The sequence below is a fragment of the Paenibacillus sp. SSG-1 genome (assembly GCF_002224835.1).
GTDB lineage: Bacteria > Bacillota > Bacilli > Paenibacillales > Paenibacillaceae > Paenibacillus_AQ > Paenibacillus_AQ favisporus.
Genome location: NZ_MBRK01000001.1, coordinates 48,557 through 273,145, shown reverse-complemented (window position 1 = coordinate 273,145; position 224,589 = coordinate 48,557). Strand labels below are relative to the sequence as shown.

At 51.2% G+C, this 224,589-nt stretch carries 258 protein-coding genes, 2 tRNA genes, 3 pseudogenes and 1 riboswitch (1 of these 264 running past the window's edge); of the genes and pseudogenes, 57 read left to right on the top strand and 206 right to left on the bottom strand.

Annotation, left to right across the window (positions count from 1 at the left end; all coding sequences use genetic code 11):
* Nucleotides 1-50, bottom strand: partial view of a xylulokinase gene (xylB, locus tag BCV73_RS01525; protein WP_089545716.1) — the 5' portion only. 1,447 nt of this gene lie to the left of the window's left edge; 50 of the gene's 1,497 nt are visible here — the first part of the coding sequence; the start codon lies at nt 48-50; its stop codon lies beyond the left edge, outside the window.
* A 172-nt stretch (nt 51-222) separates the two neighbouring features.
* Nucleotides 223-1,539, bottom strand: coding sequence for a xylose isomerase (xylA, locus tag BCV73_RS01520; protein ID WP_076170725.1), 1,317 nt, complete (start codon nt 1,537-1,539; stop codon nt 223-225).
* 188 nt (nt 1,540-1,727) lie between these two features.
* On the opposite strand from xylA, the gene BCV73_RS01515 reads away from it, so the two are divergent.
* Together BCV73_RS01515 and BCV73_RS01510 are read left to right on the top strand one after the other, a co-directional pair.
* Complete coding sequence (locus BCV73_RS01515) at nt 1,728-2,891, top strand: ROK family protein (RefSeq protein ID WP_076170727.1); 1,164 nt, start codon at nt 1,728-1,730, stop codon at nt 2,889-2,891.
* A gap of 228 nt (nt 2,892-3,119) precedes the next feature.
* Nucleotides 3,120-3,344 carry a hypothetical protein gene (locus tag BCV73_RS01510; RefSeq protein ID WP_234490046.1) on the top strand — a complete coding sequence of 75 codons (225 nt, stop codon included), beginning with the start codon at nt 3,120-3,122 and terminating at the stop codon, nt 3,342-3,344.
* 1,317 nt (nt 3,345-4,661) lie between these two features.
* On the opposite strand, the gene BCV73_RS01505 is transcribed toward BCV73_RS01510, so the two are convergent.
* From BCV73_RS01505 to BCV73_RS01495, 3 genes are all read right to left on the bottom strand, one after another.
* Nucleotides 4,662-4,735 (bottom strand) — tRNA-Gly (locus BCV73_RS01505).
* A 65-nt stretch (nt 4,736-4,800) separates the two neighbouring features.
* A tRNA-Pro gene (locus tag BCV73_RS01500) sits at nt 4,801-4,874 on the bottom strand.
* A gap of 71 nt (nt 4,875-4,945) precedes the next feature.
* Nucleotides 4,946-7,003, bottom strand: coding sequence for a putative bifunctional diguanylate cyclase/phosphodiesterase (locus BCV73_RS01495; protein ID WP_256992712.1), 2,058 nt, complete (start codon nt 7,001-7,003; stop codon nt 4,946-4,948).
* A 255-nt stretch (nt 7,004-7,258) separates the two neighbouring features.
* Here BCV73_RS01495 and BCV73_RS01490 point away from each other — a divergent pair, with 255 nt between their 5' ends.
* Together BCV73_RS01490 and BCV73_RS01485 are read left to right on the top strand one after the other, a co-directional pair.
* Nucleotides 7,259-7,582, top strand: coding sequence for a YbjQ family protein (locus BCV73_RS01490; RefSeq protein ID WP_076173227.1), 324 nt, complete (start codon nt 7,259-7,261; stop codon nt 7,580-7,582).
* A gap of 8 nt (nt 7,583-7,590) precedes the next feature.
* Complete coding sequence (locus BCV73_RS01485) at nt 7,591-7,833, top strand: hypothetical protein (RefSeq protein ID WP_076173228.1); 243 nt, start codon at nt 7,591-7,593, stop codon at nt 7,831-7,833.
* Nucleotides 7,834-7,900: 67 nt separating this feature from the next.
* Here BCV73_RS01485 and BCV73_RS01480 read toward each other — a convergent pair whose 3' ends face one another.
* The 6 genes from BCV73_RS01480 to leuB form a co-directional block, all read right to left on the bottom strand.
* Nucleotides 7,901-8,866, bottom strand: coding sequence for an aldolase catalytic domain-containing protein (locus BCV73_RS01480; RefSeq protein ID WP_089545713.1), 966 nt, complete (start codon nt 8,864-8,866; stop codon nt 7,901-7,903).
* A gap of 159 nt (nt 8,867-9,025) precedes the next feature.
* The gene (locus tag BCV73_RS01475) at nt 9,026-10,570 is read right to left on the bottom strand and encodes a leucyl aminopeptidase (RefSeq protein WP_179231855.1); all 1,545 of its coding nucleotides are present in this window, start codon (nt 10,568-10,570) and stop codon (nt 9,026-9,028) included.
* A gap of 105 nt (nt 10,571-10,675) precedes the next feature.
* Complete coding sequence (locus tag BCV73_RS01470) at nt 10,676-11,785, bottom strand: ATP-binding protein (RefSeq protein WP_076173230.1); 1,110 nt, start codon at nt 11,783-11,785, stop codon at nt 10,676-10,678.
* A 387-nt stretch (nt 11,786-12,172) separates the two neighbouring features.
* Complete coding sequence (locus tag BCV73_RS01465) at nt 12,173-12,580, bottom strand: hypothetical protein (protein ID WP_076173231.1); 408 nt, start codon at nt 12,578-12,580, stop codon at nt 12,173-12,175.
* Between the two features lie 318 nt (nt 12,581-12,898).
* Nucleotides 12,899-13,447 (bottom strand): peroxiredoxin, encoded by a 549-nt coding sequence (locus BCV73_RS01460; RefSeq protein WP_076173232.1) that lies wholly within the window; start codon nt 13,445-13,447, stop codon nt 12,899-12,901.
* Between the two features lie 294 nt (nt 13,448-13,741).
* A complete protein-coding gene (gene leuB, locus BCV73_RS01455; RefSeq protein WP_089545712.1) occupies nt 13,742-14,821 on the bottom strand; it encodes a 3-isopropylmalate dehydrogenase in 1,080 nt (359 codons plus the stop codon).
* A gap of 258 nt (nt 14,822-15,079) precedes the next feature.
* On the opposite strand from leuB, the gene BCV73_RS01450 reads away from it, so the two are divergent.
* Nucleotides 15,080-16,060, top strand: coding sequence for an aldo/keto reductase (locus tag BCV73_RS01450; protein WP_089545711.1), 981 nt, complete (start codon nt 15,080-15,082; stop codon nt 16,058-16,060).
* Nucleotides 16,061-16,155: 95 nt separating this feature from the next.
* Here BCV73_RS01450 and ilvC read toward each other — a convergent pair whose 3' ends face one another.
* From ilvC to ilvB, 3 genes are all read right to left on the bottom strand, one after another.
* Nucleotides 16,156-17,148, bottom strand: a complete 993-nt coding sequence (gene ilvC, locus BCV73_RS01445; RefSeq protein ID WP_089545710.1) for a ketol-acid reductoisomerase — start codon at nt 17,146-17,148, stop codon at nt 16,156-16,158.
* A gap of 153 nt (nt 17,149-17,301) precedes the next feature.
* Nucleotides 17,302-17,787: an acetolactate synthase small subunit gene (gene ilvN, locus BCV73_RS01440; protein ID WP_076173236.1), complete on the bottom strand. Its 486-nt coding sequence runs from the start codon at nt 17,785-17,787 to the stop codon at nt 17,302-17,304.
* A 2-nt stretch (nt 17,788-17,789) separates the two neighbouring features.
* A complete protein-coding gene (ilvB, locus tag BCV73_RS01435) occupies nt 17,790-19,532 on the bottom strand; it encodes a biosynthetic-type acetolactate synthase large subunit (RefSeq protein WP_089545709.1) in 1,743 nt (580 codons plus the stop codon).
* Nucleotides 19,533-20,120: 588 nt separating this feature from the next.
* Here ilvB and BCV73_RS01430 point away from each other — a divergent pair.
* Complete coding sequence (locus BCV73_RS01430) at nt 20,121-20,567, top strand: GNAT family N-acetyltransferase (RefSeq protein WP_076173238.1); 447 nt, start codon at nt 20,121-20,123, stop codon at nt 20,565-20,567.
* Between the two features lie 54 nt (nt 20,568-20,621).
* Here the strand turns inward: BCV73_RS01430 and BCV73_RS01425 are convergent, their stop codons facing one another.
* From BCV73_RS01425 to BCV73_RS01385, 9 genes are all read right to left on the bottom strand, one after another.
* Nucleotides 20,622-20,945, bottom strand: coding sequence for a hypothetical protein (locus BCV73_RS01425; RefSeq protein WP_076173239.1), 324 nt, complete (start codon nt 20,943-20,945; stop codon nt 20,622-20,624).
* Between the two features lie 245 nt (nt 20,946-21,190).
* Nucleotides 21,191-22,153: an ABC transporter permease gene (locus BCV73_RS01420; RefSeq protein ID WP_076173240.1), complete on the bottom strand. Its 963-nt coding sequence runs from the start codon at nt 22,151-22,153 to the stop codon at nt 21,191-21,193.
* Between the two features lies 1 nt (nt 22,154).
* Nucleotides 22,155-23,234 (bottom strand): ABC transporter permease, encoded by a 1,080-nt coding sequence (locus tag BCV73_RS01415; RefSeq protein WP_076173241.1) that lies wholly within the window; start codon nt 23,232-23,234, stop codon nt 22,155-22,157.
* Nucleotides 23,234-24,769 carry an ABC transporter ATP-binding protein gene (locus tag BCV73_RS01410; RefSeq protein ID WP_089545708.1) on the bottom strand — a complete coding sequence of 512 codons (1,536 nt, stop codon included), beginning with the start codon at nt 24,767-24,769 and terminating at the stop codon, nt 23,234-23,236. Before BCV73_RS01410 ends, BCV73_RS01415 begins: the two co-directional genes overlap by 1 nt.
* 127 nt (nt 24,770-24,896) lie before the next feature.
* Complete coding sequence (locus BCV73_RS01405; protein WP_076173243.1) at nt 24,897-25,934, bottom strand: BMP family ABC transporter substrate-binding protein; 1,038 nt, start codon at nt 25,932-25,934, stop codon at nt 24,897-24,899.
* 574 nt (nt 25,935-26,508) lie between these two features.
* Nucleotides 26,509-26,868, bottom strand: a complete 360-nt coding sequence (rplT, locus tag BCV73_RS01400; protein WP_076173244.1) for a 50S ribosomal protein L20 — start codon at nt 26,866-26,868, stop codon at nt 26,509-26,511.
* A gap of 30 nt (nt 26,869-26,898) precedes the next feature.
* A complete protein-coding gene (gene rpmI / locus BCV73_RS01395; RefSeq protein WP_076173245.1) occupies nt 26,899-27,099 on the bottom strand; it encodes a 50S ribosomal protein L35 in 201 nt (66 codons plus the stop codon).
* A gap of 18 nt (nt 27,100-27,117) precedes the next feature.
* Nucleotides 27,118-27,615, bottom strand: coding sequence for a translation initiation factor IF-3 (gene infC / locus BCV73_RS01390; RefSeq protein WP_076173246.1), 498 nt, complete (start codon nt 27,613-27,615; stop codon nt 27,118-27,120).
* 270 nt (nt 27,616-27,885) lie between these two features.
* Nucleotides 27,886-29,124, bottom strand: a complete 1,239-nt coding sequence (locus BCV73_RS01385; protein ID WP_076173247.1) for a glycosyltransferase family 2 protein — start codon at nt 29,122-29,124, stop codon at nt 27,886-27,888.
* Nucleotides 29,125-29,931: 807 nt separating this feature from the next.
* Between BCV73_RS01385 and BCV73_RS01380 the strand changes: the two genes are divergently transcribed.
* Together BCV73_RS01380 and BCV73_RS01375 are read left to right on the top strand one after the other, a co-directional pair.
* Nucleotides 29,932-30,459 (top strand): phosphatase PAP2 family protein, encoded by a 528-nt coding sequence (locus tag BCV73_RS01380; protein WP_089545707.1) that lies wholly within the window; start codon nt 29,932-29,934, stop codon nt 30,457-30,459.
* Nucleotides 30,460-30,510: 51 nt separating this feature from the next.
* Complete coding sequence (locus BCV73_RS01375; RefSeq protein WP_076173249.1) at nt 30,511-31,644, top strand: MGDG synthase family glycosyltransferase; 1,134 nt, start codon at nt 30,511-30,513, stop codon at nt 31,642-31,644.
* Nucleotides 31,645-31,666: 22 nt separating this feature from the next.
* On the opposite strand, the gene trmB is transcribed toward BCV73_RS01375, so the two are convergent.
* Together trmB and BCV73_RS01365 are read right to left on the bottom strand one after the other, a co-directional pair.
* Nucleotides 31,667-32,428 (bottom strand): tRNA (guanosine(46)-N7)-methyltransferase TrmB, encoded by a 762-nt coding sequence (trmB, locus tag BCV73_RS01370; protein ID WP_089545706.1) that lies wholly within the window; start codon nt 32,426-32,428, stop codon nt 31,667-31,669.
* Between the two features lie 198 nt (nt 32,429-32,626).
* The gene (locus tag BCV73_RS01365) at nt 32,627-32,824 is read right to left on the bottom strand and encodes a hypothetical protein (RefSeq protein ID WP_076173251.1); all 198 of its coding nucleotides are present in this window, start codon (nt 32,822-32,824) and stop codon (nt 32,627-32,629) included.
* Between the two features lie 380 nt (nt 32,825-33,204).
* On the opposite strand from BCV73_RS01365, the gene mnmL reads away from it, so the two are divergent.
* The 4 genes from mnmL (at nt 33,205) to BCV73_RS01345 (ending at nt 36,922) form a co-directional block, all read left to right on the top strand.
* Nucleotides 33,205-34,158: a tRNA modification radical SAM protein MnmL/YtqA gene (mnmL, locus tag BCV73_RS01360; RefSeq protein WP_089545705.1), complete on the top strand. Its 954-nt coding sequence runs from the start codon at nt 33,205-33,207 to the stop codon at nt 34,156-34,158.
* Between the two features lies 1 nt (nt 34,159).
* Nucleotides 34,160-34,741 (top strand): tRNA 5-(aminomethyl)-2-thiouridylate-methyltransferase MnmM, encoded by a 582-nt coding sequence (mnmM, locus tag BCV73_RS01355; protein WP_089545704.1) that lies wholly within the window; start codon nt 34,160-34,162, stop codon nt 34,739-34,741.
* Nucleotides 34,742-34,960: 219 nt separating this feature from the next.
* Nucleotides 34,961-35,929, top strand: coding sequence for a type I phosphomannose isomerase catalytic subunit (locus BCV73_RS01350; protein ID WP_089545703.1), 969 nt, complete (start codon nt 34,961-34,963; stop codon nt 35,927-35,929).
* A 69-nt stretch (nt 35,930-35,998) separates the two neighbouring features.
* Entirely contained in the window at nt 35,999-36,922 is a 924-nt protein-coding gene (locus BCV73_RS01345; protein ID WP_179231853.1) for an alpha/beta fold hydrolase, read from the top strand.
* A gap of 142 nt (nt 36,923-37,064) precedes the next feature.
* On the opposite strand, the gene BCV73_RS01340 is transcribed toward BCV73_RS01345, so the two are convergent.
* Nucleotides 37,065-38,834 carry a B12-binding domain-containing radical SAM protein gene (locus BCV73_RS01340; RefSeq protein ID WP_089545702.1) on the bottom strand — a complete coding sequence of 590 codons (1,770 nt, stop codon included), beginning with the start codon at nt 38,832-38,834 and terminating at the stop codon, nt 37,065-37,067.
* Between the two features lie 18 nt (nt 38,835-38,852).
* Nucleotides 38,853-40,709: a DNA helicase RecQ gene (recQ, locus tag BCV73_RS01335; protein WP_089545701.1), complete on the bottom strand. Its 1,857-nt coding sequence runs from the start codon at nt 40,707-40,709 to the stop codon at nt 38,853-38,855.
* 319 nt (nt 40,710-41,028) lie between these two features.
* Between recQ and BCV73_RS35610 the strand changes: the two genes are divergently transcribed.
* Both BCV73_RS35610 and BCV73_RS35605 read left to right on the top strand, forming a co-directional pair.
* Nucleotides 41,029-41,151 carry a hypothetical protein gene (locus BCV73_RS35610; RefSeq protein WP_256992711.1) on the top strand — a complete coding sequence of 41 codons (123 nt, stop codon included), beginning with the start codon at nt 41,029-41,031 and terminating at the stop codon, nt 41,149-41,151.
* 13 nt (nt 41,152-41,164) lie between these two features.
* Entirely contained in the window at nt 41,165-41,293 is a 129-nt protein-coding gene (locus BCV73_RS35605; protein WP_256992710.1) for a hypothetical protein, read from the top strand.
* A gap of 31 nt (nt 41,294-41,324) precedes the next feature.
* On the opposite strand, the gene BCV73_RS01330 is transcribed toward BCV73_RS35605, so the two are convergent.
* The gene (locus tag BCV73_RS01330; RefSeq protein WP_089545700.1) at nt 41,325-41,864 is read right to left on the bottom strand and encodes a hypothetical protein; all 540 of its coding nucleotides are present in this window, start codon (nt 41,862-41,864) and stop codon (nt 41,325-41,327) included.
* Between the two features lie 90 nt (nt 41,865-41,954).
* Nucleotides 41,955-42,251: a DUF6509 family protein gene (locus BCV73_RS01325; RefSeq protein WP_089545699.1), complete on the bottom strand. Its 297-nt coding sequence runs from the start codon at nt 42,249-42,251 to the stop codon at nt 41,955-41,957.
* 115 nt (nt 42,252-42,366) lie between these two features.
* On the opposite strand from BCV73_RS01325, the gene BCV73_RS01320 reads away from it, so the two are divergent.
* On the top strand, nt 42,367-42,639 hold the full coding sequence (locus BCV73_RS01320) for a SemiSWEET family sugar transporter (RefSeq protein WP_089545698.1): 273 nt from the start codon (nt 42,367-42,369) through the stop codon (nt 42,637-42,639).
* A 29-nt stretch (nt 42,640-42,668) separates the two neighbouring features.
* Here the strand turns inward: BCV73_RS01320 and BCV73_RS01315 are convergent, their stop codons facing one another.
* Nucleotides 42,669-43,598 carry an AEC family transporter gene (locus BCV73_RS01315; RefSeq protein ID WP_089545697.1) on the bottom strand — a complete coding sequence of 310 codons (930 nt, stop codon included), beginning with the start codon at nt 43,596-43,598 and terminating at the stop codon, nt 42,669-42,671.
* Nucleotides 43,599-43,628: 30 nt separating this feature from the next.
* Nucleotides 43,629-44,249: an NUDIX hydrolase gene (locus BCV73_RS01310; protein WP_076173262.1), complete on the bottom strand. Its 621-nt coding sequence runs from the start codon at nt 44,247-44,249 to the stop codon at nt 43,629-43,631.
* 137 nt (nt 44,250-44,386) lie between these two features.
* On the opposite strand from BCV73_RS01310, the gene BCV73_RS34915 reads away from it, so the two are divergent.
* Nucleotides 44,387-44,548, top strand: coding sequence for a hypothetical protein (locus tag BCV73_RS34915; protein WP_163878816.1), 162 nt, complete (start codon nt 44,387-44,389; stop codon nt 44,546-44,548).
* 269 nt (nt 44,549-44,817) lie between these two features.
* On the opposite strand, the gene odhB is transcribed toward BCV73_RS34915, so the two are convergent.
* From odhB to BCV73_RS01295, 3 genes are all read right to left on the bottom strand, one after another.
* Complete coding sequence (gene odhB, locus BCV73_RS01305; RefSeq protein WP_076173263.1) at nt 44,818-46,089, bottom strand: 2-oxoglutarate dehydrogenase complex dihydrolipoyllysine-residue succinyltransferase; 1,272 nt, start codon at nt 46,087-46,089, stop codon at nt 44,818-44,820.
* A 5-nt stretch (nt 46,090-46,094) separates the two neighbouring features.
* Complete coding sequence (locus BCV73_RS01300) at nt 46,095-48,965, bottom strand: 2-oxoglutarate dehydrogenase E1 component (protein WP_089545696.1); 2,871 nt, start codon at nt 48,963-48,965, stop codon at nt 46,095-46,097.
* Between the two features lie 254 nt (nt 48,966-49,219).
* Nucleotides 49,220-50,107, bottom strand: coding sequence for a DUF72 domain-containing protein (locus BCV73_RS01295; protein WP_089545695.1), 888 nt, complete (start codon nt 50,105-50,107; stop codon nt 49,220-49,222).
* Nucleotides 50,108-50,285: 178 nt separating this feature from the next.
* Between BCV73_RS01295 and BCV73_RS01290 the strand changes: the two genes are divergently transcribed.
* The 3 genes from BCV73_RS01290 to BCV73_RS01280 all read left to right on the top strand — a co-directional run bounded on the left by BCV73_RS01290 (nt 50,286) and on the right by BCV73_RS01280 (nt 53,036).
* Complete coding sequence (locus tag BCV73_RS01290) at nt 50,286-51,023, top strand: YwaF family protein (protein ID WP_089545694.1); 738 nt, start codon at nt 50,286-50,288, stop codon at nt 51,021-51,023.
* 144 nt (nt 51,024-51,167) lie between these two features.
* Nucleotides 51,168-52,091 carry a cysteine synthase A gene (gene cysK, locus BCV73_RS01285; protein WP_089545693.1) on the top strand — a complete coding sequence of 308 codons (924 nt, stop codon included), beginning with the start codon at nt 51,168-51,170 and terminating at the stop codon, nt 52,089-52,091.
* A gap of 180 nt (nt 52,092-52,271) precedes the next feature.
* Entirely contained in the window at nt 52,272-53,036 is a 765-nt protein-coding gene (locus BCV73_RS01280) for an SDR family oxidoreductase (protein ID WP_089545692.1), read from the top strand.
* 111 nt (nt 53,037-53,147) lie between these two features.
* Here BCV73_RS01280 and BCV73_RS01275 read toward each other — a convergent pair whose 3' ends face one another.
* The 17 genes from BCV73_RS01275 to BCV73_RS01195 all read right to left on the bottom strand — a co-directional run bounded on the left by BCV73_RS01275 (nt 53,148) and on the right by BCV73_RS01195 (nt 65,438).
* Entirely contained in the window at nt 53,148-53,675 is a 528-nt protein-coding gene (locus BCV73_RS01275; RefSeq protein WP_089545691.1) for a hypothetical protein, read from the bottom strand.
* 209 nt (nt 53,676-53,884) lie between these two features.
* The gene (locus tag BCV73_RS01270; protein ID WP_089545690.1) at nt 53,885-54,583 is read right to left on the bottom strand and encodes a YjjG family noncanonical pyrimidine nucleotidase; all 699 of its coding nucleotides are present in this window, start codon (nt 54,581-54,583) and stop codon (nt 53,885-53,887) included.
* Between the two features lie 180 nt (nt 54,584-54,763).
* The gene (locus BCV73_RS01265; protein WP_089545689.1) at nt 54,764-55,645 is read right to left on the bottom strand and encodes a serine/threonine-protein kinase; all 882 of its coding nucleotides are present in this window, start codon (nt 55,643-55,645) and stop codon (nt 54,764-54,766) included.
* 15 nt (nt 55,646-55,660) lie between these two features.
* Complete coding sequence (locus BCV73_RS01260) at nt 55,661-55,948, bottom strand: hypothetical protein (RefSeq protein ID WP_089545688.1); 288 nt, start codon at nt 55,946-55,948, stop codon at nt 55,661-55,663.
* A gap of 5 nt (nt 55,949-55,953) precedes the next feature.
* Complete coding sequence (locus BCV73_RS01255) at nt 55,954-56,265, bottom strand: hypothetical protein (RefSeq protein WP_076173273.1); 312 nt, start codon at nt 56,263-56,265, stop codon at nt 55,954-55,956.
* 71 nt (nt 56,266-56,336) lie between these two features.
* Entirely contained in the window at nt 56,337-57,143 is an 807-nt protein-coding gene (locus BCV73_RS01250; protein ID WP_089545687.1) for an inositol monophosphatase family protein, read from the bottom strand.
* 109 nt (nt 57,144-57,252) lie between these two features.
* Complete coding sequence (locus BCV73_RS01245) at nt 57,253-57,447, bottom strand: DUF4177 domain-containing protein (RefSeq protein WP_076173494.1); 195 nt, start codon at nt 57,445-57,447, stop codon at nt 57,253-57,255.
* A gap of 16 nt (nt 57,448-57,463) precedes the next feature.
* Entirely contained in the window at nt 57,464-57,796 is a 333-nt protein-coding gene (locus BCV73_RS01240; RefSeq protein ID WP_089550056.1) for an HIT domain-containing protein, read from the bottom strand.
* 17 nt (nt 57,797-57,813) lie between these two features.
* A complete protein-coding gene (locus BCV73_RS01235; protein WP_089545686.1) occupies nt 57,814-58,410 on the bottom strand; it encodes an HAD family hydrolase in 597 nt (198 codons plus the stop codon).
* 31 nt (nt 58,411-58,441) lie between these two features.
* The gene (locus BCV73_RS01230; protein ID WP_089545685.1) at nt 58,442-59,347 is read right to left on the bottom strand and encodes a PIG-L family deacetylase; all 906 of its coding nucleotides are present in this window, start codon (nt 59,345-59,347) and stop codon (nt 58,442-58,444) included.
* Between the two features lie 176 nt (nt 59,348-59,523).
* Entirely contained in the window at nt 59,524-60,300 is a 777-nt protein-coding gene (locus BCV73_RS01225; protein WP_089545684.1) for an aminoglycoside adenylyltransferase domain-containing protein, read from the bottom strand.
* A gap of 61 nt (nt 60,301-60,361) precedes the next feature.
* Nucleotides 60,362-60,757 carry a VOC family protein gene (locus tag BCV73_RS01220; protein ID WP_089545683.1) on the bottom strand — a complete coding sequence of 132 codons (396 nt, stop codon included), beginning with the start codon at nt 60,755-60,757 and terminating at the stop codon, nt 60,362-60,364.
* A gap of 160 nt (nt 60,758-60,917) precedes the next feature.
* The gene (locus BCV73_RS01215; RefSeq protein WP_089550055.1) at nt 60,918-61,508 is read right to left on the bottom strand and encodes a histidine phosphatase family protein; all 591 of its coding nucleotides are present in this window, start codon (nt 61,506-61,508) and stop codon (nt 60,918-60,920) included.
* 128 nt (nt 61,509-61,636) lie between these two features.
* Nucleotides 61,637-62,491: an ABC transporter ATP-binding protein gene (locus BCV73_RS01210; RefSeq protein WP_089545682.1), complete on the bottom strand. Its 855-nt coding sequence runs from the start codon at nt 62,489-62,491 to the stop codon at nt 61,637-61,639.
* 290 nt (nt 62,492-62,781) lie between these two features.
* Entirely contained in the window at nt 62,782-63,435 is a 654-nt protein-coding gene (locus BCV73_RS01205; protein ID WP_089545681.1) for an HAD family hydrolase, read from the bottom strand.
* Nucleotides 63,432-64,913: a serine hydrolase domain-containing protein gene (locus BCV73_RS01200; protein ID WP_089545680.1), complete on the bottom strand. Its 1,482-nt coding sequence runs from the start codon at nt 64,911-64,913 to the stop codon at nt 63,432-63,434. The genes BCV73_RS01205 and BCV73_RS01200 overlap by 4 nt, the downstream gene beginning before the upstream one ends.
* A gap of 18 nt (nt 64,914-64,931) precedes the next feature.
* Nucleotides 64,932-65,438, bottom strand: coding sequence for a GNAT family N-acetyltransferase (locus BCV73_RS01195; RefSeq protein ID WP_076173280.1), 507 nt, complete (start codon nt 65,436-65,438; stop codon nt 64,932-64,934).
* A 157-nt stretch (nt 65,439-65,595) separates the two neighbouring features.
* Between BCV73_RS01195 and BCV73_RS01190 the strand changes: the two genes are divergently transcribed.
* The gene (locus BCV73_RS01190; protein WP_076173281.1) at nt 65,596-67,056 is read left to right on the top strand and encodes a PAS domain-containing sensor histidine kinase; all 1,461 of its coding nucleotides are present in this window, start codon (nt 65,596-65,598) and stop codon (nt 67,054-67,056) included.
* Between the two features lie 82 nt (nt 67,057-67,138).
* Here the strand turns inward: BCV73_RS01190 and BCV73_RS01185 are convergent, their stop codons facing one another.
* From BCV73_RS01185 to BCV73_RS34690, 7 genes and pseudogenes are all read right to left on the bottom strand, one after another.
* Entirely contained in the window at nt 67,139-67,555 is a 417-nt protein-coding gene (locus BCV73_RS01185) for a GNAT family N-acetyltransferase (protein ID WP_089545679.1), read from the bottom strand.
* A 190-nt stretch (nt 67,556-67,745) separates the two neighbouring features.
* Complete coding sequence (locus tag BCV73_RS01180; protein WP_089545678.1) at nt 67,746-68,228, bottom strand: DinB family protein; 483 nt, start codon at nt 68,226-68,228, stop codon at nt 67,746-67,748.
* Nucleotides 68,218-68,784 (bottom strand): GNAT family N-acetyltransferase, encoded by a 567-nt coding sequence (locus BCV73_RS01175; RefSeq protein WP_089545677.1) that lies wholly within the window; start codon nt 68,782-68,784, stop codon nt 68,218-68,220. The genes BCV73_RS01180 and BCV73_RS01175 overlap by 11 nt, the downstream gene beginning before the upstream one ends.
* Nucleotides 68,785-68,832: 48 nt before the next feature.
* Nucleotides 68,833-69,411, bottom strand: coding sequence for a CDP-diacylglycerol--glycerol-3-phosphate 3-phosphatidyltransferase (gene pgsA, locus BCV73_RS01170; RefSeq protein ID WP_089545676.1), 579 nt, complete (start codon nt 69,409-69,411; stop codon nt 68,833-68,835).
* Nucleotides 69,408-69,755 (bottom strand): glyoxalase superfamily protein, encoded by a 348-nt coding sequence (locus tag BCV73_RS01165; protein WP_076173286.1) that lies wholly within the window; start codon nt 69,753-69,755, stop codon nt 69,408-69,410. The genes pgsA and BCV73_RS01165 overlap by 4 nt, the downstream gene beginning before the upstream one ends.
* Before the next feature lie 45 nt (nt 69,756-69,800).
* Nucleotides 69,801-70,475, bottom strand: a complete 675-nt coding sequence (locus BCV73_RS01160) for an HAD family hydrolase (RefSeq protein ID WP_089545674.1) — start codon at nt 70,473-70,475, stop codon at nt 69,801-69,803.
* A 100-nt stretch (nt 70,476-70,575) separates the two neighbouring features.
* A pseudogene (locus tag BCV73_RS34690) lies at nt 70,576-70,650 on the bottom strand (peptidase E); the annotation flags it as partial.
* 977 nt (nt 70,651-71,627) lie between these two features.
* Between BCV73_RS34690 and erm the strand changes: the two are divergent.
* Nucleotides 71,628-72,452, top strand: coding sequence for a 23S ribosomal RNA methyltransferase Erm (gene erm, locus BCV73_RS01150; RefSeq protein WP_256992709.1), 825 nt, complete (start codon nt 71,628-71,630; stop codon nt 72,450-72,452).
* 31 nt (nt 72,453-72,483) lie between these two features.
* Nucleotides 72,484-73,356 (top strand): alpha/beta fold hydrolase, encoded by an 873-nt coding sequence (locus BCV73_RS01145; protein WP_089545671.1) that lies wholly within the window; start codon nt 72,484-72,486, stop codon nt 73,354-73,356.
* 52 nt (nt 73,357-73,408) lie between these two features.
* Here BCV73_RS01145 and BCV73_RS01140 read toward each other — a convergent pair whose 3' ends face one another.
* From BCV73_RS01140 to BCV73_RS01080, 13 genes are all read right to left on the bottom strand, one after another.
* The gene (locus tag BCV73_RS01140; protein ID WP_076173291.1) at nt 73,409-73,888 is read right to left on the bottom strand and encodes an NUDIX hydrolase; all 480 of its coding nucleotides are present in this window, start codon (nt 73,886-73,888) and stop codon (nt 73,409-73,411) included.
* Entirely contained in the window at nt 73,885-75,120 is a 1,236-nt protein-coding gene (locus BCV73_RS01135; protein ID WP_089545670.1) for an aminopeptidase, read from the bottom strand. The genes BCV73_RS01140 and BCV73_RS01135 overlap by 4 nt, the downstream gene beginning before the upstream one ends.
* Nucleotides 75,121-75,160: 40 nt before the next feature.
* Nucleotides 75,161-75,478, bottom strand: coding sequence for a hypothetical protein (locus BCV73_RS01130; RefSeq protein WP_089545669.1), 318 nt, complete (start codon nt 75,476-75,478; stop codon nt 75,161-75,163).
* A 35-nt stretch (nt 75,479-75,513) separates the two neighbouring features.
* A complete protein-coding gene (locus tag BCV73_RS01125; RefSeq protein ID WP_089545668.1) occupies nt 75,514-76,053 on the bottom strand; it encodes a ribonuclease FAU-1 family protein in 540 nt (179 codons plus the stop codon).
* Nucleotides 76,054-76,064: 11 nt separating this feature from the next.
* A complete protein-coding gene (locus BCV73_RS01120) occupies nt 76,065-76,502 on the bottom strand; it encodes a hypothetical protein (protein ID WP_089545667.1) in 438 nt (145 codons plus the stop codon).
* A gap of 75 nt (nt 76,503-76,577) precedes the next feature.
* Nucleotides 76,578-77,375, bottom strand: a complete 798-nt coding sequence (locus BCV73_RS01115) for a GNAT family N-acetyltransferase (protein WP_089545666.1) — start codon at nt 77,373-77,375, stop codon at nt 76,578-76,580.
* Between the two features lie 56 nt (nt 77,376-77,431).
* Entirely contained in the window at nt 77,432-77,875 is a 444-nt protein-coding gene (locus tag BCV73_RS01110; RefSeq protein ID WP_089545665.1) for a GNAT family N-acetyltransferase, read from the bottom strand.
* Between the two features lie 4 nt (nt 77,876-77,879).
* Nucleotides 77,880-78,338, bottom strand: a complete 459-nt coding sequence (locus BCV73_RS01105; RefSeq protein WP_089545664.1) for an NUDIX domain-containing protein — start codon at nt 78,336-78,338, stop codon at nt 77,880-77,882.
* Between the two features lie 27 nt (nt 78,339-78,365).
* A complete protein-coding gene (locus BCV73_RS01100; protein WP_089545663.1) occupies nt 78,366-78,884 on the bottom strand; it encodes a GrpB family protein in 519 nt (172 codons plus the stop codon).
* Nucleotides 78,885-78,928: 44 nt separating this feature from the next.
* Nucleotides 78,929-79,141, bottom strand: coding sequence for a helix-hairpin-helix domain-containing protein (locus tag BCV73_RS01095; RefSeq protein WP_089545662.1), 213 nt, complete (start codon nt 79,139-79,141; stop codon nt 78,929-78,931).
* A 3-nt stretch (nt 79,142-79,144) separates the two neighbouring features.
* Entirely contained in the window at nt 79,145-79,699 is a 555-nt protein-coding gene (locus BCV73_RS01090; RefSeq protein WP_089545661.1) for a hypothetical protein, read from the bottom strand.
* A 196-nt stretch (nt 79,700-79,895) separates the two neighbouring features.
* Nucleotides 79,896-80,501: a hypothetical protein gene (locus BCV73_RS01085; protein ID WP_089545660.1), complete on the bottom strand. Its 606-nt coding sequence runs from the start codon at nt 80,499-80,501 to the stop codon at nt 79,896-79,898.
* Nucleotides 80,502-80,559: 58 nt separating this feature from the next.
* Complete coding sequence (locus BCV73_RS01080) at nt 80,560-81,636, bottom strand: M42 family metallopeptidase (RefSeq protein WP_481855773.1); 1,077 nt, start codon at nt 81,634-81,636, stop codon at nt 80,560-80,562.
* A gap of 281 nt (nt 81,637-81,917) precedes the next feature.
* Between BCV73_RS01080 and fabV the strand changes: the two genes are divergently transcribed.
* Nucleotides 81,918-83,111 (top strand): enoyl-ACP reductase FabV, encoded by a 1,194-nt coding sequence (gene fabV / locus BCV73_RS01075; RefSeq protein ID WP_089545659.1) that lies wholly within the window; start codon nt 81,918-81,920, stop codon nt 83,109-83,111.
* A gap of 39 nt (nt 83,112-83,150) precedes the next feature.
* Here fabV and BCV73_RS01070 read toward each other — a convergent pair whose 3' ends face one another.
* Together BCV73_RS01070 and BCV73_RS01065 are read right to left on the bottom strand one after the other, a co-directional pair.
* Nucleotides 83,151-84,005: a GNAT family N-acetyltransferase gene (locus BCV73_RS01070; RefSeq protein ID WP_089545658.1), complete on the bottom strand. Its 855-nt coding sequence runs from the start codon at nt 84,003-84,005 to the stop codon at nt 83,151-83,153.
* 102 nt (nt 84,006-84,107) lie between these two features.
* Entirely contained in the window at nt 84,108-84,629 is a 522-nt protein-coding gene (locus BCV73_RS01065; protein WP_089545657.1) for a PadR family transcriptional regulator, read from the bottom strand.
* Nucleotides 84,630-84,856: 227 nt separating this feature from the next.
* On the opposite strand from BCV73_RS01065, the gene BCV73_RS01060 reads away from it, so the two are divergent.
* Nucleotides 84,857-86,089 (top strand): cytochrome P450, encoded by a 1,233-nt coding sequence (locus tag BCV73_RS01060; RefSeq protein WP_089545656.1) that lies wholly within the window; start codon nt 84,857-84,859, stop codon nt 86,087-86,089.
* Nucleotides 86,090-86,140: 51 nt separating this feature from the next.
* Here the strand turns inward: BCV73_RS01060 and BCV73_RS01055 are convergent, their stop codons facing one another.
* Both BCV73_RS01055 and BCV73_RS01050 read right to left on the bottom strand, forming a co-directional pair.
* On the bottom strand, nt 86,141-86,905 hold the full coding sequence (locus BCV73_RS01055) for an AAA family ATPase (protein WP_089545655.1): 765 nt from the start codon (nt 86,903-86,905) through the stop codon (nt 86,141-86,143).
* Nucleotides 86,906-86,981: 76 nt separating this feature from the next.
* Nucleotides 86,982-87,902, bottom strand: a complete 921-nt coding sequence (locus BCV73_RS01050) for an aminoglycoside phosphotransferase family protein (RefSeq protein WP_179231852.1) — start codon at nt 87,900-87,902, stop codon at nt 86,982-86,984.
* Nucleotides 87,903-88,118: 216 nt separating this feature from the next.
* On the opposite strand from BCV73_RS01050, the gene BCV73_RS01045 reads away from it, so the two are divergent.
* Together BCV73_RS01045 and BCV73_RS01040 are read left to right on the top strand one after the other, a co-directional pair.
* Entirely contained in the window at nt 88,119-89,000 is an 882-nt protein-coding gene (locus tag BCV73_RS01045) for a helix-turn-helix transcriptional regulator (protein WP_256992708.1), read from the top strand.
* 109 nt (nt 89,001-89,109) lie between these two features.
* Nucleotides 89,110-89,769 carry a peroxiredoxin-like family protein gene (locus BCV73_RS01040; RefSeq protein ID WP_089545652.1) on the top strand — a complete coding sequence of 220 codons (660 nt, stop codon included), beginning with the start codon at nt 89,110-89,112 and terminating at the stop codon, nt 89,767-89,769.
* An 83-nt stretch (nt 89,770-89,852) separates the two neighbouring features.
* Here BCV73_RS01040 and pdxR read toward each other — a convergent pair whose 3' ends face one another.
* Nucleotides 89,853-91,274 (bottom strand): MocR-like pyridoxine biosynthesis transcription factor PdxR, encoded by a 1,422-nt coding sequence (pdxR, locus tag BCV73_RS01035; RefSeq protein ID WP_089545651.1) that lies wholly within the window; start codon nt 91,272-91,274, stop codon nt 89,853-89,855.
* Nucleotides 91,275-91,371: 97 nt separating this feature from the next.
* Between pdxR and BCV73_RS01030 the strand changes: the two genes are divergently transcribed.
* Complete coding sequence (locus tag BCV73_RS01030) at nt 91,372-92,619, top strand: MFS transporter (protein ID WP_179231851.1); 1,248 nt, start codon at nt 91,372-91,374, stop codon at nt 92,617-92,619.
* Between the two features lie 81 nt (nt 92,620-92,700).
* Here the strand turns inward: BCV73_RS01030 and BCV73_RS01025 are convergent, their stop codons facing one another.
* Entirely contained in the window at nt 92,701-93,195 is a 495-nt protein-coding gene (locus BCV73_RS01025; RefSeq protein WP_179231850.1) for a cysteine hydrolase family protein, read from the bottom strand.
* 198 nt (nt 93,196-93,393) lie between these two features.
* Between BCV73_RS01025 and BCV73_RS01020 the strand changes: the two genes are divergently transcribed.
* The 3 genes from BCV73_RS01020 (at nt 93,394) to BCV73_RS34910 (ending at nt 96,374) form a co-directional block, all read left to right on the top strand.
* Entirely contained in the window at nt 93,394-94,701 is a 1,308-nt protein-coding gene (locus BCV73_RS01020; protein WP_089545649.1) for an SPFH domain-containing protein, read from the top strand.
* Nucleotides 94,688-95,479, top strand: coding sequence for a DUF2730 family protein (locus BCV73_RS01015; protein ID WP_143811814.1), 792 nt, complete (start codon nt 94,688-94,690; stop codon nt 95,477-95,479). The genes BCV73_RS01020 and BCV73_RS01015 overlap by 14 nt, the downstream gene beginning before the upstream one ends.
* 76 nt (nt 95,480-95,555) lie before the next feature.
* Nucleotides 95,556-96,374 carry a hypothetical protein gene (locus BCV73_RS34910; RefSeq protein ID WP_179231849.1) on the top strand — a complete coding sequence of 273 codons (819 nt, stop codon included), beginning with the start codon at nt 95,556-95,558 and terminating at the stop codon, nt 96,372-96,374.
* Nucleotides 96,375-96,396: 22 nt separating this feature from the next.
* Here BCV73_RS34910 and BCV73_RS01005 read toward each other — a convergent pair whose 3' ends face one another.
* The gene (locus BCV73_RS01005) at nt 96,397-97,629 is read right to left on the bottom strand and encodes an MFS transporter (RefSeq protein WP_089550052.1); all 1,233 of its coding nucleotides are present in this window, start codon (nt 97,627-97,629) and stop codon (nt 96,397-96,399) included.
* A 299-nt stretch (nt 97,630-97,928) separates the two neighbouring features.
* Here BCV73_RS01005 and BCV73_RS01000 point away from each other — a divergent pair, with 299 nt between their 5' ends.
* On the top strand, nt 97,929-98,510 hold the full coding sequence (locus BCV73_RS01000) for a TetR/AcrR family transcriptional regulator (protein ID WP_089545647.1): 582 nt from the start codon (nt 97,929-97,931) through the stop codon (nt 98,508-98,510).
* A 60-nt stretch (nt 98,511-98,570) separates the two neighbouring features.
* Here BCV73_RS01000 and BCV73_RS00995 read toward each other — a convergent pair whose 3' ends face one another.
* From BCV73_RS00995 to BCV73_RS00980, 4 genes are all read right to left on the bottom strand, one after another.
* The gene (locus BCV73_RS00995; protein WP_179231848.1) at nt 98,571-99,539 is read right to left on the bottom strand and encodes a phosphotransferase family protein; all 969 of its coding nucleotides are present in this window, start codon (nt 99,537-99,539) and stop codon (nt 98,571-98,573) included.
* A gap of 131 nt (nt 99,540-99,670) precedes the next feature.
* Entirely contained in the window at nt 99,671-100,237 is a 567-nt protein-coding gene (locus BCV73_RS00990) for a histidine phosphatase family protein (protein ID WP_089545645.1), read from the bottom strand.
* A 284-nt stretch (nt 100,238-100,521) separates the two neighbouring features.
* Nucleotides 100,522-101,037, bottom strand: coding sequence for a dihydrofolate reductase family protein (locus tag BCV73_RS00985; protein ID WP_089545644.1), 516 nt, complete (start codon nt 101,035-101,037; stop codon nt 100,522-100,524).
* Nucleotides 101,034-101,972, bottom strand: a complete 939-nt coding sequence (locus tag BCV73_RS00980; RefSeq protein WP_089545643.1) for an alpha/beta fold hydrolase — start codon at nt 101,970-101,972, stop codon at nt 101,034-101,036. Before BCV73_RS00980 ends, BCV73_RS00985 begins: the two co-directional genes overlap by 4 nt.
* A 192-nt stretch (nt 101,973-102,164) precedes the next feature.
* Between BCV73_RS00980 and BCV73_RS00975 the strand changes: the two genes are divergently transcribed.
* On the top strand, nt 102,165-102,512 hold the full coding sequence (locus BCV73_RS00975; protein WP_076173319.1) for a winged helix-turn-helix transcriptional regulator: 348 nt from the start codon (nt 102,165-102,167) through the stop codon (nt 102,510-102,512).
* A gap of 117 nt (nt 102,513-102,629) precedes the next feature.
* Here BCV73_RS00975 and BCV73_RS00970 read toward each other — a convergent pair whose 3' ends face one another.
* Nucleotides 102,630-103,547, bottom strand: a complete 918-nt coding sequence (locus tag BCV73_RS00970; RefSeq protein WP_089545642.1) for an NAD(P)-dependent alcohol dehydrogenase — start codon at nt 103,545-103,547, stop codon at nt 102,630-102,632.
* Nucleotides 103,548-103,639: 92 nt separating this feature from the next.
* Complete coding sequence (locus BCV73_RS00965; RefSeq protein WP_089550051.1) at nt 103,640-106,309, bottom strand: winged helix-turn-helix domain-containing protein; 2,670 nt, start codon at nt 106,307-106,309, stop codon at nt 103,640-103,642.
* 435 nt (nt 106,310-106,744) lie between these two features.
* On the opposite strand from BCV73_RS00965, the gene BCV73_RS00960 reads away from it, so the two are divergent.
* On the top strand, nt 106,745-107,662 hold the full coding sequence (locus BCV73_RS00960) for an aldo/keto reductase (protein ID WP_076173321.1): 918 nt from the start codon (nt 106,745-106,747) through the stop codon (nt 107,660-107,662).
* Between the two features lie 51 nt (nt 107,663-107,713).
* On the opposite strand, the gene BCV73_RS00955 is transcribed toward BCV73_RS00960, so the two are convergent.
* The 5 genes from BCV73_RS00955 to BCV73_RS00935 all read right to left on the bottom strand — a co-directional run bounded on the left by BCV73_RS00955 (nt 107,714) and on the right by BCV73_RS00935 (nt 110,717).
* A complete protein-coding gene (locus BCV73_RS00955; protein ID WP_089545641.1) occupies nt 107,714-108,190 on the bottom strand; it encodes an SRPBCC family protein in 477 nt (158 codons plus the stop codon).
* 24 nt (nt 108,191-108,214) lie between these two features.
* Nucleotides 108,215-109,171, bottom strand: coding sequence for a serine hydrolase domain-containing protein (locus BCV73_RS00950; RefSeq protein WP_256993111.1), 957 nt, complete (start codon nt 109,169-109,171; stop codon nt 108,215-108,217).
* An 87-nt stretch (nt 109,172-109,258) separates the two neighbouring features.
* Nucleotides 109,259-109,699, bottom strand: a complete 441-nt coding sequence (locus tag BCV73_RS00945) for a hypothetical protein (RefSeq protein ID WP_089545639.1) — start codon at nt 109,697-109,699, stop codon at nt 109,259-109,261.
* A 16-nt stretch (nt 109,700-109,715) separates the two neighbouring features.
* Entirely contained in the window at nt 109,716-110,171 is a 456-nt protein-coding gene (locus BCV73_RS00940; RefSeq protein WP_089545638.1) for a hypothetical protein, read from the bottom strand.
* An 87-nt stretch (nt 110,172-110,258) separates the two neighbouring features.
* Complete coding sequence (locus tag BCV73_RS00935; protein WP_179231847.1) at nt 110,259-110,717, bottom strand: NUDIX hydrolase; 459 nt, start codon at nt 110,715-110,717, stop codon at nt 110,259-110,261.
* A 108-nt stretch (nt 110,718-110,825) separates the two neighbouring features.
* On the opposite strand from BCV73_RS00935, the gene BCV73_RS00930 reads away from it, so the two are divergent.
* The gene (locus tag BCV73_RS00930; protein ID WP_089545636.1) at nt 110,826-111,095 is read left to right on the top strand and encodes an excalibur calcium-binding domain-containing protein; all 270 of its coding nucleotides are present in this window, start codon (nt 110,826-110,828) and stop codon (nt 111,093-111,095) included.
* 101 nt (nt 111,096-111,196) lie between these two features.
* On the opposite strand, the gene BCV73_RS00925 is transcribed toward BCV73_RS00930, so the two are convergent.
* The 6 genes and pseudogenes from BCV73_RS00925 to BCV73_RS00905 form a co-directional block, all read right to left on the bottom strand.
* Complete coding sequence (locus tag BCV73_RS00925; RefSeq protein WP_089545635.1) at nt 111,197-111,592, bottom strand: VOC family protein; 396 nt, start codon at nt 111,590-111,592, stop codon at nt 111,197-111,199.
* A gap of 135 nt (nt 111,593-111,727) precedes the next feature.
* Nucleotides 111,728-112,330 carry a dienelactone hydrolase family protein gene (locus BCV73_RS00920; RefSeq protein WP_089545634.1) on the bottom strand — a complete coding sequence of 201 codons (603 nt, stop codon included), beginning with the start codon at nt 112,328-112,330 and terminating at the stop codon, nt 111,728-111,730.
* 48 nt (nt 112,331-112,378) lie between these two features.
* Nucleotides 112,379-112,723: a nuclear transport factor 2 family protein gene (locus BCV73_RS35600; RefSeq protein WP_256993110.1), complete on the bottom strand. Its 345-nt coding sequence runs from the start codon at nt 112,721-112,723 to the stop codon at nt 112,379-112,381.
* 24 nt (nt 112,724-112,747) lie between these two features.
* A pseudogene (locus BCV73_RS35595) lies at nt 112,748-113,290 on the bottom strand (O-acetyl-ADP-ribose deacetylase); the annotation flags it as partial.
* Between the two features lie 98 nt (nt 113,291-113,388).
* Nucleotides 113,389-113,826: a GNAT family N-acetyltransferase gene (locus BCV73_RS00910; RefSeq protein ID WP_089545632.1), complete on the bottom strand. Its 438-nt coding sequence runs from the start codon at nt 113,824-113,826 to the stop codon at nt 113,389-113,391.
* 217 nt (nt 113,827-114,043) lie between these two features.
* Nucleotides 114,044-114,253, bottom strand: coding sequence for a KGG domain-containing protein (locus tag BCV73_RS00905; RefSeq protein ID WP_076173330.1), 210 nt, complete (start codon nt 114,251-114,253; stop codon nt 114,044-114,046).
* 351 nt (nt 114,254-114,604) lie between these two features.
* Between BCV73_RS00905 and BCV73_RS00900 the strand changes: the two genes are divergently transcribed.
* The 3 genes from BCV73_RS00900 to BCV73_RS00890 all read left to right on the top strand — a co-directional run bounded on the left by BCV73_RS00900 (nt 114,605) and on the right by BCV73_RS00890 (nt 118,152).
* Nucleotides 114,605-115,780: an AGE family epimerase/isomerase gene (locus tag BCV73_RS00900; RefSeq protein ID WP_089545631.1), complete on the top strand. Its 1,176-nt coding sequence runs from the start codon at nt 114,605-114,607 to the stop codon at nt 115,778-115,780.
* Nucleotides 115,777-116,958, top strand: a complete 1,182-nt coding sequence (locus BCV73_RS00895) for a glycoside hydrolase family 130 protein (RefSeq protein WP_089545630.1) — start codon at nt 115,777-115,779, stop codon at nt 116,956-116,958. Before BCV73_RS00900 ends, BCV73_RS00895 begins: the two co-directional genes overlap by 4 nt.
* Nucleotides 116,959-117,135: 177 nt before the next feature.
* A complete protein-coding gene (locus BCV73_RS00890) occupies nt 117,136-118,152 on the top strand; it encodes a substrate-binding domain-containing protein (protein WP_089545629.1) in 1,017 nt (338 codons plus the stop codon).
* A gap of 54 nt (nt 118,153-118,206) precedes the next feature.
* On the opposite strand, the gene BCV73_RS35590 is transcribed toward BCV73_RS00890, so the two are convergent.
* From BCV73_RS35590 to BCV73_RS00615, 59 genes and pseudogenes are all read right to left on the bottom strand, one after another.
* Nucleotides 118,207-118,404, bottom strand: a complete 198-nt coding sequence (locus tag BCV73_RS35590; protein ID WP_256992707.1) for a GrpB family protein — start codon at nt 118,402-118,404, stop codon at nt 118,207-118,209.
* A gap of 5 nt (nt 118,405-118,409) precedes the next feature.
* Nucleotides 118,410-118,751 carry a GrpB family protein gene (locus tag BCV73_RS35585; protein WP_256992706.1) on the bottom strand — a complete coding sequence of 114 codons (342 nt, stop codon included), beginning with the start codon at nt 118,749-118,751 and terminating at the stop codon, nt 118,410-118,412.
* An 86-nt stretch (nt 118,752-118,837) separates the two neighbouring features.
* On the bottom strand, nt 118,838-118,978 hold the full coding sequence (locus tag BCV73_RS34905; protein ID WP_179231846.1) for a hypothetical protein: 141 nt from the start codon (nt 118,976-118,978) through the stop codon (nt 118,838-118,840).
* Nucleotides 118,979-119,011: 33 nt separating this feature from the next.
* The gene (locus tag BCV73_RS00880; protein WP_089545628.1) at nt 119,012-119,782 is read right to left on the bottom strand and encodes a nucleotidyltransferase domain-containing protein; all 771 of its coding nucleotides are present in this window, start codon (nt 119,780-119,782) and stop codon (nt 119,012-119,014) included.
* Between the two features lie 59 nt (nt 119,783-119,841).
* Nucleotides 119,842-120,228 (bottom strand): tautomerase family protein, encoded by a 387-nt coding sequence (locus tag BCV73_RS00875; RefSeq protein WP_089545627.1) that lies wholly within the window; start codon nt 120,226-120,228, stop codon nt 119,842-119,844.
* A 49-nt stretch (nt 120,229-120,277) separates the two neighbouring features.
* A complete protein-coding gene (gene cysK / locus BCV73_RS00870; RefSeq protein WP_089545626.1) occupies nt 120,278-121,210 on the bottom strand; it encodes a cysteine synthase A in 933 nt (310 codons plus the stop codon).
* Between the two features lie 136 nt (nt 121,211-121,346).
* A complete protein-coding gene (locus tag BCV73_RS00865) occupies nt 121,347-121,928 on the bottom strand; it encodes a DJ-1/PfpI family protein (RefSeq protein WP_089545625.1) in 582 nt (193 codons plus the stop codon).
* A gap of 39 nt (nt 121,929-121,967) precedes the next feature.
* Complete coding sequence (locus BCV73_RS00860; protein ID WP_089545624.1) at nt 121,968-122,594, bottom strand: GNAT family N-acetyltransferase; 627 nt, start codon at nt 122,592-122,594, stop codon at nt 121,968-121,970.
* A gap of 107 nt (nt 122,595-122,701) precedes the next feature.
* The gene (locus BCV73_RS00855) at nt 122,702-123,268 is read right to left on the bottom strand and encodes an ATP-binding protein (protein WP_089545623.1); all 567 of its coding nucleotides are present in this window, start codon (nt 123,266-123,268) and stop codon (nt 122,702-122,704) included.
* Nucleotides 123,265-123,651, bottom strand: a complete 387-nt coding sequence (locus tag BCV73_RS00850) for a VOC family protein (protein ID WP_179231845.1) — start codon at nt 123,649-123,651, stop codon at nt 123,265-123,267. The genes BCV73_RS00855 and BCV73_RS00850 overlap by 4 nt, the downstream gene beginning before the upstream one ends.
* A gap of 44 nt (nt 123,652-123,695) precedes the next feature.
* Nucleotides 123,696-124,076, bottom strand: coding sequence for an NUDIX hydrolase (locus BCV73_RS00845; RefSeq protein ID WP_167372901.1), 381 nt, complete (start codon nt 124,074-124,076; stop codon nt 123,696-123,698).
* 150 nt (nt 124,077-124,226) lie between these two features.
* Complete coding sequence (locus BCV73_RS00840) at nt 124,227-124,871, bottom strand: HAD family hydrolase (protein WP_089545621.1); 645 nt, start codon at nt 124,869-124,871, stop codon at nt 124,227-124,229.
* Between the two features lie 44 nt (nt 124,872-124,915).
* Nucleotides 124,916-125,407 (bottom strand): NUDIX hydrolase, encoded by a 492-nt coding sequence (locus BCV73_RS00835; RefSeq protein ID WP_089545620.1) that lies wholly within the window; start codon nt 125,405-125,407, stop codon nt 124,916-124,918.
* Nucleotides 125,408-125,710: 303 nt separating this feature from the next.
* Nucleotides 125,711-125,806 (bottom strand): competence inhibitor ComI, encoded by a 96-nt coding sequence (gene comI, locus BCV73_RS35580; protein WP_019419116.1) that lies wholly within the window; start codon nt 125,804-125,806, stop codon nt 125,711-125,713.
* A 199-nt stretch (nt 125,807-126,005) separates the two neighbouring features.
* Nucleotides 126,006-126,395 (bottom strand): hypothetical protein, encoded by a 390-nt coding sequence (locus tag BCV73_RS00830; RefSeq protein WP_256992705.1) that lies wholly within the window; start codon nt 126,393-126,395, stop codon nt 126,006-126,008.
* 103 nt (nt 126,396-126,498) lie between these two features.
* The gene (locus BCV73_RS00825; RefSeq protein WP_089545619.1) at nt 126,499-127,017 is read right to left on the bottom strand and encodes a GNAT family N-acetyltransferase; all 519 of its coding nucleotides are present in this window, start codon (nt 127,015-127,017) and stop codon (nt 126,499-126,501) included.
* Between the two features lie 60 nt (nt 127,018-127,077).
* Entirely contained in the window at nt 127,078-127,722 is a 645-nt protein-coding gene (locus tag BCV73_RS00820; protein ID WP_089545618.1) for an HAD family hydrolase, read from the bottom strand.
* Nucleotides 127,723-127,835: 113 nt separating this feature from the next.
* On the bottom strand, nt 127,836-128,414 hold the full coding sequence (locus tag BCV73_RS00815) for an HAD hydrolase family protein (protein WP_343220514.1): 579 nt from the start codon (nt 128,412-128,414) through the stop codon (nt 127,836-127,838).
* A gap of 16 nt (nt 128,415-128,430) precedes the next feature.
* Nucleotides 128,431-128,649: an HAD family hydrolase gene (locus BCV73_RS00810; protein WP_179231844.1), complete on the bottom strand. Its 219-nt coding sequence runs from the start codon at nt 128,647-128,649 to the stop codon at nt 128,431-128,433.
* A gap of 75 nt (nt 128,650-128,724) precedes the next feature.
* Nucleotides 128,725-129,231, bottom strand: a complete 507-nt coding sequence (locus BCV73_RS00805) for a GNAT family N-acetyltransferase (RefSeq protein WP_343219873.1) — start codon at nt 129,229-129,231, stop codon at nt 128,725-128,727.
* Between the two features lie 78 nt (nt 129,232-129,309).
* The gene (locus BCV73_RS00800; protein WP_089545615.1) at nt 129,310-129,741 is read right to left on the bottom strand and encodes a GNAT family N-acetyltransferase; all 432 of its coding nucleotides are present in this window, start codon (nt 129,739-129,741) and stop codon (nt 129,310-129,312) included.
* An 80-nt stretch (nt 129,742-129,821) separates the two neighbouring features.
* Nucleotides 129,822-130,247, bottom strand: coding sequence for a putative periplasmic lipoprotein (locus BCV73_RS00795; RefSeq protein WP_089545614.1), 426 nt, complete (start codon nt 130,245-130,247; stop codon nt 129,822-129,824).
* A 1-nt stretch (nt 130,248) separates the two neighbouring features.
* Nucleotides 130,249-130,683: a VOC family protein gene (locus BCV73_RS00790; RefSeq protein ID WP_089545613.1), complete on the bottom strand. Its 435-nt coding sequence runs from the start codon at nt 130,681-130,683 to the stop codon at nt 130,249-130,251.
* A 97-nt stretch (nt 130,684-130,780) separates the two neighbouring features.
* Nucleotides 130,781-131,821 carry an NAD(P)-dependent alcohol dehydrogenase gene (locus tag BCV73_RS00785; RefSeq protein ID WP_256992704.1) on the bottom strand — a complete coding sequence of 347 codons (1,041 nt, stop codon included), beginning with the start codon at nt 131,819-131,821 and terminating at the stop codon, nt 130,781-130,783.
* Between the two features lie 75 nt (nt 131,822-131,896).
* Nucleotides 131,897-132,421, bottom strand: a complete 525-nt coding sequence (locus BCV73_RS00780) for a DinB family protein (RefSeq protein ID WP_089545612.1) — start codon at nt 132,419-132,421, stop codon at nt 131,897-131,899.
* 33 nt (nt 132,422-132,454) lie between these two features.
* Nucleotides 132,455-133,144 carry a class I SAM-dependent methyltransferase gene (locus BCV73_RS00775; protein WP_089545611.1) on the bottom strand — a complete coding sequence of 230 codons (690 nt, stop codon included), beginning with the start codon at nt 133,142-133,144 and terminating at the stop codon, nt 132,455-132,457.
* A 64-nt stretch (nt 133,145-133,208) separates the two neighbouring features.
* Nucleotides 133,209-133,757 carry an SMI1/KNR4 family protein gene (locus BCV73_RS00770; RefSeq protein WP_089545610.1) on the bottom strand — a complete coding sequence of 183 codons (549 nt, stop codon included), beginning with the start codon at nt 133,755-133,757 and terminating at the stop codon, nt 133,209-133,211.
* A 119-nt stretch (nt 133,758-133,876) separates the two neighbouring features.
* Nucleotides 133,877-134,173 (bottom strand): hypothetical protein, encoded by a 297-nt coding sequence (locus tag BCV73_RS35330; RefSeq protein WP_218828080.1) that lies wholly within the window; start codon nt 134,171-134,173, stop codon nt 133,877-133,879.
* 77 nt (nt 134,174-134,250) lie between these two features.
* Complete coding sequence (locus BCV73_RS00760) at nt 134,251-134,619, bottom strand: VOC family protein (protein ID WP_179231843.1); 369 nt, start codon at nt 134,617-134,619, stop codon at nt 134,251-134,253.
* 29 nt (nt 134,620-134,648) lie between these two features.
* On the bottom strand, nt 134,649-135,092 hold the full coding sequence (locus tag BCV73_RS00755) for a VOC family protein (protein WP_089545608.1): 444 nt from the start codon (nt 135,090-135,092) through the stop codon (nt 134,649-134,651).
* Nucleotides 135,093-135,113: 21 nt separating this feature from the next.
* On the bottom strand, nt 135,114-135,425 hold the full coding sequence (locus BCV73_RS00750; RefSeq protein ID WP_089545607.1) for a hypothetical protein: 312 nt from the start codon (nt 135,423-135,425) through the stop codon (nt 135,114-135,116).
* A gap of 55 nt (nt 135,426-135,480) precedes the next feature.
* Entirely contained in the window at nt 135,481-135,999 is a 519-nt protein-coding gene (locus BCV73_RS00745; RefSeq protein WP_089545606.1) for a DinB family protein, read from the bottom strand.
* Between the two features lie 181 nt (nt 136,000-136,180).
* A complete protein-coding gene (locus tag BCV73_RS00740) occupies nt 136,181-136,687 on the bottom strand; it encodes a DUF6886 family protein (RefSeq protein WP_089545605.1) in 507 nt (168 codons plus the stop codon).
* Between the two features lie 13 nt (nt 136,688-136,700).
* A complete protein-coding gene (locus tag BCV73_RS00735; protein WP_089545604.1) occupies nt 136,701-137,546 on the bottom strand; it encodes a P-loop NTPase family protein in 846 nt (281 codons plus the stop codon).
* Nucleotides 137,547-137,612: 66 nt separating this feature from the next.
* Entirely contained in the window at nt 137,613-138,191 is a 579-nt protein-coding gene (locus BCV73_RS00730) for a 5' nucleotidase, NT5C type (RefSeq protein WP_089545603.1), read from the bottom strand.
* Nucleotides 138,192-138,282: 91 nt separating this feature from the next.
* Nucleotides 138,283-139,059, bottom strand: coding sequence for a Cof-type HAD-IIB family hydrolase (locus BCV73_RS00725; RefSeq protein WP_089545602.1), 777 nt, complete (start codon nt 139,057-139,059; stop codon nt 138,283-138,285).
* 68 nt (nt 139,060-139,127) lie between these two features.
* Nucleotides 139,128-139,679, bottom strand: a complete 552-nt coding sequence (locus BCV73_RS00720; protein WP_089545601.1) for a GNAT family N-acetyltransferase — start codon at nt 139,677-139,679, stop codon at nt 139,128-139,130.
* Between the two features lie 36 nt (nt 139,680-139,715).
* The gene (locus BCV73_RS00715; protein ID WP_089545600.1) at nt 139,716-140,156 is read right to left on the bottom strand and encodes a GNAT family N-acetyltransferase; all 441 of its coding nucleotides are present in this window, start codon (nt 140,154-140,156) and stop codon (nt 139,716-139,718) included.
* A 41-nt stretch (nt 140,157-140,197) separates the two neighbouring features.
* A complete protein-coding gene (locus BCV73_RS00710) occupies nt 140,198-140,686 on the bottom strand; it encodes a DUF4830 domain-containing protein (protein WP_179231842.1) in 489 nt (162 codons plus the stop codon).
* A 74-nt stretch (nt 140,687-140,760) separates the two neighbouring features.
* Nucleotides 140,761-141,285, bottom strand: coding sequence for a DNA topology modulation protein (locus BCV73_RS00705; protein ID WP_089545598.1), 525 nt, complete (start codon nt 141,283-141,285; stop codon nt 140,761-140,763).
* A gap of 213 nt (nt 141,286-141,498) precedes the next feature.
* Nucleotides 141,499-141,594 (bottom strand): competence inhibitor ComI, encoded by a 96-nt coding sequence (comI, locus tag BCV73_RS35575; protein ID WP_219930283.1) that lies wholly within the window; start codon nt 141,592-141,594, stop codon nt 141,499-141,501.
* 135 nt (nt 141,595-141,729) lie between these two features.
* Entirely contained in the window at nt 141,730-142,908 is a 1,179-nt protein-coding gene (locus BCV73_RS00700) for an alanyl-tRNA editing protein (protein WP_089545597.1), read from the bottom strand.
* 161 nt (nt 142,909-143,069) lie between these two features.
* Nucleotides 143,070-143,608: pseudogene (locus BCV73_RS36185) on the bottom strand (GNAT family N-acetyltransferase).
* A gap of 143 nt (nt 143,609-143,751) precedes the next feature.
* Nucleotides 143,752-144,345, bottom strand: coding sequence for a YdeI/OmpD-associated family protein (locus BCV73_RS00690; RefSeq protein WP_089545596.1), 594 nt, complete (start codon nt 144,343-144,345; stop codon nt 143,752-143,754).
* 104 nt (nt 144,346-144,449) lie between these two features.
* Nucleotides 144,450-144,938 carry an NUDIX domain-containing protein gene (locus BCV73_RS00685; RefSeq protein WP_089545595.1) on the bottom strand — a complete coding sequence of 163 codons (489 nt, stop codon included), beginning with the start codon at nt 144,936-144,938 and terminating at the stop codon, nt 144,450-144,452.
* Between the two features lie 174 nt (nt 144,939-145,112).
* Entirely contained in the window at nt 145,113-146,051 is a 939-nt protein-coding gene (locus BCV73_RS00680) for a P-loop NTPase family protein (protein ID WP_089545594.1), read from the bottom strand.
* A 134-nt stretch (nt 146,052-146,185) separates the two neighbouring features.
* A complete protein-coding gene (locus tag BCV73_RS00675) occupies nt 146,186-146,827 on the bottom strand; it encodes an NUDIX hydrolase (RefSeq protein ID WP_256992703.1) in 642 nt (213 codons plus the stop codon).
* Nucleotides 146,828-147,098: 271 nt separating this feature from the next.
* Nucleotides 147,099-147,647 (bottom strand): GNAT family N-acetyltransferase, encoded by a 549-nt coding sequence (locus tag BCV73_RS00670; RefSeq protein WP_089545592.1) that lies wholly within the window; start codon nt 147,645-147,647, stop codon nt 147,099-147,101.
* A gap of 33 nt (nt 147,648-147,680) precedes the next feature.
* Nucleotides 147,681-148,055, bottom strand: a complete 375-nt coding sequence (locus tag BCV73_RS00665) for a VOC family protein (RefSeq protein ID WP_089545591.1) — start codon at nt 148,053-148,055, stop codon at nt 147,681-147,683.
* A 16-nt stretch (nt 148,056-148,071) separates the two neighbouring features.
* Nucleotides 148,072-148,566: a DinB family protein gene (locus tag BCV73_RS00660; RefSeq protein ID WP_089545590.1), complete on the bottom strand. Its 495-nt coding sequence runs from the start codon at nt 148,564-148,566 to the stop codon at nt 148,072-148,074.
* Between the two features lie 51 nt (nt 148,567-148,617).
* Complete coding sequence (locus BCV73_RS00655) at nt 148,618-149,379, bottom strand: hypothetical protein (protein ID WP_089545589.1); 762 nt, start codon at nt 149,377-149,379, stop codon at nt 148,618-148,620.
* A 25-nt stretch (nt 149,380-149,404) separates the two neighbouring features.
* Complete coding sequence (locus tag BCV73_RS00650; RefSeq protein ID WP_179231841.1) at nt 149,405-149,752, bottom strand: hypothetical protein; 348 nt, start codon at nt 149,750-149,752, stop codon at nt 149,405-149,407.
* A gap of 197 nt (nt 149,753-149,949) precedes the next feature.
* Nucleotides 149,950-150,555, bottom strand: coding sequence for a zinc dependent phospholipase C family protein (locus BCV73_RS00645; protein WP_089545588.1), 606 nt, complete (start codon nt 150,553-150,555; stop codon nt 149,950-149,952).
* Between the two features lie 121 nt (nt 150,556-150,676).
* Nucleotides 150,677-151,609, bottom strand: coding sequence for a GNAT family N-acetyltransferase (locus BCV73_RS00640; RefSeq protein ID WP_089545587.1), 933 nt, complete (start codon nt 151,607-151,609; stop codon nt 150,677-150,679).
* A gap of 32 nt (nt 151,610-151,641) precedes the next feature.
* Nucleotides 151,642-152,097 carry a GNAT family N-acetyltransferase gene (locus tag BCV73_RS00635; RefSeq protein ID WP_089545586.1) on the bottom strand — a complete coding sequence of 152 codons (456 nt, stop codon included), beginning with the start codon at nt 152,095-152,097 and terminating at the stop codon, nt 151,642-151,644.
* A gap of 21 nt (nt 152,098-152,118) precedes the next feature.
* Complete coding sequence (locus tag BCV73_RS00630; RefSeq protein WP_244879166.1) at nt 152,119-152,763, bottom strand: hypothetical protein; 645 nt, start codon at nt 152,761-152,763, stop codon at nt 152,119-152,121.
* A gap of 386 nt (nt 152,764-153,149) precedes the next feature.
* Nucleotides 153,150-153,707, bottom strand: coding sequence for a GNAT family N-acetyltransferase (locus BCV73_RS00625; protein ID WP_089545585.1), 558 nt, complete (start codon nt 153,705-153,707; stop codon nt 153,150-153,152).
* An 82-nt stretch (nt 153,708-153,789) separates the two neighbouring features.
* Complete coding sequence (locus BCV73_RS00620) at nt 153,790-154,293, bottom strand: 2,4'-dihydroxyacetophenone dioxygenase family protein (protein ID WP_089545584.1); 504 nt, start codon at nt 154,291-154,293, stop codon at nt 153,790-153,792.
* 45 nt (nt 154,294-154,338) lie between these two features.
* Nucleotides 154,339-154,794 carry an NUDIX hydrolase gene (locus tag BCV73_RS00615; protein WP_089545583.1) on the bottom strand — a complete coding sequence of 152 codons (456 nt, stop codon included), beginning with the start codon at nt 154,792-154,794 and terminating at the stop codon, nt 154,339-154,341.
* Between the two features lie 303 nt (nt 154,795-155,097).
* Between BCV73_RS00615 and BCV73_RS00610 the strand changes: the two genes are divergently transcribed.
* Nucleotides 155,098-155,562 carry an AraC family transcriptional regulator gene (locus BCV73_RS00610; RefSeq protein ID WP_089545582.1) on the top strand — a complete coding sequence of 155 codons (465 nt, stop codon included), beginning with the start codon at nt 155,098-155,100 and terminating at the stop codon, nt 155,560-155,562.
* A 40-nt stretch (nt 155,563-155,602) separates the two neighbouring features.
* On the opposite strand, the gene BCV73_RS00605 is transcribed toward BCV73_RS00610, so the two are convergent.
* The 4 genes from BCV73_RS00605 to BCV73_RS00590 form a co-directional block, all read right to left on the bottom strand.
* Entirely contained in the window at nt 155,603-156,097 is a 495-nt protein-coding gene (locus BCV73_RS00605; RefSeq protein ID WP_089545581.1) for an NUDIX domain-containing protein, read from the bottom strand.
* A 238-nt stretch (nt 156,098-156,335) separates the two neighbouring features.
* Nucleotides 156,336-156,776 carry a pentapeptide repeat-containing protein gene (locus BCV73_RS00600; protein WP_076173507.1) on the bottom strand — a complete coding sequence of 147 codons (441 nt, stop codon included), beginning with the start codon at nt 156,774-156,776 and terminating at the stop codon, nt 156,336-156,338.
* A 296-nt stretch (nt 156,777-157,072) separates the two neighbouring features.
* On the bottom strand, nt 157,073-157,492 hold the full coding sequence (locus BCV73_RS00595) for a GNAT family N-acetyltransferase (protein ID WP_089545580.1): 420 nt from the start codon (nt 157,490-157,492) through the stop codon (nt 157,073-157,075).
* A gap of 235 nt (nt 157,493-157,727) precedes the next feature.
* Nucleotides 157,728-158,291, bottom strand: coding sequence for a GNAT family N-acetyltransferase (locus BCV73_RS00590; protein WP_089545579.1), 564 nt, complete (start codon nt 158,289-158,291; stop codon nt 157,728-157,730).
* A gap of 1,006 nt (nt 158,292-159,297) precedes the next feature.
* On the opposite strand from BCV73_RS00590, the gene BCV73_RS00580 reads away from it, so the two are divergent.
* Together BCV73_RS00580 and BCV73_RS00575 are read left to right on the top strand one after the other, a co-directional pair.
* Nucleotides 159,298-159,525 carry a DUF6199 family natural product biosynthesis protein gene (locus BCV73_RS00580; protein ID WP_076173393.1) on the top strand — a complete coding sequence of 76 codons (228 nt, stop codon included), beginning with the start codon at nt 159,298-159,300 and terminating at the stop codon, nt 159,523-159,525.
* Between the two features lie 154 nt (nt 159,526-159,679).
* Nucleotides 159,680-159,943: a hypothetical protein gene (locus tag BCV73_RS00575; protein WP_256992702.1), complete on the top strand. Its 264-nt coding sequence runs from the start codon at nt 159,680-159,682 to the stop codon at nt 159,941-159,943.
* A gap of 355 nt (nt 159,944-160,298) precedes the next feature.
* On the opposite strand, the gene BCV73_RS00570 is transcribed toward BCV73_RS00575, so the two are convergent.
* The 11 genes from BCV73_RS00570 to BCV73_RS00525 all read right to left on the bottom strand — a co-directional run bounded on the left by BCV73_RS00570 (nt 160,299) and on the right by BCV73_RS00525 (nt 169,637).
* Nucleotides 160,299-160,718 (bottom strand): GNAT family N-acetyltransferase, encoded by a 420-nt coding sequence (locus BCV73_RS00570; RefSeq protein ID WP_089545577.1) that lies wholly within the window; start codon nt 160,716-160,718, stop codon nt 160,299-160,301.
* Between the two features lie 23 nt (nt 160,719-160,741).
* Nucleotides 160,742-160,969: an alpha/beta hydrolase gene (locus BCV73_RS00565; RefSeq protein ID WP_256993107.1), complete on the bottom strand. Its 228-nt coding sequence runs from the start codon at nt 160,967-160,969 to the stop codon at nt 160,742-160,744.
* 16 nt (nt 160,970-160,985) lie between these two features.
* The gene (locus tag BCV73_RS34900) at nt 160,986-161,147 is read right to left on the bottom strand and encodes a hypothetical protein (protein WP_163879033.1); all 162 of its coding nucleotides are present in this window, start codon (nt 161,145-161,147) and stop codon (nt 160,986-160,988) included.
* A gap of 124 nt (nt 161,148-161,271) precedes the next feature.
* Nucleotides 161,272-161,634: a VOC family protein gene (locus tag BCV73_RS00560; protein WP_089545575.1), complete on the bottom strand. Its 363-nt coding sequence runs from the start codon at nt 161,632-161,634 to the stop codon at nt 161,272-161,274.
* Between the two features lie 64 nt (nt 161,635-161,698).
* Nucleotides 161,699-162,082: a VOC family protein gene (locus BCV73_RS00555; protein WP_089545574.1), complete on the bottom strand. Its 384-nt coding sequence runs from the start codon at nt 162,080-162,082 to the stop codon at nt 161,699-161,701.
* Between the two features lie 17 nt (nt 162,083-162,099).
* Nucleotides 162,100-162,846 carry a class I SAM-dependent methyltransferase gene (locus BCV73_RS00550; protein WP_089545573.1) on the bottom strand — a complete coding sequence of 249 codons (747 nt, stop codon included), beginning with the start codon at nt 162,844-162,846 and terminating at the stop codon, nt 162,100-162,102.
* 144 nt (nt 162,847-162,990) lie between these two features.
* Entirely contained in the window at nt 162,991-163,455 is a 465-nt protein-coding gene (locus tag BCV73_RS00545) for a VOC family protein (RefSeq protein WP_089545572.1), read from the bottom strand.
* Nucleotides 163,456-164,059: 604 nt separating this feature from the next.
* The gene (locus tag BCV73_RS00540; RefSeq protein WP_089545571.1) at nt 164,060-165,610 is read right to left on the bottom strand and encodes a hydantoinase/oxoprolinase family protein; all 1,551 of its coding nucleotides are present in this window, start codon (nt 165,608-165,610) and stop codon (nt 164,060-164,062) included.
* A complete protein-coding gene (locus BCV73_RS00535; RefSeq protein ID WP_076173400.1) occupies nt 165,603-166,706 on the bottom strand; it encodes a DUF917 domain-containing protein in 1,104 nt (367 codons plus the stop codon). Before BCV73_RS00535 ends, BCV73_RS00540 begins: the two co-directional genes overlap by 8 nt.
* Nucleotides 166,707-167,972, bottom strand: coding sequence for a cytosine permease (locus tag BCV73_RS00530; protein ID WP_089545570.1), 1,266 nt, complete (start codon nt 167,970-167,972; stop codon nt 166,707-166,709). It abuts the gene before it with no gap.
* Between the two features lie 135 nt (nt 167,973-168,107).
* On the bottom strand, nt 168,108-169,637 hold the full coding sequence (locus tag BCV73_RS00525) for a PucR family transcriptional regulator (RefSeq protein ID WP_481855772.1): 1,530 nt from the start codon (nt 169,635-169,637) through the stop codon (nt 168,108-168,110).
* A 627-nt stretch (nt 169,638-170,264) separates the two neighbouring features.
* On the opposite strand from BCV73_RS00525, the gene BCV73_RS35570 reads away from it, so the two are divergent.
* Nucleotides 170,265-170,348, top strand: coding sequence for a putative holin-like toxin (locus BCV73_RS35570; RefSeq protein ID WP_220687457.1), 84 nt, complete (start codon nt 170,265-170,267; stop codon nt 170,346-170,348).
* Nucleotides 170,349-170,659: 311 nt separating this feature from the next.
* Here the strand turns inward: BCV73_RS35570 and BCV73_RS00520 are convergent, their stop codons facing one another.
* From BCV73_RS00520 to BCV73_RS00500, 4 genes are all read right to left on the bottom strand, one after another.
* Nucleotides 170,660-171,142: a DinB family protein gene (locus tag BCV73_RS00520; RefSeq protein WP_089545568.1), complete on the bottom strand. Its 483-nt coding sequence runs from the start codon at nt 171,140-171,142 to the stop codon at nt 170,660-170,662.
* Nucleotides 171,143-171,329: 187 nt separating this feature from the next.
* The gene (locus BCV73_RS00515; protein ID WP_089545567.1) at nt 171,330-171,983 is read right to left on the bottom strand and encodes a lysozyme inhibitor LprI family protein; all 654 of its coding nucleotides are present in this window, start codon (nt 171,981-171,983) and stop codon (nt 171,330-171,332) included.
* Nucleotides 171,980-172,627 (bottom strand): YdbC family protein, encoded by a 648-nt coding sequence (locus tag BCV73_RS00510; RefSeq protein WP_089545566.1) that lies wholly within the window; start codon nt 172,625-172,627, stop codon nt 171,980-171,982. The genes BCV73_RS00515 and BCV73_RS00510 overlap by 4 nt, the downstream gene beginning before the upstream one ends.
* Before the next feature lie 383 nt (nt 172,628-173,010).
* Entirely contained in the window at nt 173,011-174,582 is a 1,572-nt protein-coding gene (locus BCV73_RS00500) for a copper amine oxidase N-terminal domain-containing protein (protein WP_089545565.1), read from the bottom strand.
* A gap of 150 nt (nt 174,583-174,732) precedes the next feature.
* Between BCV73_RS00500 and BCV73_RS00495 the strand changes: the two genes are divergently transcribed.
* Entirely contained in the window at nt 174,733-175,116 is a 384-nt protein-coding gene (locus BCV73_RS00495; RefSeq protein ID WP_084204047.1) for a winged helix-turn-helix transcriptional regulator, read from the top strand.
* Between the two features lie 121 nt (nt 175,117-175,237).
* Here the strand turns inward: BCV73_RS00495 and BCV73_RS00490 are convergent, their stop codons facing one another.
* On the bottom strand, nt 175,238-175,744 hold the full coding sequence (locus BCV73_RS00490; RefSeq protein ID WP_089545564.1) for a GNAT family N-acetyltransferase: 507 nt from the start codon (nt 175,742-175,744) through the stop codon (nt 175,238-175,240).
* A gap of 98 nt (nt 175,745-175,842) precedes the next feature.
* Nucleotides 175,843-176,688: an SDR family oxidoreductase gene (locus BCV73_RS00485; protein WP_089550044.1), complete on the bottom strand. Its 846-nt coding sequence runs from the start codon at nt 176,686-176,688 to the stop codon at nt 175,843-175,845.
* Nucleotides 176,689-177,011: 323 nt separating this feature from the next.
* Between BCV73_RS00485 and BCV73_RS00480 the strand changes: the two genes are divergently transcribed.
* Both BCV73_RS00480 and BCV73_RS00475 read left to right on the top strand, forming a co-directional pair.
* Complete coding sequence (locus BCV73_RS00480; protein WP_089545563.1) at nt 177,012-177,740, top strand: MBL fold metallo-hydrolase; 729 nt, start codon at nt 177,012-177,014, stop codon at nt 177,738-177,740.
* A gap of 208 nt (nt 177,741-177,948) precedes the next feature.
* A complete protein-coding gene (locus BCV73_RS00475) occupies nt 177,949-179,040 on the top strand; it encodes a M24 family metallopeptidase (protein WP_089545562.1) in 1,092 nt (363 codons plus the stop codon).
* Between the two features lie 122 nt (nt 179,041-179,162).
* On the opposite strand, the gene BCV73_RS00470 is transcribed toward BCV73_RS00475, so the two are convergent.
* On the bottom strand, nt 179,163-179,846 hold the full coding sequence (locus BCV73_RS00470; protein WP_076173410.1) for a queuosine precursor transporter: 684 nt from the start codon (nt 179,844-179,846) through the stop codon (nt 179,163-179,165).
* Between the two features lie 298 nt (nt 179,847-180,144).
* Nucleotides 180,145-181,227 carry a hypothetical protein gene (locus BCV73_RS00465; protein WP_089545561.1) on the bottom strand — a complete coding sequence of 361 codons (1,083 nt, stop codon included), beginning with the start codon at nt 181,225-181,227 and terminating at the stop codon, nt 180,145-180,147.
* 145 nt (nt 181,228-181,372) lie between these two features.
* On the opposite strand from BCV73_RS00465, the gene BCV73_RS00460 reads away from it, so the two are divergent.
* Nucleotides 181,373-181,639 carry a hypothetical protein gene (locus tag BCV73_RS00460; protein WP_218828079.1) on the top strand — a complete coding sequence of 89 codons (267 nt, stop codon included), beginning with the start codon at nt 181,373-181,375 and terminating at the stop codon, nt 181,637-181,639.
* Nucleotides 181,640-181,652: 13 nt separating this feature from the next.
* Here the strand turns inward: BCV73_RS00460 and BCV73_RS00455 are convergent, their stop codons facing one another.
* The 12 genes from BCV73_RS00455 to cobD form a co-directional block, all read right to left on the bottom strand.
* A complete protein-coding gene (locus BCV73_RS00455) occupies nt 181,653-183,047 on the bottom strand; it encodes an L-cystine transporter (RefSeq protein ID WP_089545559.1) in 1,395 nt (464 codons plus the stop codon).
* 240 nt (nt 183,048-183,287) lie between these two features.
* Nucleotides 183,288-184,901: a cobyric acid synthase gene (locus BCV73_RS00450; protein ID WP_089545558.1), complete on the bottom strand. Its 1,614-nt coding sequence runs from the start codon at nt 184,899-184,901 to the stop codon at nt 183,288-183,290.
* A gap of 16 nt (nt 184,902-184,917) precedes the next feature.
* Nucleotides 184,918-185,751, bottom strand: coding sequence for an adenosylcobinamide-GDP ribazoletransferase (gene cobS, locus BCV73_RS00445; protein ID WP_089545557.1), 834 nt, complete (start codon nt 185,749-185,751; stop codon nt 184,918-184,920).
* Nucleotides 185,748-186,341 (bottom strand): bifunctional adenosylcobinamide kinase/adenosylcobinamide-phosphate guanylyltransferase, encoded by a 594-nt coding sequence (gene cobU, locus BCV73_RS00440; protein ID WP_089545556.1) that lies wholly within the window; start codon nt 186,339-186,341, stop codon nt 185,748-185,750. Before cobU ends, cobS begins: the two co-directional genes overlap by 4 nt.
* Nucleotides 186,338-187,408 (bottom strand): nicotinate-nucleotide--dimethylbenzimidazole phosphoribosyltransferase, encoded by a 1,071-nt coding sequence (cobT, locus tag BCV73_RS00435; RefSeq protein ID WP_089545555.1) that lies wholly within the window; start codon nt 187,406-187,408, stop codon nt 186,338-186,340. The genes cobU and cobT overlap by 4 nt, the downstream gene beginning before the upstream one ends.
* 93 nt (nt 187,409-187,501) lie before the next feature.
* On the bottom strand, nt 187,502-188,281 hold the full coding sequence (locus tag BCV73_RS00430; RefSeq protein ID WP_089545554.1) for an ABC transporter ATP-binding protein: 780 nt from the start codon (nt 188,279-188,281) through the stop codon (nt 187,502-187,504).
* On the bottom strand, nt 188,278-189,324 hold the full coding sequence (locus tag BCV73_RS00425; protein WP_076173418.1) for a FecCD family ABC transporter permease: 1,047 nt from the start codon (nt 189,322-189,324) through the stop codon (nt 188,278-188,280). Before BCV73_RS00425 ends, BCV73_RS00430 begins: the two co-directional genes overlap by 4 nt.
* Nucleotides 189,324-190,337: an ABC transporter substrate-binding protein gene (locus BCV73_RS00420; RefSeq protein WP_089545553.1), complete on the bottom strand. Its 1,014-nt coding sequence runs from the start codon at nt 190,335-190,337 to the stop codon at nt 189,324-189,326. Before BCV73_RS00420 ends, BCV73_RS00425 begins: the two co-directional genes overlap by 1 nt.
* 352 nt (nt 190,338-190,689) lie before the next feature.
* Nucleotides 190,690-190,907: riboswitch (cobalamin riboswitch) on the bottom strand.
* Nucleotides 190,908-191,191: 284 nt separating this feature from the next.
* Nucleotides 191,192-191,899, bottom strand: coding sequence for a histidine phosphatase family protein (locus BCV73_RS00410; protein WP_089545551.1), 708 nt, complete (start codon nt 191,897-191,899; stop codon nt 191,192-191,194).
* Nucleotides 191,887-192,858: an adenosylcobinamide-phosphate synthase CbiB gene (gene cbiB, locus BCV73_RS00405; protein ID WP_089545550.1), complete on the bottom strand. Its 972-nt coding sequence runs from the start codon at nt 192,856-192,858 to the stop codon at nt 191,887-191,889. Before cbiB ends, BCV73_RS00410 begins: the two co-directional genes overlap by 13 nt.
* Nucleotides 192,855-193,577, bottom strand: a complete 723-nt coding sequence (locus BCV73_RS00400; protein ID WP_089545549.1) for an adenosylcobinamide amidohydrolase — start codon at nt 193,575-193,577, stop codon at nt 192,855-192,857. The genes cbiB and BCV73_RS00400 overlap by 4 nt, the downstream gene beginning before the upstream one ends.
* Before the next feature lie 161 nt (nt 193,578-193,738).
* Complete coding sequence (cobD, locus tag BCV73_RS00395) at nt 193,739-194,833, bottom strand: threonine-phosphate decarboxylase CobD (RefSeq protein WP_089545548.1); 1,095 nt, start codon at nt 194,831-194,833, stop codon at nt 193,739-193,741.
* A 173-nt stretch (nt 194,834-195,006) separates the two neighbouring features.
* On the opposite strand from cobD, the gene lplA reads away from it, so the two are divergent.
* The gene (lplA, locus tag BCV73_RS00390) at nt 195,007-196,008 is read left to right on the top strand and encodes a lipoate--protein ligase (RefSeq protein ID WP_089545547.1); all 1,002 of its coding nucleotides are present in this window, start codon (nt 195,007-195,009) and stop codon (nt 196,006-196,008) included.
* Nucleotides 196,009-196,196: 188 nt separating this feature from the next.
* Nucleotides 196,197-196,661 (top strand): GNAT family N-acetyltransferase, encoded by a 465-nt coding sequence (locus BCV73_RS00385; RefSeq protein WP_089545546.1) that lies wholly within the window; start codon nt 196,197-196,199, stop codon nt 196,659-196,661.
* A gap of 52 nt (nt 196,662-196,713) precedes the next feature.
* Here BCV73_RS00385 and BCV73_RS00380 read toward each other — a convergent pair whose 3' ends face one another.
* Nucleotides 196,714-196,974, bottom strand: coding sequence for a YqkE family protein (locus BCV73_RS00380; protein WP_076173427.1), 261 nt, complete (start codon nt 196,972-196,974; stop codon nt 196,714-196,716).
* Nucleotides 196,975-197,149: 175 nt separating this feature from the next.
* On the opposite strand from BCV73_RS00380, the gene BCV73_RS00375 reads away from it, so the two are divergent.
* Both BCV73_RS00375 and BCV73_RS00370 read left to right on the top strand, forming a co-directional pair.
* The gene (locus BCV73_RS00375) at nt 197,150-198,052 is read left to right on the top strand and encodes a DMT family transporter (RefSeq protein ID WP_089545545.1); all 903 of its coding nucleotides are present in this window, start codon (nt 197,150-197,152) and stop codon (nt 198,050-198,052) included.
* A 344-nt stretch (nt 198,053-198,396) separates the two neighbouring features.
* Nucleotides 198,397-199,194, top strand: coding sequence for a Cof-type HAD-IIB family hydrolase (locus tag BCV73_RS00370; RefSeq protein ID WP_076173429.1), 798 nt, complete (start codon nt 198,397-198,399; stop codon nt 199,192-199,194).
* A 126-nt stretch (nt 199,195-199,320) separates the two neighbouring features.
* On the opposite strand, the gene melA is transcribed toward BCV73_RS00370, so the two are convergent.
* The 3 genes from melA to BCV73_RS00355 form a co-directional block, all read right to left on the bottom strand.
* Nucleotides 199,321-200,829 (bottom strand): alpha-glucosidase/alpha-galactosidase, encoded by a 1,509-nt coding sequence (gene melA / locus BCV73_RS00365; protein ID WP_089545544.1) that lies wholly within the window; start codon nt 200,827-200,829, stop codon nt 199,321-199,323.
* 141 nt (nt 200,830-200,970) lie between these two features.
* Nucleotides 200,971-201,918 carry an AraC family transcriptional regulator gene (locus BCV73_RS00360; RefSeq protein WP_343219871.1) on the bottom strand — a complete coding sequence of 316 codons (948 nt, stop codon included), beginning with the start codon at nt 201,916-201,918 and terminating at the stop codon, nt 200,971-200,973.
* A gap of 29 nt (nt 201,919-201,947) precedes the next feature.
* The gene (locus BCV73_RS00355; protein WP_089545543.1) at nt 201,948-202,724 is read right to left on the bottom strand and encodes an MBL fold metallo-hydrolase; all 777 of its coding nucleotides are present in this window, start codon (nt 202,722-202,724) and stop codon (nt 201,948-201,950) included.
* A gap of 447 nt (nt 202,725-203,171) precedes the next feature.
* Between BCV73_RS00355 and BCV73_RS00350 the strand changes: the two genes are divergently transcribed.
* Nucleotides 203,172-204,434, top strand: coding sequence for an MFS transporter (locus BCV73_RS00350; RefSeq protein WP_076173432.1), 1,263 nt, complete (start codon nt 203,172-203,174; stop codon nt 204,432-204,434).
* Between the two features lie 73 nt (nt 204,435-204,507).
* Here the strand turns inward: BCV73_RS00350 and BCV73_RS00345 are convergent, their stop codons facing one another.
* From BCV73_RS00345 to BCV73_RS00310, 8 genes are all read right to left on the bottom strand, one after another.
* Complete coding sequence (locus BCV73_RS00345; protein ID WP_089545542.1) at nt 204,508-204,777, bottom strand: hypothetical protein; 270 nt, start codon at nt 204,775-204,777, stop codon at nt 204,508-204,510.
* Nucleotides 204,778-205,088: 311 nt separating this feature from the next.
* Entirely contained in the window at nt 205,089-206,156 is a 1,068-nt protein-coding gene (locus tag BCV73_RS00340; protein WP_089550042.1) for a sulfate ABC transporter substrate-binding protein, read from the bottom strand.
* A gap of 214 nt (nt 206,157-206,370) precedes the next feature.
* Nucleotides 206,371-207,435: a sulfate/molybdate ABC transporter ATP-binding protein gene (locus BCV73_RS00335; RefSeq protein ID WP_076173434.1), complete on the bottom strand. Its 1,065-nt coding sequence runs from the start codon at nt 207,433-207,435 to the stop codon at nt 206,371-206,373.
* 1 nt (nt 207,436) lies between these two features.
* The gene (locus tag BCV73_RS00330; RefSeq protein WP_089545541.1) at nt 207,437-208,234 is read right to left on the bottom strand and encodes a sulfate ABC transporter permease subunit; all 798 of its coding nucleotides are present in this window, start codon (nt 208,232-208,234) and stop codon (nt 207,437-207,439) included.
* Nucleotides 208,231-209,046, bottom strand: coding sequence for a sulfate ABC transporter permease subunit CysT (gene cysT / locus BCV73_RS00325; protein WP_076173436.1), 816 nt, complete (start codon nt 209,044-209,046; stop codon nt 208,231-208,233). The genes BCV73_RS00330 and cysT overlap by 4 nt, the downstream gene beginning before the upstream one ends.
* A gap of 323 nt (nt 209,047-209,369) precedes the next feature.
* Complete coding sequence (locus tag BCV73_RS00320; protein ID WP_089545540.1) at nt 209,370-210,281, bottom strand: DMT family transporter; 912 nt, start codon at nt 210,279-210,281, stop codon at nt 209,370-209,372.
* A 101-nt stretch (nt 210,282-210,382) separates the two neighbouring features.
* Nucleotides 210,383-211,381, bottom strand: coding sequence for an alpha/beta hydrolase (locus tag BCV73_RS00315; protein ID WP_089545539.1), 999 nt, complete (start codon nt 211,379-211,381; stop codon nt 210,383-210,385).
* 36 nt (nt 211,382-211,417) lie between these two features.
* Nucleotides 211,418-212,302, bottom strand: a complete 885-nt coding sequence (locus BCV73_RS00310; RefSeq protein WP_089545538.1) for an MBL fold metallo-hydrolase — start codon at nt 212,300-212,302, stop codon at nt 211,418-211,420.
* Between the two features lie 300 nt (nt 212,303-212,602).
* On the opposite strand from BCV73_RS00310, the gene BCV73_RS00305 reads away from it, so the two are divergent.
* Both BCV73_RS00305 and BCV73_RS00300 read left to right on the top strand, forming a co-directional pair.
* Complete coding sequence (locus BCV73_RS00305; protein WP_089545537.1) at nt 212,603-213,148, top strand: helix-turn-helix domain-containing protein; 546 nt, start codon at nt 212,603-212,605, stop codon at nt 213,146-213,148.
* A 126-nt stretch (nt 213,149-213,274) separates the two neighbouring features.
* Nucleotides 213,275-213,676, top strand: coding sequence for a secondary thiamine-phosphate synthase enzyme YjbQ (locus BCV73_RS00300; protein WP_089545536.1), 402 nt, complete (start codon nt 213,275-213,277; stop codon nt 213,674-213,676).
* Between the two features lie 173 nt (nt 213,677-213,849).
* Here BCV73_RS00300 and BCV73_RS00295 read toward each other — a convergent pair whose 3' ends face one another.
* The 3 genes from BCV73_RS00295 to BCV73_RS00285 form a co-directional block, all read right to left on the bottom strand.
* The gene (locus BCV73_RS00295; RefSeq protein WP_076173442.1) at nt 213,850-214,434 is read right to left on the bottom strand and encodes a TetR/AcrR family transcriptional regulator; all 585 of its coding nucleotides are present in this window, start codon (nt 214,432-214,434) and stop codon (nt 213,850-213,852) included.
* Nucleotides 214,435-214,439: 5 nt separating this feature from the next.
* Nucleotides 214,440-215,072 (bottom strand): YigZ family protein, encoded by a 633-nt coding sequence (locus BCV73_RS00290; protein WP_076173443.1) that lies wholly within the window; start codon nt 215,070-215,072, stop codon nt 214,440-214,442.
* A 107-nt stretch (nt 215,073-215,179) separates the two neighbouring features.
* A complete protein-coding gene (locus BCV73_RS00285; protein WP_076173444.1) occupies nt 215,180-216,535 on the bottom strand; it encodes a glucose-6-phosphate isomerase in 1,356 nt (451 codons plus the stop codon).
* Nucleotides 216,536-216,748: 213 nt separating this feature from the next.
* Here BCV73_RS00285 and BCV73_RS00280 point away from each other — a divergent pair, with 213 nt between their 5' ends.
* Nucleotides 216,749-217,648: an NAD(P)-dependent oxidoreductase gene (locus BCV73_RS00280; protein WP_089545535.1), complete on the top strand. Its 900-nt coding sequence runs from the start codon at nt 216,749-216,751 to the stop codon at nt 217,646-217,648.
* A gap of 122 nt (nt 217,649-217,770) precedes the next feature.
* On the opposite strand, the gene ppnP is transcribed toward BCV73_RS00280, so the two are convergent.
* Together ppnP and tkt are read right to left on the bottom strand one after the other, a co-directional pair.
* A complete protein-coding gene (gene ppnP, locus BCV73_RS00275; RefSeq protein ID WP_076173446.1) occupies nt 217,771-218,088 on the bottom strand; it encodes a pyrimidine/purine nucleoside phosphorylase in 318 nt (105 codons plus the stop codon).
* 50 nt (nt 218,089-218,138) lie between these two features.
* The gene (gene tkt, locus BCV73_RS00270; protein WP_089545534.1) at nt 218,139-220,181 is read right to left on the bottom strand and encodes a transketolase; all 2,043 of its coding nucleotides are present in this window, start codon (nt 220,179-220,181) and stop codon (nt 218,139-218,141) included.
* 437 nt (nt 220,182-220,618) lie between these two features.
* On the opposite strand from tkt, the gene BCV73_RS00265 reads away from it, so the two are divergent.
* The 4 genes from BCV73_RS00265 to BCV73_RS00250 all read left to right on the top strand — a co-directional run bounded on the left by BCV73_RS00265 (nt 220,619) and on the right by BCV73_RS00250 (nt 224,207).
* Nucleotides 220,619-221,311, top strand: a complete 693-nt coding sequence (locus BCV73_RS00265) for a response regulator transcription factor (RefSeq protein WP_076173448.1) — start codon at nt 220,619-220,621, stop codon at nt 221,309-221,311.
* 211 nt (nt 221,312-221,522) lie between these two features.
* Complete coding sequence (locus tag BCV73_RS00260) at nt 221,523-222,443, top strand: ATP-binding cassette domain-containing protein (protein ID WP_089545533.1); 921 nt, start codon at nt 221,523-221,525, stop codon at nt 222,441-222,443.
* On the top strand, nt 222,440-223,189 hold the full coding sequence (locus BCV73_RS00255) for an ABC transporter permease (RefSeq protein WP_089545532.1): 750 nt from the start codon (nt 222,440-222,442) through the stop codon (nt 223,187-223,189). Before BCV73_RS00260 ends, BCV73_RS00255 begins: the two co-directional genes overlap by 4 nt.
* 85 nt (nt 223,190-223,274) lie before the next feature.
* Nucleotides 223,275-224,207: a sensor histidine kinase gene (locus BCV73_RS00250; protein ID WP_089545531.1), complete on the top strand. Its 933-nt coding sequence runs from the start codon at nt 223,275-223,277 to the stop codon at nt 224,205-224,207.
* Nucleotides 224,208-224,589 lie beyond the last annotated feature (382 nt).

Below are 224,589 nucleotides of genomic sequence, written 5' to 3'. Positions count from 1 at the left end.
ACCGTCTTGACGGCGCTTGTTCCCAAATCAACACCAATAACGTATTTCATACTTTTTCCTCCTGTATGGATCGAATGGACATCAACGACGAACCAAGGATATTCCGCATGGAAATCCGGTTCAAAAAAAGGCTGCCCGAAGAAGCTTTCTTCAGGCAACCTTCGTTGCATTTCAAAGAGATTTCATGATCGGTTTTGTAACAGCTGTGCCTGACGCTTGCTTCTACTCAGCCAGGATGTACTGGTTCAACTGAGCTTTCAGCAGCTCTTGGCGGCTCGACTCGTTGCGGCGCGGATTTTCATTGTTCAGCGCATACTCGGCCAGGGAAGCCAGGGTCGCTTTGCCGGATACGACGTCTGCGCCGATGCCTTCCTTGAAGCTGGCGTAGCGCTTGTCGATGAAGTCGTCGAACACGCGATCTTCGATCAGCTTAGCGGCTACCTTCAAGCCTTTTGCGTAAGTATCCATACCTGCGATATGCGCCAGGAACAGATCTTCCGGCTCAAACGACTGACGGCGTACTTTGGCGTCGAAGTTAATGCCGCCTTTGCCAAGACCGTCGTTCTTCAGCACTTCATACAGCGTAAGCGTGGAATCGTAAATGTTCAGCGGGAACTCGTCGGTATCCCAGCCGAGCAGCATGTCGCCTTGGTTGGCGTCCAGGGATCCGAGCATACCGTTGATACGGGCTACACGAAGCTCGTGTTCGAACGTGTGTCCGGCCAGTGTAGCATGGTTAGCTTCCAGGTTCAGCTTGAAGTGCTTGTCGAGATCGTATTTTTGCAGGAACGAAATCGTCGTCGCCGCATCAAAGTCGTACTGATGCTTTGTCGGCTCCTTCGGTTTTGGTTCGATCAGGAACTGAGCGTCAAAGCCGATTTCCTTCGCATAATCCACAGCCATGTGGAACAGGCGGGCCATGTTGTCCATTTCAAGCTTGAGGTCCGTATTCAGCAGGGTTTCATACCCTTCGCGTCCGCCCCAGAATACGTAGTTTTCCGCACCGAGCTGTTTGCCGACTTCGAGGCCTTTTTTGACTTGGGCTGCAGCATGGGCATACACGTCCGCGTTGCAAGTAGAACCGGCACCGTGCATGTAGCGTGGATTTGTGAACATGTTGGCTGTGTTCCATAGCAGCTTCTTGCCGGAGGTCTTCATGCCTTGGCCGATCAGGTCGACGATCGTGTCGATGTTGCTGTAGAACTCACGCAGGCTGCTTCCTTCCGGTGCGATGTCGATATCGTGGAAGCAAAAGAACTGCAGATTCATTTTGTCCAAAAATTCAAAAGCGGCTTCCACACGGGCTTTGGCCTTGTCCATGCCGTCGTATTTGTCCCAGCTGCGAACAGCGGTCTCTACGCCGAACGGATCGGAACCACCGGCAGTCAGCGTATGCCAGTAAGCCATCGCAAAGCGAAGATGCTCTTCCATCGTTTTGCCTGCTACCACTTCTTGCGGGTTATAAAATTTGAACGCGTACGGATTGGTCGAACGGCTTCCTTCATAAGCGATCTTCCCAACGTTCTCAAAGTATGCCATGTATAATCCTCCTCAAAATTTGCTTGTCGCAAACGTTTACAGGAACATAGTAACACATCAGACCGACTTTGTATATTGGTTAAACAAAGTTTTTTTAAAAAGTTGATTTCGGGTTGCTTTTTGCCGCGGATGGCTCTAGACTAATTGATTATGTGCTAATGGGATAACTTGAAGGATGTGCGATATACATGAAAGTCACCGGCGACCAGGCTCTGGTCAAAAAAATAAACCGCTCGCTTGTGCTTCACACGATCCGCAAGCATTCCTCCACCCTCTCCAGAGCCCGGGTATCGGAAATGACCGGTCTGAACAAGGCGACCGTCTCCAATTTGGTAGCCGAGCTGTGCGAACAGCAGCTGGTCACCGAGGTCGGGCCGGGCAAGTCCAGCGGTGGGCGTAAGCCGCTGCTGCTGCATTTTAACGCGATGGCCGGCACCGTCATCGGCATTGAGCTGCGGGTGAAGCAGCTGACGGCCGTGCTGTGCGACCTGGGAGGCAACGTACTGGAGGAGCGCGATCATACGCTTGCGCGTCACGATTTGTCTTATGTGCTTGAAGCAATGAAGAAGGTGATCTCGAGTCTTATGGAAGCGGCTCCGGACACGCCATACGGCACCGTCGGGATCGGGGTCGGCGTGCCCGGCATGGTGGATGAGAATGGGATCGTTTTATTTGCTCCCAACCTCGGCTGGGAAATGGTTCATTTGCGTCAGCTGCTGGAGGAAGCCTTTTCGGTGCCCGTCACCATTGATAACGAAGCTAACGCCGGGGCGCAGGGCGAGCTGAATTTCGGCGCGGCAAAGGATGTGCGCCACCTGCTCTATATCAGTGCTGGCTCGGGTATCGGTTCGGGTATTATCATCGGCGGGGAGCTGTACAAGGGTGCACGGGGGTACGCAGGGGAGACCGGCCATATGTGCATCGAAGCCGACGGAAGGCCTTGCACCTGCGGAAGCCGGGGCTGCTGGGAGCTCTACGCCTCGGAGAAAACGTACGATACGGCCGGCACTGCCTTGCCAGCCCACAATACGCCGGAGCTGGTGCGCCTGGCTTCCGAGGGAAACGAGGCTGCCCGGGAACAATTCGCCCAGATGGGCAAATATTTGGGCATCGGCGTAACCAACCTCATCAACAGCTTCAATCCCGAGCTCATCGTGATCGGCGGGGCGCTGTCCGAAGCCCGGGATTGGCTGGCCGGGCCGATGCAGGCGGTCGTCGCGGAGCGGACGCTGCCTTATCATAAGCAGCAGCTCGAGATCACCTTCTCCCGGCTTGGCAGCCGGGGAACGATGATCGGCGCAGGTTTCGCCGCCGTCATGCATTTTCTCGGGCACGCGCGCGTCACGCTGTAACCGGGGGTATACAAAAGGCCGGAGATCCATGGATCTCCGGCCTTTTTCATCTATGGTGCGGGGTCATCGCCCGCACGGACGGTAATCGACATCCCGATCGAACAGCGAGCCTTTGCCTCGCCCTCAACTAGAAGTTGACGCGCGTCCTGTAGAAGCATGTAAGAAGCTAATTTTTATAATATCCAGATTACTCTAAAGCTCGTAAGATGGTGTCATATGGAGGTGGAGATGTTGAACAATAAAAACATTAAACTCAGGATTGTTTGGATTATTCCAAACGTTTTTATGTATCTTCTTTTTATAGGTGTTGGAACCTTTGTACTTATTAATGCAGATGGGCTAAGAGATATCAATCGACTTGGCATTTGGGTATTCATGCTACTACTTATACTATTTGCGGCATTGTTTGGTTCATATCGAATTTGGACTTGGATAAAGCAGGGAAAAATATAGCATAAAGAAAGGGAGCCTGCACGGACGGCCGCACCCACGCGACGTGGGTTCTCTCCCACAATAAAAAAACGCCATCGGCGTTGTTTGTTTTAATCAATATGGAGCGGGTGATGGGAATACTCAACATCCCGATCCAACAGCGAGCCTTCGGCTCGCCCTCAAGGTAGATGTTGACGGGCGTCCTGATCAGTCTCTTCATTGATGCCTGCACGGACGGTCGCACCCACACGCGTGGGTTCTCTCCTACACAACCACTCCAAAATAAAACAACGCCATCGGCGTTGTTTGTTTTAATCAATATGGAGCGGGTGATGGGAATACTCAACATCCTGATCCAACAGCGAGCCTTCCGGCTCGCCCTCAAGGTAGATGTTGACGCGCGTCCTGATCAGTCCCTTCATGGAAGCTTGCACGGACGGTAGCACCCACGCGCGTGGGTTCTCTCCCACACAACCGCTCAACAACAAAAAAACGCCTTCCGGCGTTACCTTTTTTTGTTTATGGAGCGGGTGATGGGAATACTCAACATCCCGATCCAACAGCGAGCTTTCGGCTCGCCCTCAAGGTAGATGTTGACGCACGTCCTGATTGGGTCCGTCCCTTCATAGAAGCCTGCACGGACGGTCGCACCCACGCGCGTGGGTTCTCTCCCACACAACCGCTCAACAACAAAAAAACGCCTTCCGGCGTTACCTTTTTTTGTTTATGGAGCGGGTGATGGGAATACTCAACATCCCGATCCAACAGCGAGCTTTCGGCTCGCCCTCAAGGTAGATGTTGACGCACGTCCTGATTGGGTCCGTCCCTTCATAGAAGCCTGCACGGACGGTCGCACCCACGCGCGTGGGTTCTCTCCCACACAACCGCTCAACAACAAAAAAACGCCTTCCGGCGTTACCTTTTTTTGTTTATGGAGCGGGTGATGGGAATACTCAACATCCCGATCCAACAGCGAGCTTTCGGCTCGCCCTCAAGGTAGATGTTGACGCACGTCCTGATTGGGTCCGTCCCTTCATAGAAGCCTGCACGGACGGTCGCACCCACGCGCGTGGGTTCTCTCCCACACAACCGCTCAACAACAAAAAAACGCCTTCCGGCGTTACCTTTTTTTGTTTATGGAGCGGGTGATGGGAATACTCAACATCCCGATCCAACAGCGAGCCTCCGGCTCGCCACAAAGGTAGATGTTGACGCGCGTCCTGATTGGGTCCCTTCATAGAAGCCTGCACGGACGGTCGCACCCACGCGCGTGGGTTCTCTCCCGCACAACCGCTCAAAAACAAAAAAACGCCTTCCGGCGTTACCTTTTTTTGTTTATGGAGCGGGTGATGGGAATCGAACCCACGCTATCAGCTTGGAAGGCTGAAGTTCTACCATTGAACTACACCCGCATATCACCTGTAAAAGCAAAGCCGCCAAGGCGAATCTCGTACTTTCTCAGGGTGAATGTCTAGTATCGGGATGACACGATTCGAACATGCGACCCCCTGGTCCCAAACCAGGTGCTCTACCAAGCTGAGCTACATCCCGTTGCATAGATATATCATCTTGTGAAGACAAGAAATAATATACCACGGATGCCGCGGGATTGCAATACTTTTTTAATTCAGCAGAAAGGCCCGTTCGAAATCCTCCGGCGAAATCGGCTTGCTGAAATAGTAGCCTTGTCCCTCGTGGCAGCGCTGCTCTTTCAAGAAATGGAGCTGCTCCTCATTCTCTACGCCTTCGGCCGTTACCTTGAGCTGCAGATGATGCGCCATCGATGCGATCGTGGAGACGATCGCCGCATCGTTATGGTCGCTCATCACTTCGTGGACGAAGGAACGGTCGATTTTCAGCCGGTCGATCGGCATGTTTTTCAAGTAATGCAGCGAGCTGTACCCCGTCCCGAAGTCATCGATACTGATGAAGACGCCGAGTTGCTTCAAGCGCCGAAGCTGGTCAAAGGCCGTCTCCTTGTCAAACGTCATGCTTTCCGTAATTTCCAGCTCGACATACTTCGGATCCAAGCCGATTTCCTCCAGGATGGACCCGATGCGTTCAGCCAGCTGGGGCTGGAGAAACTGGCGCATGGATAGATTAATCGATACGCAGATCGGCTTATACCCCGCCTGCTGCCATCTTTTATTCTGCATGCACGCCGTGCGGAGAACCCATTCGCCAAGAGGAACAATCAGACCGCTTTCCTCTGCCAGCGGAATGAATTCGGCCGGCGAAACGAATCCCCGTTTCGGATGCCGCCAGCGCAGCAGCGCCTCCATGCCAACGATCTCGCTGCTCTCCAAATGAACGAGCGGCTGGTACTCCAAGTAAAACTCTTCCCGCTCAATCGCTTTACGCAGGTCGTTCTCCAAGCGGAGCCGCTCCTTCGCCTTCATCTGCATGGATGGGACAAAGTGACGGACGTCGACCCCATAGTCTTTGGCATGATGAACGGCGGTGTCCGCATGCTGAATCAGCTCTTCGGCCGTGTCTCCATCCTGCGGAAAGACCGCCATCCCTGCGCAGAGCGTAATATGATAATCGTTTTCCTCGATGACGACGGGCTTTTCAAAGAGCTTCAGCAAATAACGGATCCGCTCCATCCCCTCTTCCACACCGGCAAGCGCAGGCAGAATGATGGCGAACTCATCAGCGCCCATACTGAACACTTCCTCCCTGGACCGGGTGTTCCGTTTGAGGCGGTCGCCGACAAGCTGGAGAATCCGGTCCCCCGCCTGATGCCCAAGGGAGTCATTGATATTTTTGAAGCGGTTGACGTTAAAAACGACGACCCCTGTCATTTCATGTCCCGCATTTTTGATTTTACTGGAGATGCGCTGAGTCAACCGGCGTTTGTTCGGAAGTCCCGTCAGGTCATCATGGAACGCCAGATAGTTCATCCGCGCCTCCACCCGCTGCTGTTCCCGGAATGGATCCTCGATCGTCAGGCGGTAAACCCCTTTGAGCATCAGATAGTAAGCCACACCTCCGGAAAGGGTGCCAAGCAGGTAATCCCACTGGTACGTATGATTCGCCGTCATCATCAGCCCCTGTCCGAGAGCGGAGTAAATCAGCGCCCGGATAATAATAAGCAGCGATGGGGCCCGGTCCTTTTTGCCCCGGTACATGATCGATCCGATGCCAATCAGGCATACCGCAATGATCACCAGGTCCAAATATTTCTTCAGCCAATTAATGCTGCCATAGTTCATCAGCAAAGGAAGTTTCTGATGCCACAGGAAGAAGGCAAGCACACCAAATACGATCACGGCCGACGTGATCATAAATGCGAAGCGTTTATGGGTAATCGACACCATCGTGTCTTTCAGATTATAAATCGACAGAAGCCCGAGGGCGCACGCCCCCTTGGAGATGATAAGCAGCCACATGGCATCGTCCTGGTTTAATGCATAGCCGAATAGAGGAATTCCGAGCAAGCTGACCGTCTGCAAAAAGTCAAACACAGCCAGAGACAAAAACAGCGCAGCCGTATACAGCCTATGCCGCGACAGTTTGTGCGAAAATAACAGCCATCCCTGGGCGAACACGGCAAAGCTGACAGCTACGCTGCTCCAGCCGGCGAGGACATAAACCGTCTTGAACCAGCCGGCGCCATCATTACTGTATAAAAATGCAGTTTGAACGACCTGAACTGCAACAAAAAACAAGATTCCCACCAAGGCCGTCCTGATTGTTCGTCTTTTCTCTACTCTGGTATGCATGCAGTCCTCTGACCCCCGGGCTTTTTCTGAAATATTTTTATATGAATTTCATGCTAAATAATTCCACGTTTATGCCGACATTCCTGCTAACATTAGACAATAATTTTGTATTGGGGCCATCGTTCGACATGAGTCGTTTTGCAAAAAAATGAATCCTCATCCTCCTTCATCCGTATTGTAGATTATAATACCTAAGGGGTGTGGCATTGTATGATCATTACAACAACCGAAAATGTAGCCAATCATGAGATTATCGAGGTACTCGGCACCACGTTTGGAGTCGTCGTTAGAGCCAGAGGCATCGGCGGGGACATTATGGCTTCTCTCAAGGGCCTTGTCGGCGGCGAGGTGAAGCAGTACACCCAGATGATCGAGGATGCGCGGCGGCAGGCGGTGGACCGGATGGTGCAGAACGCGCATGCCATGGGCGGTGACGCCATCGTGATGATGCGCTTTGACAGCGGGGATATCGGCAATAACATGAGCGAAATTGTTGCCTACGGCACGGTCGTTAGAACCCGTCCTGCTAGCTGATGGGAGGTATGGTCATTATTCTGCTCATATACGCCTTGGAGCTGGTCGCTTTTCTGCTGCTGTTATGGGTAAGCTGGCGCTTCTTCGACAAGAGATACCGCCGCAGGGACGATAGCGGGGGCAGCAGGGACATCATGAACGGATCGTTTACGCCGACTTCGGAAGTATTTATTGACCCGAAAGACGGTCATAAATACCAGGTCTATTATAATCACCGTACCGGTGAACGCGAATATATCAGACTCGATTGAAGCCAAAAAAAGGGCTGCCCGTACTTGCGACGGGCAGCCCTTTTTCTAATGAATCAAATTAAGCGGTTTACTTGTGTTTCGGATCAAAGTTGACTTCCGGAGTCGTCAGCTTGTCGTAGAAATCCACGTACTTGTCCTTATCCTCCGATGCCCGGAGCGCCATGGCGGAACGTGGATGCTCCCCCAGCGTTCCCGTAACCATGTAAGGAATCAGGTAGCCCCACTCCTCCTTCTCGCGAAGCGGAATCATCAGGCGTTCGATCAAATCCAGCACCGGACGAAGGTTGTAATGGGTATTTTTCAGATGGGTGACGAGCAGCTCGGTCGGGCAGTTGCCAGCCGCGCGGCCCATTCCGTATACAGACGCATCCAGCAGCTCTACGCCCAGCTCCGCAGCGGTCAGCGTGTTGGAGAAGGCCAGCTGCATATTGTTATGCGTATGAACGCCAAGGCGCTTGTTCGGCAGGTGCTTCTTGAACTTCTCGACCAAATACTCCATGTCCTTGTGGTCAAGGCTTCCATAGGAGTCGACGATGTAGACGACATCGACCACGCTCTCCCGGATCATTTCGAAGGCTTCCAGCAGCTCGTTCTCCATGACGTTGGACAAAGCCATAATATTCAGCGTCGTTTCGTAACCGCGTTCATGGAACGTCTGTACCAGCTCCAGCGCTTTATCCACGTCCTTAATGTAGCAAGCAACACGGATCAAATCGAGCATGCTCTCTTCGCGCGGCAAAATATCATTCTCATCGACACGGCCGATATCCACGAGAGCGGACAGCTTAGTTTTGCCCTTCTGGGGGATCACTTCACGCAGGAAGGAATCGTCCAAAAAGCGCCAAGGTCCGGCAGATTCGGCGCCCTTCAGCAGTTTGGGTGAATTTTTGTAGCCGATTTCCATATAGTCAACACCGGCCTCATTCAGTCCGGCGTATAAAGTTTGTACAAACTCGACGCTGAAGTCCCAGTTATTAACCAGTCCCCCATCGCGAATCGTGCAATCGACAATTTTACAAGGGTTCGTTTTCATCCAACAAGCTTCTCCTTCCGGCATAAAATTTATTCCTTCATCATACTTGAAGGTGACCAGAAAAGTAAAGGTTAATTGTCCGGACGGTTATGACCGCGAAATGACGGCATACGAAATAAAGCGGCTATCCGCTCAGGATTCCGCTTTACGTTCATGGTCTTATGAGGATGCCGCTTGCGACAAAATCCACTCCAGCAGGGTCCGGACCATCACCCCGGTGCCTCCCTTCGGATTCACACCCCGCTCTTTTTGGGCATAGGCCGTTCCGGCGATATCGAGATGAACCCACGGCAGCCCTTCGGCAAAGGTTCCGATAAACAGGCCTGCCGTAATCGCAGCCCCCTTGCCTCCGGTGCTGTTGCGAATGTCCGCCACGTCGCTTTTGAGCATATCCCAAAATTCCTTGTAAGCAGGAAGCGGCCATACTTTTTCACCGGATCTTTTCGAAGCGAGGATCAGCTCCTGGAGAAAAGTGTCATCGTTCGTTACCGCTCCAGTCGCCACATCCCCTAAAGCCGTCACGACGGCGCCTGTGAGCGTCGCCACATCGATGAGACGGACCGCTCCGAGCTGTCTGGCATAAGTCATGCCGTCGGCGAGCACCACTCTGCCTTCCGCATCGGTGTTCAGCACCTCGATCGTCCGCCCGCTGAACGACCGGATCACATCCCCCGGCTTAAAGGCACCGCCTCCAGGCATGTTCTCGGCACTCGGAATGACAGCCACCACGTTCACCTTCGGCTTCAGCGTTCCAAGTGCGTTCATGACACCCAGCACCGCAGCGGCTCCGGCCATATCGCTGATCATCTCTTCCATGCCAAGCCGCTTCTTCAGAGAGATGCCCCCGGTATCGAACGTAATGCCTTTGCCGACAAGCCCTATAACGTCATCCCAGCTGTCCCTTCCTTGATACTTCATCACGATCATCCGCGGAGGTTGAATGCTCCCCTGGCCAACCGAGAGCAATCCACCCATGCCGAGCGCTTTTTGCTCTTCGACATCCAGCGTGTGTGATTCCATGCCATGCTTCCGGGCAATCCGCTGCGCATGCTTCGCCAGATCTTCTGGAACCAGCATATTCCCAGGGAGATTCGTTAAATCTCGCGCCAAACAGGTAGCTTCAGCCGCCGCTTTCCCTCGGACAATGCCTTGACGCCATTCTTCAGCTTCCCGGGGATCCGCGTTTCCTTTTCGAAAAAGCACCAGCTCTTTAATTCCATGGTACGTCGGATGGTTTCGTTTGTACTGCTTGATCCGGTATGCTCCCAGAATGAACCCTTCGGTAAGGGCCTGGGCCGCAGTTATCGTGTTCTGTTCCGCAGTAAATCGCATCATGGTGATCGGCACTTCCCATGCCAGGCTTTGGGCTTGGATTTTGAGCGCGGTTTTAGCCGCCTGGGCGGCAGCAAGCCTGAGTTCTTCGGAGGTCAGCGGACGTTCGCCGATCCCGACTAGAATAACGGCGCGATGGCCGCTTGAATCAGGCACTGGCAGTGCGTGGATTTGATTGAAGGCAGCACCGAACAGGCGGCTGTCCCTGAGCTGCTGCACAATGGGTGCAAGACTGGGAGAAAGTGCGTTATCCTCAAAGTCCTTTTGGGAAACCATAACAACAAGCGCATCCATACTGAGCTGAGCAGCTTCCGTATGATCCTTCCATGTGACCGTAATATCTTGTCCTTCGGAAAACGGATGTCCATTCATCGGCGTCATCTTCCTTTGTCTTCAAGTTTTCGGACGATAGTCATATATATTATTCCACCGTTGTCCAAAGCAACTCCAAAGACAAAATGTTCCTGCTGTGCCGAATCAGGACATTTCAACGATCGGAAGCGAGATCACAAACTCTGTTCCCTTCCCTACTTTGCTGTCCACAGAAATATATCCCCGGTGATTTTTGATGATCCGGTAACTGACGGACAGACCAAGGCCTGTCCCGCTTTCCTTGGTCGTAAAGAAGGGATCGAACAAATGGCTCAGCGTGATATGATCCATACCCTTTCCGTTATCCGAAATACATATATTCACGTTTTTCTGGTCCTTGCGCGTGCGGATTTCAATCCTCCCGGTATGCTCATGTCCCTGATCAGCAATCGCATCCATGGCGTTTTTAATGATGTTGAGAATGACCTGCTTAATCTGCTTTACATCGACGGAAATATGAAGGGGTGTAGACTCATCGAGCAAAACAACCTCGCAGCCATTCATCAGCGCTTCGCTCTCCGTAAGGAGAACAACTTCCTTTAGCAAAGACGAAACCGGGATGACGGTCGTTTGCGGTGCAGATGGCTTGGACGAATTCAGAAATTCATAAATAATGTCGTTCGCCCGGTCGATCTCGGTCAATATAATGCGCGCATACTCGTCTTTTCCGAGCTTGGTCAAATGAGGTCTCAGCAGCTGAATGAATCCACGGATGGCCGTGAGCGGGTTGCGGATTTCGTGGGCGATCGATGCCGAAATTTTGCCGAGCATCGCCAGCTTGTCGTTTCGGTAGGCGGTTTGTTCGATCTGCTTGAAATCGGATACATCCTTGACACTAAATAAAAAATCACCGTCCATTTGATCGCCGTAGGTGACCGTAAGAAGCCACTGGCGTCCGGTTTCATCACTTAGCTCATGGTATCTTTTTCGGTGAAAAATGGTTTCGCGGTAAATACGCAATATTTTCTTCTTCTTATACCGGCTTAACTGGGGATGACGCAAAATTTGAAGCAAGGTTAGGCCAGTCAACGACTTACGGGAAATTTCCAACAACCTCGCCATTTGCACATTGATAAATGTCAAAACGCCCTCACTGTCGAAAAGAATTACCCCACTGTCCAAGTGCTCCAAAATGTTCTCGTACTTGTTCTTCACAAGCTGCGTAGATTGAAACGCCTCCAGGGACTGCAATAACGTCTCTTGGATTTCGCTCACACGATGCCCCCCCTTTATAAGGAAATGACGGAATTGGCAAATCGTTAGCAGGCAGATATTCCATCTTTTGGCCAGTAATAAAGATTAGTTTAATCATAGACAAGCTCGCCGGAAAACTCAACAAGAGATACTGTCGAAAAAAGAAAAAATGGTCCCAGCCTGAAAATGATGGCCGTCAATCGTTGTTCTTTCTTAGCCGAAAGTCCCCGCTTATGCTGACGTTTCTCCTGTAAAAATAAGGATGTCGTCTCTTGCGAAAGCGAATCTTAAAACAAAAGCATCAGACACAAAAAATTTATTTTTGTACCTGATGCTATGTCATGACCGGGCGCTCAGCCGGGACGATTTCCGCCGATTCGACGGCAGGCCCGGGTATCCGATGAAATTTTATGATTTATGCTGAAGACGCAGCCGGCGCTGGCTCATGACCGCGAGTCTTTTCTTCAGCTCGCTCTGCCATTTCTCGTCTTGAATTTGCTTGGCGACCGTCAACAAATCAAGGGCCATGTCAATCTGGCTCTGAATGATGTCTTTCGGGTCTTCCTTCTCACAGTTGACCACATTTTCAAAAATGGTCTCTTCGTCCTCGATCACATAATCCTGAAAGTCAATTTCTGCCGCCCCGTCACCATGCGCATATTCGGCCAAAATTTCGTATTCATTCTCAACCTTGTAATGAACCTCAACCCGGTGGCACACGGGACAGAACAACAGGGGAACATTATGGACTTGAGTGCGATAATGTTTAAGTGTACCTTTCGTTCCAACCATACTTGCTCCGCAGCAATAACTCATTCCAGTTCACCCTCCTCTGGATTCCACCGTATTTCTTCATAATGTATTCGATTCCAAGCTCGACAATTCCTTTTTTTCAACCCTGACGGGACCCAAGTTTTATCATGTATGCCTGCTCTTTGGTTTTCTATATCGCCCTGTTCAAATCCTGCTAAATAGATCAGTTCATTCTATATTAATGCCAAAACAAGACGTTATGCCGCTCCTAGCCATATTTCAACTTCTCCGAGGCATTCTAAACCCAAAACCACAGTTGATGAAAAACCCCCTTGGCCTGCATCAAGCAAGGCAAAGGGGGCTTGTCCGAATATTTAAAAATTAGTTGGTTACCAGATTTTTGTCGCCTGGTTTCCAGTTCATTGCGCACAATCCGCCGGATTGCAGCGCTTGGAGGACGCGAAGGGTTTCTTCAACGCTGCGGCCGATATCGTTGTGGTTAACCACTTGATATTTCAGCTCGCCTTCAGGGTTGATGATGAACAGACCGCGAAGAGCAACGCCTTCTTCTTCGATGTACACGCCGTAGTCTTTTGCAACGGATCTTGTGATGTCGGAAGCCAGCGGGAAGTTGATTTTTCCAAGACCGTTCGAGTCGCGCGGTGTGTTGATCCAAGCCTTGTGGCTGTGGATGGAGTCCGTGCTCACACCCAGAATTTCAGCGTCAAGCGCTTTGAACTGCTCGTAAGCATCGCTCAGCGCAGTGATTTCCGTAGGGCATACGAAAGTGAAATCGAGTGGATAGAAGAAAAATACGAGCCATTTACCGCGATAGTCAGTCAGGCTTGCTTTACTGAAATCCGTGCCGTCACCTGTTACAGTTTCCATCGTAAATTCAGGAGCCGGTTTACCTACTAAACGTTCTGCCATGTCAAAAATTCCTCCTTTAATATAAAGAACAACTGCTCTGTTCTAGATTAAGTATCGTATTGCATCCCAAGTGGAATCTACATTTCAAATGGTATCATTCGACGAAATCAAAGTCAAGATTATATAGGTTATTTATTTATAATAATTATAAATAAGAAAATATCGTGAACTTTTCAACGAATTTTCAGCAGACGGATGTGAAAAAAAGGGGCCGCCGATCACCCGGCAGCACCCTTTCCAAAAAAATCCCTTCATTTATATAGCGCTAAAACGACCTCAATATCACGTTGAAAATTACTTCTTCATCGCAGCCACGATCAGGTCGCCCATCTCCCGTGTGCCGATCGCCTTGCTCTTATCCACTGCGATGTCGCCTGTGCGATGTCCGGCATTCAGCACGTCAGCCACAGCTGCTTCAATCGCGTCTGCCGCATCGCCGTATCCAAACGTGAGGCGGAACATCAGCGCCAGTGACAGAATCGTGGCGATCGGATTCGCCAGGTTCTGACCCGCGATATCCGGTGCGGAGCCGTGAACCGGCTCATACAAGCCGAACGCGCCTTCTCCCATCGAAGCGGACGACAGCATGCCGATCGACCCGGTCAGCATAGCGGCTTCGTCGCTCAAAATATCGCCAAACATGTTCTCCGTCACGATGACGTCGAAGCTGGCTGGCCGGCGCAGCAGCTGCATGGCGCAGTTGTCGACAAGCACATGCTCCAGCTCCACGTCCGGATAATCCGGAGCGACCCGATTCACCACTTCACGCCACAGGCGGGAAGTTTCGAGCACGTTCGCCTTATCGACGGAAGCGAGCTTCTTGCGGCGCTTCTGGGCGATGTCAAAGGCTTGGCGCACGATCCGTTCCACTTCCGCCACATTGTACACGCAAGTGTCCACCGCTTCTTCGCCATGCTCGCCTTGACGTCTCAGCTTGTCACCGAAGTAAATGCCGCCAGTCAGTTCCCGTACAACCATCAGGTCCGTGCCTTCCAGCACCTCAGGCTTCAGCGTCGAGGCGTCCTTCAAGCAGTCGAACACCACGGCCGGACGCAGGTTGGAGAACAATCCGAGCGCCTTGCGGATACCGAGCAGGCCAGTCTCCGGACGGAGTTCCTTCGGATTGTTGTCCCATTTCGGTCCGCCTACCGCGCCAAGCAGCACCGCGTCTGCATTTTTACATACCGCCAGCGTCTCTTCCGGAAGCGGGGTTCCCTTCTCGTCGATTGCGATTCCCCCGAACAGCGCATGCTCCGTTTCAAACGAATAGCCGAACAGCTCCTCCGTGCGCTTGAGCACTTTCTCCGCTTCTGCGACAACCTCCGGCCCGATGCCGTCCCCTGCGATTACTGCAATCTTTTTAACCTCTGCCATAATATCAGTCACTCCTTCAGGTACAGGTACCTCGTTTTCACTGTCCTAATTCTCTATATACTGTTGTAACACATGAAGGAGAGCATTGACCAAGATATAGAATCTATGACCTTAATAGTATTTTCCTATAAGCTGACCGAATGGATTAAATTATTCTATACCTGCCTTAACAAGGCACATTTCTTTTCCTGATTAATCCGGGTACAATGATATTGTTTGGACTTATACTCTTCAATCGCAAAGGAGTTGAACGGATTCATGCAGTATACGTATTTGGGAAAATCCGGTTTAAAAGTGAGCCGCTTGTGCCTGGGAACGATGAACTTCGGACCGGCGACGGACGAGAAGGAAGCGTTCCGCATCATGGACGCGGCGCTTGACGCCGGCGTTCAATTTTTTGATACCGCTAACATTTACGGCTGGGGCGAAAATTCCGGCTTGACCGAAACCATAATCGGCCGCTGGTTCGCCCAGGGCGGCGGCCGCCGCGAAAAGGTGGTCCTCGCCACCAAGGTTCATGGCGACATGAGCGACCCGGCGGACGGTCCGAACGGGGCGCGGGGCCTGTCCGCGTACAAAATCCGCAGACACCTGGAAGGCTCGCTCCGGCGCCTGCAGACCGACCATATCGAGCTGTACCAAATGCACCATGTCGACCCAAACGTCACTTGGGACGAGCTGTGGGGCGCTTTTGAAATCGCGGCGAACCAGGGCAAAATCGGCTACGTCGGCTCCAGCAACTTTGCTGCCTGGCAGCTGGCCATCGCCCAAAGCGAAGCGAAGAACCGCCATTTCCTCGGCCTGGTGTCCGAGCAGCATAAATACAGCCTGAACTGCCGCCTTCCGGAGCTGGAAGTGCTGCCGGCTGCGCAAAGCCTCGGCCTCGGCGTGATCCCGTGGAGCCCGCTCGACGGCGGATTGCTCGGACGCAACGCGCTGAAGAAGCTGGAAGGCACGCGCAGCGGCGGAAGCGCGGAGCGCATCGAGAAGCATCGTGCCAAGCTCGAGGCGTTTGCCGAACTGTGCAATGAGCTCGGCGAGCCGCAGGATAACGTCGCGCTTGCCTGGCTGCTGAGCAATCCGGCGGTGACGGCGCCGATTATCGGGCCGCGTACACTGGAGCAGTTCGAAAGCTCCCTCGGCGCGCTCGAAATCAAGCTGGATGAAGCCGTGCTGAAGCGGCTGGACGAAATCTTCCCGGGACCGGGCGGCGCCGCTCCCGAGGCGTATGCCTGGTAAGCGGGCATAACGGCCGCTGCTCCCGAAATACAAAAGGCGGATCCCCTCTATATCCGGGGATCCGCCTTTTTTTATTGATGGATGAGTGCCGTATGTTATTTCTTGATCCAATGCATCATTTCGCGCAGCTGACCGCCGACAATTTCGATCGGATGGTTAGCTTCGTTACGGCGCGTTGCATTCAGGAATGCACGGTTGGATTGGTTCTCAAGGATAAAGTCGCGGGCGAATTTACCTTGTTGGATGTCGGACAGCACTTCCTTCATCGCTTTCTTCGTTTCTTCCGTTACGATGCGAGGTCCAGTTACATAGTCACCGTACTCAGCCGTATTGGAGATGGAGTCACGCATGTTAGCCATGCCTCCTTCATAGATCAGGTCAACGATCAGCTTCATTTCGTGGAGGCACTCGAAGTAAGCCATTTCCGGAGCGTATCCAGCTTCAACCAGCGTTTCAAATCCGGCTTTGATCAGCGCAGTTACGCCGCCGCAAAGTACGGCTTGCTCACCGAACAAATCGGTTTCGGTTTCTTCGCGGAAGGAAGTTTCGATAACCCCTGCGCGGGTACAGCCGATACCTTTTGCATAGGCCAGTCCGATTTGCTTCGCATTGCCAGTAGCGTCCTGCTCGATGGCGATCAGGCCAGGAACCCCGAAGCCTTCGACATACGTACGGCGAACCATGTGACCTGGGGATTTTGGAGCAACCAGGAGCACGTCGGAATCTTTAGGAGCGACGATTTGTCCAAAATGAACGTTGAAGCCGTGGGAGAACATGAGCGCAGCGCCTTTTTTCAGGTTAGGCTCGATTTCGTTTTTGTACACGGATGCTTGAGTTTCGTCCGGCATCAGGATTTGTACTACGTCCGCTTGGCTTGTTGCTTCGGCAACGGACAGAACTTCAAAACCGTCGTTTTTAGCTTTATCGAAAGATTTGCCTTCGCGAAGACCGATAACGACCTTGACACCGCTGTCACGCAGGTTTTGCGCCTGTGCGTGGCCTTGGCTTCCGTATCCGATAACGGCAACGGTTTTTCCTTTTAAAGCGCTGAGTTCTGCGTCTTGCTCGTAATAAGTTGTAACTGGCATGTGAATAAATCCTCCTTTGTTTTTAAAAAGAACCCTTCATAAAGAGCGGGTGTTTCAAAGGACCCTGCACCCGGTTTGTCCCGCTTTCGGGATACGATCCTCTCAAACCCCCGCTCTTTAGCGGGAATTTAATGAATATGTTGTTGTGTATGATTATGCATTTCCGCGAATCATGGCGGTGACTCCGGTGCGAGACAGCTCCCGGATTCCGTACGGCTTCAAGAGCTCGATCATGGCGTCGATTTTCGAGGAATCCCCGACAACCTGAACCATAATGCTGCCGCTTCCGATGTCGACGACCGAAGCGCGGAACGTTTCCACGACGCCGAGGATTTCCGGACGTTCCGCCGGCTCCGCGCTGACTTTGATCAGCGCCAGCTCCCGCGCTACCATTGGCTTGGAGCTAAGGTTGATCACCTTGATGACATCGATCAATTTGTACAACTGCTTCTCGATTTGCTCCAGCGTCATGTCGTCACCGATCGTGACGATGACCATGCGGGAGAGCCCCGCTTCTTCCGACTGCCCGACCGTAATACTCTCAATGTTGAACCCGCGGCGTCCAAACAGTCCGGATACCCGCTGCAGCACGCCCGGCTGGTCATTCACTAGAACGGCAATGGTATGTCTCATGCTCATAATTATGCATCCCCCATCAACATTTGATCAATGGTCGAGCCTTGAGTTACCATCGGATACACGTTCTCACCCTTGCTGACCACAAATTCCACAACGACAGGTCCCGGTGTTTCGAGCGCTTCTTTCCAGGCCGTTCTGGCCTCTTCCTTGTTCGTCGCCCGAAGTCCCTTCACTCCGTAAGCCTCGGCCAGTTTGACGAAATCCGGGCTTCCTTCCAGGTCGATATGGCTGTAACGGTTATCGTAAATCAGTTCCTGCCACTGACGAACCATACCGAGCACCTGGTTGTTGATGATGACAACCTTCACCGGTATGTTATTGATGGCACAGATGGCAAGCTCCTGAGAGCACATCTGCATGCCGCCGTCACCATTCACCGAAATGACAAGCCTTTCCGGATTGGCCATTTGGGCACCGATGGCGGAAGGAAGTCCAAATCCCATCGTTCCGAGGCCGCCTGAGGTTACCCAAGAGCGCGGCTGATTGAACTTATAGTACTGTGCAGCCCACATTTGATGCTGGCCTACGTCAGTCGTAACGATCGCTTCGCCCTTCGTCGTATCGTTCAGCAGCTCGATAACCCATTGCGGCTTGAGCTCTGTATCCGAATCAGCGTAGCGGAGCGGATGCTCCAGCTTCCACTGCTGAACCCGGGTTCTCCAAGCTTCAGCCTTGCCGGCCCGCTTCACATCGTTGTTCAGCATTTCCAGCACCGTCTTGCAGTCGCCTACGATCGGAATGTCTGTCGGCACGTTTTTGCCGATTTCCGCCGGATCGATGTCGATGTGCACGATTTTCGCTTTTGGGGCAAATCCGTTCAGTTTGCCTGTTACCCGGTCATCGAACCGTGCGCCGATGTTGATCAGCAGATCCGACTCCTGAATCGCCATGTTGGAGGCGTAAGTTCCGTGCATACCCGGCATGCCCGTCCAGAGCTCGTGCCCGCTCGGGAATGCGCCCAGACCGAGAAGCGTTGTCGTGATCGGAATTTCGGTCCGCTTCACAAATTCGTACAGCGCTTCATGTCCGCCGGAGTAGATCACGCCGCCGCCCGCAATGATCATCGGCCGCTCGCTCTCTTCGATCGCTGCAACCAGCTTGTCGAGCTGAAGCTTGTTAGGCACCAGGCGCGGGTTGTATCCGCGAAGGTTAATGCTGTTTCCCGGTTCGAACAGCGTAAGCGCCGCTGATACATCCTTCGGAATGTCGATCAGCACCGGACCTTTGCGGCCGGTCGAAGCGATGTGGAATGCCTCGTGAATAATTCTCGGCAGATCTTTGACATCTCTAACGAGATAGCTGTGCTTCGTAATCGGCATCGTGATGCCGGTAATGTCGGCCTCCTGAAAAGCATCCGTTCCGATCAGGCTCGTTGCGACGTTACCCGTGATGACAACCAGAGGGACGGAATCCATATAAGCGGTGGCAATTCCTGTGACCAGGTTGGTCGCCCCCGGTCCCGATGTTGCTATACACACGCCGACTTTGCCGCTTGCCCGTGCGTAACCGTCTGCCGCATGGATTGCTCCCTGCTCGTGACGAGTCAGCACATGTTTGAAATCCTTAAATCCATACATCGCATCGTAAATGTAAAGCACTGCCCCGCCCGGATACCCGAAAACACACTCGACACCTTCCAGCAGAAGGGTGCGAAGCAGTATTTCCGAGCCGGAAATGACTTCCGGCTTCATCCATTTCTCACGTAATTGTTCTGTAGACCGCACTTCAGGAATTTGCGCGCTCATCAGTCATCCTCCTCTCAAGAATACGTTCATTTTTTTGTGATGGTAAACAAAAAAACCTTCCATCCCTCATCACACAATGTTCTTGTGTGAGGGACGAAAGGTTGTTCTTCCGTGGTACCACCCATATTTGCTCCGCACTTCACAGTGCACAGCCTCAGCAGGTATAGAAAATCAGGAACGGTGCCTCATCATCGATGGCTCATCCGTTTCCATACCTTGAGTCCGTAACGTGGACCTGACGATTCTCCCTACTAGGCTTTAGCGCTTTTCAGGAGAACAGCTCCGAGGTGAGCTCGTATAAAAGGGGTTTTGGCGGAGGTTGCAGCAGATCCTCTCACTCTCTGTTCAAAAGAGCCCTTTAAACTTCGTCCTCTTCATTGCCGATGACTGTATACTCGATAAAATGTTTAGACACATTATATGACCCATCGATTCTATAGTCAATACCCAGATTCGGATAAAAAAATACATGTCCGCTTTTGTCCTCCATTTTCCCGGGAACTTTCGGCACACCGCCCACCCCTATTTTCATATGATGACGTATGTCGCTCATGGATGAATTGGGCAGCAGAACGGAGGACAGACTCTATGATTAGATACCGCAGACCCAAGCAGGACGATGCTGTCATCATGCATTTAATCGAGACCCAGCTTGTCCCGCTGTCCCATATGACCAAAAGCCAGCTGGAGCAGGTGCGTAAGGATCTTCCCGGACGTATGAACCGCGGCGTGACGCTCATCGCTTCCCCCTACTACGAAGGGGATCCGGTCGGATTTGTCCACTTTATGCTTCACGGCGATCTGCTCTATATCGATATGTTGGCCGTCGCACCCGAATCACAACGCAAAAGATGGGGAAACCTCTTGATGGCCCATGCGGAAAGATTTGCGTTGTCACGCGGGTGCAAACGGTCGAAAGTCATGGTTGATTCCGGGAATGCGAATGGGATGACATTCTACCAAAAGTTAGGATATTTCAACATCAAGTACCACGCCAAAAACCAGTGCTACGAATTGGAAAAGCGGCTTTCCTAGCCGTGCCGAGAACCTCCTGCACTCCCTCTAACAAGTGAGCCGGTAATTAAAAGATTACCAGAATCCACCGCCGTAAGGATAAGCTCCCGGATATCCGACGGGGCCGTAGCCAGGGCCGTAGCCGCCGTAAGGTACTCCGCCGTATCCCCCGTAAGGGCCGTAGGCGTATGGAGCCGTTCCGATCGCCAGCAGGTCAAACAAGACGAGCGGAATGATCGCTTTGGTGTGAACCTTTTTCCCTTTATCCCGCTGCAGAATCAGGCGGTTGCCCGAGATGCGCAGCAATTTTCCGGTCACCAGGCTTCCGTCTTTTTTGGCAGCTACAATATGTTTACCAACAAACTTCTGGGCGTGTTTACGAGTCACAGACTGTTGCATGTAATCCCTCCTCCAATGGTCTTCACACCAATCTATTCGAATGCCCCGCACGGCGCTTGTTCCATAGCCCGGTTCCCGGGAAGATGGGTGAAGCAGGCATCACGGGCGCCAGCATCGGTAGCATGTACACCTGTCCGGAAAAATCCGCTGCTGTTTCAATGTCATGCCGCCCTGCTTTGCTGGATGCTAATCAAAAAAAGCTGCACTCCAGTTGAATGGAATGCAGCCTTTTTGCGGTTCGATTATTATCTTTTTCCCGGATCGTACGGTTCCCCCAGCGCAGCCGGCGCAGACGAGCGTCCCACAGCCGCCACCAGAACGATAACGGTGAGTACGTACGGGAGCATGTAAATAAATTCCTGCGGAATGTCATGCGCCCAATCGAAGAGCTGGAAGTAGTTCCCGATCGCCTGGGAGAAGCCGAAAAATACAGCTGCCCCGAACGCACCGAGTGGATTCCATTTCCCGAAAATCATCGCAGCGATCGCGATAAAACCTTGGCCTGAAATCGTATTATGCGAAAACGTGCTCGTCGTCGTGAGCGTAACCGTGGCTCCGCCAAGCGCAGCCAATGCACCGCTGATCATGACCCCGATATACCGCATCCGGCGCACTTTGACGCCAACCGTGTCGGCGGCGCTTGGATGCTCTCCGACCGCGCGCAGACGAAGGCCGAAGGAGGTTTTGTACAAGATATACGAAGCGACAATGACGACAATAATAGCCAGATATGTTGTCGGGTAATTGCTGAATATGCCTTCCCCGATAATCGGAATTTTGGAAAGGAGAGGAATCTTCCACTTTTGGAGACTCTCCATCAGCAGTGGAGTTTCTCCCGCACCTTCAAACATCAGCTTGACCATATACAGCGTGCTTCCTGTTGCCAGGAAGTTGATCACGACGCCGCTGATCACCTGATCCGCCTTAAAGGTGATCGAGGCGACGGCATGAATCAGCGAAGCGACTAGCCCGATCACGATCGCAGCGAGCATGCCGATATAAGGGGAAGCCGCCCCCATGCCTGCATCTTCCGCGTAATAGGATGCGACGCCGGCCGCAAACGCACCGAAGGTCATCAAGCCCTCAATCCCGATGTTGGTTACTCCGGAGCGTTCAGAGAAGATGCCGCCCATGGCAGCAAAGATAAGCGCTGTCGAAAAAACGAGCGTCGTATTCAGCAGCTGGCCAATTGTTGTGATCCAATCCATTTTACAACACCTTCTCTTTCTTGCGCTTCAGATAGAAGGGCTTCAGAACCCAGCGCACAATGCCTTGTGCAGCAATAAAGAATATGATGGATCCGATAACGATCCGGATGATTTCCGGCGGCACGTCCGCACCAAAGCTCATACCCGCGGAGCCGTAAGTCAGCGTACCGAACAAGGCGGCGGACAGCAGAATGCCGAACGGATGGTTCATGCCGATCAGCGCCACCGCGATTCCATCAAAGCCGACGCCCGGAGACCCCGTGAAGATCGCCTGGTAATGGAATACGCCAAGCACCTGAAAGGCACCGCCCAATCCGGCGAAAATACCGCTGATGAACATGGCTTTCACGATATTGCTCTTTACGTTCATTCCCGCATATTTCGCGGCATCCCCGTTATGTCCTACGGCCCGCAGCTCATACCCCTGCTTGCTCTTCCACATGAACACATAGAAAAACACAGCTGCTAGAATCGCAATGACGGTTCCCCAGTGCATACGCGCATCGCTGAACATGTCGGACAACCAGCCGATCGAAATCGACGCTGTATCCTGGATGTCCTCAGAGCGCTGCTGGCCCTTGAGAAGCAGGAAGTTTCTAACGATATAGTTACTCAAATACAGGCCGGTCCAGTTCAGCATGATCGAAATAATAACCTCGTTTACGCCCCGCTTAGCTTTGAGATAGCCGGTAATTCCCGCCCAGATTCCTCCGGCCAATCCGCCGGCGATGATCGCGACGATGGCATGCAGAACGATCGGCAGCCCGGTCAGCTTGATCCCGACCGCTGTCGCGGCCGTCATGCCGACGATGTACTGACCTTCCGCCCCGATGTTGAACAGGCCTGCCCGAAACGCAAAGGCGACGGCAAGACCGGTCATGATCAGGGGTGTAATTTCACGGATCGTTTCCCCGAAATCGTACAGGTTTCCAAATACGGTGCTGAACAGGGAACTGTACGCCAGAATCGGATCGTACCCCCCGATCAGCATAATGATGGCCCCTACGATGAGTCCAAGCACGATCGATACGAGAGGCGTCAACAGGCTGTTGACGGTAAAAATTTTAAATAATTTATTCATTAGGCCTTACCTCCCGCAACCTTGCTGCCCGCCATCATCAGACCCAGCTCCTGGTCATTCGTGTCCTCCGGCCGCACTTCGCCGACGATCTGTCCTTCGTAAATGACCGCAATCCGGTCGGACACGTTAATGATCTCGTCGAGCTCAAAGGAGATCAGCAGCACGGCTTTCCCCTTGTCCCGCTGCGCAACAAGCTGCTTCTGCACAAACTCGATCGCACCGACGTCAAGTCCCCGCGTCGGCTGCGCCGCGATGAGCAGATCCGGATCTTTATCTATTTCCCGGGCTATAATCGCCTTTTGCTGATTACCGCCGGATAAAGCACGAGCCTTCGTCTCAATGCTCGGCGTTCTGACGTCAAATTGCTCGATCAGGCGTTTCGCCTGGTCGTCAATGGCGCTTTTGTTTAGGAAGCCGCCTTTGTTGTAAGGGGCTTTATAATACGTTTCCAGCACCATATTTTCACTCATGGAAAAATCAAGGACAAGCCCGTGTTTATGGCGGTCCTCCGGAATATGCGACACTCCGCTTTCCGAAATGAAACGTGGTGGTTTGTTGGTAATATCCTTGCCGTTGATTTCGATCAGTCCGCTGTCGACCTTGCTCAGGCCCGTCAGCGCTTCGATCAGCTCGCTCTGCCCGTTCCCGTCAACGCCGGCGATGCCGAGAATTTCCCCTGCACGCACCTGGAGATCAAGCCCGTTCAGAACGGGGATTCCCTCTTTGTTTTTGGACACCAGATTTTTCACATTAAGCACGGTTTGCTTCGGTACGGACGGCTGCTTGTCCACCTTAAAGGAGACGCTGCGGCCCACCATTTTCTCGGCAAGCTCGTTCGGATTCGTCAGGGACGTCTTCAAGGTGTCGATGACTTTCCCCCGTCGAATAATCGTCACCGTGTCGGAAATTTGCATAATTTCCTTGAGCTTGTGCGTAATTAAAATAATCGATTTACCTTCGGCAACCAGCCGCTTCATAATTCCCATAAGTTCGCCGATCTCCTGCGGTGTAAGCACGGCTGTAGGCTCGTCGAAAATAAGAATGTCAGCACCGCGGTAAAGCGTCTTCAAGATCTCGACGCGCTGCTGCATCCCGACGGATATGTCGTGAATCTTAGCATGCGGATTAACCCTCAAACCATACTGGTCGGACAGGGCCTTGATCTTGGCAACCGATGCTCTGTAGTTCAGATGGACCCCGGCAATTTTGGGCTCCATCCCCAGAACGATATTTTCGGTTACCGTAAACGGCTGAACCAATTTAAAATGCTGATGCACCATGCCGATGCCCAGCTCGATCGCTTTATTAGGACTGTCAATGATGACGGGTTTGCCGTTCACTTCGATACTGCCCTCATCAGGCTGGTACAAGCCAAACACGATATTCATCAAGGTCGACTTCCCCGCACCGTTCTCACCGAGCAGTGCATGAATTTCGCCCTTGTGCAGCTTCAAGCTGATCGAGTCGTTGGCAACGATGCCGGGAAAGCGTTTGGTAATTTGCTTCAACTCAACGACAGGGGTCGCTGCATCCATGAGATCACCCTTATCACATATTTTGCGGCCTCTGTTTGGGCCATAACGTAAGACAAGGCTAGTCATAATAACCAGCCTTGCCGTTTGGTACACATGAATTATATCCGTTCAAATTATCGTTATGGAATTATTCTTCAGGAACTTTGATCTCGCCGTCGATGATTTTTTGCTTGAACTCATCCACTTTTTTCAGGACATCTGCAGGAACGTTTTTGCTCGAAGTATCGGCCAGACCTACGCCGTTTTCTTTCAGGCCGAGTGTCTCATGACCGCCTTTGAACGTGCCGTCGATGACTTCTCTTGTTACTTTGTCTACAGCTGTCGTTACACCTTTAACCATAGATGTCAGCGTTACTTCGTCGCCAAATTCCAGGGATTGGTCTTTGTCTACACCGATAACCCATACTTTTTGGCCTGCTTTGTTGCGGGCAATGGCTTCGTTAAACACGCCAGTACCTGTTGCACCGGAAGCATGGAAAATAATGTCCACGCCGTCGTTGTACATCGTGGCTGCAGCCGCTTTACCTTGGTCAGGCTTGTCAAATGCGCCGGTGTAGTTGATGATCACTTTCGCATCCGGATTCGCTGCGGCAACGCCAGCTTTAAAGCCGGCTTCAAAGCGTTTGATAACCGGAATTTCGGAACCGCCGACAAAACCGATTTTGTTCGTTTTTGTCATGGAGCCTGCTACTACACCAACGAGGAATGCCCCTTCGTTCTCCGCAAAGGTAACGGAATGAACGTTAGGCGCATCGACTTCAGCATCGATAATCGCCATTTTGGCATCCGGGTTTTGATCGGCTACCGTTTTCATATCAACGCCAAGGTCAAAACCGATCCCCCAAGTGAGGTCGTATTTGCCTTTGACATATTTGTTCAGGTTCGGAACATAATCTTCTTTGGACTTACTTTGCAGATACTGGGCTTCGATCCCTTTGTCCTTCTTCAATGCTTCCAATGCTTCCCAAGCGGATTGGTTAAAGGATTTGTCGTTAACCCCGCCCACGTCAGTCACGAGACCGACCTTCACGCTAGATTTTGCTGCGCCGCCTTCTTCGCTGCCGCCGGACGAGCTGCTCGTATCTTCGTTCTTTTTACCGCAGCCGGCCAGTACAACTGAAAATGCAAGCAGCATAATCAGCGACAATTTGAACATTTTCTTCATTAACTTATAGTCCCCCTAGAATGAATTATATCCTTTCACCTGTCTTCGCCCTTCAGCAATTGATCTATGGTCAATTAATTGCTTGTGAAGGCTTGTTCAAATGTCGGACATTCCACAGAACAGATTATACATTTTACCTACGCCAAAATCCAGCAAATTTACGTCAGAAAATAAAACTTTTTTAGTGAAAAATCAAGGGAAAACGCTTTATTTTGCCATAAATCACACAGCCTGTTATTCCCATGGAAGAGTAGCTGTCTATAAGCTCACCTGATGTCGATTCTCGAATGAAAAGATGCGTGAAATTAACATTCATACCCATTCATGAGTGGGGCACCCGGTACCTGCGACTCTAGGTTCTGATTTATGTTAGCTAGCGGGGCTTTTTCTTGTTGGGGATATAATTCTTATATCCAGAGAAACACGTCTATCGGTGTACGTTCTATGAAGCCAGACCGCTTTTAGCGGAGGTCTTTCTTGCGATATAAGGTAGTTTAGTTCTCTGATGTACTTTCTTTCTTATATCTTAAAAAAACCGCCGGTTAGGGCGGTTTTAATATGCATTACAAGTATATTACGCGTTGACTTTCTCTTTGGCAACCGATGCGATCGAGTTGAACGCGTTGATGTCGTTAACGGCCAGGTCAGCCAGCATTTTGCGGTTGATGTCCACGCCAGCCAGTTTCAGACCATGCATCAGCTTGTTGTAAGACAATCCGTTCATGCGGGCTGCAGCGTTGATACGCACGATCCACAATTTGCGGAAGTTCCGTTTCGTCTGACGACGGTCACGGTATGCGTACACGAGGGATTTCATAACCTGCTCGTTAGCTGTTTTAAAAATGCGGTGTTTGGAACCGAAATAACCTTTTGCAAGTTTCAATACTTTTTTATGTCTACGACGAACGACGAATCCGCCTTTTACTCTTGCCATAATATAAACCTCCCAAAAATGTGTGATTAACTATTTCAAGTTCGCCAAGCCTTGTTTCAAGCGTCTTACGTCCCCCGGCGCCATTTCTGGGTTGCCTGCCAATACGCGTTTAGCGCGCTTGGACTTGTGGGAAAGCAAATGGTTTCTGTAAGCTTTGTAGCGAGTCACTTTACCGGAACCGGTAACTTTGAAGCGGCCTTTAAGGCTGCTGTGTGTTTTCATTTTAGGCATTGTACTTCCTCCTCAGGATCATTGGGCTTTTGGAGCCAAAATCATAATCATGCTGCGTCCTTCCAGCTTCGGCTGACGCTCAACGCTGGAGTGCTCGGCAACTTCTTCCCTTACACGCTCCAGAATCTTCTGGCCGATGCTCGCATGCGCGATTTCGCGTCCGCGGAAACGAACGGAGCATTTGACCTTGTCGCCTTCCTTCAGGAACTTGACGACATTGCGGAGCTTAGTCTGGTAGTCGTGCTCATCAATGTTTGCTCGGAACCATACTTCTTTAATATCAACGATTTTCTGATTCTTCCGGGCTTCCTTCTCTTTCTTCTGCTGCTCATAGCGGAACTTGCCGTAATCCATGATGCGGCACACCGGCGGCTTCGCCTGCGGCGCCACGTTCACCAAATCCAGATTCAAATCCGCTGCCATCTGCAGAGCCTCACGAAGGGGCTTGATGCCAATCTGTTCGCCTTCAGCGCCTACCAAGCGAACTTCCTTCGCCCGGATCTCCTCATTGATCATATGTTCCTTACTGATAACCGTCCACCTCCAGATCTAATAGGTATTTCTGTGTGCAGAAGCAAAATAAAAAGGGATGCGGGTATCATCACCCAGCATCCCTATGATCAACTCTTCATGAAATATCGCATTCACAAATCATTGGATCAGTAACCCGCCAACCTTCGTCGGTCAGGTGAGAAGCTGGAGCTTCTGCTTTGAATCCATTTCGTATTTAAAGCACTCAAATAATTTAACACAGGGCCCGGACAATGTCAACCCGCTTCCAGGCGTTTACCCCTGCTTGCTCTGAACCTCTTCCAGTCTTACCACGCGGGTATGCTGGGTATGGCTCCACTGCTTGTTGTTCTGCGTGAAGAACGCATAGAACGTGATTGGATACCAGGAGATCAGATAGATCGGGAAGAGCACCAGGTACAAATATACCTTCTTGAAGGTGACCTTCTCCAAAATCATCGCAGCCAGGAACGTAAAGACGTTGGCACCGATCGCCACAAAGCTCAGCCACAACGGCAGATAGCCGTAGAGGTTGGCGATGTTCGGACCGTCGAAGAACGTATTGTCCACCCAGATCGTGGCCGTCATCAGGAATGTCAAGAGAACGATGTATACGTTCGCCCCGTACAGCGCCAAGTCCAGCTTGACGATGCTGCGTTCCTTGATACTTTGCCAGATCAGCGGGAAGAAATAGCGGCGCGCCACCGTAAAGTGTCCCTGCATCCAGCGAAGGCGCTGTCTTGCGGAAGCCTTGAACGTCAGCGGCTTCTCGTCGAACACCTTGGCGTCGTAGTTGAATTTTGGATAGACGCCGCGCTTCACGCTGCGCATCGTAAACTCCAAGTCTTCAACCAAGCTGGTGGCCCCCCAGCCCATTTCCTTCAGCAGGTTGGTTTCAAAGCACATCCCCGTACCGCCGAGGAAGTTGGCCATGTTCATGTTATGGCGCGACAGCTGCCACAGACGGTTGATGTACCAATATGAAATCCCGTAAGCAGCCGTAATCCAGGAATCCTCGGGATTCTTGGTGTCGATGTATCCTTGAATGACGCGTGCGCCGGAGCACAAATCGTCGTTCATTTCTCTCAAGAAATTCGTATCTGCCAGGTTGTCGGCGTCAAACATGACGACCGCATCATACTGGCGGGGCATGGCCCACAGTTCCTTCAGCATCCACTCGATGGCGTAGCCTTTGCCGCGAAGGTTGTTGTTGGTACGTACGCAGGCGTTCATGCCATGCTCGCGCACGATGCGTGCCGTACCGTCTGTGCAGTTGTCACAGATGACAAACACGTCGTACAGCTCCTTCGGATAATTCAGCTGCTTCAAGTTCTCCATCAGAGCCCCGACGACCTGCTCTTCATTGTGCGCTGCAACGAGCACAGCGAAGGACTTGGTCGGTTCAAAATGCTGCTTCCTCTTTTTCCTGTACAGTCCCAAAATGGAAAATACAAACTGGTACACACCGATCGCGGCCAGCAAAACCTGGAGCGCGATAAAAATGGCGTCTAACATGACTCTCAGAACCCCCCTTTTTTACCCCTCATAATCATGTTTCTCTCTGTAGTATAGATTGAACTAAAGTTTGTTGAACTTCCTGTTATAACGGTCCAATGCGGTCCTGTAACGTTCATTTCTTTAGTTCATTCTATATAGATTACGGTAAAGCCGTTACCCTTTTCTAATTCTTTATGACCCTTTTGACCTTTTACATTCTTTTACGTTTTGTTAACGCTTCGGATGACCCTATCGATTTTCCACACTTTTCAGTCATTTGTCAAAACCGTAAAACCTCGTATTCGTCTAAAAAAACGGTAATGAGGCGGTTTCCTGACGGTTCAGCCCCTTACGGGCTCCTATTCATGACTGTTAGTTCTTATTTTCATCTCTTTTCCGGGTTTTTATTTCTCAGGTCCCCCCTTTTTTTAGTCATCAGTTTCCATGATTATCGGCATACTTTATAAATAAACGAGATAAAGCCAAGAAAAGTTATACTTTAAACATCAATTCTTAATAAACGGATTGCACCCGTTTGAATCATTGTAAAGGTTCCTCCGGGGGAAGTCAAAGTTGGCCAATTCCTTGCCGGGCCCCATTTTTCCGCGAAAAATGGCTTTGGACAAGATCGGCCGATTCCCGACAAAGTTCACGGGTGGTGTCAAATAACGACCCGGTATTGGGTTATATATTATAAGAAGGGGACTTACGAAGTTATAGTTTCTGCTCCCTTCGGAAATATGATAAAATTTAGAAAAACATCGCATGAGTTGTCCATGATCTGCCATTATTTCATAGAAGATTGGCTGTACACGGAGGGATGGAATGAGACGTTTGTTCAAGAAACTTCAATTATGGGACCGGCGTCTTTTCCAATGGATCAACGGACGTCTTCATAATCGTTTTTTCAATTTTTGGCTGTATTATTTGACGCATCTCGGAGGGGCTACGTTTACGATCTGTGCCTGCCTCCTGTGCTGGGTCCTGGCCCCGCCGTCATGGAGCACCCAAGGCGCCCAGGCCGCCGTCGCTCTGGCCGTCAGCCACATTCCGGTGGCGGCAGCCAAGAAAATGTATCCCCGGGTCAGGCCGCATCTCGCCCTGCCGGGAACCCGCACCTTTCGCAAGCCGCTGGTGGACCATTCGTTTCCATCCGGGCATACGACGGCAGCATTTTCCTTGGCAGTTCCTATGATGATCGGGCATCCTGAGTGGACCGCGCTTTTTTTGGCTTTAAGCCTCGTGGTCGGATTTTCCCGGATGTATTTGGGACTTCATTACCCATCCGATGTGCTCGCGGGAGCAGTAATTGGTACTTCCGTAGCTACAGCAACAGTTGCATTGTGGCCCTAAAGTCGATATGGTGGGTATAAGGAAAAACATGCAGGAACAGGTGAATTGAGAGTGATGAAAAAAAGAGTATTGTTATTATCTGAAGGCTTCGGTGCGGGACATACTCGAGCTGCTTACGCACTCTCAAGCAGTCTGCGCAAGCTGTCGCCGAGTGTGCAAACCAAAGTGCTTGAGCTCGGAAGCTTCCTGAATCCCAAGGTCGCACCGCTCATTATTACCGCCTACAAGAAGACCGTTCTTTCGCAGCCGAGGCTGGTTGGAATGATGTACAGGCACCAGTATAAAAAGTCACTGAACCGGTTTACGACATTAGCGCTTCACCGCATTTTTTATACACATACCAAAAATATCGTCAATCAGCTGCGGCCCGACATCGTCGTCTGCACGCATCCGATTCCAAGCGCGGTCATTTCCCGCTTGAAACGGCTCGGTTCGAACATTCCGCTGTGCACGGTTATCACGGATTACGATGCCCACGGCACCTGGATCAGCCCGGAAGTGGACCGCTACCTGGTCTCTACCCAGGAAGTGAAATCGAAGATGCTGGAGCAGGGCGTCGCCGCATCCAAAATCGAGGTCACCGGTATTCCGGTGCATCCGAACTTCTGGGAGCATCCGGTCAAGGAAGAGATCCGGGAGAAGTTCGGGCTGAAGAACATGCCCACGGTGATGGTCATGGGCGGCGGCTGGGGTATTATGAATGACGAAGTCATCAACAATTACCTGACCCGCTGGAGGGACGAGATTCAAATCGTGTTCTGCCTCGGCAACAACGAGAAGGTCCTCCGCAAGCTCGAACAGGATCCGAGCTACAACCATCCCAACATCCGGCTGATCGGGTTTACCCCCGAGGTCGATAAGCTGATGGAAGTTTCCGATCTGCTCGTGACGAAGCCTGGCGGCATGACCTGTACGGAAGGTTTGGCCAAGGGCATCCCGATGCTCTTCCATCATCCGCTTCCCGGACAGGAAGAAGAGAACTGCCAGTACTTCACCGCCCAGGGCCTTGGAGAGCCGATATCCTCTCTGGAGGTCATCACGAAGTGGATGAACAAATTGATTCACGAATACGATTCGATCCAGCAGCGCCGCGAAGAGCAGCTGAAGAGCATTGACCGCTACCGGCCGATGCAAAGCGCCCAGAGCATCATCGACATGCTGGAATCAAATAAGGTGCCTTCCTGAGGGAAGGCACCTTATTTTGTATTTATGGTTGTTCGATGGAGGCCTCTTCCGGCTGCCCCGGCTTGTCCGGCCGCAGTCCGTATTTGTCCAGCCGTTGTTTCTGATACCGGCTCAGCGCTTCCTTGCCCACAATCACCTCACAGCGGTGAATGTTGATGCCCTGACCTACAAATTTAGTCTCATACTCGGTCATGACATGCTCTTCGTTCGGTCCTTCGCGGTGCAGATTCAACGAGATATTCGTCATCTGCAGACCGTAATCCGCAAAGGAATTCAGCGAAAATTCAAACAGCGTCTGCGAGTCGGTCTTCAGATGAATTTCGCCGTTATCGTTGAGCAGACCGCAGTATTTGTCGAGGAAACGGGGATGTGTCAAACGGCGGCGGGCATGTCTCGCCTTCGGCCAAGGATCGCTGAAATTCAGGAAAATCCGCTCAAGTTCTCCCGGCGCAAACACTTCCTCCGCATATTCGACATTGGCCAGCGCCAGCCGCAGATTCGGCGGATATTCGACCTCCCGTTCGGCCCAGGCGATCTTAGCTTTCTCGCTGGCCCGGCGAATCAGTTCATCATACATATCGATGCCTATAAAATTAATGTCCGGGTTGCGATAGCTCATCTGGCTGATAAACTGTCCTTTGCCCATGCCAAACTCCACGTAGATCGGCCGGTCGTTGCCAAAGAGCGATGACCATTTTCCTTTATACGACCGGGGGTCCAGAACGACGAAGCCCTGCTGTTCTTCCAGACTTTCCCGGATTCCTTTTCTTCCGCGTAAACGCATCTCATACCTCCGCTAGTTATACTTCCGTCCTGCCGCGGCACTTGCCGCTACTGCAATATTGTGCCGAACTTAAGCCGAAATGTAAAGAGGCAAAGCTTGACTCGCCCCAAAAGAAAAAGAATCCCGGTCTCTCTCATGCGAACACGAGGAATTCGGAATTCTTTTCCATTATCTATTTGGAATTGGGGTCCAACGGTTTCATTGTTGATAGTCTACCGCATCTTGATGCTGAAAATCAAATGTCTTTTCGAAGGCGTTGCGAATTTTGCGGCGGGCAGCCGCTTTCACTTCCGGATTGCCGTTAAATTCTACGCCTGTCAGGGCAAGCGCCTCATCAGGAGTCAGCTCTACAGAAATCTTGCCTTTACCTTGTGTCTCAGCAGTTGAAGAATTCATCATTATCACCTCACGGTTAATATGTTGGCCATGACGTCACGCTTTTATGAATTCTATAAAGTATTTACCCCGAAACCGGGGTGCTGACGCTAATTAAAATATAACACTTCATGTAAGTTTTATCAATGGAATATTCGCCTGATTAGCGGCATAGCGGCGCTGTTTTTGAAACATTTTTTTGCAGTCTATGAACCTGAAATATCCGGGTATTTCGCCCCGATTCATGGAGAACCTCTATATGAAATAACGGCTCAAAATCCAAGGGGAGAAAAGCCCGTAAATCTCAGCGTTTCCCACGGGCCTCCTCATACCCTTTAGGCCTGATTTTTGTTACAATAGAGCAAGCGTAAGCCGCAATGCACAATAAAGGAGTACCATCCATGAACAGCCCAACCCTTTCTTCTCCCCTGCTGTGGGGCGATAAAAGATTCCATACGTGGAATTACGAGATGCGGGAACAGTTTAACGATAAAGTGTTCAAGGTCATGCTGGATGCCGGATTCACCTGCCCCAACCGCGACGGTTCAATCGCTAGGGGCGGCTGCACCTTCTGCAGCGCCCGGGGCTCGGGCGACTTTGCCGGCAGCCGGCGCGACGACCTGATCACCCAGTTTAACAGCATCCGGGACAAACAGCATGAGAAGTGGCCGCACGCCCGATATATCGGTTATTTCCAGGCCTATACCAACACGTACGCGCCCGTCGATGTGCTTCGCGAGTACTATGAAGTCATTTTGGAACAGCCGGGCATTGTCGGCTTGTCCATCGCCACGCGGCCGGACTGCCTGCCGGACGATGTGATCGAGTATTTGGCCGAGCTGAACGAGCGGACCTATCTGTGGGTCGAAATGGGGCTGCAGACCATTCACCAGGAGACATCCGATCTGATCAACCGTGCGCATGACACCCAGTGCTTCATCGACGCCGTGGAGAAGCTGCGGAGGCATGGCATCCGGGTATGCGCGCATATCATTTTCGGCCTGCCGCAGGAAACCCACGAAATGATGCTGGAGACCGGGCGCGCCGTGGCGAACATGGACGTTCAAGGCATCAAAATCCATCTGCTTCACCTGATGAAGGGTACGCCGATGGTCAGGCAGTACGAAGCGGATCTGCTCCGCTTCCTGGAACAAGATGAATATATTAAGCTGGTCGCGGACACGCTTGAATTTCTGCCGCCCGAAATGATCGTTCATCGCCTGACGGGTGACGCCCCGCGGAAGCTGCTGATCGGCCCAATGTGGTCTCAGGAGAAATGGGAAGTGCTGAACGGCATCGACGCCGAGCTCGAGGCACGGGACAGCTGGCAGGGTAAGTATTGGAGGAAAGTATAGCATGGGGTTTCTTTCCGTTCTTAGCTTTGCCCACAAACAAATCGCCGAGCGTCTGAGTCCCGGGGATATCGCCGTGGATGCCACGATCGGTACAGGGGCCGATACGCTCTTTCTGGCCAAGACGGCCGGTCCCAAGGGGCACGTCTACGGCTTTGACGTGCAGGAGCAGGCGTTGACCCTGACCCGGCAACGGCTGGCGCAGGAAGCACCGGAGCGGATCGCTCCGGTGACGCTGTACCTGCAGAGCCATGCCGCGATGCGGGAGGCGCTGCCGGAGGGCGTGCACGGCCGGGTCGGGGCGGTGATGTTCAACCTCGGCTACCTGCCTGCCGAGGAGGCGGACAAAGCCGTCATCACCACGCCGGACAGCACGATTGAAGCGCTGGAAGCCGGCTTGTCCCTGCTGAGACGGCGGGGCATTATGACGGCCGTGCTGTATCCGGGTCATGCCGGCGGCGATCTGGAGGCCCAGGCGGTAACCGCTTGGGCCACCGCCCTGCCCCAGTCATCGGCCCAAGCCGTCATATACAGGCAGCTGCAGCGCGCGGATGCCCCTTATGTCATTGCGCTGGAGAAAAAATAGCGCGCTGGCCGCTCAAGCGGCTCGTGCCGCGAACTTCCGCCCCACCAGGCGGTGCAGCATGCTGAAACACTTTGAAACCGTTGTGCCCAGGGCCCCTGCCGCCCTCTTCATCCGGATAGATTCCGGTCCAAGGGGATCGGCCCGGCCCAAGGTATTGTTTTACATAGTAGCGGTTTATCCCAAGCGATCACACGAACCCAAGAAAGGAACGATGAAGACATGACACAACCTTATCCATTATTATTTCAGCCGGAGTTTAAAGAACGCGTATGGGGAGGCCGGGCGCTCGAACAGTTCGGGCTGCAGATTCCGGAGGGACATATCGGCGAGGGCTGGATGATCGCCGATCATCCGAACGGCACGACTTCCGTGATTAACGGGGAGCTGAAAGGCCAAGGCCTGGACCAGGTCCGCGAACAATTCGGCAAGGAATGGTTCGGCGCCAAGGGATTTTCCGAGAAAAACGGCCGTTTCCCGCTCCTGATCAAGCTGCTGGACTGCAATGACGACCTGTCGGTCCAAGTGCATCCGACCGACGACTATGAGGGGCTGCCGAAAGGCGAGCTCGGCAAGACGGAAATGTGGTACGTGCTGGACGCCAAGCCGGACGCCAAAATCATCTACGGCCTTAAGGAAGGCGTTACACGCGAGGTGATGAAGGAAGCGCTCGAGAACGGAACCGTCATGGACAGCCTGCAGGAAGTTTCCGTCGAAGCCGGAGACACGTTCTATATCCCTGCCGGCACGGTGCATGCGCTGTGCGCCGGTGTAGTCGTAGCGGAAATCCAGCAGAACTCCGATACGACATACCGCCTCTACGACTACAACCGTCCGGGATTGGACGGCAAGCCGCGCGAGCTGCACATTGAAGATTCGCTGAACGTCATCGCCTACGAAGGATCCGGGGCCACCACGATGAAGACCGCCGGCAGTGCTGCGGGCGAATGGCTGCAGCTGGCGAAGTCCCCTTATTTCATCGTGGAAAAAGGAATCGTGGACGGATCCTGGAGCCTCTCCACCACGCCGGACAGCTTCACCATCTTGGTCGTATGTGACGGCAGCGGCTCCATCGCCTGGGACGGCGGCTCGCAGGACTACAAAGCCGGCCAGTGCTTCCTGCTTCCGGCTAATCTCGGTCAATATGAGCTAAAAGGAAATGCTACCGTTCTCCGTTCCTACCTGCCTTAAGCCTATAGGGCACGGGGCATTTCTTCTGATTCATCTGTCATTCACGAAAGAATGAAGGAGTGACCTCCATTGCGGGAACAAACGTTTACGATGACGGATCCGCTGGGTACGCAGATCCATGTCTATGCCTGGCTTCCCGACGAGCCGGCTGGAGTGAAGGCCGTCCTGCAGATCACCCACGGCATGTGCGAAACGGCCGAACGCTACAAACGGCTCGCCGCGCTGCTGACGCGGTTCCGCTATGCCGTATATGCCCACGACCAGCGCGGGCACGGCTTGACCGCCGGCAATGTGGAGCGGCTCGGCCATACCGGCAAGGACGGCTTCCGGCATATGCTCCAGGACATTCAGCAGCTCGGCGGCATCGTTCGTGACCGGCACCCGGATATTCCCCATTTTTTGATGGGGCACAGCATGGGGTCGTTCCTCGTGCAGCGGGTGATGGAGACGGACGGCGGACCGTATACCGGCTTTATTCTGTCCGGCACGAACGGCCCGCGGAGCATGCTGAACGCCGGCAAAGCGGTCGCCAGGCTGCAGGGCGCACTCCAGGGGGAGTCGCACCGCAGCGTCCTGCTGAACGCAATGGTCTTCGGCAGCTACAACCGCAGCTTTGCCCCGACCCGGACGCGGTTTGACTGGCTCTCCCGGGATCCGAAGGAAGTCGATAAATACATTGAAGATCCGTACTGCGGAGCCATTTGCACGACCTCATTCTTCTACGACTTCTTCAGCCTGCTGCAGGATATTCAAAATCCCGGCAGCTATGACGGCATTCCCCGGGATAAGCCGGTGTACCTCTTCAGCGGGGAACTCGATCCGGTCGGGGAACAAGGCAAGGGCGTCCGGCGGCTGGAGGACATTTATCGCAGCATCGGCATCAAGGACGTGGAATGCAGGCTGTACCCGAACGGACGCCATGAAATGCTGAACGAGATGAACCGGGACGAGGTCATGACCGAGCTGCTCGATTGGCTGGAGCGGCATGTGTAGTGCCCTTCCCCTTCTTCGAAGAAATACCCGCAGGTCCAAGGCCTGAATGAACAAAAGCCGCTGCACGGTGGTCATACCCCGTGCAGCGGCTTTTCTTTGCATATTATCGACGCTCATAATTTGCCGATCTTAACATGTTCAGTTACAGCAACTCCGCCGGCTGCAGCTTCATCGTATAGAACGACGGCAGTTCGCTCTCGTCCTGCTGGTACAGCACGATCAGCACCGTCCCCCCGGAAGCCTCCGCTCCGTCCTCTCTGCCGGCCAGCAAGTCATCCAGCGCAAATGGCAGCACTTCAAGCACTGCATGCTTTTGCAGCTCCCGTTCGGACAAGCCCAAGGAAGCGAAGTTCCCCGAGACGAGCTCCGGATGTTCTGTGACCTTTCTCATCAGGCTGCTCCAATCGTCCTTGGCGAGCGGCTGCTCCCACCATATTTTACGCGGCTTGTACTTATGGTTGAGGAAGTAATCCAGCTTCATCAGCCCCAGAATCACATCCATGCGCTTCGTCTCCCGCTGCTTCAGGAAAGCGGCCAGACGCGTGAACAGGTCCTCGAGCTGATGGCCGATCTTCTGCCAGCCCTGTCCTTCCCAATAGTCGCCGAATTCCTGGAAGAAGTCGAACGGTGACGGAAATTCATGGGTCATGAGATAGTTCAGCGTATGATCCATCCGGTGCGCGTTCCAGTATTTCTCCAGCACATCCTCCAGCCGCTTAAGGCGGACGATGTCGGCAAATGGCAGCTTATGGCTGCCGAGAATTTCGTAAGGCGCCTGATCCATGTACGTGTAATCGTACTTACCGGCATCGCGGCGCAGGCCGGTGCCCCGCAGCATTTTCAGAAAACCGAGCTGCAGCTCTTCCGGTCCCAGGGCAAACACGTCGTTAAACGTCTTGCGGAACGTTTCATAATCCTCTTCCGGCAGACCGGCGATCAGATCCAAATGCTGGTCGATTTTGCCGCTGTTTTTAATAATGCTGACGGTCCGGGACAGCTTCTCGAAATTTTGCCGTCGCTTGACGATGACGTTGGTCGGATCGTTCGTCGACTGTACGCCGATTTCGAACCGGAAAATCCCCGGGGGCGCGTTGTCAGCAAGATATTGCAGCACTTCGGGACGCATGATGTCTGCCGTAATTTCGAACTGGAACACGCAGCCGCGGTTATTTTTAATGAGAAAATCAAACATCTCCAGCGCATATTGATGGTTAATGTTAAACGTGCGGTCCAGAAACTTGATGATCTTTGCGCCGTGGTCGATCAAATACGTAATATCGGACTTCACCCGCTCGATGTCGTAATACCGGACGCCGTTCTCGATGCTGGACAGGCAGAACTGGCACTGGAACGGGCAACCGCGGCTCGTCTCGAAGTAGACGATTCGCTTCCCCAAATTCGGGATATCCTCGGGAAAACGGTGCGGCGTGGGCAGCGTATTGAGGTCGCTCTTCGGCCGCGGCGGGTTGATGATCACTTCATCGCCTTTCCGGTAAGCAACGCCATAGACAAAATGGAACTTGCGGTCTCCTTCGATCACCTGCAGCAAATGGTGGAAGGTCTCTTCGCCGTCGCCCATGACGATGAAATCGACCGCCGGCATCCGCTCCATCCAATACTGGGTGTCATAGGAAACTTCCGGTCCGCCGAGCACGATCGTGACTTCCGGCATGACCTTCTTCACGATCTCAATCACTTTCAGCGTCTCTTCGATATTCCAAATATAGCAGGAGAACCCGATGACGTCGGGTTTCCGTTGAAACAGGTCGGACACGATGTTCATGACCGGATCTTTGATCGTATACTCGGCCAGCTCGATATCAAACTCATGCTGGCTGTATGCCTTGAGCAGGCGGATCGCCAGGCAGGTATGGATGTATTTGGCATTCAGGGTGGATAACAGGACTTTCATCGGTTCACGACCTTCTTCTTATTCATCATATCCGCCAGCGTAGGCATCATCGCTCTGATTTTGGAAAAAATCAAGAAACGGTCTGCCGTACTTCCGGAACTTCACCTCGCCGACGCCTTTAATATTCAGCATTTCATCTTCGGTCTGCGGGCATACCACGCTCATCTCGCGCAGCGTCGCATCGTTGAAAATAATATACGACGGCACATGCTCCTTGCCCGCGAGCTCGCGCCGGATCAGGCGCAGCTGCTCGAACACGGTCTCGTTGACCGCCGACGGCGAGACGTCGCGGCTGCGGGAGCTTCGGCCGCCCGTTTGAACCGCTGCCGGGCGCGCGGTGCGCTGCAGCACCTGCCGCTGGCCCTTCAGCACTTCGGCCGCCAGCGGCTGCAGCCGCAGCACCGGATACTGGCCTTCTGAAAGCGCCAGATACCCTTCCGAGGCGAGCACGTTAATGATCTCGGAAATTTCCTTCTCCGTCCGGTTCGCCATCGTCCCGTAAGTGGACAGGCTGTCAAAGCCGTACTGCAGCACCTTTTTATTCTTCGAGCCCTTCAGCACCGCCGCTACCAGCGATACGCCAAAGCGTTCGCGCATCCGGTGGACGCAGGAGAAAATTTTCTGCGCATCGACCGTCATATCGACCAGCTCGCGGTCATCCGTACAGGAACTGCAAATCCCGCAGGGCTTGTCCTCGTGAGATTCGCCGAAATAGTCCAGCATCGCGCTGCGCAGGCAGCGGGTCGTATAACAGTAATCGACCATTTGCTGAAGCTTGCGGTACTCGTTCGATTTGCGGTCCGTTTCCTGCGGGTTCTGCTCGATCAGAAACTTCTGCGTAATAATATCCTGCGGACTGAACAGCAGAATACATTGGCTCGGCTCGCCGTCCCGGCCGGCGCGTCCGGCCTCCTGGACGTAAGCCTCCATGTTTTTCGGCATGTTGTAGTGAATGACGTACCGGACGTTTGACTTGTCAATGCCCATTCCGAACGCGTTGGTGGCAACCATCACCCGGATGTCGTCGTACAGAAATGCCTCCTGACTGGCGGCGCGCTCTTCATCGCTCATCCCCGCATGATAGCGGCCTGCGGCCAAGCCCACGCTGCTCAGACGCTGGTACAAATCGTCCACGTCCTTGCGCGTCGCCGCGTAAATAATCCCCGGCTGGCTGTTATGCGCCTCGGCGTAGCTCATGACAAAATCGCGCTTGTTCTCCCCGCGCAGCACCGACATGGCCAGATTGTCCCGGCCGAGCCCGGTGACGAACACTTCCGGCTCCTGGAGCCTCAGCAGGCGGACCATGTCTTCGGTCACTTCTGGGGTAGCCGTCGCGGTGAACGCCGCCAGGATAGGCCGCTCAGGCAGCCCTTCCACGAACGGAGCTACCGACAGGTAGCTCGTCCGGAAGTCATGCCCCCACTGCGACACACAGTGGGCCTCGTCGACGGCCACGCAGGAAATTTCCAGCTGGGCCATTTCGTCGCGGAACCAGTCGAGCTCAAGCCGCTCCGGCGCCACGTACAGGAGCTTCAGCTCCCCCCGCTTGGCCGCGCGGATCCGCTCGTTCACTTCCTTGCCGCTCAGCGTGCTGTTGATGTATGCAGCGGCGATGCCCATCGCCGTCAGCGCATCGACCTGATCCTTCATCAGGGAGATCAGCGGCGATACGACCAAGGTCAGGCCCGGCAGCATCAGCGCCGGAATCTGATAACAGATCGACTTGCCCCCACCCGTCGGCATAATGCCCAGCGTATCCTGATGCTTCAGGAGGCTGGATACGATATGTTTCTGGCCCTCCCGGAAGTCGGGATAGCCGTAATATTTTTGCAGCATTTCCTGTGCCCGTTCCAAAGAAGGGGTCTCCACACTCATAAATAAGAACTCCTAACGATGCAAATTCAGCGGCGGCCCATGCAGCTCTCAAGGCTGCGCCACATTTTTAAACTCAACCTTTGACTTTAGGTAATAGATACATGATGACTTTCGAGAATGACTTGATTCAGTCCAACTATAAGTTTACCGGGGTTTCCGGGAATGAGCAACCGTAGTAAAGGGATTCTGCCCGTGCTGGGAGTGCACTTCTTGTTGGTAAAACAGAATGTGCCAGCGACGGTTGCAGCTTAAGCGGAACATGGGATGTAACTCTTGCTGATCGGTTCTCGTCATAAAAGATACATAGGGAGGGAGTGCAATGAAAAGAGGATTGATATCTCGCTATGACGTTCCTGGCCGGGTGCTCTCAGGATTCTCATTTGGATTAAACGCCAAAGAAGCCTATCAGGCCTTGCCGGCAGCTGAAGGCGGTTATGACTAAGGGACGCTTGTTCATGGCCGAAAAAAAGTCGGCAGCCCGCCAGGCGCCTCCCATGATCGATGGGTCCATATGCACCGGCGGACTGCCGCTTAGCGGCGGTATTCAGCTTTTGTGGAGCTGCTCCTCGTGGAAAGTTCGTTAAACATCGAACCGATCCGGCGCGGCTTACCAGGTCAGTGCTGCTTCGAGACTGCTCCTTGAGCGGTATCCCAGCGGTGGCTGTACTGCTCAAGCTTCGGATGCACCGCCTCCGGCTCTTCCGTCAGCAGCAGCCTCAGCTTGACGATCCACTCCCCAAAGGTGCTGTAACTGGCAAACCGATTCGCCATATCCGGCGTCAACAGCAGAAAATGCGGCGCAGGATATTTCTCCGTCAGATGGCGAAGGGCGGCTTCCACCGGCGTGTATTTTTTCCGGCGCCCCTCCCAGTTCTCGATGACCGTCTTCCCGTGTCCATCAGACCTCCAGGCTTCCAACCGTTTCTCCCGTTTATAATACGGGCTGACCGGTTCCTTGGTCATTCTCCGCACCGTCTCCTCATGCAGCGGATACAGCACCAGCTTGGAAAAGGACAGCACGCCGGCCAGTGACTCCGCTTCATTCAGACCTTCTTCATCGGTCTCTTCAAACGTATCGTAATAAATGAGCGTGCCCTTACGCTTCTGCACCGGAGGCTCGTACCCGTAGGGAACCGTCTGTACCGTATGCTTCATCCTCATCACTCCCCAGATTCATCCTATATGTAATGTACCCGGCAGCGGATGACATGATCACTCCACTCCAAGTTGCGGAGGTTCGCAGAGCTATTCGTCGACCTCGTCCAGGTGGTCCCGGCAGAAGTTTTCGAGCAGCTCCACTTCGTCCTCCTCCAGGTCAAAATCGAGGTACTGCCCCGTCGTTTTTTCATAAATTTCGTATTTCACGACCGCGGATTGGTCTTCGTCGACCTTGTAAATGACCCGGACATATAGTCCATTCTCCGTATAAAGCTCATCGTCATCAGGCACCTCGATGTCGAGCTTGAATTCATAGCGGGTTCCCTGCAAAATGCGGAACGGGTCCTTGATCTTCTCCGCTTCGTATTCCGTTATCGTCAGCATGTTGTCATCCTTTCATTCATCCATCCTATTCTTTATTGTACCAGACCTGTCCCGGTCCATTCACGGACACGAGCCCGCCGGGCATATAATAGCCTCATAAAGGGAGGCGTTAGCCATGATTTATGCAGTCATGCAGCTCATCGGCGGATTTATTTTGGCGTTCGGCTGGATTCCGCAAATTATTCAGGTCATCCGGACCAAATCGGTCGCGGATCTCAGCCTGAAAACGTTCGGCTCGCTCGTAGCCGGCATCGGACTGATGGAGGTCTATGCCGTTCATATCGCGGTAGGTGGTGTCGGCATTCCGTTTCTGATCACCAATACGCTGTCGCTGGTGCTGATGCTGATTATGATCGGCTGCATTTTAAAATACCGCAAGCGGCCGTAGCGCAATACGAACGCATACTTTCTGCCCCATCAACCCAGCCATCCGATCATCAGCGGCAGCAATACAAAGGAAGCGAGCGTCGTCCATAATATGCACCGGGTCACAACTTTGGGTGCCGCATCAAACTGCTCGGCCAATATGACCGCGTTCACTGCAGCCGGCATGGAACTGAGCACCAGCATAACGTTAAACAATACGCCCTGAATACTGAGCAGGTATAAGAGAAGCGCGGACGCCACCGGTGAGATCACCAGGCGCATCGCCAGACCGGCGTAGAAGGCTTTGTTCATCGCTGCCGTATAAGCTGTCTTCCCGCTCCTGACACTGACCATCTGCGCCCCCAAAATAAACAGCGCCACCGAGGAATACGCGCCCGAAATCATCGATATTCCTTGATTCAGCTCCTGCGGCAGCTCCACATGCGCTGTCCGGCAAATCACGGCAAGCACAGCCGCATAGATCGATGGCAATTTGAAGATCGACAGCGCCGCCTGCTTTGCGGAAAACTGCGAACGTGCGGCAAAATACACGCCCAGCGTATTGACGATGATGATCTGCAGAATGACGTACACCGATGCCTTATCCAGCCCCGCTTGCCCAAAAGCCAGCAGCACCAGCGGCAGACCATAATTGACGCAGTTCGTAAACAGTGCCGTCAGCGTGAGGCCTGACCGTTCGGCGGCCGGGAGCGACCATGCTTTTCCAATCCCTACAGCAATCCCCCAGAGCAGCAGCATATTAAGGACCGTGAACAGAACCGTATCCGTAATCTCACCGTAGCTGATGTCAGCCCCAATCAGCGTTTCGAAAATAAGAGCCGGACTCAGCAGGTACAGGGACAGCGTGGAGATCGGCTTGGTATCGATCGGCTTAAAATGCTTGATCAGCGCCCCTCCGATTACCGGCAGAGATATCGGGAGGAACACCTGGTACACTGTAGTCACAAACGTCTGCAGCATATGTAATCCTTTCCTGTCTTTGTGCTATGTTTAATCCCAGACGGGGGCCTTCTCCGGATGCCGCTTCAATTCAAACATCAGCCTGATCTGCTCATCCGTATTACGGATTTGCGACAGGGCGGGAAGGTCGTCCTCTGCAAAAAACTGAACGCCGCTCGTCTCTACCCCCTCAGCCGCTTCGCCGCCGGTGATTTCGCAGGCGATGAATATTTTATACACATGATACGGTCCCGGCGGATTATGCTTCAGGTTGTCGAGCACGGCCAGGAGCCGGGTCGGTGTAACCACAAATCCGGACTCCTCCCGTACTTCCTTCACGGCAATTTCGGAAGGCGACAGCCCGATATCCGCCCAACCGCCTGGCAGCGACCATTCCCCTTCGGCCTTTTCGCGGACAAGCAAAATTTGATTTTCCTGAAAAATCACCCCTCGCACATCCACCTTCGGTGTGGCGTATCCGTCTTCCCCGGCAAAAAGTGCCGTCAGCAGTTCGGTCTCAACATTGGTGTACTCCCGCATAATCTCTACGCTCAGCGCCCGAAGCTGTTCAAAGCGTTCCAGGTCATATACGTCCCGCGAGTATGCCAATCCTGTCTGGGCAACGGCTTGAATCTGTTTGGCCCACTCCAGCCATTTCAACGGTTTGTTCATCGGCAGGTCTCCTCCTCTGAATCGAATTCAACAATTTTTTCATAAAAATTAGTGAGAAAGATTATCATTGAGAATGAATGTGTGATACAATGATCTCGAGTCATCATTCATTAACATATCATAAGGAGTCGACGACCATGGTGAAAGCCCCTGATCAAAAATACGCTTCCTTGCGGGTTGACGATTATCTTGACCTTTTAAACCTGGCGAAGCAGCTGCAAGACACCCGGTGGCAGAAGGAAATTATCCGCAAGCTCGAACGCCTCAACAATACATCGATCCATCCATTGTCCTGTTAACATAGAAGACCGCGGGCGCGTATTTTGATAGTACCATGCCTTCGGGGGAATCTGAACATATTTTCCAAAAGTATACCTTGAGCGTATTGGATATTACAGCAGGGGTGCCCAGAGGGTGCTTCTGCTTTATTTGTGTTGGTCACCCTGCGTCTTCAGCCAATTTTCCCACCGGCGGGTCATGGACAGGCGTGCCTCTCCTCACACGCAAGAAAAAACGGACTGCCTGCAGGCAGTCCGTTTCGTTGTATACGTTCTTGTAGAATATAATATTAACCCTCGAGCAGCAGAGATTCCGGATCTTCCAGCATCTCTTTGATCGTCACCAGGAAGCGTACGGCATCAGCGCCGTCGACGATCCGGTGGTCATAGGACAGGGCGATATACATCATTGGACGGTTCTCCATCCGCTCGGCGTCGATGGCCACAGGGCGAAGCTGGATGTTGTGCATGCCCAGGATACCAACCTGTGGTGCGTTCAGGATCGGCGTGGACAGCAGGGAACCGAAGGTTCCGCCGTTCGTGATCGTGAACGTTCCGCCCTGGAGCTCGGACAGCGCCAGCGTATTGCTGCGCGCCTTGCCGGCCAGCGTGGCGATCTCTCTTTCGATGTCGGCAAAGCTGAGGCGATCGGCATCACGGACGACAGGCACGACGAGGCCTTCTTTGGCCGATACGGCGATACCGATATCGTAGTATTTCTTCACGATAATGTCTTCCCCGTCAATCTCCGCGTTCAGGTGAGGGAACTTCTTCAGCGCACCCACCACCGCTTTGGTGAAGAAGGACATGAAGCCGAGGCCAATCTCATGCTTCTCTTTGAAAGCATCTTTGCGGCGCTTGCGGATGTCCATGATCGCCGTCATGTCCACCTCGTTGAAGGTTGTCAGCATGGCGGCCGTTCTTTGCGCTTCTACCAGGCGTTTGGCGATCGTCGCGCGGCGGCGGGACATGCGTGTGCGTTCCGCCGGTTTGCCCGGCTGGGATACTGCTGCTGGAGCGGCTGCCTGCGGCGCCGGTGCAGCAGCCTTAGGCGCTGCCGGAGCTTCTGAATGGTTCTTCACGTTGTCCGGATAAATGCGGCCTTTCGGATCACGGCTCGATACCTGATCCAGGTCGATGCCCTGCTCACGGGCCAGCTTGCGTGCGGCCGGCGACGCGGCAAGGTAACCTTCGCCTTCGCCGGAACGTGCAGGCTCGGCTGCTGCTGGCGCTGCCGGTTGGGCTGGTGCCGCTGCTGGTGCAGAAGGCTGCTGAGCCTGCGGCGCCTCTTCCTTCGCTGCCGGTGCGGATGCCGGTTTGGCGTCGCCGCCGGTGCCCATACGTCCGATCACTTCACCGATTTGAACCGTATCCCCGTCTTTTCTCAAAATTTTCTCCACCACGCCGTCTTCCTCGGCACTGATTTCCAAATTGACCTTATCCGTTTCAAGTTCGAGGAGGACGTCGCCTTGGCTAACTGCCTGGCCTTCCTCCACATGCCATTTAAAAATCGTTCCTTCTGTGATGGATTCTCCCATTGCCGGTACTGTAATATCGCTCACTGCCGCTACCTCCCCAGAGTGATGTTATGCTTAATGGATTTTTGATTCAATGCTGCCGCAACGATTTGCTGCTGCTCGAAGGCGTGTACTTGTTGGAAGCCGCTCGCCGTACTGGAGCGTTCCGGACGGCCGTTGTAGTTCACCGGCGTATCCTTCGGCGCCACCTTGCGGAGCTTGGACTCGATGTAGCGCCATGCTCCCATGTTCTCAGGCTCTTCCTGTACCCACAAAATTTCCTTCACGTTCGTAAAGCGGGCCAGAATGCCGGCGACTTCCTTCTCAGGGAACGGATACAGCTGCTCCACACGGAGGATGTGCAGCCATTCGTTCGCCTCGCCGCTCTTCTCCAGCGCCTCCTCCAGTTCAACGGCAATCTTCCCGCTGCACAGGATGATGCGCTCTACGCGCTCCGGACGTCCGCCCAGACCTGGCTGTTCCAGCACAGGCTTGAAGGAGCCTTCGGCGAATTCGGCCGGGCTGGAAGCCACGCGGGCATTCCGGATCAGGCTCTTCGGCGACATCAAGATCAGCGGACGCGCATCTTCGCTTTCGGTCAGTGCTGCTTGACGGCGCAGCAAGTGGAAGTACTGGGCTGCCGTCGTAACGTTCGCTACAGTAAAGTTCTCTTCCCCGCCGAGCTGCAGGAACCGTTCCAGACGGGCACTGGAGTGCTCCGGTCCGGCGCCTTCGTAGCCGTGAGGCAGGAGCATTACAAGGCTCGATTTCTGTCCCCATTTAGAGCGGCCGGCCGAAATGAACTGGTCGGTGATCACCTGTGCCACGTTGGAGAAGTCACCGTACTGGGCTTCCCAAATGACCAAGGTCTCCGGCGAGTACACGTTGTAGCCGTATTCGAATCCGAGCACCGCTGCTTCGGACAGTGGGCTGTTGTAAATTGCAAAGGATGCCTTGGCGTCCGGCAGATGATGAATCGGGCAGTAAGTCGAGCCGTTCTTCGTATCATGCAGCACCAAGTTGCGGTGTGCAAAAGTGGCCCGCTCGGCGTCCTGACCGGTCAGCCGGATCGGCTTGCCGTCCGCGACGATCGAGGCGAAAGCCAGCGTCTCTGCAAGACCCCAATCCACCTTTTCCCCTTCGTTCAGCGCAGTTTCCCGGCGCTCCAGAATACGCTGCAGCTTAGGATAGACGTTGAAGTCATCCGGACGGCTCAGCAGATCCTTATTGATCTTGCGCAGCTTGCCAATCGGCACGGCCGTCTTGATCTTGGCGATCCGCTCTTCGGCTGGCGTCTGGTGATGCGAGTTGGCCGGATCCTGTTCCTTGTCCTTAATCCGGTCGTATGCCGCCTTCAGGCGCTCCTGAACCTGCTGGATGATCTGCGCGGATTCTTCCTTGCTGATCACGCCTTCCTTGATCAGGATATCCGCATAAATGGCGGCAACCCGCGGATGAGCCTTCACTTTCTGGTATACGAGCGGCTGGGTCGTATCCGGATCGTCCGTTTCGTTGTGGCCGTAGCGGCGGTAGCCGACCAAGTCAATCAGGAAGTCCTTCTTGAACTTGTTGCGGTATTCGCTGGCCAGGCGCATCGCGTTGATGCACGCTTCGGGATCGTCGGCGTTCACGTGAACGATCGGAATTTCATAACCTTTCGCCAGGTCGCTTGCGTAATGCGTCGAACGGGAGTCTTTACTCTCCGTCGTAAAGCCGATGTTGTTGTTCGCAATAATATGAATCGTTCCGCCGTTCTGGAAGCCCGGCAGCTTGTTGAAGTTCAAGGTCTCGGCCACGATGCCTTCGCCCGGGAATGCGGAATCCCCATGAATGATCACCGTCGCGGCTTTGTTTACGTCCTGCTGCGGATATCCCGGCTCGGTGCGGTCCTCCTGGGCGGCGCGGGCAAAGCCCTCGACGACCGGATTAACGTACTCCAGATGGCTCGGGTTGTTCGCGAGCGTGATCTTCGCTTTGACGTCGCTCGCTCCCTCAACGGTACGGTTCGCGCCAAGATGGTATTTCACGTCTCCAGTCCAGCCGAAATTGATGCCCATCGATCCTTCTGAAGGGAACAGCTTCTTGTTCGGAGAGTGATGGAATTCCGCGAAAATTTTATCGTAAGGCTTGCCGAGCACGTGAGCCAGCACGTTCAGACGGCCCCTGTGGGCCATGCCCATCAAAATATGCTCTGCGCCTTCGTCCACCATGTGGCGGACAAGCTCATCCAGCATCGGAACCATCGTGTCGGTTCCTTCGATGGAGAAGCGCTTCTGCCCGACAAAAGTTTTGTGAAGGAACTCCTCGAATTGATCTACTTCCACCAGTCTTTCCAGCAACGCCTTTTTCTGCTCTGCGTTCAAAGGAACCACAGACTGGTTCTCGACCTGGCGGTTAAGCCATACGCGCTCCTCCACTTCATGGACGTGGCTGAATTCATAAGCAATTGTGCCTGTATATGTTTGACGCAGTTTCTGGATGGCTTCCCAGCCAGTTCTCACGTTATCGGGAGCTCCGTCCCAGATCAATGAAGCCGGAAATGCTTCCAGGTCGGATTGGCTCAGCCCGTACTGCTCTGGCTCAAGCACCCGTGTGTCGGCTTTGGTGAGAATGCCCAGCGGATCAATGTCTGCCGCCAGGTGTCCATAAGTGCGGATGTTCCACACCAGCTTGCCTGCGTCAACGCCCTTCTTCAGCAGGTTGCCATCCAAAGCGACGGATTTCGGTGCCGCAGCCGGCTCCAGCTCGGCAGACGCCATCGGCGGCGCTCCCCACAGCTGGAACACTTTACGGTACGTTTCGTCCACCGATTCCGGATCATTTACATAACGTTCGTACTGTTCCTGGACGTATCCCAGATTGGGCCCGTAATACGATTCCCAAGCCCCCTGCGCTTGCTCGTCTCTCTTATTGGTTATCATCGTTAACGTGATACCTCCGCCTTGATTTTTTAATAGTCATATAGAATGAATAAACCGCTTCATTGTTCAATCTATATTTGGACGGAAATCTGAACAATCAATGCAATGTAATGTAAGCCATTTCACGAAAATGTAAGCGGCTCAATTTCTATTATAAACAATTCGGAGCCAGACCTGAAATAACCATTTAATATAGTTATCATCTAAAAAACAGATGGATTAAGTTTGTCACCCATTCTCGTATATGACAATATTTACAGCTCTCCTTCGCCAAAAAGCGACAGCTGTCCCGGAGGCTTCTCCGGGGTCTTCATGCCGAGCTTGTCCATCAGCTGAATTGCATTGTCCGCCGCATCTCCGCCCGAATTGTTGTTAAAAATGATCCAGCATTCCCGGGTTTTCTCCAGCAGCTTCCCGATATGCTCCTTCCATTCCTCAAGCTCCTTGTCGCTGTACCTGTACAAATACCGGACCTCCCGCCAATTGGGCTGACCGCTGGAATGCCATCCTGCCGCATTGCGGCCATGCAGCCGCACAAGCGACACGTCTTCACGGGTCGCCTCCAGAACGAGCGGCACCGATCCCTCTCCGGCCTGAGGCTCGTCGCAGACGGTATGAATCCATCCTTCTTCCTTCAAAAAGGCCAGCGTCTTCTCCCTCATCTCCCCGGCAAACCAGCTCTGATGGCGGAATTCCAACGCCAGCGGAAATCCGTCCATCCACTCGCGGGTCCGGCGCAGAATGTCCACATGCTTGCGCTCACAGTCAAACCACGGCGGATACTGAAACAGCACGGCGCTCAGCTTGCCAGCCTGGCGCAGCACCTCCGCAGACTCCCGGAACGCTTGAAACATCGTCCTGGAATCGGGATAAGGGCTTTTCCCCCGGGCGTGTCCGGTCATTCCCTGATAAGCTTTCACCACAAAACCGAAGGAATCCGGCGTTTGGGCAGCCCATTTCTCCATACGCTCCGGCGAGGGAGTCGCATAGAAGGAGTTGTCCATCTCCACGATGGGGAACACGTTGCCGTACATCCCCAGCTTCTCCCCCGCCTTGGTTCCCTTTTCGTAAATGTCGTCATGATCCCCCCAGCCGGAAAGTCCGATTCGAACCCGCTCGGCGGGGGTTATCGTCTCATCCATAGCCATCGACTCCATCCATAGTATTGACCAACAATAATTTTCCAAGTATAAATCCGCTTACCATACCTATACCCGATTGAAGGAGGCGCCCTTCAGATCTTGCGATATTCCAGAAAGTGGATATGATAAGAGATAAGCGTCAGCTTTACGATCTTTAGTAGCAAAGGAGCATGAATGTATGAGCCATTCGTTCGTCATGTTTTCCGGCCCGCACCTTGCTGCGCTGACGGTCTTCGTGCTCGCCTGCATCCTGATGTTCCTGGGCAGAATCCGCCTTCAGGACAGCATGCCGGCCAGGCAGATGGTCCGTTACTTGATCATCGCCTGTCTGATCGCCTCCGAAATCGCACTCGACATATGGAACATAACAGAAGGCTACTGGAACATCAAGTCCACGCTGCCGCTCGAGCTGTGCAGCATTACGCTGCTGCTCTCGGTCGTCATGCTGGCCGTCCGCAGCCGCTTCCTCTATCAAATCCTGTTCTTCGCCGGGATCGGCGGCGCCCTTCAGGCCCTCATCACCCCAAGCCTGGATTTTGCCTACCCTCATTTCCGGTTCTTTCAATTTTTCGCTGCCCATATGCTTATCATTTTGGCATCCCTTTACATGACCTGGGTCGAAAAGCTTCAGCCCACCTGGAGATCTATCGGCTGGACAATGATTTTTCTGAACGTTCTTGCACTTGGAGTTGGCCTCATCAACTGGATGCTGGGGTCCAACTACATGTTTCTGATGCACAAGCCGCCGACCGCTTCGATTCTGGACTTTCTCGGTCCGCACCCCTTATATTTGCTGGCGGAGGAAGGAATCGCCCTGCTGATTTTCGCATTGATGCAGCTGCTGTTCTTTGTCCTGCCCGCGAAAATATCCAAAGCGTCCGCGGCAGCCAAAGCCAGGGACAAAAGCGTTCTTTAAGCCGGCCACAAAGCCTTTCACGCTGCCCTCGCCGGTATCTCCTTCCGCTGCCTCTACGTTGTGATCTCCCTGCCGAAGTTCTATAATGAACGGAAAGCTTAGAAGCTGTGAACCGGCTGATGAACTGACAAGGAGATGGACCCCATGACTGGACCGAAAGTTGTGCAAAATATTACCGAGCTCATCGGCGATACCCCGGCGGTCAAGCTCCGCCGTTTGGCGGGAGAACAGGATGCCGACGTGTACGTGAAGCTCGAATACTTCAACCCTAGCGGAAGCGTCAAGGACCGGGCCGCTTATAATTTGATCGCGCAGGCGGAGCAGGACGGCCTGCTGAAGCCGGGCTCGACCATTATCGAGCCAACGAGCGGCAACACCGGCATCGGGCTGGCGATGAACGCGGCGGCCAAAGGATACCGCGCTATTATGGTGATGCCCGACAACATGACCAAGGAGCGGATCAATCTGCTGAAGGCGTATGGAGCCGAAGTGGTGCTGACGCCGGCAGCGGAGCGGATGCCTGGTGCTATCCGCAAGGCGCAGGAGCTGCAACGGGAAATTGTAGGCAGCTTCATTCCTCAGCAGTTCGAGAACCGGGCCAACCCGGATATCCACCGCCGCACGACGGCGCTGGAAATTCTGGAGCAGATGGAAGGACGGCTGGATGCCTTCGTCGCAACGGCGGGCACCGGCGGAACCATTACCGGCACGGGCGAAGTGCTGAAGGAGAGACTCCCCGGCATCGGCATCTATGTCGCCGAGCCGAAAGGCTCGCCCGTGCTATCCGGCGGCCAGCCGGGACCGCATAAGCTGGTGGGCACCAGCCCCGGATTCATCCCGCCGATCCTGAACACGGACGTCTACGACGAAATTTTTCAGGTCAGCGACGAAGACGCCATCGGAACGACGCGCAGGCTTGCCGCCGAAGAAGGCATCCTGGTCGGCCCCTCCTCAGGCGCTTCCGTCTGGACCGCGCTGCAGGTAGCCCGGCGTCTGGGACCCGGCAAACGGGTGCTGTGCATTGCGCCGGATACCGGAGAACGGTATCTGAGCATGGGCATTTTTTAGTCGTGCGCAAATCATCGAAAGGCATCAACCGGTTGGTATACCCGGCTGATGCCTTATTTATGTTCATCGGTTGAGACGGGCATATGCCCGAATGGGAGAGCAACATCTCAAAATCCCTCTCATGCTATAAAAGACTCAAGCAGGCCACAGCCTGTTAAACCGATGAGGAGTTGACAATACATGAATAGATTGACTGGAAAAACAGCACTGATTACCGGAGCGAGCCGCGGCATCGGCCGGGCCATTGCGCTGCGCCTGGCCGCGGAAGGAGCGCTGGTGGTTCTCCATTACGGAAAGAGCCGCTCCGCCGCCGAGGCGGTCGCCCGCGAGATCGAGCAGCAGGGCGGAACGGCGCTGCTCCTCGCGGCGGACTTCAGCTCCGTTCGCGGCATCCCGGAGATGTATGAAGCCCTGGACGACCTTTTGCAGAATCAAACAGGCGGCCCCGGCCTGGACATTCTTGTGAACAATGCGGGCATCGGACTTTCCCTTCCCATTGAGGCGACAACGGAGGAAGCCTTCGATGAGGTGATGAACGTGAACGTCAAGGCACCGTTTTTCGTCATTCAGCAAGCACTGCCGCGGCTGCGGGACGGCGGGCGGATCATCAACATCTCCTCCGCGACGACCCGGATCTCGCTGCCGGTGATTCCCGCCTACAGCATGTCCAAAGGGGCGATCAATACGCTGACCCTGAACCTCTCGACTCAGCTTGGCTCCCGCGGCATTACGATCAACGCGATCATGCCGGGATTCGTGGAGACCGAGATGAATGCCGAGACGCTGCAGACGCCGGAAGGCCGCGAGTTTGGCGCAAACTTCTCGATCTTCAAGCGGTGGGGACAGCCGGAAGATGTCGCCGATATCGCCGCCTTCCTGGCATCGGACGACAGCCGATGGATCACGGGCCAGCTGCTGGACGCCAGCGGCGGAACGCATCTGTAAGTGAGCCCTGTCGCTCACTCGTGCCTAGATGCGCGCCAACCTGCCTTTTTTATAAAGCAAAAAATCCAGTGCCGTCGAGGGCACTGGATTTTCTTTTTATCACACAAATTATTATGGAATATACTGCTGCACCACTTTGACGACTTTGCCGTCCTTCACCGTCAAATGAAACGGAAAAGAGCGGATGTCCAGCAGCTTGTCGTTATGGTAAATCGCCAAAAACTTGTTCAAGCTGACCGGTTCGTTCCACTGAATGTTCATTCCTTCATAGGTTCCGTCATGATCATACAGCTGCATCAGCACTTCAGCATCCGGAGCGATTTCGTACGTCTCCAGCGTCTCATCGTCGTTGACGATGTAATACCCGTCAGGAGCGCCGCCCAGCTCTTCGGCATCCGGCTCCCGTTCAAGGAACTTCTTGTCTGCCGCCGCGCCCTCGTACCATTCGATCGGATCCACCGTCACGTAGAGGTGGCCGTTCTTGTTCCCGATGGTGGACAGCATCGCCGTCACCGTGTCCTCGGTTTGCGGAACCGGCTTATATTCGTTATCAGACCCGACTGCACTCGTTGACGTCACAACCAGCCCCAGCAGAAAAACGATCATCAGGGAAGCGAATACGGTCATCTTTTTTTTCATTTGAAAATATCTCCTTTATGGAATCATGATTTCTATCCATATCAACCATTACCCTGCGGGATTGTTTTCAAACGCTGCGAGAGGGCTCTGTGATGTAACTTTATTGTAAGCCACAGCGGGGGCCAAATCGTCACAAATTCGTTACAGCCGAGTCAAATTGTTGTAAATTCTTCAAGCGCTTTCGTGAATGAAGGAGCCGGCAAGCCCGGTCAATCCTTCTTCTCCAAAATGTCCTTGATCTCCGCCAGATCGTGGATCTCATAAGTCGGGACGATGGCGGTTTCGTTGGGCAGGCGGTTCGGGTTGTACCAGCACGTGTCGATGCCGATATTGTTGCCGCCCTGAATGTCCGAGGTGAGGGAATCGCCGACCATCAGCATTTTATCCTTGCGTTCCTCCTGAATCACCCGGAAGGCATGCTCGAAAATGCCCGCCTGCGGCTTCTGGAATCCCGTATCCTCGGAAACGATGACCGCCTCGAAAAAGTCCTTCAGGTCGGAGCGGCCGATCCGTCCGAACTGCACCTCTTTGATGCCGTTCGTGATGATGGCCATTTTGTAACCGTGCTCCTTAAGGTAAAGACAGATATCCAGCGCACCCGCCAAAATAAACGCGCCTTCGGCGAGCGATCCCAGGTAACGTCTGCTCAATTCCTCGGCGTCGTCGCTCAGCCCCTGCTCGCGGCCGAATCGGCGAAAGCGCTCGACCCGGAGCTCCGCCGAGCTGATCTGTCCCTGTTCAAATTCGCGCCAGAGCTCCTCATTGATCCTTTTATAGCAGCCCGTTATTTCCGTATCATTCGCGTCCAGGCTGCAGCTGGTAAGCAGCTGGTTCAGCGCGTGGCTCTCCGACATTTTAAAATCGAACAGCGTTTCATCCGCATCAAACAAAATCCATTCGTAAGACAAGATGTACCCTTCTTTCAGTAAAGTGATATAAACGGCGTCAGTGTGCCTTCAATTTTCAAACTTCATGCAAGGCATCACTCGGCAGGTTTGTCTTTCCTATTGTACCATGCCGCCAAAAACGCCTGCTTGCGTCCATGTCCGTGACCCAAACCAAAACGAATGGGCGATTCACTCCGGGACTCATCTGCCATCTGGTTCTTGGAGAGCCTTATCCCAGGCAGACGCGAAGTCGGCCACAGAGGCGTACCGCCCGGCCCGGTCGGCATGTACCGCCTTCAGCGCAATGTCATACAGAGACCTGCCGGCATCCCATTGGTCATAGGAGCGGTCCATCTCCCCGCCAAAGATGAAAAAGGCTGTCGCCCCCATATTATACACATTAGTGATGCCGTCAATCGCAGCGCCGTATTCAAACTCCTCGGGGGACATAAAGCGGGACGATCCCCACAGCCTGCCCATCCGGTTCTCAAAAGGGCCTTTCTGGTACAGGTCGATATCGCAAATTTTCGTCGTGTCAGTGGCAAAATCGTAAAGAACGCTTCCGTCATAGAAATCAACCGCTATGTACCCTTTTTCCTCAACGTGGACATGAAAATCAAGAATAGCCCTGTAGGACGCCAGCCGCTTCTCCAGCGGCAGCCTGCGGTATCGATAAAACGGGGACCTCGGGTCTTCATATTTGGCTGGAGGCGGAAATGCCCAATGAGGATGCAGCGACTCCCCGTCAAACCATTCGAATACGGCGGCGTAGCCGGGTCCGGCTTCAAAATGGCTCAGCATCCGCACCAAGCTGGGGTGATCTAAATCTTCGTAAACTTGAACAGCCTGCTTCAAACGCAGGATGGCGTCCGCCGGTTCGCCCTCGAACTCCGTGGTAGCCGCTCCGGCGTACTTGATAAACCGTCTGACTCCGTCCTTTTCCACGCCAAACGAAAGGTTGCCGGAGTCCTGCTTGTCAAACACCGCAAACACCTTGCCCCAAGCGGACAGCCACTCCAGCGGATGCGGCTTTTTCAATTGAAACGATACTTCATCGATCTTGATCGTAAGCGGTTGATCCATCCGTTCAACTCCTTTTTATGGTTGGTCTCGGCTTATTCTATCTTCAAATTCCCGATTTTGCTGCTGAATGTCAGAGGCAATCCGTCTATACAAAAACAGGAATAAACCCAGGACGGCAATCACGATACCGCCAACCAGCGTAATATTGGTGATATTCCAAATATAATCCGGCGTTAAATCCTTTAGTGTAAGCACATCGTTAATATTTTGGGCGTGCGCTGCATAAATCAATACTTTTTCAAAACCGCCGAGCCCGACAAGCAGCAATCCTGCTCCGAGCAGCATCATTCCCATCAGTCGCATGCCCGTTATTCCTCCCTCTTAGTAGGATTGCGCCCCTTTTCCGCTTCTTCTGCACGGCCGGGTTCCGTATCCAGCTCCCGTTCGAGTTCTGCTTCAATGTCCTCGTCGCTCATCTGGTAATCATCCTCTTCCGACACGCCCAGCTTCCTCTCCAAAAAGCTTACCCTTGCCCTCAAGTCTTCCACCATGCCGTACAAATAGCTCAGCAGGCCGACCATAATCAGAAGGGTCAGAACGGTCCCCCAGGGGCCAAACACCCAGGTTGCGATCAGCCCCCCGGCAAGAAACACGACGATTCCCATGATAAAATAAACCATTGCCCACTCCCTTCTGCCGCCGGTTCAGTATGCGTCACCTAGGGGCTGCTAACTGCCGCTGCGGCAAGCTTCTATCGGGCGCCCAATCCTTCCGCTACCATATTCAAAAAGTAATCCCGGTGCTCCGGATGACAAGCGATCAGGTAAGGCTCTTCCGTCATGGCGTCAAATGGTTTTCCTTCAAAGTCCATGACCAGCATCCCCGCTTCCTTCGCGATCAGAACGCCGGAATAGAGGTCCTCCCCCTCGGAGTTATACAGAATGATGGCATCGATGTTCCCTCTCGCCAGCATGCACCACTGCAAGGTTGGCGCCCACAGCCGCATCATCCGCTTCGTATGCAGGTCGATATAGTTTCTAAGCCGGATGGCGCGGTCATTGATGCCTACCACATGTCCCTGAATCCAGGCGACCGTTGCTCTAATGAACGCCGGTGCAGGCCCGTTCGTTACGGGCTGCCCATTGCAGGTAGTTCCACCGTTTCGGGTGGACACGAACAGCCGGTCAATCATCGGTTCGTAAACCACGGCCACGACCGGCTGCCCTTGGTGCATCAGCGTAATCGAGCAGGAGAACGCAGGCAGGCCGATCGCATAGTTGTTCGTTCCGTCCAAAGGGTCTACCAGCCACAGCCAGTCGCTGCGCTGGCCATGATCCCCCGATTCCTCGGCCCGGATCCGGTGATCCGGGAATTTGCTGCGGATATGCTCGAGAATCCGTTCCTCGGCCAAATGGTCCACCACCGTGACGAAGTCGCCGTTATCCCCTTTGGGGTCAACCTTTTCCAGCTTGTCAAAATAGTCCTTCGCGATGGCTCCCGCTTCCTTGGCTGCGGCGACCGCCAGCTGCTTTGCCTCTTCAATGATCCGTTGATCCATATGTACTCTCCGCTCCTTGTGCCTAGTGTTCATATTGCTACGCCCGCACGCCCGCCTTCGCTCCTTCAAGAAAGAAAAAACCCTGTGCGTCAGGGTTTAATGTCAAGCATTATACTTTACGTTTAAAAATGGCGATGACGTCCCTTGACTGTCCCTGGGATACGCTCGTGTCAAAGCACGATACCAGCTCCCAGCCCTCGTAGCCATAGCTGTTCAGCAAATCCTCAAATTCCTCCTCGTCCACCTTGCCGCCCAAAAAGCCGCCTGTTTTATACTTCACCGTCTTGTAAGACCATTGTTCCATCATTTTACGCTTCCTTTCATCGTATCGTTTGGCCGCTCACAACATGCCAATGCATATGTTTGGATTCCTGGTAGTCTCCTAAGTTAGTGACGACCTTGGCTGCTCCCGTCTGCAACACCATGTCTGAGGCGACCTTCTTAATTACCCTTAAAACTTCGATCAGCAGTTGCTCGGTATTCTCCGCTTCCGCGGATATCAGCGATCCTATATGAAGCTTCGGGATCACCACAATATGATGCTCATAATAAGGGCGCGTATGATGATAAGCGAGCACCCGATCCGTCTCATACACGCGGTTAACCTGCGTTTTGCCGTTTAGCACCTCGTCGCAATAAAAATCGTTCGACACGCCGCTCAACCCTTTCCTTATCGCTGCTGCTTCAGCAGCTGCGAAACTTCCTCCATCCAGCGGCCTTCGGGATCCGCGATCACCGTATGCCAGCCCAATGCCCTGGCGGGGATCAAATTTTTCTCCTGATCGTCCACATAAATGCAGGGTCCTCCCCCATCGCCGAGCTGCTCGCCTACGAGCTGATAAATGCGGGGATCCGGCTTACAGTACCCTGCTCTACTGGATATGGTAAGGCTCTTCACCTGCTCCTTGACGGGTGCCAGCAGCCCGCTCAGCCATTCCTCCCGGTGGTTGCTCAGCAGGTGGATATCCGCGTCCCTGCTCCATGTGGCAATACGCCCCAAAGCGGGGAGGGGTTGCAAATACTTCATCGCCAGCGCGCTAAGCCGTTCCATGCTCAGATCTGGTCCATGCCCGGCAAGCCAGTCCCTAAACTGCTCAATGGTGATGCCGCCTGTCCAGAACGACTCGCGAATTTCCCGTGTGAAGCTGTCTTTTAACTGACGATAGGTCGTGCTTCCGGCCATGGCAGCAGCCTCTTCCCAAAATCCAGGCGAGAGGTTCGTTACAATGACACCGGCGACATCCAAAATAAGCTGGGGTCTGTTCATCGGCTTTCCCCTTTCAAGCTTCCAGTCATCATCAGCTGGGATTGGTGCTGCGCAAACATTCGTCTACCCATTCATAACAGCGCTGCAGATCCTCATGGCTGACCAGGTCGGAGCGGTGCTCGAACTGAATTTTGACCTGCGGGTTTTCCTCGCGGATAACAGTTAAATAATCTCCGATCGGGGCCCAGCCGTCCTCCGGGCGCTGTTCCGGCAGCACCGGGTAACGCAGCTTGACGGACGATTTCGTGTACTGAAGATTCCACAGGTGGATAACCTCCGCATACTTCGCATATTTGCGGATGACTGGCAGGGCCTGAAAGAAAGGGTCTACGTTCTGCTGCAAAAACAGCCTTCCCGTATCCAGGCACAGTCGGATGTCCGGGTACTTCTTCAGCAGCGCTTCCAGCACGTCATGCTCATAAATATAAGAATTCAGCGCATCGAATTCCAAAACTGGCGTGAAGCCGTAATCTCGGGAAGCGGCGCTAAGCCAGGCAAAAAGCTGATCGCTGCGCTCCGTAAACAATTCAGGCGAATAATCGCTATCATAGACATACTCCGTTCTGTCGGAAAAATGCCATTTGTCCCAGTTCACCCGGTCATCCAGGATAACGGGCTTCGGATAATGGAACAACACGTAATCCGGCCGTACGTTCCTTAAATAGTCGAGCTCATCCCGGATCAGCCGGAGCGCTCCATCACGGACATGTTTGTCCGCATCCAGAAACAGGGCGTCCCGAAGCAGCGCCTTCCCCGCACGAAGGGGAAAATGAACGCCGATGCGGAAGTCCCGCGCTCTGGAGGCGCTCAAGAGCTTCTGCGTGTCCGCTTCATTTTCAAACAGACAGGCCTCGATTCCGTAAAAGCCGTCTCTGAAATCGCGCTCCATCTTTTGCTCGTCAAACGAGCCGTATTGCCCGATCAAAAATCGCTTCATCGTCATTCCTCCGGCAGCGGGGTGTGAACCATCCATATGAAAATTTAACCATTACTTCCACGTTCCGTCCAGTATTCAATGAACCCGGCCTGTAAGAAAGCCTATGAATCTATCAATAACGAATTGAAATGGATGATATAGGAACAAGTGCGTAAAATGTGCCCACGATCGGATCATCAGGGACGAATCCCCTCCTCCGTTATCCGCTGCTTAATCTCGTTCAGCATATCCCGGGCAAAAGCCTGAAGCATCCGGGGTTCCACGCTCACTTCATCCGTCTGTCCTCCATACTGAAGAAGACACTGGCGCAGGAGCGGCTCATACGCAGGCGAAAGGGCCCCGAGCCCCCATTCGCCGCCTTCCTTTTTGGAGGACACTTCGCCTTCCCGCAAAAATCGCAAAATTCTGCACAGATTAAGCGTGTAATACACCGGCGCCTCGGCGATCTGCTCCACGGCATGCTCCACATCGGACCAGATCGACCGGATGTACATCTCTTTCTCCGGCCTGAACACGGACGGTGCGGGCTCCCCATACAGCGTTATCCCACGGTGGTAAATGACCATCATATGGGCCGCAAGATCAGGGTCTTCATAACCGCCGCACACATATTGCGCATCAGATTCATACCGCTCCCGGTGAGCCTCCGAATAATGGAATTCAAACGGTGTTGGGTGCAGCGGCTCCCCGGCGTACTGCCTGAGGATGACGCTGACTTCCATCCCGCGGTGCCCCGGCATCAGACCGTGAAGCTCAAGAAGGCTTCGGGCAAGCCGAGTCCAAACCTCCGGTCCCGGCTTCTCTTCAATGACCGCCAGGAGATCAATATCGCTCCGGTCTTCACGGTAACACCCCATCGCCAGTGAACCGTGCAGATATAAGCCGGTCAACGATGCTCCAAGCTCGGTAATAAAAAGCTGTGTCAAACGGTGCAGCACCTGCTGCGTATTCATAACTTTCCTCCAATATAGAAAAATGGCTGCCCCCTTACCGGGAACAGCTGTCATTTCGTCACTATGACCCCTTTTTGCCTGATCCGAAAGCAATCGCATACCGATCCGGATCGACCAGCACGAAGTCTTTCCAGTCCCCCCATCCCTGATGTTCTAGCACAGGCTCCTGAATGAACTGCGCTCCCCTGGCTTTGAAATGCTCATACAATTGATCCAGTTCTTCATGCGTTTCGACATATGCGTAAGTATCCCATGGAACCATCTTGTTGTCCCCGGAAGGGTTGGGACGGACATCCTCTGCCTTTGCCGCCTGAATCAATTTGAAGCCGAGGGCAAAATCATCCCTTACCGCCCAAACGTCCGACACGTCACAGCCGAGCACATCCGCATAAAAGCGCTTGGACCTCTCTAAATCCGAAACCAATCGAACCTGAACCGAAAAGTGAACTTTACTCAATGAACATCATCCTCCGAATGGTTGATTCTCCTTCGTGCGCTCAACCTCTTCCTGGATTGGCCGCAAGGCCAATGGATGAGCTCGAAGGGTTGCTCTATGAAACTGGCAGATACAGCGCTTTCAGTCTATCACAAATTTTAACAATGATACATATGATTTCCTACTCCTTCCACATTCTCGTCACCTGCCGTAGGGTCTCTCCCTCCCACTCCGTCTTGTAAATATCCGGCATGGAAGTGGATTCCCAGAAGGCGTAATCGAACCGCGGGTCAAATTCGCCCAGCATCAACGTCATAATATCGCCGTGAGTCCCAATGACAATCCGCTTTCCGGCATGCTCATCCAGCAGTTTCCGGATCACCTGGGCTGCTCTATGCCGCGCCTTCAGGCTCGACTCTCCCCCCGGAAAAGCAAAAGCGGCATCGCCGTATACCTTTTGCTTCGCTTCTTGAAACGATAGGCGCCCGATCTGCCCGATTTCCCGTTCCCTCAAATCTTCTTCTATGATGATTTCCCTGCCCGCGGAGTCGGCCGCATCCCGGATCGTTCGCACGGCTCGCTCGTAGGGACTGGAAATGTACAGGTCAATGCCTTCACCCAGCAGTCTGTCCTTGACCGCAAGCGCGTCTGCCAGCCCCTGACAGGACAGTCCCCGTGTTCGTTCCCTGCCTTCCTCATAAGGCGATTCGGCATGCCGGACAAAATAAAGAACCGTGTTCCGCTTCAGGTGATGTACTGAATTAGCAGTCATGAACCAGCAACCTTTCCATTTTATTGGGTTAAAAAAGAAAAACACCCGTTTCAACTTCATCATACCAGCGTTCCTGCCGCTGACATATCTGAAATTTTCACGGGTGCTTATATGAAGATAATAACGGTTCAAGCTCTTCTCGCCAGCTCGTAAGGCAGACACAGCGGGACTCCCGTCCGGGGGTCGACGAGGATGTCGGCTTCTATAGCGAAGACCTCCCGCAGCACTTCCCGGGTCATGACTTCGCCGGGTGTTCCCTCCGCCACGACTGTGCCTGATTTGATCGCCACCATGTGCTGCGCATACCGTGTGGCATGGTTCAGGTCGTGAACGACCATAACGATTGTGCGGCCCTCTTCCTCATTCAGCTTCTGCAGCAGCTGCAGCACTTCCAGCTGATGCGCCATATCCAGGAAGGTCGTAGGCTCGTCGAGGAACAGAATATCCGTCTGCTGAGCCAGCGCCATGGCAATCCATGCCCGTTGGCGCTGGCCGCCGGACAACTGGTCGATCGCCCGGTCCCTAAAGGCCCCAAGCCCCGTAACGTTAATGGCCCACTCGATAACCTCACGGTCCTGCGTGCTGATGCTGCCAAATCCCCGCTGATGCGGCGAACGGCCGAAGCCGATCAGCTCGGTTACGGTCAGCCCATCCGGAGCCGTGGGGGTTTGCGGCAGGATCGCGAGCTGCTTCGCCACATCCTTGGTCGGCTGGCTGTGGATCGATTTGCCGTCGAGCAGCACCGCTCCGGAGGATGGCTTCATCAAGCGGGCCATCGTTTTGAGAATCGTCGATTTGCCGGAGCCGTTGGAGCCGACCAAAGCCGTAATTTTACCCGCCGGAATGCTCAGGTTCAAATTGTTGACAATGAGCGTATCGGCGTATCCGATGTTCAGCTGCTCGGTACCGAGCCTCGACTGGAGCTGCGGTTTATCCTCCGAGGCGATCTCTTGCTCCGGCCAAGCCAATGTGTTTTGTACCATACCGTATCATCCTTTTTTAGGGATTGTATTTCGCGGCGGATTCGCCGCTCCGCATGCAGGGTGCCTTATGCTATGTTCAACGTTGTCGAATATACCGTATCGTCTAACGCATAATTGCCTTTGTTGACACATTATGCGTGGAAAAGTGCAATTTATGTGTATGTATACACACTTATTATGATAATGATTCTCAATTTCATTGTAAAGAGTTTTTTCCTTCTTCTCCGTCTTATCTCACGGAAAAAGGACAATGGAACTCATGGTCCCATTGTCCAAATATTGTTTCCGGCTTAATTACTCAAAATGTCCTTCAATTCTATTAAGTCGGTGATCGAATAATCAGTCTCACAGCTCGTGTATCCGGCAGCCGCCTTCATCCATACCGCCTTCATCCCGACCTTCCGGCTGGCCTCGACATCGTTAACGGGATGATCCCCGACAAACACAGCCTCCTCCGGCTGTAGCTCCAGCCTGTCCAATGCCCTACGGAAAATGGCCGGGTCCGGCTTGCGGAGCCCTTCCAGCTCGGAAATGAGAATGGCGTCAAAATCATCAGCAATGCCGAGCCCTTGAATGCTACCCCATTGAAACTCGCCGAAGCCGTTGGAAATGATCCCGAGCTTCATTCCTTGGCGCTTGAGAGCAATCAGCATTTCCCGAAGATGCGGATAACCTATGCAGTGAAGGCGAAAACCGGCGATATAGTCCTCCAGAAGGCGCTTCCAGGACAACTCCAAGGCCATTTCCCTCACAAGCTGTTCATAAACTTTGTCCTTCCAGACATACCCCCGTGCGTCCAGCTCTACAAAACGGCGGATATATTGATCCCGGTCCACGCGTTGAAGCTCCGGAAACCGTTCATATTGATCCTCCGTAAAGCTCAGCAGCGAGGTATCCCGGTCCAGCAGTGTCCCGTCCAGGTCAAACAGCACGCCCTTGATCATGCCCCGCTCCTTTCCGCCAGTTGTTCCTGCTTTACGGCCGTAACCCGGGTCGTCTTCTTGTCAAAAGAGACGTTGACCTCCTCCACCAGCTCAACCTGCCCCTCCGCGAACGTTAGGGTGAGCGTGACTCTATAGGGTGTCTCGATGTACACCACGGTTAGCTCAAGCTGCAGATCCTCGGTCAACCGGGCCGAAATGACGGCTTCCTGCCGATGCATGGCCAGATCCTTCCGGAAGATGTCCTTGGTGCTTACCCTCTTCGTCAAATCAAAGGGAAGTTCGCGCCGGCTGCCATCAGCATAACGGATCCGAAGCTCGGACCGCTCATCCAGCCTGCACACCGTAATCTCGGCAACGCCGCCTGGCTCTGGAGCCTGGACACGGTATTGCCCTGCCCAATCATCCGGCATAGCGGACGAAGCAGAAGGTACCCTGTGCTCAGCGTCTTCCTGCATTCGCGCGATCCGCTGCAGAAGCAGCGGGTACGCTTCGGAGCTGACTTGTTGCGATCGGTCTACCCGGTCCACAATATGCTCATAGATGAGGTCCAGCAGCTGCGGCAGCTGCTTTTTCATATGGCTCATGCCGGAAGAGGCTGCAATGACAATGCCGTGCTTCGGAGCAACAAAGCAGAGCTGCCCGAACCCGCCGTTTCCCATATAACACCCCTGCCGGCACCGGAAAAATTGGTAGCCATACCCTTCCGAAAAATCGGTCCTCGTCTCATTGCGGCGGTTATCGCTCTGCTCCGCGGTGGCTAACCGGATGTATTCCGCCGATACGATTCTCCGGCCGCCATACACGCCCTCGTTCAGCAGCATCTGACCGAACTTTGCCACGCCGTCGATGGGAATGCTCAGCCCCATGCCGCCTGCGGTCACTCCCATTGGGCAGGTTTCCCAATCCACCAAGCCAATTCCAAGGGGCTCGAACAATCTCGGTTTTACATATTCGACGAGGCTCATGCCGGTCGCTCTTTCCAGAATGGCGGCAACCATATAGGTCGCATGGGTGTTGTACACATAATGGCTTCCCGGCGGATGCTCCGGCGCCAAGGATAAGAACGTTTGGGCCCAGTCGGGCCCGGATTCCATCACCCGGCCGTAGATGTTGTCATGATGTCCTGTATTCATCGAGAGCAGATGGTGGATGGTCATCTGGGATAAGTAGGGCGGGATGTCACCGGCAAGCTTATCGGGAAAATACGAAACGACCGGATCCGTCAGCCGGATATATCCTTCGTCCCTGGCAATTCCCGCGGCAATGGAAGTGAAGCTCTTGCTGAGCGAAAATAATAACGTAGGTGCCTCTTCCCGATACGGCTGACGGTTGAAACGGGCCGTAACTTTTCCATTCTGAAGCAGCATCAGACGGTTGACCTGAAGCTCCAGTTCCTCGATCCGTTCTAAGAACCGAAGTACATCGCCGGACGACAGGCCGTGGCTTTCCGGCTGTGCGGTTTCCAGTTCCAATCCCAATCGTACACCTCCCTTTTATTAAAGTTCCTTAATGAAAAAGAGATTCAAATCATCGTCCACCCGGACCATCTCGCCCGGCACGACCGGCTGGTTCTTATACACGATGCCGTTGCCATCGGGAATGTAACCTCTGCGGCAGTAAATGCGCTGTGCCTTACCGTAGTCCTTGAATAAGCCCACACCGATGCCGATCCGTTTGCCCTTGCGGCTTACGATCGATTCAAACTCCTCTAGGATCCGGTTGCCGATTCCTTGGCGCTGGAAGACGGGGAATACGTTCAGATCGTTCACTTCCGGAATGCCTTGCTCTTGGAAAGGGGGGTAGTCCGATTCGTATTTCAGGTGACATACCCCGGCGACCTGGTCATCTGCATAGGCGATGATCGTTTCACGGACACCCGCTGCGTTTTCAGCGAGACATTTGTCGTAGTACTCATCGGGGCGGAAGATGTCATGTTCGGTAAAAGCCTGCTTCCACTGCTGCTTTAATTCCTCTGAAGTGAGCAAAGTCAGCGTGATTTTCATTTACAGCACCTCCATATCGATTGTATTTTTGTTCCCACGTTTCGCGGCTCTCTTTTAAAAGTTAATGTTCACTTACTTTAGCATTGATGATTAAAGAGATTCGCGATTATAATATGTATAAATATACCACGGCTTGATAGTAGAGAGGGGAACTGCCATGCGATCCGCTGAAGTCCATAATTACGACTTTGCCTTTAGGCAGGCCGCGATCGGCATGGCCCTTATCGCGCCTGACGGAGCCTTCCTAAAGGTCAACCCCGCTTTATGCACCCTCCTCGGTTATACACCTGACCATTTCACTGTGCCGGATCTTCTTCCCGCGATTCAGGAACTGTCCCGCGACATCGTTAAGTGCGGGGAGTGGCTGCAGTCCATGAAACGGGATCAGCACCGGATCGACCAGCATTACTATCATCCTTCAGGACAACGGTTGTCCCTTGATATCCGCATCTCCTTGATTCGAAATGAGGCCGGGAAACCTGAGATTTACTTCACCCAATTCGAGAACAGGACCCAGATGATGCAAATGGAAACTAGGCTGCATTATACCGAAACCCATCTGCACGAGCGGGAGGATTCCTTCATGCAGCTGCTGGATGGCCTCCCCCTGTCCGTGCTGATTACGAACCACGGCCAGATTCAGTATGCCAATCCTGCCGGACTCAGGCTCATTCATGCAGACAGCCTGGAAGCCGTAATCGGCATGTCAACGGACGATTTGGTCGACGCCGCCGACCACGAAATTCTGGCCGAGCGCAAGCAGCGGCACTACAACAACAGGCCCATCGGCTCAGTACGCTATCGCATCCGCTGTTTCAATGGACAGCTGAGGCATGTGGAAGGATTTTCGCTGAAGATTACCTATCAAAAAAAGCGGTGCGTCATCGGGATCTTTAAAGATATCTCCGACCAGAAGCTTGAGGAAGACCGGCTCATGCAGTCCGAGAAGCTATCGACAGCAGGGCAGCTTGCCGCAGGCATCGCTCACGAAATCCGCAATCCGCTGACCGCCATTTTCGGCTTTTTGAAGCTCCTCCGCACCTCCAGCCAAAACAACGACCAGTACTTTGCGATCATGGAATCCGAGCTGAAGCGGATCGAATTTATCGTCAATGAGCTGCTGGTGCTGTCCAAACCCCAAGTTTCGCATGCGAGCAAGCCAATGGACATTTTGCCGTTGCTGGACCAGGTGATTACACTGATGAACGGCCAGGCTGCATTAAAAAATATCGAGATCGTTTCCGCCTTCTCCGAACCTTCCATCTGGATTGCCGGCGAGGCCAACCAGCTGAAACAGGTCTTCATCAACCTGCTCAAAAATGCGATGGAAGCCATGCCGCAAGGCGGCATCATCCGGATCCACGCTCTCTCCCGGAACAACGAGGCCTTCATCAGCGTTCAGGACGAAGGCTGCGGCATGACGGCGGAGCAGATCCAGGCGCTGGGCAAGCCCTTTTTCACGACCAAGGAATCAGGCACCGGTCTTGGGTTTATGATCACACACAACATCATCCATAATCATGGCGGGAACATATCGGTCCAGAGCGTGCCCCAGGAGGGCACCACGTTTACCGTGACGCTCCCTGTTATTTCCGAACCGGAGGCAGCCTCATCATAACAAGCCTAATCCGGTGATCAGCCGATAATTTTAAGTATCACATCCTGGGACCAAAAAAGGACGGTGCTCCCGCGTTATGCTCCTATGTATTGGAGGAATACAGCAGAATGCCGTCCCTCCGGCTCCAGCCTGATTTGGCCCAAAAATAATTGCCGATCTCATTCTCCTCGATCACCATAATATGGCACTTGGCGATGCCCTCTTCCCGGAGCTTATCCAGCCCGGCTTTCGCCAGTTTTTGCCCGATGGCTCGGCCCCTGCAGGCCGGATCGACCGCAACGTGGTAGATATACCCCCTTCGGCCGTCATGGCCGCACAGAATGGTGCCGATCACCCGATCACCCTCGGTGGCGACAAAGCTCATGCCCGGGTTCCGAACCAGGTACCGGTGAATCGATTCTTTCGAATCGGCGTCGCTGAGCGCCATCCCTTCCGTTTTGCCCCACAGCTCCATGCATTGTTCGTAATCCTCAATCAACAGCTCTCGCAGTGTTTCCATGATGTTAGTTTCCTCCAGTCATTGATAAGAACAAACGTATATCGATGTATATTCAATGAAGCCAGACCGCATTTAGCGGGGCTTTTTCTTGCGATATATCGAAGCTCGAATCCCCGAAGCTTATTCTTTTCCTATATCTTAAGAACAAACGTATATCGATGTATATTCAATGAAGCCAGCCGCGCCCGGACTATGTCCCGGCCTCCGCCCGCTCTACCGACTCCGGACCGAGAATCTGTCTAAAGTGGTGCCGCATATGCTCCAGGTAATCGTTCACCAGCCAATCCAGCGTCGCTTCACCGCCGCCGGGAAGAATGCAGGTTTTGCCGTAATCCTCCGCGGTCAAACGCTCGAGAACATGGACAATTTGCCTGTTCAGCATAACCCACAGCGTAATGATATCCGTCTGGTTGTATTGCTCCTGATACCCGTGCAGGTCCACCCACCGGTCCTGATCGTATCCCTCAAGGGATACCGGATGCGCCGACTGTTTTATTTTGACAAAACGAAGATGGTTGTTCGCCGCCGAGTCGCATAAGTGGCCTACGATCTCCTGCTTCGACCACTTGGCGGGTCCTTGCTTGTGTCTGAACACCTCTTCGGGCAAAGCTTTCAGTTCGCTCTCAAAATATACGACTAAACGGTTCAAGGTTTGACTATAACTATGATTCATCCCACTTCTCCTCTCCATTGGCTGCACTGTATTCGATCAGCCAGCAATCGCGGTACTCTCCTTCATGCCATTCGCGTTTTTCCAGCAATTTGATCTTGCGGAAGCCGCATTTTTCGTATACGCGCAGAGCCCTGGCGTTCCAGGTTTGCGGGTCCATGACAATTTTATCGGCTTGAAGCGTGTTGGTCAGATAAGAAACCATGCCTTGAATCAGCCTTGTGCCGATTCCCCGGTTCCAGCAGTCGGGCTCCCCAATAAACTGATCCATGCCGAAAATCCGCCCGTCCCCTTCGCCATAGCCATATACCTCGCGTTCCTCCGGATCGACCGGATAATATTGAATATATCCGATATCGCGGTCGTCCAGTTGAATGATGCAGGCTTCGATTTGATCATCTCGGTAAAAGTGCTCCTGCACCATGGCCATATCATGCGGACGGTCCCGGCCTTCATAATATTCGAGGACGCGTGGATCGCTGAGCCAACGGACCAAATGGTCCGCATCGCCCGCCTCCAGTTTCCTTACGCTGACCCCCTGCTTGCTCCAAAGAACCAAAATTGCGCCTCCTCCCTCATAACTCAAGCACGAAGCGTTTGAGCCTTTTTACATGAAAAGCTTAACGTTTTTGACCACGTAGTGGTACCCTGACATGACGGTCATCATCACGGCGATCACCATCAAGAAGGAATCGACGCGAAGGCTAGTCAGCCATTGAAAAGGATAATTATTCAGCAGCACGGCCGTAATGGCGACGACCTGGGACACCATTTTCCACTTGCCGTACCGGTCTGCCGCCAGAGCGATCCCCTGGGCCGACGCCGCCATTCGCAAAGCTGTAATTATGAATTCACGGCCAATCATCACGAAGGCCATCCAGGCCGGAATCATCCCGGCTTCGACCATCATGATCAGCGCCACCGAAACAAGCAGCTTATCGGCAAGCGGGTCCAATAACTTCCCGAGATTGGTAACCAGGTGGTATTTGTGGGCAATATACCCGTCCAGCTTGTCCGTAGCGGAAGCAAGAACAAATACGCCCACCGCCATATAGGTCCCGTACTGGTTCAGAAATTGAATGAACGCGTTGGAATCCGCCAGCCGTACGGGGTACTCTGCGAAAAAAACGATAAACACGGGGATCAGCATGATTCTGGCCAGCGTCAGCTTGTTCGCCGGGTTCATGCATCCTTCCTCTCAAAAAACGTGATCCGGTTACCAAAAGGATCGATCACGCTCACCTCCATATCCTCAAGCCCAGGGCGCGCATGCTTGTACTTCTTCGCTATCAATTTGGCATGGAGGCTCTGAATGTCTTCGACTTCCACACGGATCGCCGAGCCGGGGGTGCAGTCGCCGTGATGCCCGCTCAAATGGATCTCGCAGTCCCCGCTGGACACCTGCATGTATAAGGGAAGATCGTCTTCATAGCGATGCTCCCAGTCCATCCGGAATTCCAGGAAATCCACGTAAAACTCCTTGGCCTTGTCCTCATCGAAAATCCGAAAGATCGGTGTGATCTTCTTCATCACTCATCCTCCTCTAAAAGTTAATCCAAACTTATGCCAGCCCGGCTATCGTACAGGCAATGCGGCAGCAAGCTGCATAGGCGCCGACAGTTGAGCGTACCGGCTCTCCACATAGGGATTGAACCAGACCGCATGGATGACCTTCATCCCTGCCTGGTGCGCCCCATCCAGCTCTCCGGAGCCTCCGTCACCTACAAACACGCAATCCTCCGGGAGTGTTTGCAGCCGTCGGCATGCAAGTTCATAGATAGCAGGATCGGGCTTACAGCATTGTACCTCGTATGAAAAAATAACGACATCAAAATACCCGGCCAGCGGGGAATCTTCCCAGCCCCGGACTTCCTCCTCCGAACAGTTGCTGATCAGTCCCAGCTTCCAGCCATGGGTACGAAGATTTCCGAGCATTTCCAAAATGTCAGGGCGAACGGCTTCAAAAGGAATCCGCTTCTCCTGGATCCTTGCCTGGTAGAGCGACTGAACGGACTGTTCGTCCGCATCCAGGCCCCTGCTCCGGCAAATATCCCGGATGACATCTGGAAAACTTGCCAGCTCCCCGCGCATCCGCCGCTCCACCCGGCTTCTCCATTCCAGCTTGAACTCTTCCTGGCTCAGACCAAGCAGACCCGGGTAATCGTAGCGGCGCCCCGATATCCGCCGGCCATCCGCAAATTCGGTGATCAAGGTCTCGAACAAATCGAACAAAACGGCTTTCGTACCCAAGCGGCATCCTCCTTATCGGTATTCGGGATTCCGGTTATATCATAGCCCGGCCCGCTTCCCCCAAATATACGGTTGGAATGACCGTCTCCACCACATGCCCTATGTACAGATCCAGCAAGGGGTTATCCGGTTCCATTGAGAATCCTCCGCCACCCATAGCGATAATTTGTTTGATGCTGATGCCCTCCTTTCCGTAACGTGTCATCAATTCCAAGTAAAACTGCCCCAAGCGATGTTAATTTACCTATTCGACGGGAAAACGCCATACCCTTTCTTCGCCGGGTACTTGCTAAAAATGGATCGATATGGTAGCCTGTTAGTAATTTACGAAGAACGGAGGGTTACGTGTGGTAGATCAGTTTATCCGGGTTCGCACGTTTTGCAACTAACATATTGCAAAATTCTCTGCTTGTACGCGGAGGACTCAGGATTGGTCTGCCATTTTTTAAAGGTAACCCAGGTTTTATAACGACTATGGCTGAAGCATCGTCTGCAGGAAACGCATGATCATGTCCAGCCTGCCTTTAAAAATTCATCTCACATGAACGCATTGCGGGATCGTACCCTCAAGGGATAGGAATGATAGTCTCTACCTGCCCTTGGGCCTCTTCCGTCTTTCATGTAAGACCTCATATCCTGCGGCCGAAGGAACGGTTGTTCCTTGGACCGGGCGGTCCTTTCGCGAAACGCTGACACAGGCAGACAGCCTGTGTTTTTTTGTGCTTATTTTTAGATTAACGATGATTCCGGCAAGGAGGGTTACGTGTGGTAGATCAGTTTATCCGGGTTCGCATGGTGTGCAGCTGCTAAGAAAAAAAGCCGTTGGCTTTGCTGTGTACAGAGAAACTCAGGATAGGTCTGCCCTTTTTGCCAGGTAACCTCCTTTTTGCTCAGGACAAAATGTCGCTTGGTCGATGCATAATGTGCCGCCACCCGCCGCTTCAATGCCGGGCTTATATGCCGATGAACTGCTCTTTCATGCAGTGCGTCCGTCCCGCACGGTTGCCCTTCATTCGGTGAAATCGGCCGGATCCCGCGGCGTTATCCTGAGTCTCTCCACTTCACAGCACAGCCGATGGGCAAGAAACCATCGCTGGAAAACGGAGGGATTCATGGATGCATAAACATCGACAACGTCATATAAAGACGCACTTGAACATAGAGAAACCCGCAGCAAAAGGACAGCACCTGCTGCACCACGAGCCGGTCATTCACGACATGATCGGAATGGCCGGTGTTACAAACGCCGACACGGTGCTCGATCTGGGCGCCGGACGGGGAGCCATCACGTTCCCGCTTGCGAAGAAGGCAGGCAGAGTGCTGGCCATTGAGAACGATGCCGCATTCGCTGCCGCCCTTCGGCAAAAGGCGGTTCCCGGCTCCAATGTGGCCGTTATTGAAAGGGACATTTGCGAGGCTTACCTTCCGAAGGAGCCGTTTCATGTTGTAGCCAACATTCCATTTTTTATGACGACATTCATTCTCGAGAAGCTGCTCGACCCGCCGGGTTCTGCGTTCCAGGGGGCGGTGCTGATCGTGCAGCACGGAGCAGCCAAGGGATTTACGGCAAGGCAGATTCGCAGCCCACGTCTGCTCAAGTGGCGGATGTGGTTTGACTTCGAACTGGTGAAGGTTGTGCCCCGGCGGCATTTTTCACCCCCACCTCAGGTGGACGCAGCCGTACTCCGTATTCGGAGACGGAAAACACCTTGGCTGCAGACGCAGCATCATCATGCGTTCGGCGGATTGGCCGAATACGCGCTGAACGATCCGGCACTGCCGGTGTGCGAGGTAATGGCCGGGATTTTTACACCGGTGCAAATCAGGCACCTGCTGCAGCACATCCGGGTAGAACGGAATACGCCGGTATGCTTGCTGCGCGAGCGGGATTGGGCAGCCGTATTTGATACGATGCGGGAGAAGGTCCCCTCTTATCGCTGGCCGAAAGCAACAACAAAGAAAAGGAGCGCCAGGTAGGCGTGAATTGAAATCTAAGGAGGAAACACAAATGACAGAACAACTCATTAAAGTAGATGGTATTGAACTGTGCACCGAAAGCTTTGGACGAAAGGAAGATCCGGCAATCCTGCTCATTATGGGCGCCACCGCCTCGATGATCTGGTGGGAGGATGAATTTTGCCAGCGCCTTGCTGACGCGGGGCGGTTTGTCATCCGTTACGACAACCGCGACGTCGGCCAATCGATGAATGATGAGCCCGGCAACCCGCAGTACGGCTTAGAGGACATGGCCGATGACGCCATCCGCGTTCTGGACGCCTACGGAATCAGCCGGGCTCATGTGGCGGGCATGTCGCTCGGCGGCCTGCTGACGCTGATGGCTACGGTCAAGTATCCCGAGCGGGTACTGAGCGATACGCTGATCATGACCTCATCGTTCCGTGACCCGAGTCTGCCGGAAATGGAAGAAAAGGTCGCTGCCTTTTTTGCTTCAGCCGACCAGGTCAACTGGGAGAATGAACAGGCGATCCTGGATTTTAGCGTTCAAAAATGGAACCTGCTCCGCGGGTCAAAGCACGCTCCGGACGAGGATAAAGTCCGCCGGCTGGCCGCACGGGAGCTGCATCGGACCCGCAATTGGGCGGCGAGCATGTTCAATCATGGCCTGCTGGCCGGCGGAGAGGATCTGATTGCTGGGGTACCGGACATCCGGGTGCCGGCCCTCGTCATCCATGGCACGGAGGATCCGATCATCCCTTATGCCCACGGTGAGTCGTTGGCCCGGGAGATCCCGGGCGCCCGGCTGCTGACCCTGGAAGGGACCGGCCATGAGCTGCATGAGAACGATTGGGATGCCATTCTGGATGCGATTATCCGGCATACCGATGGCGTCCAGAAGAGCGAATCGAGATCAGTTAAGTAATTAGCAAAACAGCGGGCAGGGATCTTTCCCTGCCCGCTGTCTGTATGTAACCCTACGGTTGATGAATCCGATGCTTCAAGTCAGCGCTGCCGTCAATCACTGACATGATGTCTGTCTTCAGCTCAACCGGATATACCGACAAGCCCTGTAATTCCTCAATTGTAAACCATTTGAAGATCAGTCTGCCGCCATCCTCAATGCCTGGGAACTCGCCCTCCCGATCCAGAATTTCATGGCCCTCGGGAAAAGAAAACGTGTAATAAAATCCGGTTTCATGGTATTTCATTCGATCATATTCGAAAAAATCCTCATTGACATACAACAGCTTGTCTATCTGTATATCGATGCCCAGCTCTTCCCGGATCTCCCGGATGAGAGCCTGGTCCGTCGATTCCTGAAACTCTACCCGCCCGCCGGGCAGATTCCAGAAATCGTCTTGCAGCGTCGTGTGCAGCAATATCCGATCGCGGTGAACAGCGATTCCCGCAACCCGAAAATTAAATTTGTTCTGCCCTTCTGTAAAGGTAATCACCGAATCACCCAGCTTCCATTCCGCAGCAGCGGCTCGATCGTGCCGTCCTCATGCTCCGCATCGATGCTCAGTTCCGCCGAACCGACCATAAAATCTTCATGCTGCATGCTGACGTTGGCTCCGCGGGCAAGCAGCTCCTCATCGCTGAGTCCCGCCCCGCCCTGCAAATTCGTCGGATACGCACTCCCGAGCGCAAAATGGCAGGACGCATTTTCGTCGATGCCCACATTATAGAAAACCCGGTTCAGACGGGAGATCGGCGAATCATGCGGTACGATCGCGATCTCCCCCAAATATCGCGTTCCCTCATCGGCATCCAAAAACTGCTTCAACGCCTCATATCCGGTCTCCGCCGTAAAATCCACCACACGTCCCTCACGAAACGTCAGAGTGAAGCGGTCCACCAGCTGCCCGTTCAGCACAAACGGCCGGGTGCTCGATACCGTTCCGTTTGTCCCGGCGCGGTGCGGCATCGTATACACTTCCTCGGTCGGCATATTCGCCACGAACGGAATCCCGCTCTGATTAACCTGGCCGCCGCCAAGCCAGATATGGCCCGGAGCGAGTTCGACCGTCAGATCCGTGCCGGGTGCCTTGTAATGCAGCCTGCGGTACTGCTTCGCGTTCAGCTTATCGGTGACGGCTCGTAAATGCTGCGTATGCCTCCGCCAGGCAGCCACCGGATCCTCTTCATCGATATGGTTCATGTGGAAAATCGATTCCCATAATGCGTTCACCCGCTCTTCCTGCGGGCGGTCGGCAAACACTTGATCCGCCCACGCCTGGCTCGGCACGTTGACGATGCACCAGCTGATCCGATTAGTGCGCACGTATCCGAGATAGTTCCGGCGAGCGGCGGCGGCGGCTTTCCGGGAAGCCGATATTTTCGCCGGATCCACGCCCTCATACAAATTCGGATTCTCCCCGTCCAGCAGGAGAACCGCTCCCCCGGACTCCGCAATGCTCTCCATCATGTGCGCCGTCCAAGGGGGATAGAACGCAAACGATTCCGGCCCCGCCAGGTCATAGCGCATGCGCTCTACCGTTTCATCACGCCAGTTCAACTGTACATACTTGGCCCCTGCCTGGTAGGCTTTAGCCGTAACCAGCCGCGCAAAATCAGCCGACTCTATAGGCGATTCCACATAGAGCACTTGATCCGGCTGCACATTCACGCCCACTCGGACGAGCAGTTCAGCATATTTTTCCATTTGCTTCTGAAACTCCGTCAATAACATCCCCTGCCTTATCTATTTATATATTGTATGATCTTCATAACGAGCCGATTAGCCGGGTGACCAGAGGAAACGCATAAATGATCCCGATGCAGGCTAGCAAAATCCAGCTGAGAATCCGCGGATACTTGGCACGGTATAGCCTCACGGTACCAAATATACCCGCCACGAGCAATGCCAAACCGGCGATGACCGGCAGATGATACCGGGTCGAACCTGGCGCTGAACTCCCTATCCACGGATCCAAACCTAAGCTTGAAAAAATCATGTCCCCCACGGATACATCCTGATGATTTTGCACCAAAAGGACCAGCGCGGCCAGAATCATCAGGAAATAGGGTATGCCCTTTTTCACGCGTAATCACCTCCCTCGGAATCTGCTCCGCTTCACTAATTCCTTTCCAGCATCCAATCCAAGTGTTTCTTACTATGGTTCCATATCCAATGGGTCCCCGTCTCGATCTGGGGCAGCAGCCCATTCAGGGTTCGATGCGCGAGCACGAAGTCCTCCTTCGTAATAGCCGAACTGCGAAGCGCTTCGCTCAACTCGTCTTCATCTTTGATCACATAGCTGCCGTCAGGAAAGACGACCAAGTCCAGATACAAGTCATCCCAGTAAGGAATGCCCTCCCCGCTCAGGCCGTTCCGAGTCGTCATATCTACGTACCATTGGATGATCTCTAGCTCCGCATTAAACATGGTGGTGACCGCGTAGTGCTCCCCTTCCGGAAAGTGCTGCATCCAAACGTATCCCTGATCAGCCAGGCACAAGTCCCGGTTCTGCATCTGTACCACAAGAGGCTCGCTGATTTGATGAATCGAGATGAGTGTCACATGCCCGTTAAATTCTTCGGATCGGAGCGGCCTGCAGGCAAAATCTCTTTCCAGCACCCGCCGCCAATCCTGCCGGTCGGCATATTTTCGCTTCACTTGCTCCCCTCCTAAGCTCTCCGCTTCTGCATAACTTTGGCCGCCCACGCAAAGCATGCGACAGCGACGATACCAATTCCAGTGTACAACCACCATATCGTTCGCATCTCCGGCCCTCCGGAATAAGCACCCTGCTGAATCGCCAAAATGTACGTATCTTCGCCCGTTCGAACTGCGATAGCCTCTTGGCGGCTCCGCCCCTCAATGGCGTAGTAACCTGTTCCTTTGGGATACATATTGGAGAAATTCCCCCGATACGTTCCTTCCCGGTCCGAATACTTCGTGACTTTGCCGATTTTTTGGCCGACGTCCTCGGGCTGAACGGCTTGTGTTGTGACCTGGTAGATATGGCCGGAGTAAACGACAAATGGATAGGCCCAGCTTGCCGAGGCAATAGATAGCGGTAAAAGTAGGATGAAACCAAGGAATAGAGGCAGCACTCTTTTCAAATGACATTCCTCCTCCGAAAAAATAGCCATCAGCAAAAACGCTAGTCCGTGACTTTTTACACGACAACCGTCAGCTTATGCCTGAACCCATGTTCCCCGGGTATAGCCCAGCTTCAGACCTGCCCGCTCCATGTTGCGGTGGCTGGTCGAGGCATAGGCCGCCTGGCCGACCACGATCCGGCAGCCGCTTTGATGCGCTTCGGTGATCCTTTTTTCCAATAGCGCCTGCTGAACCCCCTGGTTGCGGTATTCCGCAAGTGTAGTGGCAAACGTCAGCGAAGCCTTGTCATCCTGGATATACATCACGCCTACACCGGCCGGCTTGCCGTTGACCCACGCAGCAAAGAACTTCCATCCATCCCTGTCATAAAGAACGATGTTGTTGTCGGCGATGTGATGTTTGCCGGATATCGGCAGACCGGTGCCCAGGCAGTGAATTTCGGCATACAAGTCCATTTCGTCTGCGGTGAGTTCCCGGATCGTAATAGGCTCTCTTCCTGTCTCACAAGAGCGCGGTTCGCCGTATAAAGTCGCATGATACCCGGTCTGGTAATAGCCCTGATCATAAAGAGCCTTCATCAGCTTGGGATGAGTTTTGGAAGGAACCACCTCAAATTGGCATCGGCCCTGCCGCTTCCGATAAAATTCCAGAATTTCATCCAGGCGCTCAGCCTCTTGCTCTCCAATCCCCTTCACCGTATTAAACTGCGGCCATGGCATCGCTTGACTATAGAACGCGGCAGCACCGCCAAAAGTTTGAATGTCGATCCCCATCGGATTGCCAGGCCGCTCCTGAATCGCTTTCATCCGGTCGATCATGTAATCGATTTCGGATTGCTCCATTATATCGGCCAGTTCTTTGCTTATGTACATATTATGACGTCCTTTCGGGCTTGATCGTTAAAAGACCTATCGGAAAACGCAAAGCATCAAGCGCGCTCATCGTTCTTTTCCCCTTTTGTCACCTTCGCTGCCTCGTGACTCTTGTGCATGACGACCTGCCGGGTCGGCTTGTAGCCGGTCTGTTGATAAAAATCCACCAGGCCGCTCTCGCAAAATAAGCTGACCACGTGGATATTTTTCAGTTCTGCGGTGATCCGGTCGATGATTTCCCGTCCCAAGCCGCTTTTTCTGTAATCCGCATGCACGCCCATATCCTCGATATAGGCACGGAACAAGCCGTCCGAAACCGCTCTCACAAACCCGACCAGCCTGTCCTCGTCCCAGGCGCCGACAGCAATGGATGAGCCGAGCATGGATTCGATATCGGCCAACGTTCTTTCCGGCCACCAGCCCAGGTGATCATACAGCTGTTTCACTTGAGCGGCGGGGATATTTTTCTCCTGATACGTCCTTACAGTGATTGGCCTCATAATTTCAGCTCCTTAATATGGAAACTTTCTTTTGCATTAAATCCTCAAAAACAGGCTGCTGAACGGAACTGATCGGCAGCTGTTCGATTTCATCCATGGACTTGAATTCAAGCTGAAGCGACTCCTGCTGAATGTCCTGAAAAAGAAGTGCCCTTCCGTTATCGGAAAGACTTCCCTGCAAGCTTGCTTCCGCCTTGAAGATGAACATGACAAACACAACCTCGTTCCCGTCAGGGTAGGTGTACTGCATTCTCGGCCCGCTATAGACTCCCATCAGTTCATGTTTCAGGACGACCAGTCCGGTCTCTTCCATCACTTCCCGCCGCATCGTCTCCTCAATCGTTTCTCCGGGCTCCATCGCACCTCCGGGCAATCCCCAATCCCCATAATCAGACCTGCGCTGCATGAGGATGCGGCCGGCTTGATCCTGAATAACAGCGCCGCCTGTCACGATAATGCGCATAGCTGCTTCCTCCCTCCTGATGCAAAATCAGCTTTTTGCCCATGCCCGCGCTTTTTCTAATAGCTCAGCAATCGTTCCGGACTTTTCATCCGAGTATTTCAGCAGCGTGTTGATGCCGCTGGCCAACGTGTTCCGTTTGGCCTGTGCATAGGCATTCGCTTGTTCCGGATGGGTACGCAAATAATCCCTGAACAGCAGGTTATCCCGCCAAATGGCGGAGTCCCACTCGGTTATTTGCAGATTGATCTTCTGCCCGGCACGTTTACGGTAATGAATTCGCCCCGGCACTCCCGCCACACCCATGCCCTCATACTGCATGGAAACCAATTGCCGGTCTGTCTGCTCGTCAATATGAAGCTCCTTTAGGCCGATCAGGATATCGATAATCGGTTTGGCTGTCATTCCCTCGATAGACGTGCTACCGATATGAGCAAACTCCACCGCTTGTTCCGCAAACACAGGCTCCAGTTCCCTTTTCTCTTGCTCGTAGATTTTCTTCCATTCAGCTTGATAAGGGGACAGCTCGATGATTTCATCAATCCCCATCAGTTCCCTCCGATCCGATCATTGCTCCTTTTTGGGACAGCTCCTTATTTAGAAAAATTCAGTCCCTTGTCGGCCATTGCCCGCCGAAGCTGTTCTACCGCTGTGGGGCCGATGCCGTGAAGCTGCTTCAGCTCCGGTTCGGTGTGCTTCGCGACCTCTTCTAGACGGGTAATGCCCGCATTCCGGAGCGCGCGTACCGTCGGCTGGGCCAGCTTGGGCAAATCACTTTCCGTCAGATCCTGCTTATCCTTTGGCATGGTTTATAAACATCCATAAATAGATGGGTAATACCTTCCAATCACGTTTTCATCCCAAATCTGTGCCTCAATGTATCGCTCTGGCCCCCGGTCCCCGTGCTTGTTCCATTCCTGCGGGAGCCCGTACCTGGCGATGACTTCCCGAATTTCATCCTTCGTATACACCTGCTGGCGGTAGGGCTTGCCATCTTCGTAGCGCATTGTCGGAAACAGATCGCCGTACGTAAAACTGATCGAACGATCATCGAATTCGTCCCAATCGATTTGAACCACGTTTGGTTCCGTATACCAGGAACACAGCCAATCGCACGGTCCGAGGATCATATAATGTGGATACAGATTTGCGGGCTGGCCGCCTTTGGCTATAAACGCCTCTCTGGCCCGGCTCTCCAATATAAGCCTCGTTTCCATATAATCGCCTGCTCTCTGACTGGCAAACGTCTTCCCTTCCTGCACGATCTGCCCCAAAATTTCACGGGCTTCTTCCAGAGGCAGACTCGACAGATTTCGAAAAGGCCCCTGTGCTGCCTCATAGTAGTGATACAACACCAGCGTCATGGCCATCGTCCCTTTCGGCAGCTTGGTTACACTTAGCCCCACTCAAAAAATAAAGCATCAGAACATACCGATGATGTCTGACGCTTTACGTTTTATTCCATTTTAGTCAAAAGGAACATCCTTCTCAACGAAAACCGTTGTTTTCATTGTAAAAGGAGTCCTCTTCAGAGAAGGCGCTTTGAAACACAGTGATCCGTCATTGGAAAATTGAATTAAAACCCAGCCACTCCTCGTTGATTTTCTTCGCATAACGATACACATTAAAATCGCTGTACTCCACATAAAATCCGTCACGGATCAAATGGTAGTCTTCCGGATTTATTCCAAAGGAAAACGAAATCCGGGGGCCTTCTCCACATTGCCCAACGGGGATTTCATGTCCGTTCCTGTCGGTTAAGCTCAGGTTTGGGCCCTGTAGAGAAACGGAACCGTCCGGATTTAACTTGCCATTGTACATGAATTCACCCGATCGGTGTTCCCATCCGGGAAACGCCTCAAAGCTGAAATAAATGTCATTGCCTCGATTCCACACATTGTCCAGCAGGATACGCGTATGATTCAGCTCCAGGACTTCGACTTTTAAATCTTTCCGTTCGTCCTGCCCGAATGCAATCCATTCCGGTTTGACGAAAATTTTGACGGGGACCTGTTCCTTTACGAGATCCACGGCATATCCCTTATGGCGGAATACATGGTCCATAATGCCTTCATCTGTATAGTTCAATGCATAGATCCGGTATCCGCCCAAAATGACGATGATCACCGCAATGATCATTACTGTCCGTTTTCTTTCTGCGCTCATTTTGAGGACTCTTTTCAGCCACCCATGAAAATAATAGTATATAACACGCTCCACCGCCCTACCCGATCAGCTTATCCACCGTTTCGCGGTCCAGCTTCTTGATCACCGCCGTCAGCAGGTCGGCGGCCTGGCTGAAATCGGATTTGGACATCACGGAATTATGGCTGTGAATGTATCGCGTGGCAAATCCCACGGACAGCGTCGGGCAGCCGATGCCGCTCGTATGAATCCGGCCGCCGTCGGTCGTGCCGCCGGTGATGGCGTCAAACTGCACGGAAATGCCCAGCTCCTCCGCCGTGTCGATTACAAGGTCCCGCAGGGCGGTATTCGGAATCATCGAAGCATCAAAAATGAGCACCAGCGGTCCGCCGCCCATATTGCATTTCATCGGGTTCGACTCGCTGCCCGGCGTGTCATGCGCGATACCGACGTCCAGCGCAAAGGCCACGTCCGGCTGGATGAGGTTGGCGGCCGTTCCCGCACCGCGGAGACCTACTTCCTCCTGCACTGTCGCTCCCGCATAAATGACGTTCGGATGCTGTTCATTCTGCAGACGGGACAGGATTTCGACCGCCAGCGAGCAGCCGGAGCGGTTGTCGAGCGCTTTACCCGCCCACAGCTCGCCATCGCGCATCGTAAAGAAATCGCTCACGGGTACGACCCAGTCGCCGGGGCGAACCCCCATCTCCTTGGCATCCGCTTCATCTTTGGCCCCGATATCGATGTACAGGTCCTTCAGCTTCATGACCTTGGTCCGCTCCTCGGCCTCCAGCACATGGGGCGGCTTGGAGCCGATGATGCCGATGTATTCGCCTTTACGCGTCTTTACTTTCACCCGGTGGGACAGAACGTTATGCGCCCACCAGCCGCCCAGCTGGTTAAAACGCAGAAATCCCTTTGGCGTAATCTGGGTGACCATAAAACCGATCTCGTCCAGATGGCCGGCAAGCATGACTTTAGGTCCTCCGGCAAGGCCGGTTTTCACCCCAAACACGCTGCCGAGCCGGTCCATAACCAGCTCCTCGCTGAGCGGTTCAAGATAGCTTTTCATTTCGGCGCGGACGGCGCCTTCATGTCCGGGCACACCGTCGCACTCGGTCAATACCTTCATTCGCTGCGTCATTTCATCCATCATGGTTATTCAACCTCCAAATCTGCGTTTTAAAAAGGATAGATCTCGGACGAACTTATCCATATTTCTTCGTATATTGCTTCGCCCTCACCAGTCAATTACCTCCCTTGGCGTGGGAAATTGCTTTTTGGGCATTCCCTTTGCACTCTCCGGCTCGAGCCTACGCGTCTACGATGACTGTTCATACACTTCCACGCTTACCGGATGACACCCGTTTTTCTTTTCAAAACAAGAGAGGTACAATATTTCTAGACTTATCTTCGCAAAGAAAGGACGCACTCCCTATGATCATTACACCCAGAACACGCGGTTTCATCTGCACGACGGCGCATCCGGAGGGCTGCGCCAAGCAGGTGCAGGAGCAGATCGATTACATACAGCAGCAGCCTAAATTGAACGGGCCGAAACGGGTCTTGGTTATCGGAGCCTCCACAGGGTACGGCCTGTCTGCCCGGATTACCGCCGCTTTTGGGGCGGGAGCCGCCACCATCGGCGTCTTCCGTCCCAGCTCCGCCCGGGATAAACGGACCGCATCGGCGGGCTGGTACAATTCGGCGGCTTTTGAGCGGCGGGCCGCTGAAGCCGGCTTGACATCCGTCAGCATTACAGGCGATGCCTTTGCGGATGAGACGAAGGACCGCGTCATGGACACGATTGCCAATGAGTTCGGCCAAGTGGACCTTGTCGTGTACAGCGTAGCTTCGTCCCGGCGTACCGACCCAGACAGCGGCAAGACGTACAACTCGGTTTTGAAGCCGATCGGAGCGCCCTTCACCGGCAAGGCCGTGAACTTTCATACCGGCGAAGTGACCGACGAAGTCACGACCGAGCCGGCGGAAGGTGACGACATCGACCAAACGATCGCCGTAATGGGTGGAGCCGATTGGCAGCGCTGGATCGACCGGCTTCGGCAGGCGAACCTCCTGGCCGACGGAGCGATGACCATTGCCTACTCCTATATCGGCTCGGAGCTTACCCGGGCCATTTACCGGGAAGGCACCATCGGTAAAGCCAAGGAGGATCTGGAGGCAACCGCGCAGCGGCTGACCTGTGAGCTGTCCGCTTTAGGCGGAAAAGCTTTCGTCGTCGTCAGCAAAGCCCTGGTCACCCAGTCCGCTGCTGCCGTTCCGGTCTTCCCTCTGTACATCGCCGCGCTCTACAAAGTGATGAAGGAAAAGGGCATCCACGAAAATACGATCCAGCAGTCGTACCGGCTGTTCGCCGACAAGCTGTACCACGAGGGTGGAACGCCTGTAGACGAGGCGGGCCGAATCCGCATCGACGATTGGGAACTGCGTCCGGATGTCCAGCAGGAAGTGGCCTGGATCTGGGATCAGGTCACAACGAATAATGTATATGAGCTGACGGATCTGAAAGAGTACCGTCGCGAGTTTTTCCAGCTGTTCGGATTTGAAACGGACGGCATCGACTACGGCAAGGACACGAATCCAGACGTATCCCTTTTAAACGCAAGGTAAGAAAAAAAGGCAGCCGGTGAATCCGACTGCCTTTGGTTTTTATACGCTATCCTTTTTAGTTGCTCTCCAGGTATGTTCCGCAAAGCTAGACACTACTTTAAATTGATGCCTCTCATACAGCCTTTTGGCACCCTGATTGGATTTCGCGATGCGCAAATAGATTTTTGGGATCTGCTTACCCAGCATATGCCGGATGCAGTGAGTAAGGATGGCACTGCCATATCCGCGGTTTTGCTGATCCGGTGCTACAACGATGTCCTGGATATATCCACCAGAAATAATATAAGCTCCAATCAGAGTTCCCTCTTTCCAAAACGAACGAAACTCATCATTTCGGACCTTATCCTCCAATCTCTCATGAAACAAACTTATATTCATGCGGTGTTCGTCCAGTGGCCAGCCGTTTTCTGCATTCAATGCGGCGTATGCCCTGTCAAATAAGTCGGCCAAAGGAGTCAGCATACTCGCTTCATATGTATTTACGATGAGATCCGTATGGGATAGATCCGGTTCATGAGGCCCGTCATAATACAAATGATAGCCCTCCATATCCGTTTGAAAACCCAACTGGCGGACGAAATGAATCGCCCGTACGTTCTCTCCGTATAAATTGAAACACAGCTCCTGGGTGCCAGTCTGCTGAAGGTAAGGAGTCATGGTATTCGCAATGAGATCAAGGAGGGCATCAGAATCAGCTTCCTGTATGAATGAAAAATATGCAATAACACATTGATCATCCTCTACGATACAAAAAACACCATGCTCCTGCTCTGTTGCTTTATGATAGATAACATCAAGCTTTTCATTCCGAACAGCCAGCTCCACATAATTCCTTGCTTGTGGCGAGATATAGGCAATCAACCCGAGAATGTCCGTTATCGTTTCGGTATTCACACACCCCCACCCTTTTTTACCAAATAATCTAAAATAATCAGGGTATCTGCCCCGTCCCAATTGTGGCCTCTGATCTTCCCGAAGTTATGTCCTATAATTTCTTCATTCATCACTCATCGTCTTACGAATCAGCTCGTCGATCCAGCGGATCTCCCCTACAACCCGCGATATCGTTTGCTGAAGAACCTCATTCAGGAACATGTCATGAGCCACGCTTCCTTCCTGGCGCTGCTGAATGCCGGCCAAGAGGGATTCAAGGTCCTTTTTACGCATATCCAGAATCCTCAGCCGATTCTCACGGGAAATACGGTCAAACAGGGATACCCGGATCATGAACTCAATTTCATGCTTGGCGTCCTTTTCGGTAAAAGCGTTGATCAGCTCGGCGATTTTTGCCCTGCCCACATCGGTAATTTCGTACACGTACTGGCTGGGCCGGCCTTCCTGCTCATTACGCTTTCGGATAATGGCCCCTTCCGACGTAAATCGGCGCAGCGCCGGGTACAGCAGGTTATGATTCACATCCATCAAATAGCCGAGGTCTTTTTGGATCTCTTTTTTGATTTCGTACCCGTGTTTGGGGGATTTTTCAATCTGGATTAAAATGAGTAAGTCGATATACATAGATCCTGCCCTCTCGTCTGATTTGACTGCTGTCCGGGTTTATGTATTTAATAGCATACCAATTCGGATATCGTTCTTCAACGAATTCCGACAAACTCCGCATTTCCTACTGCACCCAAAGTCATGGGGCGTTGGGCAGTGGCTCCCCTTCGGCCAATATGTTAAATTAACATATGATATTTTAAGCATGAAGTCACCTACTATTCTTCAACACGGGAGGGAATGGAATGCAAGAAATCATTGCTTTAGCGGATATCACCCAGTTCCGATCACGATCCGAAGAATTCAACCCGTACGATTGGTACCGGAACAAGCTGCAGAACGAGCCGATCAGTTACAATGAAGCCACAAATACCTGGAACGTATTCCGCTACGACGATGTCAAACGGGTGCTCAGCGACTATGAGTATTTCTCCAGCGTGAGAACGCGGACGACGATCAGCGTCGGCGCCGACAATGACGAAGGCCGGGGAAACGACAAAATCAACACGATCAATGCCGATCCGCCGGAGCACCGGAAACGCCGTTCCCTGCTGTCCGCCGCTTTTACGCCGCGAAGCCTGAAGCTGTGGGAGCCGCGGATTCACGAAGTCGTCCGTCAACTGCTAGATGAGATGGGAGATGCTTCGGTCATCGACGTGGTCAAGGATTTTACCGGCGCATTGCCCGTCATTGTGATGGCGGATCTGCTCGGGGTGCCCTCCAAAGACCGCCTGCTGTTCAAAGAGTGGGTAGACACCTTGTTTCTTCCGTATAACAAAGACAAGGCAGCCGAAATCGGCGAATTGAAGCGCAAGGCTGCCACAGAGTACTATACTTACCTTTTTCCTTATATTGTTCAGAAAAGATCCCAGCTCGGCGATGACATTATTTCCGATCTGATCCAGGCTGATGTGGAAGGAGAACGGTTCACGGATGACGAGATCGTCCGCACCACGATGTTCCTGCTCGGCGCTGGCGTAGAAACGACAAGCCATCTGCTCGCCAACTCGTTCTATTCGTTCCTGTACGATAACGACCAGGTTTACGGTGAGGTCCGGGCAAACCGGGAGCTGGTGCCAAACACCGTGGAGGAAATGCTGCGTTACCGCTTCAATATTTCCAAAATGGACCGTACCGTCAAGCAGGATAACAACGTGCTCGGCGTCGATTTAAAAAAAGGCGATGTCGTCGTCGCCTGGATGAGCGCCGCCAACATGGATGAACAGGTGTTTGAGGACCCCTTCACCCTGAACATCCACCGTCCGAACGCCAAAAGGCATCTGACCTTCGGGAATGGACCGCATTTCTGCATGGGCGCACCGCTGGCACGCCTCGAGGCGAATATCGGGCTGGAGCTGTTCATGGATTACTTTGAGATGATCGAGCCGGTTCCCGGCTTCCAGCTGGAAGAGAATTTAACGCCTTCCGCCGCCGGCCAAGGGCTGGTAAGCCTGCCTGTACGGGTCAAGCGGGCCTAAGATTGATATGTGAAAAGCCGCTTCCGGTAATCGGGGCGGCTTTGTTATCTTCTATTCCGGATCCTCCTCCAGCAAAATGTCCAGCATCTGCCCCGGGCTCTCCATCATTTTCCGGGTGATCACGTAATGGTCCGTATCCTCCAGCTTCACCGGGCGCATGCCTTGATCGTCGAGCAGCCAAATTTCCGCATGGGGGTACGACATCAAGATCGGGGAATGCGTGGCGATAATGAATTGCGACCGCTTTTTCACTAACTGGTGGATCCGCGACAGCATGGACAGCTGCTTCAAGGGAGAGAGTGCGGCCTCCGGCTCGTCCATCAGGTACAGGCCCCTTCCCCCAAACCGATTCATAAACGTCGCAAAGAAGCTCTCCCCATGGGACTGCTCATGCAGCGACTTGCCTCCATAGGAGTCCCGGATCGGAGGACCATAGCTCATCTCCGCATCCAACTGGTCGATATTCGTCGCCACATTATAATAGCTTTCCGCCCGAAAGAAAAAGCCGTCCTTCGGCCGGACGACGCCGCGCACGAGCCGCATGTACCGGTGCAGCTCCGAGTGGGAGGACATTGTTTCAAAGGAAAAATTAATGGTGCCTCCTTCGGGATTAAATCCCCAGGCGACCGCCATCCCTTCCAGCAGGGTGGACTTGCCCGATCCGTTTTCGCCGACGATAAACGTCACCGGCTTCTGAAACGACAAGCTGTGAAAGTCATGGACAGCCGGCAGGCTGAAGGGATACGCACGAAAGGACGGCACTTCCTCTCTCCTCAGCATCACGCTCCGCAAATATAATGAACGTGCATCCAGCATGAATCGATCTGCTCCTTTCCATCAGAACATCATACGTTTAAATCCTTCCTCGACATAGAGGCCCGCCCCGTCCTCCTTATTGCAGGCGGTACCACGCCGGCGGCCCCCCGTTTTGAAAGTCATGCGTGTTGATCGTCCGCTCGATCTTTTTCAGCGTTTCCTGAACTCTATCATGTTGGATGCCCCCGATCAAGGTCGCGTGCTGGTTCAGCGCCACAAACAGGTTGTATTTCGGCCAAAAGTCATCCGGAATGCCATCTTGGAAATATCCGTGAACCTGGCCCTTGGCAAAATACGGGCTGACTTGGCAGGTATACTTCGGCAGTTTGAAAAATTCCTCCCACGGGTCTCCCCAGTCAAACCGGCCAAAGTCGATCACACCGGCAAGGCATCCATGTTGAAAGATCAAGTTGGAGGGGTGAAAATCGTCATGCTGGAAGGTTACCGGACTCTTTTCAAGCAAGCCCAGGTTGTCGTCTATGTATTTCTCCAAATCGTTCTGCCGATAAAAGCGAAGGCCCAATTCCCGAACCTTCTCCCTTTTCTGCCTGTATTTTTCTGCACGCCGCGCCGCCCAGTGTATAGGGACCTCAGGAGTGACCTGATGAATCTTTCTTAACTCTTTTCCGGCCGCCGTCCCCTGCTGAAGTTGAGCTTCCGGCGCTAATCCGGGCAAAACTTCATCCCCGCTAACGCCAGGGATGTAGGACAGCAGCAAATAGCAGAGGTCAAGATGCCCAACCAGCTCCGCCACCAGCGGCTTGGAGCAGCGGACCTGATTCGCTTCGTGCTTTCGGAGCAGTTCGAACTCCATCCGCTGTCTGAAATACATGCTTCCTTCATGTATCCGAAGCAGGTACACCGGGGTATCCGCCTGATACAACACAAATTTCCGCGCGTCCGAAAATCCCTTCTCAAGCGGCTCAGCCCGGTCATACCCAACTTGCTCCCTGATTTCGGCAAGTAACTTCCGAATCCGCTCCTCGATCGGTTCCATCCCTCTCCCCCTCTGTCCATCCGTTATCACGTTGTTCTCCTCTTCTCCACACCCATCCACCATATAGAGATCCCAACGCTATAGCCGTATAATGGTATCACAAATATACAGGAAATGGGTGCAAAGGAAATGGCATTGCCTGACGTTCACCACAATTTTAGGCAGTTCTTTGACGGATTGCAGATGCATGGTTCATCAGGGCGCCGGTACGAACGCATGAGCCTTCATTCATGGATGGGAGAAGGAACGGTGCAGCGACTGGCTCCCCGGCAGGATCTAGGGGTGGCGGCTGTCGATTTTCGTTTGAACGATGACTATACTGTAGCCCTGCACACCCAGGTGCCGATGGTCGAGCTGAGCTGCTGTGTTCAAGGCTACCGGAGGGTTGAGGTGTCCGGCAGGGAGTTCGAGATGAAGCCGGGCAGCTGGAGCCTCCAGTTTGCCAACCCGGCGGAAGCCCGCATGCCTTTTTCCAAAAATCAGCCGTTTCAAATGATGAGCATCGCCATTCCCGTCACCGCCTTCCATCATTTCATGGAAAATGGCGAGGGCACCCGGGCCGTGGATTTTCATCAGATTATCGGAACGCTGCCATATCGTCTGTTCCAGGAAGCCTATGATCCTGCTTCGGCCTACCTCCTGCAGCAGATGATGGAAGCCTCTGCCCGGCCGGATTCGCTGAGCTTAGAAATGGAGTGCCGAATTTTGGAGCTGCTGTCCCACGCGTTCCGTTCGATGCTTTTGGGCAAGGACCAGAGGCCCTCCGGCCTGTCCAGAACGGATCTGTCCAAGCTGGAACGGGCGAGGGAAATCATACTGGATCGAATGAGCCACCCGCCATCCTTATCGGAGCTCTCCCGCCTCATCGGCCTGAACGAATTCAAGCTGAAGACCGGCTTTAAGGACCTGTACGGCAGCACCGTATTCGGCTATTTGAGGGAGGCACGGCTGGAAACGGCATACCACCTGCTTCAAGAGCCTGATGCCAGCGTCATCGACGTATCCTTGTCGGTCGGTTATTCCAATCCCAGTTATTTTGCCGAGGCGTTCCGCGGGAAGTACGGCATGAACCCGGGTACGCTGATCAGGAAACCGTAACGCCTCACAAAAAAATCCCGCCAACCAGCACCTGGCTCCTTCTACTGGTAGTGCTTCATTCCCCGGTCACGATATGATGAGCGCATATCCGACAAGGGAGAGTGAAGATATGTCCGATTTGCCCCAATGGAAGCTGAATGACGAACTGGCGGCAACAACCCGGCACGGCCTGGAAGTGCTGCCCGCAGCCGTTACCGAAGCGTTCGAGCGCTCCGTCGAGGACTTACGCACATCCGGTGCCGCACGCGGCCTGATGGTTGGAGATAACGCACCCGATTTTACGTTAAGCAATCAGACAGGTGACCCCGTTACGTTATCTGAAGAACTTGCGCACGGTCCGGTCATTCTGACCTTTTACCGCGGAGAATGGTGCCCGTTCTGCAATTTGGAATTAAGGGCCTACCAGCGGCTTCTGGACCGCATTCATGAGGCTGGAGCCAGGCTGCTGGCCATTAGTCCCCAAACGCCGGATCACTCCTTGTCCATGCAGGAAAAAAACGGACTCGGTTATCATGTTCTAAGCGACCTGCATAACAAGGTGGCGGAGAAATACCGGTTGACCTTCCGTCTGTCAGAAGACGTGCAGCAGGTGTACCGGTCACTCGGTTTTCCCCTGGACCAATTCAACGGTGACGATTCGTGGGAGCTCCCCGTGCCCGCCACTTACGTCATCGATCCGCAGGGCGTAATCCGTTATGCGAGTGTAGATCCGGATTATCGGACGAGGGCTGAGCCGGAGGAAGTGGTGCAATTCGCGGAAAGCATCTAACGGAAGCTTTTCCGGCGAAATTAGAAACGTTCACGCTCTACAAAAACAGCCCGGAACGACCTTATAGTCATTCCCGGGCTTTTTCATTGTTCTCCCCGTTCCCTCAGCACCCCTGCTATCCGCCGGACTCCCTCTGGAATCTGCGGCTCGGCTGCATCGCCGAATCCCATAATCAGTTTGTCCTCGAACCTCCCCTTCACGATGGCATACTTTTCGGCCGGATAGACCCGGACACCCTTTTCCGCTAATGCTCGGACTCGTTCCTCGTCAAAAATATGCCCTGAAAATTCTGCGATCAAATGAAGGCCCGCGGCGTCGCCGCTCACCTGAATCCGGTTCCCGAACGTTTCGCTCAGACTGCGGATCAGCAGCTTCCTTCTCCGGCTGTAAACACGCTTCATGCGGGTGACATGGCGCTGTAAATGCTGATCCGCGATAAACCTCGCCAGGATGGCCTGATCCAGCGTAGGCGTATGCATATCCATAAGACGTTTGATGCCTTCCATAGGCGCTACCAAATCCCGCGGCAGAACCATATAGCCGATGCGTAGCGCCGGGAACAGATTTTTGCTGAAGGTACCGATATAAATCACCCGCTCCGCATCCAGCTCCCTTAACGCATGAACCGGCATGCCCGCGTAACGAAACTCGCTGTCATAATCATCCTCAATAATGAAACAGCCGGTATTACGCGCATACTCCAGCAGTTCCATCCGCCGCCCGATGGATAAGATGCTGCCGAACGGAAACTGATGCGACGGCGTGACAAAAACAAGACGGGGCCTGGCCTGGCCGGGAATATCCTGAACCCGCAGCCCTTGGGTATCCACCGGAACCGGCACAATGTCCGCGCCGGCCGTCTGAAAAATCCCATGGATGAACGTAGACGTCGGGTCCTCCGAGATGACCGTCTCTCCCGGCTGCAGCAGCAGCTTGCACACCAGCGTGATCGCCTGCGTCGCACCGGCCGTAACGACGACCTGCTCGGGATCGCATAGGATGCCCTTCGTATTCAGCAGCATGTCGCATATTTGCAGGCGCAGCCCCCAGTGCCCCGCGGGACCGGCATATCCGTATTCCCGGTCGTCCAGCTGGTCGTATACCTTGTAGGCGACCTCGCGCCACTTTTTGCGCGGAACATGCTCCATCGACGGAAAGCTCGGCCGGAAATCGACTCCGTCGAAACCATAACCGTCATCAGGCTGCTTCCGGGAAGAATGAAAGCTCTGATCCGACTTCTCAAATCTTGCAGGCTTCCTGTTTTCCAAATCGACCACATACGTTCCCGATCCGAGCCGCCCTTCCAAATATCCCTCCGCTACCAGCTGCTCGTATACGCTGACGACCAGCGTGCGTGACACGCCGAGCTCCTGCGCCAGCTCCCGGCTCGACGGCAGGCGCATACCCGCGAAATATTGTCCCAGGAAGATCCGCTCCCTGAGCAAGGAGTAGATTTGTCTCGTTTTAGTGTCTGCTGCCTGCACGCCTGTAGGGTTCTGTGCCAATACGGCTCACTCCCTTCCTTTGCAAATTGGTATGTTCAAAATCACTCCAGAGTGGTGCTTATTACAGCCAATCTAGCATGGTAGGATGGATTTTGCAATGAATGGAAGGAAGGTGACGCCTATGTATCGGTCTCCAAAACCAACCCATGGCGGCCTCATGACCGCCGCTCTCTTTTTGGCCGCTTTGAACTTGCGCCCTGCCATCAGCTCGGTATCCCCGCTGCTCGCCTTCATCCGGGATGACCTGGGCATGTCGTCCGCAGCGGCAAGCCTGCTGACATCTATCCCTGTGCTGTGCATGGGATTGTTATCCCCCGTATCGGCCAAGCTGGCAAGTCGGGTGGGGACTGAACGCGTGATTCGCTGGTCCCTCGTGCTCATCGGATTCGGAACGATTCTGCGGCTGTTCGTGCACTCGGCCGGCGTATTGCTGCTGACCGCCCTGATTGCCGGGCTTGGCATTGCAGCCATGGGTCCCCTGCTGTCCGGATTTATTAAGCAGCATTTTCCCAACAGCGTCCCTGCAATGATCGCCGTCTACTCGGCCGGCTTGTCTCTCGGGGCTGCGCTCGCTTCAAGCTTGTCCCTCCCCTTGCAGGCGGACTCCCAATCGTGGCAAGCCGCCTTAGCCGTATGGTCGGCACTCGGGGCGGCCGGAGCCGCCGTCTGGTGGACCCTGCACCGGGGGAGCCGTCCCGGTCCGCGAAAGGTTAGCGAAGATCCAGCCTCCAGCCTGCCTTGGCGGAATCCCAAAGCATGGCTGCTCACCCTGCACTTCGGCCTTATGGCAGCCTGCTTCTATTCCCTCCTCGCCTGGCTGCCGCCCGTGATGCAAAGCCTGGGATACACCTCGTCGGAAGCAGCCGTCATGCTCACCATCTTTGCCATCACGCAGATTCCGGCCGGTACGATCCTGCAGCGGCTGCTGCGGCGCTACCCTTCCCGCCTGCTGTGGCTATGGGTATCATCGGTGACGCAGCTGGCCGGCCTGATCCTGCTGTTCTCGCCTCTGCCCTGGCTGGCCGCGGCCGTAATCGGCCTGGCCAGCGGAACTTTATTTGCGCTGGGCCTGCTCCTCCCGATGGACGCAGCCGCAACCAGCCATGAAGCCGCATCATGGGCCGCCATGACGCAATCGGCCGGTTATTTGATCGGGGCCGCCGGACCTTTTCTCATCGGCCTCATCCATGATGCCGCAGGTCCGTTTTCGTTTGCCATTTACGGCTTGATGGGAGTAACGGTGGCGCTCATCGTCGTTCAATGGTTCGTGGCTCCTTTTCAAGCACAGAAGAGGGCCTCTTCAAAGGCAGCCCCTCCTGCAAAGAGGGTGGATCTATCCGAATAGGAAACCGCCTGAATGGAAACCAAAAGACCCGCAGCAGGGATCGCCTCCCTCCATGCGGGTCTTCGTTTGATTTTTTTCGATCTAGCCCAGTTCCACCAGTGCCTCGATGACAGGATACGAAATGAGATGCCGGTCACGGTAAATGTCCTGCACCGCGCCCTGCTTCGTGCTCACAATCCCCCTTTGCAGGATGGCTGCCTTGAACCCTCGTTCCAGCGCACCGTTATAGGTGAACAGGACGCAGTATTCCGCGGCAAAACCGGACACCACCAGCAGATCGACGCCCTTTTCCGATAGGATAGATTCCAATTCCGTTTGCCAGAACGCATTGGAGAAGGTTTTATGAACCACCGTATCGCCGGGCTCCATCTGGATCCCAGGAATAAATCCGATTCCGTCGTCATTGACGTCCTCCTCGCCCTCCACATCTTTGATATGGATGACGGGATGGCCCTTCGAGCGCAGCAGACCGGCGGTATAATTGATATACTCGCAGGCTCCGTCAATCGTTTGTTGATCCACGTACCCGTTCAGCAGATGCTTCTGCATATCGATGACCAGCAGACCCAGTTTCAAATGGATTCCTCCTCAACTTTTACCTCATATAAAATACAATTCGAATTTCTATGCAAAATTTCCTTGTTCGAACATGTTTTTTCCAAATTTTGACCCCCAAATAGGGCTAATATCGTATACAATAGTAGTCAATTAGTACCTTTTTCCATGGAATGTTATGGGATGAAGGCGAACCGTGTCAGTAAAGGAGTGCAGCAAATGGCTATCATTGAAGTAGTGGAATACGAAGGACCACCAGGGGTGTTCGCCTGGCGCTACCCGAACCAGGAGCTCGGGACCTGGACCCAGTTGATCGTTCATGAAACGCAGGAAGCAATATTATTTAAAGGCGGCCGGGCTCTCGATTCCTTCGTGGCAGGACGCCACACCTTGAGCACGGCGAATATTCCGATCCTCTCCAACCTCATTAATTTGCCATTCGGCGGCAAATCGCCGTTTACCGCAGAGGTATGGTTTGTGAATAAGCTCCGGTCGCTGGATGTGAAGTGGGGAACCGCATCTCCCATCCAACTGCAGGATCCGAAGTTTAACATTATTGTATCGCTCAGAGCCTTCGGCCAATTCGGGGTCGAGATTGAAGATGCACGCAAGTTTCTGCTGAAATTGGTCGGCACGCTTCCATCGTTCGATCAAGATACACTGGTGAAATACTATCGCGGGATTCTGACCTCGAACATTAACGAAATGATTTCCTCTTACATTATCCATAAAAAAATCAGCGTGGTTGAAATTAACGCCTACGCGGCCGAAATTTCCAAGCATGTCCGGGACACGATCGCACCGTCTTTTGAGGAAATGGGCATATCCCTTGTGAATTTCTTTATCGATTCGATTAATTTTCCGGATAATGATCCGTCTACGCAGCGCATTAAGGAAGCGCTGGCCAAAAAAGCGGAAATGGACATTATCGGCTTCACCTATCAACAAGAACGTTCCTACGATACGCTCGAAAGCGCCGCCAAAAATCCGGGCAGCACCGCCGGCATCGTCGGCAGCGGACTCGGCATGGGATTAGGCATGGCAGGATCGATGTACGACGCTGTCCAGCAAATGGCCGGCAATGTGAAGGTTCAAACCACTAGCGATATGGACGTGAAGCAAAAAGCCTGTGTGACATGCGGGCAGCTGAACGCCGCCGATTCGAAATTTTGCTCTGCCTGCGGCCAGAGTTTGACGTTAGGAGCAGCCGGCATCCCCGCGAAAAAAATCGTCTGCAGCGATTGCGGACAACCGCTTCCGCCGAACGCCAAGTTTTGTCTGAACTGCGGCGATCCGTACAACGCCTGCCCTGCGTGCGGCTATGACTTCAAGATCGGATCGGTGAACTGCAGCAGCTGCGGAACCCTGCTGCCGAAGCTGTGCCGCGAGTGCGGGGAATGGATGGACCCGAAGGCCCGTTTCTGCCCGGGCTGCGGAACCAGCAGCATCCAGAAATGCTCGAACTGTCAGGCGGAGGTACAGCAAGGACAGAAATTCTGCATGGAATGCGGCCATGCCCAAACCTGATAACGAGGCCAAAGGAAGGGGAACCACACTGATGCATAAGAGCTGGTTTTTTACCGCTGTCATCCTCATTCCCTTGTTTGTCTTCATCGGGTTTGGGTGGAGCGGCGGCTGGGCCGAGAGCCGGTCCTGGATATCCGGTGTCGGCGCGGGATGCGCGGCAGCAGCCGTTCTTCGGTTTGTATATCGCATGCTGAACCGCCGTCAGGGTTCAGGCATGCCTGCTCCCTTTTACATTGGCTCCGGTATAGCAGCTGGACTGTACGCCGGGGCGGTGCTGCTGGAGATGTTGTTGTTCAGTCTTTGGACCACGCTCTCCGTCACCTCTTATGTATGGAGCCAGATTCTCACCTTGATCGGATTCATCATCCTCACGGGGACGGTGGAACTGTCCGGAACCTATGCTGCCAGGCAGGAGCGGCGGGATCACCGCAGCTGGAGCAAGGGGCGGGATACGGCAAATCGGCTGGAAACTATCCGTCAGAAGCTTCAATCGCTGCCGGAGCAGTCCCAGCACGGTCATGTTCAAGAGCAAATCCGCCGCCTGGAGGATACGCTCCGATACAGCGACCCCAATTCGGTTCCGGCCTTATACGAAGTGGAGCAGCTGCTTCTGCAGAAAATATCGCTGCTGGAGGATCAGGTGAGCCTGATCGCTACCACTGTGCCGGACCAGCGTGAACAATTAGCCAATGAAGCTTTACTCCTGATCCAAGATATCGAGCGTACAGCACGAGAAAGAAATTCCCAGTTACTTCAAGCAAAAGCTGGTTCTACATAGATTGAACTAAAGTTTAACCATTTCTTTAGTTCATTCTATATACATAAACATCATCATGCATAAAGGAGACCATCATATGGAGATCCCGGTTCCATATAAAGTTAGATTTTCGACATTTGACTCGTGGATTATCATCCTCACCCTGCTCGTATTTCCCGTCGGCGGACTGCTCGCCTTCATCCGCTTGGCATCGACCCACCATCATAACAAAGCCAAAGGCAGAAACTTACGGCTATTGGGATGGGCTATGGTCTTTTCCTATATCTCCATCATGATCATTCTCTATTTGACCTACGATACGTTTGGAGAAGATGAACAGATTGATTATTTGACCTCAGGGATTGTTCTGGCGATATATTGGTTTCTTCCTACCCTGATCTTTTTCCTGGTCGGCCATAGGCTTGATAAAAAATTCGGCTCCCTGCTTCAAGTCTATCAGGAAGCCGTTGTAAGCATGCGCCTGACCTCCGTTGAGCAGATTCGCAGCCTTTCACAGACATCCCCCGCCGATGTCACCCGGGATTTGACGTTTATGTTTGAAGAAGGGCTTCTCCCGGAAGGCAGAATTATCAACGGAACCGTCTACATTCAACAACAGGCCCTTGAGGATTACCTTAGCGGAGAGTATGAAGAAGAATACGTTGACGAGTATGATGAAGAAAATGATGATGAATACGACGATGAGTACGATGACGAGTATGATGACGAGTATGATGAAGAGGACTCTGCCTCTGATGAACACGATCATGGACGGCCTTCGGGGTTTCAATCCCCCGTTTCCGGTCAGTCCTCCTCTCCGAAAACCGTTGAATGCCCCGGCTGCGGAGCAAGGGTATTTCTGGGCTCGGAGCGGGAAAAAGAATGCGAGTATTGCGGCAATGTCGTTTGTGCCTAACCGCTTGGTGCTTAGCAGAACCTCATCTTTCCTTTTCCCCGCTTCGCCGGGTCCATGCCCAGAATAAAAGCGCAAACGCACTGACGCCTGCCCCGAGCATGCACACTCCGTCCCAGCCGAATCGGGCATAAATGCTCGTCGAGGCGATGGAACCCGTGGCGCTGCCGATCGAGTAAAACGTCATGTAAGCCGCAGTCAATCGGCTGCGGGCTTCCGGGCGTACGCTCAGAATCATGCTCTGGTTCGTCACATGGACGGCCTGTACCGCCATATCGAGCAAAAGGATGCCCAGGATCAAGGACAGCAGCGAGTGCTCCGTATATCGGATCGGAAGCCATGAAACGAGCAGCAGCGCCAAGGCAACACCTGTGGTACGCTGTCCCATCCCCCGGTCGGCCAGCCGTCCGGCTCTTGCCGCTGCGACCGCTCCGGCGGCCCCGGCGAGTCCGAACGCTCCAATGGCGCTGTGCGACAGGGAGAGCGGCGGGCTGCTGAGCGGAAGCACCAGTGAGGTCCACAATATGCTGAACGCCATAAAAATCAGCAGCGCCAGCATGGCGCGAACACGCAGGATCTGCTCCTGCACGAACAGGCCCAGCACCGACCGAAGCAGCTGAGGATACTTCAGCGAAGTCTTCTCCGGATCCTTCCCCGGCAGTACCTTAAGCAGAATGCAGGCCACGATCAGCATCAGACCCGCAGACGCCAGGTAGACGGAGCGCCAGCCGGCGGCATCCGTTAGCAGACCGGCGAATGTTCGGGCCAGCAGAATCCCGATCACCACCCCACTCGTTACTACGCCGACGACCCGCCCCCGTGATTCGGGGGCCGCCAGCGTCGCGGCATAAGCAACCAGCACCTGCGTGACCACGGCCAAAAGCCCGACGACCGCCATCCCTCCAAGCAGAATGCCCCGATTAACTGCCGTACCTACAACGACCAATGCAGCCACGGATATCAGCATCATGCCCGGAATCAGCCTGCGGCGGTTCAACAAATCTCCCAGCGGAACGAGCAGAATCAAACCTATGGCATAGCAAATCTGCGTAACGGTAATGACCATCCCGACCGACGAATGCGAAATCCCGAACTGCGCCGCCAATGAATCCAGCAGCGGCTGGGCGTAATAGACGTTGGCGACCGCCAAACCGCACGCCGCGGCAAACAGCAGCGCGGTCCAGCGGGTTATCGGCTGCACGGATGCAGCCGTTGCGGTGGTTGGAACGGCGGCCCTTTGTTCCTTTTCCTCCCCCATCCTTTCTCCGGTTACCATCGATTTGGTTTCCTGCAGATTGTTCACAACGAACCCCTCCCGAGCTTTCAATTATCATAACGTACCAATCGGTACATAATGATTTGTGCTTACCTTACCTTCCCGAGCAAAGTGCTGTCAAGAGGTTCGTGGATCGAATTTGTTCATGGGCCTGAATTTAAAGGATTACGCAAATATTTATAGGCTAATCCGACCACTGATCTTGGCTGACCGAATTGACAGGAGGGGATGAATCTCCTACAATCTAAACATACCGATCGATATGAAATGAGGTGCCGAAAATGGTTAGGCAGCGTGAATTCGATGTGGATCAGGCGCTGGAAGACGCTATGCATATATTTTGGAGTAAAGGCTATGAGGCAACGTCCTTAAGCGATCTGACGGCGGGAATGGGCATTCAGCGCCCAAGCATTTACTCCGCGTTCGGGGATAAGAAGGAGCTGTTTGAAGCGGCTCTGCGGAAATATACCGCCGCACATGCGGCGCAGGCCAGATCCGTGCTTCTGCACGGCGAATCCGTTAAGGAAGCCTTCAGACGTTATTTTGCGGGGATTGTCGAAGAGTCTTATGCTGACCCGCAGAACCGCGGATGCTTCTGCATTAATACGATGGTGGAGATGGCTCCGCATGATGAAAAATTTGAGGTTTTGACACGGGAGCATGAGATGTATTTGGCTGCGATTTTTCAGGAGGCGATCGAACGCGGGCTCCGTTCAGGCGAGCTGCGCACCGGTGTGGACGCCAAGTCCCTGGCGCAGACTTTGGTCGTCTCCTTGATCGGTCTGACGGTGATGATGAAAGCCCGCCCGGAGCGTTCCTTTGTCGATCATTCGGTTGAGGTCATTCTCACGTTGATTCAATAAGATGCATGAACGGAACCGGCAGTTGTGTTGTGCTCAGGGGGAAAGCCTTTTAGCAGCAGATTAAGCCGAGTCCCGCTCGAGCGACAGGCTCGTCAGGCATCCTTTTAAGCCGGCGATCGCTTCTTCCTTTTGTGCCAGCAGCCGGTCCTGCGGCCAGACGCTGTCTCCCCGTTTCAAGTCACCTGAAATCAGGAGCAGCATCCAAATGGAGAACACGGTCGCGAAGCGGCAGTAATCGCGGATAAAATCGCCAAGATCCCACTCCGCGCCATACAGCGCCGACTGAGCTACATAATAAGTCAGGAGCTTTTCCCGATCTTCAGCGGTCACCTGTTTCGGAAACAAGGGATGCGACATGTCAATGAGATGATACAGGTCCCAGAACGGGGTATTCAGGTGGGCATGCTCCCAATCCATGATGTACAAGCGGCCGTCAGCCGCAACGGCATAGTTGCCCAGATGCAGGTCCCCGTGGGATACCACCTTTATTTTCGGGAGAGCCCGGCCCTCCGCAAAGCTGAGTATCATGCCGTCCAGCTCCCACGGCTCGCCGATTTCGTTCATGACTGTCACCGCCTCATCCCGTCTGTTCATGAGATCGGCGGCGATCTGCTCGATCTGCGGCTTAGGCCCCGGCCCGCTCAAACCTTCCCGGCGCTCCTCCGGCAGCGCATGCCACCAGGCGATCTGCTGTACCACTTTCATGGCGGTTTCTACATCGTACTCATGTCGAAGCGGGCCAAGGTCTTCAAAAATCGTCCATCCCTCCTCCCCGGCTCCTTCCTCCGAAGAGGCGAGCAGCGCCGGGTAAATGTCCGGAAAGCCGGACAGCATGTGCCGGTAAATCCAGGCTTCCCGGTCCACGCTCTCCCCGTTGGTCAGCGGCTTGAAAATGTAGCTGTGCTGCCGATCCGGGTAGAACCGTTCCACGAATTTTCCGTTCATGCCTTGGTACAGGGCTTCCCGCTTCCACAGCCCCTCTCCGCTCAGCGTTCCGTTCGGCAGAACGAATTGGCTCAGGTTGTACATTAAAAACTCCCCCTTCGGCTTGTTTACAAACCGATGTATTCGTAGTCCCATGCGTCAAAGCTCGCTTGGTCCGTCCATGTATTTTTTCGGTTCGGATTCCGACGAGCCCTGATTTGTAAACGATCGATGTCTTATTCATACCTCGCCTGGTATACGCCCGCTTCTCCCAGAAAGTCCTTCCGGGTCAGCCCCTGTTCGCCAAGGAGCATGCGATAATTCGTAATCGTCCCGTCATGGGAAACGATGATAACACGTTCCGCCTGTGCCTTGCACCAATCCAGCAGCTGTCTCCCATAGGTCTCGAAGGCTTCCTGTCCGATGCGGTTGATCCCTTCTTCCCAAAGGTCCAAGCCAAAATCAACGATCACGGCATCTGGAACCGTCTCGCGAATCTCGTCCTTCGAATAGATTTGATCGCAGACGAAGGGCGAATACGAAGGATCTTGCGGGAACATGCGCGGCCCTGCCAGCGGAGAGATCACAAAAGGACCGTCTGACAGTAAGATCCTCGCTGTTTCGATGGTACGTTTAGTCGGGCTGACGACAACCTGCTCATTACCGTTCAGCAATAAACGCCCCCGCAGCTCTTTCACCTGTGACTCTCCATACAGCGTTAACCCGGGATGCAGCATGTTCAGCTGGTTAGGATAATCCAGCAAATGCTCCCCGTGCCCATGACGGACAAATACGACTTCCACTCTGATTCCCCCGATTCTAAAAAAAGGATATGAGCTTACACTTATATTTCGTTCTCCGATGTCCATTGCGATGTGGATCTATTTTAGCATGGATTTTAGGCCGCAGACTCACCATTTTTAAACAAAAACTGCTTGTATAAGTTGAATCATTGAAATGGATGATGGGGGCAAGTACGTAAATGTCCCTGCATCACTATCGTCACTACAAAAAAAGAAAGCTTCCTCCCGATGCATCAGGAAGAAGCTTTCCTTATCGTCCGCTTATTTTTACACTTACACTGCATCTATAACGAACCCTTGACCGCATAATGCAGCTGCACCACACCGGATCCCAGCGGTTTACAATCCAGCAGCTCCACATCTTTAAATTGATATTCATGTTGGTCCGTGACCAAGTTCAGCCCTTTTCCTTCCAGCACCGGAGCTACATTGAACACCAGCTCGTCGACAAGACCGCTTCCCAGAAAAGCATTATGCAACTCGGCCCCTCCCGCCAAAAGCGCGGTGGAATGCCCCCGGCTCGCGAGATACTGCAGTGCCTCTTCGGGAGAGCTCACGACCGTCACGCCTGCGATCTCCTTGACACGCTTGGTGACAACCACGATATCTAGCCCTTCAAAAACCGCTCCACCGCCGCTGGCCTGCATCCCCTCAAAGGTTCTGCGTCCCACGATAAAGTTCCCCGATCGTCCGGCATGGGCCGTAAAATCGGCCAGAGCTTCCGGCTTCGGCGGGTTGTCAGGCCCCGACTGCGCATAGTTTCCGTTGGCGGACAGCGCTGCCCAAAGAATCGTTTTCATATGGATATCCTCCTCGATTTCGTCTCTGTAAATTTAATCGTGTTCGGCCGCTTCGCTGCGCCATTTGTTCTTTCCAGTACTCTGCGGATGGACGCCGCCACCCGGTCCGGGCGGTCCTCCTGCACATAATGGGATGCATCGCTCAAAGCTTCCGTTTCGTGCATTCGCAAAATGCCCTGCCAGCGCTGCATTTCCTCTACCGGAAAACCGGCACTGTCCTTCAGTCCCCACAAAATTTGCGCAGGAATCTCCGCCAGCAGAGGCAGTCTGGATTCAATCTCAGCCAGCCACGGTCCGGCTTTGCGAATGCTTCTGGGGAACACCCAGGTCGGTTTGCGAAGCGCCGGGGTAGGAAAAGGATCGGTATACGCCTTCCGCAAGGCTGCCGTGACCTTCTCCTTATGGTGAATGCCGCCGGGCACAATCGTATGGGCAAAAAAGTTCCGCCGGGTCTGAAGCCAGTATCCGAGCGGCCAGCCTCCCATGGCCATCGAAAACAGCTTCATCGGCAAGATTTTGGCCGGCCATGCCCATGTATTCATGAGGACGATGCCGCGTACGTTATCAGAGTGTTGCACCGCATAATGGAGCCCAACCGGTCCGCCCCAATCCTGAACGACGAGGACTACATGTTGCAGATCCAGCTGCTCGATCAGTGCCGTCACTGCTTCCGCATGCTCCTGGGGTGTATAGCCATAGCCCGTAGGGGCCTTCGACATCCCGAAGCCGGGATAATCCGGCGCGATCAGCCGGCACTGGCCGCTCAGCTCTTTGATCACATTCCGGTACAAATAAGACCATGTGGGGTTGCCATGCAGGAGCACGACAACCGGCCCCTCGCCTTCATCGATATAATGAATCATACCGTCCCGGTAAGGCAGCCAATGATCCTGAAACGGATATTCCGAATTGTCTACCTCAAAGGGTCTTTGCATCATATTTCTCCTATCTTCTCAATGGGTATATTCCAAGACTTGGATCCAGCAAGCCCGATAATCGATTATGGGTCGGGACCGGAATTTAATGGAATCCGTTCCCTTTCCTAAGATTAGTCGACTGTGGTACATTTGAAAAGTAGTTACATTTAAGTGCACTAGTTTCAAAAAATGAACTAGGAGGGTTTAGTCATGATCGATCCCAAATGTCCGGATACGATTACCCCGGTCATCGAATTGCTGGAGGGAAAATGGACGCTCCTGATTCTGCGCGACCTGTTTAACGGGTTACATCGTTTCGGGGAGCTGCGACGGTCCCTGCATCCCATCAGCCCGAAAACGCTGACCGACCGGCTGCGCCTTCTGGAGGAGAATCACATCGTCACGCGGACCATTTTTTCAGAAGTGCCGCTGCATGTGGAATATGAGCTTACAGATAAAGGCCGGCGCCTTCAGCCGATCTTTGCCGCCATGCGGGAGTGGGCTGAGCAGCCCTGTCCAACGGCGCATACAGCGGAATTGCAGGAAGCTCAGGCCTAAATACAAGAACCCCCTTCCAAATGGAAGGGGGTTCGGACGTTCAAACCGGTATCTGCCCATGCGAAACTCAAGGCGATCAGATATGATGAAAGTTGGTTTAGCAAAGAACAACAATGTTTATGCCCCGCCTACTGTAATGACCACATTTCCCTTTTTGCGTCCGGTTTCTGCGTATCTGTGAGCCTCAGGAATTTGCTCTAGCGGGTAACGTCTGTCGATAACTGATTTGAGTTCTCCCTTTTCCACAAGCTCTTTGAGGAAAAGCAAATCTTTGGTGCTGACTTCCGCTATGCCCTGACCATTCACGGACACATAGGTTCCATCAGGAGCTAAGGCTTTGGAGGATTTTGCTTTTGAAATTTTCCCAACGGCATCAAAGATAACATCGTATCGCTCTTTTCTGTCCACAAAATTTTCTGTGGTGTAATCGACGACCTGGTCAGCTCCCAGAGACTTCACCAAGTCTATATTTGCAGTGCTAGTGACACCGGTAACCTTTGCACCAAAGTGCTTTGCGAGTTGAACTGCGGATGAGCCCACTGCACCGGAAGCTCCATAGATCAGAACTTTTTGTCCCCTCTGAATGTTCGACTTTCTTAAGAAATACAGGGCGGAAAGTCCGCCGAAAGCAAAGGCCGCTGCTTCTTCATGAGTTGAATTTATTGGTTTCATGACCACCATTCCGTCCTCATGAAGACACGTGTATTCGGCGTAAGTGCCAAAATCCATTCCTCGATACGCGATAATCTCATCGCCCTTTTTGAATCGTTTAACGTCTTTACCTACATCTTCGATGACTCCAGACAACTCTACCCCTAAAATGGGGTTTTTGGGTTTTCTGAATCCGAGAACGATTCGCATAGGAATCCATAACATTAGAGGAAAGTCAGAACTGCGAATTCGAACATCCATTGCCGCTACGGACGTTGCGCGAATTTTTACCAGTACTTCGTTCGCCATCGGAACCGGTTTGTTCACTTCTGTCAGCTGCAAAACATCCGGTGATCCGTATTTCGTGCAGACCATCGCTTTCAAATGGGTTACCTCCTAGGCCACGATTTAGGTCTAGTATATTTGTCGCACCACCATTTGAGATAGATACTAAAGTATTGTATTTTGGGGACGGTTTACAGCAGACCGAGCTTACGAGCGCGTGCTACTGCCTCGGTCCGCCGCTTGACCTGAAGTTTGTCAAAGATGATGCGGTTATGTCCTTTTACTGTGCTCAGGGCAAGGAAGAGTCGTTCACAAATTTCACGATTTGAGAGACCTTGGGCAATAAGGTGCAGCACTTCTAATTCACGCTCGCTAAGCGGTTCAATCAGCGGATTGTTAGACGGATCGCGTTCGGATACACCTTCGCTGTCACGCATATCGCTTTCAATTTCGGTTAACAATTTTTCAACATAACTAGGCATTATGCCATGCGCCTTAGCGTCTAATAGCAAAATGTTCATGGGCATACCTTCGTCAACGAAGATCCGAATAAACCCTCCCGATACTGCCAAAATCAGTGCATCTTCCAGAACTTCGAGAGCTCGTGTTCTTTGGTCAAGCTCCAGCAGCGCAACTGATTGTAGTACGAGGACAATGAGTTGTTCATCCGCCCAGTTCTTTTCCTCTGCTTGGCGCCGCAATGACTGCAACAACGACATGGCTTGATGGACGTTTCCTTGTGTCAGATGGACCCGAACTTGACTGATTTGTATGTTGTGCTCCTGCACTATTTTTGCGGCTTGCGTGACATTACCTTGGCGTAACAACGCAAGAACAGTTGTAGAAGCAATTTCCGACACCGAATTCAGGAAATTCTGCTGACGTGCAACTTGCTCTACGTTTTTTAGAATGATTAAGGCCTCGCCAGTCGCCCCCAGCGTTATCTTCAATCGTGCGAGAAACACCTCGGCTGCCACGAATCGGTCTGTATGTTCCAGCTGCTTCGCAAGCTCAATAGCCTGTTCTCCATGGTGCCTAGCAGCCTCTAGATTGTTCCATTCGTAAAATATACGAGCTAGCCCTAAGTGGGCTTCACAAGCAACCGGTAACGCCGGGTTTCCCGCAATGGTCAAAACATGTTGGTAGGTCTGCACTGCTTTACAAAGATGGTTTTGTGACTCCTGAAGCTTACCTAGGCCGAGAGAGGACATAATAGTCATCATTACATGACCAATCCGTTGGCTTACGGATAGTGCTTCGGTATAAGCAGCGCTTGCTGCTGTGCGATTTCCTCGTAGTTGGTGGGCGTAACCTAGAGCAAACGTTGCAGCGGTTCGAACTGGCAGGTTGTCTGGATGTAGGTTTTCCAAGGCCCGCTGAGATTCAGCCATAATGATTTCCGTCTGATGTTTGCTAACCGCGAGTGTGGCACGTATCGCAGCGATGTGTCCAATATAGTTTTGGGCCTTGGGGTCTTGCTCGGTACCTTTCAACTTTTTTTGGGCAGCATGGAGTTTCTCTTCAACGACGGTCATTTGCCCTAACATCAATAATGCGGAGGCTTGTAGAATCCACAAAGAAGGGTTCGCCTCAAATGTCTGATTGGGCAACGAGTTCAGCCAACCTAGTACTGGGGCCACTGCTCCGCGAAAGAGCAAAGGCATCCCCTCGCCCTCCGCTAACCGAGTCGCACAACCCACATCATCTGCTGATACTGCATGTTGAAAAGCTTCAATATCATGTCCATTGTCTTCATACCATTGGCTGGCTCGTATATGCAAATCCGAAACAACTTTTGCCTTTTGCAAACCGGGCGTAGGGTAATTGTGATGAAGGCGTTGGCGTAACAATTCGCCAAACAAGTGGTGATAGCGATACCAGCGTCTCTCGGTGTCTAAAGGAACTACAAATAGATTATTTTCAACGAGGTATTCCAACGTTTCTTGCCCGGAGTTTGAGAACACAGAGTCTTCCTCGATGACCCGTTTGAGTACCGCATCACAGAGACTGCCGCACATTCGGTCGAGGACAGAGGTATGAAGTAAAAAAGCTTGAATGTAGTCGGGCTGCCGCTTCAGCACTTCTTCAAGCAGGTAATCTAATATAAAATGGTGATTTCCAGAGAACGATTTAATGAGATCGGTCGGATCCTCGACCCCTTGTATGGAAAGCCCCGCCAACTGTAAACCGGCAATCCATCCTTCTGTTCTGGATTCCAGTTGAGTAACGAGTTCCGGGGAAAGGTGCAAGTCCATGACTACCCTTAGAAACTCGTCTGCTTCGGAGGTGTTAAAACGCAAATCCGAAGCTCCCACCTCATTCAATTGGGCCTTCACGCGAAATCGCGCCAAGGGGAGACGTGGATTCTCGCGAGTGGCAATGATCAGGTGCATCTGAGGAGGCATGTGCTCTAAAAGAAAAGCAATCGCATTGACAATCGTCTCAGTCTTTATCACGTGGTAGTCATCGAGGACAAGAACAAAATGCTCCATATCGGCCGTGACGTCATTGAGTAACGTTGTTAGCAGCAAATCCATTGGAGGAAGCTGCGGGGATTGAAGCAAGCCCAACACGCTCTCTCCAATATTTGGTGCGATTGTCTGCAATGCCTTGATAAGGTATGTCAAAAACCGTGCAGTGTCGTTATCCCCTTCGTCAAGGGACAGCCAAGCAACAGGTTTGCCGCACAGGGTTACCCATTCACTAATCAGCGTCGTTTTTCCGGAACCGGCTGATGCGGAAATGAGTGTCAAACGACGGTCTAGAGCCCCATTCATTTGCTCGATTAATCGCGATCGCGTAACGACCTTTTCCCTAGGTAAAGGGATATAGAGTTTGGTGGATAAAGTTGGAATATTCATAACAAAATTATAGTAACCTTGACCTTTTACCGTCAACACTGGCCTGATTAGGGGGTGAGCAAAAAAAACTCGCTGCACGGTTCTCCGCGCATGATCTTAAACTATACTGCACGTTAGTTTAAATATAATACTTTTACTTTGTTTTAAGAGCTGTTCACAACTTACGAATATCCTTCAGATCCCAACTTTATTGTCACTGAACAAGGGTTTCTCCCGTCTTCCTGCCTCCAGTTTCCCGCATAAACTCATAATCTGCTATTTTCATCATAAAAAGACTTGAATCCTGCCACACGCGGTGTCATTATAAACAAGGGACTGTCTGCAAAACTATTCATCACTAGATCACGCTTACTAGAGGAAACTTCAGCAGGAAGCCGGAACTTTCGTGTTGGAGTCGAAACATCCAAACCCATATGAATACGGAGGACAGGATTCATGAAAACGATTAAACTTGGCAGCAGCAGCTTGGAAGTACCTGTAGTTGCAGTAGGCTGCATGCGCATCAACTCCCTGGACAAAAACGAAGCGGAGCGTTTCGTACAAACGGCACTGGAGCAAGGGGCTAATTTCTTTGACCATGCCGATATCTATGGCGGCGGTACATGCGAGGAAATTTTCGCAGACGCCATCCATATGAACAGCGACGTCCGTGAGCAAATTATTCTTCAATCCAAATGCGGAATCCGTCAGGGCATGTTCGATTTTTCCAAGGAGCATATCCTGAATTCGGTAGACGGGATTCTGAAAAGACTGAAAACCGATTACCTGGATGTTCTGCTGCTGCACCGCCCGGATGCATTGGTTGAACCGGAAGAGGTTGCTGAAGCGTTCGAGCAACTGGAATCCTCCGGCAAAGTGCGCCATTTCGGCGTATCCAACCAGAACCCGATGCAAATCCAATTGCTGAAAAAATTCGTGAAGCAGCCGATTGTAGCCAACCAGCTGCAGCTCAGCATCACGAACGCCACGATGATTTCCGCCGGCATTAACGTGAACATGGAAAATGAATCGGCCGTGAATCGTGACGGCAGCGTCCTGGATTTCTGCAGACTGAACGACATTACGGTTCAGCCTTGGTCGCCTTTCCAATACGGCTTCTTCGAAGGCGTGTTCCTTGGAAACGACAAATTCCCGGAATTGAACAAGAAGATCGACGAAATTGCCGGTAAATACGGCGTAACCAATACGACCATCGCTATTGCGTGGCTCCTCCGCCATCCGGCCAACATGCAGCCGGTCATCGGCACGATGAACCTTGAGCGTCTTCAGGACTGCATCAAAGCAAGCGATGTGACCTTGACTCGCGAAGAATGGTACGAAATTTACCGCGCAGCCGGTAACATTTTGCCATAAATCATTGCATAACGGCCGCTCGTATGTACGGACGGCAAAACAGAAGCAGCCTCAAGTCGACGACTTGGGGCTGTTTTCGTTTTCGATGAGTGCCTTGAGCGTCCGTTGACGGTAGCGGATAAAGGCTCTCATGTATTTTTCCAACACGAGCGCATCAAACAACCGCCCAACCCATCCGAACGGAGCGCTGAAATCGAGAATGTCCCTGACCAGCGTTCCTCCGGCAGCCTCCTCAAATTCATGGCGGTGAGTCAAATGGCGAAAAGCCCCCTTTTGCATCTCGTCGGTAAAAGAATAGGGCTTATCCATCTCGGTCACCTTCGAGGTCAGCCGCTGCCGAATCCCAAAGTGCCTTGCTTCGAACACCACCGTGTCCCCGGCTTCGAGCAAACCGCTCATCCTTCCCCCGACGACCCGCTCATGGGTGTGAGGCCAGACCGTTCGGGAGTGGTCATCCACATTTCGCGAGACGTCAAAGCAGACTTCGATCGGGGCATATATCATCATTTCTTCTCGTATCGTCGACATACCGTTTCATCCTGTCTTGATGGTTTAAAATGTCCTGAGCAAATCGCCCGCCATATTTCCGAACTGCCGGATATCCGCTAAATAATCGTAACCTTCCGGATTGCTGAGCTGGTTATACATCCGAACGACCACCGCATCATACTCCGGAATGACGAGGCAGGCGCATCCAGTAATTCCAAGCACCTGGTAGGCTCCGCCAGGCAGCCGTTCGCCTAGCTGGTTCAAGGGAGTGTCCCGCTGCAGCCACCAGATGAATCCGTTGAGCGGCTCATGATCCGGCAAGGATTTCGGGGTTTGCGGGGAAACGATACGATCAAATACGCTTTCGGGAATCAGCTGATCCCCTCCAATGTTCCCTTTGTTCATATGAATTGCACCCCAGTGTGCCAAATCCCTTGTGCTGGCAAATAAATTGCTTTGGTCCCCGGCCGTGCTATCATTAGGTCCAACCCAGGTGTCCGGATCCTCATAATAGTTATAAATCATTTCTTCCCGCGCTTCCGTTCTCCAGCCCGTTTCGTGAAGCCCGTAAAGATCGAAAACGTTTCTTTGCATATATGTACTGAGTGGATGTCCCGTTAATTGATGGACTAATTCGGTGAGCAGAGCGATGCCTGTATTTCGATAGGCCCAATCGTCGCCAGCAGGAAATTCACAAACGAGCTTGCCCTGCATTTCCATCAACCCGTGGGTATGGGTAAGGAGGTGCCTCAGCGTCACTTCTTCAGCTTGTGGGATGTCCTTATCTAAATAACGACAGATCGCATCGTCAATGCTGTGAATTTTCCCCTGTTCGATCAGCAGGCTGATGGCAAGGCCCAAATACGTTTTGCGAATGGAGGCTATATTGAACTGAGTTTTCTCGTCTACAGGTCGGGAATCCGGTTCGGATCCATGCCTTCCGCCGTACCATTCATTCACCACTGTATCTTTATGAATAATGTAGACTGCCGCCGCCGTAGCTCCGATCCTGCGTTGCACCTGATGCACATAATCATTCAGGGGTTGAAAGTGGCTGCTTTGAGTATGCTTCAATGGAATTCCCCTTTATCTTTGATAATTCTAGGGCTAGTACACCATCAATCCTTCGATCCCTCTAAATTGCAAAATTTCCTCCCGGTCATCCGTCTTGATCCACGCCTCATGCTCATGGGCGATATTAACGAGCCAAGGCTGACTGCCTTTAAAAAAACATAAATCCTCCAACAAATTGGGCCACACCCAGTCATACAGGCCATCAGCGGACTCCAAAATCAGCTTCTCCAATGAGGGCTGGCAATCAAAATAATATACGTCAGCATAATGCCCAAACAGTTGGGTTCCCGGCCAAGCGTCCTGCTTCTTGACCGTTTTGACGTAAGGCTTTAATTGTTCGGCCAGCGCCTCCATTGCAGGAGTTAGCGTTAGTTGATCCTTTTTGACCAGAATGAATTCATCACATACACGGAATGCCATCGAGATCAAGCCCTCATAAGCTCTGCCGCGGGGTTCCTCTAAAATGTATATCAAAAGCTCCCTCCCTTGCTTACCGTTGTGGCATCGTATTAAAAAAGTTCTTCCCCTGGATCATCCAATACCGCTCCGCTTCCGGCACCAGTTCCAGAAAATCACGATATTCCCCAGTCCATCCCTCGGGGACATAATGCTCGAAGGACATCGGTTCCGGGAACAGCGAATACAGCACGCGATCATCGAAATGGACGTAAAGCGCTGGAACAAACTCGAGAACCTCGTCTTGATGCTGAAAAGAGTCCCGCAAATCCACGAGTATTTGAGAGAGCTCCGTTGAAGGCACCCGAAAGTCCTCGATAAGACGAAAAAATTCAGTTGCCGTGGTTTCATCCAGCACTTCAATACCGAAGCGGTCTTCCATTTCCACATTCAAAAACCAGTATTCCCTCTCCGTTATGTACCAGCTCCACTGGTTTCGAAAAACTACACCAACGATAATATTATGGGCGTATTCAGGCATTAGCTTCATGCTGCTCTCCTAACGGTTACAAGATGGTTTTGCCAAAAGACAGCCTCTTTCGTTCATTACTACTATGCTACTCTATTTCCATGATACTCACCGAATCATTCCATGAAATACGTCAAGCGGGTAGAACTCTTTCCGTAACAACCGCCTGGTGATCTGCTTGATGACCTTCGCTTCCCGCAGCTGTTCATCCGGCTGAAGGAGCAGCGTATCGATGGCAACCCACCGGCCATCCATAATTTCATCATTCTGTATTCTTAAAGCGTCACCCGCTGCTTCGCCGACAAAATGAAACAGGATCACCTGCTGACCACTGGCGCTTCGAAACGGGTACACACCAGTAACAGCCTTCAGCCGTACGTCCAGTCCAGTCTCCTCCTTAACTTCCCGAACAGCGGCCTCGGCCAAATCTTCCCCCGCCTCCCGCCGTCCTGAAGGAAAGTTCCACAGACCATACGCGGAGGCCTTCTTCTCCTGGATCATGAACACCTCTCCGTTCCGCAGAACGGAAACGCTGGCGACAATGATGTTTTCTTCTTCTGAGTTCATTCCATCTCTCCGTTTATGTTCAATTTCCCCCTCCAAAATCCCGATACCGCATGCTATGATAGCGATGGGCCTATGAACCATAATAGACGAACAGGGGTGATTTGGAGAATGAAAAAAAGCATTTTACTTTCTCTAAGTGTGATTCTATGTACCGGGATCAGTCTGGGCACCGTCAGTCATGCGCAAGCAACAGGTCAAGTGAAAAAGTACAAGAACTGCGCTGAATTAAACAAAGATTACAAGGGGGGCGTCGCCCGCTCGGCTTCCATCAAAAACAAAGGCGGCAAGACCAAATATAAGCCTTATGTTTCTAAGGAGCTCTATGACGCCAACAAAAGCAAAGACCGGGACAAAGATTTGATCGCGTGTGAAAGATAACGAACAGATGATGAACAGTGTTCTAGCAGCATGATCCTTTTAACTATGGGGTCGTGCTTGTTTTCGTTTTGACCCGTTCTAAGATGACCGCATGACCGACTCTAGTAAACCAGCTCGCAATCCCGATGCTCCCATACGTCAAACAGATTGCCGTCCAAATCCTCGAGTACGAAAAACTTCCCGTACTTCCCTTCGTCGCTTAGGCTGCCGACCTTGACATCCCCGGCCTGTAACCGGCTGTGCAGCGACACGATATCGTCCGAGAAAAAGGTGATGACCCAGCGCTTTCTACCGTTCACTTCGAACACCGCTCTCGAATCGTGCTCACTTTGGATCAGATCAAGAATCGGCCGGTTCTCTCTGAACAAGCTCAGATAACCGTCGCGCTTATTGCGAATGTTAAATCCGAAATGCTTCACAAACCATTCCGCCGATTTCTCCACGTCTTTCACCGGGATAACATTATAAGCAATCCCCAGGATTCGCCCAGATTCCATATCCGAACCTCCCATTTGGAATTTATACCCAAATACATTTTACAAGAATGTATGTTCGCATGTAAAGCAAAAATATTAGATATCAATCTGTGGTCCCGATCATACTCGGCTCGCTGTCATCTGCCGAAGCCTCGACTACATTTTCCCCTTCGCTATCCACTGCAAAAAGTCAAAGCTTCTCTCCAGACATGCCTGATAGGCTTGGGGAAGGTAGCTTTTGGAGTAAGGGTTCATGAAACCATGCTCCCCTTCGATGACGTGGACGTGCGTGTTCTGACGATGCTCCAATTTTACAACGAGCTCTGATACGTTAAAGGATTTTTCGTTCCTTGCAAAAAACAATAAAGCCGGGCACTTCGGCTCCGTTTCGGCGTAATTGCGAATTCTTGATCCGTAAAATCCGACGATCCCGTCGATTTCGGATGCACTGCACAGCCAGGCAATGGTTGCTCCAATGCTGAAGCCGACGATCATGATGCAGTCATATTGATCCCGGTGATCTCGTACCATTTGCCTCACTTCATCAGCGGCCCGGTCAAAGCCGATCTGGCTCACAAAATAGGAGTAGGCCTCTTCTTCTTGTTCATATGGAAAAGGCTCCCGTTTCAGCAGGTTCGGGGTCAGCACCTTGTAACCCGCCTGGGAGACCTTATCGCGAAAAGCGAGAATATGCTCGTTAAGCCCATAGATTTCATGGAGTATGATGACCAGTGCCTTTCTGGATGTTTGAAAATTCATGTTTGCCATCTCTTTCTATAGTAAATAATTAGAGCTCTGCTATCGTGATTAGCTGTAGTCCTCGATAAGAGACAGCTTTCCATCCCTGACCGTAAAGACCGACCTTCCCTGTAACCGAATGGTATCCCCAGCCTTTACACCGTCAGGAAGATCTGACGCCAGCACACCCGTGTAATCAATGTCCGTCTCAAACCGGCCGCCTATCTCCCGAAGCTCCAAGATCGTTTGATGCCGGGTCGAAAACAGGGCTGCCGCCTTTTCCGCCAAAGCCCGAAATGGCTGCAGTCCATTCGTTTCCACCGAAACCTCGTTATCGACGATATTTCTGAAAATGACATCCGGATGAAGCACACTTAACATCCCCTCGATGTCAAATGTGTTATAAGCTTCGATATAATGGCGAATGAGCAGCTCGGCATCCTGTTCTAACAGTTTCCGGTAAATCTCTTCATTTTCCTTGTCAAAGCAAACAAACTGCACCTTCTTGATGGAGGTCTGCGGATGAGCCGATAGAAACTCCTTTACCGCACGGATGGCGATCGGCGCTGCCAACGTCTTGGGAAAACCATAGATTCCTGTGCTAATGTTTGGAAAAGCTGCGCTTTCCAGCTCGTACTGATCAGCCAGCGCAAGCGATTGGATATAGCAGCTGTGCAGCTTCGCCTCTTCCTCATGCTGTCCGCCGTTCCACACAGGCCCCACAGTATGAATAACATATTTGGCCGGCAGCCGGCCCGCCGTCGTGATCACGGCTTCACCTACGGGGCAGCCTCCTTGTCTAGCCCGGATTTTCTTGCATTCCTCAAGAATTTCGCTTCCGCCGGCACGATGAATGGCCCCGTCGACGCCGCCTCCGCCCAGTAGGCTCGAATTCGCAGCATTTACGATACCATCCACTTCAGCGCGCGTAATGTCTCCTTGGATTAATTCGATCACGGTAGATTGAAAGTTTCGTTCCATGCATCGTTCTCCCTTCTGTCTGAATCTTCCAGCACGGGGAGGTCGTGATAGACGTTTTCCCCCATTCCCCTCACCCTCTCTGATCGATACGGACCGTTTTATACGGAGCCGCCCTTATCCATATTTCTGATGTAATCCGCCATGCGCCGCATCATTTCCATTCTTGTAAAATGGTATTGTTCGTATAAACCGTGCGCATCTTTGGTAGCAAGCAGGCCGTTCAAATCTTTGAACTCATCGGCATTGGTAATCGTGCCGACCAGCTTTTTCCCGATGCCGTGCCCCCTATACTCCTCATCCACAAACACGTCGCACAACCAATACATCGTAGCCCCGTCAGTCACGACCCGCGCAAAACCGACCAGCCTGTCTCCGATATAAGCCCCGTAGCAAATGGAATTTTCGATCGACTTCAGGATTGTTTCCCTGGGCCGTTTATTCGCCCAATAGCTCCGCGACAGAAAATCGCAAACCTTATCCACGTCCAGTTTCGACTTATCGGTGCTGATCCCCAAATCTCCGTCAATATTTTCCATATATATCCACCCTCTATGTATTTAAGGGCAATAGTATCAAGTCTGATTCCAAAGTTCAATCGTTTTTTTGCAAAACAAAAAGAATAAGGCCCGAGATTTCTCGGGCTTTATTCTTAGGCTTAGGTTCTACGGATCGCCGGGCCCGGTTTTCCTTTCGAAAAGCCGGCTTTAAGCGCCGTGTACCCTCATGTCATTTTTAACTTAGGGGGTCATCGTATTAATCGTTGTCACGCTGACGCGCACGGGCTTCGCCGCCTTTTTCACCGATTTTACGGTAAAAGTCCTTGTCATGCGACTCGGCTGTAGCCTCTCCGCCTTTGCGGCCGATTTCCTGATAAAATTCTTTGTCATGATTTTTCGCCGTGGCTTCTCCACCCATACGGCCTCGTTCTTCCGGACTCATTTTGCCATTTTGGTTATTTGCCATGATCAATCACTCCTCTGAATTTTTGGGAATTTCCTTCACGACATGTATTTAACCGTATGGAAAAATATTAAACAGGTTCTCTTCCCGTTTACCGGCATGAAATTTTCACCTTTTTCCCGTGCGACTTAATCTATTACCCATTACCTAAACGTTTAAGTTATTCAATACCATACTAGGCACTTTTTTCTGTAACACCCTATATTCAAAAAATGGGAGCGTCCCCACTTTATCTGCTACAGTTTCTTGTATAACGTCGTCATTCCTTTTTTCTCATTGACAATATCGTTACACGATTATTAATATTAATTTATAAAGTTATCGATAACTTAATAAAAGGAAGTGTATTGTGCGTTGAAATCCATTGAACAGGAAATCCGCAGGGAATGGACCGAGCATATCCTCCCCTTTTGGGCGGGATTGCGGGATGACCGGCATGGGGGATATTACGGTGAAGTGAGCGTAGACCTGCAAACAGACACCCAAGCTCCCAAGGGCGGCATCGCCACCGCGCGCCAGCTGTGGTCTTTTTCCGCAGCTTACCGGGTAACCGGCGATGAGATATGGGCATCCCATGCAAAGCATGCCTATTCGTTTTTGAAAGACCGGCTCATTGACCGGGAGTACGGCGGTATTTACTGGATGGTCGATCATGAGGGACAGCCGCTAGACACGCGCAAGCATGTGTATGCCCAGTCTTTCGCCGTCTACTCGCTCAGCGAATACAGCCGGGCCACCGGCGATGCGGAGGCGCTTGAGCTGGCACGCGAGCTTTTCGGGCTGATTGAAGAGAAGGGATACGACACCGGTATTCAGGCTTATAAAGAAGAGTTTGACCGCGAGTGGCATGAGCAGCCAAACGAAATGCTCAGCGAAAATGGAATTAACGCGGACATCACGATGAACACCACCATCCATGTGCTTGAGGCGTATACGACGCTATATCGCGTATGGCCGGATCCCCGGGTCCGCTCCGCACTGGAGAATTTGCTGTCCATGCTCTACAACCGGATTTATGATCCCGAGAAAAAGCGCCTGAACGTATTTTTTGACCGCAGCTGGAACTCCCTGCTGGACCTGACCTCGTTCGGTCATGACATTGAGGCCAGCTGGCTCATTGACGATGCGATGAAAGCCATCGGTTCCGACCATGCCGATTACGCGAAGATGGTGGTAGACATCGCTTATCAGATCGCCGATACCGCAGTTTCGGATGATGGCTCCCTGATGAACGAGCAGCACGGGGACCGTATCGACGATACCCGCATTTGGTGGGTTCAGGCCGAGTCTATGGTCGGTTTCTACAATGCCTATCAGCGGACGGGCGATACCCGTTTTCTGGATCTGATCGACCGGATGTGGACGTATACGAAGACCCATATCATTGACTCTAGAGGCGGCGGCGAATGGTATTGGTCGGTTCAGGCGGACGGGCAGCCGGACCGCCGCGAAATAGCCGGACCTTGGAAGTGCCCTTATCATAACAGCCGATTTTGTATCGAAATGATTGAAAGGATGAATGAAGCATGATCCATGAAAAATATGCCGAGCTGGCTTCCCGCCAGGAGGAACTGTTGTCCCGGCCCAATGAGCGGAATACGGAGTTTTACAACGGAGTCTATGACCGATACAAGTACCCTGTGATCACCCGCCACCACGTACCGATCCATTGGAGGTTTGACCTGGATGCGGAGCGCAATCCGTTCTTTATGGAGCGGCTGGGCATTAACGCCACGCTGAACCCGGGAGCTATTTATCACGATGGTAAATATATTCTGGTCGTACGGACCGAAGGTCTGGACCGCAAGTCGATATTCACCCTAGCTGAGAGCGAGACCGGAATCGATAACTTCCGTTTCGTGGATCAGCCGCTGGTCTGGGACGATATCGACCCGAACGAAACAAATATGTACGACATGCGCCTCGTCAAGCATGAGGACGGCTGGATTTACGGGATCTACTGCTCCGAGCAAAAGGACCCGGACGCACCGGCTTATGATACGTCGAGCGCTGTAGCGCAGGCCGGACTTGTCCGCACCCGAGACCTCAAAACCTGGGAGCGTCTGCCGAACATTCAGACCGGTTCACCGCAGCAGCGGAACGTGGTGCTTCATCCGGAATTCGTGGACGGCAAATATGCGTTCTACACGCGTCCACAGGACGGCTTCATATCCACCGGTTCGGGCGGCGGGATTGCTTTCGGGTTGTGCGATAACATCCTGAATCCGGTCATTGACCAGGAGACGGTGATCGATGAGCGCCGGTATCATACGGTCTACGAAGTGAAGAACGGTCAAGGGCCGGCTCCCATCAAAACCGAACGCGGCTGGATCCACATCGCCCACGGCGTCCGCAACACGGCGGCGGGTCTCCGCTATGTCCTGTATACCTTTGCAACCAGCTTAGACGATCCTGCCAAGGTTATTGCTAAGCCAGGCGGACACTTCATCGCACCGTACGATGACGAACGCGTCGGAGACGTCTCGAACGTGATTTTCTGCAACGGAGCCGTCGTCAACGAGAAGAATGAGGTCTTTATTTATTATGCTTCAAGCGATACCCGCATCCATGTGGCCACAACGACGGTAGACCGGCTGGTCGACTACACGTTCAACACGCCGGCGGATGAGTTCCGTTCGCTGGATAATGCGGCCCAGCGCGCCAAGCTGATCGCACAGAACGAACAGCTGCTGGGCGAGCGCGCTTAAGTTATAACCAACACTGTACAACCCGGCCTTATTTAGATACATCTTTCTTTATTCGTTTGCCAAAGCAGGCTATACTTGTACTATATGATGTATGGAGCGTCCGGCTGCCGCAAGGCAGCCGGCGTTCAATGTAACGGACCTTTTTCGAATAACCAATTGTTGTAAGGAGATGGTGGAATGAACAAGCATATCACCTTGCGGGACATCGCCGAGCGAATGGGCGTCAGCAGCGTCACCGTCTCAAAGGCTTTGAATGACAAGGAAGGCGTCAGCGACGAATTAAAGGAGCGGATCAAACAGCTCGCGGAGGAAATGGGGTACCGCATCAACAAAGTCGCCAAATCGATGAAAGAAGGCCTAACCTATAACATCGGTGTCGTCATTCCCGAGCGTTTTACCGGACAGACACAGTCTTTTTACCTGAAAGTGTACCAGCAGATTTCGATGGCCCTTGAGCCATACGGCTACGACGGCATTCTGCATATTTTGTCCGCCGAAGACGAGAAGCTGCTCCACCTGCCGCGCATCTACTATGACCGCAAAGTGGACGGATTCATCCTCCTTGGCCAGATCAGCAAGCCTTATATCGAAGCGCTGGAGCATATGGAACAGCCGAAGCTGTTTCTCGATTTTTATGACGAGCATTCCGACATCGACTCGGTGACGACCGACAATTTCTACTGTGCCTATGAAATCACGAACTATCTGGTCCAGCAGGGACACCGGAAGATCGGCTACGTCGGCAATCTGTATTCGACCAGCAGCATCCAGGACCGATACCTGGGTTACTATAAATCTTTGCTCGAGCACCGAATCCCGTTGAACGACCGCTGGATCGTCAATGACCGTGATGAGGAAGGAACGCTGATCGATATGGAACTGCCGGAGGATATGCCTACCGCCTTCGTCTGCAACTGCGACCGGGTTGCCCATTTGCTCGTCCTCAAGCTCAAATCGCAGGGTTACCGTGTACCCGAGGACTGCTCGGTCGTCGGGTTTGATAATGATGTGTTCGCTACCCTGACTGAACCGCACCTGACGACAGTAGAGGTCGATACGCCGCAAATGGCCCAGACCGCCGTCCATTCCCTGCTGAAGAAGATCAGCTCGCCGGAAATGCGCTTCGGCCGCGTTCTTGTTCAGGGCAAAATCATTTACAGAAACTCCGTCAAGAAAGCAGGCTCTACAGGTTGACTCAGACCGTGATCCTCAACTTAATGCTGCCCGGCATGTTGATCTTCGGCTATGCTATGCATCCGATCTCGGCGGCGTCCAGCCGGTCGCTTGCGACCAATCATGCGCTCTCTGCAGAATCTCCCATACAACAGGCCCTTTCCCCTCCACATATTTCTCGCGTTCGTGCTGAAACCGCTGCATCAGGCGATGCTTCTCGGCCGCATAACGCTGGCAGTCTTGGGGATGTTCGCGCAGGTAGTCCCGGAACAATAGGTTCAGCTGCTCGACCAGCTCCCTGCCTGCCGCACATGGATATGCGTTCTGCGGGTGCCGGGAACTTCACGAAAGTATTTTTTCGTCAAGTCGGGATTATCCTCCCGGAACATAAAACCGACGGATTCGATCTTGTCACGGTAACGGGCAACATCCTGCAATTCCGCTACCGACACCTGAACATCGATGATCGGCTTCGCATCCATCCCGGGAATAGAGGTCGATCCCACATGGTCGATTCTCACGGCGGCCTCCCCCAAGGCTCCTCTTAGTTTCATCCCCAATCCAGAAAAGAGTTGTCTCCACGCCGGATCGTAAGGCGCGATTCTCCATTGGTTTTCCATATCTGTCTCCTTTCCTGGCGACACAAAAGAGAGGAATCCACACAGGACGCCTCTCTGTCTTCATTGGGATCGGATGCGCGCCGGCGTTACTCCCTGCTGCGGTCGCTTAATTTTTCGCTGATCTCCCGCAGGGTTTGCTGCAGCGCATCCATCCTTTTCAGGCTTGTATATTGGTTGTTGATGATGGCAACCAGAGCGATCAGCAGGATGACAAACAGAAATAACATGTGATCGTCCTCCAATCGTTATAAGTGCTTACATTAACTCCAAACCACCTTCAAGTACTTCCGGAATAATTCATCCAGCAGCGGCGTCGGATCTTGGAGTTCTGACTTAAAGTCCTTCAAAAAATCGATAACGTGCTCAATTTCGGCTTCGATAAAGTCATTGATGCGATCAATCCGCTTTTCATAATCCAGTTCCTCCCCAGCCATCTTACGGCTTAAGAGCGAATGAACTTCTTCTAAAAGGGACTCATCTGAAATTAAATCCGCAACGAGATCCTGAAAGAGAATCGGAGGACTCGTGTTATACTTTTCGATCCATTTGCATGCCAGAATGGGCCGCAGCACATAGAAGTACTTTTTAATCTTCACATGCTCACCGCGCAAATACTCACGGAAATTCCCTTGGGCCATACTTAGATAATGGTGCATGGATGCTTTGGGAGAAAACACCTTCTCTTTGATGTCTAACAATTCGTCTTTAAATCCATAGTTTTCATCATAAACGATGTCAGAAACGAGCCATTCCAGCAGTGGAGGATTGGACTTTCTAAACAGCTTCAGCGCTTTTCGGATGTCCCATCCGTTGATATCCAGCATATCGTTTATGGGCAGTTCGATAACGTCCCGCTTATCGTCGATAGACAGGTACCACTCCGGCCTGTTCACATAGACAAAACGAACATCGTAGTCGCTGTCTTTGGAAGGAAAACCCCATGCACGACTTCCTGATTCCACAGCGAAAAGAATCTTAACCTGATGCTTCTGTTCAATTTCTACTAAACTCTGCTTTATGATCTCTTTCACTGCTTGCCTCCTCCGGAAAGTCCGCCTCCATTTCCCTGTCCATTGCTGCTCTCCTTGCTCTACACGTCCACCCGATAATTGAGATGAAGCTCGTCCCCCGGAAGGCCGCGGATTCCCCAATTTGCTTTCGGTGTTTCAAAAATCGTGATTTCCAGATCGGAAACGCCGATCCCCAAGGCGGGAATTTTTTCGAAAAGAAGCTGGATCAGCTGCTTTTTCGCGGCAGCCGATCGTCCTTCGAACATGCTGATTTCAATAATCGTATATTTGTCGGTGCGGTCACCGGGGTAAATGAAGTCTTCTTGATCCATGAAAAAGAACCGGTGAAACCTTTTATCCTGAGGCAGCTGCAGCGCCTCCACGGCACAGGCATGAAGCACATCCGAAAAAGCGCCCTGGATCGGCTTCAGCGCGGAACGCAAACCGAAAATTTTAATTTGAGCCATCCGTCTCTCCCCTTCCATGAAATAGAATCATCCCGGGATGCTGACTTGGTTATACGTTAGGAAAAAGAGGCGTCGAGAGATATCTTTCCCCTGTATCGGGCAGCAGGACGACGATCCGTTTATTGTGATACTCCGGTCTTTTGGCCAATTGAATGGCCGCGTACACGGCAGCCCCGGACGAGATGCCCACCAGCAGTCCTTCCCATCTGGACAGCGAACGGGCCGTTTCCAGCGCGTCTTCGTCCTTGACCTGGATGATCTCATCGACGATAGACGGGTTGAAGTTATCCGGTATGAAGCCCGCTCCGATGCCTTGAATCTGGTGCGCCCCCTTCTTCCCTCCAGACAGAACCGCCGAGGCAGAAGGCTCCACCGCCACGATCCGCACGGACGGATTTCTTTCCTTCAACACTTCGCCAACGCCAGTGATGGTGCCGCCTGTCCCGACACCGCTGACGAAAATGTCCACGTCCCCGCCGGTATCTCTCCAAATCTCTTCTGCTGTCGTCATCCGGTGAATCGCCGGATTGGCCGGGTTGTTAAATTGCTGCGGAATAAAAGAGTTCGGGGTGGATGCCGCGATTTCTTCGGCTTTGCGGATGGCACCTCCCATCCCTTCATTCGCCGGTGTCAGCACCAGCTCGGCTCCAAGCGCAAGCAGCAGCTTGCGGCGCTCCAGGCTAAAGCTCTCCGGCAGGGTAATAATCAGCTTGTAACCGAGAGCCGCTGCCGCAAAAGCCAGGCCTACCCCGGTATTTCCGCTCGTCGGCTCGATGATCACCGAGTCCTTGTTCAGCAGTCCGCTCTCCTCGGCATCCTTGATCATGGCATAACCGATGCGGTCCTTTACGCTGCCTGCCGGGTTAAAATACTCCAGTTTCGCAATGAGGGTCGCCTGAAGCTCGTGCTTCTCCATCACATGGCCCAGCTCCAGCAGCGGCGTATTTCCTATAAGTTCAGTTAAGTTCTTGGCGATTGTCATTTCCGTTAACACTCCTGAGTATAAAATCCAACTTCCTCCGTTGGTCATTACTTCAAGTTATCATTTCCGGAAAATAAAAACAATCTATGCGACCCGTGAAGCACCTAAGACAGGCTGCTTACCCGCACTGCCCTGGTCATACCTCTACAATACCGGTGGCTTGGTAAGGGTAGTCGATCTGCTTTTTCACGAGCTGCGCCGCTTCTGCTCCTGCGAATCGTTCAATGACGTATACGCCCAGATCAATGGAGGTGGCCACCCCGCCAGCCGTGATGAAATGGCCATCTTTTACAATCCGGGCTTGAACCACCTCTTTGCAGTAAGGCTTCAGCAAATCGTAGACGTTGGGATGGGTCGTCGCTTTCCGTCCTTTTAAAAACCCCGCAGCTCCCCACAGCAGGGAACCCGTGCATACGGACACTTTGAATTCCGCCGATTCAGCTGTTCGAATCCAGTTGAGAAAATCCGCATCCTCCCGCAGCTTTCGCGTTCCCATTCCCCCAGGGATGAACACCAGGTCATACCTGGATAAATCCGGCCGGATTACATTTACGCTGACCCGCATTCCCAGTTCATCTGTCACTTCCTCTGTTAAGCCGCAAATGTCCCATGTCGTATCTTTCGTTGGCTCAAACTGCCGCAGGCGGTAAATGACATCATAAAAGCCGACAAAATCCAGAAACGTAACACCATCGAACAAAACCAGCGCAATTTTCAAACCGAATCATCCTCTCAGAAAGGGCAGCCTAGGTTACAGCTATCTGAAACGAACCCCGGGCTCTTCTATATTTTTGAACTGCTCAGGCGCCGTATGGGACGCAGCATATTCTTCTTTCAGCAAACCGTAGATCTCCAAATCGACAACGCCTTTACCCGACCAGACGGTTGCCTGCCTTAACGTGCCTTCCAGCATAAAACCGTTCTTCTGCAGCACGCGCTTGGAAGCATCGTTCGCCGGCATCACTTCGGCCTGCAGCCGATTGACCCCCACCTGTTCGAATAAATAGCCGGTCAGCAGCTGCACCGCTTTCGTGGCGATGCCCTGCCCCCAATAATCTTCATTTAAAAAGTAGCCGATGGACATCATATTCACTTTGGAGTTGATATCATACACTTCGGCAATACCGGCCAGTTTTCGGGAGGAGTCCGGGATAAAGATGCCCCACTTCACTCTCGATTTTTTGTTATAGTCGCGTTCGAAATGCCCGATCATCTTTTTCACCGTATCTTTATTATGCTTGGGGATAATTCCGCAGTAGTCAAACACGCGGTCGTTGGAATAAATGTCGTACAGGTCATCTAAATGGGCCGGTTCGATTTTACCCAGCTCAATGCTGTCGTTGTGTAAGGTAGGAAAGGTGCCGAATAGCGTGTCTGTATTCAAATTCTGGGCCTCCTTGTGAGGATAACTAAAGTGGAAATGATGATCGTAGACTGCCGAGAAGACGATAGATTGCAGTAGGGTCCTTCTCATCGAAACGCTGCCCCTTTTCAGTCGAAGTTGGGTGCTGCCAGTTCAGCAACCTGGCGAATCACGTCACCGGCATCATCGCCGTTCCGGATCACAAAGAAATGGTCTGCTTCCTCCGCCGTAGGCTCTATGACGCCGCTGTCCGGAGACTCCGCCTGCTGTCGATCCAAAACGGCTTTAAAGGAAGAAGCTTTGCTGAAGATGGAAGTGCTGCGCTGGCTTTGAGCTACCCTTTCTTGGAGGATCGCATCCGGAAGGTCAAAATAAACGACAACCGTCGTAAACCCGTGGTTTCGGTAATAATCGATCAGTTTGAAGCGGGCATGGCGATGGCGGTTGGAGTTGCACAGGATGAGATGATAGGAGGTCTGATTTACCGCATAATCCACAATGGTCTGAGTCACGGCATATTTGATCCGATTAGGTCCTTGTTTTGGCAGCAAAGCCCGGTAGTAGGTATTGATAAAGTCCGCATGGTTGTCCTGATCAATGACCAGGGAGTTCGGCATTTCTCCTTCCAAGGCTTGGGCAAACGTCGATTTACCGCTATGGGTTACCCCAACGGTCAGAACGACGAGCCTGCTCATGACGGTTGATCCTTCGGCTGGTAGGCACCCAGCTCATTTCCGAACGGATCGACGAATTTGATGACCCAGCCGAATCCGTGATCTTCATACTGCCTGATATGTACTTCGTTGTCCTGCAGCGTATCGCGCAGGCGTTCGATCTGCCGGGTGATAAACATGAATGACGGCATCGGAAATCCATCTTCCGCCAGCCAAAATGTTCGCTCATTCTTTGTGCTTCGGTGCAGCATGAGAACCGGACCAGAGTTAAATTTTAACCAAGCCGCATGATCATACACCGTCATCACTTCAAGACCCAGCACTTTGTTATACCACTCAACCGCTTGCGGAATATCCGGCACCGGTAATTGCACGTGATCGACGTTCTCTACGAGATGATTCACAATACTTCCTCCCTTCATTTTTCACGGATCAACCATGTTTTGGCTTAATAATATTTCAATAATTCCTTGTCAATCTCATCAATATAACCGATGTCTTGTTGACCATCCCAGAATACAATTCTGCTCGCTTCATTATTGATGACAAAAGGCCTCTCCTGGTCAATATCCGCACAAAACAATCCGCCGTATTCGATCCTGCCGTCCTTTAACCGGAACTTCATCATTCCTCTAAATGTAACATGATCCGAGGTTTGATTGGTCTCCTCAGCCATCTCGCGTATAGCGCATTCCCGAAGAGATTCGCCAGGCTCCAATATTCCGCCGGGTAACTCCCAGTGATTTTTCCATGTATTATGGAGCAGCAAGAATCCGTCTTTATTCCTGGCAACGACCAAGGCGTGAGTTATCGGAAAATCCAGGTTCATTTGGGCTGCTTCCTCTTCGGACACGGGCAGAAATTCGTCAAACACATCCCCATTTTGATTGATACAAATTGGCATCCTAATCCTCCCTCATGTGATATAACGAAAACGCAACGGAAAACATACTCATTAGCTACTACAGTCTCCATCCGCTTAAAAAATCTCCCCAAGCTTGATCTCATCGTAGGAATGTACTGTGATATCCGCTTGGTCCAGGTTCTGGTTCCCCGAGTTCGGGTTCAGATAGCCAATGCACTTCATGCCGGCCTTCTTGGCAGCGATTACCCCGTTTCTTGAATCTTCAAGAACGACGCATTTCTGCGGGTCGACTCCGAGCTGTTTTGCAGTCTCGAGGTAAATATCGGGTGCGGGTTTTCCTTTTGGAACCTCTTCACCGCTGACCACGGTCTTGAAAAAATGGCTCAGCCCGAATTTTTCAAGAACACCTTCAATAAAAATCCTCGGAGAAGACGAAGCGACCGCCATCGGAATATTCCGCTGCTTAAGTTGAGCAATCAGCTCCCGAATGCCTACTATAGGCTCTATTTCGAGATTATTGAGAATATTCATTTTCAGATTCAGTTGATACTCAATCATTTCCTGAATCGTATGCACCAAGTTGTGCTCCTGCCTGAAAATGCCCAGCATCTCGGGATTCGTCATCCCGACAAACCGCTCCAGCTCCTGTTCTGTCGTTGTCACACCAAAGTAATCCAATGTCTTAATATCCACGTCAAAATGAATCGGTTCGCTGTCAATAATGACGCCATCCATATCGAAAATAAATGCGCTATTCATGAAGTTCCTCCCTTTCGCCTAACCTGCAGTTATATGGCTTTACTTTACTGTAACAATCCAAACTTATGCTTCAAATAATACATGATCCCAGCCCGGTCCACATCGGAAAACTGTCTTGGTTCCTCTTTCATCATCCTCTGGACTTCCTCGACCGATCTCCAACCGGCATCCGCCGTTTCATCACCATTTCGAAGCAAGGTCCCTTCCGCTCTGCATAAAAAGTACATGCCAATGGAATCAACCGGACCTTTGATAGTCTGATATACACAAAAGGGTTCGACACACTCTACCTCAAACCCTGGGTTGATCCCGCGCGTATCGATCCTTTTCTCGCTGCCCTCTACTTCGACGATGGTTAGTCCTGTCTCTTCTCGCACTTCGCGTCTTAATCCATCCAGAATCGGTTCATAGAGCTCCAATCTTCCTCCTGGCAATTCCAATGATTCTTCGCCCGGCTTGCTGCGGGTCTGAAGAATGATTTCCGTTTGGTTGCGATGAACGCGTTCAATGATGGCCCTCGCATTAACGAAAAACATAACGCTCTCCTCCTCGTTGATCCGTCTCGCTACTTCAAAATGATTCGGACCATTTCCTATAATGTCTTTACGGATCTTTATAATTGTTCGCGCTCCTTACAATCCTTCAAATGCGCACCTACAAAAAGATCAAATCCTAAATTGCATCATCTTTGATACATATTTTTTTTGTGTTATTATATATGTAATAAAGACCAAGTGCTGGTAACACTTGGTCCATACAATTGGCTTGGATGGGATCCCCCTTCTTAGTCAGTATAAAGGAAAAAACCCACCTTTTGCTTCCAACCTTTGGGTGGGTTTTTACTTTTTCTTGTTGTTATTATTGATGTATGTTAAAAGAGCAAGAATGAACGTCCCAAATAGGAACATGATCGTTAATGCGTCTTTTACTTCCATGGCTTCACCTCCTTTCGAAGGGAAACCATGCCCACCCAAGATTCAATTGTAGTTATATTTTACCTTTTATTACATATACGCACAAGTGTTCCCGTCACTTTCTCCAGGATTGTGAATCCTTAAAAATCTTATGAAGATTCCCCAAACAGCTGCTCCTTGAGCCTCTCTCTTACATCCACATCCGCCTGATCTAACATAGCTACCCTACCGCAACAATCACACTCGTCACGAGCATTAACACAGAGACGGGCGCCCAGATCCTTCTTTCCCATTTACTTTGAGTAATCAGGTTCAGCACGGTTGAAATCGTTGAAAAAGCAACCACAAACCAGATCGCTTTGTTGGCAAACCAATCCCACGACGGAACGAATAAGTCCGACACGCTCAGCACGATCGACGCGATGCCGAGAAGAACGATAGCCTGGACAATCGCCCCCACTCGCATACCCGGCGGGTATTTCCCCGGGAACTTTCCACCCATCGCATAACTTCCCCATGGCATCCCTAGTGCCAAAGCCAGTTGAAAAAGCACCACAATAAAAATCAAAATAGTGAATACCATCGCCGATATGGATACCAACACTGTCATCCCACTCCCTCTCACTGAAGTCTACTGGGTGAAAATCCGCTTCTTCCTCTGGCGGTCCGTGAGCCATGTCATCGGAAGTATTCTTTTCCGGTCTGTGCTGCCCTTAGACCTCGAACCAAAAACGGTTCAAGACATTTCCGTCTTCCTCAATAAAGTCCTGGTCTGGAATCCCGCCATTGTTGAGGATCGTCTTCTTGGAGCCTATATTATAGGCATCGCAGACCACCAACACTTTATGTATTCCAAGCTTCTTGGCTTCTTGAAGGGATAAGGAGAGCAATTGGGTGGCGTAGCCTTTTTGCCTTTCCGAAGGACGGATCCCATATCCGATATGTCCGCTGCTTTCCAATAATTTTTCATTAAGCTCATGTCGTATATTTACGGCTCCTACGATCTGATTCGTCTCCGTCACCAGCCACAACGTGGAGTTCCTTACATATCCATCCGGCAGGTCCTTGCCTTGTTCATTGTCCTCTAAAAACCGGATCATCCCTGCAAAATCCGCAGGATCCTTCGAAACGACCCAAGGCACAATCGGTTCGTTGCTTTCCTTCCAGTCCAGATAAAAAGAGAGGTACTCCTCTTGCAGTTCTGCCGTAGGTTTGATTAATCGTGCATTCATCTCGGTTGCTCTCCTCATTCACATTTGTTTTGTCGTCTGACCGTCCATGACACTCCATTCTTAATAGACTATACCCAGAATGTCCTCGAACTTCTTGATGTAATAAGTGCAATTTTCACGGAGCAACTCTCCGTCGCTTCCATATCCATACTCGGCTCCAATAGAGTCAATCCCGTTGTTTTTGGCCCCGATCATATCGTGCTTTCGGTCGCCGATCATAACCGCTTCGCTTTTCACAAGGTTTCTGTTCTGGAGGATGTATGTAATGATTTCGGTTTTGTCGGACAGCGTCCCATCCAGATGACTGCCAACGACCCCTTCAAAGTAATGGTCTACTTCAAAATACTTGAGGATCTCATCCGCAAACACTTTCGGTTTAGAGGTGGCGACATACAGCGTAAATCCGTCGTCCTGCAGCTGCTTCAGCACGCTCTGCATCCCGGGATACAGCTCATTTTCAAACATTCCGCGCTCCCTAAAATACTCCCTATAATATTCAACGCCTTGCAGCGCCTGGTCCTCGGAAAAAGAATAGATTTCCATAAACGAGTTTTTCAACGGGGGACCGATAAACGGCTCCAGCTTATCTAAGTCATCCTCTTGGATCCCGAATTTGTTCAGTGCATACTGTACCGACTTGGTAATCCCTATCTTAGGGTCCGTGATCGTGCCGTCCAGATCAAATAAAAGATGTTTGTATCTCATGAGCTAGTTTCTACCTGCTTTCTAATTGCTGTTTTTGCAATGGTGTATTCTTCATCTGAACTATGAATGATTTTCATCGAACCACCCTTATTTGATTTCCAATGAAGTAATGCCTACAGAATATTTTCCAGTATCTTCGCAACTCCATCGTTATCATTCGTATCCGTGACCTCTTTTGCCAACGCCTTTAGTTCTTCCACTGCATTTCCCATTGCCACGGGCCAACCACAAACTCTAAATAATCCAAGATCATTTCGATCGTCACCAAAGGCGATCACATTTTCCAGAGGAACTTTCAAGCTTTTGCATAGTAGATCTACAGCCTTCTCCTTTGAGGCCATTTTAGAAGTAATCTGAACAAGTTCTCCATGATCTGTAACGATCACATTCAATTGGTCTGCAAGCTGGTCTGCAAGCTGGTCTGCAAGCTGGTCTGCAAGCTTCTCATTAAATGAGCTGGTATCCATATTGCCGTAAAAAAGAATTTTTGTTGCATCCAGTTTTTTTAGTTCTTCCAACGATTTCGCGGTGGGATTTTCCTGAACCTTCATATATGCTGTATAATCATACTCCTCAAGGCTCAGCCATTCATCCATGACTTCCAGACTTATTTTCAAATCCATGTCGCAGCTTAACCCATATTCCAAAACCTCAGCGGTCATTCGAGCTTCAATAGGTTCATGATGATGAATTCCTGTTTGTTCGCATTTAATATAGGGCTCCGTTGTAAAAAATAGTTGAACCCATCCTCAGTAGTTCTTCCGGTAATAACCATCTCACAGCTCTTGGTGGCCGTGCGGTCGCAAAGATGATTTTCATTCCTTTCTCGTAACAATCCTGAATAGCCTTATAGTTCCGGTCAGTAATTTGTTTATCGGAGTTGAGGAGAGTTCCGTCTAAATCCAAAACAACTGCTGCAAAATTCATTGAAATTCTCCCTTCAATGAAATACAAATGAACACATGGGTTACCTGATGCCGATCCCATTATTTCGAACTTCCATTAAAGCTGTATCCAGTACTTGCAAATCCCTTTATTAATCCCCTCAAGAGTTCCGCTGTTACATTCAATGACCTTCCTGGACTTTATATTTACTTCGTCACAGGTGAGTAGCAATTTTTCAATTCCAAAATCCTTTGCTTTCTTTAATAGCTCCGACAAGAAAAGCTTTCCGTAGCCCTTGCCACGTTCACTAGGCCGTACGATATAACCGATATGTCCGCCATATTCCGCCAAGCGTTCATTCAATCGATGTCTCAATTTTCCATAGGCAACGGGACGATCATTGATGTACATCCAGTAAATCGTCTGTGGAACATAGCCCTCAGGCAAGTTAATCCCCGCTGAAATTTCAACCAATCTAGGTAAACTGGCTTTAAACTGATCGAAATCATGTTCCGGAAAATTGGTGGTAAATCCGTTTTCGCCTAGTCCAATTTCATCGATCATCTCAAAAATGTCTCTGTCGTCGGTTTCTGATAAGGTTTTCAGTTCAATCTTCAATGACATCACCCGCTCACCAATTAATACTTGTATAAAAAACAAGCCCTTACGTTGCCTGAGCTTGTTGTCATTCCAATCATGCTCCTAAACTTGATAATCGATTAACTCTTTTATGAAGTAGTAATGCTTACTTCCTAGAGGTGCGTTCTCGATCACGGCCATTTCTTTATATCCATATTTCTTATAAAACTCTGGAGCCTGAAAGCTGAAGGTATTTAATTTAATGAAAGTACACTGCTTTGAGCGTGCAATTTCTTCAGCTTCTTCCAGTAACCTTTTCCCATGCCCGCTTCCACGATGCTCATCATCTACCCACAGAATATCAATTTCCATCCAGTTCCAGCATATCACACTGTTTAGGCCGGCTATGATGTGTTCCTCTTGATCCTTTACGCACAGGTTCATTTCTTCATAAATGCCATTGGGAACTTGTTTGGAGTTAAATTCAATCAATTTATTTCTTACGTAATTCGCTTCATCGGCTGTTCCTCTTTGTATGTTGGGGATTTCGGGCATCGTATCCTCCTGTTGGGTTCGTATTGTTAAACTGCGCTTAGAGCCAGGACGTCTATGATAAAGGTTCAGCGCAAGGAATCTCAGAAATCCCTCTCGCCGTCGATTAATTGTAATTTTAATTCGCTAACTTCTCCTAAGCTTTTTATCGTAAGTGTGTATTCCTTGTCTAGGCCTTCTTTTTTAAACAATTTCTGATTAAATTCCGAAGAGGCCTGAAAGCTTCTCACTCCCTGAAGTTTTTGGGGATACTGACTTTCCATGTTTACTCCATTTCCTTCAAGAGAATATTCAATCGGGGAATGCGTTTCATTTGGATCACCAATATCCTGAATATATAATGACTCAAAAATTGAATCCTTCGAACGAATTAGAGTTACTGTAGCAGCCCAATTATCATTTTTGCTGAAATACACGGCAATTCCATCCTGTGGCGTATGATTAGATTTTCCTGAGCTGCAGCCAACTAAGAAAGACAACATCAAACAGAACATGATCAGCTTCTTCACTTTAGGAATAACCTGCTTTCATTCGCTCCATGATCGGATGGCCTTCTTTCAATTGAAGCAAGTCCCACAGGTTCCCATACAGGTCTTTAAAGACGGCGACCATTCCATAGGACTGCTCTTTCGGCTCCCTCACAAATTTGATCCCTTTGGCGATCATATCGTTGTAATCTCTCCAGAAATCATCCGTATTCAGAAATAAAAACACCCTTCCGCCGGACTGATTGCCAATGAATGGTTCCTGTTCGGGTTTCGATGCCCTTGCGAGCAAAATGGTCGTACCTGCCGAGCCTGGAGGAGCAACGACGACCCAGCGCTTATCCTGTTCCGGCTGATACGTATCCTCGACTAACGTAAACTGAAGCTTTTTCGTATAAAAATCGATAGCCTCATCGTAATCCTTAACAACTAGCGCGATGTGCACGATGGATTGAATCATATCCTCTTCTCCTCCGATATTTTGTAACATCCCATGAAACATTGAATTCATTTTATATGGATTCCTAAAATTAACAAGGTTTTTCCTTAAAACATCCTTATTTCTCCGGAACGCCTCTGTCTATTCGAACGACCACCTTGCCTATAGCTCGACCTTGGCCGAAATACTCAAAAGCCTTGGCCGCATCCCCCAACGAATAAACCCGATCAATGACAGGCTTGACTTGACCCGTTTCCACCAAAGACCTCCAGATCAACTGGTCCTCATGGTTCGGCTTATGGATCAGCAATCCCAAGTTCTTTTTTTGAAGCTTAGCCGTCCACGGTGCAGTCAATAATGTCTGAAAAATACGCGGAAAGGGACCACCCACCATGACATAGGTGCCGCCCTGTTGGAGTGCGCGCTGGATCGCAAATACGGATCGGTTTCCGACCACATCGAGAATCAGATCATACCGCTTATCACCTACAGTAAAATCTTCATTCATATAATCCACAACATGATCCGCCCCCACGGAAAGCAGCGTTTCCAGCTTCTCGGCCCGATCTACGCCGGTTACCACTGCCCCATGCAGCTTGGCGTATTGAATCCCGAACGTGCCTACACCGCCGCCTGCTCCATTGATGAGAACGTGACTGCCTTTCGCTAGCTTTCCTTTATCGCGCAGTCCTTGCAAGGCCAGAACCGCTGCTTGAGGGATGGCTGCCGCCTGCTCGAAGCTTATGCCTTCCGGCTTCGGCGTCAGTGCTTTTTCGTCAGCGCAGACGTACTCTGCAAACCCTCCCCAGCCGCAGCCGGAAATATCCCCAAACACTTCATCGCCGGGACGAAACCGCTTGGCAGCCGCCCCCACAGCAATAACCCTTCCTGCAATGTCTGCACCTAAAATGCGGTAACGGGGCCTCCGCATCCCACCAATACGGTTCACAAACGGTTTTCCGCGCAGGAGATCCCAGTCCCAGGAGTTTACAGATGCGGCGTGGACCGCGATCAACATTTCATGTTCCTTGGGCTTAGGGATCTCCACCTCTTCAATCCGAAGAACATCCGGCTGTCCGTAAGTTTCATAGACAAGCGCCCTCATCGTACCTGTTCCTAAACTTGCTTGATGCTCTTTCGTCTCGATCCCGGTCTTCATGGCCGACACCATCCTACCTTCAAATTAGGGTTAAACGCTAAAGCGAGCTAGGCAGCTCTTCGAAAGCAGAAGAGCTCAGCTCCTTTTTAAAATGCCTAAATATGCACTCCACGGTCCAACGTCAGCTCGGTATCTCTCCGCCATCACCCGGACCATTTGCGCCATATGCGTAAAATCATGAACAACCCATGCAGAGAGGAGCTCCCTTAACTTCACGACGCCGAATTCCGGATGCAGACCGGTCTTTTCCAGATCGTGAGGATTGACGACTGCCCTCAGTTTGGATATGTTCGCCATTCTGAGGGTATGGAAGTCTGATAATGCCTCTTCAACGGTTCTCTCGGACGTGTCTTTCAAGTGGGCATAGCGGTCGAATACGGGAAACGGATTGTTTTCCCCTTCCGCAAGAATGGATTCCATCCGCGGGATCCAGTTATGCTTCTCCGCTTCTACGAGGTGCTCAACGACTTCAAGCGGGTTCCAGGTTCCTTCCCCTTCATTGCTATGCAGCCATCCCTCGGATAGACCGGATAAGAAGCGTTCCAAGGTTTGCGGCGTGCGCTCCAATATTTCGAGGGCTTCATTCAAATGGAAGTTCATATCAACACTCCTTTTGGCTATTTAAGCTCATCTTCAAAAATGCTTCCACCAGATCCCCGCACATTCCGGAACCGATGCCCACTGATTCTGAAGGATCCCATCAACAAGTTCTTGTCCGAAGAAAAACTCCGTATGATGAATGGCTTCTTCGATACTCCCAAAGTCATAATCGGTTCTGATCCATTGATGGTCAAATCCGTATTTGTCTTGAAGTAATGCATAATACGGCTGCAAAAATTCAGGAGGATGCGGCGTCTCATATCCCGTTCCCATCGTTTCAAAAATAATGATCGTTCCCTTAGGCCTTAACACCCGCTGCAGCTCGGCCATGATTTGTTCCATATTCTGTTCCCAATGATTATCTGACGCATCGGCCAGGTAACAAATACTCCATCCCGAGACAACCAGGTCAATGCTCTGATCGGGTAGGGGCAGCTCCCTATGGTCCGACACCACGGTTTTCCAATTCAACGGACCGTTCATCCCCTGCAGCTTGCTCTCCAAGATGTCCAGCATCGGACGGGAGATATCCGTGCAGATTAGAGATTTCGCCTCAGGTGCAATTACCGTCGATAATCGCCCCGCCCCTGCGCCTAAATCCAGCACGTCCAAATTTTTGAAAACTCTGATTGTATTGATGATGTCATAGAGATCAGGCTGACGGCTGACCATGGCGTCATACATGTTGGAGTGATTCGTATAGATAGGATCCTGGGTTGGCATAGGAAAAGGCTCCTCAAAAGTAGTATTTTTGTGCAAATGACAGTTCTTGAATATCAATGACAATTCATCTCGTACTGTAGTAGTTTTCTGGCGTGTAGATCGAATAGTTCCAAAACTTCGTACCTTGACTAATGACAAACCGGTCGAACCATAATTCAAAATTCATATGTAAAGGCCTGCCCTCAGAGAATTGGCTAATATGTCCTTTTACGAAGAGGTAATTCTTTTGTCCACGTTTAAATAAATTCAGGTCAATAAAGATGTTATCTTGATAAAAATAACCGATTTTTAAATATCCCTCGCATGGTTCCTCATATGTGAATTGCAATATTTCCTCTAGACTGTACAAATAATTCTCCCCGCCGTAATTGGGGTCATCGAATAATCTACATCCATTAGCAATCTTTAGAAATGCCACATAATCATCAGGTAATTGATAGCCTATACGATCCGAAAAAGCCGCCAGCTCGGCATCGGAAACGGGTTCATAAAAAATACATGTCGCTTCAGTAATAAAACCTTCCTCCAGCTGAAGGATAAGAACGTTATTGTTGGACTCTAACCTTTTCTTAAGTGAAGAAATCGTTCTCGCAATTATCGTGGATTCTTCCATCTCATCTCCTCCTACTACACCCTTCATTCGAGTCGATTAGCTGTACGATCTGATCCGCTGATAAAAAATACTTCTTTTTATTGTGATAGTTCAACATCGTCACTCCTGTTGCTAAATCATCATTTCCAATCTCTAAAATACGCTAGGATTTGAAAAGATTGATGCATCGCTTTCGAATTGATCTTTTCAAAATAAATGGGCTTTAATACAGGGTCGAAGTACATCAAAACCAGGGTTAATCCAATGATCAAGACGGAACTTCCCCAAGCAAGCTGAGCCCTTCGTATCCAAAAAACATTACCGGAAATCCACACCAGAGCGAGGAACAAGCAGCTTCCAATGATGAGATAGGCAGGCACATATCCCTCCATACACCAATAAAAAAGGCTGTACCAGTACATCCACACGAGCAGCATCAGCATATTATATGGAACTAGCGGTAACCTCTTTATCATTTTTGCAATCACCCTTTTGCAAATCTTTCAGGCAAAGGTTATGCCTTCGGATAGTCGCTCCATAATTCGATGATGTTCCCATCCGGATCATAAAATCCAAAAGACTTCCCCTGGTAATTCGATATCCGTCTGACTTCAATCCCATGATCTATCAGCCACTGCCTGGCTTGATCAATATCAGGAACGACAAAACCGTACGCAGCTTGCGGACCACTTGAATACGACATCTGTGAGTTTACCGCTTCTCCACTTACGATCAGCATGATCCGAATTCCCGTTGTTGACCTCATTTCCACGTACAAAGGATCTTCAAACGCAGTTTCAAAATGAAGATATTTGGCATACCATTCTACGGATCGTTCCAGATTCGTTACAGGGATATAAATGTAGCCACTCAACAATTCCATTAAACAACGCTCTCCTCTCTTGATATGGGTTACCTGCTTACAAAATCCTCTTTCAATTCGTCCTGTGGATCCCATATGGACCAAGCGGCCTCCAGCAGATTCCCCTCATGATCTCTAAAGTAAAAATATTTAGCTTCTCCATCTCCGAGAGTCTGCAAATCTTCGACCATCAGCCCCTTGTTCCTCATAAATTGATGGGTGTATTCAATGTCCGGACAGTTTATCGCCATGATCGGAAAAGGCTTGCCGTTCCTCCTAATTTCAAGCGGCTGCTTGTCTTCTGTTTCAATGAGCAGCAAAGCAATCGAATGTTGATGAGGATGGTGCAGCACGGCAATATAAGACCCACGGTCCTGAAACTTATTCATTAATTTGAAATCCAAGTTTTCCGTGTACCACGCAATAGATTCATCAATACGGGTTGTCGGAACATATACGTAGCCAATACGGGAGAAAGCAAATGTTGGACTCATTGGGCACACTCCTTTTTAGTCTTATTTTGGGTTTGAAGAATAATCAAAAAAGAGATTAAGAATCCCGAAGGCTTTTATTTCAAAATCCATATTTCCTTCAGAATACTTATCCCTCACCTGTATATAAATCCCCGCGTGCATAATATATCTCGAATTCCACTTAACCTCGGCTTCTTGTCTCTTGCACCCCATGTCCGGTCCGGTATTCACGCATACGATGCCGTGTTCCGAGGAAAGCCATTTCGTGTAATCTTCCTCATTTGGACAGGTCACCACAAAAACTATCAATACAGCTCCAACCAGGCCAAGGGCCCACTTCATAACATTATTCATCATACCTCCTTAGACTCTTAAAACATTTCTCTCCACCAGCTGCTTTGCCTTGAATTCACTTTTCTTTATACCACTTTCGAAGCAGATTAATATGCGCCTGATGATAGCGGTTATGGTCGGCCATATGCCATATCCCCCAGCGTATCGTTGCCTGCTTCTCATTTTCATGTCCAAAAGTGACGGTTTTCTCAAGATCTGCATCGGTTAGCTGCGTACATGCCTCTTTCAGCATGCCTAATACACCGTCATATTGAGTCATAAGTGTATTCAAAGACACTCCTTGGACCATCGGTAACCTGCCATGCTCATCGATCATGGGGCCATACTGCTTTTGAAGTGACTGCGGAAGTGGGAGCCCCTTTATTCTGTAGACCCAGTTCAGATCAACATACATGAGGTGCCTGATTAACTGAGCTATGCTGTTGAACTTGTTATCGGGCCCCTTATAATCCATCTCTTCTTGCAGCATACCGTTCGTGATAGATTGCAGTCGTTGGATGTTCTCTTTTACCGCAGAAAATAAGATTCCCACCATTGGCGCCATGTTGGCCCCACCTTTTAAGTCGTAGAGCATCCTGGCTCCTCCTTGACGATATTCGAAATCCTTCCTCTTCCGCTCTTCTTTATGAAATAACCCAGCCATAGAACACTTTTATTCTAGGCTGGGTCGTTTGTTGTCTGGAGCTTTTTCCATGATTATACATGTAGATGACCAATAGGAGAAAGCCCCCTGGCGACTGAAACCTTTTAACTTATTATTCTTGTCTTGCATTTCTCATACGGATCATGGAAAAGTTGACGGTGGACTTCAATATTTGTTCTCGCAGGGGCTGTAACGATGGAGTGATCCTTAGCTCTATACCCTCATTCAGAATCGCAGTGATCAAATCGTCGATTCTCTCTACTTCCATTGGTATAACCGGACGTCTTGATACATAGTATCCCGCATTCTCTTCTTCCAACTCGAAATCTGCCGCATCCAAAGTGTAACGATAGATAGAACCCTTTTTTACCCGTTCATACCACCCGGTCTCAATGGCTATTATCCGGCTAGTTTTCGACATTCCAAAAAAACGTTCATTATCCATATTACTTGTATCATCCTTTGGCCAAATGCAGACTCTGGGGCATGCTCGTGGAAAATAATAATGCGCCGCATGGTACTCATCGATCGTCCAGACTTTTGCATCGGTTTGATCGTATATGATCCGAGGTTCAAAGACTTGGATGCCAGGTTCTTCGCTAAAATGAAACAGCTTCATATGTATTCCCCCTTCATCGCACTACTTCCAAAAACCCCCTTACCTCCTGTAACACAGGTTCCCAATCAAATTCCGTATTATTTATCGTTAATTTATCGATTTTCAAATGATCCATGATGTCTAATTCATATTCCTTTCGTACCTTCAGCACCTCACAAAGACCATCCACACCGTGATATCCCTTTGCCTTACCGAATCCCTGCTCTGTGAAATACCAGGTAATATGGCGCAGCCAATCATCCGATCGTTCCAGAGTGACTCTGCTGATGGTTGACCTTATATCGTCTTGATAAAAGTAAATGATTTTAGGATGTAAAGGTTGAATAATCATTTCTATTCTCTTTATAAAATCAGTAATCACTTGCTTTGGCTGATTGAACCGCCCGAACATCATAGTCAGCGGATTCTGCAAAAAACAGCATTCTAATATGACGGTTCCTTCCGCCTTTTGAGCATGGCTAACGAACTCTTCCCATCTTTCAATGACGAGCTCTTGATATCGATCCAACGATCCATTGTATACATCTAATCCGGCTAACTCATCGATGAGGCTTTTATATTGGTCGATAGGTATTTGTTGCTGTAATTTGCCGTAGTAAATCAGCCGGTATAGCCTTACCGTCTGAGTGAATTGATTTATTATATCGCCCAATTCAGGGTACTTATTTTTCAACACTTCATACTCATTAAAGTCCAAACAAGCCACGGACTCATAATCCGCCGGATGATTCAAATCCCCTTCAAGAAACATTTGGTTGCTTATACCCTGTGTATCCAGCAGCCCCTTAATATATCGAGCTGTAGAGGTTTTACCCGATCCGGGTATACCTTCCACTAGAATTAATTTGGTTTGGGTCAAGATGATGTCTCCTTTTTTTAACTCGTTTCTTTTTTGCGAATTTTGGAGCAGACTGGAGCAGGACAATTACGATGGTTTCGATTTTGCGTGGGAATTCTTTTGTAAATAATCAATGTGCGTCTTGACCTCACTCCAGTTCACAGCACGATAAACAAACTCATGCTTAACGAATCGGTTATATGGCTGCTCGTATAAAATGACAGGCATACCCCTTTGTGCAAACTCTTCTGCATAATGAGGGCCGTCATCAATCATCACTTCGACTTGGAGCTTCATGCATTCCTTAAGTTTATCCTCAATAAATACGATATTGTTGTATGGAACGCTATGGTGTTCGAGCCATTTAACGGTAACATCCCGGAACTGTGTTGGTCTTGCGGTAATGATTGAAATGGTATGGTGTTTAAAAAGCGAGGCCAGCGTTTGTATGGCTTGAGGATACGGGGATGAATTCCAGTGAATATCATATCCATGTTTATGATAAATCACATCGCTCTCCGTCTTGTCCCAGCCGTACATTTTGTATAGATAAAAATCATTAACATCTTCATGGGTTAAGGTTAATCCCGATGCTTTATTGTAATATTGCAAATGGGCAGTAGTTGCATCAAGTAGGGTATTATCCAAGTCGACACCGATATGCATAACGTTCTCCCTCTCTTTTTAAGCGGAGTCCTAGGATCCATCATTCCCATCTTCAATGTTGTTCTTCGATCCTTTTCCATCCCCTGTAAAATCAAATAATGCCAAATTTCGATAAAGCGTAATGTATTCCATCTTCACTTGCTTTTTTCGTAACGAAATTTGCTTTCATTTTCAACTTATCCGCACTATTTCCCATAGCAATTCCCATACCTACGTATTCTATCATCTCAATGTCATTTCCACCGTCTCCAAATGCGATGGCATTAGCCTTATCGATTTTATAATAATCTAGCACTTTTTTGACAGCAGTTAATTTAGAAACATCTGTTTGTTCGAGAACATTCAGGACATAATTATGAAAACGTTCAAAGCGTAGACTAGGGAAGTAATCTATAAATTTTTGAGCTTCACTCTCATCCGCATACAAACAAATACAATATATCTCTTCTAACAATAAGGCTATTTTCTCGGGATATAATGTCAGACCTAATGTTTCTTCTAATGCCTTCTTTACACGATCATCTTCTGCCCCAAGTCCGTTCATCGAAATCACATCAGTGAAATAAGATATGCTGTGTCCGTTTATTTGAGCAAATTCCGATAAATCACGAACGGTTTCTGCTGATAGGAGTGACTTGTGAATAACGTTATTTCCGGATTTAACTAGAGCTCCATTTGCTGAGATAATAGTATCAATCCCGAGCTCCATAAGCTCTTCGCATAGATTATGTGGTCTTCCTGTTGCGATTGCCACCTTAATCCCTTTATCATGCAATTTATTTATCGACTCTCTCGTACTGTTCAGCAAAGTCCTGTCAATTTCACTTAATAGAGTTCCGTCGACATCACAAAATACAATTTCATACATATTTATCTCCTTTTATTAGAACATTTACCACTTTAGTCATATAGCCTGCTCTCGCAAGACCTTACTGGTCATGGCTGATTTAGCTCCTCGTATTCTCTTTTCAAAATACTCATATAAATGGTATCTGAGTAACGTCCATGGATAAAAATCTTTTCCCGTAACCGTCCTTCTTCCTTAAATCCACATTTTAAATAACATTTGTATGCTCTCTCGTTAAAATCATGAACTTCTAACTGCAATCGATTCAAATTCAATCTGTTAAAAACAAACTCCTGCAGCAACTTTATTGCCTCCGTACCATATCCCCTGCCAAGATGCTCTTTTATTCCAATGACAATGCCAAGCTCAGCTGATCTATTTTTCCAATCTAATCGAAACAAATCAATTTGCCCGATATACTCCTCGGTATTTTTGTCTGCTATGATAAATCCTTTTTGTTCCGTTGTTCCCTCAAGTATTGAATTTAAGTATTGCTCTGTCCCATTTAAAGTATGTGGAAATAAGAAAATATCCGATAGATTATCGACGATCTCTGGGTCATTACACCACTTTCTCATAAAAGTTAAATCTTCTTTTCTGTACTCTCGCAGAACAATCCGGCTGCCAATAAGTTGCGGCATCGCGACACATCCTTCAGATTTTTTGTCATCCCTTCTTCAAGACAAATGCTTCCGATACCCCTCGACCTTCTCATCTTTAAATCCTAATTTCTCATAAAAGGCATGGGCTTCCTTTCTCTGCCCACCGGACACAAAAATAACATAATTACAGTCTCTCTCCAGTCCTATGGCCTCGATATTCATCATGAGCTGCTTCCCTATGCCAAGCCTGCGAAAACGATTTGAAACCACCACGTTCTCAATGACCATGAAGGGTTTGCACTCTCCGACAAGATCCTGGCACACAATTCCCATAACGGACCCTGCCAGCTCCCCATCCTTAAACGCTCCCAGAATATGATAGTCCCCCTTGGCTTGGATGATATCAAATACTTTGACCATCTTTTCGTAATTGTTAGGCTGATGATCCATGAGCTCCTCGTACAGACGGCATAGGTCATTCAAGTCGGCTTTCGTTATTTCTCTTATAGTAATCATTGAACAGTTTCTCCTTGCTTTCAAAAGTAAAAGGCCACTACTTATTTACTGTCTGGTTTTATAATACGTCCTATTACAAATTGCTTGTTGGAATCATTGGCATCGAACATCGGTGTGGTTTGGCCAGGGTGAACTTCGATCACTCCATCCGGTTGCAGCACCTCATGATTAAAATCTAGATAGCCTCCGATGACCTTTCCTTCGGATTCTAAAATATAGGCAACAATCTGATTATATAGATCCGTTTTTTCCTTAAGGACATAACCCGTCTCTACAACCTCCTTGTTAAAAAACGGTGCCAAATCAATGTTCCCTTCCGTTCGGATAGTATCGACATGATCCTTATAACTCTGCAATGTTTTTGCTTCATATTTTGTTTCCGATGCAAAGCGCTCCGCCTGCCAGCCAAATTTTTGCAAATAGTCTGTGTGCATTGGGTTATAAAACGGCATATATTCTTTCTTTTCTTCTTTGCACCCTGTAAGTACGAGGACAATCAGTATAACTAAAATAATCGTCTTCGATCGCAAGGAATGACCTGCCTCCTTACATTTGGTTTCCCACATATATATTGATGATACCGCATATATAACACAAAATTCACCTAAATTTTCCTATTATACTTCACCTGATCCAAAAACTCCTGTACCTCTTTCCTCGACTTTAATATGACGACTTGTTTTCGACCCTTTACCTGTTCGAGCGCTTCCATGACCTTGGATCGGCTTCTTTTCTTATAATTCCAGACCCAAATAAAAAAAGCCCAATCCAGTTTTTCGGGGCATTCCTCGTTTAGATCGAGTCGAGTTTTTCCATGATATCGGATTCGTCTTTTCATGATCCTATAAATGCATAAGAGTCTGGGCATATCTAAAAATATGACGGCATCCGCTTCACTCAAACGAATACCTAAGGTTCTGGTGTAATTTCCATCGATAATCCATTGATCTTCGCTTACAGCATCCTTTACAAATTCATCCCATTCGTCATTTACGGTTGGAGTCCAGTTCGGTTTCCAATAAAATCGGTCCAGATGAACAACAGGCAATGATAGAATCTCACCTAACCTTCGAGATAAGGTAGATTTACCGGAGCCGGCTGAGCCGATGATCGCGATTCGATTCGTCAAGGGTTATCGTCCTTTCGTTGAAGGTCATTTTTATTCAACATCCCCTTATATAAGACTCTTTTGGGTTCACTTCTTTTTCCAATTATGTTATCATACTGTATAAAGAAGCCGAGTGCGGGAACACTCGGCTGAACAATTGGCTTGGATGGTTTTATTCCCTTCTAAGCGATTAGAATAAAAACCCACCTTTGGCGCTAACCTTGGGGTGGGTTTTTACTTTCTCTTGTTGTTCGAATTGATGTATGTTAAAAGTGCAAGGATAAACGATCCAAATAGAAACATGATCGTCAACGCATCTTTAACCTCCATGGCTTCACCTCCTTTCGAAGGGAAACCATGCCCACCCAAGATTCAATTGTCTTTCCCTATTATACCATCATCTACCAATAGTATGAAGAACAATTGTTCGGTATTTAAAAGTGGTTTGGGACCCTGTTAATTTCCTCAATCCACCGACTCCAATAACTCCCCCGCAAAATGGTAAAACGCCTTCGCATCCTCCCCGTTGGCAAAGCCGGCCTGCGCCATTTTGTCGCTGCCTCCGCCCTTACCGCGATAATCGGCCAGATGCTGCTTGAATAGCGCACCGCAGGCAAGTTTGCTATCCCCTCCCCGGGCGAGAAGCACCTTATGGTCCGCCCCCGATACAAAAAGCACGATCACATCCGCTTGCTCAGTAAGTTTGGCCGCCAGGTTCTGCATATCTTTCAGCGGCTTGTCCGCAAATGCATGCTTGATCAGGCTGCCCTGACGGTCAGCTAGCAGCTTATCAGCCAGGTAAGCGTCATTCTCAGCTTTTACCGCGGTTAATTCAGCTTGGAGCTGCTTCTGCTCCTGATCCCATTTTGCAATCCGGTCCATAATTTCTTCCTTGGCAGTATTGAACCGGGCCGACAAGCTGCCGAGAATCTCCATGCCGGCATTAAATTCTCTGAGCGCCCGATAGCCGCATTTAAAATAAACACGCGTATGCCCCTTCTGCTTCTCCGCTCGCAGTAGTTTGATCATCCCGATCTCTCCCGTTGCGGAGACATGCGTACCGCCGCAGGCGTTATACTCGATGCCTTCAATCTCAACGATCCGAATATTATCGGTCACCTTCGGCTGCTTCACCAGAGGCAGGGCCGCTGCCTGCTCCTGATTCACAAAATAACTCTTTACTTTTCGATTCAAGTAAATCTGATCGTTCATTTCCAGCTCCAGCATCATCAGCTCGTGCGGAGGCAGATCGGACCGTGCGATATCAATGGTGGCGTAATCCTCACCTAAGTGGAAGCTGAGCGTCTCCGCTTTACACACCTCCAGACACATCGCCGACAGCAAGTGCTGGCCGCTGTGATGCTGCATATGGTCGAATCTTCTGTCCCAATCCAATCGGCAGCGAACGTCTTCTTTTTCAGGAAAACGCTCGACTTTATGCAGGATTTCTCCTTCCTCCAGAACGACATCTAGCACCGGGATCGTATCGATCCACCCCAGATCACAAGGTTGCCCACCGCCGTGAGGATAAAAGGCTGTCTCCTCAAGGATCACATAAGTTCCGTCTTCCCGCTCCACTTTGCGCGCCATGCGCGTCTCCCACTCCCGGGTATATGCAGATTCGTAATATAGCTTTTTCGTCATGTTCTTGTCCTCACTGTCCTGTCATGGTTAAATTCACTTTAAATCCAGCTTACTATAAAACGGTCCCCCTGCGCCAAATCCTTCTGAAAAAGAAAAAACCGTCTGCAATCATCCCAACAGAACGGTCTCCATGATATGTTAGAACATTTTTGCACGATCGGTTATGTCGCAACCCCATGCTGTATGCCTCCACTGCTTTCCAAAAAATCAGACCGCTCCACACTATACAAATCATAGCGCTGCTGCGAATGGTTAATCGATTGATAGACCTGCTCGTAGCGTTCATTGGCTATTTTGACGTATGGCAGCTTTTCCACTGCTTTCTTCGACCGGATGTTTTGGGTTCGGATCTTCAAAAAGATCGTTTCAATCTCCTGTCCAAGAAACAATTCAGCTAAAAACGCCTCCTTTGCGCGTTGGTTATACCCTTTTCCAAAATAAGGGGCCCCAATCCAAGTAGCTAGGAAACCAGTTCGATGATGGATATGAATAGATCAATGGTGCCGATGGGGTGACCGATCTCGTCAAGAATCGTTCTGGAGATGCACGTCCCCTGCTCTTCCTCAACGATCAACTGCTTGGTGATGAATAAGTATTCCTCATACGATTGGCATGGATAACGGACATAGGGAAAAACGGCCGGATCCGTCATCAGGTTGTACAGTGCATGGCATTCGTGCAAATCACGTTGTTTTAACATGTCATCGCCACCCTAGTCCTTGTGATTAGCTATACTCAGATTTAAGTATATAAAAGGACTTGGAGGATTGGATGAATGCTGCATTTTCCAGATGTAAAATCCGTCTTAAAAACTGAATTTGGCTATGCCCTTTCTGCTGGGTTTTACCGATCGTTCAATCCCTTGCCATCGAGGATTTGCTGTGTACATTTTTCGACCCGGGACTCCCGGGTTTTGGATTGCTTGGGCGCCGAAAAATAATACACGTACGCTCTTTGCCGCCCCGGCGTCAATGCCTCAAAAGCAGCTTTCAAGGCAGGGTTTTCATCTAGTTTATGTTGAAACTCTTCGGGAATATCGAGGTGTGTCTCGTTCATGATATCCTCTTTCACACCGGATTGTTCGACTTCAATGGCTTCCGCAATATAAGCCCTCAAGACGGGTTCCAGGTCGACGATTTCTTGGGTATCGTTAAACCGGATCTGACGCCCTACTTTCGTATTCTCACCGGTTTTAACCAGAATGCCATGGGGATCTTGTAACATGTAACCTTTGAAAAACAGAAGTGCCAAGTAGGCTTTAAATCCTTGGATGATCACGATGTTTCGCCCCTGTGACGTGTAACAAGGTTTGCCCCACTTTAATTCTTCGGTAAGCCCGCAATCAAGCAAAATCTCTCTCAATTTCTCCGTTTCTTCAAGCCACATCGTGGCTCTGCCTACAAATGCATCTACTTTGGGATTCATTTTATTTTCCATGGTTATGCTCGTTCCTTTTCTCGCAGCGGTTTTGGTATATATCCATATTTGTTTACAGAAAGCTGGTGTCTGATACAGGGGAGAAAGTCTACCATAAATGAATCTTACAATGGGTTGGGTAGATAGTAATGATAAGTTCTATAATTGTTGTTTGTCCTGATTGTATTCCCAGCATATAAACCATTCTTGGTTTCCCACGCTGTCGTAATGATGCTCTTACTCAACTCAATAATCTCATTTGAGCTTTTCACATCTTCAATGTGCCAATATTTCATGTCAGCTATTTCTACTTCATCTTTTATCATGGATCCTGAGTCCAGTTCCATTTCAAAAACAATGTACAAACTCGCTTGTATTTCACCATTTCGTTCTTGTGTTCCGGAGCGGAGACATACGACTCGACCTGATTTGGTTACTAAACCCGTTTCTTCTTTAAACTCTCTTTCAGCAGCTTCTTCAATGGATTCTCCTTGTTCAGCGAAGCCACCTGGAATCATCCACATTCCTCGATTAGCACCATAATCAACCTTTACCAGCAGAACGGATTGATTGTTAAATAAAATACCACCCGCTGAAATAGAGAAATGATTCATATACACCCTCCTGAAGGATCATTTGACTGTGAATTTACCATATAGAGGAAGATGTATACCAATACATAAAACAAATGAAGATGATCGTTCTGTCCTATAAGTATATTCAATTTGCTTGATTTCTCATATAGCGTTCCCAAGAAATAGACGCAATGCGTTTTTCAGGGGTGTCTTTTATGAGATCCTCTCAAAAACGGTCCCCTCATCGTTTCGGTTAGCATACCAATCCTTTTCAGTTATCAGTAAACCAGTGACATTCGTTTGATCTGTAATAAATCTTACAGTTACGCAGATATCATCCAGATAAAATTGATCAGTGTCCTTCGGCTTCAACCTTTTATCCCCAAAAATCCACAATCCATCATGGATGAATTCTACTGAAATCTGGAGATCCATTTCCTGATGATGATATAAACCTGAGTATTTTCTGAGCAATGAAGTTTCAAGAACGGGATCGGGCACATATTTCATATTGAAATTTTCAAGCGCTTGTTTTTGATACGTCTCGTAATCTGCGGAGGAGTTCTCGATGATCTCAACCGGGATTTTCAATTCCCGAACAATCTCATTGGCAATTTCGGCATATTCCAAAAAGAATGAGATGTGCGACTCGGGACCTTGCTCTTGCCGGTTTCTAAAGTAGGGCTCGTCTTTATATTCCTCATGTTTTCGCAGCAAATACTCTCCACCGCCGCGCTGCTCGATCATTTTGTTAACGGCTGCCAATACATCCTTCTGGTAAAAGTAGATCAAATTACAATGTTCCTTACCCAACCGATCACTCACTTTATGTACCAATGACTTAATAAGCTCTCTTTCCGCTTCTTTATGGAGCAAATGAACCATCGGGCTCTGCAAAAATGCGGATTCCATCACGACCACTTCTTCTTTAGGAAAATGATCCAGAAACTTAGACCATCGATCATAATAAGCTTCAAGGAACAATTCATTATTTTCATGACCGGTAAACTCGATAATCGGGTGATCATAAGTGCTTTCAAGATATAATCCGCAAGGGATTCCATTTCGTTCAAATTGATTGGCCAAAAATCGGGCAAATGTGGATTTCCCTGAGCCAGGAATGCCTTCAATGAGTATAAGATTCTTCTTCATGGAATCATCCTATTGAGCGAACACGCCAAATCAGTAATACAGTCAAAAGGATAAGACATGTTGTTCATCCTTTCTACGAGTTCAGTTTTTTTGACTTTTCTTCTGCCAAAACACCTTTGGGTAAGCAACAACCCTCAGTCGGGCTGCAGCGCGAATACCATGTTATCTGATGTATGACCTTTTCTGAACTGCTCACGAAAATACCAATCATGTATCTTTTCTTTATCTGTCATTTGATCCATGTCCTTGTTCAATTCAATCAATATATCGTGTGCCCATTTGTCATTTTCATAAAAACAACGGTGTTCATAGCAGTTTGCGTCGTCTATAAAACGATGTATGCTTTTCGGAATGATATCCGCGATCCCGTTATTTTCCGGGTGCATAATCCACTCCAAGCTCTTCCAGTCCAGGATTCCTTCTGGTGTCTTTATGGGAGTCTCATAGATGAAATCGGACGGTAACTCAGCGAAATAAGCATATATCCCGCCGGTTAACTTACCATCTGCAATCCAAGTTACAATACCCTTAAAATCAATGGAATCCAGGGAAATTCCTGTCTCTTCCTCGACCTCTCTCAGCGCAGACTCTCTTGGCGATTCGTTCTCTTCAATTTTTCCGCCCACGCCATTCCACCTTCCCATCCAACTCGGCTTTTCCCGGTTAAGGAGCAGGATCTGATCGTTTTGTTTAAGGAAGCAAATGTTGTATTTAAACATGGATAACCGCCTTTCAGATAACGTATAAAGAGGTTTCACAAACCAAGGATTAATCACGCAATTAAAACCACCTTATGTGACGAAGTTGCCATTTCCTTTTATCTTTCAATCCAACTTTCTGTTCCTAAAATGAATCCAACACTTTGATACTTTTTTCATTATGTTATTATATAAGTAATAAGACCAAGTGCAGCAACACTTGGTCAGTACAATTAGCTTGGATGGTTTATTCCCTTCTGAGTCGAATATGAACAAAACCCACCTTCGGCCTCAACCTTTGGGTGGTTTTTTACTTTCTCTTGTTGTTATTATTGATGTATGTCTTCTGCTAACCTACTTGATAATCCTTCTTAAGCAATGCAAATATGGCAGTATCAACAAACCGGTTCCTCCAATAAAAATGTTCCTTCAATATCCCTTCTTCGCTAAACCCGGCTTTCTCAAGCACCTTCCTTGAATTCACATTCCCCGGTTCAACGAATGCTTCGATCCGGTTTAATCCAAATTCGCGGAACCCGAATTCAATCACCTTCTGAATGGCCTCGGTCATAAAGCCCTTTCCCCAGTAATCTGGAGTCAGTTCATATCCAATTTCGGCTTTAAAATGATGTTTCATCCAACCATGATATCCACATGTGCCAATGACACGGTCTTCAGATTTTAAAGTAATCCCCCAGCGAATGCCTAGATTTTTCTCAAATCTTTGCTGCCACCTATCAATTAATTCCTCGGCTTGTTGTACATTCGTAAAGCTCTCCACATCATAAAATTTTGTTACTTCATCCAAGGAGAAATAATGAAAAAGGTCGCCTGAATCCTCTGGTGTAATCTGTCTTAGAACCAATCTTTCCGTTTCCAATATGGGAAATGGGGTCATCCCGTCTTCTCCCTTCAGTTTGAGTAACGTAACTTATCCCCCGAACGCAATTCTATACCCATCAATGTCTTGAATCGTAAATTCACTAAAAAAATCATTCAAATCCGGACCTTGCACAATAGGGATTCCTTTATCCTTGATCTCTTCTAGCAATTGTCGAACATCTGTATAACAAAAAGCATCAAAATACAGTCCACCCTTAACTGAAGAAGAGGGTCTTACATCTTCCGGATCAGCTGCTTGATGAAGAATAAAGGTTACTTGATCTCTTGTCATATGTACATGTTGGACAACCGGACCACCAACGAGTTCATAACTGAAACCCAGCTTCTTATAAAAATCGATTGATTTTTCAATATCCCTCACAAGTAAGACCATAGATGGTCCGGAAAATGCAGCCTGATTCATCTTCGAATACCTCCACTTATAAATTGGGATTGTTAATATCGAATAATCCTCTGCCAATCAAGTTGGCTGTAACAGGTTTCTTTCCGATCTCTCGTGCCCATACAGACAATTGACCGATGTGGTGGATTTCGTGGGCGATCAAGTGCCGCATAACCTCGCCGTATTTATGGGCTTCTCGCTCCCCTTCATCCGTAATATCGATCATAATACGGTCTTCCAGGCTGTCGTTCCAACCATAGACAAATGGAGCCAGTTCCTCGTGGCAGCGTGAAGAAAAATCTTTGATCTGCTGCACACTGGCCACTTTCTCAAACGGAGGGATTTCAACTGCTTTTTCCTGGATTCCGCCGCATATCCAGCCATACTCGACCGCCACAATGTGATACAGCGTGGGAAGGAAGTAGCCTAACCCGCCGGTGCGTTTCTTCAGCAGCTCTTCTTCACTCACCGTATCGCACCAGTCTAACCAATCTTTGCGAACCTGCCAGTTATACTCGAATAATTTCAGCATGCTGTGGCCTCCTTATTGGGTTGGTTTCTCCACATGTTATCAAATTCAACTCTATTTATTAAGATTATTCTGAACATCTTTCAGCACTTCGTAAAACCATTGATATGCCTGATGTGTATGCTTACTAATATCTTCTATAGAAGTCACTTTATATAAATCTTCTAATTGTTGAGCAATTTCTCTAGGCAGATGTTTAGATATACAGACAATGTAATAATCATGGTTAATTGGCTTGTATTTTATTCTTAATACTTCTACTAAAGGCGAGATGATAAATTTATGATAATATCCTATAGCTTCGATAAATTTATTTCTCTCTATATATTTTTCTACTCTTGCTTTCTGCTTGATTGTGTTTTCTAGATGATACAATCGATTTCGCAAAGTTTGTTGTAATTCCGACTCGTTATGTTCTCTGATTTGAATGACTTGCTTTTTGTCAAATAAAACAATAGGAACCTCACTATCATTGAGCCTGTCAAATTCGATATAGGGCCTATGGCTACAAACATTCACATCAATAAATAAGTAGGATGGTGTGTTTTCTAAGTGAAAAACTTTGTATCTCATATTTGGATGTTGACGTGGTTCTTCGTAGGATAAATCAAGTGCTGCAATCTCTTCCAATAAGTTTTCGCATATTGAAAGTGCCCTTGTTTCAAATCCACGATTAACATGTATGACTACATCAATGTCAGATAAATGATCAGATGTGCTTGTTCCATCTGACCCCTCCAACCATAATGCATTAATTTCAGGATAATTGATCATTCCCTCGCTTAAATGTGAAATAATACGAGATCGTATCCCCATTTTAGCTTCCTCGCTTTTTTGGGCGCTAGTCTCCCTTTTTTTGAATTCTTTGTTTTATTCGAATTGATTTATTTAAATGCAAAAAGATATGTCTTGTGGCCGGCATCAATATTAATCCTGCAATCGTCTTTTTCCCCCAATATTCAAACAACCAGGAAGCTTCTTTCTTGACAGCTTTTTGCTCTTCAAGTACTTTCATTCTCTCGGCTTCCACCTTTTGATTAAAAGCGTTGGGCAATAGACGAGATACAACTTCACGAGTTTTTCGCCCTACATCATTTCGATAGGCCATTAGTGCTTGAATATCAATATTTTCACTAAGATCGGTAACTTCAGCTTCTGTCATTTCGTTTCCAGAATGGGCATAATTCACATTAAGCTTCTTGTTCCATTGACCTGAGTGCAGCATTTGTTCATTGTTATTTACAACAATGAACCGTCCTTTGCTTAATTGATTTTGGGGTTGTGTTTTACAATGAATATAGTAAGGCTCTCATCCATCTTTTAGTTACGATACCTCAATAATTCCTTCAGCAGTGTATGGAGAGTCCATTTTCATCAAACAACCCCCTAAATTAAAGCTTGTAAATTCATTACTCCTATATTCACCGATGTTTCAATATATCCTTCGATCTGAATAAAGCTAAAGACATTTAAAGGTTCATCGATTCTGTGTTTGTCATAATCCATGTCCCCCAGAACATGCGGAACAATGTCAATGGCTTCTTTGGCCTTAACCTCCTCCAGGTCAATGACCTTAGGTGAACCACTGATCGCTTGCCTCATTTCTTCTGTACAACTATAGTGTTCTAACAATTTCCCATTCAGTAATCTAAAATCATTGTGATACAGCGGATATAACCCTGCGTCCGCCTCCATACGATTTCTCAACCAGGGCATATAAAAACCCTTCAACCACTGATCGTCAGCAATTAGATGGGTGAAATATCCAAGCACATATGGGTTATCCGAATATTTTTTATATTTATCGAGAAATTCATGATAGTCTATGTATCGCGTAAAATTCTGATGTTCACCCCTAAAGAAATGGGATTCATCCTTTGCTTGAACAGCATCTGGGGCAACGCTTCCAAGTAAAAACGAAGTTCGATCTTGGATATTTAATCTTTCAGCAATTCTATGGCCGATAATCAGGTGCATGATTCTGGATCCCATAATGAATATCACCTCTCAATTGTAAAAGGCTATGTACCTTGAACTCTGCACACCAGCAGGGATTTATTATAAAGTGCCCACTTCACTAACTAGAATTACTCAAAGCGCGAATTCAACTACTCTAGTTATTTGAAAAATTTTGCTTTTGATATGTTATTAGAGCCGGGGAGGGAGAAAAGGGGAACGCTTTTAATATCTCGAGTGAATATGGATCAGTTGTATCAATTTCTCCAGCAATATATTCGTAACCATGGTCTCTGGCAAAATCAATCTGATACGCTGTTAACCATAGTATAAGATGAATATCGCTGTCTTCTGTAGTTCCGCGCCATCCAAATTCTACTTCATTAGGAGCGTCTGAATAATGTAATAAAGCGAACGCCTGAACCTCATTCCTTTTCAATACGACATAACTAGCATCTAGAATGAGATCTTCCGCAAAAACCATATTTCTCCAATAATCAACATCATGAATTCCTAAGGGATTTACCTTATGAGTCTTTTGGTAATTGTCTCTTATGAGGATGATTAATCTTTCCTTGAACTTTTCATCATGCAAGATCTCTTTTATGCTTATTACAGTTGGACTATCTTTTGATATGAAGAAGTTATTCAGATCATGTATAGGTATGGAAGAAGTTTTCAATTTAGGAGTGTAGGTTCTCCTGATTTCTACAAAGCCCTTATTTTCATAAAAATCTTTGAGTCTAAGAGATGTCTCCCAAATAGATGTTTGCAATGGAAACTTAATCCCTTCAAAACTTTCAACATGTTGTAATAATATCGTTTCCACTTGTTGTTGATGTAGGGGATTGACTACTGTTGAAAGGTATGTGCAGTAAGGGTGAAATTTATTATGCCAAGCTGTGACTAACCCAACTATGCTTCCATCTACAATGGCTTCATAGGTAAAAAGATTGAATTGACTGTTTAGACCTCGCATAAAATATTGAACAGAATATTGATCTTCGCCCAAAAATGACGAGATAAACTTTTTTATCAACTCCTTATCCGGACATATATTATGTTTTACTATTAATTGATTGTGTTTCACAATGCGCCCGCTCCTAATTCTATCTGGCTCGTTTATGATTTTACAGTAAATGTAAACTGATAAACACTGGATATCTCTCCACCAAGTTTTTTATAAAATTCAACCGCGTGTTGATCAATAGCATCTGCTTGAACAAAGATTTCGTGGATTTGCTTTGATTTACAGTACTCGACTAATTCCTTGACCAGACGGCTTCCTATTCCCTTACGCTGGTTATTTTCTTCTACCGCTATGTCATATAAATACAAGCTGGAACCCATTCGATCATACATGGGCAGCTCATATCCGGTTAATCCACCAATAACCTCGTTACCTTTTATTCCAACGATACAAATAAATAAAGGATTTGATAAAAGCTCCGCAATATTAACATGATTGACGAAGTCCGTATTAGGGGATTCAAACTCCTCATTGAACAGCAATACTAAATCAAAAAAAATCGAATCATCCCCTACTTGCAGCTTCCTATATGTAACATTTTTATCCATGTTAACCTCCAACTCATTGAGTTATCTTAATGGATATTTCAGCTCGATGTCTTGCCGTATTAATTCATCAATAAATATATAGTTATGATCAGCACCTATAATGCAAAGAATTTTCTTACCTTGACTAGAATTGACGGTATTTCTTACACGCTCTATCATGATTTGATTCCGGATCTTCCATCGAAAATTATACGATCTTGGGTTCAATTGTTCTAACCACTCGTATTTCGCTCTTGTGATGGTATCAAATTCTAATGAATTAAAGGGGATCCTTCCAAACGAATGCGTGGCCATTTGTTTGTCAAACCACTCATCATCCATTCGCATGATGTTCTCCCTTACTCCCTCAGGAAGCTCGGCAAAGGGATCGAAGTTATTCCATACATCGAGTTCAAACCAATCGATTGGAACAAACTTGATCTTGTTATTTTCGCATAAAGGAAAGATCAGCTCCCAGTACTCACTTGCCGGCTCCCCCCAATATCCCCTCTCACCCTTATTTTTACAATATTTGTCCCAGGCATTAGGATGAACTTCACCACAAATGATATCTGGACTGAACTCTTCAATAATTTCTTTATACAGATCGAGCGAACAGTTATATGTCTGTCTTAGCTCTTCATTATGTATTGTTCCTAGAACACCAACAACAGTCAGTGTATTCACCTCATTTCATTGTTTGCGTGTTACGCCTTCACCGTCGTCTGCAATGCGTTTGGAAAACCTGCCTTTGCCCTGGTGCAGCTCGTCCCGATCCAAGTAACGAATGTAAAGCTGTCGTTAAATAGCAAAAAGGTGTGTCTCAATAGTCATTGATTCATGACCTTGAGCCTCCCGTTGTCGCATCAAAATGGATCTGTCCACATCGCTTCGATCCTTTAAGCACCCCTTCATCAAATTCCATCTTGTAAATTTCGGGTTTTGAGTTCTTTCGCTCCCTTCGAGTTTAGGTTAGATATAGGTTTTCATAAGCACTCCCCTGGAACACTTCCAAAATCGGTACTGCTCTTTACTCTAGCAATCCCATACGGCCCAGCCGCATGAATAAGGCGTTATTTAATCCCTTCCTTTTTTCGGAATTCATTCTCTAAAATACTCATTGTAATGGAGTCATGATACTCATGGTTATAATAGAGAACCTCTCGCTGGATTCCTTCTTGTATAAATCCTAACTTTTCATATGCTTTTATGGCTCTTGCATTATACGAGTACACGTTAAGTTCAATTCTATGTAGATTCAGCACCCCAAAGCCATAATTCAGTAATAATTTTAGAGCCTCTGTTCCAAATCCCTTGCTAAAATCCGCTTCATTAAACAAAGCTACCCGTATATTGGAATTGCGATTTACATAATCTATATCCTGTAGTGCAACTTCTCCAATAATACGATCTTCCTCTTTAAGAACGATCAATAAATGAATACGATCCGTTTCATTCTGTATTTCTTCAATATAATTGTCGATCATCTGTTTTGAAAATACTCTTTGGGTTCCCGTCAATCTCCTCACTTCTTCGTTCAACATGTTCGGGTAATACATATCGGAATCTTCACTTACAAGCGGCCGAAGGTAAAGCCTGTCACTTTCCAATGCTCTGTTTAATTGCTGCATAGCAATTTCCCTCCTGTTATCTATATAAAAAATATCCCCAGCTTCATTTGAAATTGGTTCATTGTCTTAAACACCTCAACTCCTAATAAACAATATCTTCACGCACTTCGATTCCATTCTCATCACAATAATCTCTATATTTCTTAAGCACTGTAAAAATATCATCTTGACCAATAACTTGATTGTCTTGATCGAAATATTGCAAGGATCCGCCCAAAATGAATAAAGTAATGACCTCTTCATCTTCAGTAATAAGCGTATGAATATCTCCAGGCGGTTCAAAAATGAAGGTTCCTGGTTTCGCCATCCAATGACGTCCTTCATATCTCCATTGCCCTTGAATGTTGTATCCTATCACAGATCCTCCAGTATGCCGGTGGCGTGTCAGCACTTGATTGCTCTTTATTTTAAAGAGATATATCCAGGTGCCGGTGGCAAGGTCAAATCGAAGAGGTTTAAAATAACAATTTGCTTCTTTCCCCTCATCAAAAGGAACCCACGGTAAATCTTCAATATCAAAGACCCTTTCGGGTAATTGGAGATTCTCTGCTAATTTTACTACAGCATCTTTAATCAATGGATTCATGGTATAGGTCTCCTTTTATGATAACGGTCTGAATCACCGCAAGAATTATCTGCTGTTGCTTTCTTGATCGAGATGACCCGCCAATATACCTGCTCTTCTGATGATTTCAATTCGTTCTCCTCTTCCTTCGATGTTCATTATCATGTCTATCGCCGTTTCAAAATTTGTTATGATGTAACGTGTCTTTTCAAATCCTGCAGGTATACTCACGAATTTATTAACTTGAGTTAGAAAATATACGGTATACGAATTGGTTTCCTTCCAAAACCAGCTGACAAACGGTATTCTTACCTCAGCTAGTTCTATCCCTGCTTCTTCTAAAGCTTCTCGCTCTAAACCCTCTTGTGTGGATTCATTCTCTTCGAGTCTTCCACCAATGGTAGTAAGTACTTTCTCTTCTCGATCCCAAACCATCATCAGATTGCCGTTATCAAATACGGGTACGCAGTGGACTCCAGCAATTGGGAAATCTGTCGGAAGTTCATTAATCAATTTTAGCATGCTTATCCCTCCCTGGATTCATTACCGTGGTTTTGGGTAAGGGTGTCGCAGCTCTCTAACTTTCAGCCAAAGGGTGAACACCCCTAGCGTGAGTATTATGTTAGCTGAAGCCATGAAGCTTTTATGATCTCTACTACCTTATTACGCATCCTTTCAATACCTTCACTATATTCGATCCAATGCCTGATTTTCCTCCCGCTTGCGCTTATACCTAAATGGGCACTCGAAAAAACTAATGAATATATTTTTATATCATGTTAGCATGCGTTGTGTATCCAATATCATCCAGGGAGGAATGAAATCATGATTATTAAATTTGAAATGATGCCAAAAACCCGCGTTGCTTTTGTGCGCCAAGTAGGTCCATACGGTCCTCAGAACATCCAAGCAATGGAAGCGTTAAAGAAATGGGCTGTAGAAAAAAATTTACTCAACGGGTCATCCATACTACTTGGAATTGCCCAAGATAATCCGGAAACTACACCTCCTGAGAACTGTCGGTATGATGCTTGTATTGTTATTCCAGACGATTATCGGATAGATGACACGGATCATAACATTTTCGAAACTGAACTCGATGGTGGACATTATGTTACCTATAAGGTGAAGCATACAGCCGAGGATATTCAAAAAGCGTGGGCTGATATTTTTCCTGCGTTAAATCGTAGCGGATATCAAATAGACAACAAACCTATATTCGAAAGATATATTGGTGATATGTTGTATAACCATTATTGCGAGATATGTATACCTGTAAAAGCGTTATAGTCCAGCATAAAAACAAACTTCACTGCCTTGATGGTTATGATTAACTTTCATAATTCTTACTTCGATATAGTTCTAAGCCTTGATCTCTAAAGTATTCTCTAAAAAAGTCCCTTGTTGTTTCAGGGAATTGATAAGTTTTTGATAATTGGTCTGACTCGGATACAGATTGTTTTATACTTTCAGTGGGTATCCACTCCATTCCGATTTGCCCAATATCAGCCTGTGAGCTGACAAAAGTATCAGTCGCTTTGATCCTGCATTCATAAATAAACTCTACTGCATGTACTTCCTTCATGATAAAAGAGTACTCATGATTTTTTGATATGTATTCTCTAATACAAATAAACTTGTGTTCTGCGACATCAATTCCTAGTTCTTCTAAGCATTCACGTTGTAATGTCTGCGCTATCGTTTCGCCTATCTCCTGAGCCCCTCCTGGCAAAGTATAATACACTCCAACTTCAGGACGTTCTTTTTTTATCGCAAGTAACAGTCCGTCTTGAATAATCAGTGCCCGGGCAGTATTTCTAATCATCTATGACACCTCATTAAGTTATTGGTGAATATTTGTTACTTTTACCTGAGGCTCTCGTATTCACGAAGTCGATCCTCCTTAGAATGCTCCTATCTAAGGAAGATCGATGCGTCCGCTGATTCAGCTCCCCTACAAGTCTCTTCCGGGCGAACCAAAGATCGGCGTAAGCCGATCCGCAGCGAGAACACTACGTTATCTGTGTGCCAGTGCCGTCTTCGAGTTACTCACAAAAAATTTATCATTTGTTCTTAAGCAACTCTTCTATTAGTATCCCGTTGATCTTTAGGCCGGTAATATCACAGTTATTTATCTCCATATTGCTCAGATTACAATTATGAAACACTATAGGCTTATAATCTCCGTTTGGATCATAATTTCTGTCACCTTCCTGAGGCAAAACAATATTTACAAACTCAGTCCCGAATAGGTGTACATGATCTACCTTCATATGACTCATATTTGCATGCTGAACTGAAGTGGCGGATAGGTTAGCATTTCTAATTTCAACCTCACTAGCATTAACGTCATTTAAAGTCATTCCACTCATATTTGCATTATTAATCTTAGATTTTGATAAATTAACATTATCAAAATCTAAACCCTCCGCATTAACTTCTTTGAACTTTGACCCTGATATGTCTTTCATCTCCAATTCCATCTTTGCAACTTCTAATCCCATACTCATTCTCCTTTTTCAATTTAGGTTTGTATGTGAATTTCAATGATGTTTAATAGTAGGAATCATACTTGTTTCAATGTAACGTCTACCGAATGAACGACACGACCCGGCCTCAGATAACTCCTATCTTAGGCCGGGTCGTGTGTTGTCTGAACCATCTTTCATCTTCCATGGTTATACATCTGACAACCAAGGGGCGTCAGCCCCGAAGTGTGATGTAATGGGCCGCTTCTTCGAATAAAGACAAGACGTCAGCCCGCTAAACGATCTTCTTACTAAAGATCTCCATATTTTTATTATTCATATATTAAAACCCAATACTTCTCTCCGGGTTTTCCTTCTTCAACAACCTTCTTCCATCCACTTTTTTCATAGAAACCTAATGCTTTATGATTTTCAGATACACACTTTAATCTTACGGGCTTACCCATTTTTTCTATAGCATGGTTAACTAATTGAGTACCAACCCCTTTACCGCTAAAATCGGGGTGTACAAATAAATTATGAATAAAGTTCTCAGGTAAATATAAAGATGCGAAACCAAGGATTCGGGAATGTTCTTCAGCTAGTAGTATAAATTCCTCAGTTGTATCTCTATCAAAATCATCTAAATTCATTTCTTCTGCATTTGCCCAGTGAAAGCTCTTGCGGCGCGATTCAAGATATATTTGTCTTAACTGATGGTAGTCTATTTTATTTGCTTCTCTGATAATTATAAGATCAATCCCCTATCTACAAAAAATTATGAGTTATATAAACATAATAAAGGAAATGGTGAAACCCCTTCAAGCAACAGAATGCCGCGAACACACATGAAAGATCTTTGGGGTGAATAAGTGCGAGTTGGCCGGCAGCAGAGCGGGTAATCGGGCAGGGTTGTCTGTTGAGTTGCTTCCCTTGAAGTTGATCATTTTCTGCAAACGATATATGTTCTAAACTAAAAAACCGCAGCTACGCAGCTGTAATAGAATCTTTCTTCAGCATGGAGAATATCAATGTATCCGTGATGAACTCACCAAATATATAGTCCCGAAGCAAACCCTCCTGCACAAAACCCAACTTTGTTAAAAGATTTACAGACGAATGGTTTTCCGGCATGACTTTAGCTTGTATTCGATTCATATCCAGCTCATTAAATGCAAATGGAATAATCGTTTTGAGCACTTCGGTCATGATCCCTTTTCCCCAATAATTTCTTGATAAGTTGTAGGATAAGTTAACCATGGATCCTCTCACAAAATCGTTCAAAATGCATGTCCCAATAATTTGATCCTCATCTTTGGAAGCTACTCCCCAAGTGATCATTTCTTTTCTAGTAAATGCGTTTTGAAACCGCGTAAATGTCTTGGAGGCTGTCTCGATATTTTTGGGTCCTGGATATCCCCAGTATTTTGTTACTTCATGATCTGAGAAATAAGTGTAATATGCCTCGGCATCTTCCGAACGTAATTCTCTCAATATAAATCTGTCAGTTTCAAGCTTAGGGAAAGAAGTAAATGCATCTTTAAAAGGCATATTGGATCCTCCGGTTTATGGGTTTTTATAGCTTTTTGTGTCATCCGGGACATCTTCCATGATTATACATTGGAAGACTGAGGGGCGTCAGTCCCAAATGTTAGGCACTTACGTGCTGCTTTAATCTACAATGTCCTTCCAGAATGGTATTTGTTTTATTCCTGTCAAAATCAATCTGTTAAATTTTTAATTTAAAATCAATTCAATAAAAGTATTGTCACTTGGCGATCCCTCGCATAACGCATCAGACATATCGTCATCATGCACTTCCCAGAATTTGTTAATAGTGATAATGTATTTATAACTAAATACTAATAAGGAGATAGTTAAATTGCATAAAAAGAAATACTTCACCCTCTTACCACCGTTCCTCCTTCTCGCAATTATCCTGGCTTTCACTCTTCCAGACGATAAAAAGTCTTTTGCATTACTAGCCATGATTGCATTTTGGATTACATATTATGTTTGGATTTACATTGAGAAACTGATAGAGAAGAAGAACGAATAGTATTTGTTGCGACTTCTGACTCTACTGCGTCATTACCTCTATCCTTATAGATGATCGATTGTAAATATGGTTATTGATGGAATAATCCCCCTATTTTGTGCTAAGGTCTATAATGAGGTGCATCCATGAATGGTAAAAAACTTGTGCTCTTGATTGTGCTTATCTGTGTATTTGGATTAGTCGCTATCTATGGGTTAATTTATTTGATCATATGGTTTGCTTTTAATTCATAAATTTCGGCCCCGGCGTCTTGGACAATCTAACTTCTGCTTCGGGAGGTAATAACATGAGTGGTAAAAAAATTTTCCTGCTGGTAGTGCTCATTTTTGTAATAATCGAAATTGGGTTAATTGGATCCTACTTTTTGGCGACCGCGGAACCCCCAACTCATTAAACATTAAGTTGCGTTCTCCCATCGGTCCGTTAGTTAGTCAATATTTGTTAAGCGGAACTTCAAGTAGCTCCTAAGCGTCTTATATAAAAAGGAGCTGATTTAACATGGTTCAAGCAACCTTCATTATTTTCGGTGCTATATTTATTGCACTCGGTATCCTTAGTCGCATTAAACCTACGTTTGGTTGGAGTATGAATGAAGCGTGGAAAGTGAAAGGTGACTCCGAGCCAAGTGACGCCTACATTGAAGCCCGAAAATTTGGTGGGTTTATAGCGATCGTGATCGGTTCATTTTTCTTTGCAATTGGAATTCTATTAATATTTATATATTAAGCTCTCAGTAAGCCAAGTTATTTATACGAGCAGTGTCCGATCTCTTTGTCCCTCTTATTTATATAAGTATGGTTTGCCAAAAGCAATCGTACAAAAAAAGCAAAGGGTATCGGTACGACAGGGTTGCTCGTCTCTTATGTACTCGACCGCCGGCATGACGAATGGCCCGCCGAGACATGAAATGATGTTGGCGCCTAGAGGTGAAAAAACAGCTGTGAAACATAGAAACGTAACAGGTGTTGTGTTGGCCATTATTTATTGTTTTGTCCTTTATGGGATATTAATCGAAGCACCACCTGGTGAAGTTCCAAATCATCCGCCATGGGCATACTTAATGATTCCACTTGGAGCAATTGCAATTACGGCTCTTTTTGATTTTGTGATCAAGTACGATTTCTTCAAAAAAAGGAATGAGTGAATTAATAGTGGATCATAATTTGACCTGTAGGAGATATCAAGACTTTGTCGCCCGGTCAGACTGGACTAATCATAGCTATTCTTTATATTCGCCCATTAATATTCTTTCTTTAGCTATGCTCCTAATTTCTTCGTCATCGTCATTTATTAATAATTCTAAGACACTTAGTTTAACTTTTTTGTTTCTAACTATTGATCCTCGAACTAGTGCTTCTTTATCATCTACGAACCCGAAAACCTAAAGGTCTGTAATGGTCGTCGCAACTCTGATAGGTTCTCTGGGTTGCCTGCTGCTTACTGTTAGCGATGCAACGTGGATACATTGTTATGGAATGTTCATATCTTTCCACGAGCCCCTACAATGAGTTGTTACTATACTCGCATTTAAATCGTTCTACCCCTGGATATTTTTCTCCTAAACTTATAATTTTAAAGCCCTTCTTTTTATAAAAATTCACAGCATCCTTATCAGTTTCCGCCACTAATTTATTGATTTCTGTTGATTTAATTACGAATTCTATTAACTTACTTCCCAACCCCTGCATTCTAAATTCAGGATGTATTGCAATATGTTTTAACTCTGTTGCTGTTTCACCTCGAATTAAGCCAATAATCCCTCTTAATGTGTTATTTAAATATATTCCATACAGTTCTCTGTTTGTTTTTGTTTTGTATTTACTACATTCGGTCTCGATCCTTTCAGCAACCGGGCTCATACAATAGGATAAAAATTCATAGAGAACTTGATCTGATAAATCACTAACCTTACAGATCATATAGATGCCCCTTCTGATATGATTTAATATTTACTTTGCGTGAATTTCATAGTTGAACCACAATCCGTCCCGTCCATATCGATTCCCGCCTTGAGCCGGTCGTCCGTGTAGGACGCATCAAACACCGTAGCCCCACCAAAGGAATGTCCCATAATGCCGATCCGCTCCATGTCCATCATCCACTCCAAACCGGCTGCATTTACCCTCGAGTTGACTGCTGCAGTGTTATCAGATGAATCGATTTTCTCAATATTCCTTAATAAGCCATTAATCTTTCCTATCCCATACCACGATGAATAGCGTTGCTAATGGTCCAATTAATAATGATATTAGAAACCAATGCAGTCCGCTTCTGTTCTTTCCTTGTGCTAATCCTGCATTAATTAATGCAAGTGTTCCCCAGCCAACAGTGAACTCACTATTATTCATAAATTGACTCCTTATTTTTGTTAAATCGACGCTGCAGCGCTTTGTTAAAAGAAGGGACTTTGTAACACCTCAGATCATGTACTTCTTATTTTCACCTTTAAAATGCCTTTGAAATTACATCTTTTTAAATTGGTTTAATAAACTCAACTCGATTGCCAAAAGGATCCCTGAATTCAAATCTTTCATATCCTGGTATTGCTACAGATTCCAAAATCTCAATACCATTTTGATTAAGCAGCTTTTCCATTTCTTTTAGGTTTTCGACTTCATACGCTAGATGGGCTTTCGTTTGTGAACGATCCACTCCATCTTCTGTTCCAATATGTAGTTGTTGATCTCCTACCTGAACCCAAAAGCCGCCTCGACCAACTAGTGATTCCGGTTTTGAGATCTCTTCCAGTTTGAGAATTCCACAATAGAAGTTCCTGGCCTCTTCTTCTTTTCCCTTGGGAATTGTGATTTGGGCATGATGAAATCGTTTTATCATATCAATGCTCCTTTTGAAAATTTTTTAATATATCACTTCGTTCATACATGTAACGTTCTCATATTCACGAATCGTAATTAGAGATTTCGATTAAATTCCCATCTGGATCTCTTAGATAAACGGACGTGATCGATCCTAATGCCCCTGTTCTCAATACAGGACCTTCCTCAATCATTACATTGCAATATTCTAAATGGCGTATGACATCGGGTATAGGATCGTCTGTAATAAAACATAAATCAGCGGTGCCTGGCATAGGCGTTTTCGCTTTTGGTTCAAACTCTTTGCCTGCTTCATGTAGGTTTATTTTCTGCTGCCCAAAATGCAATGCCTTTCGTCCTTCTCCAAATGTTACAGTTCGCATTCCTAAGACCCGAGAATAAAATTCACAGGTTTGATCAATATTCGAAACAGTCAGCACTAAATGGTCTAAACGATTGATGTTTATTTTAATCAGCCCCCATTTTAAAGTTTTCTTGCTTTGATCACGAAGGTGACCGGAAACATCTTCGCTCTTTTTACCAAATCATCATTTGCATCGTGCAATTGTATGATTTCATTGTCAGTTTCTTCAATCATTTGTTCAATAACAAACCCTGCTTTCGCCAACGCGTTAATGTAGGTTGATAGTTTACGATCAGATAAGGTTAGTTCGCCTTGACAAAAATCTGGAGATACCGAATACCAGGATTCATCGAAATATGGCTTGTTAATAGCAAATCTATTATTTTCTTGAACAACACATCGGTGTATAGGATGAGACCAGCTGAAAATAAATATGCCGTCTTTTTTTAAATAAGAAGCGATCCGGCAAAAAGTGCCTTCAAGGTCGGTTGTCCAGCCTATGGCGTAAATTGAATAAACAACGTCAAAATAATTTGCGGGTATGTTGCACTCTTCTTCCATGGGAGAACAGATCAATTTTGCTGACAGGCCGCACGCCTTCAAATGCTGTTTTGCCCTTTCAATTTGTTTTTCTGATATATCGATCCCCCATAGTTCAGATGCGTTGCGATCCCCGTGATATTGCAAGGATTGACCGTTTCCACAACCAATCTCTAACATCTTTTTTCCGGACACATCACCAAAAAGTTGGCATTTTTCTTCTGAAACAAAAGCTCCATAATAAGGAAGCACGATGGCTCTTAAGAAGTCATTTCCTTTTGTATCCCAATAGAAGCTGTTTGTTTCATGAACATGATGCTTGTTCAATCTATTGACCTCCTCTTCTTTCGATACCCCTCGGCCAAAAGGGCGAATGCCCTACAGCCCGAATATGGTGTTATACGAGATCCCCTTCTTCAGCGAAAATTTTGATGTCATTCGCGAAGCAGCTCTCTTATACTCGTTCTTAAATTAGGGTTGCCAAACCTCCCATATGTTACCGTCAGGATCTGCGAACGTTATGTTCGGTCCGCTTGTCACTCGTTCACTTAAAATGTTCACTCCGTTTTCCTTGAATCGTTTAGAGAGTTCTTGAATTCTCGGAGTAATAAAGCATGCCATTGCATGGGGTTTGCCGTTGTCCAATGACCATGAAAAACGTAATTGACCGCCTTCTTCGTCCGATTGGTGAAGGAACAATGCAGGTACGACTTGCCTTAAACCAGGGGAAGGCAGGTTTCCATTACGATCGGGAAGATTCAATACAGCCATCTTCATTCCAGGCTCAACAAGATCGTTGTTTGCGGGTTGGTACCCTAAATTCTTTTGGTACCATTGAATAGACTCGTAAACATCATTTACTGGCACGTAAATACAAGTGATACCCGTAATGTCTTCCAGGCTTTCTTCTACTTCGTTTCCCTCATTTGCGTTCATATTCAATTCCTCCCTCTCATCATCGGTTAATCAACTTTGATATATATGTAATAAAGACCAAGTGCTGCGAACACTTGGCCAGTACAATTGGCTTGGATGGTTTATTCCCTTCTAAGTCGTACAGGAAGAAAACCCACCTTCGGCCTCAACCTTTGGGTGGGTTTTTACTTTCTCTAGTTGTTTATTGATGTTTGTTAATAGAGCAAGAATGAAGACCCTGCCCACCTAAGATTCGATTAGTTATATTTTACCTTTTATCATATTTACGCTCAAGGTTCTTATAGAATGCGTGAGATCTCTTTTTTGCTCATCTCGTTGCACCTTATGGATAAAGAAAAACGTCTATCGACGTACCTTCAAAGAAGACAGACCGCGTTTAGTGGAAGTTTTTCTTGCGAGATCAGGAAGCAGAAGCTCTGAAACTTATACTTTCTGATCTCTTAACAAAAACGTCTATCGACATACCTTCAAAGAAGACAGACCGCGTTTAGCGAAAGTTTTTCTTGCGAGATCAGGAAGCAGAAGCTCTGAAACTTATACTTTCTGATCTCTTAATAAAAAAAGAGCCTCACACAAGTTATATAACTCGTGTGAAGCCTCTCATCTACTTCATGTTTCCTACTACTTTCACTCGCAGTCTCGTCGCATTTCCCGGATGATAAGCCAGCGGGGTTTCTTCCACTTCCACAAGCTCAACCGTTGCCGGATCAGCGCCAGCCAGCACCGCCTGCTTCACGGCTTTTTCTTGCGCATCTCTTAATGAATCCTCACGGGGCTCTGTAGAATAAATATAAATTTGTTCATATTGTCCGCTGATTTGAGCTATACACGCGCCAATGGCGTTGGCTACGCCCCCGTTCTCAGGCTTGATCATATGGGACACCCCGCGAATCGTGTCCGGGATAACGACACTGCCGCCGCCTACCAAAACAAGCTCAACGTCTCCCGAGGATGTCTTCATTTTATCAATGGCCTGCTCAATGATGGCTGCAATTTCAGACTGCACATTTTTAGCGAAGTCTTCATCCAGATGCGCTACCAAGCTCTTATCCCCGACATCCGCGAGACCCAGCCGAACGGCGATGTCGGTTGTCGTCAGCGTATGCCCGCCAAAAACCAGCGCTTCCTGTCCAATCTTGTATCCTACGCTGTCAGGGCCAACCGTAATTTTGCCGTTCTCCGAGCGCACAATGCTTCCGCCGCCCAACCCGACGGAGATAATATCCGGCATGCGGAAATTCGTGCGGATATCGCCAACCTCGACCGCAACCGAAGATTCTCTCGGGAAGCCGTCCTGCAACACCCCGATGTCCGATGTCGTCCCTCCCACGTCGAGAACCATCGTATCTTTGATCTTCGCCAAATAAGAGGCACCGCGTATGCTGTTCGTCGGCCCGCATGCAATGGTTAGGATCGGAAATTGCTTTGCGTAATCTATCGACATCAGGGTACCGTCATTCTGGCATAAAAACACCGCTGCGTCCGTGATGCCCTCTTCTTCTAACGCCTGCACAAATCCTTGGGTCGTCGTTTCAATCACCTTGCATAAGGCTGCGTTCAGTATGGTCGCATTTTCCCGTTCAATTAAGCCGACAGAACCAATCAATGAAGAACAGGAAACAGGGAATTCAGGTCCGTATACTTGATGGATGAGATCGCGAATCTGGAGCTCCTGATCATTTTTAATGGATGAAAATACACCAATGACTGCGATGGACTCGACACTGCTCCCCCATTCCTCTAAAAGAGCTGTAATTTCAGCTTCATCGACTTCTCCAAGCACTTGGCCGTCATATTCATATCCGCCATGAACGAGAGCATATTTACCCGACAGCTTCTGAACCATATCCTCAGGCCAGGACGTGTACGGAGCAACGGAAACCGTTGCCGGATAACCCAGACGAATGACGCCGACTTGCGCCAGCTTTTTACGCTCAACAATGGCATTAGTACACTGCGTCGTGCCTAACATGGCATGCGTGATTTGGGTTTTATCAATATTCGATTCCTGCAGCAAATTCCGGAGCGAGGTTTCAATTCCTGTTTTAATATCTAAACTTGTTGGGGATTTAACCGCATGAATCAAATGATGATTCTCATCCAATATGATGGCATCTGTGTTGGTGCCGCCTACATCAATCCCAATTCTATACATTCTCAGCCACCGCCTTTTTCACCAGTTCCTCAATAGCAACATAATCGTAATCATATCCGAAGTATCTTGGTCCAACCGTCTGGACTCCCTTTTCCGTTCTCCACTTTTCATGAGCGGGCAGTCCAACCACCCGTACGCGTTTACCGTATTTTAGGCTCTCCGTAGTTACAGGCGACAAGGTTTCGTAATCAACCAGACAAATCAAATCGGGGGTCATCGCTACCACTTGACCATTCTTTTCAGCAATCAGGTTTTCATTTTGAAAATGAACCTTCATCTCGCCGCCTTTAAACGCCTCGATTCCTTCAAGATGCATCTGGCCGAGGTTAAATCCTCCCTTGGTTTCCCGGATGACATCCACAATTTTGCCTTGGAAAAGTTCATAGCCGGACACCAGGTTCAGCAGTTCTTGAAGCTTGTCGCCCGCGTCCCGATTCTTCGATGTAATGATGGCTCCGATCTGTTCGGACAGGGTCACGATATGATGAACGCCGCTCTGCTTGATTTGCGCACCCGTTGCCGGGTACAGGCTGACTAAAGCACTGGCCCCCATTTCGACCGTGGCCACTCTGGCGAGCCGTTCTGTCCATTTATTATCAATGGTCTCAAAGATGCCGATGTTCCCTTTTTCATCCGTAATCGCCATCGGTGTCGCCGGAATGCCATCCAGGTTAAACGTGACCATTTGCAACTCCGGGAATGCCCGTCCCATACCATCACAGTCGATCAGAGGCAATCCCAGCTGCGCCGCAACGACGATGGGGATCATGGAATTAACGCCTCCCGCTTCCATCGGAAACGTGCCGGCGATCCGTTCTTTTCCCAAGTAATTCGCTAATTTTTGAAAAACCTTAACAAACTCGTCCCCTTTAGGGAATTTCTCAACTAATACGGAAGGCGCCCCCATCATCGCGGCCGGAATGAAAAAGTCCTCATCCTGAATCTCATCGACGGAGAACAGTTTTACTGGTCCAAACTTCTCAATGGCCGAGAGAGCCATCAATTTTCCGATGTAAGGGTCCCCCCCTCCGCCGGTTCCTAAGAATGCTGCGCCGACGGCGATGTTTTCAACAGCTGCTTGATCTAAATATCTCATTTACGTTTCCTCCAATATGACTGTTTTCCGAGCCGATAAACGATAGACTACATAATAGATGACAAAAGAAATGACAATCCCGATCAACGGCTGATTCGGTACCTGCGGCAGGCTTGGGAACAGGGATAACACAACAGGGGTACAAGCGATGACCGCGCCCACTAGCCAGGAAATGACGCCCAGTATATTCACGCCTTCGACCTCATGCCAGCGGCTCTTATCCCCTTTGCCAAGCACCCAGTAAGATGCGATCATCACGCCTGCCACCGGCGGAATCATGGCCGACAGGATGGACATAATCGGCGTAAAATAGTTGAGTATGCCGACGACAGCCAGTACCGTCCCAATCGTTCCGGCGATGCCGACGGCCCATTTTTCTTTTTCCTTTGATACGTTGAACACGTTTATTAAGGCAAAACCGCCTGAAATGGCATTCACGAGGTTCGTTTTCCAGGTAGCGAGGATCAAAACCATACCGCCAATAAACGGAGTCGTGATGCTCAAAAAGGTTGCTGTAATATCGCTGGCCTGGTAAGCAATCGTCAGGACCGCTCCTGCACCGATCATCAACAAGCCTGCTGGGATAATTCCGAAAAGGGCGGCTTTCAGGACATCGGACCGTTTTCTCGAAAATTGGGAGTAATCCCCCGCGATAACCGCTCCCAAGGCAAACGAACCCAGGGTTACCGCCAGTCCGTCCGTAAAGCTCATAGCTCCATGTGGCTTAAAATTCTGAATGATCTGCAGGGATTCACCGGTCAATGCTTTAATAAGACCAAATACGCTGATCCCAATCAATAAAGGAACGGCAATATAGCTGATGATGCGCAGCACTTTAACGCCATAGATCGCTGAGACCACCATCACAAGACCGCAGATGAGAGAAGCCAGCGGAACCGGGACACTCATTCCACCTACGGCTAACAAATTGGCCAAGGCCGCACCGCACACATTCGCCTGAATTCCGAACCATCCGAGGCACGCAATGGCGAGGATGATCGAAAGAATTGTCCGGGATCCTTGTTTGCCGAACACCTGCCCTGCAACCTGAACCGTCGGCCTTCCTAAATCCGTGCTTTGAATCCCCTGCAAAATCATGAGCAATACAATGATGGAGTAACCCACCAACGTGACGAGCAGCGCTTTCGACAATCCCATGCCTGCCACCAGCGTGTTTCCCACCAATAAACTGGGGATGCTGATGACCGCGCCGGCCCAGATGATCCCGAGACTGAACCAGGATTGATGCTCTTTAACGGCTTTCATATGATCTCCCCTCCTCAACCTTGTACGTTCGAATTGTTTTTTCTTATTGTAAAAGATGAAGCCGGGCAGCGTCTTTTTCAGAAAACAAAAAAAAATCCGATGTTTTTGTCTGATTGGACAAAACATCGGAACTTTTTAGTTATGGATGAGACGGTAGACCATGCAGGCGGTATAAACATCGTACGATTCCGAATTGATGGTCACATCATATCCGATGAGCTCGCAAATTTTTTTGATGCGATATTTCACCGTATTTTTGTGGACGAACAACAGCTTGCTGCAGTCATCCATATTTCCCTTCGCATCCAGAAGAAACGTCATCAGGGTTGTCAATGCGTCAGGGTCGTCCAATATCGGCTCAAGGACAGACAAGCACTCTTCCGTGACCTCTTCCCCTTGTTTGCTGAGATCGATGGCCCGTTTCATGGAACGGACTTCAGCCGCGGTGTATAGTTTGCGGTGATGGTAGATGCGGTGAACCTCATTAGAAGCTTCGTTGACGAGCTGGTACATTCGGCGTACGTCCTGTGTGTTCCGCATCCTCGGAGAATACACGATGCTTGATATTTCAGCGATGAGACTCGTGGTTTCGATATATTCCGCTGCGATTTCAAACTCATTGTATTTATAGGAGCAGTTCCCCAGCAAAACGACAATGCAGTGATCGATCGTTTGAATGACCGCGGTTTTATAATATTGCGAGAGATACGCCTTTAAATCTTCCCTTATCCTTCGTTCCTCCGACAAATCCTGAATGTACACGAGCCACATCATTTGGATGGCGGAAACGTCGATATACAGCAAACTGGCCAATCTGCGCATTTTTTCGCTTTCATCATTTACGATGGCTTTAACCAGAGCGTATTCGCTGACCTCGTTATGCTTATCTCCCCACAAATTGATGGCCACCTGCACCACCTCGCTGATTTGATCCATCGTCTTCGGAGGCAGCTTCGTATTTTCTTTAATGATAAACAGGTAAAGGGACTCGCCGTTTTTTTGCTGAACACGTTTATATTCAACAAAGCAGGACGAATCCAGCTCCCCTTCTCCCGTTCTGCCGTTCAAAATGGAAGGCGCCATGGACCGGATCAGATCCGCAACAGGGAGCGATGAATTGCGCGGCCACATGACACGATTGATGATATCCAGGTTGCTGTTTGTCAGAACGATGTTCGCTTTCATCCGGTCCGACAGCAGTTTAAGGGTAATTTCCACGCTCCGCAAATGCTCCGGCAGCAGCGATACCTTTTCCAGTGATTCATTCACGAAATGCTCATTCACATTCTGATTGCTGACAATCGCTTCCATGACTTCATAAATGACTTCATTATATCGAAGAGAGTAATCGTTTCTCGGCATGCAAATGATAATAAAATTCAAAGATTCAGCCAGCTCGAGCACTTCATCGGCGATATCCGGCATTACAATGCCAACATAGTACAGAATCAGCCCCACTTCACCCAGGTCATGCAGGTACTGAACGGTTTTGCACTGCTGCTCTACGCTGTCTTTTATGGAATAAAAAGAGCTGATGACCAACTCTTCAGCATACCACTCTTCTTGAACGGTTTGAATAATTTGCGAGAAGAAATTGACATCCGCCACCTCTAAAACAGATAAAGAGGAAACGGTCTGATGAAGCCTGCTTGTTCCAGTGACCACCTGAGCTCCTCTAAATGAAGGCAGCTGCAGTAAATCTTTAACGGTTACCCCAATTCAACCACCACTTTTTTGTCGATTCAAGCTGCTCCTATACTTCAATCTGTGCGATAGCTTGATCATATACTTCTCTACATCTGATATAGATAATATTAGTATAACCCTCGTTGTGATAAGCAACCAAGTAAGTTCCTTTGCCAACTATGAATTTTTTTGTATATTCGGCTTGGTCCACTTTACATGCCAGCTTAATAAAGGAGCTGCATTAATATCTCCAACTGGCACTGGTTTCTCGTAACCTTCCCGCATCTATAACACGACCCGGCCTTAGATAACTCATATCTTAGGCCGGGTCGTATGTTGTATGATTTAACTCCTATGAGCTTGCTTCTGACAACCAAGGGGTGAAAGCCCCGCAGCATAGATGCATTGTTAAGTATGTTACTGCCTTCCCTGTATTTACTTTCTCATATAAGTCTTACAGATTTATATTGTTTTTTGTCCTTAGTGTATTCTAGTTATTTATAGTATTTTAATGGTATTTTGCTCTACCTCATATGTTATAATTTTCTAGTACAATATACGGCTATAAGGGCGGTCGGCTAATCTCCCAGAAGGGAGGTGATGCCCATGGAGGTCAAAGATGCACTTTCCTTAATGTTCATGTTCGGCATGTTCATTTTGGCATTGCTCACCTACATGAAAAAGAAATAGACCGCCCTGGTTAGGATAACGGTCTATTTCCGACCCATCTTACATGGCCGACTGCTCTTTATGCAGTTATTGCACTGGGAGCCGTGTTACCGCACGGCCCCTTATTTATTCTTACCTCAGTATAACTCATTTTATAACGCTTTTATAGGGATTATTTGTTTATTTATCTTGGTCCTAATGATTTAATTGCAGTGATTTCACGTAACGTTCCTGTATCCACGACGTCCCACCAACTTAAGCTCCACCAGGGGCTGGCCGCGGTCCATATACCATTCTTGAGGCTCAGGAAGCTTAATACCCACAACCCTTTTTTAACCTACACTTATCAATTGTTTTTTGAGCAGCATGATCTGGCCAATATGATATGCATTATGAATACATAAATTTGATACTACTCCCCACCAAGGAGCATTGGAATATGAGGGGATTTCTTTTATAAGTTTATGATCTTCGCTTTCCTCAAGTGCCCTATTCCAACTTTCAAAGACTGTTTCAAGTCTCTGTAAGGTCTTCTTCCACTCAAAATCATTTATTGTATGTGGATTCACGTAAAAAGTATCATCATTGTTTATTGAACTTTCTAATTCAAATGGTTCAACGTTATATCTCTCAAGCCACTTCTCATTCCAAAATATGAGATGATTCACGATCGACCAAATGGATTGTTTACTTTCATTTTCCCATGTAGCTTGTGTAGCATTTAAATCTTTTAAAATTTCATGGAGTGGAATGAACCAACTCTTATCGTTATAACAGGCGTTTAACTGGTCTATGAGAATAGATCTATAACTCATTCTTTTACCTCACCATCTTTCTTTTATTTCGGGTAACGTTCTTGTATTCACGAAAACGACCCAACCTTAGATAGCTCTTATCTTAGGATGGGTCATTTGTTGTCTGAGATACATCTATGATCATTCATCTGACAACCGAGGGCGATAGCACGAAGATGTTCCGTTACTGTCTTCGAAGATTCCAACTCTATTTTTTACTTTGGTATATAAACTCAACTTCACGATCTAGCAAATATCGATATTCAAATAATTGAATTGTTCTTTCCCTTATTCTCTCCTTTATAACCGTGGCTAGACTTACAGGTCCTCGTGATCCAAGGTATCCATTATAAATAAATGTCTCCTCTACAAATTTTGTTTCCTTTAAGTGATACTGTAACCATTCTTTCTGCGATTCAATGAGTGCTTCTCTTGGTTCTCGATCCAACTTCGAAAGAAGCTTTTTATATATTTGATTCAACTCTTTATCCCAAATCTCTGTATATTTGCTTTCCAACGCCCCCCATTCCAATGTTGTAATTATCTCTTCGGAATTCTGAAATTCATTAACTTCCACTTCATAATCATGATCTATAGGGTTTCGAAGCATTTCAACATAAAATTCTCCTTTCAATTCATAGTTCCCAATGTTCATGGATATCACTTCATGGTTAGAAGGATCTGATCGACCTTCAGTTATTCCTTCCGATTCTGCTCCATTACCTGTACTCACTACATCAGGAGTCAGTTCAGAGTTACTTATTGATCTAGTTTCGCTATTCAAAGTAGCTGATTGACTAGTATTTTGACAAGATGAAAACACGATCGTAATAAAAAATAATAAGAGGATCTTACCTTTCATAAATGATCTCCTAGCACTTTCCACGAGTCCTCACTTACAAAGTGTTGACTTGAAATTCTAATTATGTCTAACTCCGTGTTCGCTCTCAATTTAAGATTAGTGAAAAGATGATTTGTGTAATTCTCATGTGCTTCTTGACTTACCCAACCAGTTAGGGTTAAATACCGATGATTGTCTTTAGAAGAACAGGCGAATTTTCCACCAAGCATCGCATTAGTCGTTTTCATTCCTGGACTCCAAACTTGATTTTGGACCTCTTTAAAATGATTAATTCTATCTTCTTTTACATCGGTTAATGCAGTTCGAATGAACTTACTTTTTCTAAGAACTGAAATAAAATCATCTAAAAACCCTGTGATGTTATTTACTTCTTCAAAAAGTTCAACATTAATTGATGAATACGTCTTTGACTGATTAGATTTTGAGACTATCTCATCATGTACATTGCCCATAAAGTAATCATAATCTTCTTTACTTTCCCAAAATGAATATATACAAGCCGACAACTTATTTTTTATATCCCAACCGCCTATTTGGCCTATGAATCCTTTTAGGTTATGTATTAATTCCCAATTTGTTTGTAACCTTGAAAAAGTCTCAACTTCATTGCTTTTTACTTGACATGTAATTCTTTTAATTAACATTTCGATGTACCCCTTTTGGAATTTTTCATCTCTTGCGCTGATTTCATATAACTCCCATTCTACGACTATCGCATACTCTTTCCTTTCCCACCGAGTATGCGATATTCGTATTAATTTGTATCTCCCATGGTATTCGAAATTACCAAATTATTCAATTCAATAATCGATCCAGCTGACTCAGTATACGGCGGACGTCTTTGATGCTGACATGGGTGTAGATTCCGGTGGTTTTAGAGCTTCCGTGCCCTAATAATTCTTGAATGTACCGGAGATCTTATCCCCACTAAAAAAAGGCAGCCCCTCAGGGCTGCCTTCAGTTCTTCTCATACGTTCCGCATTCTTCATCCGAGTTTTCAAGCTTTCCAGCTTTCAAACCCATTAATCTACTCCCGCTCAATCGTCACCAGTTGCTCACTCTTATCCCAGTTCACCTTCGTGCCGAAAGCGTCGGCCACAAAACGCAGCGGAACGTACAGTGTGCTGTCGCGGTTGATCACCGGCTGGGTCAAGGTAACGGCTTTGCCGTCGATCGTCGCTTGCTTGGAGCCTTCCTTGATAACGATCTGGGTGCCTTTCAGGTCATCCACCATCGTCAGCTGCTTCGTGGCCCCGTTCCATTTCAGTTGGGCATCTAGCTGATCCGCAACGTATTTGATCGGCACCATCGTCGTGTTGTTCACGATAATGGCTTCCGGGTAGTACCAGTAGTCTTCGTCGTCCTCAGCATTTTGGCGCGTTGTCAGCGAAATCTGCTTTTGCGTAATCTTCGCGTCTTCCGTCAAGAGACGGTACAGATCGGATTTCGCATCGAGATGACGGATCACTTCGCCTGGCGTCACGCCGATCAAGCTTGGTTCCCACACGCCTTTGGACGTGTCGACCTTATTCACGGTCACCGGCTGGTTGACGTTCCACGTCTCCGACTGCGAGTGAACTTTCACCTGCTTCACAGGCACGCCTTCGCCCTGCGGAATTTGGATCGTCAGGTCCATGTTCTGCTTGCGGATCTGCAGCTTGCTGTCCAGGAAGAAGTCCAGGGACAGCACGGTATCCTTGCCAAGGATCACCGACATATCGGGTTCAGCCATCATTTCTTTGACGGTGTCGTCGTATTGAGGCAGGAACTCGTTCAGCGCCTTCAGCGCTTCATCGGTAAAATAAGTCACCGCCGCGTCTTTATCCTTCAGCACGCTTTCCGGCGTGCCGAACGCTGCAGCCATATCTCCCATGTCCTCACCGGACTGGCTAAACGTAGATTCAAAGATCGGATAGTAGACGTCGTAGACGGCCGCGATCATTTCTTTCAATCCTTCTTTGTCCTGGGATACGCTGGTCAGGAAGCCTTTAACCAGGCCTGCCAGCTCATCACCGCGAATGTCGATGTGCAGCTTCTGCAGCGACAGCGATTCGCCGTTCACTTTGTCAGTCACGGAGGACAGTGCGATCGAGGACGGGTTCGGCGCGTGCTTGATCAGGAAGCCGCCGACATCCTTCACCATTTTCAACGCGCTTTCGTTGGACATTTGAAGTCCAGTCATCGTGAGCCCTTCCATGCCTTCCATGCCGTTCAGCGGAATCACGACAGGTTGAGTCATGCCTTCAAGAGACAAGGCCAGGTTGTCCTTATCTACGGACAGATGGAACGGAATTTGCTTGCCGTTAACTTTCACGGCGCCTTCAATTGATCCGGTGTTTGGATCCTGCGTACGAGCCGAGTCAATCGTGAGCGAGATCGAGTTGATCAGGTCGATCATCTGCTTATCTTCTGCCGTCAGCCCGCTATCCGCAGGCACCAGTTCAAGCGACATCGAGGACTTCGCTTCGGACGATTTGACATCCAGGGTACTGAGCACCGCTTTGTTGACGTCCAGGCCGCCAACGGCCTGACAGCCTGCCAGCACAATCAGCATGATGGCCAGTCCAAGCGCCAATCCCCATTTGAAACGCTTCTTCATCAGTTTACCTCCCCATTATGTATGCATGGAAAAAATTCCATTTTATATAGTATGCCAGCAGGTAACACCGAATGTAAAGAACATTTCAAACCGTATATATTTAACGCTCCATTTGCGATATAATGAACATCATAAACGAGGTGAAGAAGCATGCAATCAAGTCCTTTGTGCCCCAAATTGGAAAAAGGGATGGAAATTATCAACCGGCGCTGGACCAGCCTGATCATCCATCAGCTGCTGAGCGGCCCGAAGCGTTTTTGCACCATTGAATCCTCCCTGCCGATCAGCGGCCGGTTGTTGTCGGAGCGGCTTAAGGATTTAGAGCAGGACGGTGTCGTCCGGAGAGAGGTTTTTCCGGAAACACCGGTGCGAATCGAATATTCCCTGACCGAGAAGGGCATGGCACTCGAACCGGTCATCCGGGGAATCGAGCTCTGGTCCGAGCAATGGGTCACGATTGATAATGCGGACTCCACGCCCGCCGAAGCTGCCAAGTGCTGCGAAGCGAAGCCTGCCTGCGACGAGGACCTTTAATACGTACGGATTGGATCCCCCCCTCCTCACCAACAACAAAAGGCGCCTGCTGCATGCAGAGCGCCTTTTTGATATTTCTGCCTTTATTATGGAAAATGAGCCGTCATTGCCTCCGGGCTTACTATACTTTGCGCCCAACGATGACCAAATCCCGTTCCACGCCATCCAGCTCGGCCACGCCCGGCAGCACGCCCCAATCCTCAAAGCCATAGCGGCGCAGCAGCTTCAGACTCGGTTCGTTATGCCCGAACACAAAGCCGACCAGCCGGTTCAGTCCGAAGCGTGGAGCTTCGGCCAGCGCCTTTTCCAGCAAAATCCGGCCAACGCCCGCCCCGCGGCACTCTTCCGCCACATAAATACTGATCTCCGCCGTCGCGTTATAGGCTGCCCGCCCATAAAAAGACTGGAAGCTGAGCCAGGCCACAACCTTCCCTTCGGAACGCATGACCCACAGCGGACGGTGATGGCTGTTATGCTCATGGAACCAGGCCAGCCGGCTCTCTACCGTCACAGGCTCCAGATCTGCGGTCACCATTCTTCCCGCCACCGTCGTGTTGTAAATATCGACCACCGCCTGCAAATCCTCCAGCGCGGCGTCTTCAATGATGTAATGTTGTTGCGTCGTCATCTGCCCTGTTCAGCCTCCTACCGCTTGTCTACGAATCGTTATTTTCTATTGTAAAAGAATCCGGGAATCTGTGCTATAGGAAGCTTTTGACGCTTTACTCACCCGTCCAGTCCCACCATCTGCTCGCTCCAAGCCCACAAGCGTTTTGCACTCTCCCGGTCGGCTGCTTTGGGCTTCAGCGCCTGCTGCTTTTTCCGGTAAAAATATTTCCCGCTCACGCCCGCAACCTCCGGCGAAGCTGCCAGGTAAATGGCGGTGTCCGCCCCCTGCTCCGGCGTCAAAAACATAGGCTTCAGCGCGGCCAGCACCCGCCTGCCAAAGCCCGTATCGCGGTTCACCCCGATTTGCGTCGCGACAGCGCCGGGATGGACGCAGTTCACGGTAACCCGGGTGTTTTTCAGCCGCTCGGCCAGCTCCACCGTGAACAAAATGTTCGCGAGCTTCGACTGGGCGTACGCCTTGATCGGATTAAAGCTGCGAGACAAAAACGGATCGTCAAAATGGATGCTGCCGGCCTTATACGCTCCGGATGCAACGACCACGATTCTTCCCTGCTCCGCCGCGGTCAGCCGGTCCAGCAGCAAGTTGGTCAGCAGAAAATGGCCCAGGTGGTTCACGCCAATGTCCATTTCGAAGCCGTCGCGGGTTAGCTGCCTTTTCAGCATGACTACCCCCGCATTGTTGACCAGCACATCCAGCACCGGATAACGCGCCTTGAACGCCTCCGCAAAGCGGCGGATACTCGCCAGATCGCCTAAATCGCACAGCATCAGCTCAATCGCCTGCGAGCCGCTCCGGCGGATAGCCTCCTGCAGCGCAGCTTGGCCGCGCGACTCGCTGCGGCACACCATAATAACGTGCGCTCCCTGCTTCGCCAGTTCGACCGTCGTCGCCAGTCCCATACCGGAGTTAGCGCCTGTCACGACTACCGTTTTTTGCTCCATGCTCACCCAGATCCCTCCCTTTACGCGTACTGCTTTTTCTAAAATACTAGCACACAGGCAAGGGAAAGCGTAGATGGTTCTGCTGAATTCCTCCCCTCTTCTTTCCGCATAGGCAGCGCCATGATATACGGCTTTTCCGCAGGCTCATACTAAAGTGGCATCCTGCAGGACCTGGCCATATCGGACAGCATTTTGCATCACCAAGACTCGAGGCACTTTCCAGAACTGCTTTTTCTTTTTGCAGATGAGAGGTTTATAATAGAAGCAATCCATGCTTTCACATTAAAAAACATAGGAGGTGTACCGGATTTATCCGGGAAATCATGCAAATCGGACATCAGATCGTATCCATTGAGCTGTTTGCCCAGCCGACGGCCGAGCAGCCTGCTTACCAGCCGGTCCTGCTGTGGGATGAAACCGGAGCCACGCTCGTCGACACCGGCAATGTCGGCCAGTTCGACCAGGTCCAGAAAGCAATCGCCGAAGCCGGTCTCACCCTGAACGATATCAAGCGCGTCATCCTCACGCACCAGGACATCGACCATATCGGCAACGTATCCCGCCTGCTTGAAGCCAATCCCGGCATCGAGATCTGGGCCCATGAAGACGATATTCCCGTCATCACCGGACAAGAGCCGCTGATCAAGGTCACGCCGGAGCGTCTCGCCCAAATGCCCGAAGCGGCCCGGGAGGCGGTTCAAAACGTTCTCGACGAGCGTTCCTCCATTTCCATCAGCCGGGTGCTGCATGACGGAGATCATCTGGAGCTGCACGGCGGCATTCAAGTAATCCATACTCCAGGGCATACACCGGGGCATATTTGTCTGTACCTTCCCAAAGAAAAGCTGCTGCTCGCAGCCGATGAGCTGACCATTCGCGAGGGTGAACTGCAGGGACCGGTACCCGGTTTCACGCCGAATATGGCACAGGCCATCGAAAGCATGGGCAAGCTGGCCGATCTGCCGCTGGATGGAGTGTTCTGCTACCACGGCGGCTTGTACGACAAGTCTCCGAACGAACGCATCCGGGAGATCATTCAAAGTCACCGGTAACCCATACGTCTATCGGCGTTATTGCGTTAAAGATGACCGCGTTTAACGGAAGTTTTCGGACCGCGTAACCATAGGATTGAAGTGACACGGGGAGCCTGGATCGGGCAGTTCGATCAACGAGCCATCGAGCCATCGGGCAATCGGACAACAACATTGACGTACACGGCCTGCCCACCAGCCCCTTCTACATAAGAAAGGATGAATAATCATGAGCAACCGAATCACCGCCTTGGAAAAGGCCATGAACGAACACGGCCTCGACAGCCTGCTCGTCACCGACCCTAAGCATGTTTATTACCTGACCGGCTTTGCCAGCAACCCGCATGAACGGTTTCTCGGCCTGCTGCTGACCCGCGGCGAACAGCCGCTCCTGATCGTACCCGCCCTCGATGCCGAGGCCGCCCAGGCCGCATCCTCGGTAAAAAACATCATCACGCATGCCGACACGGACAATCCGTACGACCTGCTTCGGCAGCAGTTCAAGAACACGATCGGCACGCTCGGCATCGAAAAGGAACAGATTAGCGTGGCGCGCTACGAACAGCTTCAGCAGTCGGTTGGCGCCGGGCAGTACGAAGATATCGGTCCGCTGCTGCGCGCGATGCGCGTCAGCAAGACACCGGAGGAAATCCAGCGCATGAAGCATGCGATTGACCTGATTGAAGAAGTGCTGCGGCAGGGCCTCTCCCGCGTGAAGCCGGGTGTGACCGAGATCGAAATCGTCGCCGAGCTTGAATATTTAATGAAGAAACTCGGTGCGGACGGTCCTTCGTTCGACACGATGGTGCTGACCGGACCGAAGACGGCGCTCCCTCACGGCACGCCAGGTCAGACCAAGATCCAGTCCGGCGACCTGCTCATGTTTGACATGGGCGTCTACGCCAACGGCTACGCTTCCGACATCACCCGAACGTTTGCGGTCGGCGACATTTCGCCGGAGCTGACGAAGATTTACAACACCGTGCTGGAAGCCAACCTGCAGGGCATTCAGGCGATCAAGCCGGGCGTGACGCTGGCTTCTATCGACCAAGCGGCCCGCCAAGTAACGGAGGACGCAGGCTACGGCCAGTACTTCATGCACCGTCTCGGGCACGGCCTCGGCATGGATGTGCACGAGTATCCGTCCGTGCACGGCGGCAATACCGACTTGACGCAGCCGGGAATGGTTTTCACCGTGGAGCCGGGCATCTATGTGCCGGGACTTGGCGGTGTGCGGATCGAAGACGATATCGTCGTCACTGACAACGGCGTTGAAGTCCTGACCTCGTATCCAAAAGAATTAACGGTAATCGGCGGCTAATGCCCTATGAAACGGCAAAACCGGAAGACCCCATCGCTAGATGGATCTTCCGGTTTTTTGTGCTGCAACCATTCAGCTTATCTATTGAACAGCGGCAATCATACAGTAGCCGTCTGCTCTGCTTAATCCTCGTCCTTGAATTTGAAATCGCGGGCGATATATAGAAACGGCGTTCCCACCGCGGTCAGCACGAACTTGATCAGATACGTCGTCAGGAAGATTTCAATCCAGACCGACAGCTCGTAACGTCCGGCAAAAGCAATCGTGCAGAAAATAAGCGTGTCCACCAGCGAGCTGATCATCGTGCTGCCGTTGTTGCGGATCCAGAACTGGTTCCGCTCGCCGAACAGCTTCCGCAGCCAGGCATACAGGCGCACGTCCAGGAACTGGCTGACGAAGTAAGCCGTCAAGCTTCCCAGCGCCAGGCGCGGCATCAGGCCGAAGATGTTCTGCAGCGATTCCTGCGCGAGGTCGCTCTCGTCCGGCGTAAAGAACAGCGCCATCTGCATCAGCAGCGTCGTCATCAGCAGCGTGAAAAAGCCGAACCACACCGCCTTCTGCGCTTCCTTACGGCCGTATTTTTCGTTCAGCAGGTCACTGGTCATATACAAACTGACATACATCGTGTTGCCAAGCGTCAGGACGATGCCGAAAATATCGATCGTCTTCGTCACCTGAATGTTCGCGATCACCGTCGCGACCCCGATCCAGGCGTACAGCCCCTTTTTGCCGAATAAACGGTAGCACAGCAGGTACAGCGAAAAATTAACAAGTACGAACAAAATACCCCACAACAAATTGTACACTCGTGTTCCTCCTAGTTTTGATTACGCGGGATGGTTGCGAACCGCGGTTTTGGGGTCTTTGTCTATTCTATCAAACCCAAAACATGTACTACTGTATCACACGGAAACCGAAGTTGCCATGTTTTTTTCTGGGACCTGCAAATGTCTTGGGCAGGCCCCGGAACCACCGGGAGACACAGCTGCAAACAAAAACTGCCCACGTTCCGGCGTTCGCAGCCGGCATGGGCAGTCTTTTCAATATCGCATATAACATGGATCACACTCGTTCATCGTCCTGAACAAGGCACAAGGCACGGCTTTACTGCACGTCCGAATTGGTAAAATACAGCGTCTGCGGTCCGGCCGCTCCACCGGTCAGGCTCAGCTCGGCCGCGATTGTTTTGCCCTTTTTGTTCACCGTAAATTCGGTAAACTTCCAGGCGTTCTGATAGTTTACGAACGGCGATTGCAGCAGATCCCTGCCCCAGCCGATCACATAGTGGCCCGCGCCGCCGGAGGGGTTATCGTACACGGAAATGGTCCGTTTGACGTCCAAATCGTTGTTGATGGCCACGCTGAGGTTGTACATGACCCCATAGTTGCCGTTGTTGATGACGGTTCCGCCGTCCACCGCGTTCCAGCCTTCCTCATACTCACCCGGCATGCTGTCGCTCCACGGACCGCTCGCCGCTGAGGAAATGCGGATCAATGAATTGCCGCTCGACGTATTGTAGTCCAATGTGCCGGTACGGTCCGCATGAGGGAATGTCCCGCGCACGTGCACATCCTTCGGCAGAATCGGTACGTCCAATGGGTTGGCCGGCTGCTCTTTATAGCCCAGCGTCGTGACCGTGACGGTCGCGTCCCCATGCCCTTGCTGCGTATACGCGGCAAAATTGGCGATGCCGCTGGCGGTGTGCGTATTTTCCGCAAGGGCGGTCAAATAATAGCTCTCTCCCGGCTGCAGGATTGCTTCCTTCTTCTGGGCCGCACGATTGCTCATAAAATCAGCCAAGGCCGTCTGACCGGCAACATCCGGATAATAATCCGTCGCAAGCCCGATCCCCTCCGAGAACAGCATGACAGGCTCGTCGGACGTGTTGGTCACAGCCACGGCCACGGTCAGCGGCTCACCGGTCATATTTTGATGATGCCAAAATACGCGGAATGATCCGGTCACCGCATCCCTGTAGTAAGCGCCTTCAACTTTGGGGGATTCCGGAGAGTCGCTCAGGATCAGGGATCCGCCCGTTCCCGTCAGCACCGGTTTCACCATGGGGACCGCCGGTTTTAGCGTCTCAATCGGTACCAGCTCCGCGTCGTCCGCAAAAGCCGCAGCCGATCCGGACAGCAGCAGCGTGCCCAGCAGGCCGATGTTCAGCAGCCATTTCGTCTTTTTCATGCTCATTCCCTCCTGAATTTGTAAGAGTATCCTTCCAGGTGGCGATCGTGGGATGTCATTTCGGATGGTTAACATGTTCGCGAAGGTGCGTTGTTTTCCTTTTTTTAGGGACTGCGGCCAAAGGCTCATTTCTTGGGGTTGTTTCGTGACGAATACTATTTTGCCCGATGGTGCGGGGCTCTCAAACATCTCAGCGCTGTTAAGCCTTGCTGCGGTACGTATCCTTTCTCCGCGGCCCCTCCCCGCCCTGAGGACAGTTCGCTTGGGTTCGTCAGCCAGTCCTTTGGTCGCAGAAAATAACGTCGAATGGTCTAGATTTTTATTACAAACTAAAAATGCCGATCCTCTCAAGCTATACTTTCTCATATCAAAAAAAGAAACCAAAGCCCGCAAAGGCTTTGGTTTCTTCTGACGCGTCCGCAAGCTTACGCATGCGCCGAGTCAAGCTCAACATGATTGTTGTTAAACGTATCCTGGTCGTTCTCTTTCAAAATTTTACTCGAGATCAGACCGGCCGTGATCGAGTCGTTGACGTTCAGCGCCGTGCGTCCCATGTCGATCAGCGGTTCAACCGAGATCAGGAGACCGGCGAGCGCCACCGGCAGGTTCATTGTGGACAGGACGATCAGGGATGCGAAGGTTGCACCGCCGCCGACGCCGGCAACCCCGAAGGAGCTGATGGTTACGATCAGAATCAGTTTAATAATGAAATCCCAGCTTGTCGGATCGATGCCGACCGTCGGTGCGATCATCACCGCCAGCATCGCCGGATAAATACCGGCGCAGCCGTTCTGGCCGATTGTGGCACCGAAGGTTGCCGACAGGTTGGCAATCCCTTCCGATACTCCAAGCTTCTTCGTCTGGGTTTCCACGTTCAGCGGGATGGTGGCCGCACTGGAACGGGAAGTGAATGCGAAGACGAGCGTCGGGAAAACTTTGCGTACGTATTGGATCGGGTTAAACCCGAACAGTGTAATCAGAATCAGATGAATGATGAACATGACGATCAGGGCCACGTACGAAGCGCCGACAAACTTGGCCAGCTTCAAAATCTCATCGATATTCGTGGTAGCGGTCGTCTTCGTGATCAAGGCCAGGATGCCGTATGGCGTCAGCCTGAGCACCAGTGTAACGATTCGCAGGACCACCGCATAGACCGCTTCGACCATTTTGCGGAAGGTAGCCGCCTGCTCCGGTTTTTTACGGTCAATGCCGAGAACGGCAACTCCGATAAAGGCCGAGAAAATGACGACGGCCAGCGTCGAGGAGCGGCGTGCCCCGGTCATATCTGCGAACGGATTGGTCGGAATGAATTCCAGCACCTGCTGCGGGATGGATTTGTCCTCTACCTCTCCCACTCTCTCTTCCAGCTTCTGACCTTGCGCTTGTTCGCGGTCTCCCGCTTGAATCTCAATCGCCTTCAGGTTAAAGGACAAGCTGGTTACGATACTTACCGAAGCTGCGATCGCTACGGTGATCAGCAGAACGGCGATAATCGAGCCGCTCATTTTGCCGAGGTTCTGTTTGCCCTTCAGGTTCATGATCGCCGAAATGATCGAAACCATGATCAGCGGGATAACGACCATTTGTAACAAGCCAACATAGCCGCTGCCGACAAGGCTGAACCAGTCGGTAGACTTGCTGACGACCTCCGATTGCGTGCCGAAGGCCCATTGAAGGATAAATCCGAAAATAATACCGAGCGCAAGGCCGGTAAATACGCGTTTCGTGAACGATACGTGCTTCTTCTGCATCCAGATCAACAGGCCGATCAGGATGAGCATCACAACGACGTTCACCACAGTCCAAAGTGTGTCCATCTCTCTTTCGTTCTCCCCTCTTATAACAATAATGTTAACGTCTGTCCCTGCGGCTTGCCCGCGGGCAGGTCGCTTGCTTTTTTGGGCAATCTGTGAAACTGGACTTTAGTGTAGCATAATTCATACTATTTGGGTAGGGTTAATTTCATGTTAGAATTTGCTGTAAAAAAAGAAAAAAGAAGCCATTCGCCAAGTGTACTTCGGAATGACTTCTATTTATTACCCGCATCCTGCTCAAAACTATACCGTCTTGGCGGATATTCCCATGATTTGATACACCCGCTCCAGATCGAGATGCGCTCTGACAAGCGATGCAACCCGGTCAAACTCCTGCTCTTTCAGCCCCGATGCGGAGAAAGTCTCCTTCACCGGGCGGAGCCCTTTGCTCTCCCGGATCCGGTCAAGCCATAAACGCCGAAGCCGGTCGTTATGAAACACCCCGTGCAGATAGGTGCCCCAGATCCGCCCGTCCAGCGTCCCCCAGCCTTCAGCGGCCGGCTGCTCTCCGTCCGGCCCCAGCTTAAACACCGGGGCCATCTGCTCCCCTTTCAGGCTGCGGCTCTGCCCCATATGGATTTCGTATCCTTCGACGGAAATCGGTTCGCCGGCGGCCAGCAGGCATCGGCTCTCCGCGGACAGCAGCAGAGGGGAATGGTCCGCAACCCGGCCGGTCACCCGGACCGTGCGCTTCTCCTTCGCAAACGTCGTCGCGACCGGCAAATAGCCGAGTCCCTCCTCCTCCCGGGCTACGCCACCATCGGCGGCGTCCGGATCATGCAGCATTTTGCCGAGCATCTGGTACCCTCCGCAGATGCCGGCCAGATGCGCATCGCCCGATTCGACGGCTGCGGCGATCGCCAGATCGAAGCCCTGGCTGCGGAGATACTGAAGGTCCCCGATCGTATCCTTCGTCCCCGGCAAGATGATCACATCCGGATGACCGAGATCGGCCGCCTTGGTAATAAAGCGGACCCGGACATCCCTCTCCTCCTGCAGCGGGTCAAAGTCAGTGAAGTTGGAAATGCGCGGATAGCGGATGACGGCAATGTCGATATCCGCTTCCGGGCTTGACTGCCCTTTGGCGGTCAGCTCATCCAGCACGACGGAATCCTCGGCCTCAATGCGGATGTCCGGGATGTACGGAAGCACGCCGAGCACCGGAATACCGGTCCGCTCCTCCAGCCAGTCCAGCCCCGGCTGCAGCAGGGACAAGTCCCCCCGGAACTTGTTGATGATAAAACCTTTTACCCGCTGCCGTTCGTGGGGCTCCAGCAGCTCTAAAGTACCCACCAGGAACGCGAACACCCCGCCCCGGTCGATGTCCGCAACGAGCAGCACGGGCGCATCGGCCCAGCCGGCCAGGTTCATATTGACGATGTCCCGGTCCTTCAGATTAATCTCGGCCGGGCTGCCTGCACCTTCCATCACGACGATGTCGTACTGCCTACGAAGCCTGTCGAGGGCTTCCAGCACCGTGTCCTTCGCTTCCGGCAGAAAGCGGCTGCGGTAATCGGTCGCGCTCATGTGTGCCAGCGGGCGCCCGTGAACGACGATCTGCGAATGCATATCGCCCGTCGGCTTGATCAGAATCGGGTTCATATCGGTGGTCGCCTCGATCCCGCAAGCTTCGGCCTGCATCCCCTGCGCCCGTCCGATTTCCTTGCCGTCCGCAGTCACATAGGAATTCAGCGCCATATTTTGCGACTTGAACGGTGCCGTGCGGTATCCGTCCTGCACGAAGATGCGGCAGAGCGCCGCGGTCACGACGCTTTTGCCGACGTCCGAAGCCGTTCCCTGCAGCATCAGCACGGCTCCCGGTAAGCCGTCCTTCCGTGTTGTATCGGTTAATTCCATCGCGTCTGCCCCCTTGTCAAAAACGGTAGATAAGTATGGTCAGCACGAGCAGAAGCACAGTCTCGATGCCCTCGTTCAGCGCGCCGTAGGTGTCGCCCGTTAAGCCACCGAGCTTGGCGTCCATCCGCCGCCCTGCCCACCATCCGGCAGCCCATGCCGCCAAAGGAAGCAGCAGCCAGGCTAATCCGGCATGAAGCCAGGTGATGCCTCTATAATTCCAGATCCCGGCAGGTCCGTAGGGAAGCAGCGGAGACAGCAGCGCCGCGATCAGGGTGAGCCCTGCCGCCAGCAGGAAGGACTCCATGCTCTGCTTCCGGGTCATGCCGTTGAAATAGCTGCCCGCCAGTCCCTCTTTGCCCCGCGCCATCGGCCAGGAAGCCATCGCATGGACCATGAACCAGCGGCTCCATATCGGCGGCAGCAGCAGAAGCAGCGGCGGGAGGCCGCCGAGCAGCAGCGAGTAAATCAGCGATGCCTTCAGCAGCAGGAGCAGCACGCAGGCCATGACGCCCATGGCCCCGACCCGGCTGTCCTTCATGATCTCCAGCATCCGCTCCCGCGAGCGGTAGCTGAGCAGGCCGTCCGCCGTGTCCATCCAGCCGTCGAGATGCAGGCCCCCGGTCAGGCCGACCCACAGAATCAGCATGAGCACGGCGGCAGGAAGCGGCGGAAGCAGATACGAAGCGGCCGCTCCGCCGATCCAGACGGTCAAGCCGACCGCCAGCCCGACCAGCGGATAGAAGCGCGTACTCCGGCGAAATAGCTCTGGCGTATAATCCAGGGTCATCTTGACCGGAAAACGGGTCAGAAATTGAAAAGCGGCCGCAGCCGCCTGAACGTTCATTTTCATAGGTGATACTCCCTGCTCTTGAGCTCGATCGGAATGCCGGCCGTCACCAGAAAAACCTGGTCGCTGACGGCCGCTACCTTGCGGTTCAAGATGCCCGCGTAATCGCGGAACACCCGGCCCAGCCGGTATTCCGGCACGATGCCGTCGCCGACCTCATTGGTGACGAGCACCAGCGGAGCGGGATACGCCTGAATCTGCTCCACGAGCTGGTTGATGGCTTCCATGAGGCGCGGTTCCATATCCTCCTCGCCCTCATGCGCCAGAAGCGTATTGGACAGCCACAAGGTCAGGCAGTCCACCAGCACGGCCGGCGCGCGATCTTCCGCGGATGAAGCTGCGCCAGCAGGATCAGCCTGCCCTGTGCGCAGCGCCTGCAGCAGCTCCGCCAGCCGCAGCGGCTCCTCCCGGGTCTCCCAGGGATACGCCGCTTCGGTGCGCTGCTGCCGATGGAGGGCAATCCGCTCCTCCATCTCCCGGTCAAAAGCCTGCGACGTTGCCACGTATACCGCCTGCCCGGCGTGGGCCATCATCCAGCGCTCCGCAAAGGAGCTCTTGCCGCTGCGGGCGCCGCCCGTTACGAGTACGCTCACTCGGACGTCACCGCCTCGCCGCCGGAAATGCCGGCGCTTTCGAAGGTGGCCATCTCGCGCACGATACGGCACGCCGCGTCCACCAGCGTCAGGCCGAGCACGCCGCCGGTGCCTTCGCCGATGCGCATGTCCAAGTCAAGCATCGGCGCCAGCCCGAGCTCCTGCAGCAGCAAGCGGTGCCCCTGCTCATGCGAGGCGTGGGACGCGATCATGTATTCCGCGGCCAGCGGACAGATTGCCCGCGCCAGCAGAGCGGCGGCGCTGGAAATGAACCCGTCGATGACCACGGGACATCGATGGGCGGCGGCGCCGAGAATGACGCCGGCCAGGCCGCCGATTTCGAGCCCGCCGACCTTGGCGAGCACATCGATCGGGTCGGCCGCATCCGGCGCGTTGACGGCGAGCGCCTTCTCGATGACGCCGATCTTATGAAGCAGGCGCTCGTCGGTCAGGCCTGTCCCGCGTCCGGCCGCCTCCTTGACCGGCGTGCCGGTCAGCGCGCACATGACGGCCGAGCTGGCCGTCGTGTTGCCGATGCCCATTTCGCCGGTAACGAAGATGCGGACGCCTTGCGCCACCGCTTCCTCGACGACGGCGATGCCGGTCAGGATCGACTGCTCTGCTTCCTCGCGGGTCATCGCCGGCCCCTTGGCCATATTGGCCGTCCCGTACCGTACCTTGCGGGACACCAGCTGCGGATGGGCCAGGTCGCTCTTCACCCCGATGTCGACGCAGACGATGTCCGCGCCGGCCAGCCGGGACAGCACGTTGACCGCCGCGCCTCCGGCGAGAAAATTGAGAATCATCTGCGGCGTCACTTCCTGCGGGAAGGCGCTGACACCTTCCTCGCACACCCCGTGGTCCGCAGCCATGATGATAACCTCTTTGCGCTCGAACAACGGCTTCGTCTCTCCGGTTATGCCGGCCAGCCGGATTGCCAGCGACTCCAGCTTGCCGAGGCTGCCCGGCGGTACCGTCAGGTTGGCGATATGGGCAGCCGCCTCCTTTGACGCGGTCTCATCCAGGGGCTGAATCCGCTCCACGTACTGCTTCAAAAGTTCGTTCATCTTGCATCTACTCCCTCTCTCGTAAAACTGCCTTCAAACCGATCAACTCACAGCACGCTTACTTTCCGCACTCTTCTCCGGGCTGCTTTAATCCTACCGCTGCCTGGTCACCAGCACCTGCGGAATACCGCTGACCGGATGGGGAACAATGACCGGCTCAATACCGTATACCAGACGGATCGTTTCCTCGGTAAGCATGTCTTCCGGCTTTCCCATTCCGACCGCCTGCCCGTCCCTTAATACCAGCAGTTTATCACAAAACTGCGCCGCCAGGTTCAAATCATGCAGGACGGCGACGACCGTGATGCCTTCTTCTTTCCGCCACTGTGCCACCAGCTCCATGAACTGGTGCTGGTAGCGGATGTCCAGATACGTCGTCGGCTCGTCAAGCAGCAGAATCTGCGGCTCCTGCGCCATCACTTTGCCTAGGGCGACGCGCTGGCGCTGCCCGCCGCTCAGCTCATCCAGCGGGCGGTCCGCAAGCGCGTGCAGCTGCAGCTTCTCCATAATGTTCTCGATCAAGGCGTCAGGATCGCCGCCCTCGTCCCGGCCGAGCCAATCCTGGTACGGGTAACGTCCCATCTCCAGTACTTCCCTGACCGGATAATGGACAGGAGGAAGGCCGTCCTGCTGGAGAACGGCCATCATGCGGGAGAGGATTTTCCGGTTATAGGCAGAGGCTGGTTTGCCGTGAATCAGCACCTCGCCGCTGCTGACCTTCTCCACGCCGGAGATCAGCTGCAGCAGCGTTGACTTGCCGCTGCCGTTCGGCCCGATAATCCCCCACCATTCGCCTTCCTGAACCGACCAGTTGAGGCCATGGAGAGCTGTGATGCCGCCATACTGTTTCCCTGCTTCCCTGATCTCGATCATGTCCATCTCCCCTTCCGCTGCTTTTTGTTCCGGTACAGCAAATAGGCAAAAAACGGAGCGCCTACGAAGGCCGTCACCACGCCGAGCGGAATCTCCGTCGGCGCCAGCAGGGAGCGGGCGATCGTGTCAGCCCAGACCATGAAGACAGCTCCGCCGATGGCTGACAGCGGAACGATCAGCCGGTAATCGGGACCGGTGATCAGTCGGATCACATGCGGAATGACGAGTCCGACGAACCCTATAATGCCCGCAACCGACACCGCGGCAGCCGTGAGCAGCGTGCTGACGAGCAGCACCCCCAGCTTCACACGATCCACGTTCATTCCCATATGGGCCGCCTGCCGCTCACCTAAGGACAATAGATTCAGCGCGCGGGCCCGGCTCCAGACCACCGCAAATCCCACCAGAAAATACGGCAAAAGGATGGCCGTATACGACCATCCACGCAGGCTGAGGCTGCCCATTGTCCAATATATAATTTCATTGATCGTCCGGTTCGACATCGCCGAAAGGAAGGATACGACCGCTCCGAGAAAGGACTGCATCACCACGCCTGACAGAATCAGGCTGTTCGTCGGAATTTTTCCGCTCTCCCTGGCCAACGCGATGACCATCCACAGCGTCAGCATTCCGGTCACGAAAGCGACCGCAGGCAGCGTCCAGCCGCCGAAAAACGAATACTGCAGCCCGAAAAAGATCAGGAACGACGCGCCTACCGCCGACCCCGAGGAAACCCCGAGCGTAAACGGATCGGCGAGCGGGTTGCGCAGCACGCCCTGAAATCCCGAGCCGGCCACGGCCAGAGCCGCGCCGACCAGCATGCCCAGCAGAATCCGCGGCAGCCGCACCTTCACAATAATCTGCTCAAACGATGCGTTCCACGTCGGGTCGATATGGCTTCCGATCCATGGAATCCGGTGCAGCAGAATGAGGGCGATGTCCCGGATCGGCAGCGCGACCGAGCCGATCCCCAGACAGATCAGCAGGGTCAGGACGAGCAGGACGATGCCGATTCCTCCATAGCCTGCCAGCTTTTTGCTCATTATTTAAACAGGTCCGGATAGATGGCCTTCGCCACTTCCTTCAGGCCCTGCGTGACACGCGGACCCGGACGGCTCAGCAGATTGTCGTCAAGACCGATGACCGCATCGTTCTTCACGGCTGTAATCTGGTCCCAGCCGCTGCGGCCTTTAATGATATCGCCTAGGCTTTTCTTCGTCTTCTCGTCGATGACGCTGTTGGCATACAAAATCACGTCCGGGTTGTCCTTGATGATTTTCTCTTCGCTGATTTCGCTCCAGCCCTCGGTGTCCGCCGCCACGTTCACGCCGCCGGCCAGGGTGATCAGCTCATCCATGAACTCGCCCTTGCCGACCGTCCAGCCCGGGGAAAATTCGATGTATACCTTTTTCTTCTGCTCTGGCGTCAGCGATTTGACTGCTTCGGTAACCTCATTTTCCTCCTGCTTCATCTTGTCGACCACCGCTTTGGCTTCCGCCTGATGGTCAGTGATGAGGCCGTAGGTTTCGATATTTTTGATCACGTCATCGACTGTCTTCGGATCGGTCTTGAAAATTTGAATGCCAAGGTCGCGCAGCTTCTTCACCGCTTCCTCGCTCATCGAAATGCCCGTGAATACGATGTCCGGCTGGGCCGCAATGATCGCTTCCTCGTTCGGTTTAGTAATGCCGCCCATTTTCGCCTTGGACTTGGCTGCTTCCGGATAATCGTCATAATCGGATACCCCGACGATCTCGCTGTCCAGACCAATCGCGAAGAGCGCCTCCGTCTCTGCAGGAGATACCGAGATAATATGCTTCGGCGCTTCCTTGAAAGTAAAGGACTCTCCCGTCGCATCCTGAATGGTCAGCGGATAGGTTGTTTTCAGTTCGTCTGTCTTTGTCTGCGACGCACTGTTATCCGTGTTTTGCTCCGTCTGGGCAGCAGGCTGCTGCGAGGCGGAGCTGCCTTCGTTCTTGGCGCCGCAGGCGCTCAATGATAAGGCAAGCAGCAGCGCCGCGAGGCCTGTGGACCAGCGTTTCAACGTTACGTTCATGATTTCGTTCTCTCCCTCTTTGTCTATCGAATAATTTGCACAAAAGAGGCCTGACCGGTATACGAAAACGGAATAAACCTGACGGAAATGCTAGAGTTGCAGCGCCGCTGCTCACCATGAGCAGGTGTATGGCGTCTGCCGCTCCATTCTTTGTCAACTAAAAAACCCTGACTCTTGTTCGATCAAGAATCAGGGATTACGTCTGCACGGAACATCCCGCGGCATCGCCGCGATGGACCGGTGTGCCTTGTGGCATGGTGCGAGGCCAAGAGTTCAAGCCAATGCTTGCTTGAGCCGCGGCGAACATGCGTTATGAAGGGCACGTGAAACGTAATCCTTTCCTCGAAGGACCGTCATTTCCTCTCGTGAGGCAGGTCTCCTGACTTACAGGCTGGGTAAAATCGTCCCCGCCTTCCCATCCCGTGTTGCTGCGGGACAGTGGCTTCCTGGGGACATACCTGTTTACAGTGGCGGGACCGTGCCGGAGTTGCACCGGCTTCCCTTTTCACCCGGATCAACGCTCGCCTTATACGGCAGACAGCTTCCGGGACCTCACAAGCACTCCTATTCAATTATCCTGGCCATGCTTCTTTTGTCCTGATTATAGGGGAAAAGCCTGCGGGTGACAATGGAATTTTTGTGTCCAGCGACGCGCCGGGGTGCATGTCCGGTCACGTGCCCGGGAGCATGTCCGGACGCGGGCCCGAGAGCATGGCCAAACCCGGGGGAACGGCCGATTCGGGAAGCAAGTCCTTGTATGCCAGCGGCCTGAGCCCTTTCGCCGTTTCCCATTGCCGGAGTGCAGAAAAGCTCGGACCAGTCGATGACGACCATTACCTCGCTCGCATCCTCTCTCAAGCTTCATTCACCAGCATGCCGTCCCAACCGCCGGTTTCTTCAGTGAAGCTCAGCCGGATCCGCAGCAAACTCCCGGGCTGAATGTGAACGTCCCAGAAGGACAGCCCCGGGACGAGGCGGACCGCGAGCTGCCGCAGAGCGCCGCCGTGGGCGACGATCAGCATCTCCGGCGGAACCTGAGAATCGGGGCCGGTGCCTTCCGGTCCTTGCGATCGGGAATGCGCCGCCTCACTTTCGGTCTGGGTTCCTTCAGGTCTGCTGCAAGCCCCCTCCACGTCCTTCAACAAACTGCCGACAAACCCGTCGATCCTCCCGGAAAAATCCGCCCATGACTCCCCGCCCGGCGGGGTCACCTGCTGCGGCGAATCGATCCACTGCCGGTAAAGGAACTCGTGCTGCAGCTGTTCATAGGTATGCCCTTCCCAGGCGCCAAAGTCCATTTCCCGCAGCCGCGGGTCATACATCGCAGTATCTGCGTGTGCCGGACTAATGATCGCCAATGTCTCCCGGCATCGGGCCAGGTCGCTGCAGTATACGCCGTGGAACGCCTTCCCGGTCAGCTCCCGGGCCAGCGGCGCAAGCTCGACTCTGCTGCCCGGATCCAGCGGGATATCCGTATGCCCGAGGTAACGCTTCTCCCGGTTCCACCGCGTCGTGCCGTGCCGGACCAGCAGCAGATCGACCTGTTTCACTAGGACGTCCATAAACTGCCTCCTGCCGCCCACAGCACGGCGATGCCCAGCAGAATAAAGATGACCGATACCGTGATAAGCAGCCGGATCGTCATCGTGATGTCGCGCGCCTCCATCGGGCGCAGCGCCTCGCCCATGTAAGCCCGGAACGAGGCGACGCCGTGGTACACGTTCTCGCCGCCGAGCCGGATGCCGAGCGCACCCGCCACCGCGGATTCGGGAAAGCCGCTGTTCGGGCTCGGATGCCGTCGCGCGTCCCGGCGCACGGTGCGCCAGGCTCTGGCGGCGTCCAGCCGCAGCAGCCAGGCGGACAGCACCAGGATGCCTGCGGTGATCCGGGCGGGAATGAAGTTCGCAATGTCATCCAGCCTCGCCGACGCCCAGCCAAGCTGCAAATATTTGTCGTTCTTGTAGCCGACCATGGAATCGAGCGTGTTCACCGCCCGGTAGGCCATCGCCAGCGGCGCGCCGCCGATGATGGCGTAGAACAGCGGCGAGACGACGGCGTCGACGATATTTTCCGCCACCGTTTCGACCGTGCCGCGGACGATCTCCGGCTCGTCCAAGTGGGCCGTGTCCCGGCCGACGATCATGCCGAGCGACTTGCGCGCCTCCGGCAGATCGCCGCGCCGCAGATGGCCAAGCACTTCCTTTCCGGCATCCTTCAGCCCTTTGACGGCGATCGTCGTGGCGATCAGCAGCGCCTCCACCGCCCAGGCCAGCCACGGATGCACCTGATGCAGCCCCCAGAGCACAAGCCATGTCAGCAGCAGGGAGCCGCCCGCCACGATGACCGGGAGCAGTATCCCCGCCCTCTTGAGTCCTAACGGGCGGGTGACCCTTGCCCGAATGGCATTCTCCACCTTTTTGATCGCCTTGCCCATGCCGATGACCGGATGGGGAATCCACCTCGGATCCCCGATGATCCAATCGATGATAAAAGCCGCGGCAAGGATCCATACCGCGGTCATTTCCGCTCGCTCCAGGCCGCCAGCAGGCCTTCCTTCACCGTGCTGTACACCGCGCGTCCAATCATCGCGCCGAGGTCGGTCGCGGTGCCTGCATAGCGGTGAAGCCCGGCGTAAGCGGCGCTTTGGCTGACGCCGAGAACGACGGCGTCCGTCGTCGTCCCCGTGGCGATCAGCCCATTGTCCGGGTCGCGCACGTCAAGATCGGCCAGCGCCGCGGCCTTGGCCTCCACCGCCGTCATGACGGCATTCAGCATGGCCGCCTTCGTCAACTGGCCGTCGATGGCCAGCATGATGTTGATCGTTCCCGGCGTATAGGCCGCGAACGTCCGCCGCTCCGAGCCGGCACGGGCCGCATTGGATACGCCGGCCGTCGTACAGCAGAACACCGCGGCCTGCTCGTTCTTCTCCTCATGCACCGCCGCATGGCGCAGCTGGACCGCCGTCAGCAGCCCCGCCGTCGTCTCCAGCGGGTATCCCCACGCCGTGAGCCATTCCTCCGTATCGCGCACCGGGTCGCTGCAGTCGTACGTCCGGTCTACATACATATTTGTCACCCGCTGCAGTCTGCTCATGCCGCCTCCGTGAATGGAGCTTCCGAGGCCGTCCAGCAGCTCCGGCGCCTCAAGCAGCAAATGCCGCTCTTTCCGCGTCAGCACGAGCCCCGGCCACACGGTGGAACGGTACGTATCCTGCAATCCGTCCATAAATGGTGTCGTCATCGCTTCTTATCCCCCATATCGATCTTGTGTTTATGCGGACTCCAAAATCCGGTCCACAAAGGCTGTGCACATCGTCGCGTCAGCGGCTACCGGCATAGCAGCCGTACCAGCCCTGTGTCTTGGGCTTGCACAGCCTGTCCTTTCGTGCAGATCAGTGCAGATCATTCCGCCCGGCTGGCGAGCACGTCGCCCAGCACCGCCAGCAGCCGCGCGTTGGCGTCCGCTCCCTTCACCGCAAACCGGACATGTCCCGGCCCCAGACCCGGGTACATGGCGCAGCTGCGGATCAGGACGCCGCGAAGCCCGAGCTCGCGCTGCAGCTCCCCGGCACTCCAAGGTGCCGGCAGCTCCGCGAGCAGGAAGTTGGCTTCGCCGCCGCTCACGCGGCAGCCCAGCCCCCGCAGGCCAGCCCTCAGCCGGGCGCGCTCTGCGGCGATCAGCTCCAGCGTCTCGCGCTCATGCGACTCGCCGCCCTCGAGGCAAAATTCCCCGGCGAGCAGGGCCAAGCCGTTGACGCTCCACGTCACCTGCTTGCCCGTCATCGCCCGGATCACGTCCGGATGCGCGGCCGCATAGCCCAGCCGCAGCCCCGGAATGGCATAAAACTTCGTCATCGAGCGGACCAGGATCGTCCGCGGAAACCGCTCCAGCTCCGGCAGCAGCGTCATCCGCTGCCCTTCCGGGATGAAGTCGATGAACGCCTCATCGACGACAAAATAGGTCCGGGTCCGCTCCGCCTCGGCCGCCAATTCCCGAATCTCTTCGAGCGGATACTGCACACCGTTCGGATTGTTCGGCTGCCCCAGAAAGAGCAGGTCCACCTTTTTCATCAGTCCGGCAATGTCCGAAACCTCAGCTCTCCAGTCGCGCTCCCGGCTGCCGAAGACGGCATGCACCTCGGCGCCGAACTGCTCCGACAGCTGCCGGTACTCCGAAAAGCAGGGCTGCACGATCCCGACCCTCGACGGCGCCAGCCCGAGCAGCAGGAGCGCCATCGATTCCGCCGCCCCGTTGCCGATGCTTAAATGTTCCGGCGTCACGCCCAGTTTGCGGGACAGCAGCGCTTTCAAACGGCGGTGTCCCGGATCCGGATAACGAAGGATAGAAGGCAGCGCCTGTCCCAGCTTCGCCATGACGCCTTCCGGCGGACCCAGCGGATTGATGTTGGCGCTGAAATCCAGAAAGGACGCCGGATCGCCGCCGTACAGTTCCGACGCGCTCTCCAGATCCCCGCCATGTCCGTATCGTTCCAGCATATGTATTTCCCCCCCCAGCAGTTCACTGTCTTAAATCGCTTGCGAATGACCCCATTATGGCGCCAAATTTCGCTGCGCGTCAATTCGGTTTTCGCTTTTGTTTCTTGTCCGCAATTGGTTTACAATAGACAAGGAACCGAATTAATTAAGGCCTTTTAACGGAGGAATCAAATATGCTGTTTATCGATAACCAGGGAATTACCGACCCTGCCGTCAATCTGGCGATTGAAGAATTCGCCCTCAAACATCTGCCCATGGACGACAGCTACCTGCTGTTTTACATTAACCGTCCTTCGATCATCATCGGTAAACATCAGAACACGATCGAGGAGATCAACCAGGAATACGTGAAGGACAACAATATCAAGGTCGTTCGCCGGCTCTCCGGCGGCGGTGCGGTTTACCACGACCTCGGCAACCTCAACTTCAGCTTCATCACCAATGACGACGGGGAATCATTCCACAATTTCCTGAAGTTTACCCAGCCGGTCATCGACGCGCTGCACCATATGGGTGTCAACGCGGAGCTGAGCGGACGCAATGACCTGCAGGTCGGCGAGCAAAAGATTTCAGGTAACGCCCAATTCTCAACCCGGGGCCGGATGTTCAGCCATGGCACGCTCATGTTTAACCTGAATCTGGACGATGTTCAGGCTTCCCTGAACGCCAATCCGGAGAAATTCAAGTCGAAGAGCACCAAGTCCGTACGCAGCCGCGTTGCTAACATCAGTGAGCTGATGAATCAGAAGATGACGATCGAGGAATTCCGCTCCGAGCTGCTCCGCTACATTTTCGGCATGGAACCAAACGAAGTGCCGCAGTACAAGCTGACGGAAGCCGATTGGGAGATCATCAACCAAATTTCCAAGGACCGGTACCAGAACTGGGAATGGAATTACGGGCAGTCTCCGCAGTCCAACGTCAAGCATACGAAGCGGTTTCCGGTCGGCATCATCGACATCCGGATGGATATCAAGGACGCGCGGATTCAGGATATTAAAATATACGGCGACTTTTTCGGTGTCGGCGATGTGGCGGATATTGAGGACCGTCTGCGCGGCAAGCGTTACGAAGAATCCGAAGTCCGGGAAGCCCTCGCGGACATCGACGTGAAGCACTATTTTGGCAACATCGTGATGGACGACCTGATCGGTCTGATCTTTTTGGAAGAATAGTCAGCTCCGGAAATCGTCCTTATTGTAGTAGTGACATACAGCAAAGAGAGGCCCCATGAATTCCATGGTCCTCTCTTTTTTATCGCTCCAACCCTCTCATCCTATGGTATAATCGGCTGCAAAAGCTTGCAGAAGGTTGCCGTTTCGCTTACCGCTCAGGCTGCTATGAACGGAGGTAAGGTTTTTCCATGGAAATCAGGCAGATCCTTGAAACTGACTATGACCGTGTAATCCCGGTCGTTAACGACTGGTGGGGCGGGCGCCAAATGACGCATCTGCTGCCGAAGCTGTTTTTCGAGCATTTTCAAAATACCAGTTTTGTGATAGAGGAAAAAGAGAGTGGAAAGCTCGTCGCCTTCCTGATCGGTTTCCAGTCCCAGACGCATCCAAACGAGGCGTATATCCATTTTGTCGGCGTTCATCCGGATTACCGCAAGCAGGGTACGGCCCGGACGCTGTATGAGCTGTTTTTCGAAAAAGTTCTTCAGCTCGGCTGCGACACGGTGCGCTGCATTACCTCGGCTGTGAACGAAACGTCCATGAATTTTCACGCCCGCATGGGCTTTAAGCTGACGATGGCCAAAGACTATGCCGGCCCGGGGCAAGATTACATCTTATTCGAAAAGAAGCTACATATGGACAGTGAAAAATAAGCACACAAAAAGCTGCCGCTAACCGGCAGCTTTTCTAATAGAGATCATTTTCTCATTTATATTTACGCCAGTCCATACTGCTGTTCTCCAGCAGATGTTCAAAATCGTTATCCAGGCGCTTCTGTTCCGCTTTGCGCGCTTCGGCCGCTTGTCTCTCCTGCTCTTCCTTCTGCTTCTGCTGCTCCGCCTTCAGCTCGCTGGACTGCTGCTTCAGCTTATCCAGCACCTCGCTGCTCAGGAGATCCTTCAGCGTTGCCGGTTTATCCGAGACTTGCGGCTTGCTTGGGGCTTGGTTTCGGTTCTTCTTAGCCATCGTATCATCTCCGTTTCCACCCACATTATAGCAGGTTTCCCAGGCTCCGTCATGCCCTGAAGCCGCCCTTAGCGCCTTTTTGATCCTTGTTCTCCCTCGGGTTTTACGATACAATTTGGTCGCTTGCCTGTTTTGCACAGGCCGATCGTACGAACCGTGAAAGGAATGACTTCATTTGAACCGCTCCCGTATTGCCGACCTCAGCCTGCTCATCGTGGCGATGATGTGGGGATGTACCTTTTTGATCGTGCAGCATGCGGTCCGGGTCCTGCCTCCCCTTGCCTTCAACGGCATCCGCTTCTTGGGTGCGGCGGTGCTGCTGGCTCTGATCATTACGTTTTTCTACCGCAGCCAGTGGCGGGATATTTCCGGCAAAATGCTGCTCCACTCGTGCCTGCTGGGCCTTTTTTTGTTTCTGGGCTATGCCTTTCAAACGGTGGGACTGCTGTACACGACCACTTCGAACGCCGGTTTTATTACCGGTTTGTCCGTCGTGTTTGTTCCGTTTTTGGCACTCCTGCTGCTGAAAAGCCCCATATCCCGCTATACGTGGATCAGCGCGCTGCTGGCCGCCGCCGGCTTGTACCTGCTGGCTTTCGCCGGCACCGCCCTTACGCTGAACAAAGGCGACTTTCTCATCTTCCTGTGCGCGGTGGCGTTCGCTCTGCATGTGGCGTATACGGGCGTGTTTGCGCCGCGATATTCCGCGCTGCCCCTGGCTGCGATGCAGATGGCGGTTGTCGGGCTGCTCAGCCTCCTCTCCTCGTTGTTATTTGAGGATGTGGGCCCGTTGGCGCAGGTGGCGGATCGTCTGCTGAAGCCAGAAGTGATCTGGGCGCTCCTGGTCTCGATCGGTCCGACCAGCGCGTTCGCCTTTTGGATCCAGACCGTGTGCCAGAAATATACGAACCCGTCGCGGGTTGCCGTCATTTTTGCCATGGAACCAGTCTTTGCGGCATTAACGGGCGTCACCTTCGGAGGAGAGGTGCTGGGCGCTGCGGCGGGACTGGGATGTATTTGTATTTTTGCCGGAATGATCCTCGCGGAATTGAAATCTGCCCCGCGTGAGGTACAATAAGAAAAGTATGATCGATGCAATCCACAGAAGACAGACCGCTTTTAGTGGAATCTTTTCTTGCGAGATCAAGATGCTTTTCCCAATAGAGGTTGGACTTTCTGATCTCTAAAGAAAAGTATGATCGATGTAATCCACAGAAGACAGACCGCTTTTAGTGGAAACTTTTCTTGCGATAATAGAATGCTTCAGCTTCGCTGAAAACGATAGATTCTATTATCTAGATAAGAGCCATACTGTGCAGGAATGTTTAGAGAAATACCCATCCTGCGGTAGAGAGAACATGGACGAGCATTTCAGCGCCCTTATAGGCAGAGAGGTTCGCCATGATTAAAGGAGAGAGAATCATGTACAAATTGATCGCGATCGACATCGACGATACTCTGATTAACGACGATAAAGAGGTGACTCCGGGCACCCAGCAGGCACTGGAGCAGGCAGTCGCCAAAGACGTAGTCGTCACGCTGGCCACGGGCCGGGCCTATGCCTCTGCCCAAGCCATTGCCCGCCAAACCGGGCTGAACGTGCCGATCATTACGTACCAAGGGGCACTGGTCAAAAACCTGATGGACGAAAAAGTGCTTTACGAGCGCTACGTGCCAAAGGATGCGGGCTACAAGCTGTTCCAATACTGCATCGAGCATAACCTTCACCTGCAGGTTTATATCGACGACAAGCTGTACGCCCGTGAAGAGAACCAGAAGCTGAAGGATTACAGCGAGCTGAACCGCACGCCTTACTATATCGAGCCGGATTTTGAAAAGCTGATTGCCCAGAAGACGCCGAAAATGCTCATCATCGACGATCCGGCCTACCTGGATCAGCTGATCCCGATTCTGCGCGACCTGCTGGGAGACGAAGTGCACATCACCAAATCGAAACCGCACTTCCTCGAAATCATGCACCGCGAAGGCACCAAAGGCCATGCCCTCACCTTCCTCGCCAGCCACTTTGGCTGCGACATGTCCGAGACGATCGCTATCGGCGATTCCTGGAACGATCATGAGATGCTGGAAGCGGCAGGACTGGGCATTGCGATGGGCAACGCCATCCCGGCGCTGAAAGACATTGCGAACTACGTAACGTTAAGCAACAACGATGAAGGCGTGAAGGCCGCGATCGAGAAGTTCGTGCTGAACGTTTAATTCGCCAGGAGAGATCCACCTTAAAGTTCAACCCAAAAAGACAGCCGCGAATCAGGATCACCGATCCTAGTTCGCTAGCTGTCTTTTTGTTTGCCGACTAATATTTCCCGGCTGCTGGTTTACCGTTTACTGAACCGCTTTGGCCCGGTCCTTGCCTTTATCCGACTCGCCGGCGTTTTTGTTGGCGGCTTCCCGGTCCTGCTGCATTTCCTCCACGGTCTTCACCTTGAGGCGTGCCGCGCCGCGGTATCCTTCCCGGGTCGGAATCAGGTTGCCGGAAGCCAGCCGTACCGACGCCTCGGCGATGGCATCCCCGTATTGCGGCAGCCACTGCTCCTGTGCCACGAGCATTTCGTCGACCATCTGCCAAATTTCGTTCGGGTTGCACACCGCGCCGACCAGCGGGTCCATCATGAACGCCTGGCGGAGCAGCTTGTCGTCGCCGTGCACGGCCGCTTCCACCGCCAGCCGCTGCACGGAAATGCTCGCATTGCAGACCGCCGCCGGTCCGAGCGGCAGATCCCCGACCACCGGCATGGAGATACCGTTGCGGTCGACGTATCCCGGAGCCTCGATGATCGCGTCATCCGGCAGATTGGTGATCACTCCGTTGTTGACCACGTTGAAATGCCCGCGGTACACCCGTCCTGTCTCCAAGCCTTCGATGATGTAGGACCCGTGCTCATGGCTGCGCTGGTCCTGCTTGTATTCGAACGGCTTCCCCTTCATCCAGTTGGGAAAATCGGTCTCAAACCAGTTGCGCCCTTCCGTGCAGACGCGAAGGTATCCTCCGGTCTCCCCGTTGATCCAGCTGCCGAGGTCGATCCAGTCGTTGATTTCGTCCGCCCGCTTGCGGTACCACGGAACATACTCGCTTAGATGTCCGTTCGATTCCGTGCTGTAATAGCCGAAGCGGCGCAGCATGTCGATCCGTACCTTTTCCGTCCGGCTGAAATCCGGATGCTTCTCGAACGCTTCCAGCAGCTTGCCCGTCAGGTCCTCCCCATTATGGCGGATCTGGATATACCATGTCTGATGGTTGATGCCCGCGCAGATGATATCCACTTCCTCCTGCTTCAGGCCAAAAGCTTCCGCAATTTGCCAGTGACCGCCCTGCACCCCATGGCACAGTCCGACCGTGCGGACCCCGCCGTACTTGTTGCAGGCCCACGTGAGCATCGCCATCGGATTGGCGTAGTTCAGCAGCAGCACGTCCTTGGACGCCATTTCGCGGATGTCCTTGCAGATGTTCAGCATCTCGGCGATGCCGCGCTGTCCGTACATGATGCCACCTGCGCACAGCGTGTCGCCCACGCATTGATCGACGCCGTATTTCAGCGGAATGTCCACATCCGTCGCGAACGCCTCCAAGCCGCCAACGCGGATCGTACAGATGACGTATTTGGCATCCTTCAGCGCCTCGCGGCGGTTCGTCGTCGCGTGAATGTTAATGTCCAGCCCGTTCTCCCGAATGTCCCGCTGGCACAGCTCGGTTACCATGTCCAGGTTGTGCGGATTGATGTCCGTAAAAGCAACTTCCACGTTATGAAATTCCGGAACGGACAACAGGTCGCGCAGCAGTCCACGGGTAAAGCCAATGCTTCCCGCCCCGATAAAAGTAATTTTAAATGACACGGCAAAAACCGCCTCCCTCAAGAATAGTCGCCAGGTTCAACCTGATACAGGTATTGTAGCAACCCTTTCCGGAAAAACGTTATCAAATTCATGACCTCTTTGCCAGAAAAGTGTCAACAATTCTCACTTTTTAGATTTGGATTAATGCACGTCACGGGAATCCACGTACCCTGCGATCCGGGAAGCCTTCCGGTATTCGACCGGTGTCTGGCCGGTATGCTTTTTGAACATCAGATGCAAATACTGGCGGCTGCCGATCCCTACATAATCCGCGATATCCGCCACAGGAATTTCCGTCTGCCGCAGGAGCATCGCCGTTTTGTCCATCCGGTAGGCGTTCAGGTATTCCATGATCGACATGCCTGTCTTCTGCTTGAATACCCGCTGCAAATACCCGGGATGAAGCCGGACATGCTCGGCGGCGTCTTTAACCTGGATGCTGCGATCGTAGTTCTGATACAGGTACTCGATGCACTGCCGCACGTACATGCTCTGCGTATCGGGACCGGCCTCCACGTATTCCTGATGCAGCCGGGCAATCCGGATCAGCAGCTCGGCGAGCATCAGCTGCGGCATTAGCTCCTGTCCGGATTCGGCGGCGTCCAGCTCCAGAACAAGATTTTTCAGCAGCTGATGCACGTCATGAAATTCCCTAAGCACGACATAGGGAGCCGGGTTCTGGAACAGCGCCGCCAGTGCCTCCTCTCCCTCGGCAAGCTGTTTCGTCGACGGCAGCACCCCATCCCGCTCAACAAATCGGAATTCGATGTTGAGCATCCGGCAGCGCCCCGTCACCAGTAGACGATGGGGAACGGTTCCGTCCAGCAGGATAAAGCCGCCCTTGGTCAGATGCACAACCGCTTCGTTTTCGCCAAACGGCTTCACCCCGACCGAACAGTTCCCGTCTATGACATACATGATTTCGGAAGAGTCATGGGTATGCAGCGCCATGTCAAAACCGTTCCACTCTTTAAAATAGTAGGCGCTCACCTCCGGACGGCAGTCCGCCAGCATCAGCTGTTCGGGAAATAATCCGCCGGGTTCCCATCCGTCCAATTCGCTGCCATTCCATCCACTGACGTTTGCCATGGATACGAACCTCCTTTTTCCCTTAACGGTCAGACCAGCTCAACCTTCATTCCGGCCACGGCTAGCGTCACCTGCGGAGGGAGCGGATAAGACCGGTTCAGGTCGATATCATGCGACATATGGGTGTAGACCGTTCGCAGCGGCTTCACCTCCTGCAGCAGCTCTGCCGCTTCCTTCATATCGTACACGGACCGGGTGGGATAAGGCGCCGTCTCATGAAAAAAGCTCGTCCCGAGCACCAGCAGATCCAGGCCGTGCAGCGGCCGTTTCTCCTCCTCGTTCAGACCGATCGAGTCCGAGCAGTACACCCAGCGGAAGCCCGGCTTCTCCAGCCGGTATGCATAGGCATAACCGTTCGCCCCATGCGTCACCTTCCACGTGGTGATGTTCCAGCCGCCAAGCTCGATTCCAGCATCAGCGGGAATCATTTGAAGCTGCCGGTGGATCCATGGAAACTGCCGCTGAATTTGGTCGAGCACCTCCTGCGGGGCATACAGCTCCCCTTTGACCTGCCTCCAGCGGCATTCATCCGCCCACTCGGGCAGCCCGCCGATATGGTCAAAATGCGCGTGTGTCACCAGCATCCGCGCCGTCGCCCGCTGCCCGATCGCTTCCATCTGGCTGCGCCAATCCGGCCCGCAATCGATAAGAAAGCTGTCGCTCTCCCCCTGCCCCTGGACGAGCACGGAAGAACGCAAGCGCCGGTTCATCCCCGTCGTCCGGGCCTCCTCGCACACCTCGCAGCTGCAGTACACGCGCGGTACGCCCATCGCGTCCCCGGTTCCCAAAAAGATCAATGCGTCCATTGCGTCCGTCATCTCCTTATTTTTCCTATGTATGTAGGGTGGTGGTTATATTCCTGATTCGTTACAGCTATATAGAATGAACTCAAGAAGTTCATGTTGAGGGGCTTGGATAAGCTGTTACAAAAGGGGGTTCAATTCAAAACTCGAGTTCAATCTATAATATGATACCATATTCGCCTTTCCGAGAGTTCTCGGTCCAGAGACCGACTACAAAATCATACCAGCGGCGATTTATGCCGGCCGCTTATTCGAGTACACTGAGATCAAAGCTGCGAACGACGGACGCATCAGGCACCGCTGTTAAAACTGCCCCTGACCGGCGCAAGCCGGACACAGATGATCGGATGAACCGCATGATGCGGGTGCCCGGTGCCTGGGAGAAGTCCATCAACCACTCAAGTTCGCCATATTTGTACCGTAAAATTTAGAAGAAACGAGGTCACCCGCATGGAACTTTTCCGCAATGCCACATTTGTTAAAATGTTTTTGGCCAACTTCGCGTCCCAGCTTGGGTCTATGGTTGGCAGCATGGCTTTCGCCTTTTATCTCGTCGACCGCTTCAGCAGCCAGCCTGCTTACGCCACGTTAGCCGAGCTGATGTATTCTCTGCCGACACTGGTCGTGTTCCTGTTCGTCGGCGTGCTTGCCGACCGACTCGACCGCAAACGTATCGCCGTCAACAGCGACTGGATCCGCGCGGTCCTCTCCCTGGTCCTGCTGCTCGCGATTTATGAAAACTGGATCGTCGGCGCGTTTGCCCTTCTATTTCTGCGCAGCGCCATCTCGAAGTTTTTTGCACCCGCCGAAATGAGCCTGCTCCAGGGGGTCATGAAACCCGAACAATACGTGCAGGCGTCCAGCCTGAACATGTCCATCTCGGGCGTATTCATGCTCTTCGGCATGAGTCTCGGATCGGCAGCTTACTATTACCTCGGTATTGAAGGCGCCATTCTGATCGACATGGCCAGCTTCGTCATCTCCGCCCTGCTTCTCATGTCATGCCGTTTCCCGCAGCATGTCTCCCAGCCCAACGGCAAAGTACGCTTGAAAGACCTGAATCTGAAAAGCATCGCCGCCGACTTCGGCATGGGCTTTCAATACATCGTCCGTTCGCGCCTGCTGCTGGCGATTATTCTCGGCTTTTTCTTCTTCGGCATCGTCAACGGCGTGTTTTCGATCCTGCCCCTCTTTACGATGAAATACAAGCTTAGTCCGGAGCACTACGAGGTGTACACACCTTTAGTAATGGTATTCCTCGGGATCGGCTACCTGGTCGGCAGCGCAATCAGCACCCTGCTTATCAAAAAGATCGGTAAAGTCGGCGTGCTGATCACCGGATTGTTCCTCATCGGCATCATTACGCTGGTCGCCGGCGGTTTCCACCACATTCAGCTGTACCTGGGCACGATGGTGCTGCTCGGTGTGATCCTCGCTCCGATCAACGTTGTGCTGGGCGGATGGCTGCCGGAGCTCGTCGAGCCCCAAAGCATGGGCCGCGTCAGCGCCTGGATCGAGCCGCTCAACACGACCGGCCAGGCGATCGCGCTCGGATTTCTGGCCGTCGCCTTCCCCGGCCTGGTATCCGTCACCGCACTGTACTGGATTCTGGCGGCCAGCATCTTTATCGTCAGCGTTTATTACCTCGCCGTCCTGCCTTCGCTCAGCCGCAGGCACCAGCAGCAGGAGATGAACGTCGAAATGCCCGGCTGATGGCCGGGCTTTACTTAAAAAAGAAGAAAGCCCCTTCCCATAAAGGAAGGGGCCAGTATGTAACTGGTTCTTACTAATAAATTGTCAGCGCCGCAGCCACGGTAACCCCAATAAAGCATATGTTCCCGATCGTATTGATCATTTTATCGCTGCCGAAGCTGATTTTGACTCGGCGCACCACACTGAAGAAAAGCATCACGCCCACCATATGAATTACAAACCGCATCGGCGAATCCGATTCATTCACATAACCGACCAGCATCTTGCTACAGAATATCCACAGTACGGCCAAAAACGTAAACAATGCTGCACTGTACAGGTACCGCGAAACACCTTTTACCATGGAATAACCGCTCCTTCCGTCTGGCTTATAGGACACTTCCAACTGACTATTGTCTAAACCTATTTTCTGACTGGTCTAAAAATATCATTACTCCAACTCTACCTTTAACTTTAACATAGAACAGTTATTTTTCCAACAATTCCCTTATCCATAAAAATGTCAGACTCTAGTTTTCGGATCAACTTGTCCGGGATCAACCCACATAACGGTTACTCCCACATTACTACGCTGCCAGCCAATCTCACTGGCACACAAAAAAGCAGGCCCCGCCAAGCGGTCGCCTGCTTAAACCCTGCTCCGATTTCTGCCACTCAAATCCCCGCCAGCACCTGGTACCACACACCCCGCTTGGAGTAGAGCGTGCTGCGCACCTCATCCCATCCGCCAAGGTAGCTGATATCGAACAACCCTTTCGGCACCGGGTACTTGGAAGCGTTGGCCTTCAGCACCTCGTCATCGACGGGCCGGAAGCCGTGTGCGGCGAAGATTTCCTGTGCTTCCTTGCTCCACAGGTACTTCACGAAGGCCTCGGCCACCTTGGTGGTGCCGTGCTTCTTGGCAAAAGCGTCCACGACGGCGGCCGGATTCTCGATCAGAATCGTGTTCTCCGGAATGACGACGTCGTATTTGACGCCCTGCTGGATGCGCGCCAGAAGCTCATTCTCGTACGTGACGATGACGTCGCCCACGCCGTACTCGAACGCCGCCATAGACGCCCGGCCGCTCTTGTCGAGCGACTCCACGTTCTTGTGGACCTGCTTCAGGAAAGCTTTGGCCGCGGCCGGATCCTTGTGCCCCTGCTGCTCCGAAGCTTTCAGACCTGCGCCGTAAATCGCGTTGATGTCCCACTGCGCCCCGCCCGAAGTCTTCGGGTTGGGGTACAGCACTTTGACCCCCGGCTTGGTCAGGTCCTTAAAATCCTTGATCCCCAGCGGGTTCCCTTCCCGCGTGCCCAGCACGACGATGGACCGGGTGACCATGCCTTGATCCGGATGTTTCGTCTTCCAGTCCTTGTCGATGAGGCCCGCGCTGACGAGCTTGTCGACGTCCCCCTCCATCGCGAGCAGCGTGACGTCGGCCTCAAAGCCGCCGGCAATCGCCCGCGCCTGGGTTCCCGACGCCTCATAGGACTCCTGGAATTTGACCGTCTGCCCGGTCTTCTCCTTCCACTCCTGCTGAAACTTCGGCAGGATGTCGGCCATCGCATCCTTCGCCACGCTGTACGCGCCGATCACCAGGGTGACGTCGCCGCCCGCTGCTGATACGGTGCCATTCACCGGAGCATCCTTGCTGCAGCCGGTAAAGACGAGAATGCAGGCCAGCAGCAGAGCGCCGAGAAGACCCGGGCGGAGTGCCGGCTTTCTATCGTGATTTTGCATCGTCTGCTTTCGCATCGTCTGCCACTCCTTTAGGCTGAAACTTGCCGTGTTTGCCGCATCAGCCTGCCGGAGGGCAGGCTGGAATCGTAATACGGATGATCTTCACAGAAGCGGTATGGCTGTGTCATCTCTAAATTACGGAAGTATCCGCACTAAAAGTAAGTATTTTCCGAGGACCAATATAAGATCTCAAATAAGCGATACTCCGATCCCTTTAAATAATGACCGGCATCGGGTCCACCTTAAGCCGGTTTTCTTCGATCCAGCTGCGCTCATCGTTAAACAGGTACGCGCGGTGCACCAGCACCCGTACCGGCTGTCCCGGCTGCAGCGTATCCTTCTCCAGCGATCGGTACGTCATCAGCTTGTGGCTGCCGACTTCGACCTCCACCATCCACTCGCTGCCGCGGAAATGCAGATGGCGCACGATGCCTTCCTCCGTCGCGGACAGCACCCGGAATTCGTCGGGCCCGCCGACTTCGATGTACTCCGGCCGGATGAGCGCCCGGGTACCGCTGCCCCCGGCAGCTTCCTCGAAGCCTTTCAGCTCACGCGCATTCTCCACCACGGTGGACTCCCCGATAAAGGTCGCGACGAACGGCGTCTTCGGCTCCTTGTAAATATCCCACGGGGTGCCCTTTTGCTCCAGGCGTCCCTGATTAATGATCATAATTTCGTCAGCTACCTCGATCGCCTCGTCCTGGTCATGCGTCACGAAGATCGACGTGATGCCCACCCGCTCGATCAGCTCCCTGAGCCAGGAACGGAGCTCCTGCCGGATCTTGGCGTCGATCGCCGCAAACGGCTCATCCAGCAGCAGCAGCTGCGGCTCCGGCGCGAGCGCCCGGGCAAAGGCGACCCGCTGACGCTGCCCGCCGGAGAGCTGCTGCGGATAACGCTTCTCAAAACCCGCCAGCCCGGTCAGCTCGACCAGCTCCATAACCCGGTCCTTGATCTGCGACTTCGGCGTTTTCTTCACTTTCAGGCCAAAAGCAATATTGTCGAACACCGTCATATGCTTAAACAACGCGTAGTTCTGAAACACAAAGCCGATGCCCCGCTCCTGCGGCGGAAGCGCGTTGACCAGCTCTCCGTGGAAACGGATTTCCCCGCTGTCCGGCGTCTCCAGCCCCGCAAGCATCCGCAGAATCGATGTTTTGCCGCCGCCGCTCGGCCCGAGCAGACCGATCAGGTGGCCCTTTTCAATCCCAAAATGCACATCCTTTACGGCATGAAAATCACCAAAATGCTTGTTCAATCCGCGAACTTCCACATGCATATCAGCGCACTTCCCTTCTTTTTTTGGCCCATTCCATCAGGAGGAGCAGACTTACCGAAAAAGCAGCCAGAACCAGCGCAACGCTGTTGGCCGAAATGACATTGAAGTTTTCCACGTCCTGGTATACCAACGTCGTCGCCGTTTGGGTCCTGTTAATGATATTACCCGATACGACGAGAACCGCTCCGAACTCACCCAGCGAGCGCGCCACCGTCAGCACGATGCCGTAAATGACCGCCCAGCGGATCGATGGCCAGGTTACTTTCCAGAACGTCGTCCAGCCGTAGGCCCCCAGCGTCGAGGCGGCTTCTTCCTGCTGAGCCCCGATTTCCTGCAGCACTGGCATCACCTCGCGCACCATGAGCGGAAAAGTGACGAACAGCGTAGCAATGACCATCCCCGGAAAGGCGTACACGATTTTAAAGCCAATATCTTCGAAAAAGGTCCCCACCGCGCTTCCCGGCCCCAGCAGGAGCACGATCATCAGCCCCCCAATCACGGGGGACACCGCATACGGCAGGTCGACGATGCTGTTCAGAAACCGCCGGAGCCCGCCGCTCATCCAGCTGCCGCGAACGAGATAGATAGCCATCATCATGCCAAGCAGCGTGTTCAGCACCGTCACAGTGACGACGATGAGCCCGGTCATCATCAGGGCGTGCAGTGCCTCAGGCCTTGCCAGGGCATCGCCCAGACCGCTCAAACCACCTTCGAAGGCACCCATGACCATTTTGCCGAGGGGAGCGATCAGCAGCAGGAAAAAGACCAGGTATGTCAGCGTAATCCACAGTTTCTTCATGCTCTCTTCCCCTTCGTCTGCACAAAATTCACGACCCAGAGTATGACAAAAGACAGCGTCAGCAGCAGAATCGACACGGCGGCGGCCCCGGCAGTATTGTCGCTCTCAACCTCCCCGTAAATAAACACGGAGGCGATCAGCGTCCGGCCCGGGATGTTGCCGGCCACGAGCACGACGGCCCCAAACTCCGCCAGCGCCCGGGAAAAGGCCAGCATTCCTCCGCTGAGCATACCCGGCAGCATGGACGGCAGCACGACTTGGAAAAAGATTTTGGTTCCCGAAGCCCCCAGTGTCCGTGCCGCCTCCTCCTCGGAAGGATCAATCTCCTCCAGCAGCGGCTGCACCGCGCGGATGACGAAAGGAAACGTGACGAACACCATGGCGATGACGATCGCCGGTTGATGGAACACGATTTCGAAGCCGAGCGCCTCGGCGGCTCCGCCGATCAGGCTGCCCGGTCCGAGCAGAAGCAGAATCATGAGGCCCCCGACCGCGGTCGGCAGGGCAAACGGGAGATCCACCAGACTGTTCAGCAGCGATCTGCCCGGAAAACGGTAGCGGACGATCACCCAGCCGATCATCGTACCGATTAGAACGTTAATCATCGTGGCCACGAGGGCCAATTTCAGCGTAAGGAGCACGGATTTCCACGCGATCGGGTCTTTCACGCTTTCCGCAAAAGCGCTCCATCCCAGCGAGAACGAATGATAATACACTCCCAGCAAAGGGAGCACGACCAGCAGTACAAAATAAAGAAGAACGGTGCTTCGAAAACCCCAGGTCCAGCCTTTATGTCGCAGCAGTGTATTCACTTGACCCCTCCCTGCCTCCGGGAATCGGCCCGGTCGGCGCTTGACGATTGATGATTTCCATTATAGATTAAATTATTCCTATTTGACTACTTGGTTTTTGCTTATCAGTACTTTACCAAAAACTGTCTCACACCGTCAATACAAAAATAGATTTATTTCCAGTCTCCGTTTACGCCGCAAAGAAAAGAGCCTGCACGAGTGCAGGCCCTGCATTTTTCAGTCCAGAACATTCGGCCCGTTTCGGGGCAAAGTCAAGGTCTAACCGTGATGATCCTTTGCCTCATCGAGACCGTCGGCGATGGAACTCCCAGCACTCCACTCTGTTATCGCTTCACCACAGACATATGGAGTTGATCGGCATGCGCAGTTCTTTTCGAACGTCTTTGGAAGGTTGCCAGGATGACGCCGCAAATAATCAACACCGATCCCGCAACTTGAATGTAGCTGATCGGCGTACCTAGAATGAAGTAGCCTGACACCATCGCAACAAATGGCTGCAAATTCAGAAACAGGGACGCGGTCGCGGCACCTACCTGGTGAATTTGAGCGTTCCAGACGACGGCGCATAATCCTTGGATAAGCAGCGCGGACCCAATTAAGACAAGCCACCATACATAGTGTGGACGAATCTCAGCATGCGGTTCGATCCAGATCGATACCGGGAGTACTGCAATAAAGCCCAGCATCGTAGAGTAAGCCGTTGCCACAAGCGGTTCGATGCGCTCTGTCAGCTTTTTCATGAGAACGACAGACCCTGAAAATGCCAGCATGCAAATCAGCATCCATCCAATCCCGGACGAGATGCGAAGCATAAAACCTGCGCCATTTACTACAACGAAAAAGACACCGGCAAAGGCGACGACCGACCCCATCGTCATCCGAAGCGTAAACGGTTCCTTCAGAAACAAGCGGGCAAACAGCGCGGTACAAATCGGTGATAATGATAATATCAATGAAGCCGTCGTCGCATCGACCGTGCGCAGCCCCGTAAAGAAGGTGACTTGATGCAGCAGCATCCCCACTAGAGCATACGGTATGAAGTACACGGCATCCCGCAGCGAAACCCGCACCCATCGGCGGGTCACAATCAAATAAACGAGCAGGAACACCGAGGAGACGAAAAGCCGATAGGCCGATAGATGCAGCGATGGAAATGCTTGCAGCAAAAGCGAGCCCAGTACAAAGTTGCTACCGTAGAGTGATGCGCAAAACAATAGAAGCAGATAGGATCGCAAACGATTCGCCTTCTTTCAAAAAAGTGGGTACGAAAAAAGCCTGCGGCAGCATGCCGCAGGCCTCGTTTTAGGCATATGAAACTTCGGGCACTGCACCCGGGTTATTTCGCCGGGATGTACGTTTCGTCCAGGAAGCTGCGGATCGCTTGGAAAGCCTGCATCCTGTTTTTCTCTAACAGCACCATATGTGTTCCTTCCCCAATCTCTACCCAGCGGCGATAAACGGCGCCGGTCAGTGACGTGAAGAAGTTTTGCGCCAAATCAAGAGGCACATCGATGTCCCATTCCGCGTGAACAAGAAGGACAGGCACCGTGATCTCCTTAGGCTCATAAAAAGCTCTGTTAGCCGTCCAGTATTCACGGATGTCCAGAATCGGCCCATTGGTCGCCCGGATATGTCCCGGATGGACGCTTTGGCTTCCCGGATCGGAAGCTAACGTTGCTTCGGTCCATTGTTCGAACCAGCCTTCCGGAATCAAATCGTTGCGTTTATCTTCAGGGGCGGCGCTTAGCCAGCGTTCCTTCGTGCTTCCGACCGGAACGAGACGATAGGAGCCGAGTGGACCTCCGTTATCGATAGGGACAGGTTTCGTGCTCAGCCACTGAGGTGCGACAAGAATAAGCTTGTTTACTTTATCGTTGTTTCGGCTCGTATACGCACCGGCGACCGTTCCGCCCCAGGACATTCCCAGAATGTTGACCTTCGATAAATTCCGATGTTTTAAAACGAAGTCTACCGCCGAGCCCAGGTCGCGAACCCCGGTTTCCGTGCGAACCAGCGGAGGGTTGGAGTCAGCGGGCTGCTCCATCTCAGGGGGTCTTGTCGAACCCCCGTATCCGCGTACATCTACGGCATACACATCGTAACCATGGCTTGCCAAATAGTCCAAGAACGTGAAACTATCCAATTCAACGTCATACAAACTGCCAATCGGATATGTGGCACCGTGAACCATGACAATCGTTTTCTCGTTCGTGAACGTGTTCATGGAAGCCGGACGTTTGTTGCGTACATAAAGTTCGATTCCGAGCGTATCGCTGGGGATACGGTGGTCTTCGGTCAAAATCGGTGTATCGTGCCTAAAATCGTTTGTCGTCATGGTGTCAGCACCTTTCAATGTAATTAGGGTCGTTTATTAGATGAATTCCCATTTGAATCCGTTGCCGTCACGAGTCACGTACCCCGCAGAACTCCCCGGAAAATGGGTACTGAAATAAATGATGGGCCGATCCGCGACATAATCCAATACCCTGCGCCGGGAGACGCGTGCTTGTTCCGTGAATTCGCAATACATGGAATTCCACTCGGGATGATACACCTGAAACGGATGGTGCATCACGTCAGCACCGAACAAAGCTTCTTCTCCGCCGGACGTGAGGCTGATCGACATTTGACCGATGCTATGGCCGGGAGTCGGAATAAATTTGAACATATCGAGGAACTCTCCCCCCTCTGGAGGAATTGTCTTCACCAGTCCAGCTTCGACGACAGGCAAAACGCTCTCTTCGTATGCGTTAAAGTTAGGCTCGTTTTCTTTATTGTGGCTGGCCGGGCTGGAGTAATATTGTTGTTCCGAAAGCGGAAATACATAGGTGGCGTTCGGAAACGTCGGTACCCAATTACCGCCTGCAAGCCTTGTATTCCAGCCGACATGATCCACATGCAAATGCGTCAACAGGACATAGTCCACGTTTTCCGGCGTAACCCCCGCCTCCAGGAGACGATCAAGATACGGCAGCTTTAGATTAGACAATTCCGGATTATACGGAAGATTTTTATCATTTCCCGTGGCTGTATCAATAAGGATCGTATGGTCCGGAGTCTTCACGACCCAAGTTCCAATACTAACGACAAGCTGAGAATCCCCGTCGATTAGGCCGGCAGGCAGGGTATCCCGATTCTTTTCCAGAAACGCAGGGTCCCACGAGCCCGCAAAATAAATTTCCGGCGGGACGCCGCTCAGCGTCATTTCCGTGACACGGGTTACGGTTGCGTCGCCTACTTGATAGACTTTGTTCATTTGAAATCCTCCGGTTTTCTTTCTAAATCGTAGATCGTTCGAGACAACTATTATAATGGGATTCTGAAAGCATCCCGAAAATTTCGCTCAATATGGAAATGGTTGAAGGAATTCGTAAATACCCGGGTATGAGACTGCACATCAACCTTGATATAATAGTAGTTCTTAAAGCCTGATATTACAACGGTTTTACAGCGTAATTCGCTCTGCTTCAAAGTGCTTGATACCACTGCAAATATCCGATATGATACACGTAAAAATTACGTTCACAGCGAAATTTTCAGTTGAGGGGGACTTCAGATGAATTCAATCGGCGATACTATTCGAAATACGAGAAAAAAACAAAAATTGACGCTCAAAGAGGTTTCCACCATGGCCTCCATCTCTTTGTCTTTTCTCAGTGAAATCGAACGCGACAAAGTGAATCCATCCCTAAGCGTTCTCAAGCGTATAGCAAACGCTCTAGGTGTGAATTTTACCGATCTGTTTGGCGAGGAGAAACGAAGCATCGTCATCAGAAAAAACGAACGAAAACCTCTCGTTCACTCCGAGGGTTCCAGAATAACTTGGTATGCTCTCAGTCATGGAAGCGGCAATAAGATGGGACCGATTTGGGGAGTTCTCGAAAAAGGCGCAACATCAGGGGACGTCAGCGTTGGCCATCCCGAAGGGGAAGAGTTTCTTTATATCCATACCGGACGATTGGAGTTCATCCTTGGAAATGAACGGTTCACGCTCGAAGAAGGCGACAGCATTTATTACGATGCCCGAACGCCGCATAGTTACAAAAATATCGCCGAGGGGGAGACGCTGCTGATTGCCGTTCCCTCTCCAGCTTCTTTCTAGATTAACTTTATCCTGTGGAGGAATAGGCCCGCCCGTTCATTGTGCTTACTGCGCAGCAGCTGTATCATAGGCTTATAACATGTCCAATATTAGGTAAAATACACTTTAGGAAAGGAGACATACGACATGCTGCATACCCTTGAATTAAGTACGGCGTCACGGGACGAAATGAGGGATATTACCCGCGAGATTATCTCGCTAGTTCATCAGAGCGGGGTCAAGGAGGGGACGGTGCTGATTTACTGCCCGCACACGACCGCCGGCATCGCTATTAACGAAAACGCCGATCCGGACGTCAAGCATGATGTGCTGCTGCGTTTGGATGAGGTGTATCCATGGGAGCATCCAAAATACCGCCATGCCGAAGGAAACACGGCTTCCCATTTGAAGTCGATCACGTGCGGACCTTCGCAGACCGTGATCATTACGGAAGGTGAGCTGCTGCTCGGACGCTGGCAGGGGATTTATTTTTGCGAGTTTGACGGGCCGCGCCGCAGACAATACCATGTAAAAATTATGGAGGGATAAGGAAGCCTGCCGTATCCCCAAAAGCACGCATGACAAAACAGGTGTCGGGGTGTGAGGCATTTCTGCATGCCCTCCCCTTCACCTTATTTTTTTCAGCTGCGCTCACACTCACCACAGCATTTATACGTTGGCGCAATACCAATTCACCGTTATAAAGTAAGTATCTAAAAAAATTACCGCAGACTGCGGCAGCATATCTTCACATGCGTGATGGCCGCGGGTTTGATCTCCTCAAAAGTCACGCGATCCTGGATGTAATACGATATGAATCCGTGCATGGACAAAAATAACGTTAACGGCAGATTGCGGCAATGATCGGGGCCGTGCTCCTCCTCGTTCATATATCGGCGCACCATGGAGGCAAACAATTCGAAGCAGCGCCCCTGCTCAGAACGGCAGTAGGACAGCAGTTCTTCGTCCCGGATCATGAACATGATCTCGTACTGATAAGGATGGTCCAGGCCGAAACGGATGAACTCCAGCATGAGCTGTTCCACCTTGGTCAAGTCCTGGGTCGGAGCGACCTTGAGCACCTTATTCAGCTGTACAGCGAGATTGTTGAAATCCTCAACCACGATGGCGTAGAACAATTCTGCCTTTTCCTTGAAATGATAGTATAAGGAACCATGACTGTAACCTAAATGCTGACCAATACTGCGCATAGAAATGGCCCGGTATCCCTTGGTCACAAACAAATGCCTGGCCGCCTCCAGAATCCTCTCCCTCGACAACTCCTGTTCCACTGCTCTTCTTGCCATAGACCTTATTCCCCTTCAATAAAATAAAGCTTTTCGCCCTCCGTAATCAGGGATTGCCCCTGCGTCAAATCCACCATCCACGACATAAACGTCTCCGCTTCGCGGTCTTCCGGCAGGCACGTCAGCCGCACCTTATCCGTAAACACCGTTTCCCCCATTCGGACCTCACGGCCCCGGAGCTCGTTCTCGACCTTCCCCAGCCAGGTATAGTCGATTTCAACAAAAATCTCGCGGTGAAGCACGCGCGTAATCGCTTCCCCCGCTTCAATCGCCGCCACAGCACCGTCCGTGTATGCCCGGATCAGTCCTCCCGCCCCCAGCATGATGCCGCCGAAGTACCGGGTCACGACGATCGCCACATTTTTCAACCCTTGATTGCGGATCACCTCGAGAATCGGCTTGCCGGCCGTTCCGCTCGGCTCCCCGTCATCCGACTGCTTCTGGATTTCATCCCTCTCCCCGATCATGTAGGCGGAGCAGTTATGCGTGGCATTCCAGTGCAGCTTCTTGATCTCTTCAATAAAAGCGTTTGCATCATCTTCGCTGTCCACCGGTTTCACATGGCCGATAAAACGGGACTTCTTAATGACAATTTCCTTGGATCCCGCCCCCCGGACGGTCCGATAGCGATCAATCATGTTCATGCCCTTTCTTATTTGCCAAGAAAGCAGTCCCCCGCTGTTGATTAACCGGTGAACTGCTTCCCTAGCTTTGTATGTCTATTCAAAAGTTGCTGATGTTATTCTTATTCGGACAGTCTTGCTTCCAGCTTCGCTTTTTCTTCCTCATAGCCCGGTTTGCCGAGCAAAGCGAACATGTTCTTCTTATAGGCTTCAACGCCAGGCTGGTCAAACGGATTGACGCCAAGCAGATAGCCGCTGATACCGCACGCCTTTTCAAAGAAGTACACCAGATATCCGAAGGAATACGGAGTCATATCCGGTACAGTTACGATCAAGTTAGGAACCTGTCCGTCTGTATGTGCCAACATCGTGCCTTGGAAGGCCTTTTTGTTGACGAAATCCATCGTTTTGCCAGCCAGGAAGTTCAGGCCGTCCAAATCGTCCGGATCGCTTTCGATCGTAATTTGCTTCGCTACATTGTCCACCTGGATGACGGTTTCGAAAATGTTGCGGCTGCCTTCCTGAACGAATTGTCCCATGGAGTGCAGATCGGTCGAGAAGTCGACGGATGCCGGATAAATGCCTTTGTAGTCCTTGCCTTCGCTTTCGCCGTACAGCTGTTTCCACCACTCGGATACGAAGTGAAGAGAAGGCTCGTAGTTCACGAGAATCTCGATAGCTTTGCCTTTGCGGTACAGTGCGTTACGCACGGCAGCGTATTGGTAGCTGAGGTTCTCATGCACGTTCGGGTTGCTGAATTCCTTGGAAGCGTCAGCGGCACCCTGCATCATCTCTTCGATGTTGATTCCGGCAGTAGCAATTGGCAGCAGGCCAACCGCAGTCAGTACGGAATATCTTCCGCCCACGTCGTCCGGAATGATAAAGGACTCATAGCCTTCTTCATTCGCAAGCTTCTTGAGGGCTCCTCTTTCCTTGTCGGTTGTTGCATAGATACGCTTGCGGGCCTCTTCCTTGCCGTATTTCTTCTCCAGCTCGGCTTTGAAAATACGGAATGCAATGGCAGGCTCCGTCGTTGTGCCGGACTTGGAAATGACATTCACGGAGAAGTCCTTGCCTTCGATCAGATCGAGCAAATGCGCCACGTAAGTGGAGCTGATGTTGTTGCCGGCAAAATAGACTTCAGGCGTCTTGCGCTTGTCCTTTGGTAATACATTATAGAAGGAATGGGACAGAGCTTCAATCGCGGCACGTGCGCCGAGGTAAGATCCGCCGATTCCGATGACGATCAGAACGTCAGAATCGCTTTGGATTTTCGCTGCTGCTTTCTGGATGCGTGCAAATTCTTCCTTATCGTATTGGGTAGGAAGATCGATCCATCCCAAGAAGTCAGAACCTACGCCTGTCTTGTTATGAAGCTGCTCGTGAGCGAGTCGGATCGGCTCTGCCAGATAATCCACTTCGTGCTGACCGATAAAGGAGAGCGCCTTACTGTAATCGAAATTTAATTTGGTAGACATATCTAATGTAAACCTCCTAGTTTGGCTTCATCTCTATTCTATTTACGCTCCGAAAAAAACAGCTTTAGAATAGGATACTGTAATTTCACTGCATTTGGCAAGGACAATATGAAGCTTATCCACCCACAATTTCACTTCTCCCCCCATGGATTGTCGCATGGCCTCATGGTAAACTTAATGAATGCTTATATCTCACAGGAAAAGGTGATTCTCATGAAAAAAATAGGCTTCATCGGACTGGGCACCATGGGAGCGCCCATGGCTTCCAATTTGTTAAAACAAGGTTACGAGGTAACCGTCTATAACCGCACGGCTTCCAAGGCCGAAGCGCTTGTCCGGGAAGGCGCGTCCCAAGCCGCCACTCCTGCCGAAGCGGCCTCAGGACAGGATGCGGTCATCACAATGGTCAGCAATGACGATTCCATCCGCGAGGTGTTTTACGGCGAGGACGGCATTCTGAAAACGCTGGCTCAAGGCACCACCGTCATAGACAGCAGCACCATTTCCCCGGGGCTCGTCAAAGAGCTGGCCGCCGAGGTTCACAAGCTCGGAGCCCATTTCCTCGACGCACCGGTGACCGGCAGCAAGCCGGCGGCCATCGACGGCACACTCGTTTTTATGGTCGGCGGAGAAGCTTCCGTGCTGGAAGCCGCATCCGGCCTGTTTGATACGCTGGGCAAGAAGGTCATCCATATGGGACCAAGCGGCAGCGGTTCTGTTGCCAAGCTTGCCCATAACACAATGGTCGGCATCAACAACCTGGCCTTGGCGGAAGGCTTCGCCATCGCCGCCAAATCCGGCATTCCTGCCGACAGCTTCCTCGAGCTGGTGCAGCTCGGTTCGGCCGGCAGCAAGGCCGCGGACCTGAAAGGCCGGAAGATCATCGACCACGACTTCAGCAACCAGTTCTCCCTTGCGCTGATGCTCAAAGACTTGAAGCTTGCCTCCTCCCTCACCGACGCCACCGGCGTACCGTCCCCGATGCTGAATTTGGCAAAAAGCCTATTTCAAGCCGGGCAGACGCAGGGCTTCGGAGATGAGGACCTGTCCGCTGTCGTCAAATGCTATGAAGCATGGATCGGACAGACGATCGGCGGCAAGCCGCTGCAATAATGGACAGGCTCCTTCCATATACAGCCATAGGTTGAATGGAACGGCTCCAAATTATGCAGAAAAAATGAGTTTACCGGAGAGAAAAGGGTAAGTCCGCCAGATGACGGACTTACCCTTTTTCGTTACTCCGCCGGGTAGGAGCAGCAGTAATCGGTTACGCTGAACACTTCCAGAGCGAATTTGGAATGGGCAGGCACGTGAAACGTGTGTGCTCCCTGAATTTCTTGCCAGGATTCTTCACCGGGAAGAAGGACCTTCAGGTGGCCGGACAGGATTTCCATAATTTCAGGACCGTCCGTCCCAAATTCATACGTGCCCGGAAGCATGATTCCGAGCGTAACCTTGCTACCATCTTCCAGAATGACGGTGCGGCTGGTCACCTGGCCGTCATAATAGACGTTGGCTGCTTTGACGATGGTGGCATTGCTGAACTGCGACATGTGCTCACTGCTCCTTTTGAACTCAAAATATGAATTAAACGGCTATGACCTTACAGCAGCCCTTTGACACGGCTGACTACATTGTCCACCGTAAATCCGTATTCTTCGATGACGCGGTTGCCAGGAGCGGATGCGCCAAAGATGGAGATGCCGAGAATGTCGCCTTTGTCGCCGACATAGCGTTCCCAACCGAATGGCGAAGCCATTTCGATGGCAAGGCGCGCTTTGACGTCAGGCAGCAGGACGGAATCTTTGTAAGCTTGATCTTGTTTTTCGAACAGATCCCAGCTTGGCATGCTGATGACGCGAACTTCGATGCCCTCTTTGGACAGCGCTTCGGCGGCTTTCACAGCCAGCTGTACTTCGGAACCCGTTGCGATGATTTGCGCTTGAGGTTTGCCGTTCTTCGCGTCAGCTACGACATAAGCACCGCGCTTGATGCCTTCGCGTGCGCCCTCAGCCGTAGCGGCCAGGATTGGCAGGTTTTGGCGCGTCAATACGAGCGCTACCGGGTTCTCTTTATTTTCAACAGTATAAGCCCAGGCAGCCGATGTTTCGTTGGCGTCAGCCGGACGGATCACAGTCAATCCAGGAATGATGCGCAGCGATGCCAGCTGTTCGATCGGTTCATGGGTAGGACCGTCTTCACCAACCGCAATACTGTCATGAGTCAGAACATAAGTGACAGGCAGCTTCATGATGGAAGCCAGACGAACCGCCGGACGCAGGTAGTCGGTAAATACGAAGAACGTACCGCCGAATACTTTCACTCCACCATGCAGCATCATACCGTTCATCACGGCAGCCATCGCGAATTCGCGTACGCCGAAGTAGATGTTGCGGCCTTCGCGGCTGTCAGGCGTGAAGTTGGCCAGGTTGTTCAGGTGAGTCATCGTGGAGCTTTCCAGGTCCGCGGATCCGCCCAGCAGCTGTGGTACGCCGCCTGTAAGACCGTTCAGGGCGTTACCGGAAGCAACGCGCGTCGATACGGCTTTGTCTTCCACGGAATACTTCGGAAGGTCTTTATCCCATCCTTCAGCAAGGTCGCCGGCAACAGCCTTTTCGAATTGAGCGGCCAGTTCAGGATAAGCTTTCTTGTAAGCTTCGAACTGCTCGTTCCATTCTTTGTTGACTTTTACGCCGTGTTCTTTCACTTTCGCGAAATGAGCACGAACTTCTTCAGGCACGTAGAAGTCTTCTTCGTATACCCATTTGTAGAATTCTTTGGTCAGCTTGGCTTCTTCCGCACCCAGCGGGGATCCGTGAGTACCGCCATGGCCGCCTTTACCTTGTTTGTTCGGGCTTCCGTAACCGATGATGGTTTTCACTTCGATCAGGGTCGGTTTGCTCGTTTCGGCTTGTGCTTCCGCAATGGCTTTCTCGATGGCCGGAAGATCGTTGCCGTCTTCCACGCGCAGCACTTGCCATCCGTAGGCTTCGAAACGCTTCTGTACGTTTTCGGAGAAGGACAGGTTAAGTTTACCGTCGAGGGAAATGTCATTGGAATCGTACAGCATGATCAGCTTGCCGAGCTGTTGATGGCCCGCCAAAGAAGCAGCCTCATGCGAGATACCTTCCATCAGGTCGCCGTCGCCGCAGATTGCGTACGTATAGTGGTCAACCACTTTGTAGTTGTCTTTGTTGTAAGTTGCAGCCAGCTGTGCTTCAGCCATTGCCATACCAACGGCCATAGCCACGCCTTGTCCAAGAGGACCTGTCGTTGCGTCAACGCCAGCGGTGTGACCGAACTCTGGGTGACCTGGAGTCAGGCTTCCCCATTGACGGAATTGTTTCAGTTCTTCCATTGGAAGATCGTATCCGCTCAGGTGAAGCAGGCTGTACAGCAGCATAGAGCCGTGCCCAGCGGAGAGAACAAAACGGTCGCGGTTAATCCAAGTCGGATTCTCCGGATTGTGGTTCATCGTCTTTGCGAACAACTGGTATCCCATTGGTGCAGAGCCCATCGGCATACCCGGATGTCCGGAGTTGGCTTTCTCGATCGCATCGATCGCGAGGGTACGGATCGTCGTAATCGACAGATTATCGATGGTCGCGTTCTCGGCCTTGTCAATCGCTTGATTCTTGTCAGTCATGGTTATCCTCCTCAGTATTTCTGGGAAATTAACATGAAGCGGGCACACTTGAAAGCACGGAAAAACCCGGCGGCTTAGAAGAACATCCGCTTGAATGTTTCATTTTGACTTATTATAACACTTGCCTTTCTTCTTTTCCATAACCTTTATCACCATTCCCCATGAAGAAGGTCATTATGCGGAGCAAATCAGATCGGATAAAGGGGCAGCGGATCCCGCCCGAAGCCAAGAGCCGGGCGGAATTGGGCGAAGTCTCGCCCTCCATCGGTCTGGCAATAGTTTCAAACTTTTTTCATGTACCTCAGGGGGTTGACGCGCCCTTCCATCTATGACCCGCACGGTCCGGTCCTGAAACAGCAAAAACCATTGGAAACAGCCGTTTCTTCGAGTATGATAGTTCGTAACTCAACTGCATGTAACCGAGGTGAAAACGTCAAATGAACGGAAATACGCACATTCTGGTCGTGGAAGACGACAACGACATCAGCCGCCTGCTATGCAGCATCGTCCGCCGCAGCGGATATACCGCACAGCCCGCTTTTTCCGGAACCGAGGCCCTCATTTATTTGAAGCAGCAGCCCTGGGACATGGTCCTTCTGGATTTGATGCTTCCCGGCTTATCCGGCGAGGAAGTTCTGAACGAAGTTCGGGAACACGGCGCTCCGCCGGTGATGATCATTTCCGCCAAGGGCGACCAGTCCGGAAAGATCGCCGCCCTCCGCGGCGGTGCCGACGACTATATCACGAAGCCGTTCGACATCGAGGAAGTATCTGCACGCATCGATTCGCATCTTAGACGGGTCCATCGTGCCGCGAACTCCGCCAAGCCGGTCATCTATTCGCATAAAAATTTGCTGCTCGACCCGGAAGCCAAAACCGTACACGCCGACGGCGAGCCGATTTCCCTGACCGCCCGCGAATTCGATATCCTCCACCTGCTCATGGCATCGCCCAAAAAGGTATTTTCCAAATCCAATCTGTATGAAAGCATCTGGGGCGAGGAGTTTCTCGGGGATGACAATACCGTCAACGTACATATGAGCAATCTGCGCAGCAAACTGGCCAAGGCTTGCCCCGGCGAGGAATGGATTGAAACCGTCTGGGGGATCGGCTACCGGCTAAAGCCGTGAGAAGCCGTGAGAAGCAGGTGGAGCTTAGGTCCGCTGCCTTTTAGGGCTGTACAGCCGAATCCTTCAACAGCATAGCGTTATCCGCTACAGTCTTGTACCGGCCGCAGTCGGCTCTTCAGACTTAAGCCTTTCTTAAGAATTGCCTTAAACTTCTCTTACGCTTTCCGGAATACACTGAGCCTATCACTGGAGGGAGGCTGATGAGAAAACCATGAGCGAATATGTTCTTCGCACCACCAATCTCACCAAAACGTTCAAAAACGGCATCGCTTTGGATAAGGTGAATCTCTCGATCAAACGGGGATCCATTTACGGATTCATCGGGCAAAACGGAGCCGGCAAATCCACGCTCATCCGCATCGCCGCGGGGCTGGCCTTTCCGACGGAAGGCTCAGTGGAGCTGTTCGGATACAGCGGTCCTTCGGAAACAAACGAGGCGCGCAAACGCATCGGGTCGATCATTGAAAGTCCGGCGCTGTTCCCGCAAATGACTGCGGAGGAGAACGTCGAAGCCAACCGGCTTCTGCGGGGCATTCCCGGAAAAGATATCGTCAAGCGATCGCTCGAACTGGTGGGCCTGGAAGGAACCGGTCGGAAAAAGGCGAAAAACTTCTCGCTGGGCATGAAGCAGCGTCTGGGCCTGGCGATCGCCCTGCTGGGTGATCCGGAATTTCTCATTCTGGACGAGCCCACCAATGGGCTTGACCCCATGGGCGTCGTCGAAATGCGCGAGCTGCTCAAGCGGCTGAACCAGGAACGGCGGATCACCATCCTGATTTCCAGCCATATTTTAAGCGAGCTGCATCTGCTGGCCACCCATTACGGCATCATTCACCGCGGCGTCCTGCTCGAGGAGCTGACGGCCAAGGAACTGCAGGAGAAATGCCGGCAGTTCATTCATATCAAAGTCAACGACCCCGCCGCGGCGGCATCGGTCCTGCAGAACCGTCTGGACACCACGGAATTCGAGGTCATGCCGGACGGGTCCATCCAGCTCTACGATCATTTGGAGCATCCCGGGCGCGTATCGACCGCATTAGCCGCATCCGGCCTGGAGATCGAGCAGTTTATGCCGAAAGGCGAAGACCTGGAGACATTTTTCACGAAAAGGATCGGAGGTTTGCAGCCATGAGCAACGTCATCAAAGCGGAATGGTTCAAGCTGCGTAAGGACCTCTCGTTCCGGACCCTGCTCCTGTGCATTGCGGCGGCCGCCATCGTGTATCCTCTGCTCGTCATCATGGACCATACCGCTGGCGAGCCGGAAGTCACGAGCCTGGAGTTTATGCAAAATGTGCTGGCCGGCAACGCCTATGTGCTGAAGTTTTCCGCCGCCCTGCTGGCCGGTTTCTTTATTTCCAGCGAATATTCGACCGGCGTCATGAAATGCATCGCCTCTTCCGGCAACAGCCGGATCCGGCTGTTCGCCGCAAAGCTGCTGGTCTTCACCGTTGGTACGGCCTTGCTTGCGCTCACCCTGCCTGTGGTAGCGACAGCCGTGATGGTGATCGCAAATGGGGATGCGGGATCGTTACCACTGCCTTTTGTACTGCAGGCCCTGGGATTTACCGTACTCTATGCGGCCGGATTCGCCGGCATTGCCGCCTTGTTTTCAACCTTGCTGACCGACAGCGGCAAATCGATCGGCTTCCTGTTTATCCTGTTCCTGCTGGCTGATTCCCTGTTCGCCGGAGCCGGAGGATTCATTCCCTTCATCGGCACGCTGTACGACTACTCCATCTTCAAACTGGTCAACAACGTGCCGATCATGGAACGAAGCGGTGGACAACTCAGCGCCATGGTCGTGGTTCCGGTCGTTTGGTTCCTGATGTTTGGAGCTTTGGGAATTCTGGCCTTCCGGAAGAAGGAGATTAAGTAAGAAGCAGCCCCATACCAACAATGAGCTGCAAGGCAGTGAATCTATTTTCGCGGGGAACCATCTAACCAAAGGAGGCGGACAAACGATGCTCTACATCACCATTGTCGCTGTCGCCGTAATTACTCTGCTCGTCGCCCGCCTCCTGCGGATGCGCAGGGAACTTCGGCGGGTAACCGCCCAGCTGAAGAGCTACAACGAAGGCAAATCGGGCAAAAAAACCGATTTGTCTTATTACGAAAAAGATCTTGAATCGCTTGCGGCTGAAATCAACCGTCTGATAGACCGGGTGACCGAAAGCGGCGCCCTGCAGCGCCGAACGGAAAACGAGCTGAAGCAGGCGATCGCCAACATGTCCCACGATATCCGCACGCCGTTGACGTCGATCTTCGGCTATATTCAGCTGCTTGAGGCCGAGGACCTCAGTCCCGAAGAAAAGCATGCCTACTTAAGTGTGATCAAACACCGTTCGCAGCGTCTGCAGGCGCTGCTGAACGATTTTTTCGAGCTGTCCGTGATCGAGTCCACCGATTACGAGCTAAAGCCGGCACGCATTCGTTTCGTCCCGGTGCTGCAGGACGTCATCATGAGCCTGTACGACCAGTTCACCGACTGCAGTATCACCCCTCTACTGGAGTTTCCTGAAGAGGAGATCATCGGGTTCGCGGATGAGTCAGCCGTCAAACGGGTCATCGAAAACCTGCTGCTCAATACGATCAAGCACACGCGCGGCGAAGTCGGCATCGGGCTGAAGCGGCAAAATAACGAGGCGGTATTGGTCATCCGCAATGATGCCCCGCATCTCGCCGGCACCGATCCCTCCCTGCTGTTTGACCGGTTCTATACAGCCGACCAAACGCGCTCCGGTAAAGGGACCGGACTCGGCCTGTCCATCGCCCGCAGCCTGATGGAGAAGATGGGCGGCCGGCTGTCCGCCGAGCTGAGCGGGGACGTGCTGACGATGACATGCCGCTGGGAGCTTACCAACGGCGGGATTTCGCAGGGAGTGTCGGTTACCTGAGAGAAGATGTTGTAATGGAAAATTCACATATTGTAATTGAAAATTCATATGAAAAAGAACCCCTTGGAATGGCATTCACTGGCGGGCCTCAGCCCTCCTGCCTTCAAGGGGTTCTTTGGTTTGAGTAAATTTGGCGCGGGTCCGCGCCCTAGCGCGAGTTCCGCTTACGGGCGGCCAGCAGGCGGTCCATCGCTGCGGACCGCTCTTCCTCCGGCTGCGGCGGGCTTTGCGCCGCAGCTTCCTTGCCCGGCCCGACCTCCGGCGGCCGGGCTGTTGGCGCCCCGCGCGGCGGCGAAGGTGAAGCCGCCGGGCGGGACGGCCCCGAAGCCGGACGCTCCGCTCCGGCTTCCTGCGGGCTGCGCCCGCTGGCGCCGGCCGCGCC

What these genes read in the sequence shown, in the direction of transcription:
- BCV73_RS01230 (WP_089545685.1), bottom strand. Translation starts at nt 59,347, where the DNA reads ATGAAGCGATTTTTGATCGGGCAATACGGCTCGTTTGACGAGCAAAAG.
- BCV73_RS00940 (WP_089545638.1), bottom strand. Translation starts at nt 110,171, where the DNA reads ATGAAGCTAATGCCTGAATACGCCCATAATATTATCGTTGGTGTAGTT.
- BCV73_RS00840 (WP_089545621.1), bottom strand. Translation starts at nt 124,871, where the DNA reads ATGAATAGCGCATTTATTTTCGATATGGATGGCGTCATTATTGACAGC.
- BCV73_RS00960 (WP_076173321.1), top strand. Translation starts at nt 106,745, where the DNA reads ATGAAAACGATTAAACTTGGCAGCAGCAGCTTGGAAGTACCTGTAGTT.
- BCV73_RS00825 (WP_089545619.1), bottom strand. Translation starts at nt 127,017, where the DNA reads ATGAATGCACGATTAATCAAACCTACGGCAGAACTGCAAGAGGAGTAC.
- BCV73_RS00720 (WP_089545601.1), bottom strand. Translation starts at nt 139,679, where the DNA reads ATGCCGCAACTTATTGGCAGCCGGATTGTTCTGCGAGAGTACAGAAAA.
- BCV73_RS01000 (WP_089545647.1), top strand. Translation starts at nt 97,929, where the DNA reads ATGGTTAGGCAGCGTGAATTCGATGTGGATCAGGCGCTGGAAGACGCT.
- BCV73_RS01340 (WP_089545702.1), bottom strand. Translation starts at nt 38,834, where the DNA reads ATGAAAGTCCTGTTATCCACCCTGAATGCCAAATACATCCATACCTGC.
- BCV73_RS01195 (WP_076173280.1), bottom strand. Translation starts at nt 65,438, where the DNA reads ATGAAAATCACGCTGACTTTGCTCACTTCAGAGGAATTAAAGCAGCAG.
- cobD (WP_089545548.1), bottom strand. Translation starts at nt 194,833, where the DNA reads ATGCTGGAACGATACGGACATGGCGGGGATCTGGAGAGCGCGTCGGAA.
- BCV73_RS00385 (WP_089545546.1), top strand. Translation starts at nt 196,197, where the DNA reads ATGGAAATCAGGCAGATCCTTGAAACTGACTATGACCGTGTAATCCCG.
- BCV73_RS34900 (WP_163879033.1), bottom strand. Translation starts at nt 161,147, where the DNA reads ATGAATAATAGTGAGTTCACTGTTGGCTGGGGAACACTTGCATTAATT.
- BCV73_RS01280 (WP_089545692.1), top strand. Translation starts at nt 52,272, where the DNA reads ATGAATAGATTGACTGGAAAAACAGCACTGATTACCGGAGCGAGCCGC.
- BCV73_RS00475 (WP_089545562.1), top strand. Translation starts at nt 177,949, where the DNA reads ATGAGCAACCGAATCACCGCCTTGGAAAAGGCCATGAACGAACACGGC.
- BCV73_RS01005 (WP_089550052.1), bottom strand. Translation starts at nt 97,629, where the DNA reads ATGGGGGAGGAAAAGGAACAAAGGGCCGCCGTTCCAACCACCGCAACG.
- BCV73_RS34915 (WP_163878816.1), top strand. Translation starts at nt 44,387, where the DNA reads ATGGTGAAAGCCCCTGATCAAAAATACGCTTCCTTGCGGGTTGACGAT.
- BCV73_RS00835 (WP_089545620.1), bottom strand. Translation starts at nt 125,407, where the DNA reads ATGTTTTTCGTTAATGCGAGGGCCATCATTGAACGCGTTCATCGCAAC.
- cobT (WP_089545555.1), bottom strand. Translation starts at nt 187,408, where the DNA reads ATGAACGAACTTTTGAAGCAGTACGTGGAGCGGATTCAGCCCCTGGAT.
- BCV73_RS01450 (WP_089545711.1), top strand. Translation starts at nt 15,080, where the DNA reads ATGCAGTATACGTATTTGGGAAAATCCGGTTTAAAAGTGAGCCGCTTG.
- BCV73_RS00910 (WP_089545632.1), bottom strand. Translation starts at nt 113,826, where the DNA reads ATGGAAAATATTGACGGAGATTTGGGGATCAGCACCGATAAGTCGAAA.
- BCV73_RS01090 (WP_089545661.1), bottom strand. Translation starts at nt 79,699, where the DNA reads ATGACGCTGGTGTTGTATCACTACTATGAGGCAGCACAGGGGCCTTTT.
- BCV73_RS00295 (WP_076173442.1), bottom strand. Translation starts at nt 214,434, where the DNA reads ATGGCAAGAAGAGCAGTGGAACAGGAGTTGTCGAGGGAGAGGATTCTG.
- BCV73_RS01190 (WP_076173281.1), top strand. Translation starts at nt 65,596, where the DNA reads ATGCGATCCGCTGAAGTCCATAATTACGACTTTGCCTTTAGGCAGGCC.
- BCV73_RS01215 (WP_089550055.1), bottom strand. Translation starts at nt 61,508, where the DNA reads ATGACTGCTAATTCAGTACATCACCTGAAGCGGAACACGGTTCTTTAT.
- BCV73_RS35330 (WP_218828080.1), bottom strand. Translation starts at nt 134,173, where the DNA reads ATGCTGCTCGTGTGGATGTACTGGTACAGCCTTTTTTATTGGTGTATG.
- BCV73_RS01165 (WP_076173286.1), bottom strand. Translation starts at nt 69,755, where the DNA reads ATGAAGAAGATCACACCGATCTTTCGGATTTTCGATGAGGACAAGGCC.
- BCV73_RS01205 (WP_089545681.1), bottom strand. Translation starts at nt 63,435, where the DNA reads ATGATCAAGGGCGTGCTGTTTGACCTGGACGGGACACTGCTGGACCGG.
- BCV73_RS01250 (WP_089545687.1), bottom strand. Translation starts at nt 57,143, where the DNA reads ATGGATCAACGGATCATTGAAGAGGCAAAGCAGCTGGCGGTCGCCGCA.
- BCV73_RS00420 (WP_089545553.1), bottom strand. Translation starts at nt 190,337, where the DNA reads ATGAACGTAACGTTGAAACGCTGGTCCACAGGCCTCGCGGCGCTGCTG.
- BCV73_RS00620 (WP_089545584.1), bottom strand. Translation starts at nt 154,293, where the DNA reads ATGAATCCATTGATTAAAGATGCTGTAGTAAAATTAGCAGAGAATCTC.
- BCV73_RS00355 (WP_089545543.1), bottom strand. Translation starts at nt 202,724, where the DNA reads ATGGACGCATTGATCTTTTTGGGAACCGGGGACGCGATGGGCGTACCG.
- BCV73_RS00610 (WP_089545582.1), top strand. Translation starts at nt 155,098, where the DNA reads ATGATTATTAAATTTGAAATGATGCCAAAAACCCGCGTTGCTTTTGTG.
- BCV73_RS00780 (WP_089545612.1), bottom strand. Translation starts at nt 132,421, where the DNA reads ATGAACTTCCATTTGAATGAAGCCCTCGAAATATTGGAGCGCACGCCG.
- BCV73_RS01490 (WP_076173227.1), top strand. Translation starts at nt 7,259, where the DNA reads ATGATCATTACAACAACCGAAAATGTAGCCAATCATGAGATTATCGAG.
- BCV73_RS00570 (WP_089545577.1), bottom strand. Translation starts at nt 160,718, where the DNA reads ATGATCTGTAAGGTTAGTGATTTATCAGATCAAGTTCTCTATGAATTT.
- BCV73_RS00305 (WP_089545537.1), top strand. Translation starts at nt 212,603, where the DNA reads ATGAATTCAATCGGCGATACTATTCGAAATACGAGAAAAAAACAAAAA.
- BCV73_RS01015 (WP_143811814.1), top strand. Translation starts at nt 94,688, where the DNA reads ATGCCCAAACCTGATAACGAGGCCAAAGGAAGGGGAACCACACTGATG.
- BCV73_RS01510 (WP_234490046.1), top strand. Translation starts at nt 3,120, where the DNA reads ATGTTGAACAATAAAAACATTAAACTCAGGATTGTTTGGATTATTCCA.
- BCV73_RS01425 (WP_076173239.1), bottom strand. Translation starts at nt 20,945, where the DNA reads ATGCAACAGTCTGTGACTCGTAAACACGCCCAGAAGTTTGTTGGTAAA.
- BCV73_RS00975 (WP_076173319.1), top strand. Translation starts at nt 102,165, where the DNA reads ATGATCGATCCCAAATGTCCGGATACGATTACCCCGGTCATCGAATTG.
- BCV73_RS35610 (WP_256992711.1), top strand. Translation starts at nt 41,029, where the DNA reads ATGAAAAGAGGATTGATATCTCGCTATGACGTTCCTGGCCGGGTGCTC.
- BCV73_RS01050 (WP_179231852.1), bottom strand. Translation starts at nt 87,902, where the DNA reads ATGGAACCGATCGAGGAGCGGATTCGGAAGTTACTTGCCGAAATCAGG.
- BCV73_RS00980 (WP_089545643.1), bottom strand. Translation starts at nt 101,972, where the DNA reads ATGCAAAGACCCTTTGAGGTAGACAATTCGGAATATCCGTTTCAGGAT.
- BCV73_RS01040 (WP_089545652.1), top strand. Translation starts at nt 89,110, where the DNA reads ATGTCCGATTTGCCCCAATGGAAGCTGAATGACGAACTGGCGGCAACA.
- BCV73_RS00845 (WP_167372901.1), bottom strand. Translation starts at nt 124,076, where the DNA reads ATGAACCTGGATTTTCCGATAACTCACGCCTTGGTCGTTGCCAGGAAT.
- BCV73_RS01255 (WP_076173273.1), bottom strand. Translation starts at nt 56,265, where the DNA reads ATGGTTTATTTTATCATGGGAATCGTCGTGTTTCTTGCCGGGGGGCTG.
- BCV73_RS01405 (WP_076173243.1), bottom strand. Translation starts at nt 25,934, where the DNA reads ATGAAGAAAATGTTCAAATTGTCGCTGATTATGCTGCTTGCATTTTCA.
- BCV73_RS01410 (WP_089545708.1), bottom strand. Translation starts at nt 24,769, where the DNA reads ATGGATGCAGCGACCCCTGTCGTTGAGTTGAAGCAAATTACCAAACGC.
- ilvC (WP_089545710.1), bottom strand. Translation starts at nt 17,148, where the DNA reads ATGCCAGTTACAACTTATTACGAGCAAGACGCAGAACTCAGCGCTTTA.
- BCV73_RS00730 (WP_089545603.1), bottom strand. Translation starts at nt 138,191, where the DNA reads ATGCATATCGGTGTCGACTTGGATAATACCCTACTTGATGCAACTACT.
- BCV73_RS01365 (WP_076173251.1), bottom strand. Translation starts at nt 32,824, where the DNA reads ATGAATTCTTCAACTGCTGAGACACAAGGTAAAGGCAAGATTTCTGTA.
- BCV73_RS00895 (WP_089545630.1), top strand. Translation starts at nt 115,777, where the DNA reads ATGATCCATGAAAAATATGCCGAGCTGGCTTCCCGCCAGGAGGAACTG.
- BCV73_RS00510 (WP_089545566.1), bottom strand. Translation starts at nt 172,627, where the DNA reads ATGTTAATTAAAAGAATTACATGTCAAGTAAAAAGCAATGAAGTTGAG.
- BCV73_RS01080 (WP_481855773.1), bottom strand. Translation starts at nt 81,636, where the DNA reads ATGATGGATGAAATGACGCAGCGAATGAAGGTATTGACCGAGTGCGAC.
- BCV73_RS00605 (WP_089545581.1), bottom strand. Translation starts at nt 156,097, where the DNA reads ATGATTAGAAATACTGCCCGGGCACTGATTATTCAAGACGGACTGTTA.
- BCV73_RS01095 (WP_089545662.1), bottom strand. Translation starts at nt 79,141, where the DNA reads ATGCCAAAGGATAAGCAGGATCTGACGGAAAGTGATTTGCCCAAGCTG.
- BCV73_RS00920 (WP_089545634.1), bottom strand. Translation starts at nt 112,330, where the DNA reads ATGAATTTTCAAACATCCAGAAAGGCACTGGTCATCATACTCCATGAA.
- BCV73_RS35605 (WP_256992710.1), top strand. Translation starts at nt 41,165, where the DNA reads ATGGCCGAAAAAAAGTCGGCAGCCCGCCAGGCGCCTCCCATGATCGAT.
- BCV73_RS00280 (WP_089545535.1), top strand. Translation starts at nt 216,749, where the DNA reads ATGAAAAAAATAGGCTTCATCGGACTGGGCACCATGGGAGCGCCCATG.
- BCV73_RS00370 (WP_076173429.1), top strand. Translation starts at nt 198,397, where the DNA reads ATGTACAAATTGATCGCGATCGACATCGACGATACTCTGATTAACGAC.
- BCV73_RS00335 (WP_076173434.1), bottom strand. Translation starts at nt 207,435, where the DNA reads ATGCATGTGGAAGTTCGCGGATTGAACAAGCATTTTGGTGATTTTCAT.
- BCV73_RS01460 (WP_076173232.1), bottom strand. Translation starts at nt 13,447, where the DNA reads ATGGCAGAACGTTTAGTAGGTAAACCGGCTCCTGAATTTACGATGGAA.
- BCV73_RS00635 (WP_089545586.1), bottom strand. Translation starts at nt 152,097, where the DNA reads ATGGATAAAAATGTTACATATAGGAAGCTGCAAGTAGGGGATGATTCG.
- BCV73_RS00665 (WP_089545591.1), bottom strand. Translation starts at nt 148,055, where the DNA reads ATGAATCAGGCTGCATTTTCCGGACCATCTATGGTCTTACTTGTGAGG.
- BCV73_RS01060 (WP_089545656.1), top strand. Translation starts at nt 84,857, where the DNA reads ATGCAAGAAATCATTGCTTTAGCGGATATCACCCAGTTCCGATCACGA.
- fabV (WP_089545659.1), top strand. Translation starts at nt 81,918, where the DNA reads ATGATCATTACACCCAGAACACGCGGTTTCATCTGCACGACGGCGCAT.
- tkt (WP_089545534.1), bottom strand. Translation starts at nt 220,181, where the DNA reads ATGACTGACAAGAATCAAGCGATTGACAAGGCCGAGAACGCGACCATC.
- BCV73_RS01385 (WP_076173247.1), bottom strand. Translation starts at nt 29,124, where the DNA reads ATGTTAGACGCCATTTTTATCGCGCTCCAGGTTTTGCTGGCCGCGATC.
- BCV73_RS00660 (WP_089545590.1), bottom strand. Translation starts at nt 148,566, where the DNA reads ATGCTGAAATTATTCGAGTATAACTGGCAGGTTCGCAAAGATTGGTTA.
- BCV73_RS00590 (WP_089545579.1), bottom strand. Translation starts at nt 158,291, where the DNA reads ATGCCTTTTAAAGATGCATTTACTTCTTTCCCTAAGCTTGAAACTGAC.
- BCV73_RS00820 (WP_089545618.1), bottom strand. Translation starts at nt 127,722, where the DNA reads ATGAGATACAAACATCTTTTATTTGATCTGGACGGCACGATCACGGAC.
- BCV73_RS00740 (WP_089545605.1), bottom strand. Translation starts at nt 136,687, where the DNA reads ATGAAGCTGTTTCATTTTAGCGAAGAACCTGGCATCCAAGTCTTTGAA.
- BCV73_RS00955 (WP_089545641.1), bottom strand. Translation starts at nt 108,190, where the DNA reads ATGTCGACGATACGAGAAGAAATGATGATATATGCCCCGATCGAAGTC.
- BCV73_RS00725 (WP_089545602.1), bottom strand. Translation starts at nt 139,059, where the DNA reads ATGTATGAAATTGTATTTTGTGATGTCGACGGAACTCTATTAAGTGAA.
- BCV73_RS00430 (WP_089545554.1), bottom strand. Translation starts at nt 188,281, where the DNA reads ATGATCGAGATCAGGGAAGCAGGGAAACAGTATGGCGGCATCACAGCT.
- BCV73_RS00775 (WP_089545611.1), bottom strand. Translation starts at nt 133,144, where the DNA reads ATGCCAACCCAGGATCCTATCTATACGAATCACTCCAACATGTATGAC.
- BCV73_RS00530 (WP_089545570.1), bottom strand. Translation starts at nt 167,972, where the DNA reads ATGAAAGCCGTTAAAGAGCATCAATCCTGGTTCAGTCTCGGGATCATC.
- ilvN (WP_076173236.1), bottom strand. Translation starts at nt 17,787, where the DNA reads ATGAGCATGAGACATACCATTGCCGTTCTAGTGAATGACCAGCCGGGC.
- BCV73_RS01020 (WP_089545649.1), top strand. Translation starts at nt 93,394, where the DNA reads ATGGCTATCATTGAAGTAGTGGAATACGAAGGACCACCAGGGGTGTTC.
- BCV73_RS00455 (WP_089545559.1), bottom strand. Translation starts at nt 183,047, where the DNA reads ATGGACACACTTTGGACTGTGGTGAACGTCGTTGTGATGCTCATCCTG.
- BCV73_RS00700 (WP_089545597.1), bottom strand. Translation starts at nt 142,908, where the DNA reads ATGACGAAAAAGCTATATTACGAATCTGCATATACCCGGGAGTGGGAG.
- BCV73_RS00770 (WP_089545610.1), bottom strand. Translation starts at nt 133,757, where the DNA reads ATGGAAGAATCCACGATAATTGCGAGAACGATTTCTTCACTTAAGAAA.
- BCV73_RS00785 (WP_256992704.1), bottom strand. Translation starts at nt 131,821, where the DNA reads ATGAAGACCGGGATCGAGACGAAAGAGCATCAAGCAAGTTTAGGAACA.
- BCV73_RS00905 (WP_076173330.1), bottom strand. Translation starts at nt 114,253, where the DNA reads ATGGCAAATAACCAAAATGGCAAAATGAGTCCGGAAGAACGAGGCCGT.
- BCV73_RS00260 (WP_089545533.1), top strand. Translation starts at nt 221,523, where the DNA reads ATGAGCGAATATGTTCTTCGCACCACCAATCTCACCAAAACGTTCAAA.
- BCV73_RS01515 (WP_076170727.1), top strand. Translation starts at nt 1,728, where the DNA reads ATGAAAGTCACCGGCGACCAGGCTCTGGTCAAAAAAATAAACCGCTCG.
- BCV73_RS01320 (WP_089545698.1), top strand. Translation starts at nt 42,367, where the DNA reads ATGATTTATGCAGTCATGCAGCTCATCGGCGGATTTATTTTGGCGTTC.
- BCV73_RS00285 (WP_076173444.1), bottom strand. Translation starts at nt 216,535, where the DNA reads ATGTCTACCAAATTAAATTTCGATTACAGTAAGGCGCTCTCCTTTATC.
- BCV73_RS00410 (WP_089545551.1), bottom strand. Translation starts at nt 191,899, where the DNA reads ATGGACGTCCTAGTGAAACAGGTCGATCTGCTGCTGGTCCGGCACGGC.
- BCV73_RS00760 (WP_179231843.1), bottom strand. Translation starts at nt 134,619, where the DNA reads ATGGAATTGTTGAGTGGCTACATTTATATCCCTGTAACGAATCTGGAA.
- BCV73_RS00755 (WP_089545608.1), bottom strand. Translation starts at nt 135,092, where the DNA reads ATGAGTCCAACATTTGCTTTCTCCCGTATTGGCTACGTATATGTTCCG.
- BCV73_RS00575 (WP_256992702.1), top strand. Translation starts at nt 159,680, where the DNA reads ATGACGAATGGCCCGCCGAGACATGAAATGATGTTGGCGCCTAGAGGT.
- BCV73_RS01275 (WP_089545691.1), bottom strand. Translation starts at nt 53,675, where the DNA reads ATGAAAAAAAAGATGACCGTATTCGCTTCCCTGATGATCGTTTTTCTG.
- BCV73_RS00360 (WP_343219871.1), bottom strand. Translation starts at nt 201,918, where the DNA reads ATGGCAAACGTCAGTGGATGGAATGGCAGCGAATTGGACGGATGGGAA.
- BCV73_RS01110 (WP_089545665.1), bottom strand. Translation starts at nt 77,875, where the DNA reads ATGAGGCCAATCACTGTAAGGACGTATCAGGAGAAAAATATCCCCGCC.
- BCV73_RS00615 (WP_089545583.1), bottom strand. Translation starts at nt 154,794, where the DNA reads ATGCTAAAATTGATTAATGAACTTCCGACAGATTTCCCAATTGCTGGA.
- pgsA (WP_089545676.1), bottom strand. Translation starts at nt 69,411, where the DNA reads ATGAACCCGGCGAACAAGCTGACGCTGGCCAGAATCATGCTGATCCCC.
- BCV73_RS01290 (WP_089545694.1), top strand. Translation starts at nt 50,286, where the DNA reads ATGAGCCATTCGTTCGTCATGTTTTCCGGCCCGCACCTTGCTGCGCTG.
- BCV73_RS01100 (WP_089545663.1), bottom strand. Translation starts at nt 78,884, where the DNA reads ATGGGGATTGATGAAATCATCGAGCTGTCCCCTTATCAAGCTGAATGG.
- BCV73_RS00350 (WP_076173432.1), top strand. Translation starts at nt 203,172, where the DNA reads ATGGAACTTTTCCGCAATGCCACATTTGTTAAAATGTTTTTGGCCAAC.
- BCV73_RS01260 (WP_089545688.1), bottom strand. Translation starts at nt 55,948, where the DNA reads ATGCGACTGATGGGAATGATGCTGCTCGGAGCAGGATTGCTGCTTGTC.
- BCV73_RS00345 (WP_089545542.1), bottom strand. Translation starts at nt 204,777, where the DNA reads ATGGTAAAAGGTGTTTCGCGGTACCTGTACAGTGCAGCATTGTTTACG.
- BCV73_RS00890 (WP_089545629.1), top strand. Translation starts at nt 117,136, where the DNA reads ATGAACAAGCATATCACCTTGCGGGACATCGCCGAGCGAATGGGCGTC.
- BCV73_RS00380 (WP_076173427.1), bottom strand. Translation starts at nt 196,974, where the DNA reads ATGGCTAAGAAGAACCGAAACCAAGCCCCAAGCAAGCCGCAAGTCTCG.
- BCV73_RS00680 (WP_089545594.1), bottom strand. Translation starts at nt 146,051, where the DNA reads ATGAAGAAGAATCTTATACTCATTGAAGGCATTCCTGGCTCAGGGAAA.
- BCV73_RS00545 (WP_089545572.1), bottom strand. Translation starts at nt 163,455, where the DNA reads ATGAACGCAAATGAGGGAAACGAAGTAGAAGAAAGCCTGGAAGACATT.
- BCV73_RS01380 (WP_089545707.1), top strand. Translation starts at nt 29,932, where the DNA reads ATGAGACGTTTGTTCAAGAAACTTCAATTATGGGACCGGCGTCTTTTC.
- BCV73_RS00255 (WP_089545532.1), top strand. Translation starts at nt 222,440, where the DNA reads ATGAGCAACGTCATCAAAGCGGAATGGTTCAAGCTGCGTAAGGACCTC.
- BCV73_RS00495 (WP_084204047.1), top strand. Translation starts at nt 174,733, where the DNA reads ATGCAATCAAGTCCTTTGTGCCCCAAATTGGAAAAAGGGATGGAAATT.
- BCV73_RS01420 (WP_076173240.1), bottom strand. Translation starts at nt 22,153, where the DNA reads ATGGATTGGATCACAACAATTGGCCAGCTGCTGAATACGACGCTCGTT.
- BCV73_RS35585 (WP_256992706.1), bottom strand. Translation starts at nt 118,751, where the DNA reads ATGGAAAACCAATGGAGAATCGCGCCTTACGATCCGGCGTGGAGACAA.
- BCV73_RS00515 (WP_089545567.1), bottom strand. Translation starts at nt 171,983, where the DNA reads ATGAAAGGTAAGATCCTCTTATTATTTTTTATTACGATCGTGTTTTCA.
- BCV73_RS00290 (WP_076173443.1), bottom strand. Translation starts at nt 215,072, where the DNA reads ATGATTGATCGCTATCGGACCGTCCGGGGGGCGGGATCCAAGGAAATT.
- cysK (WP_089545693.1), top strand. Translation starts at nt 51,168, where the DNA reads ATGACTGGACCGAAAGTTGTGCAAAATATTACCGAGCTCATCGGCGAT.
- BCV73_RS00655 (WP_089545589.1), bottom strand. Translation starts at nt 149,379, where the DNA reads ATGGGGATACGATCTCGTATTATTTCACATTTAAGCGAGGGAATGATC.
- BCV73_RS00855 (WP_089545623.1), bottom strand. Translation starts at nt 123,268, where the DNA reads ATGAGCAGGCTCGTCGTTCTGACCGTTGGGGTAACCCATAGCGGTAAA.
- BCV73_RS00875 (WP_089545627.1), bottom strand. Translation starts at nt 120,228, where the DNA reads ATGGCTCAAATTAAAATTTTCGGTTTGCGTTCCGCGCTGAAGCCGATC.
- BCV73_RS00330 (WP_089545541.1), bottom strand. Translation starts at nt 208,234, where the DNA reads ATGAAGAAACTGTGGATTACGCTGACATACCTGGTCTTTTTCCTGCTG.
- rplT (WP_076173244.1), bottom strand. Translation starts at nt 26,868, where the DNA reads ATGGCAAGAGTAAAAGGCGGATTCGTCGTTCGTCGTAGACATAAAAAA.
- BCV73_RS01430 (WP_076173238.1), top strand. Translation starts at nt 20,121, where the DNA reads ATGATTAGATACCGCAGACCCAAGCAGGACGATGCTGTCATCATGCAT.
- BCV73_RS00560 (WP_089545575.1), bottom strand. Translation starts at nt 161,634, where the DNA reads ATGATAAAACGATTTCATCATGCCCAAATCACAATTCCCAAGGGAAAA.
- BCV73_RS00690 (WP_089545596.1), bottom strand. Translation starts at nt 144,345, where the DNA reads ATGGAAAATAAAATGAATCCCAAAGTAGATGCATTTGTAGGCAGAGCC.
- BCV73_RS00745 (WP_089545606.1), bottom strand. Translation starts at nt 135,999, where the DNA reads ATGCTCTACGACTTAAAAGGTGGGGCCAACATGGCGCCAATGGTGGGA.
- BCV73_RS01245 (WP_076173494.1), bottom strand. Translation starts at nt 57,447, where the DNA reads ATGGAACAATGGTCTTACAAGACGGTGAAGTATAAAACAGGCGGCTTT.
- BCV73_RS01475 (WP_179231855.1), bottom strand. Translation starts at nt 10,570, where the DNA reads ATGAATGGACATCCGTTTTCCGAAGGACAAGATATTACGGTCACATGG.
- BCV73_RS01055 (WP_089545655.1), bottom strand. Translation starts at nt 86,905, where the DNA reads ATGCTGGATGCACGTTCATTATATTTGCGGAGCGTGATGCTGAGGAGA.
- BCV73_RS01235 (WP_089545686.1), bottom strand. Translation starts at nt 58,410, where the DNA reads ATGAACAGACCCCAGCTTATTTTGGATGTCGCCGGTGTCATTGTAACG.
- BCV73_RS00600 (WP_076173507.1), bottom strand. Translation starts at nt 156,776, where the DNA reads ATGGGATTAGAAGTTGCAAAGATGGAATTGGAGATGAAAGACATATCA.
- BCV73_RS01315 (WP_089545697.1), bottom strand. Translation starts at nt 43,598, where the DNA reads ATGCTGCAGACGTTTGTGACTACAGTGTACCAGGTGTTCCTCCCGATA.
- rpmI (WP_076173245.1), bottom strand. Translation starts at nt 27,099, where the DNA reads ATGCCTAAAATGAAAACACACAGCAGCCTTAAAGGCCGCTTCAAAGTT.
- BCV73_RS00400 (WP_089545549.1), bottom strand. Translation starts at nt 193,577, where the DNA reads ATGACGACACCATTTATGGACGGATTGCAGGATACGTACCGTTCCACC.
- BCV73_RS00985 (WP_089545644.1), bottom strand. Translation starts at nt 101,037, where the DNA reads ATGAAAACGATTCTTTGGGCAGCGCTGTCCGCCAACGGAAACTATGCG.
- cobS (WP_089545557.1), bottom strand. Translation starts at nt 185,751, where the DNA reads ATGAAAATGAACGTTCAGGCGGCTGCGGCCGCTTTTCAATTTCTGACC.
- BCV73_RS00830 (WP_256992705.1), bottom strand. Translation starts at nt 126,395, where the DNA reads ATGACAGTGTTGGTATCCATATCGGCGATGGTATTCACTATTTTGATT.
- BCV73_RS01300 (WP_089545696.1), bottom strand. Translation starts at nt 48,965, where the DNA reads ATGATAACCAATAAGAGAGACGAGCAAGCGCAGGGGGCTTGGGAATCG.
- mnmM (WP_089545704.1), top strand. Translation starts at nt 34,160, where the DNA reads ATGGGGTTTCTTTCCGTTCTTAGCTTTGCCCACAAACAAATCGCCGAG.
- BCV73_RS00450 (WP_089545558.1), bottom strand. Translation starts at nt 184,901, where the DNA reads ATGGAATTAACCGATACAACACGGAAGGACGGCTTACCGGGAGCCGTG.
- BCV73_RS00300 (WP_089545536.1), top strand. Translation starts at nt 213,275, where the DNA reads ATGCTGCATACCCTTGAATTAAGTACGGCGTCACGGGACGAAATGAGG.
- BCV73_RS01045 (WP_256992708.1), top strand. Translation starts at nt 88,119, where the DNA reads ATGAGCCTTCATTCATGGATGGGAGAAGGAACGGTGCAGCGACTGGCT.
- BCV73_RS01265 (WP_089545689.1), bottom strand. Translation starts at nt 55,645, where the DNA reads ATGGATCAACCGCTTACGATCAAGATCGATGAAGTATCGTTTCAATTG.
- BCV73_RS00805 (WP_343219873.1), bottom strand. Translation starts at nt 129,231, where the DNA reads ATGTCATTGAAGATTGAACTGAAAACCTTATCAGAAACCGACGACAGA.
- BCV73_RS01105 (WP_089545664.1), bottom strand. Translation starts at nt 78,338, where the DNA reads ATGCGCATTATCGTGACAGGCGGCGCTGTTATTCAGGATCAAGCCGGC.
- infC (WP_076173246.1), bottom strand. Translation starts at nt 27,615, where the DNA reads ATGATCAATGAGGAGATCCGGGCGAAGGAAGTTCGCTTGGTAGGCGCT.
- ilvB (WP_089545709.1), bottom strand. Translation starts at nt 19,532, where the DNA reads ATGAGCGCGCAAATTCCTGAAGTGCGGTCTACAGAACAATTACGTGAG.
- BCV73_RS00490 (WP_089545564.1), bottom strand. Translation starts at nt 175,744, where the DNA reads ATGACGACGCAACAACATTACATCATTGAAGACGCCGCGCTGGAGGAT.
- BCV73_RS01310 (WP_076173262.1), bottom strand. Translation starts at nt 44,249, where the DNA reads ATGAACAAACCGTTGAAATGGCTGGAGTGGGCCAAACAGATTCAAGCC.
- BCV73_RS01185 (WP_089545679.1), bottom strand. Translation starts at nt 67,555, where the DNA reads ATGGAAACACTGCGAGAGCTGTTGATTGAGGATTACGAACAATGCATG.
- BCV73_RS00645 (WP_089545588.1), bottom strand. Translation starts at nt 150,555, where the DNA reads ATGGGATCCAGAATCATGCACCTGATTATCGGCCATAGAATTGCTGAA.
- BCV73_RS01030 (WP_179231851.1), top strand. Translation starts at nt 91,372, where the DNA reads ATGAATGGAAGGAAGGTGACGCCTATGTATCGGTCTCCAAAACCAACC.
- BCV73_RS01415 (WP_076173241.1), bottom strand. Translation starts at nt 23,234, where the DNA reads ATGAATAAATTATTTAAAATTTTTACCGTCAACAGCCTGTTGACGCCT.
- BCV73_RS01180 (WP_089545678.1), bottom strand. Translation starts at nt 68,228, where the DNA reads ATGAATCATAGTTATAGTCAAACCTTGAACCGTTTAGTCGTATATTTT.
- BCV73_RS00625 (WP_089545585.1), bottom strand. Translation starts at nt 153,707, where the DNA reads ATGCAGCAATTAAACAGAGCATTGGAAAGTGACAGGCTTTACCTTCGG.
- BCV73_RS00315 (WP_089545539.1), bottom strand. Translation starts at nt 211,381, where the DNA reads ATGACGACAAACGATTTTAGGCACGATACACCGATTTTGACCGAAGAC.
- leuB (WP_089545712.1), bottom strand. Translation starts at nt 14,821, where the DNA reads ATGGCAGAGGTTAAAAAGATTGCAGTAATCGCAGGGGACGGCATCGGG.
- xylA (WP_076170725.1), bottom strand. Translation starts at nt 1,539, where the DNA reads ATGGCATACTTTGAGAACGTTGGGAAGATCGCTTATGAAGGAAGCCGT.
- BCV73_RS01485 (WP_076173228.1), top strand. Translation starts at nt 7,591, where the DNA reads ATGGTCATTATTCTGCTCATATACGCCTTGGAGCTGGTCGCTTTTCTG.
- BCV73_RS00810 (WP_179231844.1), bottom strand. Translation starts at nt 128,649, where the DNA reads ATGAATTTTGCAGCAGTTGTTTTGGATTTAGACGGAACTCTCCTCAAC.
- BCV73_RS01480 (WP_089545713.1), bottom strand. Translation starts at nt 8,866, where the DNA reads ATGAAAACGAACCCTTGTAAAATTGTCGATTGCACGATTCGCGATGGG.
- lplA (WP_089545547.1), top strand. Translation starts at nt 195,007, where the DNA reads ATGCTGTTTATCGATAACCAGGGAATTACCGACCCTGCCGTCAATCTG.
- BCV73_RS01115 (WP_089545666.1), bottom strand. Translation starts at nt 77,375, where the DNA reads ATGTACATAAGCAAAGAACTGGCCGATATAATGGAGCAATCCGAAATC.
- BCV73_RS00800 (WP_089545615.1), bottom strand. Translation starts at nt 129,741, where the DNA reads ATGCCCGAAATCCCCAACATACAAAGAGGAACAGCCGATGAAGCGAAT.
- BCV73_RS00580 (WP_076173393.1), top strand. Translation starts at nt 159,298, where the DNA reads ATGGTTCAAGCAACCTTCATTATTTTCGGTGCTATATTTATTGCACTC.
- BCV73_RS00935 (WP_179231847.1), bottom strand. Translation starts at nt 110,717, where the DNA reads ATGAACTCAGAAGAAGAAAACATCATTGTCGCCAGCGTTTCCGTTCTG.
- BCV73_RS00485 (WP_089550044.1), bottom strand. Translation starts at nt 176,688, where the DNA reads ATGGAGCAAAAAACGGTAGTCGTGACAGGCGCTAACTCCGGTATGGGA.
- BCV73_RS00965 (WP_089550051.1), bottom strand. Translation starts at nt 106,309, where the DNA reads ATGAATATTCCAACTTTATCCACCAAACTCTATATCCCTTTACCTAGG.
- BCV73_RS01085 (WP_089545660.1), bottom strand. Translation starts at nt 80,501, where the DNA reads ATGAGCGCAGAAAGAAAACGGACAGTAATGATCATTGCGGTGATCATC.
- BCV73_RS00425 (WP_076173418.1), bottom strand. Translation starts at nt 189,324, where the DNA reads ATGAGCAAAAAGCTGGCAGGCTATGGAGGAATCGGCATCGTCCTGCTC.
- BCV73_RS00250 (WP_089545531.1), top strand. Translation starts at nt 223,275, where the DNA reads ATGCTCTACATCACCATTGTCGCTGTCGCCGTAATTACTCTGCTCGTC.
- BCV73_RS00265 (WP_076173448.1), top strand. Translation starts at nt 220,619, where the DNA reads ATGAACGGAAATACGCACATTCTGGTCGTGGAAGACGACAACGACATC.
- BCV73_RS01330 (WP_089545700.1), bottom strand. Translation starts at nt 41,864, where the DNA reads ATGAAGCATACGGTACAGACGGTTCCCTACGGGTACGAGCCTCCGGTG.
- BCV73_RS01145 (WP_089545671.1), top strand. Translation starts at nt 72,484, where the DNA reads ATGACAGAACAACTCATTAAAGTAGATGGTATTGAACTGTGCACCGAA.
- comI (WP_219930283.1), bottom strand. Translation starts at nt 141,594, where the DNA reads ATGGAGGTTAAAGATGCGTTGACGATCATGTTTCTATTTGGATCGTTT.
- BCV73_RS35570 (WP_220687457.1), top strand. Translation starts at nt 170,265, where the DNA reads ATGGAGGTCAAAGATGCACTTTCCTTAATGTTCATGTTCGGCATGTTC.
- BCV73_RS34905 (WP_179231846.1), bottom strand. Translation starts at nt 118,978, where the DNA reads ATGTTATTTCTGTTTGTCATCCTGCTGATCGCTCTGGTTGCCATCATC.
- BCV73_RS01325 (WP_089545699.1), bottom strand. Translation starts at nt 42,251, where the DNA reads ATGCTGACGATAACGGAATACGAAGCGGAGAAGATCAAGGACCCGTTC.
- BCV73_RS00535 (WP_076173400.1), bottom strand. Translation starts at nt 166,706, where the DNA reads ATGAGATATTTAGATCAAGCAGCTGTTGAAAACATCGCCGTCGGCGCA.
- BCV73_RS01350 (WP_089545703.1), top strand. Translation starts at nt 34,961, where the DNA reads ATGACACAACCTTATCCATTATTATTTCAGCCGGAGTTTAAAGAACGC.
- BCV73_RS34910 (WP_179231849.1), top strand. Translation starts at nt 95,556, where the DNA reads ATGGAGATCCCGGTTCCATATAAAGTTAGATTTTCGACATTTGACTCG.
- BCV73_RS00500 (WP_089545565.1), bottom strand. Translation starts at nt 174,582, where the DNA reads ATGAAGAAGCGTTTCAAATGGGGATTGGCGCTTGGACTGGCCATCATG.
- BCV73_RS00480 (WP_089545563.1), top strand. Translation starts at nt 177,012, where the DNA reads ATGCAAATCGGACATCAGATCGTATCCATTGAGCTGTTTGCCCAGCCG.
- cbiB (WP_089545550.1), bottom strand. Translation starts at nt 192,858, where the DNA reads ATGACCGCGGTATGGATCCTTGCCGCGGCTTTTATCATCGATTGGATC.
- ppnP (WP_076173446.1), bottom strand. Translation starts at nt 218,088, where the DNA reads ATGTCGCAGTTCAGCAATGCCACCATCGTCAAAGCAGCCAACGTCTAT.
- mnmL (WP_089545705.1), top strand. Translation starts at nt 33,205, where the DNA reads ATGAACAGCCCAACCCTTTCTTCTCCCCTGCTGTGGGGCGATAAAAGA.
- BCV73_RS01065 (WP_089545657.1), bottom strand. Translation starts at nt 84,629, where the DNA reads ATGTATATCGACTTACTCATTTTAATCCAGATTGAAAAATCCCCCAAA.
- BCV73_RS01210 (WP_089545682.1), bottom strand. Translation starts at nt 62,491, where the DNA reads ATGGTACAAAACACATTGGCTTGGCCGGAGCAAGAGATCGCCTCGGAG.
- BCV73_RS01295 (WP_089545695.1), bottom strand. Translation starts at nt 50,107, where the DNA reads ATGGATGAGACGATAACCCCCGCCGAGCGGGTTCGAATCGGACTTTCC.
- trmB (WP_089545706.1), bottom strand. Translation starts at nt 32,428, where the DNA reads ATGCGTTTACGCGGAAGAAAAGGAATCCGGGAAAGTCTGGAAGAACAG.
- BCV73_RS00310 (WP_089545538.1), bottom strand. Translation starts at nt 212,302, where the DNA reads ATGAACAAAGTCTATCAAGTAGGCGACGCAACCGTAACCCGTGTCACG.
- BCV73_RS00685 (WP_089545595.1), bottom strand. Translation starts at nt 144,938, where the DNA reads ATGAATCATTTCTCTATTTCAGCGGGTGGTATTTTATTTAACAATCAA.
- BCV73_RS00995 (WP_179231848.1), bottom strand. Translation starts at nt 99,539, where the DNA reads ATGTACAACCTGAGCCAATTCGTTCTGCCGAACGGAACGCTGAGCGGA.
- BCV73_RS00540 (WP_089545571.1), bottom strand. Translation starts at nt 165,610, where the DNA reads ATGTATAGAATTGGGATTGATGTAGGCGGCACCAACACAGATGCCATC.
- BCV73_RS00930 (WP_089545636.1), top strand. Translation starts at nt 110,826, where the DNA reads ATGAAAAAAAGCATTTTACTTTCTCTAAGTGTGATTCTATGTACCGGG.
- BCV73_RS01225 (WP_089545684.1), bottom strand. Translation starts at nt 60,300, where the DNA reads ATGAATACGCAGCAGGTGCTGCACCGTTTGACACAGCTTTTTATTACC.
- BCV73_RS00465 (WP_089545561.1), bottom strand. Translation starts at nt 181,227, where the DNA reads ATGAAAAAGACGAAATGGCTGCTGAACATCGGCCTGCTGGGCACGCTG.
- cysK (WP_089545626.1), bottom strand. Translation starts at nt 121,210, where the DNA reads ATGACAATCGCCAAGAACTTAACTGAACTTATAGGAAATACGCCGCTG.
- BCV73_RS00790 (WP_089545613.1), bottom strand. Translation starts at nt 130,683, where the DNA reads ATGATTCAATCCATCGTGCACATCGCGCTAGTTGTTAAGGATTACGAT.
- BCV73_RS00750 (WP_089545607.1), bottom strand. Translation starts at nt 135,425, where the DNA reads ATGAATAATGTTATGAAGTGGGCCCTTGGCCTGGTTGGAGCTGTATTG.
- BCV73_RS00715 (WP_089545600.1), bottom strand. Translation starts at nt 140,156, where the DNA reads ATGATTACTATAAGAGAAATAACGAAAGCCGACTTGAATGACCTATGC.
- comI (WP_019419116.1), bottom strand. Translation starts at nt 125,806, where the DNA reads ATGGAAGTAAAAGACGCATTAACGATCATGTTCCTATTTGGGACGTTC.
- BCV73_RS00925 (WP_089545635.1), bottom strand. Translation starts at nt 111,592, where the DNA reads ATGGAATCTGGGCGAATCCTGGGGATTGCTTATAATGTTATCCCGGTG.
- BCV73_RS00520 (WP_089545568.1), bottom strand. Translation starts at nt 171,142, where the DNA reads ATGAGTTATAGATCTATTCTCATAGACCAGTTAAACGCCTGTTATAAC.
- BCV73_RS00670 (WP_089545592.1), bottom strand. Translation starts at nt 147,647, where the DNA reads ATGACCCCATTTCCCATATTGGAAACGGAAAGATTGGTTCTAAGACAG.
- recQ (WP_089545701.1), bottom strand. Translation starts at nt 40,709, where the DNA reads ATGAGTGTGGAGACCCCTTCTTTGGAACGGGCACAGGAAATGCTGCAA.
- BCV73_RS01465 (WP_076173231.1), bottom strand. Translation starts at nt 12,580, where the DNA reads ATGAGTTATTGCTGCGGAGCAAGTATGGTTGGAACGAAAGGTACACTT.
- BCV73_RS00340 (WP_089550042.1), bottom strand. Translation starts at nt 206,156, where the DNA reads ATGCAAAATCACGATAGAAAGCCGGCACTCCGCCCGGGTCTTCTCGGC.